This is a genomic window from Crossiella sp. S99.2, from assembly GCF_023094165.1.
Classification (GTDB): Bacteria; Actinomycetota; Actinomycetes; order Mycobacteriales; family Pseudonocardiaceae; genus Crossiella.
The window spans coordinates 482,874-706,593 of the sequence record NZ_JALMDK010000002.1 but is presented as its reverse complement, the minus strand read 5'-3'; the positions used below and the strand labels follow the sequence as shown (position 1 = coordinate 706,593).

At 70.6% G+C, this 223,720-nt stretch carries 212 protein-coding genes, 2 tRNA genes, 1 pseudogene and 2 riboswitches (2 of these 217 only partly in view); of the genes and pseudogenes, 125 read left to right on the top strand and 90 right to left on the bottom strand.

Annotated features, from left to right (window positions below):
* A protein-coding gene (locus MZC64_RS09835; RefSeq protein WP_247763013.1) for a hypothetical protein crosses the window boundary here: on the top strand, nucleotides 1-716 show its 3' portion. Its footprint begins 169 nt before the window's first position; only the last 716 of its 885 coding nucleotides appear in the window; its start codon lies off the left edge, out of view; its stop codon occupies nucleotides 714-716.
* Nucleotides 717-817: 101 nt separating this feature from the next.
* Nucleotides 818-1,255, top strand: a complete 438-nt coding sequence (locus MZC64_RS09830) for a hypothetical protein (RefSeq protein WP_247763012.1) — start codon at nucleotides 818-820, stop codon at nucleotides 1,253-1,255.
* On the opposite strand, the gene MZC64_RS09825 is transcribed toward MZC64_RS09830, so the two are convergent.
* The 8 genes from MZC64_RS09825 to MZC64_RS09790 all read right to left on the bottom strand — a co-directional run bounded on the left by MZC64_RS09825 (nucleotide 1,224) and on the right by MZC64_RS09790 (nucleotide 13,106).
* Nucleotides 1,224-2,195, bottom strand: coding sequence for an NlpC/P60 family protein (locus MZC64_RS09825; protein WP_247763011.1), 972 nt, complete (start codon nucleotides 2,193-2,195; stop codon nucleotides 1,224-1,226). The genes MZC64_RS09830 and MZC64_RS09825 overlap by 32 nt on opposite strands.
* A gap of 7 nt (nucleotides 2,196-2,202) precedes the next feature.
* Complete coding sequence (locus MZC64_RS09820) at nucleotides 2,203-3,273, bottom strand: replication-relaxation family protein (RefSeq protein WP_247763010.1); 1,071 nt, start codon at nucleotides 3,271-3,273, stop codon at nucleotides 2,203-2,205.
* Nucleotides 3,274-3,340: 67 nt separating this feature from the next.
* The gene (locus MZC64_RS09815) at nucleotides 3,341-5,989 is read right to left on the bottom strand and encodes a helicase HerA domain-containing protein (RefSeq protein ID WP_247763008.1); all 2,649 of its coding nucleotides are present in this window, start codon (nucleotides 5,987-5,989) and stop codon (nucleotides 3,341-3,343) included.
* A gap of 55 nt (nucleotides 5,990-6,044) precedes the next feature.
* Nucleotides 6,045-7,997: a VirB4 family type IV secretion system protein gene (locus MZC64_RS09810; protein ID WP_247763006.1), complete on the bottom strand. Its 1,953-nt coding sequence runs from the start codon at nucleotides 7,995-7,997 to the stop codon at nucleotides 6,045-6,047.
* On the bottom strand, nucleotides 7,997-9,232 hold the full coding sequence (locus MZC64_RS09805) for a PrgI family protein (RefSeq protein WP_374205688.1): 1,236 nt from the start codon (nucleotides 9,230-9,232) through the stop codon (nucleotides 7,997-7,999). The genes MZC64_RS09810 and MZC64_RS09805 overlap by 1 nt, the downstream gene beginning before the upstream one ends.
* A 32-nt stretch (nucleotides 9,233-9,264) precedes the next feature.
* Complete coding sequence (locus MZC64_RS09800; RefSeq protein WP_247763003.1) at nucleotides 9,265-11,331, bottom strand: hypothetical protein; 2,067 nt, start codon at nucleotides 11,329-11,331, stop codon at nucleotides 9,265-9,267.
* Nucleotides 11,332-11,529: 198 nt separating this feature from the next.
* Nucleotides 11,530-11,895 carry a pilin gene (locus MZC64_RS09795; RefSeq protein WP_247763377.1) on the bottom strand — a complete coding sequence of 122 codons (366 nt, stop codon included), beginning with the start codon at nucleotides 11,893-11,895 and terminating at the stop codon, nucleotides 11,530-11,532.
* A 155-nt stretch (nucleotides 11,896-12,050) separates the two neighbouring features.
* Nucleotides 12,051-13,106: a hypothetical protein gene (locus tag MZC64_RS09790; RefSeq protein ID WP_247763001.1), complete on the bottom strand. Its 1,056-nt coding sequence runs from the start codon at nucleotides 13,104-13,106 to the stop codon at nucleotides 12,051-12,053.
* Nucleotides 13,107-13,655: 549 nt separating this feature from the next.
* Here MZC64_RS09790 and MZC64_RS09785 point away from each other — a divergent pair.
* The 8 genes and pseudogenes from MZC64_RS09785 to MZC64_RS09750 form a co-directional block, all read left to right on the top strand.
* Nucleotides 13,656-14,732: a hypothetical protein gene (locus tag MZC64_RS09785; RefSeq protein WP_247762998.1), complete on the top strand. Its 1,077-nt coding sequence runs from the start codon at nucleotides 13,656-13,658 to the stop codon at nucleotides 14,730-14,732.
* Nucleotides 14,729-15,925, top strand: a complete 1,197-nt coding sequence (locus MZC64_RS09780; RefSeq protein WP_247762996.1) for a TRM11 family methyltransferase — start codon at nucleotides 14,729-14,731, stop codon at nucleotides 15,923-15,925. The genes MZC64_RS09785 and MZC64_RS09780 overlap by 4 nt, the downstream gene beginning before the upstream one ends.
* Complete coding sequence (locus MZC64_RS09775) at nucleotides 15,922-17,376, top strand: DNA cytosine methyltransferase (protein WP_247762993.1); 1,455 nt, start codon at nucleotides 15,922-15,924, stop codon at nucleotides 17,374-17,376. Before MZC64_RS09780 ends, MZC64_RS09775 begins: the two co-directional genes overlap by 4 nt.
* Nucleotides 17,373-18,293 (top strand): hypothetical protein, encoded by a 921-nt coding sequence (locus MZC64_RS09770; protein ID WP_247762991.1) that lies wholly within the window; start codon nucleotides 17,373-17,375, stop codon nucleotides 18,291-18,293. The genes MZC64_RS09775 and MZC64_RS09770 overlap by 4 nt, the downstream gene beginning before the upstream one ends.
* The gene (locus tag MZC64_RS09765; RefSeq protein ID WP_247762990.1) at nucleotides 18,290-18,838 is read left to right on the top strand and encodes a VUT family protein; all 549 of its coding nucleotides are present in this window, start codon (nucleotides 18,290-18,292) and stop codon (nucleotides 18,836-18,838) included. Before MZC64_RS09770 ends, MZC64_RS09765 begins: the two co-directional genes overlap by 4 nt.
* Nucleotides 18,835-19,710 carry a hypothetical protein gene (locus MZC64_RS09760; protein ID WP_247762988.1) on the top strand — a complete coding sequence of 292 codons (876 nt, stop codon included), beginning with the start codon at nucleotides 18,835-18,837 and terminating at the stop codon, nucleotides 19,708-19,710. Before MZC64_RS09765 ends, MZC64_RS09760 begins: the two co-directional genes overlap by 4 nt.
* Nucleotides 19,711-19,737: 27 nt before the next feature.
* Nucleotides 19,738-20,478, top strand: coding sequence for a recombinase family protein (locus MZC64_RS09755; protein WP_247762987.1), 741 nt, complete (start codon nucleotides 19,738-19,740; stop codon nucleotides 20,476-20,478).
* Between the two features lie 824 nt (nucleotides 20,479-21,302).
* Nucleotides 21,303-22,397, top strand: a pseudogene (locus MZC64_RS09750) (recombinase family protein); the annotation flags it as partial.
* A 685-nt stretch (nucleotides 22,398-23,082) separates the two neighbouring features.
* On the opposite strand, the gene MZC64_RS09745 reads toward MZC64_RS09750, so the two are convergent.
* The 5 genes from MZC64_RS09745 to MZC64_RS09725 form a co-directional block, all read right to left on the bottom strand.
* A tRNA-Ala gene (locus MZC64_RS09745) sits at nucleotides 23,083-23,155 on the bottom strand.
* Between the two features lie 56 nt (nucleotides 23,156-23,211).
* Nucleotides 23,212-23,970, bottom strand: a complete 759-nt coding sequence (gene glpR / locus MZC64_RS09740) for a gephyrin-like molybdotransferase receptor GlpR (protein WP_247762986.1) — start codon at nucleotides 23,968-23,970, stop codon at nucleotides 23,212-23,214.
* Nucleotides 23,971-24,098: 128 nt separating this feature from the next.
* Entirely contained in the window at nucleotides 24,099-24,785 is a 687-nt protein-coding gene (locus tag MZC64_RS09735; RefSeq protein ID WP_247762984.1) for a GNAT family N-acetyltransferase, read from the bottom strand.
* A gap of 6 nt (nucleotides 24,786-24,791) precedes the next feature.
* A complete protein-coding gene (glp, locus tag MZC64_RS09730; RefSeq protein WP_247762982.1) occupies nucleotides 24,792-26,015 on the bottom strand; it encodes a gephyrin-like molybdotransferase Glp in 1,224 nt (407 codons plus the stop codon).
* 5 nt (nucleotides 26,016-26,020) lie between these two features.
* Nucleotides 26,021-26,911 carry a UTP--glucose-1-phosphate uridylyltransferase gene (locus MZC64_RS09725; RefSeq protein ID WP_247762980.1) on the bottom strand — a complete coding sequence of 297 codons (891 nt, stop codon included), beginning with the start codon at nucleotides 26,909-26,911 and terminating at the stop codon, nucleotides 26,021-26,023.
* An 82-nt stretch (nucleotides 26,912-26,993) separates the two neighbouring features.
* Here MZC64_RS09725 and MZC64_RS09720 point away from each other — a divergent pair, with 82 nt between their 5' ends.
* From MZC64_RS09720 to mscL, 4 genes are all read left to right on the top strand, one after another.
* Nucleotides 26,994-27,581, top strand: a complete 588-nt coding sequence (locus MZC64_RS09720; RefSeq protein WP_247762978.1) for a 5-formyltetrahydrofolate cyclo-ligase — start codon at nucleotides 26,994-26,996, stop codon at nucleotides 27,579-27,581.
* 99 nt (nucleotides 27,582-27,680) lie between these two features.
* Entirely contained in the window at nucleotides 27,681-28,001 is a 321-nt protein-coding gene (locus tag MZC64_RS09715; RefSeq protein WP_247762976.1) for an FmdB family zinc ribbon protein, read from the top strand.
* 87 nt (nucleotides 28,002-28,088) lie between these two features.
* Nucleotides 28,089-28,721, top strand: coding sequence for an SAF domain-containing protein (locus MZC64_RS09710; RefSeq protein ID WP_247762974.1), 633 nt, complete (start codon nucleotides 28,089-28,091; stop codon nucleotides 28,719-28,721).
* Nucleotides 28,721-29,122 (top strand): large-conductance mechanosensitive channel protein MscL, encoded by a 402-nt coding sequence (gene mscL, locus MZC64_RS09705; protein ID WP_247762971.1) that lies wholly within the window; start codon nucleotides 28,721-28,723, stop codon nucleotides 29,120-29,122. The genes MZC64_RS09710 and mscL overlap by 1 nt, the downstream gene beginning before the upstream one ends.
* 318 nt (nucleotides 29,123-29,440) lie before the next feature.
* Here the strand turns inward: mscL and MZC64_RS47670 are convergent, their stop codons facing one another.
* From MZC64_RS47670 to MZC64_RS09680, 6 genes are all read right to left on the bottom strand, one after another.
* Entirely contained in the window at nucleotides 29,441-29,563 is a 123-nt protein-coding gene (locus tag MZC64_RS47670; RefSeq protein ID WP_282104993.1) for a hypothetical protein, read from the bottom strand.
* A gap of 38 nt (nucleotides 29,564-29,601) precedes the next feature.
* On the bottom strand, nucleotides 29,602-30,102 hold the full coding sequence (locus MZC64_RS09700; RefSeq protein ID WP_247762970.1) for a molybdenum cofactor biosynthesis protein B: 501 nt from the start codon (nucleotides 30,100-30,102) through the stop codon (nucleotides 29,602-29,604).
* A gap of 141 nt (nucleotides 30,103-30,243) precedes the next feature.
* A complete protein-coding gene (locus MZC64_RS09695; protein WP_247762966.1) occupies nucleotides 30,244-31,860 on the bottom strand; it encodes a S1C family serine protease in 1,617 nt (538 codons plus the stop codon).
* 80 nt (nucleotides 31,861-31,940) lie between these two features.
* Nucleotides 31,941-33,029: a galactose-1-phosphate uridylyltransferase gene (galT, locus tag MZC64_RS09690; RefSeq protein WP_247762963.1), complete on the bottom strand. Its 1,089-nt coding sequence runs from the start codon at nucleotides 33,027-33,029 to the stop codon at nucleotides 31,941-31,943.
* Nucleotides 33,026-33,829: a DeoR/GlpR family DNA-binding transcription regulator gene (locus MZC64_RS09685; RefSeq protein WP_185001567.1), complete on the bottom strand. Its 804-nt coding sequence runs from the start codon at nucleotides 33,827-33,829 to the stop codon at nucleotides 33,026-33,028. Before MZC64_RS09685 ends, galT begins: the two co-directional genes overlap by 4 nt.
* Nucleotides 33,830-33,831: 2 nt before the next feature.
* On the bottom strand, nucleotides 33,832-34,071 hold the full coding sequence (locus MZC64_RS09680; protein WP_247762959.1) for a hypothetical protein: 240 nt from the start codon (nucleotides 34,069-34,071) through the stop codon (nucleotides 33,832-33,834).
* Nucleotides 34,072-34,311: 240 nt separating this feature from the next.
* On the opposite strand from MZC64_RS09680, the gene MZC64_RS09675 reads away from it, so the two are divergent.
* Genes MZC64_RS09675 through MZC64_RS09665 form a run of 3 tightly spaced genes read left to right on the top strand, consistent with a single transcriptional unit; the run spans nucleotide 34,312 to nucleotide 37,444 of the window.
* Complete coding sequence (locus MZC64_RS09675) at nucleotides 34,312-35,610, top strand: ABC transporter substrate-binding protein (RefSeq protein ID WP_247762956.1); 1,299 nt, start codon at nucleotides 34,312-34,314, stop codon at nucleotides 35,608-35,610.
* 5 nt (nucleotides 35,611-35,615) lie between these two features.
* Nucleotides 35,616-36,569 (top strand): carbohydrate ABC transporter permease, encoded by a 954-nt coding sequence (locus tag MZC64_RS09670; protein WP_247762954.1) that lies wholly within the window; start codon nucleotides 35,616-35,618, stop codon nucleotides 36,567-36,569.
* Nucleotides 36,566-37,444: a carbohydrate ABC transporter permease gene (locus tag MZC64_RS09665; RefSeq protein ID WP_247762953.1), complete on the top strand. Its 879-nt coding sequence runs from the start codon at nucleotides 36,566-36,568 to the stop codon at nucleotides 37,442-37,444. The genes MZC64_RS09670 and MZC64_RS09665 overlap by 4 nt, the downstream gene beginning before the upstream one ends.
* Before the next feature lie 47 nt (nucleotides 37,445-37,491).
* Here MZC64_RS09665 and MZC64_RS09660 read toward each other — a convergent pair whose 3' ends face one another.
* Complete coding sequence (locus MZC64_RS09660; RefSeq protein ID WP_247762952.1) at nucleotides 37,492-38,268, bottom strand: GntR family transcriptional regulator; 777 nt, start codon at nucleotides 38,266-38,268, stop codon at nucleotides 37,492-37,494.
* Between the two features lie 332 nt (nucleotides 38,269-38,600).
* Between MZC64_RS09660 and MZC64_RS09655 the strand changes: the two genes are divergently transcribed.
* A complete protein-coding gene (locus MZC64_RS09655; RefSeq protein ID WP_247762951.1) occupies nucleotides 38,601-39,488 on the top strand; it encodes a helix-turn-helix transcriptional regulator in 888 nt (295 codons plus the stop codon).
* A 48-nt stretch (nucleotides 39,489-39,536) separates the two neighbouring features.
* On the opposite strand, the gene MZC64_RS09650 is transcribed toward MZC64_RS09655, so the two are convergent.
* The 5 genes from MZC64_RS09650 to MZC64_RS09630 all read right to left on the bottom strand — a co-directional run bounded on the left by MZC64_RS09650 (nucleotide 39,537) and on the right by MZC64_RS09630 (nucleotide 44,415).
* The gene (locus MZC64_RS09650; protein WP_247763376.1) at nucleotides 39,537-40,961 is read right to left on the bottom strand and encodes a HAMP domain-containing sensor histidine kinase; all 1,425 of its coding nucleotides are present in this window, start codon (nucleotides 40,959-40,961) and stop codon (nucleotides 39,537-39,539) included.
* A 47-nt stretch (nucleotides 40,962-41,008) separates the two neighbouring features.
* Entirely contained in the window at nucleotides 41,009-41,704 is a 696-nt protein-coding gene (locus tag MZC64_RS09645; RefSeq protein WP_247762949.1) for a response regulator transcription factor, read from the bottom strand.
* 64 nt (nucleotides 41,705-41,768) lie between these two features.
* Complete coding sequence (locus MZC64_RS09640) at nucleotides 41,769-42,374, bottom strand: TRIC cation channel family protein (RefSeq protein ID WP_247762947.1); 606 nt, start codon at nucleotides 42,372-42,374, stop codon at nucleotides 41,769-41,771.
* A gap of 22 nt (nucleotides 42,375-42,396) precedes the next feature.
* Complete coding sequence (eis, locus tag MZC64_RS48575; protein WP_247797696.1) at nucleotides 42,397-43,539, bottom strand: enhanced intracellular survival protein Eis; 1,143 nt, start codon at nucleotides 43,537-43,539, stop codon at nucleotides 42,397-42,399.
* Nucleotides 43,540-43,557: 18 nt separating this feature from the next.
* Nucleotides 43,558-44,415 carry a 3-hydroxyacyl-CoA dehydrogenase family protein gene (locus MZC64_RS09630; protein ID WP_247762933.1) on the bottom strand — a complete coding sequence of 286 codons (858 nt, stop codon included), beginning with the start codon at nucleotides 44,413-44,415 and terminating at the stop codon, nucleotides 43,558-43,560.
* 175 nt (nucleotides 44,416-44,590) lie between these two features.
* Here MZC64_RS09630 and MZC64_RS09625 point away from each other — a divergent pair, with 175 nt between their 5' ends.
* The gene (locus MZC64_RS09625; protein WP_247762932.1) at nucleotides 44,591-45,271 is read left to right on the top strand and encodes a phosphoglycerate mutase family protein; all 681 of its coding nucleotides are present in this window, start codon (nucleotides 44,591-44,593) and stop codon (nucleotides 45,269-45,271) included.
* Between the two features lie 38 nt (nucleotides 45,272-45,309).
* On the opposite strand, the gene rpmF is transcribed toward MZC64_RS09625, so the two are convergent.
* Genes rpmF through mrf form a run of 3 tightly spaced genes read right to left on the bottom strand, consistent with a single transcriptional unit; the run spans nucleotide 45,310 to nucleotide 46,992 of the window.
* Nucleotides 45,310-45,465, bottom strand: coding sequence for a 50S ribosomal protein L32 (gene rpmF, locus MZC64_RS09620; RefSeq protein ID WP_185001558.1), 156 nt, complete (start codon nucleotides 45,463-45,465; stop codon nucleotides 45,310-45,312).
* A gap of 1 nt (nucleotide 45,466) precedes the next feature.
* Nucleotides 45,467-45,733, bottom strand: a complete 267-nt coding sequence (locus MZC64_RS09615; protein WP_247762930.1) for a type B 50S ribosomal protein L31 — start codon at nucleotides 45,731-45,733, stop codon at nucleotides 45,467-45,469.
* On the bottom strand, nucleotides 45,730-46,992 hold the full coding sequence (gene mrf, locus MZC64_RS09610) for a ribosome hibernation factor-recruiting GTPase MRF (RefSeq protein ID WP_247762928.1): 1,263 nt from the start codon (nucleotides 46,990-46,992) through the stop codon (nucleotides 45,730-45,732). Before mrf ends, MZC64_RS09615 begins: the two co-directional genes overlap by 4 nt.
* Nucleotides 46,993-47,102: 110 nt before the next feature.
* On the opposite strand from mrf, the gene rpmB reads away from it, so the two are divergent.
* The 4 genes from rpmB to rpsR are packed head-to-tail and all read left to right on the top strand — an operon-like array spanning nucleotide 47,103 to nucleotide 48,068.
* The gene (rpmB, locus tag MZC64_RS09605; protein ID WP_247762926.1) at nucleotides 47,103-47,339 is read left to right on the top strand and encodes a 50S ribosomal protein L28; all 237 of its coding nucleotides are present in this window, start codon (nucleotides 47,103-47,105) and stop codon (nucleotides 47,337-47,339) included.
* Nucleotides 47,339-47,503 carry a 50S ribosomal protein L33 gene (rpmG, locus tag MZC64_RS09600; RefSeq protein WP_247762923.1) on the top strand — a complete coding sequence of 55 codons (165 nt, stop codon included), beginning with the start codon at nucleotides 47,339-47,341 and terminating at the stop codon, nucleotides 47,501-47,503. Before rpmB ends, rpmG begins: the two co-directional genes overlap by 1 nt.
* Nucleotides 47,503-47,808, top strand: coding sequence for a 30S ribosomal protein S14 (rpsN, locus tag MZC64_RS09595; protein ID WP_247762920.1), 306 nt, complete (start codon nucleotides 47,503-47,505; stop codon nucleotides 47,806-47,808). Before rpmG ends, rpsN begins: the two co-directional genes overlap by 1 nt.
* 11 nt (nucleotides 47,809-47,819) lie before the next feature.
* Nucleotides 47,820-48,068, top strand: a complete 249-nt coding sequence (gene rpsR, locus MZC64_RS09590) for a 30S ribosomal protein S18 (protein ID WP_185001553.1) — start codon at nucleotides 47,820-47,822, stop codon at nucleotides 48,066-48,068.
* Here rpsR and MZC64_RS09585 read toward each other — a convergent pair.
* Nucleotides 48,007-48,510 (bottom strand): hypothetical protein, encoded by a 504-nt coding sequence (locus MZC64_RS09585; protein WP_247762917.1) that lies wholly within the window; start codon nucleotides 48,508-48,510, stop codon nucleotides 48,007-48,009. The genes rpsR and MZC64_RS09585 overlap by 62 nt on opposite strands.
* A 66-nt stretch (nucleotides 48,511-48,576) precedes the next feature.
* Here MZC64_RS09585 and bluB point away from each other — a divergent pair, with 66 nt between their 5' ends.
* Both bluB and MZC64_RS09575 read left to right on the top strand, forming a co-directional pair.
* Nucleotides 48,577-49,254, top strand: a complete 678-nt coding sequence (gene bluB, locus MZC64_RS09580; protein ID WP_247762915.1) for a 5,6-dimethylbenzimidazole synthase — start codon at nucleotides 48,577-48,579, stop codon at nucleotides 49,252-49,254.
* A gap of 66 nt (nucleotides 49,255-49,320) precedes the next feature.
* The gene (locus tag MZC64_RS09575; RefSeq protein WP_247762912.1) at nucleotides 49,321-50,814 is read left to right on the top strand and encodes a GGDEF domain-containing protein; all 1,494 of its coding nucleotides are present in this window, start codon (nucleotides 49,321-49,323) and stop codon (nucleotides 50,812-50,814) included.
* Between the two features lie 82 nt (nucleotides 50,815-50,896).
* Here MZC64_RS09575 and MZC64_RS09570 read toward each other — a convergent pair whose 3' ends face one another.
* The gene (locus MZC64_RS09570; RefSeq protein WP_086780697.1) at nucleotides 50,897-51,544 is read right to left on the bottom strand and encodes a response regulator transcription factor; all 648 of its coding nucleotides are present in this window, start codon (nucleotides 51,542-51,544) and stop codon (nucleotides 50,897-50,899) included.
* A 270-nt stretch (nucleotides 51,545-51,814) separates the two neighbouring features.
* Here MZC64_RS09570 and MZC64_RS09565 point away from each other — a divergent pair, with 270 nt between their 5' ends.
* From MZC64_RS09565 to MZC64_RS09555, 3 genes are all read left to right on the top strand, one after another.
* Nucleotides 51,815-54,943, top strand: coding sequence for a penicillin acylase family protein (locus tag MZC64_RS09565; RefSeq protein ID WP_247762910.1), 3,129 nt, complete (start codon nucleotides 51,815-51,817; stop codon nucleotides 54,941-54,943).
* Between the two features lie 45 nt (nucleotides 54,944-54,988).
* On the top strand, nucleotides 54,989-55,912 hold the full coding sequence (locus MZC64_RS09560; protein ID WP_247762902.1) for a hypothetical protein: 924 nt from the start codon (nucleotides 54,989-54,991) through the stop codon (nucleotides 55,910-55,912).
* A 128-nt stretch (nucleotides 55,913-56,040) separates the two neighbouring features.
* Complete coding sequence (locus MZC64_RS09555) at nucleotides 56,041-56,961, top strand: hypothetical protein (RefSeq protein WP_247762900.1); 921 nt, start codon at nucleotides 56,041-56,043, stop codon at nucleotides 56,959-56,961.
* On the opposite strand, the gene MZC64_RS09550 is transcribed toward MZC64_RS09555, so the two are convergent.
* Nucleotides 56,942-57,637, bottom strand: coding sequence for a tRNA-dependent cyclodipeptide synthase (locus MZC64_RS09550; RefSeq protein ID WP_247762893.1), 696 nt, complete (start codon nucleotides 57,635-57,637; stop codon nucleotides 56,942-56,944). The two genes, MZC64_RS09555 and MZC64_RS09550, sit on opposite strands and share 20 nt — an antisense overlap.
* Before the next feature lie 169 nt (nucleotides 57,638-57,806).
* On the opposite strand from MZC64_RS09550, the gene MZC64_RS09545 reads away from it, so the two are divergent.
* The 8 genes from MZC64_RS09545 to MZC64_RS09510 all read left to right on the top strand — a co-directional run bounded on the left by MZC64_RS09545 (nucleotide 57,807) and on the right by MZC64_RS09510 (nucleotide 66,063).
* Nucleotides 57,807-59,159 (top strand): cytosine permease, encoded by a 1,353-nt coding sequence (locus MZC64_RS09545; protein ID WP_247762891.1) that lies wholly within the window; start codon nucleotides 57,807-57,809, stop codon nucleotides 59,157-59,159.
* Nucleotides 59,147-59,500, top strand: coding sequence for a rhodanese-like domain-containing protein (locus MZC64_RS09540; RefSeq protein WP_247762889.1), 354 nt, complete (start codon nucleotides 59,147-59,149; stop codon nucleotides 59,498-59,500). Before MZC64_RS09545 ends, MZC64_RS09540 begins: the two co-directional genes overlap by 13 nt.
* Entirely contained in the window at nucleotides 59,500-60,885 is a 1,386-nt protein-coding gene (locus tag MZC64_RS09535) for a M1 family aminopeptidase (protein WP_247762887.1), read from the top strand. Before MZC64_RS09540 ends, MZC64_RS09535 begins: the two co-directional genes overlap by 1 nt.
* Before the next feature lie 29 nt (nucleotides 60,886-60,914).
* Nucleotides 60,915-61,379, top strand: coding sequence for a co-chaperone YbbN (locus MZC64_RS09530; protein ID WP_247762885.1), 465 nt, complete (start codon nucleotides 60,915-60,917; stop codon nucleotides 61,377-61,379).
* Nucleotides 61,380-61,491: 112 nt separating this feature from the next.
* Nucleotides 61,492-61,567: transfer RNA gene (locus MZC64_RS09525), tRNA-Arg, on the top strand.
* A gap of 89 nt (nucleotides 61,568-61,656) precedes the next feature.
* Nucleotides 61,657-63,447 (top strand): tyrosine-type recombinase/integrase, encoded by a 1,791-nt coding sequence (locus MZC64_RS09520; RefSeq protein ID WP_247797695.1) that lies wholly within the window; start codon nucleotides 61,657-61,659, stop codon nucleotides 63,445-63,447.
* 517 nt (nucleotides 63,448-63,964) lie between these two features.
* Nucleotides 63,965-64,642 carry a hypothetical protein gene (locus tag MZC64_RS09515; protein ID WP_247797694.1) on the top strand — a complete coding sequence of 226 codons (678 nt, stop codon included), beginning with the start codon at nucleotides 63,965-63,967 and terminating at the stop codon, nucleotides 64,640-64,642.
* A gap of 569 nt (nucleotides 64,643-65,211) precedes the next feature.
* A complete protein-coding gene (locus MZC64_RS09510) occupies nucleotides 65,212-66,063 on the top strand; it encodes an inositol monophosphatase family protein (RefSeq protein WP_247797693.1) in 852 nt (283 codons plus the stop codon).
* 1 nt (nucleotide 66,064) lies between these two features.
* Here MZC64_RS09510 and MZC64_RS09505 read toward each other — a convergent pair whose 3' ends face one another.
* The gene (locus tag MZC64_RS09505) at nucleotides 66,065-68,572 is read right to left on the bottom strand and encodes a tetratricopeptide repeat protein (protein ID WP_247797692.1); all 2,508 of its coding nucleotides are present in this window, start codon (nucleotides 68,570-68,572) and stop codon (nucleotides 66,065-66,067) included.
* Nucleotides 68,573-68,803: 231 nt separating this feature from the next.
* Nucleotides 68,804-69,226 (bottom strand): GntR family transcriptional regulator, encoded by a 423-nt coding sequence (locus MZC64_RS09500; protein ID WP_247797691.1) that lies wholly within the window; start codon nucleotides 69,224-69,226, stop codon nucleotides 68,804-68,806.
* Between the two features lie 127 nt (nucleotides 69,227-69,353).
* On the opposite strand from MZC64_RS09500, the gene MZC64_RS09495 reads away from it, so the two are divergent.
* The 27 genes from MZC64_RS09495 to MZC64_RS09365 all read left to right on the top strand — a co-directional run bounded on the left by MZC64_RS09495 (nucleotide 69,354) and on the right by MZC64_RS09365 (nucleotide 89,227).
* Complete coding sequence (locus MZC64_RS09495; RefSeq protein ID WP_247797690.1) at nucleotides 69,354-69,605, top strand: helix-turn-helix domain-containing protein; 252 nt, start codon at nucleotides 69,354-69,356, stop codon at nucleotides 69,603-69,605.
* Nucleotides 69,605-69,964 (top strand): WhiB family transcriptional regulator, encoded by a 360-nt coding sequence (locus MZC64_RS09490; protein ID WP_247797689.1) that lies wholly within the window; start codon nucleotides 69,605-69,607, stop codon nucleotides 69,962-69,964. The genes MZC64_RS09495 and MZC64_RS09490 overlap by 1 nt, the downstream gene beginning before the upstream one ends.
* Nucleotides 69,961-70,314 (top strand): hypothetical protein, encoded by a 354-nt coding sequence (locus MZC64_RS09485; protein WP_247797688.1) that lies wholly within the window; start codon nucleotides 69,961-69,963, stop codon nucleotides 70,312-70,314. The genes MZC64_RS09490 and MZC64_RS09485 overlap by 4 nt, the downstream gene beginning before the upstream one ends.
* Nucleotides 70,314-70,673, top strand: a complete 360-nt coding sequence (locus MZC64_RS09480; protein ID WP_247797687.1) for a hypothetical protein — start codon at nucleotides 70,314-70,316, stop codon at nucleotides 70,671-70,673. Before MZC64_RS09485 ends, MZC64_RS09480 begins: the two co-directional genes overlap by 1 nt.
* The gene (locus tag MZC64_RS09475) at nucleotides 70,673-70,948 is read left to right on the top strand and encodes a class R serpentine receptor (protein ID WP_247797686.1); all 276 of its coding nucleotides are present in this window, start codon (nucleotides 70,673-70,675) and stop codon (nucleotides 70,946-70,948) included. Before MZC64_RS09480 ends, MZC64_RS09475 begins: the two co-directional genes overlap by 1 nt.
* The gene (locus MZC64_RS09470) at nucleotides 70,945-71,223 is read left to right on the top strand and encodes a hypothetical protein (RefSeq protein ID WP_247797685.1); all 279 of its coding nucleotides are present in this window, start codon (nucleotides 70,945-70,947) and stop codon (nucleotides 71,221-71,223) included. The genes MZC64_RS09475 and MZC64_RS09470 overlap by 4 nt, the downstream gene beginning before the upstream one ends.
* Nucleotides 71,220-72,389 carry a DUF2637 domain-containing protein gene (locus MZC64_RS09465; RefSeq protein ID WP_247797684.1) on the top strand — a complete coding sequence of 390 codons (1,170 nt, stop codon included), beginning with the start codon at nucleotides 71,220-71,222 and terminating at the stop codon, nucleotides 72,387-72,389. Before MZC64_RS09470 ends, MZC64_RS09465 begins: the two co-directional genes overlap by 4 nt.
* A gap of 67 nt (nucleotides 72,390-72,456) precedes the next feature.
* Complete coding sequence (locus MZC64_RS09460; RefSeq protein ID WP_247797683.1) at nucleotides 72,457-72,762, top strand: hypothetical protein; 306 nt, start codon at nucleotides 72,457-72,459, stop codon at nucleotides 72,760-72,762.
* A 47-nt stretch (nucleotides 72,763-72,809) separates the two neighbouring features.
* Nucleotides 72,810-73,187: a hypothetical protein gene (locus MZC64_RS09455; RefSeq protein ID WP_247797682.1), complete on the top strand. Its 378-nt coding sequence runs from the start codon at nucleotides 72,810-72,812 to the stop codon at nucleotides 73,185-73,187.
* Between the two features lie 56 nt (nucleotides 73,188-73,243).
* Nucleotides 73,244-75,232: a hypothetical protein gene (locus tag MZC64_RS09450; protein ID WP_247797681.1), complete on the top strand. Its 1,989-nt coding sequence runs from the start codon at nucleotides 73,244-73,246 to the stop codon at nucleotides 75,230-75,232.
* A 187-nt stretch (nucleotides 75,233-75,419) separates the two neighbouring features.
* Nucleotides 75,420-75,962, top strand: a complete 543-nt coding sequence (locus MZC64_RS09445) for a Pycsar system effector family protein (RefSeq protein ID WP_247797680.1) — start codon at nucleotides 75,420-75,422, stop codon at nucleotides 75,960-75,962.
* Between the two features lie 8 nt (nucleotides 75,963-75,970).
* Complete coding sequence (locus MZC64_RS09440; protein ID WP_247797679.1) at nucleotides 75,971-76,939, top strand: hypothetical protein; 969 nt, start codon at nucleotides 75,971-75,973, stop codon at nucleotides 76,937-76,939.
* Nucleotides 76,940-76,942: 3 nt separating this feature from the next.
* Entirely contained in the window at nucleotides 76,943-77,512 is a 570-nt protein-coding gene (locus MZC64_RS09435) for a hypothetical protein (RefSeq protein WP_247797678.1), read from the top strand.
* Between the two features lie 38 nt (nucleotides 77,513-77,550).
* Nucleotides 77,551-77,997 carry a hypothetical protein gene (locus MZC64_RS09430; RefSeq protein ID WP_247797677.1) on the top strand — a complete coding sequence of 149 codons (447 nt, stop codon included), beginning with the start codon at nucleotides 77,551-77,553 and terminating at the stop codon, nucleotides 77,995-77,997.
* Nucleotides 77,990-78,832: a hypothetical protein gene (locus MZC64_RS09425; RefSeq protein WP_247797676.1), complete on the top strand. Its 843-nt coding sequence runs from the start codon at nucleotides 77,990-77,992 to the stop codon at nucleotides 78,830-78,832. The genes MZC64_RS09430 and MZC64_RS09425 overlap by 8 nt, the downstream gene beginning before the upstream one ends.
* Before the next feature lie 52 nt (nucleotides 78,833-78,884).
* Nucleotides 78,885-79,235, top strand: coding sequence for a hypothetical protein (locus MZC64_RS09420; protein ID WP_247797675.1), 351 nt, complete (start codon nucleotides 78,885-78,887; stop codon nucleotides 79,233-79,235).
* Nucleotides 79,236-79,312: 77 nt separating this feature from the next.
* Entirely contained in the window at nucleotides 79,313-80,137 is an 825-nt protein-coding gene (locus tag MZC64_RS09415; protein ID WP_247797674.1) for a hypothetical protein, read from the top strand.
* Entirely contained in the window at nucleotides 80,137-80,316 is a 180-nt protein-coding gene (locus tag MZC64_RS09410) for a hypothetical protein (RefSeq protein ID WP_247797673.1), read from the top strand. The genes MZC64_RS09415 and MZC64_RS09410 overlap by 1 nt, the downstream gene beginning before the upstream one ends.
* A 67-nt stretch (nucleotides 80,317-80,383) precedes the next feature.
* Nucleotides 80,384-80,950: a hypothetical protein gene (locus tag MZC64_RS09405; protein WP_247797672.1), complete on the top strand. Its 567-nt coding sequence runs from the start codon at nucleotides 80,384-80,386 to the stop codon at nucleotides 80,948-80,950.
* Entirely contained in the window at nucleotides 80,947-82,521 is a 1,575-nt protein-coding gene (locus MZC64_RS09400; RefSeq protein WP_247797671.1) for a YfjI family protein, read from the top strand. Before MZC64_RS09405 ends, MZC64_RS09400 begins: the two co-directional genes overlap by 4 nt.
* Nucleotides 82,522-82,918: 397 nt before the next feature.
* Nucleotides 82,919-83,326, top strand: coding sequence for an RRQRL motif-containing zinc-binding protein (locus MZC64_RS09395; protein ID WP_247797670.1), 408 nt, complete (start codon nucleotides 82,919-82,921; stop codon nucleotides 83,324-83,326).
* Nucleotides 83,327-83,550: 224 nt separating this feature from the next.
* Nucleotides 83,551-84,309 carry a DUF5131 family protein gene (locus MZC64_RS09390; RefSeq protein WP_247797669.1) on the top strand — a complete coding sequence of 253 codons (759 nt, stop codon included), beginning with the start codon at nucleotides 83,551-83,553 and terminating at the stop codon, nucleotides 84,307-84,309.
* 63 nt (nucleotides 84,310-84,372) lie between these two features.
* On the top strand, nucleotides 84,373-85,479 hold the full coding sequence (tcmP, locus tag MZC64_RS09385; protein ID WP_247797668.1) for a three-Cys-motif partner protein TcmP: 1,107 nt from the start codon (nucleotides 84,373-84,375) through the stop codon (nucleotides 85,477-85,479).
* 368 nt (nucleotides 85,480-85,847) lie between these two features.
* The gene (locus tag MZC64_RS09380; RefSeq protein WP_247762883.1) at nucleotides 85,848-86,276 is read left to right on the top strand and encodes a hypothetical protein; all 429 of its coding nucleotides are present in this window, start codon (nucleotides 85,848-85,850) and stop codon (nucleotides 86,274-86,276) included.
* Nucleotides 86,177-86,503 carry a helix-turn-helix transcriptional regulator gene (locus MZC64_RS09375; RefSeq protein ID WP_247763375.1) on the top strand — a complete coding sequence of 109 codons (327 nt, stop codon included), beginning with the start codon at nucleotides 86,177-86,179 and terminating at the stop codon, nucleotides 86,501-86,503. The genes MZC64_RS09380 and MZC64_RS09375 overlap by 100 nt, the downstream gene beginning before the upstream one ends.
* A complete protein-coding gene (locus MZC64_RS09370) occupies nucleotides 86,500-87,468 on the top strand; it encodes an NAD(P)-dependent alcohol dehydrogenase (protein WP_247762881.1) in 969 nt (322 codons plus the stop codon). The genes MZC64_RS09375 and MZC64_RS09370 overlap by 4 nt, the downstream gene beginning before the upstream one ends.
* Nucleotides 87,469-87,601: 133 nt before the next feature.
* Nucleotides 87,602-89,227: a DEAD/DEAH box helicase gene (locus tag MZC64_RS09365; RefSeq protein WP_247762879.1), complete on the top strand. Its 1,626-nt coding sequence runs from the start codon at nucleotides 87,602-87,604 to the stop codon at nucleotides 89,225-89,227.
* A 1-nt stretch (nucleotide 89,228) separates the two neighbouring features.
* On the opposite strand, the gene MZC64_RS09360 is transcribed toward MZC64_RS09365, so the two are convergent.
* The gene (locus MZC64_RS09360; RefSeq protein WP_247762877.1) at nucleotides 89,229-90,116 is read right to left on the bottom strand and encodes an alpha/beta fold hydrolase; all 888 of its coding nucleotides are present in this window, start codon (nucleotides 90,114-90,116) and stop codon (nucleotides 89,229-89,231) included.
* A gap of 227 nt (nucleotides 90,117-90,343) precedes the next feature.
* Between MZC64_RS09360 and MZC64_RS09355 the strand changes: the two genes are divergently transcribed.
* From MZC64_RS09355 to MZC64_RS09345, 3 genes are all read left to right on the top strand, one after another.
* Nucleotides 90,344-92,398: an ATP-binding protein gene (locus MZC64_RS09355; RefSeq protein ID WP_247762876.1), complete on the top strand. Its 2,055-nt coding sequence runs from the start codon at nucleotides 90,344-90,346 to the stop codon at nucleotides 92,396-92,398.
* A 115-nt stretch (nucleotides 92,399-92,513) separates the two neighbouring features.
* On the top strand, nucleotides 92,514-93,407 hold the full coding sequence (locus MZC64_RS09350) for a sigma-70 family RNA polymerase sigma factor (RefSeq protein ID WP_247762874.1): 894 nt from the start codon (nucleotides 92,514-92,516) through the stop codon (nucleotides 93,405-93,407).
* Nucleotides 93,408-94,096: 689 nt separating this feature from the next.
* Nucleotides 94,097-95,908, top strand: coding sequence for a glycoside hydrolase family 18 chitinase (locus tag MZC64_RS09345; RefSeq protein WP_247762872.1), 1,812 nt, complete (start codon nucleotides 94,097-94,099; stop codon nucleotides 95,906-95,908).
* A 93-nt stretch (nucleotides 95,909-96,001) separates the two neighbouring features.
* Here MZC64_RS09345 and MZC64_RS09340 read toward each other — a convergent pair whose 3' ends face one another.
* Nucleotides 96,002-96,742, bottom strand: coding sequence for a GNAT family N-acetyltransferase (locus tag MZC64_RS09340; RefSeq protein ID WP_247762870.1), 741 nt, complete (start codon nucleotides 96,740-96,742; stop codon nucleotides 96,002-96,004).
* A gap of 243 nt (nucleotides 96,743-96,985) precedes the next feature.
* Between MZC64_RS09340 and MZC64_RS09335 the strand changes: the two genes are divergently transcribed.
* Entirely contained in the window at nucleotides 96,986-97,291 is a 306-nt protein-coding gene (locus MZC64_RS09335) for a hypothetical protein (protein ID WP_247762868.1), read from the top strand.
* A gap of 9 nt (nucleotides 97,292-97,300) precedes the next feature.
* Here the strand turns inward: MZC64_RS09335 and MZC64_RS09330 are convergent, their stop codons facing one another.
* The 3 genes from MZC64_RS09330 to MZC64_RS09320 form a co-directional block, all read right to left on the bottom strand.
* A complete protein-coding gene (locus MZC64_RS09330) occupies nucleotides 97,301-100,444 on the bottom strand; it encodes a S8 family serine peptidase (protein ID WP_247763374.1) in 3,144 nt (1,047 codons plus the stop codon).
* 225 nt (nucleotides 100,445-100,669) lie between these two features.
* Complete coding sequence (locus MZC64_RS09325) at nucleotides 100,670-103,921, bottom strand: S8 family serine peptidase (RefSeq protein ID WP_247762866.1); 3,252 nt, start codon at nucleotides 103,919-103,921, stop codon at nucleotides 100,670-100,672.
* 159 nt (nucleotides 103,922-104,080) lie between these two features.
* Nucleotides 104,081-104,722 carry a DUF305 domain-containing protein gene (locus MZC64_RS09320; protein WP_247762864.1) on the bottom strand — a complete coding sequence of 214 codons (642 nt, stop codon included), beginning with the start codon at nucleotides 104,720-104,722 and terminating at the stop codon, nucleotides 104,081-104,083.
* Nucleotides 104,723-104,898: 176 nt separating this feature from the next.
* On the opposite strand from MZC64_RS09320, the gene MZC64_RS09315 reads away from it, so the two are divergent.
* Both MZC64_RS09315 and MZC64_RS09310 read left to right on the top strand, forming a co-directional pair.
* Complete coding sequence (locus MZC64_RS09315; RefSeq protein WP_247762862.1) at nucleotides 104,899-106,296, top strand: LVIVD repeat-containing protein; 1,398 nt, start codon at nucleotides 104,899-104,901, stop codon at nucleotides 106,294-106,296.
* Nucleotides 106,297-106,723: 427 nt separating this feature from the next.
* On the top strand, nucleotides 106,724-107,722 hold the full coding sequence (locus MZC64_RS09310) for a LacI family DNA-binding transcriptional regulator (RefSeq protein ID WP_247763373.1): 999 nt from the start codon (nucleotides 106,724-106,726) through the stop codon (nucleotides 107,720-107,722).
* Between the two features lie 265 nt (nucleotides 107,723-107,987).
* Here MZC64_RS09310 and MZC64_RS09305 read toward each other — a convergent pair whose 3' ends face one another.
* From MZC64_RS09305 to MZC64_RS09290, 4 genes are all read right to left on the bottom strand, one after another.
* Nucleotides 107,988-108,581, bottom strand: coding sequence for an HAD family acid phosphatase (locus MZC64_RS09305; protein ID WP_247761627.1), 594 nt, complete (start codon nucleotides 108,579-108,581; stop codon nucleotides 107,988-107,990).
* Between the two features lie 141 nt (nucleotides 108,582-108,722).
* The gene (locus MZC64_RS09300; RefSeq protein ID WP_247761626.1) at nucleotides 108,723-110,600 is read right to left on the bottom strand and encodes a glycoside hydrolase family 97 protein; all 1,878 of its coding nucleotides are present in this window, start codon (nucleotides 110,598-110,600) and stop codon (nucleotides 108,723-108,725) included.
* Between the two features lie 139 nt (nucleotides 110,601-110,739).
* The gene (locus MZC64_RS09295; protein WP_282104991.1) at nucleotides 110,740-110,949 is read right to left on the bottom strand and encodes a DUF397 domain-containing protein; all 210 of its coding nucleotides are present in this window, start codon (nucleotides 110,947-110,949) and stop codon (nucleotides 110,740-110,742) included.
* Nucleotides 110,950-110,965: 16 nt separating this feature from the next.
* Entirely contained in the window at nucleotides 110,966-111,814 is an 849-nt protein-coding gene (locus MZC64_RS09290; RefSeq protein WP_247761624.1) for a helix-turn-helix transcriptional regulator, read from the bottom strand.
* Nucleotides 111,815-111,983: 169 nt separating this feature from the next.
* Between MZC64_RS09290 and MZC64_RS09285 the strand changes: the two genes are divergently transcribed.
* Nucleotides 111,984-112,463, top strand: coding sequence for a hypothetical protein (locus MZC64_RS09285; protein ID WP_247761623.1), 480 nt, complete (start codon nucleotides 111,984-111,986; stop codon nucleotides 112,461-112,463).
* A 27-nt stretch (nucleotides 112,464-112,490) separates the two neighbouring features.
* Here the strand turns inward: MZC64_RS09285 and MZC64_RS09280 are convergent, their stop codons facing one another.
* The 3 genes from MZC64_RS09280 to MZC64_RS09270 all read right to left on the bottom strand — a co-directional run bounded on the left by MZC64_RS09280 (nucleotide 112,491) and on the right by MZC64_RS09270 (nucleotide 115,965).
* Complete coding sequence (locus tag MZC64_RS09280; RefSeq protein WP_247761622.1) at nucleotides 112,491-112,919, bottom strand: hypothetical protein; 429 nt, start codon at nucleotides 112,917-112,919, stop codon at nucleotides 112,491-112,493.
* A gap of 16 nt (nucleotides 112,920-112,935) precedes the next feature.
* A complete protein-coding gene (locus MZC64_RS48570; protein WP_247761621.1) occupies nucleotides 112,936-114,120 on the bottom strand; it encodes a cytochrome P450 in 1,185 nt (394 codons plus the stop codon).
* A 225-nt stretch (nucleotides 114,121-114,345) separates the two neighbouring features.
* Entirely contained in the window at nucleotides 114,346-115,965 is a 1,620-nt protein-coding gene (locus MZC64_RS09270; protein WP_247761620.1) for a glycosyl hydrolase family 8, read from the bottom strand.
* Nucleotides 115,966-116,351: 386 nt separating this feature from the next.
* Between MZC64_RS09270 and MZC64_RS09265 the strand changes: the two genes are divergently transcribed.
* The 3 genes from MZC64_RS09265 to MZC64_RS09255 are packed head-to-tail and all read left to right on the top strand — an operon-like array spanning nucleotide 116,352 to nucleotide 118,863.
* On the top strand, nucleotides 116,352-117,401 hold the full coding sequence (locus MZC64_RS09265) for a gamma-glutamylcyclotransferase (protein ID WP_247761619.1): 1,050 nt from the start codon (nucleotides 116,352-116,354) through the stop codon (nucleotides 117,399-117,401).
* A gap of 52 nt (nucleotides 117,402-117,453) precedes the next feature.
* Nucleotides 117,454-118,059 (top strand): DUF4232 domain-containing protein, encoded by a 606-nt coding sequence (locus MZC64_RS09260; protein WP_247761618.1) that lies wholly within the window; start codon nucleotides 117,454-117,456, stop codon nucleotides 118,057-118,059.
* Between the two features lie 15 nt (nucleotides 118,060-118,074).
* A complete protein-coding gene (locus MZC64_RS09255) occupies nucleotides 118,075-118,863 on the top strand; it encodes a transporter substrate-binding domain-containing protein (RefSeq protein WP_247761617.1) in 789 nt (262 codons plus the stop codon).
* Between the two features lies 1 nt (nucleotide 118,864).
* On the opposite strand, the gene MZC64_RS09250 is transcribed toward MZC64_RS09255, so the two are convergent.
* Complete coding sequence (locus MZC64_RS09250; RefSeq protein ID WP_247761616.1) at nucleotides 118,865-119,713, bottom strand: hypothetical protein; 849 nt, start codon at nucleotides 119,711-119,713, stop codon at nucleotides 118,865-118,867.
* Nucleotides 119,713-123,768: an AAA domain-containing protein gene (locus tag MZC64_RS09245; RefSeq protein WP_247761615.1), complete on the bottom strand. Its 4,056-nt coding sequence runs from the start codon at nucleotides 123,766-123,768 to the stop codon at nucleotides 119,713-119,715. Before MZC64_RS09245 ends, MZC64_RS09250 begins: the two co-directional genes overlap by 1 nt.
* Nucleotides 123,769-123,944: 176 nt before the next feature.
* Here MZC64_RS09245 and MZC64_RS09240 point away from each other — a divergent pair, with 176 nt between their 5' ends.
* From MZC64_RS09240 to MZC64_RS09215, 6 genes are all read left to right on the top strand, one after another.
* Nucleotides 123,945-124,484 carry a hypothetical protein gene (locus MZC64_RS09240; RefSeq protein WP_247761614.1) on the top strand — a complete coding sequence of 180 codons (540 nt, stop codon included), beginning with the start codon at nucleotides 123,945-123,947 and terminating at the stop codon, nucleotides 124,482-124,484.
* Complete coding sequence (locus tag MZC64_RS09235; protein WP_247761613.1) at nucleotides 124,484-125,161, top strand: hypothetical protein; 678 nt, start codon at nucleotides 124,484-124,486, stop codon at nucleotides 125,159-125,161. Before MZC64_RS09240 ends, MZC64_RS09235 begins: the two co-directional genes overlap by 1 nt.
* A gap of 99 nt (nucleotides 125,162-125,260) precedes the next feature.
* Entirely contained in the window at nucleotides 125,261-125,560 is a 300-nt protein-coding gene (locus MZC64_RS09230; RefSeq protein ID WP_247761612.1) for a putative quinol monooxygenase, read from the top strand.
* The gene (locus MZC64_RS09225) at nucleotides 125,557-126,309 is read left to right on the top strand and encodes an AraC family transcriptional regulator (protein ID WP_247761611.1); all 753 of its coding nucleotides are present in this window, start codon (nucleotides 125,557-125,559) and stop codon (nucleotides 126,307-126,309) included. Before MZC64_RS09230 ends, MZC64_RS09225 begins: the two co-directional genes overlap by 4 nt.
* Before the next feature lie 23 nt (nucleotides 126,310-126,332).
* On the top strand, nucleotides 126,333-126,881 hold the full coding sequence (locus MZC64_RS09220; RefSeq protein WP_247761610.1) for a carboxymuconolactone decarboxylase family protein: 549 nt from the start codon (nucleotides 126,333-126,335) through the stop codon (nucleotides 126,879-126,881).
* Between the two features lie 17 nt (nucleotides 126,882-126,898).
* The gene (locus tag MZC64_RS09215; protein ID WP_247761609.1) at nucleotides 126,899-127,729 is read left to right on the top strand and encodes a hypothetical protein; all 831 of its coding nucleotides are present in this window, start codon (nucleotides 126,899-126,901) and stop codon (nucleotides 127,727-127,729) included.
* Here the strand turns inward: MZC64_RS09215 and MZC64_RS09210 are convergent.
* On the bottom strand, nucleotides 127,707-129,437 hold the full coding sequence (locus tag MZC64_RS09210) for a M14 family zinc carboxypeptidase (protein WP_247761608.1): 1,731 nt from the start codon (nucleotides 129,435-129,437) through the stop codon (nucleotides 127,707-127,709). The genes MZC64_RS09215 and MZC64_RS09210 overlap by 23 nt on opposite strands.
* Before the next feature lie 241 nt (nucleotides 129,438-129,678).
* Here MZC64_RS09210 and MZC64_RS09205 point away from each other — a divergent pair, with 241 nt between their 5' ends.
* Genes MZC64_RS09205 through MZC64_RS09190 form a run of 4 tightly spaced genes read left to right on the top strand, consistent with a single transcriptional unit; the run spans nucleotide 129,679 to nucleotide 133,391 of the window.
* Nucleotides 129,679-129,939 (top strand): hypothetical protein, encoded by a 261-nt coding sequence (locus MZC64_RS09205; RefSeq protein WP_247761607.1) that lies wholly within the window; start codon nucleotides 129,679-129,681, stop codon nucleotides 129,937-129,939.
* Nucleotides 129,940-129,945: 6 nt separating this feature from the next.
* Nucleotides 129,946-130,197 carry a hypothetical protein gene (locus MZC64_RS09200; protein ID WP_247761606.1) on the top strand — a complete coding sequence of 84 codons (252 nt, stop codon included), beginning with the start codon at nucleotides 129,946-129,948 and terminating at the stop codon, nucleotides 130,195-130,197.
* A 30-nt stretch (nucleotides 130,198-130,227) separates the two neighbouring features.
* Entirely contained in the window at nucleotides 130,228-133,023 is a 2,796-nt protein-coding gene (locus MZC64_RS48565; RefSeq protein WP_247761605.1) for an FtsK/SpoIIIE domain-containing protein, read from the top strand.
* Nucleotides 133,020-133,391 (top strand): hypothetical protein, encoded by a 372-nt coding sequence (locus tag MZC64_RS09190; RefSeq protein ID WP_247761604.1) that lies wholly within the window; start codon nucleotides 133,020-133,022, stop codon nucleotides 133,389-133,391. Before MZC64_RS48565 ends, MZC64_RS09190 begins: the two co-directional genes overlap by 4 nt.
* 6 nt (nucleotides 133,392-133,397) lie before the next feature.
* On the opposite strand, the gene MZC64_RS09185 is transcribed toward MZC64_RS09190, so the two are convergent.
* A complete protein-coding gene (locus tag MZC64_RS09185) occupies nucleotides 133,398-134,039 on the bottom strand; it encodes a TetR family transcriptional regulator (RefSeq protein WP_247761676.1) in 642 nt (213 codons plus the stop codon).
* A 98-nt stretch (nucleotides 134,040-134,137) separates the two neighbouring features.
* Between MZC64_RS09185 and MZC64_RS09180 the strand changes: the two genes are divergently transcribed.
* Nucleotides 134,138-135,148 (top strand): NADP-dependent oxidoreductase, encoded by a 1,011-nt coding sequence (locus tag MZC64_RS09180; RefSeq protein WP_247761603.1) that lies wholly within the window; start codon nucleotides 134,138-134,140, stop codon nucleotides 135,146-135,148.
* Here MZC64_RS09180 and MZC64_RS09175 read toward each other — a convergent pair.
* Both MZC64_RS09175 and MZC64_RS09170 read right to left on the bottom strand, forming a co-directional pair.
* On the bottom strand, nucleotides 135,145-136,176 hold the full coding sequence (locus tag MZC64_RS09175; RefSeq protein WP_247761602.1) for an N-isopropylammelide isopropylaminohydrolase: 1,032 nt from the start codon (nucleotides 136,174-136,176) through the stop codon (nucleotides 135,145-135,147). The genes MZC64_RS09180 and MZC64_RS09175 overlap by 4 nt on opposite strands.
* Before the next feature lie 9 nt (nucleotides 136,177-136,185).
* Nucleotides 136,186-137,838, bottom strand: a complete 1,653-nt coding sequence (locus MZC64_RS09170) for an FAD-binding oxidoreductase (RefSeq protein WP_247761601.1) — start codon at nucleotides 137,836-137,838, stop codon at nucleotides 136,186-136,188.
* Between the two features lie 16 nt (nucleotides 137,839-137,854).
* Between MZC64_RS09170 and MZC64_RS09165 the strand changes: the two genes are divergently transcribed.
* From MZC64_RS09165 to MZC64_RS09125, 9 genes are all read left to right on the top strand, one after another.
* Entirely contained in the window at nucleotides 137,855-138,472 is a 618-nt protein-coding gene (locus MZC64_RS09165) for a TetR/AcrR family transcriptional regulator (RefSeq protein ID WP_247761600.1), read from the top strand.
* Between the two features lie 26 nt (nucleotides 138,473-138,498).
* Nucleotides 138,499-140,058, top strand: coding sequence for a glycerol-3-phosphate dehydrogenase/oxidase (locus MZC64_RS09160; protein ID WP_247761675.1), 1,560 nt, complete (start codon nucleotides 138,499-138,501; stop codon nucleotides 140,056-140,058).
* A 222-nt stretch (nucleotides 140,059-140,280) separates the two neighbouring features.
* The gene (locus MZC64_RS09155) at nucleotides 140,281-140,601 is read left to right on the top strand and encodes an acyl carrier protein (protein ID WP_247761599.1); all 321 of its coding nucleotides are present in this window, start codon (nucleotides 140,281-140,283) and stop codon (nucleotides 140,599-140,601) included.
* The gene (locus MZC64_RS09150; protein ID WP_247761598.1) at nucleotides 140,598-141,362 is read left to right on the top strand and encodes an alpha/beta fold hydrolase; all 765 of its coding nucleotides are present in this window, start codon (nucleotides 140,598-140,600) and stop codon (nucleotides 141,360-141,362) included. The genes MZC64_RS09155 and MZC64_RS09150 overlap by 4 nt, the downstream gene beginning before the upstream one ends.
* Nucleotides 141,359-142,534, top strand: coding sequence for a nucleotide disphospho-sugar-binding domain-containing protein (locus tag MZC64_RS09145; protein ID WP_247761597.1), 1,176 nt, complete (start codon nucleotides 141,359-141,361; stop codon nucleotides 142,532-142,534). Before MZC64_RS09150 ends, MZC64_RS09145 begins: the two co-directional genes overlap by 4 nt.
* Nucleotides 142,531-144,339, top strand: coding sequence for a class I SAM-dependent methyltransferase (locus tag MZC64_RS09140; protein WP_247761596.1), 1,809 nt, complete (start codon nucleotides 142,531-142,533; stop codon nucleotides 144,337-144,339). Before MZC64_RS09145 ends, MZC64_RS09140 begins: the two co-directional genes overlap by 4 nt.
* Before the next feature lie 136 nt (nucleotides 144,340-144,475).
* Nucleotides 144,476-145,387, top strand: a complete 912-nt coding sequence (locus MZC64_RS09135) for an ATP-binding cassette domain-containing protein (protein ID WP_247761595.1) — start codon at nucleotides 144,476-144,478, stop codon at nucleotides 145,385-145,387.
* A complete protein-coding gene (locus MZC64_RS09130) occupies nucleotides 145,384-146,592 on the top strand; it encodes an ABC transporter permease (RefSeq protein WP_247761594.1) in 1,209 nt (402 codons plus the stop codon). Before MZC64_RS09135 ends, MZC64_RS09130 begins: the two co-directional genes overlap by 4 nt.
* Before the next feature lie 196 nt (nucleotides 146,593-146,788).
* Entirely contained in the window at nucleotides 146,789-148,150 is a 1,362-nt protein-coding gene (locus tag MZC64_RS09125) for an alpha/beta fold hydrolase (RefSeq protein ID WP_247761674.1), read from the top strand.
* On the opposite strand, the gene MZC64_RS09120 is transcribed toward MZC64_RS09125, so the two are convergent.
* The 5 genes from MZC64_RS09120 to MZC64_RS09100 form a co-directional block, all read right to left on the bottom strand.
* On the bottom strand, nucleotides 148,147-149,481 hold the full coding sequence (locus tag MZC64_RS09120) for a deoxyribodipyrimidine photo-lyase (protein WP_247761593.1): 1,335 nt from the start codon (nucleotides 149,479-149,481) through the stop codon (nucleotides 148,147-148,149). The genes MZC64_RS09125 and MZC64_RS09120 overlap by 4 nt on opposite strands.
* Before the next feature lie 81 nt (nucleotides 149,482-149,562).
* Nucleotides 149,563-150,885, bottom strand: a complete 1,323-nt coding sequence (locus MZC64_RS09115) for a citrate synthase (protein ID WP_247761592.1) — start codon at nucleotides 150,883-150,885, stop codon at nucleotides 149,563-149,565.
* Nucleotides 150,886-151,370: 485 nt separating this feature from the next.
* Nucleotides 151,371-152,306 carry a carbohydrate kinase gene (locus MZC64_RS09110; protein ID WP_247761591.1) on the bottom strand — a complete coding sequence of 312 codons (936 nt, stop codon included), beginning with the start codon at nucleotides 152,304-152,306 and terminating at the stop codon, nucleotides 151,371-151,373.
* Nucleotides 152,303-153,523 (bottom strand): amidohydrolase, encoded by a 1,221-nt coding sequence (locus tag MZC64_RS09105; RefSeq protein WP_247761590.1) that lies wholly within the window; start codon nucleotides 153,521-153,523, stop codon nucleotides 152,303-152,305. The genes MZC64_RS09110 and MZC64_RS09105 overlap by 4 nt, the downstream gene beginning before the upstream one ends.
* A 54-nt stretch (nucleotides 153,524-153,577) precedes the next feature.
* The gene (locus MZC64_RS09100; protein ID WP_247761589.1) at nucleotides 153,578-154,444 is read right to left on the bottom strand and encodes a class I SAM-dependent methyltransferase; all 867 of its coding nucleotides are present in this window, start codon (nucleotides 154,442-154,444) and stop codon (nucleotides 153,578-153,580) included.
* A gap of 94 nt (nucleotides 154,445-154,538) precedes the next feature.
* On the opposite strand from MZC64_RS09100, the gene MZC64_RS09095 reads away from it, so the two are divergent.
* Nucleotides 154,539-155,351, top strand: coding sequence for an alpha/beta fold hydrolase (locus tag MZC64_RS09095; RefSeq protein WP_247761588.1), 813 nt, complete (start codon nucleotides 154,539-154,541; stop codon nucleotides 155,349-155,351).
* Here the strand turns inward: MZC64_RS09095 and MZC64_RS09090 are convergent.
* Together MZC64_RS09090 and MZC64_RS09085 are read right to left on the bottom strand one after the other, a co-directional pair.
* Nucleotides 155,335-156,240: an aldose 1-epimerase family protein gene (locus MZC64_RS09090; protein ID WP_247761587.1), complete on the bottom strand. Its 906-nt coding sequence runs from the start codon at nucleotides 156,238-156,240 to the stop codon at nucleotides 155,335-155,337. The genes MZC64_RS09095 and MZC64_RS09090 overlap by 17 nt on opposite strands.
* 22 nt (nucleotides 156,241-156,262) lie before the next feature.
* The gene (locus MZC64_RS09085) at nucleotides 156,263-157,654 is read right to left on the bottom strand and encodes an APC family permease (protein WP_247761586.1); all 1,392 of its coding nucleotides are present in this window, start codon (nucleotides 157,652-157,654) and stop codon (nucleotides 156,263-156,265) included.
* A 111-nt stretch (nucleotides 157,655-157,765) separates the two neighbouring features.
* Here MZC64_RS09085 and MZC64_RS09080 point away from each other — a divergent pair, with 111 nt between their 5' ends.
* Nucleotides 157,766-158,410: a hypothetical protein gene (locus MZC64_RS09080; RefSeq protein ID WP_247761585.1), complete on the top strand. Its 645-nt coding sequence runs from the start codon at nucleotides 157,766-157,768 to the stop codon at nucleotides 158,408-158,410.
* Nucleotides 158,411-158,413: 3 nt separating this feature from the next.
* Here MZC64_RS09080 and MZC64_RS09075 read toward each other — a convergent pair whose 3' ends face one another.
* Nucleotides 158,414-159,457: a hypothetical protein gene (locus MZC64_RS09075; RefSeq protein ID WP_247761584.1), complete on the bottom strand. Its 1,044-nt coding sequence runs from the start codon at nucleotides 159,455-159,457 to the stop codon at nucleotides 158,414-158,416.
* Nucleotides 159,454-160,332, bottom strand: coding sequence for an ABC transporter ATP-binding protein (locus tag MZC64_RS09070; protein ID WP_247761583.1), 879 nt, complete (start codon nucleotides 160,330-160,332; stop codon nucleotides 159,454-159,456). Before MZC64_RS09070 ends, MZC64_RS09075 begins: the two co-directional genes overlap by 4 nt.
* Before the next feature lie 69 nt (nucleotides 160,333-160,401).
* On the opposite strand from MZC64_RS09070, the gene MZC64_RS09065 reads away from it, so the two are divergent.
* Together MZC64_RS09065 and MZC64_RS09060 are read left to right on the top strand one after the other, a co-directional pair.
* Nucleotides 160,402-161,304: an arginase family protein gene (locus tag MZC64_RS09065; RefSeq protein WP_247761582.1), complete on the top strand. Its 903-nt coding sequence runs from the start codon at nucleotides 160,402-160,404 to the stop codon at nucleotides 161,302-161,304.
* Between the two features lie 53 nt (nucleotides 161,305-161,357).
* On the top strand, nucleotides 161,358-162,644 hold the full coding sequence (locus tag MZC64_RS09060; RefSeq protein ID WP_247761581.1) for a hypothetical protein: 1,287 nt from the start codon (nucleotides 161,358-161,360) through the stop codon (nucleotides 162,642-162,644).
* Here the strand turns inward: MZC64_RS09060 and MZC64_RS09055 are convergent.
* Both MZC64_RS09055 and pdxH read right to left on the bottom strand, forming a co-directional pair.
* The gene (locus tag MZC64_RS09055) at nucleotides 162,587-163,969 is read right to left on the bottom strand and encodes an MFS transporter (RefSeq protein WP_247761580.1); all 1,383 of its coding nucleotides are present in this window, start codon (nucleotides 163,967-163,969) and stop codon (nucleotides 162,587-162,589) included. The two genes, MZC64_RS09060 and MZC64_RS09055, sit on opposite strands and share 58 nt — an antisense overlap.
* A gap of 67 nt (nucleotides 163,970-164,036) precedes the next feature.
* Nucleotides 164,037-164,690, bottom strand: a complete 654-nt coding sequence (pdxH, locus tag MZC64_RS09050; protein ID WP_247761579.1) for a pyridoxamine 5'-phosphate oxidase — start codon at nucleotides 164,688-164,690, stop codon at nucleotides 164,037-164,039.
* Nucleotides 164,691-164,785: 95 nt separating this feature from the next.
* Between pdxH and MZC64_RS09045 the strand changes: the two genes are divergently transcribed.
* The 3 genes from MZC64_RS09045 (at nucleotide 164,786) to sepH (ending at nucleotide 168,379) form a co-directional block, all read left to right on the top strand.
* A complete protein-coding gene (locus MZC64_RS09045) occupies nucleotides 164,786-165,988 on the top strand; it encodes a citrate synthase 2 (RefSeq protein ID WP_247761578.1) in 1,203 nt (400 codons plus the stop codon).
* A gap of 113 nt (nucleotides 165,989-166,101) precedes the next feature.
* Nucleotides 166,102-167,238, top strand: a complete 1,137-nt coding sequence (gene serC / locus MZC64_RS09040) for a phosphoserine transaminase (RefSeq protein WP_247761577.1) — start codon at nucleotides 166,102-166,104, stop codon at nucleotides 167,236-167,238.
* A gap of 169 nt (nucleotides 167,239-167,407) precedes the next feature.
* A complete protein-coding gene (gene sepH, locus MZC64_RS09035; protein WP_247761576.1) occupies nucleotides 167,408-168,379 on the top strand; it encodes a septation protein SepH in 972 nt (323 codons plus the stop codon).
* Nucleotides 168,380-168,498: 119 nt separating this feature from the next.
* On the opposite strand, the gene MZC64_RS09030 is transcribed toward sepH, so the two are convergent.
* Both MZC64_RS09030 and MZC64_RS09025 read right to left on the bottom strand, forming a co-directional pair.
* A complete protein-coding gene (locus tag MZC64_RS09030) occupies nucleotides 168,499-169,080 on the bottom strand; it encodes a DUF2537 domain-containing protein (RefSeq protein ID WP_247761575.1) in 582 nt (193 codons plus the stop codon).
* 11 nt (nucleotides 169,081-169,091) lie between these two features.
* Nucleotides 169,092-169,910, bottom strand: a complete 819-nt coding sequence (locus MZC64_RS09025) for an RNA methyltransferase (protein ID WP_247761574.1) — start codon at nucleotides 169,908-169,910, stop codon at nucleotides 169,092-169,094.
* 216 nt (nucleotides 169,911-170,126) lie between these two features.
* Here MZC64_RS09025 and MZC64_RS09020 point away from each other — a divergent pair, with 216 nt between their 5' ends.
* Nucleotides 170,127-171,626, top strand: coding sequence for a glutamate-cysteine ligase family protein (locus MZC64_RS09020; protein WP_247761573.1), 1,500 nt, complete (start codon nucleotides 170,127-170,129; stop codon nucleotides 171,624-171,626).
* Nucleotides 171,627-171,687: 61 nt separating this feature from the next.
* Here MZC64_RS09020 and MZC64_RS09015 read toward each other — a convergent pair whose 3' ends face one another.
* On the bottom strand, nucleotides 171,688-173,301 hold the full coding sequence (locus MZC64_RS09015) for an ABC-F family ATP-binding cassette domain-containing protein (protein ID WP_247761572.1): 1,614 nt from the start codon (nucleotides 173,299-173,301) through the stop codon (nucleotides 171,688-171,690).
* Between the two features lie 46 nt (nucleotides 173,302-173,347).
* Nucleotides 173,348-174,484 carry a hypothetical protein gene (locus MZC64_RS09010; protein ID WP_247761571.1) on the bottom strand — a complete coding sequence of 379 codons (1,137 nt, stop codon included), beginning with the start codon at nucleotides 174,482-174,484 and terminating at the stop codon, nucleotides 173,348-173,350.
* Between the two features lie 82 nt (nucleotides 174,485-174,566).
* Here MZC64_RS09010 and MZC64_RS09005 point away from each other — a divergent pair, with 82 nt between their 5' ends.
* From MZC64_RS09005 to MZC64_RS08980, 6 genes are read left to right on the top strand one after another with little or no spacing between them, the layout of a single operon-like run.
* A complete protein-coding gene (locus MZC64_RS09005) occupies nucleotides 174,567-175,244 on the top strand; it encodes a hypothetical protein (protein ID WP_247761570.1) in 678 nt (225 codons plus the stop codon).
* Nucleotides 175,241-176,212 (top strand): hemin ABC transporter substrate-binding protein, encoded by a 972-nt coding sequence (locus MZC64_RS09000; protein WP_247761569.1) that lies wholly within the window; start codon nucleotides 175,241-175,243, stop codon nucleotides 176,210-176,212. The genes MZC64_RS09005 and MZC64_RS09000 overlap by 4 nt, the downstream gene beginning before the upstream one ends.
* The gene (locus tag MZC64_RS08995; RefSeq protein WP_247761568.1) at nucleotides 176,212-177,243 is read left to right on the top strand and encodes an iron ABC transporter permease; all 1,032 of its coding nucleotides are present in this window, start codon (nucleotides 176,212-176,214) and stop codon (nucleotides 177,241-177,243) included. Before MZC64_RS09000 ends, MZC64_RS08995 begins: the two co-directional genes overlap by 1 nt.
* Nucleotides 177,240-178,052: a heme ABC transporter ATP-binding protein gene (locus tag MZC64_RS08990; protein ID WP_247761567.1), complete on the top strand. Its 813-nt coding sequence runs from the start codon at nucleotides 177,240-177,242 to the stop codon at nucleotides 178,050-178,052. The genes MZC64_RS08995 and MZC64_RS08990 overlap by 4 nt, the downstream gene beginning before the upstream one ends.
* A gap of 14 nt (nucleotides 178,053-178,066) precedes the next feature.
* Entirely contained in the window at nucleotides 178,067-179,542 is a 1,476-nt protein-coding gene (locus tag MZC64_RS08985) for a hypothetical protein (RefSeq protein ID WP_247761566.1), read from the top strand.
* Nucleotides 179,539-180,042: a hypothetical protein gene (locus MZC64_RS08980; RefSeq protein ID WP_247761565.1), complete on the top strand. Its 504-nt coding sequence runs from the start codon at nucleotides 179,539-179,541 to the stop codon at nucleotides 180,040-180,042. The genes MZC64_RS08985 and MZC64_RS08980 overlap by 4 nt, the downstream gene beginning before the upstream one ends.
* Nucleotides 180,043-180,108: 66 nt before the next feature.
* On the opposite strand, the gene MZC64_RS08975 is transcribed toward MZC64_RS08980, so the two are convergent.
* On the bottom strand, nucleotides 180,109-180,774 hold the full coding sequence (locus tag MZC64_RS08975; protein WP_247761564.1) for a hypothetical protein: 666 nt from the start codon (nucleotides 180,772-180,774) through the stop codon (nucleotides 180,109-180,111).
* A 73-nt stretch (nucleotides 180,775-180,847) separates the two neighbouring features.
* Between MZC64_RS08975 and MZC64_RS08970 the strand changes: the two genes are divergently transcribed.
* The gene (locus MZC64_RS08970; protein ID WP_247761563.1) at nucleotides 180,848-181,708 is read left to right on the top strand and encodes a helix-turn-helix transcriptional regulator; all 861 of its coding nucleotides are present in this window, start codon (nucleotides 180,848-180,850) and stop codon (nucleotides 181,706-181,708) included.
* Nucleotides 181,709-181,713: 5 nt separating this feature from the next.
* Here MZC64_RS08970 and MZC64_RS08965 read toward each other — a convergent pair whose 3' ends face one another.
* From MZC64_RS08965 to MZC64_RS08955, 3 genes are read right to left on the bottom strand one after another with little or no spacing between them, the layout of a single operon-like run.
* Nucleotides 181,714-182,487, bottom strand: coding sequence for an ABC transporter ATP-binding protein (locus tag MZC64_RS08965; RefSeq protein WP_247761562.1), 774 nt, complete (start codon nucleotides 182,485-182,487; stop codon nucleotides 181,714-181,716).
* Nucleotides 182,484-183,515 carry an iron ABC transporter permease gene (locus tag MZC64_RS08960; RefSeq protein ID WP_247761561.1) on the bottom strand — a complete coding sequence of 344 codons (1,032 nt, stop codon included), beginning with the start codon at nucleotides 183,513-183,515 and terminating at the stop codon, nucleotides 182,484-182,486. Before MZC64_RS08960 ends, MZC64_RS08965 begins: the two co-directional genes overlap by 4 nt.
* Nucleotides 183,512-184,489, bottom strand: a complete 978-nt coding sequence (locus MZC64_RS08955; RefSeq protein ID WP_247761560.1) for an ABC transporter substrate-binding protein — start codon at nucleotides 184,487-184,489, stop codon at nucleotides 183,512-183,514. The genes MZC64_RS08960 and MZC64_RS08955 overlap by 4 nt, the downstream gene beginning before the upstream one ends.
* Nucleotides 184,490-184,516: 27 nt before the next feature.
* A riboswitch (cobalamin riboswitch) is annotated at nucleotides 184,517-184,640 on the bottom strand.
* A gap of 129 nt (nucleotides 184,641-184,769) precedes the next feature.
* On the opposite strand from MZC64_RS08955, the gene MZC64_RS08950 reads away from it, so the two are divergent.
* Entirely contained in the window at nucleotides 184,770-185,393 is a 624-nt protein-coding gene (locus tag MZC64_RS08950; RefSeq protein WP_247761559.1) for a superoxide dismutase, read from the top strand.
* Nucleotides 185,394-185,549: 156 nt separating this feature from the next.
* Here MZC64_RS08950 and MZC64_RS08945 read toward each other — a convergent pair whose 3' ends face one another.
* Together MZC64_RS08945 and MZC64_RS08940 are read right to left on the bottom strand one after the other, a co-directional pair.
* Complete coding sequence (locus MZC64_RS08945) at nucleotides 185,550-186,812, bottom strand: MFS transporter (protein ID WP_308300981.1); 1,263 nt, start codon at nucleotides 186,810-186,812, stop codon at nucleotides 185,550-185,552.
* A 102-nt stretch (nucleotides 186,813-186,914) separates the two neighbouring features.
* The gene (locus MZC64_RS08940) at nucleotides 186,915-187,346 is read right to left on the bottom strand and encodes a MarR family transcriptional regulator (RefSeq protein ID WP_247761558.1); all 432 of its coding nucleotides are present in this window, start codon (nucleotides 187,344-187,346) and stop codon (nucleotides 186,915-186,917) included.
* Nucleotides 187,347-187,530: 184 nt separating this feature from the next.
* Here MZC64_RS08940 and MZC64_RS08935 point away from each other — a divergent pair, with 184 nt between their 5' ends.
* Entirely contained in the window at nucleotides 187,531-190,194 is a 2,664-nt protein-coding gene (locus MZC64_RS08935; protein ID WP_247761557.1) for a ricin-type beta-trefoil lectin domain protein, read from the top strand.
* A gap of 77 nt (nucleotides 190,195-190,271) precedes the next feature.
* Here MZC64_RS08935 and MZC64_RS08930 read toward each other — a convergent pair whose 3' ends face one another.
* The gene (locus MZC64_RS08930; RefSeq protein WP_247761556.1) at nucleotides 190,272-191,729 is read right to left on the bottom strand and encodes an NCS2 family permease; all 1,458 of its coding nucleotides are present in this window, start codon (nucleotides 191,727-191,729) and stop codon (nucleotides 190,272-190,274) included.
* 54 nt (nucleotides 191,730-191,783) lie between these two features.
* On the opposite strand from MZC64_RS08930, the gene MZC64_RS08925 reads away from it, so the two are divergent.
* Entirely contained in the window at nucleotides 191,784-192,065 is a 282-nt protein-coding gene (locus MZC64_RS08925; RefSeq protein WP_185001463.1) for a DUF2530 domain-containing protein, read from the top strand.
* Between the two features lie 36 nt (nucleotides 192,066-192,101).
* On the opposite strand, the gene MZC64_RS08920 is transcribed toward MZC64_RS08925, so the two are convergent.
* Complete coding sequence (locus MZC64_RS08920) at nucleotides 192,102-195,032, bottom strand: sacsin N-terminal ATP-binding-like domain-containing protein (protein ID WP_247761555.1); 2,931 nt, start codon at nucleotides 195,030-195,032, stop codon at nucleotides 192,102-192,104.
* Nucleotides 195,029-195,913 (bottom strand): DUF3027 domain-containing protein, encoded by an 885-nt coding sequence (locus MZC64_RS08915; protein WP_247761554.1) that lies wholly within the window; start codon nucleotides 195,911-195,913, stop codon nucleotides 195,029-195,031. The genes MZC64_RS08920 and MZC64_RS08915 overlap by 4 nt, the downstream gene beginning before the upstream one ends.
* Before the next feature lie 56 nt (nucleotides 195,914-195,969).
* Here MZC64_RS08915 and MZC64_RS08910 point away from each other — a divergent pair, with 56 nt between their 5' ends.
* Genes MZC64_RS08910 through MZC64_RS08900 form a run of 3 tightly spaced genes read left to right on the top strand, consistent with a single transcriptional unit; the run spans nucleotide 195,970 to nucleotide 198,872 of the window.
* Nucleotides 195,970-196,755: a glutaminyl-peptide cyclotransferase gene (locus MZC64_RS08910; protein ID WP_247761553.1), complete on the top strand. Its 786-nt coding sequence runs from the start codon at nucleotides 195,970-195,972 to the stop codon at nucleotides 196,753-196,755.
* 7 nt (nucleotides 196,756-196,762) lie between these two features.
* Nucleotides 196,763-198,379 carry an MFS transporter gene (locus MZC64_RS08905; RefSeq protein WP_247761552.1) on the top strand — a complete coding sequence of 539 codons (1,617 nt, stop codon included), beginning with the start codon at nucleotides 196,763-196,765 and terminating at the stop codon, nucleotides 198,377-198,379.
* Nucleotides 198,380-198,389: 10 nt separating this feature from the next.
* Entirely contained in the window at nucleotides 198,390-198,872 is a 483-nt protein-coding gene (locus tag MZC64_RS08900; protein ID WP_247761551.1) for a DUF2771 family protein, read from the top strand.
* Between the two features lie 50 nt (nucleotides 198,873-198,922).
* On the opposite strand, the gene MZC64_RS08895 is transcribed toward MZC64_RS08900, so the two are convergent.
* Together MZC64_RS08895 and MZC64_RS08890 are read right to left on the bottom strand one after the other, a co-directional pair.
* Complete coding sequence (locus MZC64_RS08895; protein ID WP_247761550.1) at nucleotides 198,923-199,312, bottom strand: cold-shock protein; 390 nt, start codon at nucleotides 199,310-199,312, stop codon at nucleotides 198,923-198,925.
* A 238-nt stretch (nucleotides 199,313-199,550) separates the two neighbouring features.
* Entirely contained in the window at nucleotides 199,551-200,216 is a 666-nt protein-coding gene (locus tag MZC64_RS08890) for a haloacid dehalogenase-like hydrolase (protein WP_247761673.1), read from the bottom strand.
* 116 nt (nucleotides 200,217-200,332) lie between these two features.
* Here MZC64_RS08890 and MZC64_RS08885 point away from each other — a divergent pair, with 116 nt between their 5' ends.
* Together MZC64_RS08885 and MZC64_RS08880 are read left to right on the top strand one after the other, a co-directional pair.
* Nucleotides 200,333-200,935 (top strand): TetR family transcriptional regulator, encoded by a 603-nt coding sequence (locus MZC64_RS08885; RefSeq protein WP_247761549.1) that lies wholly within the window; start codon nucleotides 200,333-200,335, stop codon nucleotides 200,933-200,935.
* A gap of 3 nt (nucleotides 200,936-200,938) precedes the next feature.
* Nucleotides 200,939-201,883 carry a R2-like ligand-binding oxidase gene (locus MZC64_RS08880; RefSeq protein WP_247761548.1) on the top strand — a complete coding sequence of 315 codons (945 nt, stop codon included), beginning with the start codon at nucleotides 200,939-200,941 and terminating at the stop codon, nucleotides 201,881-201,883.
* Here MZC64_RS08880 and MZC64_RS08875 read toward each other — a convergent pair.
* A complete protein-coding gene (locus MZC64_RS08875; RefSeq protein ID WP_247761547.1) occupies nucleotides 201,867-202,715 on the bottom strand; it encodes a helix-turn-helix domain-containing protein in 849 nt (282 codons plus the stop codon). The two genes, MZC64_RS08880 and MZC64_RS08875, sit on opposite strands and share 17 nt — an antisense overlap.
* A gap of 101 nt (nucleotides 202,716-202,816) precedes the next feature.
* Here MZC64_RS08875 and MZC64_RS08870 point away from each other — a divergent pair, with 101 nt between their 5' ends.
* Entirely contained in the window at nucleotides 202,817-203,287 is a 471-nt protein-coding gene (locus MZC64_RS08870) for an SRPBCC family protein (protein WP_247761546.1), read from the top strand.
* Between the two features lie 33 nt (nucleotides 203,288-203,320).
* Here MZC64_RS08870 and MZC64_RS08865 read toward each other — a convergent pair whose 3' ends face one another.
* Together MZC64_RS08865 and MZC64_RS08860 are read right to left on the bottom strand one after the other, a co-directional pair.
* Nucleotides 203,321-203,695 carry a hypothetical protein gene (locus MZC64_RS08865; protein WP_247761545.1) on the bottom strand — a complete coding sequence of 125 codons (375 nt, stop codon included), beginning with the start codon at nucleotides 203,693-203,695 and terminating at the stop codon, nucleotides 203,321-203,323.
* A 101-nt stretch (nucleotides 203,696-203,796) separates the two neighbouring features.
* Nucleotides 203,797-204,798: a Gfo/Idh/MocA family protein gene (locus MZC64_RS08860; protein ID WP_247761544.1), complete on the bottom strand. Its 1,002-nt coding sequence runs from the start codon at nucleotides 204,796-204,798 to the stop codon at nucleotides 203,797-203,799.
* 32 nt (nucleotides 204,799-204,830) lie between these two features.
* Between MZC64_RS08860 and MZC64_RS08855 the strand changes: the two genes are divergently transcribed.
* A complete protein-coding gene (locus MZC64_RS08855) occupies nucleotides 204,831-205,601 on the top strand; it encodes a PhzF family phenazine biosynthesis protein (protein ID WP_247761543.1) in 771 nt (256 codons plus the stop codon).
* A 67-nt stretch (nucleotides 205,602-205,668) separates the two neighbouring features.
* Nucleotides 205,669-206,064 (top strand): SSI family serine proteinase inhibitor, encoded by a 396-nt coding sequence (locus tag MZC64_RS08850; protein WP_247761542.1) that lies wholly within the window; start codon nucleotides 205,669-205,671, stop codon nucleotides 206,062-206,064.
* Here the strand turns inward: MZC64_RS08850 and MZC64_RS08845 are convergent.
* Nucleotides 206,061-207,689: an AMP-binding protein gene (locus MZC64_RS08845; protein WP_247761541.1), complete on the bottom strand. Its 1,629-nt coding sequence runs from the start codon at nucleotides 207,687-207,689 to the stop codon at nucleotides 206,061-206,063. The genes MZC64_RS08850 and MZC64_RS08845 overlap by 4 nt on opposite strands.
* Before the next feature lie 134 nt (nucleotides 207,690-207,823).
* Here MZC64_RS08845 and MZC64_RS08840 point away from each other — a divergent pair, with 134 nt between their 5' ends.
* Nucleotides 207,824-208,006 (top strand): hypothetical protein, encoded by a 183-nt coding sequence (locus MZC64_RS08840; RefSeq protein ID WP_247761540.1) that lies wholly within the window; start codon nucleotides 207,824-207,826, stop codon nucleotides 208,004-208,006.
* 2 nt (nucleotides 208,007-208,008) lie between these two features.
* Here MZC64_RS08840 and MZC64_RS08835 read toward each other — a convergent pair whose 3' ends face one another.
* The 3 genes from MZC64_RS08835 to MZC64_RS08825 are packed head-to-tail and all read right to left on the bottom strand — an operon-like array spanning nucleotide 208,009 to nucleotide 210,099.
* Entirely contained in the window at nucleotides 208,009-208,764 is a 756-nt protein-coding gene (locus tag MZC64_RS08835) for a maleylpyruvate isomerase family mycothiol-dependent enzyme (protein WP_247761539.1), read from the bottom strand.
* A gap of 26 nt (nucleotides 208,765-208,790) precedes the next feature.
* Complete coding sequence (locus tag MZC64_RS08830) at nucleotides 208,791-209,561, bottom strand: HAD-IIA family hydrolase (RefSeq protein ID WP_247761672.1); 771 nt, start codon at nucleotides 209,559-209,561, stop codon at nucleotides 208,791-208,793.
* Nucleotides 209,562-209,610: 49 nt separating this feature from the next.
* A complete protein-coding gene (locus MZC64_RS08825) occupies nucleotides 209,611-210,099 on the bottom strand; it encodes a MarR family winged helix-turn-helix transcriptional regulator (RefSeq protein WP_247761538.1) in 489 nt (162 codons plus the stop codon).
* Between the two features lie 179 nt (nucleotides 210,100-210,278).
* On the opposite strand from MZC64_RS08825, the gene moaA reads away from it, so the two are divergent.
* Both moaA and MZC64_RS08815 read left to right on the top strand, forming a co-directional pair.
* Nucleotides 210,279-211,322 (top strand): GTP 3',8-cyclase MoaA, encoded by a 1,044-nt coding sequence (moaA, locus tag MZC64_RS08820; protein ID WP_247761671.1) that lies wholly within the window; start codon nucleotides 210,279-210,281, stop codon nucleotides 211,320-211,322.
* 11 nt (nucleotides 211,323-211,333) lie between these two features.
* A complete protein-coding gene (locus tag MZC64_RS08815) occupies nucleotides 211,334-211,579 on the top strand; it encodes a MoaD/ThiS family protein (RefSeq protein ID WP_308300980.1) in 246 nt (81 codons plus the stop codon).
* A 35-nt stretch (nucleotides 211,580-211,614) separates the two neighbouring features.
* On the opposite strand, the gene MZC64_RS47645 is transcribed toward MZC64_RS08815, so the two are convergent.
* Complete coding sequence (locus tag MZC64_RS47645) at nucleotides 211,615-214,575, bottom strand: BTAD domain-containing putative transcriptional regulator (RefSeq protein ID WP_308300979.1); 2,961 nt, start codon at nucleotides 214,573-214,575, stop codon at nucleotides 211,615-211,617.
* Between the two features lie 13 nt (nucleotides 214,576-214,588).
* Nucleotides 214,589-217,801 carry a BTAD domain-containing putative transcriptional regulator gene (locus MZC64_RS08795; protein ID WP_247761536.1) on the bottom strand — a complete coding sequence of 1,071 codons (3,213 nt, stop codon included), beginning with the start codon at nucleotides 217,799-217,801 and terminating at the stop codon, nucleotides 214,589-214,591.
* A 133-nt stretch (nucleotides 217,802-217,934) separates the two neighbouring features.
* On the opposite strand from MZC64_RS08795, the gene MZC64_RS08790 reads away from it, so the two are divergent.
* Together MZC64_RS08790 and MZC64_RS08785 are read left to right on the top strand one after the other, a co-directional pair.
* Nucleotides 217,935-218,801: a phosphatidylinositol-specific phospholipase C/glycerophosphodiester phosphodiesterase family protein gene (locus MZC64_RS08790; protein ID WP_374205664.1), complete on the top strand. Its 867-nt coding sequence runs from the start codon at nucleotides 217,935-217,937 to the stop codon at nucleotides 218,799-218,801.
* A 225-nt stretch (nucleotides 218,802-219,026) separates the two neighbouring features.
* Nucleotides 219,027-219,195: riboswitch (cyclic di-AMP (ydaO/yuaA leader) on the top strand.
* A gap of 1 nt (nucleotide 219,196) precedes the next feature.
* Nucleotides 219,197-219,871, top strand: a complete 675-nt coding sequence (locus MZC64_RS08785; protein ID WP_247761535.1) for a transglycosylase family protein — start codon at nucleotides 219,197-219,199, stop codon at nucleotides 219,869-219,871.
* Nucleotides 219,872-219,944: 73 nt separating this feature from the next.
* Here MZC64_RS08785 and MZC64_RS08780 read toward each other — a convergent pair whose 3' ends face one another.
* The 4 genes from MZC64_RS08780 to MZC64_RS08765 form a co-directional block, all read right to left on the bottom strand.
* Nucleotides 219,945-220,892 (bottom strand): molybdenum cofactor biosynthesis protein MoaE, encoded by a 948-nt coding sequence (locus tag MZC64_RS08780; RefSeq protein ID WP_247761534.1) that lies wholly within the window; start codon nucleotides 220,890-220,892, stop codon nucleotides 219,945-219,947.
* Nucleotides 220,871-221,356, bottom strand: coding sequence for a cyclic pyranopterin monophosphate synthase MoaC (gene moaC / locus MZC64_RS08775; RefSeq protein WP_308300978.1), 486 nt, complete (start codon nucleotides 221,354-221,356; stop codon nucleotides 220,871-220,873). The genes MZC64_RS08780 and moaC overlap by 22 nt, the downstream gene beginning before the upstream one ends.
* Nucleotides 221,357-221,382: 26 nt before the next feature.
* Nucleotides 221,383-222,777 (bottom strand): NAD-dependent malic enzyme, encoded by a 1,395-nt coding sequence (locus tag MZC64_RS08770; RefSeq protein ID WP_247761533.1) that lies wholly within the window; start codon nucleotides 222,775-222,777, stop codon nucleotides 221,383-221,385.
* A gap of 114 nt (nucleotides 222,778-222,891) precedes the next feature.
* Entirely contained in the window at nucleotides 222,892-223,077 is a 186-nt protein-coding gene (locus tag MZC64_RS08765; protein ID WP_247761532.1) for a hypothetical protein, read from the bottom strand.
* A gap of 73 nt (nucleotides 223,078-223,150) precedes the next feature.
* On the opposite strand from MZC64_RS08765, the gene MZC64_RS08760 reads away from it, so the two are divergent.
* Nucleotides 223,151-223,720: the beginning of a helicase-associated domain-containing protein gene (locus MZC64_RS08760; protein ID WP_247761531.1), read on the top strand. The gene runs 1,686 nt beyond the window's last position; 570 of the gene's 2,256 nt are visible here — the first part of the coding sequence; it begins with the start codon at nucleotides 223,151-223,153; its stop codon lies beyond the right edge, outside the window.

Genomic DNA, 223,720 nt, shown 5'->3' with positions numbered 1-223,720 from the left:
TGATCCTCGCCCCGGCGTTCGCGCCGCCGCCGATGCGATGCCCCGACGACGTGTGGGCGATGCTCGTGACGGCGGTCGACATCATCGGCGACGCCGACCCCGACCGCGCGGGCGAGGTGGCATTGTTCGCGGGCAACTGGATAGCCGAGCAGCCCCCGGCCGACAGCTTGTACGACGGCGACCTCGTCGTGCGCCTGACCCACCCGGCCGATCCCACGTACCCGCTGCCCCGTGACCACGCCACCGATGTCGAGATGCTGCTGGCATACCAGGGACGCTGGCAGCGGGTCGGCCAGTGGCACGGGCTCGACGACGGCTGGCCGAATCTCGTCGCGCCCACCGCCGCCGCCGTGATGGGGCTGCACGGCGACGCCACCGAGGCCGCCATCTGGTCGGAGACTCCGCCGCCGTCGACCTCGCCGCCGCTGATCAAGTGGGCGCGCGGCGGCATCGCCGAACTGCTGGACGCCGGACTGGTCACGGCGGGCGAGGAACTGGTCTGGAACCGCCGCAACCTCGGAGTCCGGCACACCGCGCGCATCCGGGTCGACGGCACCCTCATCCTCGCCGACGGCCGTGTCTTCGCCAACCCGTGTGGTGCCACCACCGCACTGGGTGGCAACCACCAGAACGGCTGGAACGCATTTCGGCGGGCATCCGACGGCCGCACGTTGGGCGACCTTCGCGCGGAACTCCGCGCACGGCGCGGTAAGTAACCCGCCCCCTTCTAACCCGATGCCGGTCCGCGCCGGATCCGCCGTGTGATGGTCGATTCGTCTGCCACACAGCGGATCCGGCTGACCGTAGGAGTATCACCATGACACGCTCCGAGTCCACAGTGGATTGCCTAGTGCTGTGGGGCGCACGTGCCGGGGTCGGCCTCGGCTACACCGTGGAGGCCGCCGCCGTGCGGCTGGCCGAAGACATCGCCGAGTTGCGCGACGACGGCGGCATCCCGACGCACGTGAGCACCGTGATTACCGTGCTGCCGCAGCAGCGGGTGCTGGAGATCCGGGTCGAGGGCCTATCGGTCGAGGCCGACCCGGATCGCACCACCATCCGCGAGGTGACCCACACGCTCTTCGAACTGGCCAGCTACCACAACATTGTTGCACTCGACGCCACCACGCCGCCGCTGTTCACCCAACGCATCCTGCTCGTCGACAGCGACGGCCGACCGTTCTCTGCTATGGTCGGCTCCGGTTTCGGCGACGTAGACTCCGTTACGCCACAACAGAACCGGCGGGACGCGTAGCACCTGCGTAGTCATCTCCCTTGTACCGGTAGGGTTGCACCTTCACAACCTGGCCGAAGTCCGGCGCGTCCACCATGGAACCTCCACCAATGTAGAGACCTACGTGGTGAATGTTGTTTGGTGTGCCGTAGAAAACGAGGTCACCCGGCAACAGTGGCTGCCCGGCCGGAACGTGGGGACCAGCATTGAACTGGGTCTGAGCGGTGCGCGGCAGGGTCACTCCGGCGGCGGCATAGGCCGCCTTGGTCAACCCCGAACAGTCGAAACCCGCGTGCCCGCCATCAGGCCCATTACCGCCCCAGACATACGGAAGTCCTCTCTGCCCGCAGGCGTAGTTGATCGCCGCCACCGCGACCGCGTTGGTGGCCTGGATGGCGTTGCAGTCGCCCGTGCCGACCGTCGCGGCGGCGTCGGCGTACTGCTTGGCTTGGTCGAGGACCTGTTTGACGTACCAGTCGGCGTGGTTGTAGGCGAAGATCGCCGCCCGCAGATCACCCCGCCGCACTCCGTCGTCGCAGAGCATGAAGGCGGCGGCGTAGATGGCGTCGTGTGGGTTGTAACGCGAGGGTGGGCTGGCACCGCCTGGAGGGATCTGGTGGCGGGCAAGCACTCCGTCGAAGGTGGCGGACTTGAACTGCATCGGCCCGCCTGCCCCATAGCCGTTTTCGCCGCTGTGGACGCCGGGCAGGGGTGAGCGACCGTGATCACTTTCGATTTTGCCGATGGCGGCGAGGATCGACCAGTCCAGCCCTGGGCACTCCCCGGCCGCCGCGCGGTACAGCGCGAGGTAGTCGGCGGGGATGTCGGCCAGCGCGGTCGCGCTGGGCTGGCTGTTTCCACTACCGAACAGGGCCGAGATCGCGGCTGACACTCCGTTCCCGATCAACGTCGGGATGAAGAGAATCACGCCGATCACGATGGCGCCGACTTTCAGGATCATCGGGTACTCACCGCCTGCCTGTGCTCGGTCCGCGTGAGATGGGGGCCGGCGGCATCGGCGCGGGCGCCGGGGCCATCAGCGCCAGCGTCGAGTCCGGCCCGAGAGCCGACTCGCTGCCCGCCTCGGTGCTGGGTGGCGCGACGTGCGGCCAGGCGTCGAGCAACCGGTGCAACTCGCGCCGGGCGCTCCCCGCGCTGCCCGTGGTGGTGTCCAGGGGTAGCCAGACCTCGTCGGCGGGGCTGGGGTGCGCGGCTTCGGGGTTGAGCAGCTCGGCCGCGGCGGTGGCAACCGGGACCGAGCGCGGATCGTCGAGTTCGCGCCAGGCCCGCGCCAGCAGCCGGCGGGCAGTGGCCTCGCGCCGCGAGGTCGGCAACCACACCAGCAGCGGCGTGGTGATCCCGGTGGCCTCGGCGAGCGCGGCGTAGCCGGCCAGTTTCCCGGCGAGCTTGGCCAGGACCTCGGTGCCGAAGTCGTACTCGAGGAAGAACTCGATCTCCCCACCGGCGCTGGCCCATCGGCCGTAGGCATCGGGCTTGATGAGGTCCCCGAAGTGCCGAGCGCAGCGGGCTTCCGACCACCACGCTCCAAGCGCGCTGTGCTCGTCGGTGTCGCTGTGGCGAGCGCGGTCAACCAATGCGGTGAACCACTCGGCGACACCGACGGTGTGCGCGAGCCGCAGCGAATGGGCTACCCCGAAGGCGCGATCGTGGCGGTAGCCGAGTTCCTTGACGTCCAAGCCGTCCTCGGCGGCCAGCACCGCGGCCCCGGCGGGCGCGAGGACGTAGTGCATCGGCGCGGTGCCGACGGTGATGAACGGCTGGAACCGGTCCACCACGCCCCACTGGAACAATTCCCGCAGCCGCATCCGGCCCGAGCGGAACGACGGGAACGCGAGCGCGGTGATCTGGTGGGCGGTGAGTACGCGGTGCTCGTGCAGCATCCGGATGATCCACCGATCGCGCGGCGTCAGCCGCCACGCCAGCACCGCCTGGTGATCGGTGTTGTTCGCGGCGCGAGGGGTGGGCCGGGTCGCCTTGTGGCCTCGAAGAGTGCGCTGCCTGGTGGGGTTGGTGATCATGACGCGAACCTCCGGGTTGTTGAGCGGAAAGGACTTCCGTCCGTCTTTGTGGTGTGGCCGAGTCGGGTCAGGACTGCTGGCGGCGTGGGTCGGCGCTGCGCGCCCGGACGCCGGACTGGCCTCGGCGTTCGCCGCTGGTCGGCCGCGTCTGCCCCGGGGTCCCGGCGGGCCGCTGCGGAGGCCGGGTTGGTGCCTGCGAACCGGACGCGGACGCGGTGGCACCGGGAACTCGGCTGCGCAAGGCACGGCGGGCGATGCTGCGGATTTCTCGTGCGCGGCCGGGAATCGCGCGAGGAAGCGGCTGGGTGCGCATGGTGAACGGCTGTGCCTCTTCCCCGTTGAGCACGAGCCGTACGGCGGCGTGGTAGACGCCGAGGTGCGCCAGATCGTGGTCGGACAGTCGGGGTGCGGTGTGGCGGGACAGCTCGCGGGAGTCCTCTGGGGAGGCGTTGAAGAAGATCTTGCTGCGAGCGTTGGTGGACATGCCTTCCCGCAACTCGCGGGGCAGCTGGCCAAGATGCTGGTGCGCCAACGTCATCGCGACGCGGAAGCCCCGTGCCTCGGCCAGCATGTCCTCGATCGGATACGGCAGATTGAGGAAGTTGTGACACTCGTCGATCACCATCGACGCGTCCCGGCGTTGGCGTTGCGGTGTGCGGGCGCGGGCGGTGGTGGCCTGCCAGGTGCGGGCGACCACCAGCGACCCCACCAGCCGGGTGGTCTCCTCGCCGAGCGAGCCTTTCGGGATGCGCACCAGGCAGATCCCGCCGTCGAGCACCTCCGCCATGTCTACTGTGGAATGTCCGCCCGCGATGGCGTCGCGGACGAACGGGCGCAGCAGGAAGGCTCGCAGCTTGTTCATCAAGGGCGAGATGACCTGGCTGCGGGAGGAGTCGGTGAGTTCCTCGTACCAGGACCAGAACCCGCGCAGCACGGGGTCGGTGATCCCGGCGGTGACTCGTGATCGGAAGGCGGGATCGGCCAGCAGCTTGGGCAGATCGGCGAGGGTGGCGACGCCTTCCTGGGTGCGCAGGGTCAGGCAGGCGGCGCGCATCACGTCGTCGGTGCGCGGCCCCCAGAACGCGCTGTAGACCCGCCGGAACACCGAGACGAGGTTGTCGACGGTCAGGTCGGTTTCTCCGCCGTCCAACGGGTTCAGGCACGGTGGCCGGGACTTTGAGTCGGCGTCGAAGATCACGACACGATCGGCCACCGAGCGGGGCAGGCGGGAGAGCATGTCGGTGACGAGGTCGCCCTTGGGGTCGATCAGCACGATCCCGCGCCCGGCCTCGGCGTCGGCGAGGATCATGTTCCCCAGCAAGGTGGATTTACCGGAGCCGGTCGCGCCGATGACGTGCAAGTGGTGCCGCGCGTCCGGGACCCGTAGCGCCACGGGGCGTTCGTGTCCGGTGTCGGTGACTCCGATCGGCTTGGCCTCGGGGCCGGGCGTGGCGATGCCGGGTGGCGGCGAGATGGCGCGGGCGCCGGCACGCTGCACGCCGGGGATCGCCTCGTCGGTCGGCAAGTGCGCCAGCGCCGCCAGTTCGGCCACGGACAGCAAGTCGCCCTTGCCGAGGCGCCGGTCGGCCAGCACGGGGCCGGGGTGGCGGACGCGGTGGCGGGTGTAGTGGTTGTGCTCGGTGTAGGAGGCGAAGCTCGCGGCCAGCGCGTGTGCCCGTCCGCGGGCGACGTCCCGCGCCTGGCGGACCTCGTTCTCGGCGGCGTCGGCGGGCAGGAGGGTGGCGACGGCGTAGCGGATGACCGTCTCGTACTGCGAGCCGCGCTGTTTGGCGACAATGGCGCGGTTCTGCGCCGCGTACTCGAGCGAGGTCTGCGGATCGCTGTGCAGTGTCCCGGACTTCGCCGCGCGCCGGGCCGGTCCGGACTTCACGCCGGGAGTGACCAGGTCGAGCAGGCGGCCGACGACGCGGGTGGAGCCGCCGGTGTGCACCCGCCGCGCGGAGCGCCGGGCTTGGGCGACCCGGCGGCCAGTCACCGGGCGGGCGAGGATCTGCACGCAGGCGTACTCGTCGCGCCCGAGCCCGACCGGGGCGCCGATCAGGGCGCGGAGCGGGTCGGCGTCGAAGTCGGTGCGGATCGGCAGCGCCTCAGAGCGGGCGAGACGGAGTTCGCCGCCGACGACCAGCCGCCGCTGCCCGTCACCGGGCGGTGGTAGGGGCGGGTCGGCGGTGCCGACCCGCGTGTGGGAGCCGGGCCAGGCGGCCTCGATGGCGCGTTCGACCAGGCCGGGTGGGATCACGCCGGGCACCCACAGTCGGATGCCGACACCCGCCTCGGAGAACGTGTACTCGCAGGCCACATGGGGCTGGCCGGTGAACCACCGGCGCCAGGCCGGGCGCAGCAGCCCGACGAGGTTGGACCACAAGGCCGCACCGCCCGCGGGATCGACGGTGGGTGGGGCGAGGACGGTGACCTGGCGGGCGTCGGCGACCAGCCTCGCGTGGCAGCGCCGCGCCCACCGGCGCCGGCCGATCACGAAGCCCGCGATGCCGACGGCGAGCACCGGGCCGACAAACGGCCCCCAGGTGATCGCCCAGTCCCGCAAATGACCCAGCAGCGTGAGCAGCGCACCGCCGGGGTCGCGCAGGTAGTCCCCGAGCCACCCATTCGTCAGGCCCGTCCGCACGATTCCGTGAGCAGCCAGCGCATGGGACAGCTCGGGGTGGTTGAGGGCAGCCGGTATCCAGGAAAGCATTACGGGTCCTTCCAAGAAAGTAAGAAATGCTCAATCGGAAAAGGGACGGTCGGTGTCAGGCGGCGTCGAGTTCGATGTCGTCATCAGCACCGAAAGAACCGAACTCATCGCCCTCAGTCGCGTACGCGTGCTCGCTGGCAAAGCCCAGGTCCACGAAGGACTGTTCCTCGGCGTCGGAGTCACCGGGGTCGACGTCCGCGGCGTATCCGGCGAGTTCGGCCGGATTACTCGTGACGAGGTAGTGCTCGGTGGGCGAGGCAATACTTTGGAACGCGACGCGCTGGGTGCCCGCTGACAGCAATCCCTGACCTCGGTCCGCCGACAGCAGGAATTGCCGTTCTCCGGCCGACAGGTCGAAGGTCTGGGTGATCTCGTCGATGGCCTGCGACGCCTGCCGCAGCAACACTTGGGTCGCTGCGTTGGCCACCACGGCTTTGCCGAGATCGTTCCCGAGCACATCGGCGGTGTCTTGGGTCGCGACCGTCAAGCCAGCCCAGTGTTTCCGGGAGGCTTTGGCCATGCGGAACAGGAACTCCGCGCCCGACTTCTCTTTCATCAGCAGCCACGCCTCGTCCACGACCACCAGGCGCGGGCGGCGGATCGCGGGATTGGACACCCGCCGCCACACCGCGTCCAGGGTGAGCAGCGTGCCGATGGCTTTCAGCTCGTCGGGCAGGTCCCGCAGGCTGAACACCACCAGGTGGCCTTCGGGATTGGTGGTGGTCGGGCCGTCGAACAGCTGCTTGAACGCGCCCTCGACGAACGGGTGCAACCGTGCGGCGAGCTCGGCGGCGGCCCGGTCGCCGGTCTGGCCCGCGGTGGCCAGCTGGTCGCGCAAGGTCCGCAAGGTCGGTGAGGGCCGTGTCCACGTGCGGGCGTCGGCGGTGATCCCCACCGATTGGTACGTCGCGGCGATACCCCGATCCAGCGCGGCCCGCTCGGCGGCTTCCAACTCATTGCCGACGAGCACCGCGATGACGGTGTGCAGGAACAGCGACCGCCGCACCAGGGCGTCTTTCGGTGCGGTCCGGCGGCCGTCGGAGCGGGTGTGGATGGGCAGGTCGAACGGGTTGAGCCGGACGTCGCGGGCACCGAGATGGACGTAGGTGCCGCCCACGGCGGCGGCCAGGCGGGCGTACTCGTCCTCCGGGTCGACGACCGCGATCTCGATTCCCCGGTACAGGCTGCGCAAGAGTTCGAGCTTGACCAAGTAGGACTTTCCCGCGCCGCTGCGGCCGAGGATCACGCTGTTGTGGTTGTGCATCCCCTCACCGAAACGGTCCCAGTGCACCAGCCCCTGTGATCCGACGTTGTAGCCGTAGAGCACACCGGACGGCGCGGCCACCGAGGTCGGGTCGGCCGCGGGCAGGTCAGGCGAGGTGAACGGGAACGCCGCCGAGAGCGCCGAGGTGTCGAAGGTGCGGCGCATCCCGATCAAATCGAGGCCCATCGGCAGGGTCGACACCCAGCCCTGCAGTGACCGGTAGGTGGTGTGCTTGGCGTCCAGCAGCAGGCTCGCCGCCAGCGAGCGCAGCGCCGCTACCTCGTCAGCCAGCGCCCGCTCGGACGGGGCGTGGATGGTGAGGTACAACCCGACGCGGAACAGCTTGCCTTCGCCGCGCGCCACGCGGGAGGACAGGTCATAGGCGTCTTCGGTGGCGGCTTCGACCTGCGGGTCGTAGAGGCGGCCGTGCTCGGCGGTGTGCCGCCGGCCGCTCTCGAGTTTGGCGAGCTGCTTCTTCAACCTGGCGGCGGCGGTGGCCGGGTCGATCGGCTCGACATGCAGCGCGACGTCGAGGCGGCCGGGGTAGGTCAACAAGGGCGCGAGCCAGCCGGGGTGCACCTCACGCGGGAACCCCGTCACAGCGAAGCTGGACACCCACTCGTTGCCGACCTCGAGATGCCGGGCGCCGACGGACAGGGCGTCCGGCGTGAACGCGGCTGCCCGGTGGTGCGCGGCGGGCCGAGTGCTGGGACGGCGCTGGCCGCGCCGCGTTCGGGTGGTCATCACAACCGCCCCCTCTCCGGGTAGTCGTCGTCTTCGTCCTCGTAGTCCCAGTCGTCGACCTCGCCGTCGTCCGGGCCGTAGTCGTCCTGGTCGACCGCGGCACGGCCGTCGCCCTGCCAGAACGCGCGGTCCTCGGCGAGGTCGCCGTCGTCCAGGTCGGTGCCGGCGGCGGTGGTGATGACCTCGTCGGCACCGGCCAGGGCCGCCGAGGGCGGCAGCAGGGTGTCGGGGTTGCAGGCCGAGGCGAGCACGGCAGTGGCCTGCCCGGCGTCCAGCGGGGTGACCACGATCCCGGCGGGCGCGAGCAGCTCGATCGCCTCACTGAGGCGGCGCACCAGCCGTGACTCCGCCGCCCGGCGCGCCCCGGCGCTCGCCTGGGTGGTCTCGGCATTCGCGCGACGCTTGCCGCGGGTCAGCGAGGACAACACCGCCAGCGGGCCGGGACCGCCGAGCCCATCGGTCGGCCCAGCGGCGCCCATCGGCTCGCGCAGGATCAACAGCACCTGGCGGCGCAGCAGGTCGGTCTGCTCGCCGAGCTGCACCAGGTAGTCAGCGTGCTCGATAGCGGCTGCTTCCAGCGCCGGGTGCGGCAACCCGCCCGCGCGCGCCCGCAGCTCGGCGATCTGGCCGGACAGGTCGAGTCGTTCGGTGCGGACCAGCACCTGCACGGGCGCGGTCAGGCTGTGCAGGTAGCGGCCGAACGACGCGACCAGGGACTCCTGCTCGGACGGTGTCCGCAGCGCGAAGTTCACCGTGGAAGCGACCGCGACGACGGCCAGGCCGTCGGTGCCCAGGTCGACCACGCCGGTGTCGGTGACCGCCTCGGCGGGCAGCCGCAACGCCGACGGCGAGATCTGCTCAGGCACCGGCGTCTTGCCCTTCGCCTTGGCCGACTTGCCCTTGCCGGTGCCCGCGGTCCGGCTCGCGCTCGTGGCGGCGGTCTGGCTGGTGAGCCATTCCGGCGCGGGGCGAACGCCTTCGGGGGCGGCGACGCGGTGGCGCGGTCCCATGCGTTGCCGGATCGCGGCGACCAGCAGCCGGTCCATCGAGATCCCGTCGCGTTGGCCGAGCGCGATGACGGCCGCGCTCACCCCGACCGGGATGGCCAGTGCGAGGAACACCGGGAGCGGCACGACCGCGCGAGTGGTGGTCCACCCGGCGTAGAGCACCAGGCCGGTTACCGCGAGGATCGCGAGTTGGCGGGCGGTCAACGGTCCGATCACTTTGTCGGCCATGTCGACGTCGGCGGGAATGCGAACAGGCGAAGTCACGACTTACCTCCGGGCTTGGGTGGTGGCGGCGAGGGACGCCGCGCTGGTTTCGGCAGGTCCAGCGGGAGCCGGAGCTGCTGCCCGGCGGGCGAGGCCGGTCGCGGCGGTGGCGTCGCCGGTGGCGGGCTCGACGGGCGCGGTGTGCGGCGCACGCCCTCCAGCGGGAGCGGGTACTGCCCGCTCCGGCCGGCCCGGTTGCCCTTGTACGGGTCGAAGGGCAGTTCCATCTGAGTGCCGCGCGTTCGAGCCGGGGGTGCGGCCGGGGGCGGCGGGCTCGACGGGCGCGGTGTGCGGCGCACGCCCTCCAGTGGCAGCGGGTACTGCCCGGAGCGCGTTGGCCGATTGCCCTTGTAGGGGTCGAACGGCAGCTCCATCTGCTGCCCGCCCCGGCGCCGACCGCCCGGCTGGTTGGGTGATGCCGGAGGCGGCGTCGGCTTGACGCGCTCGGCGTCCAGCGGCAGCCGGTACTGGCCGTCGCGTCCGAGGACCGGCTTGTTCTCCGGCCAGTCGTCGCCGAGTGGCAGCGCCAGCTGGCGGCCCTGCCCGGCCTTCGGTTTCGGCGTGGGAGCGGGCCTGGGTTTGGCGGCCGGGCGGCTGCGGCGAACACCGGCCAGCGGCAGCACGTACTGGCCGTCAGCGGTGGTGCGGGCGTGGGCGTAGGGGTCCGTCGGTCCGCGACCGCCGCCGCCGTTTCCACCGCGACCGCCACCGCCGCCGGACGGGCGTGGTTTGCGGTTACCGCCGCCTCGGCCACCGAGCAGGCCGAAGGTCTTGTAGGCGATGAAGCCGCGCACGATCGAGCCGAGGATCGAACGACCGCCGCTGCCCTTGACCGACGACAACACCCAGAACGGGATCTTGAACAGGATGTACATCAGCGCGAGCGCGACGAGCAGGTTGACCAACCCGCTGACGGTCGGGCCGAACAAGGTGAACCCGCCGGGCGCGAGGAACACCTTCATCGCGGTGATCAACGTCAGCGACTGCACGACCTGGATGGCCAGGCAGCCACCGAACGCTTTCCACCACCAGCGGGCGATGCCCTCGGTCTGCGGGAGCGCGTGGAACATCAGCGCGATCGGTGCCCCGGCGATCAGGATCACCGTCAGCGCGACCCGCACGACGTAGGTGACGAGCAGGACGATCAGCATCCCGGCGAGGAAGATGCCGATGAAGATGATGAAGATCCCGCCGTTGAGCGACCCGAGGACGAGGTTCTTCAATGTCTCGCCGGCCGAGCTGGCGTCCAAGCCGCCGCCCATGACCGCTTGGGCCAGTCCGTTGGCGATCTGGATGCCCTTGGTCGCCACCCACAGCGACAGGGCTCCGGCGAGGAACCCGACCACGATCCGGGGCGCGATCTCCTTGATCGAGTGCCGGGTCTGCAGGGTCTGGTAGCCCATCACCAGGATCCCGGCGATGAGGATCAACATCCCGTAGCAGGCGAGCAGGATCTGCCAGGAGTTGGTCCACAGCTCCCCGATCCGCGGCAGCGAGTCGGGCGTCGGTGTGGTCAGCAGCGTCTTGGACAGCAAGTCCAGCAGCGGGTTCAACGCGGCGGTGACGATGCCCCGGAAGAAGGCGTTAATCGCGTTGGTGATGCAGCCGCCGATGTCGGTGATCCCGCAGTCGGCCTCGCCGTCATCGCCGTTGCCGGGCTGACCGGTGCCGGGATTGGTGGGCGGCGCCGAGGTCGGCGGTTGCGGGATGCAGCCCTCCCCCGTGCACGGGGGAGGAGCCGGTGCCGTGGTGGACGGGTGCGTGCACTCGTACTGCAGCGAACCGGGGAAGCACGTCACCGGCGTGCTCGGCCCGGTCGGGATCGGCAGCGGGACGCCGGTGAGCGGCGGCGTGGTCGTGGGCGCGGGCGCGGGAAGGTGGCAGACCGGCAACGGCGAGTCGGGTGTGCACGGGTCGACGGTCGGCAGCGGCAGCGGTGGTGTGGGCGCGGGCTGTGCGGCGGCCGGACCACCGGGCGTTGCGGCGGCGCTGACGGCGAGGGTGCCGCCGAGCAGGACGACCAGGCTCAGCGCCAGCATCACCAGCGCTCGGCTTCGCGTCATGCGCAGCCGCCGAACCCATCGTCCGGGCCGGGTGCGCCGGCCACCGGCACGCCGCGTGCTCGCGGCCGGAGGTGCGAGCAGTTCCCGGTTGGCGCCGGTGGCCTCCGCGCGAGCCTGGGTGGGCTCGTCGGGGCGCAGGCTGTGGACGGTCGGGGTGGCTGATGTCCGACGACGGGTGGGCCTGGTCGTGGACATGGCTCAGGCCCCCACGATGCCCTGGAGCACGGTGACGACCAGGGGTGCGAGGGCGGCCAGGCCGTAGCCGATCGCGGCGGCCTTGAAGCACTCCTTGGCCTTCTCCTGCTCGCCTGGATCGCCGCCGCCCATGACTCGGCGGACTCCGCCGATGGACAGGAAGACGGTCGCCAAACCGGCGAGCACGCCCATCACCCAGTTGCGGATGTTGGTCAGAACCTGATCAACAGATCCGGCCAGAGCGACCACGACGGTGTCCGCGTGCGCGGCCGAGGCGGGCACGAACAGCGCGACCACAAGCACGCCGATCAGCACGACGAGCTTGCGCCGGAGGGTGTTTCGGCGGCGGCCCGCTGACAAGGAAGAGATCCGAGGTGTGGCTGCGGTGCCAGTGGAAGGGAGCGAGGTACACGAGCTGGTCCGCCGGGCTCGGCGAGCCGCCCCGCGAGGCAGGGTGACGGGTCCGCGGCAAGGCCGACGGTCGCGCGAGCGGCGGTCGGGCCGACGGCGGATGGGCGAATGGGTCAGGCGCATCGCGGCACCTCCGGAGTCGTGCTCGACAGCCGCCGGGGTGTTCCGGCGAGGCGGTCGAGCGAGGTGGTGTGCGCGGGAGCGGCTGGGGTCCTCCCGCAGCCCTCGACTCCGGATTCGGGGGCCTTTTTCCAGGCGCGTGACCGAACCGTGACCAACGACTTTCCGCCGATCTTGGTTACCGTTCGTGACTTTCGGGTCGGCCGGTGCGGCGTGCGGATGATCTTGTTCGCGGCATCGGTGATGGCTGTCGCGTTCACCGCGCGGATCTCCACGTCGCGCTCACGACGGTCAGCGGGGTCGTCGTGCGGGGCCTGGTCGGTGAGCCAGGCGAGCAGGCGTGCTTCGGCTTGGCTGCGGACCCAGTGCAGGGCGGTGACCTTGACGCCGCGGTCGGCCGCAGCGGCGGTGAGCGTCGTGTCCTCGAGGCGGGTGGAGCCGATCAGTTCGGCCTCGTCGCCGGTGATCGCTCCGTCGGCGACGGCGCGGGCGAGGACGAAGTCCGGGTGCCCCCACGGCGGGGTGGGTTCGCTGGAGTGGAAGTCCTCGTCCGTCGGCATCGGGCGGTCGAGCGCGTCGCGGATGAACAGGTGTCCCGCGCGCAACCCGGCGCAGCGCAGCCGCCACATGACCCACGGCCTGGCGAGGTCGATGGTGGCCAGCTCGGCCAGGAAGCCGGTCAGGATCGCGGCGTGGATGTCGCGGTGGTCGTCGGCGTACGGGGCGGACAACTCGGCGGCGATGGCGAACAGCGCGGGCAGCGCGACACCGACACATGCCACGGTCCAGGTGCCGCCCTCGTCGCGGGAGCGGGTGACCAGGTGGACCCAGATCGGGTCCACGGTCGACATCGGAAGGGTGGCGTCGAGCAGCAGGTCGCGCAGTTCGTCGAGGGGCACTCGCCGGCGGGGCAGGCCGGGGAAGCGCCAGCCCTCAATGGAGACCGGACTCGGGCCGGTGACCAACCACTCGAAGGCCGTCCGTGCGGAATCCAGCGGCAGCGAGTCATGCTCGAAAGGCGTGCGACGGAATGTGCGATTCGGGGCCATGTCGGCTCCTTTGCATGGTCCGAGAAACAGTGACCAGGCAAGGAAGCCAAATCAGGTCCACCAAAACGCCACGAAACCGCCACCAAATGGCCTCCAAAGCGCCACCGATGATCTTGACTGCCCACTCTTAGTCGCCACCAAGATCATCTACAGCCTCGGCGCGCACATGTCGCGAAGGCGGATCAAGATCATTTGTTGATCGCCGGTAATAGGCTATGAGCTGCTGTAACGATGTTTTGGTGGCGTTTTGGTGGCGATCCGGTAATAGCCCGAAGGGCAAGGGGTGGGCCGCAGCGCAAGTCCTGACCGCTCTCACGCCTCAACGTCGCAGGAAAAACCATGGAGCCGCTCGACCGGCGGCCCGACACAAGCCCTACGCGGGCGCACGCACGCGAGCCTTCTACGCATTCTTTGCTTCCAAATGACAGCAAACAATGACGATAAAGATTAGGTAACAGCCCTGGAAAAGTGGGTCGTTTTTCGGAGTTGGGGGGTGTCACAGGGCGCCGCGTATCGCGGCGCGCAACCCCAAGGTTCTGCGAGGATTCCATGACCCAGTCCGACCACTCCGCGAGCCGCGGACCGAAGCGGCGCGGTGACACCACCCGCCCGGCGAGCACCCGCTCCGGCGTCCGCCGCGGCGGGGATCGCCGCCCCTATCCGACCGCGTCGACCACCACCAGGGTCAGTCCCGCCAAGCCCGGTTCCGCGAGCACTCGCTCTCGGTCGCGCGGGTCCACGGCGACGCCCACGCCGGCGACGGTCTGGACGGCCGGTCCGGCTCCGATCGAGCTCGACACGGCCTGGCCGGAACCGATCGTCAGCAAGATCGTCGACTCGTTCAGCGAGCCCGGCGGGCGAGTCGCCCTGCTGCCCTGGCCGGCCTCCGGCGGCCGTGTGCCGCTCGTACCGGTCGGTGCGGATGGGGTGATCGACCATGCCCCGGCAACCGAGCCGGACCACGCGCTGGCCGACGCGCTCGCCGCCGTCGAGGGGCTTAACCGGACCGGCCGCGCAGTGCGCGTCGCGGTGGACCCGACCGCCACCGGTCCGGGTGCGCGACCGTTCTGGGCCGACCTTGTCGGCGACTCCGATCGCTCGGTCGTTACTGCCTTCCCGTCGGCGCGGTCGGGCGTCGGCGACGGGGTTCTCGACGGTGCCGAGGACGCGCCGGCGGACACCGACCTGATCATCACGAGTCTGCGCCCCGAGCACGGTGGCGACCAGTCCAGCGACCTCGTGGCGTTGGTCGCGGCGCGACTGCTGCGGGTTGGGGGCATCCTCGTCGTGCTCACCCACTGTGACTGGCCCGCCGGTGAGCTGATCGACCCGACCGGTGCGGTCGTGGCCTCGGCGCAGAACGCCGACCTGCTCTACCTCCAGCACATCGTGGCCCTACACGCGCCGGTACGCGGCGGACGGTTCGCCGTCGAGTCCCTCGCCGCACTCGACAGCGCGGCGGCCGAGAACGAGGCGCGCGCTCGAGACCGCGCGGCCGTGCGCGGACTGCCCGTACCGCATCGGCGCATCCACTCCGACGTCCTCGTCTTCGCCCAGCCGCACGACTACGAGCCGCCTCGCCTGAGCCCGGCCGACGCGGCACTGGAGAACGGAATCATCCGATGACCAGCGCCCAGGTGCCCAACCCCGCCCAGCCCGGAGACCACCGCCAGGAAGGCACGACCGTGGCCGACGACCGCTTCCCGCGCGCCCTGTCCGACACCGACACCAACCCTGTCCCGGCCGGTGCAGAAAGCCCAGTGGACGGGCCGACCCAGCGCGTCCCGCGCGCGCTTATCGACGACCTCGACGGCACCACAGGTACGCCGCCCGAGCGGGTCACCGACGACTCGGCCGAAGACGTGGCGGCGTCAGTGTGGACGACCGCACAGACCTCCCCGGCCGCCCAGCGCAAGGGCCGCTACACGCCAGAGTCGACCGCACACCCCGCGAAGATGCTCCCGGCCGTGGCCGCGCACGCGATCGCCCACTACACCGAGCCGGGCGACCTGGTGCTCGACCCGATGTGCGGGATCGGCACCACCCTCGTCGAAGCCCTGCACGCCGGGCGCCGCGCGGTCGGCATCGAGTACGAGCCGCACTGGGTCGACGTCGCCCGCTCCAACCTCGCGCTCGCCCACGACGCCAGGGTGAAGCACGAGGGCCGCGTGTTCCACGGCGACGCCCGCCAGATCGCGTCACTGCTCCCGCCGGAGTACGCCGGGCAGGCCGCGCTCGTAGTCACCTCTCCGCCCTACGGGCCGTCCACACACGGGCAGGTGTCGGTCGCGCCGGGCGCGGGGGTGCAGAAGTACCACCACCTCTACGGCAACACCCTCGACCGCGGGAACCTCGCCAACATCGGGCACCACCGGCTACTGGCCGGGTTCACCCGCATCCTCGCCGGACTCACCACCTACCTGCGTCCGGGCGGGCACATCGCCATCACCATCCGACCCTGGCGAGAGCACGCCGAGCTGATCGACCTGCCCTCGCAGATCCTGGCCTGCGGCCTGCACGCCGGCCTGATCCCGGTCGAGCGGTCCGTCGCGCTGCTGGCGCGCGCCGCAGAGCACGACCTCGTCGCGCGCGGCAGCTTCTTCCAGCGCGACTTCATCCGCAAACAGCGCGAAGCCGGGCTGCCGCTGCACCTCATCAGCCATGAGGATGTGCTGATTTTCCGCACGGCCCTGCGCCGCTCTGCGGGTTCAGGAACCTCGACGGACCGCCAGGATTCACGACGGTTCCTCACCGGCCGAGCGCGACACACCGAGAACCCGAGCGGCGAGTCGGGTGTGTCGGAGAGCTGGGCGGCATGACCACCCGGCCACCCCGCACCCGAGTCCGGTCGGGGCGCGACTCCGCCCTCGTCGCCGTCACCACGACGGCGGCGGGGGCGGTGCGGGCGGCCACCGCTCAGACGTCGCGGGACGCCGACGGTCCGGGGCCGATTGTCGGCTCGGTTTGTACCGGCTACGGCGGACTGGACCTCGGGGTGCTCGCCGCGCTCGGCGGGGGCCGCCTCGCCTGGTGCGCCGACCCCGACCCGCACATCTCCGCGATCCTCGCCGCCCGGTTGCCGGGCATCCCCAATCTCGGCGACGTCCGTGCCATCGACTGGACAAACGTCGAGCCGGTCGACGTGCTCACGGCCGGGTTCCCGTGTCAGGACATCTCCGCCGCCGGGCGGCGCGTGGGTATCGAGAAGGGCCACCGCAGTGGACTGTGGACAGACATCGTGGCGGGCGTTCGCGTACTACGACCCGCGCTGCTCGTCGTGGAGAACGTCGCCGCGCTTCGCTGGAAGGGCGGAGGTCTCCACCGTGTACTCGGCGACTTGGCCGAAGCGGGGTATGACGCGCTCTGGCGTAGCGTCCGCGCCGCCGACGTCGGCGCGGCACACCGACGCGAGCGAGTGTTCCTGCTCGCCTGGCCCCGCCCCGTTGCCGCCCCGGATGCTGCCGACCCCGCAGGCGCGCGACGGCGACAACCGAGGTCCGGCGGACCCGGTGCGGCGTCGGGCTGGTGGGCATCAAGTGAATCTGCACGACGCGGTGGACGCGGTGATGAAGCTGCTGCCCACGCCGACCGCCTCGGACTCGAAGAACTGCACTCGCAGGACGCAGGGTGGTGGGCCGTCGTTGCCCGACGAGGCGCGGCTGCTGCCGACGCCGAGGGCGTCGGACACGGGCACGGCGGGGCGTCGGGCGGGCGTCGGGTTTCGGCCGCCGTTGTCGCAGCAGGTGCTTCCGTTGGTGGACCCCGAGGCGTTCCTGCCGACGCCGCGGGCGACCGACGGGACGAAGGGCTGTCCGGCGCAGCGGGGGTCGAAGGGCGACCTGATGCTGCCGTCGGCGGTAATGCGCCTGCTCGTCCCGGAAGCGGACGGCGGCATCTCGTAGCCGTCGCCGACCCGGATCTCGCCTCGTCGCCAGCGGCGCACCGCGAGGTGGACTGGGGCGACTACGCGCCGGCCGTGCAGCGGTGGGAACAGGTGCTCGGGCGACCGGCACCGTTCCCCACGCAACCAGGCGTCCATGGGCGTCCGGTGTTGGCCCCGGCCTTCGTCGAGTGGCTCCAAGGCTTGGAGCCGGGCTGGGTCACGGGTCTCCCGCTGCCGCGCACCGCGCAACTTCGTGCGTTGGGCAACGGCGTCGTCCCGCAGCAGGCCACGCATGCCGTCGGGTTGCTGCTCGCCGACCTCGCCGCGCTCCTCGGCGCCGGTTCCACCGAGCCCTCCGGATACGCGGAGGAGGCGAACGCGGCATGACCAATCCAGCCTCCGCCCAAGATGCGGGTCCGGTCCTGCGATGCCTCTCGCTCGGTGCCGGAGTCCAGAGCAGCGCGGTGCTGCTGCTGGCCTGCGAGGGTGTGATTCCGCGCTTCGATGTCGCCCTGTTCGCCGACACCGGCTGGGAACCGAAGGCGGTGTACGCGAACCTCGCCCGGCTGCGCGCGCACGCGGAGAAGTTCGGCATTCCGGTGCGCACGGTGTCGGCGGGCAACATCCGCGACGACGCGCTCGACCCGGCTCACCGGTTCGTGTCGATGCCGCTGCACGTGCTCAATCCCGACGGCAGTCGAGGCTTGGCGCGCAGGCAATGTACTAGCGAGTACAAGATTTCCCCTCTGAAGAAGGCGGCGCGCGAACTGCTCGGCTATCCGCATCCCCGGCGGGTTCCGCGCGGGGTGTACATCGAGCAGGCCATCGGCATCAGCACCGACGAGTTCACCCGCGCGAAGGACTCGGGCGTGCGCTACCTGCGCAACGTCTTCCCGCTGATCGACCTCGGCTGGGACCGCACACGGTGCGCCGACTATCTCGCCGACCGCGGGTTCGGGGAGACCGTGAAGTCGGCCTGCGTCGGGTGCCCGTTCCACGGCAACGCGGGCTGGCGCTGGCTGCGCGACAACGACCCCGACAGCTGGGCCGAGGCGGTCGAGTTCGACAAGGCCATCCGCGACGGCTACCCGCACGCCACGACTCAAGGCCAAGAGTTGCGCGGGCAGTACTTCCTGCACCGGTCCTGTCGGCCGCTCGACGAAGTCGACCTCGACCCGCCCGTTCCCGGCAAGCGGCAGCTGCGGCTGATCTCCACCAAAGCGGTGGAGGAGGACGACCCGGACGGCTGCTCGCCGTGGTCGTGCCGATCCGGCGCCCCGGTCACCGCGGAGCGTGCGGCATGACCAGGCTCCCGCGCTCGTGCGCGGAGGCAGGGCACGGACTCCCCTGGTCGGGCCTGGCGGTGTCGGCCGCCTACGTCGGCTCGGTGGTGATGGCGAACTGGGCCTCCACGCACTGGACGGCTCTGCTCGTCGGCTCGCTGATCGTGCCCGCCGGCACGCTATGGGCCGGGGTGACGCTGACGCTGCGCGACCTGCTGCACGAGGCCCTGGGCACATCGGGCGTCCTTGCCGCGATCGTGGTGGGGGCGTGGCTGTCCTGGTCGTTGGCCTCACCCCAGATCGCCGTCGCGAGCGTCGTCGCATTCGCCGTGTCCGAGTGCGTCGACTCGGTCATCTACGGCCGGATTCGGAGCCGGTCACGGCTGGGCGCGGTCGCTGGCTCGAACGTCGTCGGATTGGTGAGCGACAGCGTGCTGTTCGTGCCGCTGGCGTTCGGATCCTTCGCCGCGGTGCCCGGTCAGATCCTCGGCAAGACGGTCGCGACCGTGCTCACCGTCGCGGCGTTGCTGCTCGCGAAGATCGCTCGGCGGGCGGTGTCGCGATGAGGTTCTTCCTTGGCACCCACCAGCCGTCCTGGCTCGCCCGCGATCTCGGTGTCCCCCTGCTGGTCTCCCACCGCAGGTTGGCCGACCGACGCAGCCTGCCGCGCGCGACCGGGCCGTGGGCCTGCGACTCAGGAGGCTTCACGGAGCTCTCGATGCACGGCCGGTGGCGCATCGACGAACGCGGCTACGTCGCGGCGCTCCGCCGCTACGCGACCGAGATCAGCAATCTCGCATGGGCCGCACCAATGGACCACATGACGGAGAGCCATGTCCTGGCACGCACCGGTGCGACGGTGCGCGTCCACCAGAACCGCACCGTCGCGAACTACCTGCGGCTGCGTGATCTCGCGCCCGAGCTGCCGATCATCCCAGTGCTGCAAGGCCAGTCCATCGCGGACTACAACCGGTGCGCCGATTTCTACGAACGACACGGCGTCGATCTCGCCGCGCTGCCGCTTGTCGGAGTGGGCAGTGTGTGCCGTCGCCAGCACACCGCGGAAGTCGAGCAGATCATGCGGTCGCTGTCGGCTCGCGGGTACCGCTTGCACGCTTTCGGGGCGAAGGTGCTCGGGCTGGGGCGCTATGCCGACGCGATCTCCAGCAGTGACTCGGCATCGTGGAGTTTCCGGGGCAGGTATGTGCCCGGCTGCACGCCCAGTCACCGCAGCGAATCCAACTGCCTGCGCTTCGCGCTGGCTTGGCACACCCGGCTTCTGACCTCCTTGCGCGCCGAAGAACCCGGCCAGCAGCCCGACCGCAGGCCGACTTCCGCGCGCGGCCAGAGAACCGGACGCACCCGCCCTGGCTCGCCACGTCCGCGCCAGACCAGACGCCGAACAGCCGCTCGTGCGCAGACCTCGCTCACGACGTAGGCCCTTTCACGGAATTGGAGAACCGCCATGCCTTCGAACAACACCGCGCAGGATGGGTCCGACGACCGTATTCCGCGTTGGGCTGCGACCGCCGGCCGCCAGACCTTCGGGCAGCGCCTCACGGCGATGGGCGCCCGGCTGTTCGGGTCCGCGACGGGCTCGGACACACGCGAGGCCACGCCGTCGTGGAACGTCCGGCACCACGTCTTGCGCGACTACCACGCCGCCAACCTCGCTGCGGCTCGCACCGTGGCTGAGGAATTGGTGCGCGCCGGCTTCAACACCGGAGAGGTGCCCTACGGGTATCGCGCCCGGCGGGTCCGGGTCACTCCGACCGGCCGACGACCGCGCTGGCGCACCCGGCTGTTGATCGAACCGGTCGAAGCATCCACGGTGCGAATGATTTTCGTATGGAGGGGCGAGGATCACTTGTCCACCATAGAGATCCGTCGCCGACTCGCCGCGTCCCGCTACCCCGCGCCGTTGGACTCCGAGACTGGTGAGCCCGGCGTGTGGACAGTGGCGATTGTGCGGGCGATCCTGCGCAACCCGAAGTACCTCGGCCGCCAGGTCTGGGGACGCACCCATCACGGAAAGCCGACTCCGCGAGCGGACTGGGTCTGGTCGGAGGTGTGGGTGCACCCACCGCTGGTGACTGCCGAGGAGTTCGCCGCCGCTGACCGGCGCTCGTGGGGTGTCCCAGCCTCTGCTGGGGCCACCGATGACTCGGCGAGTGCGTTACCGCCCAACCAACGGCGGACCGCGTGATGGCCACGAACCACTACCCGGACGGGTTGACGATCGAAGCCATCACCGCACTGCAGCGGGAAGTCAACGATGAACTCCGACGGGAAGGCTATCCCGTTCAGCCTGTGCAGCAGGCGTTCATGGCGGCCCGGCCAGCCCCGGCCCACCCTCAACGGTCCAGCGGGCACCGAGGGCGATCGGCCGACGACGCGGCCTCCAGTCCCGGTTCTGGTGACCTATGACTCCGCAGAGAAAGAGAAGGCAGAGAAAACGCCGTCCCGCCAATTCTGCACGTGTTGCGATCCGAGGCATTCGCCACGATCCACCTGATATTCGCAAGCTCGCAAAAGTCATCGTGAGTCTCGCAACAACAGCAAGGCAAGACGAAGACGCGCCCGCAAACGACTCGTTCGATACGCGAGAATCAAACGTCACACTAGAAGAGCAACAAATCGACCGTTCGGAAGCGGCGTAAAGAATCGCGGCCCATCGAGGTAATATTTGAATTGAACAAAAGGAGATGCCAGCTTTCGAGCGGCAGCCATTTGCGGCGATCTCCCATTCCGTACTAGACGAGAAGAGCGTGGAATGATGGGCGCGAACGCAGAACCTTCCGACAACTCGTGCAAAGGTGTTTTCTCCGCGACGCAATCGGCGGCCTCGACCACAGCGGAGCCGAAGCTTCGAGTCGTCACCTACCGGCGTATGGCATCAGACGCCCCAGCCACGGCTGCATCCCTAGACGCGCAGCGTGCGTCGTGCCAACGCCTCATCGAACAGCTCGGCCTGCACCTCGTTGACGTGTTCATCGAGCCCGAGCACCCGGTGACCGAGACGAGCGCGCGATGACCAGCGCCTACGACGATCTCGTCGACGAACTGCTCGGGGATGACGCTCTCCCTGCCGTCCTATCGACGGTCGCCGAAGCGGTAGAGCCGGGAAGCCGGGCAGTGATCTATCTGCGGGTGTCATCGGCTGGCCAGGTCAAGAACGACTACGACCCCGAAGGTATCTCGATTCCCGCCCAGCGCGTCAAGTGCCAGCGCAAGGCCGAGCAACTCGGCTTGACGATCATTGACGAATACGTCGAGCCGGGTCGCACAGCGACCGAGATGTCGAAGCGAGTCGAGTTCCAGCGAATGCTCACGCGAGTACGCAACGCGGGCGACGTCGACTACATCATCGTCTACAAGCTGTCCCGGATGGCGCGGAACCGGCTCGACGACGCCATCGTCATGGCCGATCTTCGCAAGCGCGGGGTCACGCTCGTGTCGGCCACCGAATCGATCGACGACTCGCCCGTCGGTCAGCTCATGCACGGCATCCTGGCCACCTTCAACGAGTACCAGTCTCGGGAGTCCGGCGCGGACATCGCGTACAAGATGAAGCAGAAAGCCAAGAATGGCGGCACCATCGGCCGCGCCCCGCTGGGTTACCTCAACGTCCGAGACCGGTTCGACGGCCGCGAGATCCGCACCATCGCCGTCGACCCGGAACGTGCACCCTTCGTCCAGCTTGCTTTCGAGCTCTACGTCACCGGTGACTACTCGTTGGAAGACTTGTCCGACGAGCTCTACGATCGCGGCCTCCGAACCCGGCCCACCGGTCGCCATCCCGCCAAGCAGGTATCGATCAACAAGCTCTCCATGATGCTGCGAGACCGCTATTACCTCGGATACGTAGAGGTCGACGGCGAGGAGGTCCAAGGCCGGCACGAGCCACTCATCGATGAGGACCTGTTCGATCGCGTCCAGGATCTCCTCGAATCCCGCTCCACGGCAGGAGAACGCCGCCGCGAGCACCCCCACTTCCTCAAGGGCTCGTTGTTCTGCGGACGCTGCAAGCGAGCGGGCATCACCCAGCGGCTGATCGTCCAGCACACTGTCAACTCCCGAGGCAGCGAATACACCTACTTCTTCTGCCGCAACAAGCAGAACGGCAGCTGCGAAGCACCGCACATCAACGTCGCCCTCATCGAAGACGCCGTGGAAAACCACTACGCCACGATCCGCTTCAGCGCCAAGTTCGTCGCCACCGTCCGCGCCGAGGTCGCCCGCGCCCTCGACGAACAGGAAGCCTCCGAGCGACTGCTCCACAAACAACTCACCACCGAGTTGCAGGCGCTGGACACCCGCGAAGAGAACCTCATCGAACTGGCGGCCGACTCCACCATCGGGCAGGACAAGATCAAGACCAAGCTCCGCGAGATCGCCCGCCAGCGACGACGCCTCGGCGAACGCCTCACCACCACGACCGAGAACCTCTCCGACAGCGCCCGGCTCATCGAAGCCGCGCTCACCTTGCTGGAGAACCCCCAAGAGCTCTACCGCCGCTGCGACGAACAGCAACGCCGCATGCTCAACCAAGCGATCTTCCACAGCATCTACGTCGACGACGACCAGATCGCTGACCACAGCCTCCGGGAGCCCTTCGCACATCTGCACGCCGTCCAGAGCGACTGGCAAACCACCGACGTGACCGTGCCGGAGCCACGAACCGACACCCGGCCCCGAAATGCCAAAAGGGCCGCCTCCCAAAAGAGAGGCGGCCCCGTGGCTACCAACGGTCTTCAGGTCCTACTACGTGGCGTTGTTTCGATGCCGTGTTCTAGTAAGACCCCTAGGGTGGAGCTGAGGGGAATCGAACCCCTGACCTTCTCGATGCGAACGAGACGCGCTACCAACTGCGCTACAGCCCCGTGTTCGTGCTCGCAGAGCATAGCAGTCGTTGCGCGGGGGCCTGCACAGCGGGGGTCTATTCGCCCGCGGCGCGTCGGTAGGACACCTGGCCGGGCGGGTCCAGCTCGTCGAAGGCGGGGTCGCCGTCGTCGATCTCGACCATGACCGTGCCGGGACGGGAGGTGCAGCTGGGCTTCGGGGTGGGCTTCACGACCGCCGTGGGCTTGGGCGCCACGTACTCGCCTTCGACCTCGGCCTCCTCGGCCTCGTCCGCGTCCTCGGCGGCCGCGCGCCTGCCACCGAGCCGGGCGAGGCGACGTTCGCGCACCTCGGCCTCGATCCGGACCTGCCTGCGCAGGTAGGTGAGATAGCCCACAAGCAGCAGGTCGACGGCTCCGTGACCCCACCACAGCATCGGCCAGAGGAACCCGGCGGCCAGGCCGGTGCCCAGGGCGAGCAGCAGCATGGCGAGCACGACGCGCTGGCGGAAGGCGTACTTGGCCTCGGCGACCAGAGCCGCTTGTTCGGGGTCGAAACCGCCTCTACCTGGGCGGTAGCGGCGTGGCGCGGCCTCTTCGCCGTCGAGTGGGGCGAACTTGGCCCGGCGTGGGCGGTCCGGCACTGCCTCGACTGGATCGTCGTGGTGGCCGTCTTCAGGTTCTGGCATGGCGAGCACCTCCTCCACCGTGCCCGTCGAACCGCCGCGGCGCACGACCCTGGCGGCGAGCGCCGAGTCTGCGGTGCGGGCCACCGGGCCCCTGCGACGGGCGACCATGGGCACGAGGACGATCAGCCAAGCGGCTGCGAGCGCCGCGAAAATCAGTGAACTTGGCATCCCGCGCCACCTCCCCCGCGGTCCGAGCGGCCATTACCACCCGCCACGCTAGTCACAGCAGTCACATCCGTGTCGGAGGCACGCCGCAATAGTGGCCGTAGTCAAGCTGTGTCTGTCCCCCGTTGGGGCTAACGACCGCCGCCGGACAGGCGTGCTCCGGGGTACCAGGCCAGCCCATCGTGGACGAGCTGGCCGACCAATCCGCCGGGCGTGTCCTCGGTGGTCAGGGCCAGGCAGAGGTGGTCCCGCCAGGAGCCGGCCACGTCCAGGTAGCGGCGGTAGACGCCCTCCTGCCGGAAGCCGAGTTTGCCCAGCACCCGCAGGCTGGCCGCGTTCTCCGGCCGCACGGTGGCCTCGACCCGGTGCAGCCCGGCCGGGCCGAAGGCGTGGTCCACGACCAGCGCGGCTGCCGCGGTGGCGATCCCGCCCCTGGTCAGCGCGCTGTTCACCCAGTACCCGAGCCAGGCCGAGCGCAGCGCGCCGCGGACCACGTTGCCGATGGTGATCTGCCCGGCGAACTGGTCGTTCACCGTGATCACGAACGGCAGCGCCTGCCCGCGTCGCCCCAGCGCGCGCAGCGCGTACCACTGGGCGGGCCAGGCGAAGGTGGCGTTGCGGTCGGACCAGTCGCCGAAGCCGCTGGGTTCCCAGTCCTCCAGGTGCGGCCGGTCGCGCAGCCGGATCGAACTCCACGCGCCGGCGTCGCGCAGCCGCGGCGGGCGCAGCGCGACGTGTCCGGCCGGGGTCACGATCGGGCCCAGTCGTGCGGGCCAGCCCGGGTGCCTGCCGTACTCGGCCTCCTCGGGCCGGGTCATCGCCGGCTACCCGCGCTGCGCGAGGAAGCTCACCCGCACCGGCTCGCCGATCGGCACGTCCGCGGTGTCCTCGTCGATGACGATCAGGCAGTTCGCCTCGGCCAGCGAGGACAGCAGGTGCGCGCCCGCGGTGCCCAGCGGCTGCACCAGGTAGTCGTCGGTGTCGGTGTCGCGCAGCAAGGTGCCGCGCAGGTAGCCGCGGCGGCCCTTGGTGGAGCTGACCGGGGAGACCAGCCGGGCGGTGACGGTGCGCCGGTACGGGTTGTGCTTGCCGAGGGAGGCCCTGATCAGCGGCCGGACCAGCACCTCGAAGACGACCAGCGCGCTGATCGGATTGCCGGGCAGCAGGAAGGTGGGCACCGCGTCCGGGCCGAGTCTGCCGAAGCCCTGCACCGAGCCGGGGTGCATGGCCACCCGGGAGGTGTCCAGGTCGCCGAGGTCGGCCAGGGTCGCGCAGATCTCCGCGCCCGCCGAGCCACCGACCGCGCCGGCGACCACCACGATCTCGGAGAGCAGCAGCCTGCCCTCGATCACCTCGCGCAGCCTGCGCAGGTCGCTGGAGACGATGCCGACCCGGCTGACCTCGGCGCCGGCGTCCCTGGCCGCCGCGGCCAGCGCGTAGGAGTTGACGTCGTAGACCTGGCCGGGCCCTGGCGAGCGGTCCACGTCCACCAGCTCGTCGCCGATGGACACGATCGAGACCCGCGGCCGGGGGTGCACCAGCACCTTGTCCTTGCCGACCGCGGCCAGCAGCCCGACCTGGGCGGCGCCGATGGCCGCGCCGCGCCGGACCGCGACATCGCCGGTCTGCACGTCCTCGCCGGTGCGCCGCACGTAGGCGGCCGAGGGCACCGGCTGCTGCACGGACACCCTGGCCTGGTGGCCGTCGGTGTAGCCCAGCGGCACCACCGCGTCGGCCAGGGTGGGCAGCGGGGCGCCGGTGGCCACCCGCACCGCCTGACCCGGTTGGAGCCTGCTGGGCTGCCGGGAGCCGGCGGCGATCTCGCCGACCACCGGCAGCACCACCGGTTCGGTGGCCGCGCCCTGGACGTCCACGCTGCGTACCGCGTAGCCGTCCACGGCGGCCTGGTCAAAGCCGGGCAGCGCCCGCTCGGCGACGACCTCCTCGGCGCACAGCAGACCCTGCGCCTCGGAGATGGCCACCCGCACCGGCGAAGGTTGCACCGCGGCGGCGAGGACGCGGGCTAGCTGCTCGTCTACTGACCTCATGGCATTCAGGATGCGCCAACCCGCCCCTGAAGCCACTGCAACAGGCCGGGGCCGTACTCAGGGTGTTCCAGCGCGAAGTCCACCGCGGCGCGCAGGTAGCCGCCCGGGTTGCCCAGGTCGTGCCGGCCGCCGCGATGCACCACGACGTGCACGGGGTGGCCTTCGGCGATGAGCAGCGCGATCGCGTCGGTGAGCTGCAGCTCGCCGCCGGCGCCCGGAGTGATCCGCTTCAGCGCGTCGAAGATCGCCCGATCGAGGAGGTAGCGACCTGCCGCGGCGAAGGTGGACGGGGCGTCCTCGGCCTTGGGCTTCTCGACCATGCCGCGGACCTGCTTGACGTCCGCGTCGTCGGTGTCGGCCACGTCGAAGACGCCGTAGGCGGAGATCTCCGCGCGCGGGATGTCGAAGGCGCAGAGCACGCTGCCGCCGAAGCGGGCGCGCACGTCGGCCATGGTCTTCAGCACGCCGGTGGGCAGCACCAGGTCGTCCGGCAACAGCACGGCGACCGCGTCGTCCTGGCCGTCGAGGTTGCCCTCGGCGCAGCCGACCGCGTGCCCGAGGCCCTTGGCCTCCTCCTGGATCGCGGTCTCGACCTTGATCAGTTCGTTGGCCCGGCGGACCTTGGCCAGCAGGGCGTCCTTGCCCCGCTTCTCCAGGGTCGCCTCCAGCTCGGGCTGCGGCTCGAAGTGCTTGACCACGGCGTCCTTGCCGGGCGAGGTGACGATCACCAGCCGGGTGGCGCCGGCGTCGGCGGCCTCGGCGGCCACCAGTTCGATGCCAGGGGTGTCCACGACCGGCAACAGTTCCTTGGGAACCGTCTTGGTGGTCGGCAGGAATCGGGTGCCCAGCCCCGCGGCAGGCACGATGGCGGTACGGAAGGCGCTCGACGAGCTCATGGGAAGCGAGCCTAACGGGGGCTGTAAATCACGTTTCGTGACGCCTCGAATACGGGCGTATCCGACGCTAGGGTCAGCGGCTGTGAGCGCGGTGACCTCGAAGAACGAGTGGCGGACCCGGTTGACGGCTGCCCGGCGGGCGCTGTCGGCGCCGGTGCGGGCGGCCGAGGCGACGGCGCTGGCCGCGGCCGCGGCGGAGTGGGCGGCGCTGCTGGACGGGCCGGTCGCGGCCTACGTGCCGGTGGGCGCCGAGCCCGGCTCGCCCGCGCTGCTGGACGCGCTGCGCGCGGCCGGCCGCCGGGTGCTGCTGCCGATCGTGGTCGGCGCGGCGCCACTGGACTGGGCCGAGTACGCCGGGCCGGAGTCGCTGACCCCGGCCCGCTACGGACTGCTTGAGCCGAACGGGCCGCGTCTGGGCCCGGCGGCCGTGGCCGAGGTGGCCGGTTTGCTGGTGCCCGCGCTGGCGGTGGACCGGGCCGGGGTGCGGCTCGGACGCGGGGCTGGGCACTATGACCGGTCGTTGCCGCTGGTCAGAGCGGGCGTTCCGGTGCTGGCGGTGGTGCGGGACGAGGAGCTGGTGGACCGGCTGCCCGCCGAGCCGCACGACATCCGGATGACCGGCGCGCTGACGCCGGATGGCGGACTGGTGGAATTCCCCGAACGGGTGTGAGCGACGCCTGTTTGCGTTCGCCCCCTCGGCTGGCGCATCATATTTGTTGGCACTCTGTCAGCACGAGTGCCAGTCAGAGCCGTTCGCGGAGGGACTGTCGTGCCGACCTACCAGTACGCATGCACCGAGTGCGAGCACCGTTTCGAGGCGGTGCAGGCCTTCACCGACGCCACCCTCACCGAGTGCCCGAACTGCTCCGGCAAGCTGCGCAAGCTCTTCGGCGCGGTCGGCATCGTGTTCAAGGGCAGCGGTTTCTACCGCACCGACAGCCGGGGCAGCGGTGGCTCGTCCACGGTGTCGGCCGGTTCGACCAAGTCGGAGTCGAAGTCGGACTCGGGCAGCTCCTCGACCAAGTCCGAGTCGAGCAGCCCGGCATCATCCTCGGCCAGCAGCACCTCCACAAGCTCCGCAGCGAGCTGACCCCGGAGTTATCCACAGCCGCCCACTTATCCACAGGCACCCCGGCGGCCACATCCACGGCATGCCCAGCGGCCCTAACGTCGAGCCATGCCCCTCGACCCCACCCCCTGGGACCGCCTCCGCACCCTGCTGACCCGCCTGCCCTGCACCAGGCCACCGGCCCTGCGGCGGCTGGCCGCCGCCCTGTGCACGCTGCTCGCCCTGGCCCTGCTGCTCCGCCCGGGTAGCCCCGGCCCGCGCACCGCCCCGGTCCTGCTGGCTGCCAAGGACCTGCCACCGGGCACCCAGCTGTCCCCGGCCGACCTGCGCCAGTCCCAGCACCCCGCGGACACCGTCCCCGACGGCGCCCTCGCCGACCCGGCGGCCGCCACCGGCCGGCTGCTGGCCCGCGCGGCCCGCCGCGGCGAACCCCTGACCGACCTGAGCCTCACCGGCCCGAGGCTGACCGCGCTGACCGCGGGTAAGGACGCCACCGCCGTTCCGGTCCGGCTGTCCGACCCCGCCCTGGCCGAGCTGCTGACCCCGGGCGCCCAGGTCGACGTCTTCTCCGCCGATCCGCCCGAGCAGTTGGCCGAGGCCGCCACGGTGCTCACCGTGTTAGGCCCCAGGGCCGAGGCGGGCGAGTCGCACCGGATGGTCCTGATCGCCGTACCCAGGCAGGACGCCGCAAGGGTGGCCACCTCGTCACTCACCCGATCGGTGGCGATTACGCTGCGCTAATGCTCAAGGGTTTCAAGGACTTCCTGCTGCGCGGCAACGTGGTCGAACTGGCCGTCGCCGTCGTCATCGGTACCGCGTTCACCGCCATCGTCACCTCGGTGACCAAGAACCTCATCCAGCCGCTGGTGAACTCCATCGGCGGCTCCGACCCGGCCAAGGGTCTGGGCTTCCCCATCGTCTCCGGCAAGGAATCCACGTTCATCAACCTCGGCGAGGTGATCAACGCGGCCATCAACTTCGTCATCGTGGCCGCGGTGGTCTACTTCCTGCTGGTCCTGCCCATGCAGAAGATCCAGGAACGCCGCAAGCGCGGCCAGGAAGCCGGCCCCGCCGAGCCCACTGACGTGGAACTCCTCGCCGAGATCCGCGACCTGCTCCGCAACCAGAACAAGACCTCCTGACCCCACTCCAGCCGGCCCGGCCGCCCACCCAACCCCATCAACCCCCTGGGCGGTCAGGCTGCTCATCCCCCAACCCCGGAGCCGCCACCTACACCCACGACAACCTGGCCACGACCCGCACCAGCGCGGCCCGCCGTGATCTGCCACGAGACAGCCCCCGAAGGCCAAATCCACCGGCCAACGCCAAACCAGCCAGGCACGGCTCCCGGGCGTGCAAGATCAGCTGCCTCGGGCCCACATGACCAGCGGTGAGTGCGTTCGGCTCAGCGCTCAGCGCACAGCCACGCGCCGACCAGCCTTGCCCTGCCGCGGACCGGATCAGCGGTCGTGGTGCGGGGGCCGGTTCTCCAGGAACCAGTCGTCGTCCCGGCGGGTGGTGGTGCTGGGGTCGCGTTCGTCGGAGGTGGTCTCCGGCAGGACCTCGCCGAAGACCTCCTCCACGCGGGGACGGGGGCGTTCCGTCCCGGAGTCGGGGCTGGTCAGCTCTCCTCCAGGCCGCTGATCTGTTCGATGACGAACTGGACCAGCGGGGTGAGGGTGGCCATGCCGTCGCGGACGGCGGAGCGGGAACCGGCCAGGTTGACCACCAGGGTGCTGCCGGAGACGCCGACCACGCCGCGGGAGATGCCCGCGTCGGTGGCGCCCGCGGCCAGGCCGGAGGCGCGGAGGGCCTCGGCGATGCCGGGGATCGGCCGGTCCAGCAGGCCGAGGGTGGCATCCGGGGTGACGTCCCGGGGCGAGACCCCGGTGCCGCCGACGGTGACCACCAGGTCGACGCCGCCGATGACGGCCGTGTTGAGCGCGTTGCGGATGTCGGTGACCTCACCGGCCACGGCGACCGTGCCGTCGACGATGAACCCGGCCTCTTCGAGCAGTTCGCCCACCAGCGGACCGGTGGTGTCGTCGTGCTCCCCCTGTGCCACCCGGTCGTCCACAAGCACGACCAATGCCCGTCCCAGGCGCTGCGCGGTGCGTTCCATGCCGATCACGTTAGCTGGCTCTCCCTGGCGGGTGTGGGCGGATACGCGTCCGCGGCGCCGAAGTTCCGCGCGAGGGCTGCGCGAGGCTTCGACGCCGCGGTTCTCGGCCCGGTCGGGTGGTGGTGACCGGGAGACCTGCGGTCAGCGGGGGCCGTTGTCGAGGTTCTGGCTGCCCAGGGTCACCTCGACCACGCGGTCGCCGCCCGCGGTGTTGATGGTCAGCTTGACCTTGCTGCCGGGGGCGTAGGAGCGGACCGCGGCGATCAGCGAGTCGGCGTCCTCGATCCGACGATTGTCGATCTTGGTGATGACGTCGCCGACCTTGATGCCGGCCTGCTCGGCCGCGCCGCCCTGGGTGACCTGGGAGACCGTGGCGCCCTGGCTCTGCTGGTTGCGGGTGGGCTGGCCGAGGCCGACACCCAGCAGCGAGTGGGTGGCCTTGCCGTTCTTGATCAGCTCTTCGGCGATCCGGCGGACCTGGTCCACCGGGATGGCGAAGCCGAGACCGATCGAACCGCCCTGCTGCTGACCGCCCGCGCCACCGCTGGCGGCGGTGCGGATGGCCGAGTTGATGCCGATGACCTTGCCCTGCATGTCCACCAGCGGACCGCCGGAGTTGCCGGGGTTGATCGAGGCGTCGGTCTGCACCGCGTCCATCACGGTGGCCTGGTCCTGGCTCTCGCCGGTGCGCACCGGGCGCTGCACCGCGCTGACGATGCCGCTGGTGACCGTGCTGGACAGGCCGAACGGGGCGCCGATAGCGACCACCTGCTGGCCGACCCGCAGGTCGTCGGAGCGGCCGAGTTCGGCGGGGGTCAGTCCGGAGACCCCGTCGACCTTGACCACGGCCAGGTCGGAGGTGACGTCCCGGCCGACGATCTTGGCCTTGGCGGTCCGGCCGTCGTTGAACTGCACCAGGATCTCGCCGCCGACCGCCGCGGCCTCGACCACGTGGTTGTTGGTCAGGATCATGCCGTCGCTGCTGAGCACGATGCCCGAGCCCGAACCGGCGGCGCCCTGACCGGTGACCTTGAGCTGCACCACGCTCGGCAGCACCTTCTGCGCGACCTGCTCGATCGAACCCTGCGGCGCCGGGCTGTTGATGTCCTTGGCCGCCGGCCTGGGCTGGTTGAGCGCGTTGCCCGAGGAGGCGCTGGTCGAGGAACCGGCGAGGTTGTAGGCGACCGCGCCGCCGATGCCGCCGCCGATCGCACCGCCGAGCAGGACCAGCGCGAGGGCGCCTGCCACCAGCTTGCCGCGGCCGCCTGCCTTGCGCTGCTGGGGCACGGTCTGCACCGGCACGCCGAGCGGGTTGGTCAGCGGGGCGCCGTAGCCGGGGCCGCCGGGGGGCGGGTAACCGCCGGGACCGCCGCCGGAGACATCGGAGGACTGGGCGCCGTGACTCGACGGCGTGCCGTAGGCGGAGCCGGAGTGGGCGCCCGGAGTGCCGAGGCCGGTGGGGTTGGCCGAGGTCGGCTGGCCGTAGCCGGAGCCCGGCTGGCCGCCGGGCACGGACTGGCCCGCGCCGCCGGGCTGAGCGCCGGAGGCCGGCTGGGCGACCGGGGTGCCTGCGGCCGGGGAAGCCTCGCCGAAACCGACATCGGCGAGGCCGCCCGGCTGCGCCGGTGACTGCTGGGGCTGCTGCGGGGCGGCGGCCCAGGGCGAGGCCTGGGGCTGCTCCGCGGGGGTGGTGCCCTCGGCTGACTGCTGCGGGCGCTCTGGCTTGGGGCCCGGAGCGCCGGGGGTGTTCTCGGTCATGGGACTCACTCTGGGGCGTGGACCTGAGAACGTGCTGAGACCCAGCTTTGGCTCTCTTGTGTTTCCGCCGTGAGTTCTTCTCAGCTTCCGGCGGCGCGCAGGCGTTCGGCGATCTGCTCCGGGGTGGCGTCGTTGATCCAGACCGCCATGCCGGACTCCGAACCCGCCAGGTACTTCAGCTTGTCCGCGGTGCGCAGGACCGAGAAGACCTGCAGGTGCAGCCAGGACAGTTCCTTCGGCGCGCGCACCGGCCCCTGGTTCCAGGACGCGATGTAGGGCAGCGGCCGGTCGTAGAGGCGGTCCAGGCGGGCCAGGACGTCCAGGTACAGCAGCGCGAAGTCGTCGCGCTCGGCCGGGGTCAGCTCCGGGATGTCGGCGCACTGGCGGCGCGGGGCCAGGATGACCTCCACCGGCCAGCGGGCGGCCGGCGGCACCAGCGCGACCCAGTGCTCGCTGGTGGCGACCAGGCGGGCGCGCTGGGCGAGTTCGGCCTCGATCACATCGCCGAGGACGTGCGTGCCGTGCTGGGCGCGGTAGTCCTTGGCGGTGGCCAGCAAACGTTCGGTGCGCGGGGTGACGAACGGGTAGGCGTAGATCTGCCCGTGCGGATGGTGCAGGGTGACGCCGATTTCCTCGCCCCGGTTCTCGAAGCAGAAGACCTGCTCGACCCCTGGCAGCGCGCCGAGTTCGGCGCTGCGGTCGGCCCAGGCGTCCACCACGGTGCGCACCCGGCCAGGGGTCAGCGCGGCGAAGGCGGAGTTGTGGTCGGAGGTGAAGCAGACCACCTCGCAGCGGCCGGAACCCGGACGGCGTTCGGCCATCGGCAGACCGTCCACAGTGGACGGAACCGGCGGCACGTGCTGGGACAGCGACGGGAAGCGGTTCTCGAACACCGCCACGTCGTAGCCGGCCTCGGGGATCTCGGTCGGCCGTCCCGGCGTGGTGGGGCACAACGGGCACAGGTCGGCCGGTGGCTTGTAGGTGCGGGTCTGCCGGTGCGAGGCCATCGCCACCCACTCACCGGTGAGCGGGTCCCGGCGGATCTCCGAGCTGGGCTTCTGCTCGGGCAGGTCCCTGGTGTCCACCGCGGTGCGCGCGGGGGCGTCCTCGGTGTCGTCGAAGTAGATGATCTCGCGGCCGTCGGCGAGCTTGGCCGTCGTGCGCCTCACGCCAGCTCCTCGGCACGGGACCGTGCGGACACGGGGGCGAGCACCAGCTCGCCGACCTGCTCGGACAGGACCTGCCGGGCGTCGGAGCCCAGTCCCTCGTCAGTGATCAGCACATCCGCCTCATCGAGGTCGGCGATCGTGGAGATGCCGACCGTGCCCCATTTGGTGTTGTCCGCGAGCACGACCAGCCTGCTGGCCGCGTCGACCAGCGCGCGGTCGGTCTCGCTCTCGTTCAGGTTCGGCGTGGTGAACCCGGCCTGCGGCGCCATCCCGTGCACGCCCAGGTAGACCACGTCCAGGTGCAGCGCGCGCAACGCCTGCACGGCCACCGGGCCGACCAGCGCGTCCGATGGCGTGCGCACCCCGCCGGTGAGCACCACGGTCCGGTCGGTGCGGCCGCGCTGCTGCAGCACATCGGCCACCCGGATCGAGTTGGTCACCACGGTCAGGTCCGGCACGTCGTCGAGGTAGCGGGCCATGGTCCAGGTGGTGGTCCCGGCGGACAGGCCGATCGCGGTGCCCGGCCGCACCATGCCCGCGGCCAGCGCGGCGATGGACTCCTTCTCCGGCAGCTGGCGCACCGACTTGGCCTCGAACCCCGGCTCGTCGGTGCTGCGCCCGACCACCGAGGTGGCGCCGCCGTAAACCTTTTCCACCAGTCCCCTGCGGGCCAGCACGTCCAGGTCGCGGCGCACTGTCATATCCGAGACCGCGAGCCGGGTCACCAGGTCGGAGACCCGGACCGCACCGGTGCGCCGGATCTCCTCCAGGATCACCGCCTGCCGCTGCCGAGCGAGCACCTCTACCCCTCTTCCCGCGCCACGGCGACCACGCCGGCCGGCACCGTCAGCGCGACCAGCCACGTTACGGGTTCACCGGCCCGCCGAGCGCACCGACGCACCACCGCGTCCCCGCTCGTGACCTGGATAACGGGTGCGACACCAGGACTTGCGCGGATCACACCGGCCCACCCGGTGTCCACAGTGGACCCGAGCGGCCCGCGGCGGAGACGCTCGGCGTCCTCGGTCAGCCAGCTCGACACGGGCTCAAGCCTGACTCACAACAACCGCACACGTCAAACATAGTCGAACATCGGAGGTTGTTGGTCCGTGTTTGACTGGTTCACCTATCTGAACCTGCCTAACGAACCGGCATCTTCTTACGCTGTCTGGCCTGACCGGAGCGTTCCCGCCCTTGACACCGGACCGTGGCGGCTACCACATTGTGCGCAACTTTGTTGGAAATAGTTCGATACAACCTGGTAGCCGCGACAGGAGTCACCATGGCCAACACACCGTTACCGCCCAACCCGCTGCTCGGCCGTCGCACCGTGCTCAAGGGCCTGCTCGGCGCCTCCGCGCTGGCCGCCGTGCCCGGCCTGGCCGCCTGTGGTTCCGGCGGATCCGCCGGTGACGGCAAGACGGTGGGCTTCGGCTCCAACTACTCCGACGCGGTGCCGCGCGAGGGCATCGCCGCGGTGCTGGAGACCTTCAAGCAGCAGAACGGGCTTGAGGTCAAAATCAACACCAAGGACCACGAGACCTACCAGCAGCAGATCAACAACTACCTGCAGGGCAAGCCGGATGACGTCTGGTCCTGGTTCGCCGGCTACCGGATGCGCTTCTTCGCCAGCAAGGGCCTGGCCGGGGACCTCACCGAGCTGTGGAAGACCATCGGGGACAACTTCACCCCGGCGCAGAAGGAAGCGGCCACCGGCAGCGACGGCAAGCAGTACTTCGTGCCGTTCTACTCCTACCCGTGGGCGGTCTTCTACCGGCCGAGCATCTGGAAACAGCGCGGCTACACCGTGCCCAAGACCTTCGACGAGCTGATCGCGCTGGGCACCAAGATGAAGTCCGACGGCATCGTGCCGATGGCGGTGGGGCAGAAGAACGGCTGGCCGCAGCTGGGCACCTTCGACCAGCTCAACCTGCGCACCAACGGCTACGACTTCCACGTCAGCCTGATGGCCGGCAAGGAGGACTGGCAGGGCAAGAAGGTCCGCGACGTCTTCGACAACTGGAAGCGGATGTTGCCGCTGTACCAGGAGAACCCGCTGGGCCGGGAGTGGCAGGAAGCCGCGCAGACCATCCAGCAGGGCAAGGGCGGCATGATGATCGTCGGGTCCCAGCAGATCGGTCAGCAGATGAAGAACGAGCTGAACGACCTGGACTTCTTCGCCTTCCCCGAGATCAACCCGGCCTACGGCACGGACACCGTGGAAGCCCCGATCGACGGCTTCATGCTGGCCAAGAAGCCCGGCAACGAGGACGGCGCGCGCAAGCTGCTGACCTACCTGGCCAGCCCGGCCGCGCAGCTGGCCTACCTCAAGACCGACCCGGTGACCATCGCGGCCAGCGGCAAGGCCGACACCGGCGGCTACAACGAGCTGCAGAAGAAGTGCGTGAAGTTCGTGGCCGAGGCCAAGCACATCACCCAGTTCCTGGACCGCGACACCGACCCGCGCTTCGCCAACGACGCGGCGATCAACGGGGTCAACGCCTTCCTGACCAACCCGAACGACATCAACTCGGTGCTCAAGGGCATGGCCGACCAGGCCAAGAACATCTTCACGGGCTGAGGCTGATGACTGTTCTGGAGCAGGCGCCCGCCGCCACGAGCGCGCCGCCACGCAAGCGCAGGCGCCGCCGGGCCAGCGCGTTCACCACCGCCGACAAACTGGTGCTCACGGTGATGCTCGGCGTCCCCTCGCTGCTGCACCTGGGCCTGGTGTGGTTTCCCACGCTGGGCTCGATCCTGTTGTCCTTCACCGAATGGGACGGCATCGGCGGGGTGGAGGACATCGCCTTCGTCGGGGTGCAGAACTACACCGACATCCTCACCACCTACCCGCGGTTCTGGCCCGCGCTGTGGAACAACCTGACCTGGCTGGTGTTCCTGCTGGTGCTGCCGACCCTGTTCGGGTTGTTCATGGCGGTGCTGCTGGACCGCAAGCTGCGCATGGGCCGGATCTACCAAAGCGTGCTGTACCTGCCGATGATGCTGTCGCTGGCCCTGATCGGGTTCATCTGGCAGCTCATCTACCAGCCGGACCAGGGGCTGCTGAACAACCTGCTGGGCACCGCCAACGATCATCCGACCAACTGGCTGGGTGATCCGGATATCAACCTGTACGCGGTGCTGGTGGCCGCGGGCTGGCGGCACGCCGGGTACGTGATGCTGCTGTTCCTGGCCGGGCTCAAGGCGGTGGACCCCTCGCTGAAGGAGGCCGCCGCGCTGGATGGCGCGACCGGCTGGCAGACCTTCTGGCACGTCACGCTGCCCGCGCTCAAGCCAGTCAACATCGTGGTGCTGGTGATCACGGTGATCGAGTCGCTGCGGGCCTTCGACATCGTCTACATCATCAACAAGGGCAGGCAGGGGCTGGAGCTGCTGTCCATCCTGGTCACCGACAACATCATCGGCGAGGCCAGCCGGATCGGCTGGGGCTCGGCGCTGGCCGTGGTGCTGCTGCTGATCTCGATGGGCTTCATCATCACCTACCTGATGCAGACCTTCCGCAAGGAGGAGCGGCCGTGACCGTCGCGAACAACACGGCCACCGGCCGGGCCGGGCGGATCGCGCTGCACACCTTCCTGGGCGCGACCTGCCTGGTGTGGCTGGCCCCGGTGCTGTGGGCGGCCTTCGCCTCGCTGCGCACCATCGAGGACACCAACAAGAACGGCTACTTCTCCTGGCCCACCGAGCTGACCCTGGACAACTTCGGCAAGGCCTGGGAGCAGGCGGACCTGCCGCACTACTACCTGAACACGCTGATCATCACCATCCCGGCGCTGCTGATCACGTTGTTCTTCAGCTCGATGGTCGCGTTCGTGGTCTCCCGCTTCAGCTTCCGCTTCAATCTGGCGCTGCTGATGCTGTTCACCGCGGGCAACCTGTTCCCGCAACAGGTGATCGTCACCCCGCTGTACCGGCTGTACCGGCTGATCGAGGTGCCGGAGTGGCTCAGTGACTCGGGTTCGCTGCTGGACTCCCAGCTCGGCGTGATCCTGATCCACGTGGCCTTCCAGACCGGGTTCTGCGTCTTCGTGCTCAGCAACTACATGAAGACCATCCCGATGGAGCTGACCGAGGCGGCCAGGGTGGACGGGGCCGGAGTGTTCCGGCAGTACTGGCAGGTGATCCTGCCGCTGTGCCGTCCGGTGCTGGCCGCACTGGCCACACTGGAGTTCACCTGGATCTACAACGACTTCCTGTGGGCGCTGGTGCTGATCCAGACCGGGGACAAGATGCCGATCACCTCGGCGCTGAACAACCTCGGCGGCCAGTTCTTCAAGGACAACAACCTGATCGCGGCCGGCTCACTGCTGGTCGCGGTGCCCACACTGGTCGTCTTCTTCACCCTGCAACGCCATTTCGTCGCCGGGCTCACCCTCGGGTCGACGAAGGGCTGACGGCTCCCCGCGTCGCCTTCTTCCGGGGGCGACGCGGGGTTTCAGCCTCAGGTCGCGGCGAACTCGTACACGAGTTCATACCTGTCGCCGACCAGCACCATGTCGTTGATCTCCACCGGCCGCCCGGTGCTGTCGTAGGCGACCCGGGTCACCGCGAGCACCGGTGTGCCTGGTGCCAAGCGCAACTCGGTCAGTTCCTGTTGCGTCGCAGGGCGGGTGGAGACCGACTCGACGAAGTGGTCCAGGGTGTGTCCGGCCTCGTCCAGCACTCCGTAGATGCCAGTCGGCCCCGGGTTGTCCTGCTCGATGGCGGTCCCCGCGGTGATTGACCTTGGCAGGCGGGAAACCGCGAGCTGCACCGGCTGGCCGTCCGCACTCATAATCCGCTGCCGAACGGTCACCTCGTCTCCAGCCTCGATGTCGAGCGCATCAGCGATCCGCTCTCCTGCGGGCTCGAAGCGCACAACCACCTCGACCGCCGGTGTGAAGCCACTCGCCTCCGCATCAGCCAGGAATGCTCCTCGCCCTGCCTGACGGGTTTCCCGGCTCAACCGGTTTCGGCTCAAGCGTTGGACAACCGGACGGTCCCGAACGAAGACGCCGGCGCCTGGCCTACTGACCACCCAGCCCTCGACTCGCAGCAGGTCAATGGCGTTCTGCACGGTCTGGCGGGCCACGTCGTACCGCTTCATCAACACCGAGCCGCTGGGCAGCTGATGGCCAGGGCGGTACTCGCCCTGCTCGATCGCGATTCGTAGGTCCGCCGCGATCCGCCGGTAGGGCTGTTCGCTGCCTTCTGCCTGGTTTCCGCGTTCCTCAGCCACGCAACCAGCCTATACCGACCCTTCTAGACAGGTTGAGGGCAGGGTGCTACGGTGCTCGCGAGCAATCTAGATTGACCAGTCTAGATTGGTCGTGATTCTCAAGGTGGGGGCCCAGATGGCTGATCCACGCCGTTGTCTCACCTGCAACAACAAGGGGCTGCTCATGGCCAACTGCAACACCCCGCCGTACTGGCGGCCATGCCCGGACCCGTGGTGCCCGTCCCAGGGATCAGGCGAGCCCAGCCCAGTCCCCGAGACGCCGGTGCACGACGCCGAACAACAGCAACCCGATCGGCCATGTGACACAACGGAAAGCGAACGGAAGGCGTGCGATGAAGCCGATCACCAGTCCAGTGTGGCGGTCCTCCCGCACGCGCCAGGTGTGCACGGAACTGCGCGCGCTGCGCAAGGCGCGGCGGATGACGCTATGGCAGGTGGCCCGCGCGCTCAGCTGCTCGGTGACCAAGCTGCAGCGGATGGAGACCGGCCGACGCGGGCTGAAGGTGGATGACGTCTCGGCGCTGCTCACCTACTACCAGGTGCCGCCAGCCGAGCGAGAGCGTCTGCTTGGCTTGGTCGGCGCCCTCAGTTCCCGGGGATGGTGGCAGCTCCCCGGTGCCGGGATACCCGAGGACTGGCATCAGACGATCGCTTTGGAGGACGAGGCCACCGTCATCCGCGACTACGCGCTCGGGGTTGTGCCCGTCCTACTCCGGACGCCCGACTACGCCCGCGCTCTGCTGACTCCCCTGAACACGGACCTCGCCGAGCCAGACCTCAACCGCTTGGTCGCGACTCAGTTGAACCGCCAGCTCATCCTCAGCCGCCCCAATCCACCCCAACTGCATTGCCTGGTTGACGAAAGCGCCCTGTTGAGACCGGTTGGTGGCACTGCGGTACTGGCCCGCCAGCTCAGAGCGCTGGCCGTGGTGGCCGAGCGACCGAACGTCACCGTTCGGATAGTGCCCATCGATGCCGGGGCACACCCCGGTGTGCATGGATCGTTGACACTGCTGGAGTTCACCGGCGGTCCGCCGATGGCGCGGACATCCGGCACACAGAAGTTCCAGGACTCGGGCTCGGTCGTGGATCGGGCTTGGCGGGACTGGACCGGGCTGGCGTGGCACGCGCTCCCCGCGGAGGCAACCGGCCGGCTTGTGTCTGACCAAGCGGATACATTGCGCCGCAACGACCTTGCTCGGCTGAACGCGGCCAGGTGACCGCCGGTCCGCCGGTCACCGCAGCCCATCGGTGACCGGCCTGGCTGGTCAGTGCTGCGGCTGCCCCGGTTCCGGGAACCCGTCCGAGTGGAAGGTCTCCGACGGATTTCCCGGCAGCCACAACGACATCAGCGCGCCGCCCTCGGGCGAGCGGCCCGCGGTGACGGTGCCGCCGTGCCGTTGCGCCACCTGCTTCACGATCGCCAGCCCCAGCCCGGAGCCGGGCAGGGTGCGTGCCTCGGTGGAGCGGTAGAAGCGCTCGAAGACGTGCGGCAGGTCGGACTCGGCGATGCCGGGACCGCTGTCGGCCACCTCCAGCACCACCGCCTGGGCGCCGGCCTGGCGCAGTTCCACCCGCACCCTGCCGTCCGGCGGGCTCCACTTGACCGCGTTGTCCAGCAGGTTCATCACCGCCCGCTCCAGCGCGTTGGCGTCCCCGACCAGGGTCCACGGCCGCAACCGGATGTCCAGGCTGACCCCGGGCGCGCGGCGGCGGGCCCGGTCCAGCGCCCGTTCCACCACGTCGACCAGCTCGACCGACTCGTGCACCACCAGCGGCGCGTCGTCGCGGGCCAGTTCGACCAGGTCGCCGATCAGGGTGGTCAGCTCCTCGATCTGCGCGCGCACATCGGCGTAGATCTCGACCCGGTCCTCATCGGAGAGCCGGTACTTGGCGTCGGCCTGCTGGGAGGCGACCAGCAGTTCCAGGTTGGTGCGCAAGGAGGTCAGCGGGGTGCGCAGCTCGTGCCCGGCGTCGGCGACGAGTCTGCGCTGGCGTTCCTGGGAGTCGGCCAGCGCGCCGAGCATGGCGTTGAAGCTGTTGGTCAGCCTGGCCAGCTCGTCGTCCTCGCTGGTGACCGGGATCGGTTGCAGGTCACCGGTTCTGGCCACGTGCTCGGCGGCCTTGGTGAGCCGTTGCACCGGCCGGATCGCGGTCCGCGCCACGGCCAGCCCACCGGCGGCGGCCAGCACGATGCCCGCGCCACCGACCGCGAACAGCACCCAGGCCAGCCGACCCAGGGTGTCCCTGGTCGGCTTGAGCGGCTGGGCCACCACCAGCGCGGCGTTGCGGTACACCGGCACCGCGATCACCCGCTGATCGCTGCGCGCGTCGGTCCGGCTGGAATGGTCCAGGTGCCCGCTGATCACCGAGATCTCGTCCGGCCCGACCGGGACCGGCGGCGAGTTGAGCGGCGAGGTCACCTTGACCCGCCCGTCCGGCAGCGTCTCGGCCAGCCCGACCCGCAGGTCGATCGCGTCGAAGATGGCCGCGGACTGCCGCTCCAGCTCGATTCCCTGGCCGAGCGCGCTGTCCGCGATCACGTTGGCCCGGCTGAGCAACTGCTCGTCCAGCTCGCTGTACAGGCTGCGGTACACGGTGAAGTAGGCGGCCACGGACACCAGGGCGACCGCGGTGCCCACGCCGATCGCGGCGAAGAGGGTGAGCCGGTTCTGCAGGGTGACCCGCTGCATGCGGGGCTGGTGCGCGTCACGGCCGACGCGCACGGTGGGCACTTCGCTCACGGAGGCGTCTCCCGGAGTACGTAGCCGACCCCGCGCACCGTGTGCAGCAGGCGGGGTTCGCCGTTGGCCTCGGTTTTGCGGCGCAGGTAGCCGACGTAGACCTCAAGGGCGTTGCCCGAGGTGGGGAAGTCGTAGCCCCACACCTCCTCGAGGATCCGGCCCCTGGTCAGGACCTGTCTCGGGTGGTGCAGGAAGAGTTCGAGCAGGGAGAACTCGGTGCGGGTCAGGCTGATCGGCCGACCGGCCCGGTTGACGTCCCTGGTGCCGGGGTCCAGGTCCAGGTCGGCGAACTTGAGCGTGGCCAGCTGGGCGTTGGCGTTGTCCTGTTCCGGGCCGACCCGGCGCAGCAGCGCGCGCAGCCGGGCCAGCAGCTCCTCCAGGGCGAAGGGTTTGGGCAGGTAGTCGTCGGCGCCGGCGTCCAGGCCGGCGACCCGGTCGGAGACCGCGTCCCTGGCGGTGAGCACCAGGATGGGCAGGTCGTCGCCGGTGCCGCGCAGCCGCCTGCACACCTCCAGGCCGTCCACCCTGGGCATCATGACGTCCAGCACCATCGCGTCCGGCCGGTTGTGCCCCAGCACCTCCAGGGCCTGCTGACCGTCATTGGCCAGCTCCACCTGGTAGCCGTTGAACTGGAGGGACCGCCGCAACGACTCCCGAACGGCTCGGTCGTCGTCCACAACGAGGATGCGCATATCGGTAGTCTGACCGGTTTCCTTAAGAGCCGCCTGAGAGCACGCTGAACCCTGACCAGCAAAACTATCGTTCGCGCGGCCTAGGCGCGTCCCACCGACGCCAGAGCGCGAGCAGCCGGAGCCCGCAGATCAGCGCGGCGGCCACCACCGCGGTCGGGCCTGCGGGCAGGTTCAGCCGGTGGCCGATGGCGACCACGATCGCCCCGGTCAGCGCGGCCACCGCGTAGATCTCCTGGCGCAGCACGGTGGGGATCTCGCGCAGCAGCAGGTCGCGCAGGGCGCCGCCGCCGATGCCGGTGGTCATGCCGATCAGGCAGGCGGTGTACACCGGCACGCCCGCGGCCAGCGCGGTGGTGGTGCCGCCGGTGGTGAACAGGCCGAGGCCGACCGCGTCGGCCAGCAGCACGGCCCGGCGCAATTTGGCCACCTGTGGGTGGAAGACGAACACCAGCAGGCCGGTGGCCGCGGAGACCAGCAGGTAGGGCCAGGTGCGCAGGGCGGTGGGCGGGTGGATGCCGAGCAGCACGTCCCGGATGATCCCGCCGCCGAGCGCGGTGGTCATGGCGAGCACGACCACCCCGAACACGTCGAGCCGGGCCCGCACCGCGGCCAGCGCCCCGGAGGCGGCGAAGACCGCGATGCCGACGAGTTCGAGGACGGTCAGCAGCACCAGCGGATCTTAGGCAGCCAGCTCAGAAATAGTCGGCCATCCTGGCCGTGCCCGGTGCGCCTACCAGCAGGTCCAGCAGTGCGGTGTGTTCGGGATCGCCCCGCAGCAGGCCCGCCCGGCGGAGTCCGGCGGTACTGGCCGAGCCGGAGTACCAGGCGCCGAGGCCGCGGGCGGTGAGCTGGACCGCGCCGGTGCCGCCGGGTTCCACCGCGACCTCGCCGTTCTTGACGATCAGCCGCTGCCGCCCGGCCTGCCAGGGCGCGTGCCGGTCCTCGATCTCCAGGTCCACGGTGTGATCGTCGAGGTAGGGCGCGGTCGGCCAGCCGCGGGCGGCCACCGCGGCGGGCAGGTCGACCACCCGGAGCAGCCACGGCTGGGTGCGTTTCCGGCCGTCCAGGCCGGACCACTCCAGCACGCCGAGCAGGGTCTCGTCGGCGATGTGCAACTTCACCCGGTCGAGCAGCCCGGTCCAGGAGCCGATCGAGTCGAGCAGGCCGAGGGCGACCTCGGGGGTGTCCGCGACCAGCTCCCAGACCTCCAGGACCCGCTGCTCGCGGTTGGGCTGGGCGAGCAGGTAGCCGCCGTCGGTGACCAGCGAGGCGTCGGCGTCGAGCAGCTGCCTGGCGCGAAAGGACCTGGTGCGGCGGTCGAGCATGCCGTCCACGGTCTGGGCCATCCGGTGGTAGCAGTCCTGCATGGCCGGGACGTCGGCTTCGGTGGCCGCGCGCAGTTCGATCGCGCTACGGCGGCCTTGGAAAGCGTGCACGGGCAGGTCGATGGACTCCAGCACGCCGCCGCGTTCCCAGCCGCGGCCGCGGTAGAGCGCGGGCACGGTCGGGTACAGCGCGCTGATCGGCTGCCCGTCGGCGCGCATCGTGGCAAGGATGGTGTCCAGCAGCGCGCTGCCCACGCCCTTGCCGCGGGCCTGCGGGGCGACCGCGACGCTGGCGATGCCGCCCATCGGCACCGCCCGCCCGCCGAAGAACTGCCGGTACGGCCGGATCATGGCGAAGCCGGTGCGCTCGCCGCCGGTCTCGGCGACGAATCCGCGCCAGGTGGTTTCCCCGCGCCACAGCTCGGGTGTCTCCTTGGGCCCGCCGAAGGGCACCCCGCGCAGCCGCCAGGCCGCGTCCGCGTCGCTGGACCGGTAGTCCCTAACCGTCACATCTCCCACAGGGAGAGCCTAAGCATCGGGCCAATCGAAAAAGCCCTTGCCGGACTTGCGGCCCAGCTCACCGCGGGCGACCTTGTCCCGCAGCAGCCGGGGCGGCTCGAACCGGGAGCCGAGGGTGGCGGCCAAGTGCTCGGCGATGGCCAGTCGAACATCCAGGCCGACCAGGTCGGTGAGCTTGAGCGGGCCCATCGGCCAGCGGTAGCCCAGGGTCATGCCGGTGTCGATGTCCTCGGCACTGGCCACGCCCTCTTCCAGCATCCGGATGGCCTCCAGGCCAACCGCGACGCCAAGGCGGGAAGTGGCGAAGCCCGGCGAGTCGTTGACCACGATCACCGTCTTGCCCAGTGCCTCGGCCCAGTCCTTCGCCCTGGTCAAGTTGGCCTCGGCCAGCTCGGCGTGGGTGACCAGCTCGACCAGTTTCTGCGCTGGCACCGGGTTGAAGAAGTGCATGCCCAGGGTGCGGTCGGCGGCGGGTCCGGCGGCGATCTGGGAGATCGACAGCGAGGAGGTGTTCGAGGCGAGCACGGCGTTCGGGCAGGCGGTCGCGGCGGCGGCGAACACCTGCCGCTTGAGGTCGACCCGCTCGGGCACGGCCTCCACGATCAGCTCGGTGTCCGGGCTCAGCCGGGCCAGGTCGTCAGCGGTGCTCAGCAGCCCGGCACAGGACTCCGCGGTCACGCCCTCGGGCAGTTTGCCGCGCTCCTGTGCCTTGCTCAGGGAGGCGGTCACGGTCTCGCGGGCGGTGGCGCACCGGTCGGCGTCCGCCTCGACCACGGTCACCTGCGCGCCCGCCACGAGCAGCACGTGTGCGATGCCCGCGCCCATGGTGCCGCCGCCGATGACCACGGCCCGCTTCGGCGCGGTCATGATCCGGACCCGGCAATGCACTCGATCATGTGACACTCCCGTCCATTATCTAGCTCGGACTGTAACAGCGAGCATCCGTTGGAGTGCGGGCCGATCGGGTGCTTGACCACCTCGAAGGGCCCGGTTTCCTGATGTTCGACCGGTTGGAGTAGTGGAAACCAGGCACGATGGTGTTGTGCGGATCATTCTGTTGCGGCACGGCGAGAGCCTCGGCAACGTCGACGAGATGGCGTACTGCCGGGTGCCCGACCATGCCCTCCCGCTGACCAAACGCGGCCAGGAGCAGGCCAGGGCAGCGCGGACCGCGGTGCGCGCCGCGCTGGGCCCCGGCCCGGTCGCGGTGTACGTCAGCCCGTACCTGCGCACCCAGCAAACCCTGCGCGGACTGGACCTGGGCGAGGTGTTCGAGCGGGTGGTGCACGAGCCACGGCTGCGCGAGCAGGACTGGGGCAACCTGCAGGACCCGATCGAACAGGAGCGGCAGAAGCAGGCGCGGCACGCCTTCGGGCACTTCTTCTTCCGGCTGGCCCACGGCGAGTCCGGCGCGGACGTGGACGACCGGGTGGCCGGGTTCATGTCGGACCTGGAACGCCGGATGGAGACCGAGCCCTCGCACCCGCGCACGGTGCTGATCGTCTCGCACGGCCTGACCCTGCGCCTGCTGGTGCGGCGGCTGTGCATGTGGAGCATCGAGTTGTTCGAGTCGCTGTCCAACCCTCGGCACTGCGAGCACCGGATCCTGCACAAGGGCCCGGACGGCCGGTGGAGCCTGGACCGCCCGTTCGAGCAGTGGCGGGACTCCCCGGACGGCGCGGTGCAGGTCGACGGCAACGGCGAGGTCGCCCGCCCGGCGTAGGGCGGCCCGCTCCGGTGCGAACCGGGGCGGGCCGCTCGTCAGGCCTGGCTGTGCGCCCAGCGGATCAGCCGCCGCGGCACCAGCATCTTCTTGCCCTTGACCACCACCGGCACCAGGTCGGGCGCCTCGGCCTTCCACTGCGCCCGCCGGCTGCGGGTGTTGCTACGGGACATCCTGCGCTTCGGGACAGCCATCTCAGTTGGTTCCCTTCCGGTTGGCCCGGTCGCCGTAGCGGCGGCGGAACTTCTCCACCCGGCCCTGGGTGTCCATCACCCTGGCGGCGCCGGTCCAGAACGGGTGCGAGTCCGCGGTGACGTCGACCAGCAGCAGCGGGTAGGTGTTGCCGTCGGTCCACTCGATGGTCCGGTTCGAGGTGGCCGTGGACCTGGTCAGGAAGCTCATCCCGGTGGAGGAGTCCTGGAAGACCACCGGGTGGTAGTCAGGGTGGATGCCCTTTTTCACGCTTCGTCCTTCTGGTTGCTGATGATCACATCGGTGGGGGCGCGGTCGTCGTCGCACGGGTCCTCGTGCCAGGAGCCGAACGGGTCGGCGTAGGCCAGCCAGGCGTCCTGTCCCTCGGCCAGTTCCTCGTCGGTGAGCAGCGCGGACTCCAGCGCCTCGGCGATCTCGGCAGGCACCGCGGTGTGCGAGAGCACCACGATGTCCTGGCCGCGGTCGCCGTAGTACGGGTCCCAGTTCAGGTCGGCCATGGCCCGACGGTCGGGGTCCACCCCGGACCAGTCGTCCAGCGCGGCCAGCCACGGTCCGGCGTGCCCGATCCGCAGGCCGCCGCCCGCGGTTTCCAGCCACAGCGCGACATCCGGCTGACTGGCCACCCACACCCGGCCCCTGGCCCGGACCACGCCGTCGAGCAGGAAGTCCAGTGCCTCGTGCAGCCGGTCCGGGTGGAACGGCCTGCGCTGGCTGAACACGGTGACCTGCACGCCCGACTCGGCCTCCAGTGGCGGCTGGCCGCGCAGCAGCGGGGAGTGCGCGTCGTCGATCTCGCCGCGCCGGGCGCCGGGCGGCACCAGGTCGAGTGCGGTCAGCGGGTCCAGGTCGGCCAGCCGGACGCGGGGCGCCAGCGGGGCCAGCCGGTCCAGCACCGCGTCGGTGCGGGACGCGGTCCAGGCGTCCGGGGCGCTGCCCGCGATGACCACCAGGTCGGCGAACTCGACCTGGCCGACCGCGACCTGGGCGATGGTGCGCTCGTCGTCGGCACTGGCGCCGAGGCCGCGTTCGCTCAGCTCGATGTCGCCGGTGGCGTCGGCGAACCAGGTGTCCGCGTCCACGACCGTGAGGACCGCGTCCAGGTAGACGACCTCGTCTTCCGAAGACCTGCTTGCAGGGTCGAGCGTCAATACGGTGCGGCCGTCGATCAGCACGTGCTGGAGCGCCCAGCAGACCGCCTCCGGCTCCAGCGCGCGGTCGCAGTGCAGCACGATCCGGCGCACATCCGGGGCCTGGGCCAAGCGCAGCACCAGTGGCAGCAGGTCCTCGCGCAGCGTGCAGGACACGCAGCCGTGCGCCAGTTCCAGGGTCTCGGCGGCGTCGAGCGTGCCGTGCCGCAGCCGCCGGACCACCACGCCGTGGGTCACCTCGCGCAGGTCGTGGTGCACCACCACGGTGCCCGGATCAGCCGCGAAGCGGTCAGCCACGGCGCTGGCATGTCCGGCCGCCAGGCCCGCGACCAGCACCAACGAGGTGCGGGGTGGCGTCACGTCATCCTCCAGTTGGGAACGATTTCCATCACCGACAAGCTCAGGCTACCCTCGGAGCGAGCTAAACGAAAATGGATGTCGTTCGCAACAAGATCGTGAAGGAGCCGCGCATGTCCGCCCGCTGCCAGGTGACCGGCCGAGAGCCGGGCTACGGCAAACAGGTCTCGCACTCGCATGTGCGGACCTCGCGCCGGTGGCTGCCCAACATCCAGCGCCGCCGCTACTGGCTGGCCAGTGAGGACCGGTGGATCAACCTGCGGGTCTCCGCCAAGGGCATCAAGACCATCGACAAGCGCGGCATCGAATCCGTGGTGGCCGAGCTGCGCCGCCGAGGGGAGAAGGTCTGATGGCCCGCAACGAACTCCGCCCGATCATCAAGCTCCGGTCCACCGCTGGCACCGGCTACACCTACGTGACCCGCAAGAACCGCCGCAACAACCCGGACCGGCTGGTGATCCGCAAGTTCGACCCGGTGCTGCGCAAGCACGTCGAGTTCAAGGAAGAGCGCTGATGGCCAAGAAATCCAAGATCGCCCGCGACCTGCAGCGGCGCGAGATCGTCAGCCGGTACGCGGAGAAAAGGGCCGAGCTGAAGGAGATCATCCGCTCGCCGAAGTCCAGCACCGAGCAGCAGGCCGCCGCGCTGGCCGCGCTGCAGAAGCTGCCCAGGAACGCCAGCCCGACCCGGCTGCGCAACCGGGACGTGGCCGACGGCCGCCCGCGCGGGTTCTTCCGCGCCTTCGGCATCTCCCGGCTGCGGCTGCGCGAGATGGCCCACCGCGGCGAACTGCCCGGCGTCCGCAAGTCGAGCTGGTGAGGAGAGCGACCATGGCCAAGTTCGAGCGCCGCCCCGGTCTCAAGCGCAAGCCGAACCTGTTGCTGCGCGAGGGAATCTTCCACGTGGACTGGAAGGACGTCGGTCTGCTGCGCAAGTTCCTCTCCGACCGCGGCAAGATCCGCTCCCGCCGGGTGACCGGGCTGACCCCGTCCCAGCAGCGCGAGGTGGCGACCGCGATCAAGAACGCGCGGGAGATGGCCCTGCTGCCCTACCCCGGACCGGCGAAGCCCGCGCGCTGAGCGAGGGGGCGGTGCGCACGGTCCTGGCCACCGCCCCCGCCACGCTCGCCAGCACCGCCACCACGACCAGCAGCGCGCCGGTCCACCTGGCGTGCTCGTCAAAACTCAGTTCGCCGAAGTGCCCGGCGACAAAACCGACGTGCAGCCCCCAGGACTGGGCCGCGACCAGCAACGCGCCCGGCACCGTGGTGAGCGCGGAGACCAGGGCGACCCCGGCGATCGCGACCAGCAGCGCGAGCGCGGGCCGGGCCGCGGCGAGCACCACGACCCCGGTGAGCGTGAACCCGACACCGAATCCGAGCCCGGAGCCCTGCGGACAGGCCAGCCGGGGCACTCGTGCGGTGTCCGGGGTGACCGGAACGAACAGCACACCCCAGTCCACCCCGGCACCAGAGGCGGCCGCGACCGCCGTCAACGCGATCTTGACGCTGGGTACCCGCACCTTTACGCGGTGTTGACCACCGGACCGCCGGGGTCGGGCCAACCGCGGTCAGGCAGGATCGGCCGGATGGACTCCCCCTTGGACACCCCATTGACGCTCGACCCTGCAAGCAGGTCGTCGGCCTTCTACGAGGTGCTGCACCGGCGGCGCGATGTGCGCGCGGAGTTCACCGGCGCACCGGTGGCGGAGCCGATCCTGCGCCGCATCCTCACCGCCGCGCACGCCGCGCCCAGCGTCGGGCTGAGTCAGCCCTGGGACTTCGTCGTGGTGCGCGATCGGGCGCTGCGCCGGGCCTTTCAGGAACACGTGCAGGCCGAACGCAGTGTCTTCGCGGCCGGCCTCGCGGGCGAGCAGGCCGAGACCTTCGCCCGGATCAAGGTCGAGGGGGTCATGGAGTCCAGCCTCGGCGTGGTGGTCAGTTACGACCCGGAACGCGGCGGGCCCGCCGTGCTCGGGCGGCACGCGATCGCCGACGCCGGCCTGTACTCGGTATGTCTGGCCATCCAGAACCTCTGGCTGGCGGCCACCGCCGAGGGCTGGGGCGTGGGCTGGGTCAGCTTCTACCGGGAGGAGTTCCTGCGCAGGTTGCTGAGCATTCCCGGCGGGGTCCGGCCGGTGGCCTGGCTCTGCCTCGGACCGGTGCGTGGACTCGCCCAGACGCCGGATCTGGAGCGGCACGGCTGGCGGAAGAGACTGCCGCTTGATGACGTTGTGCACCATGAACGGTACGGGCAGCGACGGTGACGGTAGCCTGTCGGGCAGGTCGTACCAGGTGGTGGAGGCCGAGGGCACGGTGAGCAGGACGATCCGGTGACGGGGGTCGATCTCCCGCGGCAGGAAGGCGACATCCCGCGGCAGGACCGCGAGGTGCGGATCCTGCTGGACTCAGGCCGGGTCGTGGAGGCCAACACCCTCTTCGACGACGTGGTGGTGCGTTCCCCCGCGGCCGAGGACGGCGACCGCTGGCGCCGGGCAACGGTGCTGGTCTACCGGGCCGTGGTGGCCTGGCGGCTGGGCCGGTTGCCGCTGGCCCTGGAGCTGGCCGCGGACGGCTGGACCGAGCTGGAGACCGATCAGCCCAAGGGCCCGGCCGCGGCGCAGACCATCGGCATGCTGGCCTACCTCCTAGAAGGCATCGGGCACCGCAGGGCCGGGCTGGACATGATGCGCCTGTCCGTCCAGGTGGCCCGCGACGCCGACGACCCGCACACCCTGGCGCACTGCCTGCAACGACTGGGCGCGGCGCTGAACTTCCGCGCGGTGGACGCCCCGCCGGAGGCATCCGGCCGGATCTTCGCCGAGGCCAGCGAACTGCTCAGGGAGGGCCTGCAGCTGGTCGGCTCGGGTTACGTGCACCGGGCGCTGCTGGGCTCCTACGCCCGCGCGCTGGCCGGGATCAACGAACTGGCCGCGGCCGAGCGCACCGCCCGCGCGGCCGAACGGCTGGCCACCGCGCACGAAGACCGCTGGGGCCTGGCCATGTGCCACTGGGTGCTGGCCACCATCCGGCACACCCAGAACCGGCTCACCGACGCACGCACCATGGCCAGCCGCGCGGTGGCCGAGGCGGAGAAGATCAACGACACCACGCTGCTGCTGCGGTTCTCCTTGGACCTGGCCAACATCTGCGCCGAACTCGGCGACTACGTGGGCGAGTCCGAGGCGTTGCGGCGCAGTGTGGCCTCCGGGCGCAAGGCGGTGGAGACCCTGCAGGAGGGGCTCGGCCAGGCCCTGGAACAGCGGCGGCTTGCGGTGCAGGCGCAGCGGCTGGCGATGGCCGCGCAGGAGGCCGCCGCCCGCGATCCGCTGACCGGCCTGTCCAACCGGCTCGGCCTGGAACGGGCCGCGCCGCTGCTGCTGGAGAGCACCGCGGCCAAGGGCCGGGTGCCCTGGCTGGTCCTGGTCGACGTGGACTGGTTCAAGGGCCTCAACGACGACGCCGGGCACGCCGCGGGCGATGTGGCGCTGCGCGAGATCGCCCAGCTGCTGCGCGCGGAATGCCGGGCCGACGACGTGGTCGCCCGCTGGGCCGGGGACGAGTTCGTGGTGCTGCTGGTGGACGCCACCGACGAATGGCAGGACGCCGGGCCCGCGGTGGCCGAGCGGATCCGGTCCGCGGTGGACTGCCACGACTGGTCGCTGGTGCTGGGCAGCACCCGGCGACCCACCGTGAGCATTGGCGTGGCGGCCGGCCCGGCCAACCTGGACGACCTCTTCGACGCCGCGGACGAGGCCCTCTACCGCGCCAAACGCCACGGCCGGAACCGCGTCGAGGTCCACCCACCCCTCATCCGCTCCACCTGACCGCACGAGTTGGCCCAACTGGTACGCCGAGTTGGCCCAACTTGCCGTACCAGTTGGGCCAACTCGGTGTGTGGGCTAACGATCAGGCGATCAGGCCACCGCGGTAGGCGACCAGCGCCGCCTGCACCCGGTTCACCGCGCCGATCTTGCCGAGCACCGAGGACACGTAGCCCTTCACGGTGGCCTCGGACAGGTGCAGCGCACTGCCGATCTCCGCGTTCGACATGCCCTGGCCGATCAGCGCGAGCACCTCGCGCTCACGTTCGGACAGGTTGCCGAGCAGGCTGCGGGCCGGTTCGGCGGCCCGTTCGCCGTGCGCGACCGCGGCCAGCACCCGGGCGGCCACGCCCGGGTCCAGCACCGCGCCGCCACGGGCGACATCGCGCACTGCCTTGACCAGCTGGGTCGGCTCGGTGTCCTTGAGCAGGAACCCGCTGGCGCCCAGCCGGAGCGCCTCGCTGACGTACTCGTCCATGTCGAACGTGGTCAGCATGGCCACCTTGGGCGGCTCGGGCAGCGAACGTAACCTGCGCAGCGCGGACAGGCCGTCTGTTGTGCGCATGCGGATGTCGAGCAGCACGACGTGCGGCCGCAGCTGACGGACCCGATCGACGACGAGCGAGCCGTCGTCGCATTCGCCGACGACCTCAATGTCGCCTGCGCGGGACAGGATCATGCGAAGTCCGGAGCGCACCAGGTCTTCATCATCGACCAGTAGCACCTTGATCACGGACGCCTCCCCGATTGGGCGTGACGTGGTCACGAGTAAGCGTGGGCGTGCAGTATTGCCTATCTATGTCACTTTGCGGTTATCCCATCACGTTCGAGACGTTTGCGCAGCATCCACTTAGGGAACCGGATCTCCACGCAGAGTTACCGAACGGGTGAGTAGAGCGCTCTCGCCAGCATTTTCGGATCATCCGAACGCACGAACGTGAACCTCTTTCACGAGAAGCTACTCGCCCGTAACGTGCGTCACAACCCACGAGGAGTGATGGCGATGCGACGAAGCCTGGGGCTGCTGCTCACCTCTGCGACCACCATCGCCCTGCTAGGGGCCCCGCCCGCGGTCGCGCAACCCACCGGCACCCGGGCCGCCGCGCCACCACCTGACTACTGCATCAGCCAGTGCGACGACATCCTGCCGCCCGGCCAGAACGGCAACGCCACCTTCGCCGAGCTGCTGCTGTTCAAGACCCTGGGCATCCGCCCGCCGCACTCCAGCGACCAGAAATCCCGCTACGAGAAGCTGGTCTGGGGCTACAGCGGCCTGACCAACGAGCAGCTCAACACCTACTTCAACGACGCCTCCTTCGGCGTGCCGCCCGACCAGGTGGCCAGCACCAGCTCACCGCGCCCGGACGTGACCATCGTGCGGGACAAGGCCACCGGCACCCCGCACATCACCGGGACCACCCGCTCCGGCGGCATGTTCGGCTCCGGCTTCGCCTCCGCGCAGGACCGGCTGTTCCTGATGGACGTGCTCCGGCACGTCGGCCGCGGCGAGGTCTCCTCCTTCGCCGGCGGCGCGATCGGCAACCGCGAGTTCGAGCAGCAGCAGTGGTCCATCGCGCCCTACACCGAGGCCGATCTGCAGGCCCAGTTCGACCGGCTGGACCAGCTCGGCCCGCGCGGCAAGCAGATGAAGCAGGACGTGCAGGACTACGTGGCCGGCATCAACCTCTACATCTCGCAGAGCAAGGCGGGCCGGTACTTCCCCGGTGAGTACGTGGCCATCGGCAAGGCCAACGCGATCACCAACGAGGGCGGGCCGGAACCCTGGAAGCCCACCGACATCGGCGCGATCGCCTCACTGGTCGGCGGCATCTTCGGCGCGGGCGGCGGCCAGGAGGTCATCTCCGCGGTGGCCCTGGTCGAGGCACGGGCCCGCTACGGCAAGGCCCAGGGTGACGCGGTCTGGTCGGCCTTCCGCGCGCAGAACGACCCGGAAGCCCCGGTGACCGTGCACAACGGCACCTCCTTCCCGTACGGCTCCAGCGATCCCGACGCCGCGGGCGTGGTGCTGCCCGACCGCGGTTCGGTGGTGCAGCAGCCGATCGTGCGCGATCCCACCGGCCCGGCCAGCAAGGACTCGCTGGCCCCCGCGCCGCCTGCCCAGCGCGGCATGTCCAACGCGCTGCTGGTCTCCGGCGCGCACACCGAGAGCGGCCACCCGGTGGCCGTGTTCGGCCCGCAGACCGGCTACTTCGCCCCACAGCTGCTGACCGTCCAGGAGATCCAGGCCCCCGGCATCAGCTCGCGCGGCGCCTCCTTCGCCGGACTCGGCCTGTACGTGCTGCTCGGCCGCGGCCAGGACTACGCGTGGAGCGCGACCACCGCCTCCCAGGACATCACCGACAGCTACGCGGTCGAGCTGTGCGAGCCCGGCGGCGGCGCGCCCACCCTGCAGTCGGCGCACTACCGCTTCCGCGGCGAATGCCTGGCGATCGAGGAGCTGACCAAGAAGAACGCCTGGAAGCCCAGCCTGGCCGACGCCACCCCTGCCGGGTCGTACACGCTGGTCACCCAGCGCACCAAGCTCGGCCTGATCTCCCACCGCGGCACCGTGGCCGGCAAGCCGGTGGCCTTCACCAAGCTGCGCTCGACCTACCTGCGCGAGGTCGAGTCCACCCTGGGCTTCCAGCTGTTCAACGACCCGGACGCGATCCGCTCGGCCGCGGATTTCCAGCGCGCGGCCAACCAGATCGGCTACGGCTTCAACTGGTTCTACGCCGACAGCAAGGACATCGCCTACTTCAACTCCGGCTTCAACCCGGTGCGCAAGCCCGGCCACGACCCGAACCTGCCGGTGCGCGCGGACACCGCGTATGAGTGGCAGGACTGGCGGCCCGCGGACAACCAGGCCAGGTACACCCCGTTCGAGCAGCACCCGCAGGTGGTCAACCAGGACTACCTGACCAGCTGGAACAACAAGCAGGCGCCCGGTTTCTCGGCCGCGGACGGCAACTTCAGCTTCGGCCCGGTGCACCGCTCGCAGCCCCTGGACGACCGGATCAAGCCGCTGCTGGACCGCGGTGAGAAGTTCACCAGGGCCAAGCTGACCAAGGCGATGGCGGACGCGTCCACAGTGGACCTGCGCGCGGACAAGGTGCTGCCGTTGCTGCTGCGGGTGCTCGACCAGGCCCCCATCACCGACCCGGCGCTGGCCACCGCGGTGGCCCAGCTGCGTGCCTGGCAGCGCGCGGGCGGGCATCGCACCACCGAGGGCGATCCGACCGCCTCCGGCAAGTACGTCTACCTGCACACCGAGGCGATCCGGGTGCTGGACGCCTGGTTCCCGCTGCTGGCCAAGGCGATGTTCGAGCCCGGCCTGGAACCCGCGCTGCACAAGGCTTTCCTGTCCGCGATGCGGGTGGACGAGCAGCCGGGGCACACCGGCTCGGCCTTCCAGTACGGCTGGTACGGCTACGTGCACAAGGATCTGCGCAAGGTGCTCGGCGACCCGGTCCAGGCGTGGACGCCGACCGCCTTCTGCGGCAACGGGAACGCCGCCGCCTGCCGCACCGCGCTGCTGGACTCGCTGCGCGTCGCGGTGAACACCCCGGCCACCACCACCTACCCCGGCGACGCCGACTGCAAGCCGGGCGACCAGTTCTGCCGGGACCAGATCATCCACCGGCCCACCGGCGGCATCACCCAGGACAAGACCCAGTGGCAGAACCGGCCCACCTACCAGCAGGTGATCGAGTTCCCGGCCCGCCGCAGCGAGCAGATCGGCAATCTGGCCCAGGCCAAGGCGATCAGCGCGTCCAGCCACGAGACCGGCATGTACCCGTCCCCGCCCGGCAAGGCGGTGGACGGCGACCGGACCACCCGGTGGGCCAGTGACTGGTCGGACAATCAGTCGCTGACCGTGGACCTCGGTTCGGTGCAGCAGGTGGCCAGGACGGTGCTGCGCTGGGAGTCCGCCTACGGCAAGGCTTACCGGATCGAGGTCTCCGCCGACGGGCAGCAGTGGCGGCCGGTCGCGACGGTGGCCGAGGGTGACGGCGGCGAGGACAACATCCCGTTCGCGGCCACCCAGGCACGATTCGTGCGGATGACCGGGATCAGCCGGGCCACCCGGTACGGCTACTCATTATTCGAAATTGAAGTTTACGCGCACTGAAAACCGAAATGTTCTGGAAAGCCGTTGTCTGCCACCATCGGCGGTGTGCGGAAATCGGAGATGGCGTCGAGCGGACTGCATGAGGCCCTGCGCACCGGTCCGTTCGAGCACGCATTGCGGCTGGCGATCCAGGCCAGCGGGCTGACCCTGGCCCGGATCAGGGCCAGGATGGCCGAGCGCGGCATGCCGGTCGGTCTGGCCACGTTGAGCTACTGGCAGCGTGGCCGGAGCAGACCGCGCTCGGCCGCGCTGGTGCGCGCGCTGGAGGAGGTCGTCGGGGTGCCCCAGGGCGCCCTGCAGGCCCTGCTCAGCCCGGCCCGGCAGCAGCAGCCCGCGCCGGAACGGCCCTGGTACGCGGTGACGCCCCGGCAGGTGTGCGCGAACGCCGAGACGGTGCAGCGGCTGCTGGTGGAGCTGGCCAACCCCTTCGACGGGCAGCTCATCGCGCTGAGCGTGCACGAGCACCTCGCACTGGCCCCCGGGCGCGGCATCGACGCGCTGGACTTGCAGATACTGCGGCAGGCCAGGATCGACGGGGTGGACCGGGACGCGGTGATCGCGGCCTGCGAGCCGGGCGAGCTGCCAGTGCGTTGGCGCAGCGAGCGGACCAGGCTGGGCCGGGTGGCCACTGATCACCAGGCCGGGGTGATGGTGGTGGAGGCCCGCTTCCCGCACCCACTGCGCCGCGGGGAGAACCTGCTGGTGGACACGGTCTTCGAGTTCACCGGACGCGGCCCGGCCTGCACCGCTTGGGGCGGCGGGTTCCGGGCGGGCGCGCAGACCTACTGCCTGACCGTGCGGTTCCCCGCCGGTGATCCACCGGCCAGGGTGTGGCGGGTGTTCCGGCCGGACAACAGCTCGCCGACAGTGGATGTCGGGGACATTCAGGTTGATGGGAACCTTGTTGCCCATTTCATCGACTTCGACCTGCCGCCCGGCTATTACGGCATGCGCTGGTGCTGGAACTGACTTCGAGTCAACTGAAAACAGACTGAAACTGAAAATATTGTGAAATCCCTACACCCATGGTGGGGTGCTCTTCTCGACACCAGTTTTCAACAATGGCGCACATCAAGCAGGCGGCGGACGGGGGAACCATGACAGCGGCGACGGTGCCAGAGGAACTGACCGCGGCGCTGCGCTCCGGCCCGTTCCATCACGCCCTGTACCTGGCCATCCAGCTCAGCGGCCTTACCCTGCAACGGATCCAGGTCCGGCTGGCCGATCGCGGGCACCGGGTGAGCCTGGCCAGCCTGAGCTACTGGCAACGCGGGCAGAGCCGCCCGCACCGGCACGCCTCGCTGCGGGTGCTGCGCGAGCTGGAGGAGGTGCTGGAGCTGCCGCCGCGGGCCCTGCTGGCCCTGCTGGACCGCCCGGCGCCGGAACCGCCCGCGCCGCCGGTGCACCCGCTGGTGCTGCGCGGCCGCCGTGGCGCGCCGATCTCCGGCCGCCGGCTGCCACACCCCGCCGATGCCATCGTGCCGCTGAGCGTGCACGAGCACTGGACGGTCGGGCCGGACCGGGCGGTGCGCTCGATGCGGGTGCGGGCGGTGCTGCAGGCCATGGTCGACGGCGTGGACCGGCACCTGGTGCGGCTGGCCGCACCCGCGGGTGCATTGCCCAATCGCTGGCAGAGCGACACCTGCCGGCTGGGCCGGATCCACACCGACCCGGACGGCGGCGGGGTGCTCGCCGAACTGCGCTTCGACCGGCCGCTGCGGCAGACCGAGACCTGCCTGGCCGACTACGAGCTGGGCTACCGGCCGGAGGAGGCGCTGGTGACCAGTTGCGAGCGCCGGTTCCTGCTGGGCTGCCGGGAGTACCGGCTGACCGTGGCCTTCGATCCGCGGGCCACCCCGGCCAAGGTGTGGCGGGTGCATCGCGCCGCCGCGCACCCGGCCGGCCGGGACGGCCAGCGGGAGGCGACCGAGCTGCGCCTGGGCGCGCGCAACGAGGCGCAGCTCGTCGGTTTCGACCTCGGACCGGGCGGGCACGGCATCAGCTGGCTGTGGCGCTGACCAGTTCGCCGACCGGGGTGACCACCAGGAACCCTTGTCCCGCAGCGGGTTTCCAGCTCAGCTCGCGCCGGTAGAAGCGTTCCAGGAAGGCCACCCGCTGGTGGTAGACGAACACCGAGGCCCGGCGGCCGACGATGCCGGTGGTGCCGGCGAACAGCGGCAACTCGGCCAGGAAGTAACGCACCGCCTTGGCCAGCTGCTCGGGGCTGGGCCGCTGGCCGTCCGGTAACTTGCGGTCGAGCACCCAGTGGCTGGCCTGCAGGCAGGCCGAGCGGAACTCCTCGTCGACGCGGTAGAGCTGCTCGCCGTGCGCCAGCTGCCGCTGGTATTCCGGGTTGTGCTCCAGCGTGGCCGAGTCCAGGATCAGCGCGCCCGGGTCTGGCACACCCAGTTCGGCCAGTGCCTTGTGGATCTTGTTGTAGACGTAGCAGCCCTGCCGCCGCGCCTTGGACCGCGCCTTGCTCGGGGAATAGCCGAGGGCCTCCAGGGTGTAAACCGATGGCCCGTCGGGCACAAAGAAGTGGCAACTCGGGAACGTCCGCACCGCCCAGGCGGCGAGTTCGTTGATGCGTTCCGGAGTGAAATATCCGTTAAACGGGCTAATACCTACACAGGCATGTTCTGCCTCGATCACCGAAGCCGGACAGCTTTCCACCAGCGGGTTCACCACATACATCGCGCGCTCCGTTCGTTGAGGTTTCCACTACGTGCTGACCTCTTCGTACGTCGGAGCAAACCCGCACGTCAACGCGTTGTGAACGCCTGAAATTCAGTTCAAGGCACCTCGAAAAGCACCCCCCAGAAGTAGGGTGCAATCGAATGCCGAAATGCACAGACTTTTTGGCATGAGCGGAACAGCGAACGCGGTGGGCCGCGACGACTACTCCCTTACCCGGGTACCGGAGTCAGCCCGCCAGCCGTGGTTTTCCATCGCCGTGCAGCGATTTGGCCAGATTGCCTCTTTCCACCAGTTCCTGCTGGGCGCGGTACTCGGATTCGGGATGACGTTCTGGAACGCGGTGCTGGCCATCACGCTGGGCGCGGCGATCATGGAGGTGATCACCGTCCTGCTCGGCGTGGCCGGGATGCGGGAGGGGCTGTCCACCTCGGTGCTGACCCGCTGGTCCGGGTTCGGGCACCGCGGTTCGGCACTGGTCGGGCTGCTGATGACGATCAGCCTGGCCGGCTGGTTCGGCGTGCAGAACGGCGCGTTCGCCCAGGGCCTGCGCAACCTGCTCGGCGGGCCGCCGCTGTGGGCCTGGTCGCTGATCGGCGGACTGCTGGTGACCGCGATCGTGGTCTTCGGCATCCACGGCATGGCCTGGACCGCCTACCTGACCGTGCCGGCCTTCCTGCTGCTCAGCGGCTACGCGATCTGGGACGGCCTGCGCCTGCACTCGCTGAGCGAGCTGATGAGCGCGGCGCCACCGGGTCCGGCGCTGTCGCTGGCCGCGGGCACCACGCTGGTCTCCGGCGCGTTCATCATGGGCGCGATCATGACCCCGGACCTGACCAGGTTCAACCGCAGCACCGGCGACGTGGTCAAGCAGACCGTGCTCAGCGTGACCCTCGGCGAGTTCGTGATCGGGCTGATCGGGGTGCTGCTGGCACACGCGGCCAAGACCTCCGACGTGGTGCACATCATCACCTCGTCCTCGGGCTTCCTCGGCACGCTGATCCTGGTCGCGGCCATCCTCAAGGTCAACGACTGGAACCTGTACTGCGCCTCGCTCGGCCTGGTGAACACCATCGACGTGCTGCTGGGCAGGCGCACCAACCGGATCGCCGCCACGATCGGGCTCGGGCTGCTCGGCTCGGTGCTGTCCGCGCTGGGGATTCTCGACCAGTTCCAGGGATTCCTGACCTGGATCGGGGTGATCAGCCCGCCGATCGCCGGGATCGTGATCGCCGAGTACTTCCTGGTTCGCACCTGGCGCCGGGACCTGGAGGAGTCCCGGGCCCGGGGCGAGTTGCCCGCCACCGCGCCGGACTGGGTGCCCGCGGCCGCTGCCTGCTGGGTGCTCGGCGCGGTGGCGGGCGCGTTGCTGCCCTTCGGGATCCCCACCCTCACCTCGGTGCTGGCGGCCTTCTTCGGCTACCTGCTGCTGGGCCGCCTCGGCCTGACCCGCGGGCTCGGCAGCGTGCCGACCGCGCGCACCGCACCGTCCACAAAGGAGGAAGCACCGTGTTGCCCCTGATCAGTCGCGCCGAGCTGGAAACCGAACTGGCGCAAGGCAAAGTCGTCGTGGTGGACACCATGCCGGTGGCCTACTACGAGCGGGAGCACCTGCCGGGCGCGGTGAACATCCCCGGCTTCCCGTACGAGCAGGCCGCCGACTTCACCGACGAGTACGCGCCGAAGGTGTTGCCGGACAAGGATGTCGCGGTCGTCGTGTACTGCGCGAACGTGCCCTGCCGCAACAGCGAGTTCGTCGGGCAGCGGCTGTTGCAGCTCGGCTACGCCAACGTGCGCAAGTACCGCGAGGGCATCGAGGACTGGGCGGGCGCCGGCCTGTCCACCGAGCGGGCGGTGGCCTGATGCGCAAGCTCAGCCTGGCGCTCGGCGCCCTGGTCAGCACGCTCGCTCTGGGTGCGGGCACGGCACTGGCCGCCCCCGAACCGGGCAAGGACGGCGCCGGTGACCCGTACTACCCCACCGACGGCAACGGCGGCTACGACGTCAGCGCGTACGACGTGAAGCTGTCCTACGACCCGGCCACCCGCGGCCTGGACGCCATCGCCAAGATCACCGCGAAGACCACCCAGGAGCTGAGCCGGTTCAACCTGGACCTGCGCGGCCTGAAGGTCAGCTCGGTCAAGGTCAACGGCCAGCCCGCCAAGTTCACCCGCACCGGCGAGCACGAACTGGTGATCACCCCGGCCAGTCCGCTGGCCAAGGACGCCGAGATCGTCGTCGAGGTCGCCTACTGCGGGCAGCCGCAACCGGTCCGGCACCCGGTCACCGGCCTCGGCGGCTGGCGCGGCACCCCCTCGGGCGGCGTGATCGCCGCGGGCGCCCCGCATTCGGCGAGCACCTGGTTCCCGGTCAACGAGACCCCGATGGACAAGGCCACCTTCACCGTCACCACCACCACGCCGGAGGGCTGGCACAGCGTCTCCAACGGAACCCGGAACAAACCCAGCACCAGCAACGGAAAAACGACCACCACCTGGACCGCCACCGATCCGGTGTCCCCGCACCTGATCATGCTGGGCATCGACAAGTGGACCTTCCAAGAGTCCACAGTGGACAGCACGTCGGTGCTCTCCGCGTTCGCACCCGGCAGCAACGGGAAAGCGTTGGCGGACAAGCTGCCCGAGGTGCTGAAGTTCCTCAACGGCAAGCTCGGCGACTACCACTTCGGCACCGTCGGCAGCGTGCACCTGGCCGACAACCTGCCGTACCAGGTGGGCAGTCAGACCCGCCCGGTGCTGGGCCGCAACGCCGACCTCAACGCGCTCATCCGCACCCTGGCCGCGCAGTGGTGGGGCGGGTCGATGTCGGTGGAGAACTGGGCCGACACCTGCACGCACGAGTGTTTCGCGAACTACCTGAGCTGGATGTGGGCCGAGGCCAAGGAGAACAAGGACCTGGACGCCCACTACCGCAAGCTCGTCGAGTCGGTCAGAGGCAACGCCGCCTTCTGGTCCCGCAAACTCGCCGATCCGGGCCGCGGCAAGGAGTTCAGCGCGATCTACGACAAGGGCGCGCTGTTCGTGCACGCCCTGCGCCGCAAGATCGGCGAACGCGCGTTCGCCACGGTCCTGTCCAACTTCCCGACCATAAACCAGGGCTGGAACCAGGGCTGGCACGACCTGGAGCTGTACCTGGAGGCCGAGGCGCAGATGGACCTCAAGGAGTTCCTGGCGGCCTGGTCGCACGGCACCGCCATCCCGGCGGACAAACACCTCTTCCCCGCCTGATGTCCCACCATTGATCGAAAGGAACCACCATGCGCAAGACCCGTTTCGCCGCCGCACTGGCCGCGGCCGCCCTGGCCACGGCCGCCCTCGCCGGCACCGCCACCGCCGCGCCCAGCAGCGTGGAAACCTCCGGCGTCCGCGCCGAGGAGAACATCGTCCACGTGACCAGCGCCAACTACGACCAGGTGATGGAGACCTCCAAGCAGAAGCTGGTCATCATGGACTTCGGCGCCACCTGGTGTCCTCCGTGCCAGAAGATGAAGCCGGTCATCGAGAAGATGGCCAAGGAGAACGGCGGCAAGTGGGTGCTCGCCGAGGTCGACGCGGACGAGTCCAAGGCGATCCTGGACAAGCACAACATCAAGTACCTGCCGACCCTCCAGGGCATCCGCAACGCCAAGGACCTGCCCGACTCCCGCAAGATCGGTTACGGCGGCGCCAACGCCGAGCGCGACCTGAAGAACTGGATCAACGCCCAGCTCGCCAAGGGCTGAGTGCCGGGTGCCCGGAGGGGACGTGGGTGCGATCTCCGCCACCCCTCCGGGCTCAGCCCGATCCACCGAGGACAAGCCGCCGCCCACCCGCTAGGCTGGCCTAGCTTGTCCCGGCCTCGTAGCTCAGGGGATAGAGCACCGCTCTCCTAAAGCGGGTGTCGCAGGTTCGAATCCTGCCGGGGCCACCATCTCTCACCAGCACAAATGCTGGCCAGCAAGATCGCAGCCCGGTCCGCGTGACACGGCCTGTGACACGAGCCGCTCGTATCGTGGCCTCATGACGCGTGCCGCACGAGGGAAGCGTCGGCAGCGCGGAAGCATCGACACCCTGCCGAGCGGAGCACTCCGCGTCCGCGTCTACGCGGGCGTCGACCCGGTGACCAAGGGCCGCCACGACCTGATCGAGATCATCCCGGCGGGCCCGAAGGCGGCCGACCTCGCCGAGAAGGCCCGCACCCGCCTGCTGGCCGAGGTCGACGAGCGCCGCAACCCCCGGACCAGCGCCACGGTCAGCCAGCTGCTCGACAAGTACCTCGGCAACATCGATGTCGGACGCACCACCCTGACCCGGTATCGCCAGGTCGCCGACCTCCACATCCGCCCCCTGATCGGCAAGGAGAAGGTCGGCGCCGTCGACGTCGACATGCTCGACTCCCTCTACGCCGAACTCCGCCGCTGCCGCATCCACTGCAAGAAGAAGCGCTTCACCGAGCACCGCACCAAGCGCAAGCACGACTGTGACGAGCGGTGTGGTCCGCACAAGTGCAACCCGCTCGCCGGGGACACCGTCCGCAAGGCCCACTTCCTCCTCAGCGGCGCCTTCGGCAAGGCGGTGCGCTGGAAGTGGGTGAGCGTGAACCCGGTCGACCACGCCGAGCCGCCGGCCGCCGCCAGGCCGAACCCGCAGCCCCCGTCCGCGGAGGAGGCCGCCGCCCTGCTCAACCGGGCCTGGCTGGACGATCCGGGCTGGGGAGCGCTGGTCTGGCTGTCCATGACCACCGGCTCCCGGCGCGGCGAGGTCTGTGCCCTGCGCTGGCGGCACATCGACCTCGTCAACGCCGTGGTGCACATGGAAAAGGCCATCGCCAGCGACGGCAGCGAGATCTTCGAGAAGGACACCAAGACACATCAGGACCGCCGCATCGCCCTGGACTCCGAAACCGTCGCCGTCCTCACCGACCAGTGGGAGCGCTGCGTCGCCCTGGCCGCGGCCCTCGGCATCGAACTCAGCAAGGACGCCTTCGTGTTCTCCCCGGTGCCGGACGGATCCGAACCACCCAAACCCGTGACGGTCAGCCAGCGGTACCGGCGCCTCGCCGAGCGCCTCGGCATCGACACCTCGCTCAAGGAGCTGCGGCACTACTCCGCCACGGAACTCATCTCCGCCGGCGTCGACGTCCGCACCGTCGCGGGCCGCCTCGGCCATGCCGGAGGCGGCTCGACCACGCTGCGGGTCTACGCCGCCTGGGTCTCCGAAGCCGACCAGCGCGCGGCGGGCAAGCTCCTCAACCGCATGCCCGCCCGGCCGGTGCCCACATCAGCCGCGAACCGTGTGCAGCGCGAGCTGTGCTCCCCGTACGAGAAGCTCGCCGTCAAGCTGCGCGAGCAGATCGTGGACGGCACGTTCCCCGCGCACACTCCCCTGCCGAGCACCAAGCAGCTCGCCGCCGACAACGGGTTCGCGATCAGCACCGCCCACCGCGCGATCACCTTGCTCAAAGAGTGGGGCCTGGTCGAAGGAAGCCGCGGCCGCCGCATCACCGTGCGCACCATCGAGCGTGCGGCCTCTCCTCCATCTGCTCCAGTGCTGGCCGAACTTGAGCTGCGCGAGGACGACGAGCGGCCCGGGGTGGAGTTCGCCGAGTTGGAGATCCGACGCGATGACGTCGTGGTCCGCAGACTCACCGCCGAGGTGGACCTGCTCGACCACCAGCAGCTCAAGCGCCTGCTCATCAACGCTGTCCGCCGTTCCGGCGGCGACGAGTCGGAACTCGACAGGTACGAGATGGACATCCGGCGTTTCGGCCACGAGCCGGTGCTCACCACCTTCATCGCGGCTGCTGGCTGACTAGGCCAGAGCCAGGCGCTAGAGCTGACCAGGGCCGGTCCCGGCCATGCACGGCGCGGGGCGCGACAAAAGGTCGCACCCCGAAGAAACGGCGGCAAGGCCGCCGCAAGATGGGCCTTACCGGCCCATACAACCATGACAGCGTTCATGGGGTCAGAGGGCTTTCTTTGCTGCTCAGAGCGGGTGCCCGACGGTCGATGCGGCGGGAGTTTCCCACACTTTTCAGACGGCGCTGTGGGGCCTCGCGCGGCGCAAATGCGCGGCCTATCCCGCCTGGATCCTCAGCGGCCGTGCCGAGGCAGCTCCGGCCCCGGACGACTGCGGGGAGGACTGGCACCGGTCGGGCAGGATCCGGTTCACCGCGCCCACAGTGGGCCATCCTCGATGGTCGGCCCGGCGCACCTTCTCGACCAGGTCTTTTGCTGAAAATGAAACCCAAGGTATCCCCGTGAGCGGGGATACCATAGTGCAAATGGGCGGGGTGGGGTCCTGTTAACCGAGCGCACGGGAGAAGCGCGTGGACCACACCGAACAGCTACTCAATGCCATGGCCTCGTGGGTGCAGACCAGCTCCGAGCAGACAGATTTCGCTGCCACGCCGGAGCTGGCCGCAGTTCGAGCAGCTGGCCTGTTGCGAACGCTGGTCTCTGAACTCGCGGACAAGGAACTCGGCCATAGGATCGCGGCGGCCCGAAGGCGACGGCCGTGCGGCCACACCTGGAAGCAGATCGGCACCGAACTCGGCGTCAGCGGCCAGGCTGCGGGCAAGTACGTGCGGCAACGTGGCCTGCACGTCAGCCGCGTCGTCCCAGGTCGAAAAGAGACTGCACGACGAAAGCAGCACGAGAAACTCGTTCGGGAAGCACAATCCCAGGCTGGGCAAACATGGTGGGGGCGGCCGATCCGCCGCACCATGGACAAGGACGGCACCGTGGAATTCAGACCCGCCCGCCGCAGTCGAACCGACACCATCACCGCGATCTGGGTTCGGGATGGCCGGATCGGCGTTGAGGTCGCCCGGGAGGAAGGCCAGCGCAACGTGGCTGCTCCGCGCGGGGAGAGGCGAGGAACGCCCCACCGCATTGACGGAGGTTGGATTCCGGGCAGCGCGGGCCGCGGCGCCGGGCACCAAGACCTCCGTGGCGAAATCCCACCCGCCCTGGCAGGGCCTCGATATCGGCCAGCGGGACGGTAGGTCGCTGGCACACAAGCGCTTGATGGAAAACAAACCCCGCCAGAGCTATGAGCACTGCGGTATCTCTCCGGCGACATGAGCCTGAAGTTCGCCAGCGACAAACCCGAAACCAAAGAAGGTAACGCGCCGAACGTCCTCTGGTCGCAAAATATGGTCACTGGGCGCACTTGTTTGACAACCGACTGTCGTGCGGCGGTTCTGTCGAAAACCTGCGTGTGAGTGCGTGATTTGAGTGTTTGCATACGATATTGTTGATCCTTGAGATTGCTGAAGTGGCCACAGAGGACAACCTGGAGCACTCTTGGACAACAGTGGGTAGCGGTGAGGAACTCCAGAGTCACAATGGCCACCGAGTGTTACGTGGCGAATACTCGACCGAGAATGAAGGCGCGCCGGACAACCAGGGGCCGGTCGAACCTTCACCTGCTGAATTGACGCGCAAAGTCGACGACCTGCTCCTCCGGGTAGATCGGCTGATCGGGATGGTCGAATCCTTGCGGAGACGCGGGGAATGACCAGCGGGAGCAAGGCCCTCGCGAGGATGTCCACGGCTCCGTAGGATCGAGCGAGTGGATGTTGGTGCGCTGTGGGATGACCTTCAGGACACGCTGACCCCGCTGCTGGGCAGCTTCCGGGCTCGGCTCGATGATCTGGACGTCTCGACCAAGGCCGACCAGACCTTGCTGTCCGAGGCTGACCTCGCCGTTCAGGAGCACATCGTCGCGAAGATCCTGGCCGCGGACCCGGGCGCGCACATCGTCGCCGAGGAGGGCCGGCAGACGCTGGAGAGCGTCGGCTCCACAACTTCCAACCGCACCTGGATCATCGACCCGATCGACGGCACCGCACAGTTCGTCCGGCCGGATCAAGTCGAGTTCTGCAGTGTGGTCTGCCTGCTCGACCAGCGGCGGCCAGTCGCCGCGTTCGTGTTGGCGCCTGAGCTAGGTCCGGAGCGCAGCTCAGTACGCGTCTCCGTGGACGAAGCTGGCGGCCCCATCGCGGTGAACGGCCGGGTGGCCGCGGCTCGATCAGCCACGGAGCCGCTTCGGGCGTCGGTGACCCGGAGTTCCGGTGTTCCACCGCGCCCGTGGGAACAGCCGCTCCTCGATGCGGGTTTCGAACTCAAGACCCGGACCACCTCCCAGACCCTGGACATGGTCAGGACCTGCGTCGACATCTCCTCGCACACGGAGCCCGTGCTCACCCCGTTCGCTCTCTTCTACCGGCCAAACCAGAAGGTCTGGGACGGCGCGGCGGGCATGTGCCTCGCCCAGGCCGGCGGCCTGCGGGTGCTGGACCGCAACGGCATCGACCGGCCGATCATCGATCTGGACTTTTCCGTCCTGGAGCCCCAGTTCCCCAGCACCCTGGTCACGCTGCGGAGCCTGCCGACGGAGATCGTGGCGGCCTTCGCCGAATGAGCTACGCGTCGCTGTCCAAGCGCGACAGCCAGCTGGCGACCACCTTGGCCTCGGGATCGTCGACGCCGAGCGGCCGGCGGGTCAGCAGGTCGTATGCCTCGACCAGAGAGTGCCGCCCGGCGGCGCCATCACCGAGTTCGTCCTGAACCCGGCCGCGAGCAGCAAGCGCTCGCGCCCTGCTGACCGGATCGTTGACATCCTGCAGGAAAGCCTCGACGCACTCGTTGTAGAAGCCCACCGCGGAGCCGAGCTGCCCTTGGTCGCGGTGCAGGTCGGCCAGGCGGCGGAGCGAGAAGCCCTTCAGACGGCCGTGGCGCGCCCGGCCTTGGTCGTTGAGCAGCCCGCCGTAGGCGAGGCTCGCGCGGAAGCACTGCTCGGCTTCCCCGAACTGGCCGTTGATCGCGTAGGCCATGCCGAGGGCAAGGCGCAGTGACGCGAGGCCGTTCTCATTGCCCAGCTCGGCGTAGACCTCCTCCGCCGCCTGGTACGCCTCGATCGCCTTTCGGATGGTCCTGCCGGGCGCGGTCGGATCCACTTCGAGCCGGTAGGCATCCGCGAGTTCGCGCAGCGTGGTGCCTTCACCAGCACGATCCTGGCGACGTCCGTGTTCCAGGTACTCGGCGTGGTAGAGGTCCCGGCTGCGTTCGAGCAGAGAGATCGCCTGGTCACAGGCTTCAGGCGGAGCTGGCCGGGCGTCATCTTCGTCTCGCAGCCGTTCCTGCTCCGCGAGCACACCGATCATGGCCAGGCGGCCGCGGTTGCGCAGCGATCTGGCGCGGTCGCTGCGGGCAGTCGCCATCCGGCTCGCGATCTCTTCGACGCGGTGCCAGTCGGCCAGGTGGCTGCCGATCTCCAGGAAGTAGAACAGGCTGGTGGCCAAGCGCGGCGTGAGTTCCAGTTCGGCCTCGGCCGCGGCTTGAACGAGTGCGACCAGGTTCGCGTGCTCGGCGGCGAACCACCCGGTCGGCGAGCTGGCCGCATCGACCGCCTCGACCCCCGCCGGGTCGCGTTCGCGCCAGCTGCGGAGGTAGTCCGCGTCGACCATCGGGTTGTTGTGGTTCTGGCGGTCGAACGCGTGGTTGACGCAGCCGTAGTACGCGTGAACTAGGCGGTCCAGTGCCACCCGGGAGTCCGAAGTGGACTCCTGTTGTTCAAGTAGTTCCTTGGCGTACAAGCGAAGCAAGTCGTGCATGCCGACACGCCCGTTCGCCCCGGTCACCAGGAACCGGCGCCGCAACAGGTCGATCTGCTCCGCCGCCATGTCGATGTCGACGCCCACGAGCGCCGCGATGGTGAACGGCTCGGCGGTGTGTCCAGCTGCCGGGTGCAGGCTCAGCAGGCGGAACATCCGCTGGGCGTCCTCCGGCAAGCCCCGGTAGGACCACGAGAACACCGCGCGCACGTTGGTCCGCGGGTCGTCCGGGTTGCCAAGCCGCCGTAGCCGCCGGCGTTCGTCGGCGAGCTGCCGAACCAGCGCGGCCACCGACACGTCCGGGTCCGCTGCCGCCCGGCTGCCCGCTACGCGCAGGGCGAGGGGGAGGTAGGCGCAGAGCTTGGCCAGCGCGGCGGCCGCCGGTTCATCGGCGTCCACTCGTTCGCCGATCACCTTGCGCAGCAACGCTTTGGCTTCCGTCGGCGACAGCAGGCCGAGGCTCATGGGGCTGGCACCTTCCGCGAGAAGCCCGTCCAGGCGGTCCCTGCTCGTCACGATCACGAAGCACGACTCCGTGGCGGGCAACAACGGTCGGACCTGGTCGGCGGTGACGGCGTTGTCGAGCACCAGCAGCATCCGCTTCCCGGCGATCCTGCTCCGGAAGAGCGACACCCTAGCGTCGAGCCCATCTGGGACGCGGTCGACACCCCAGACGTCCTTGAGCCAGTCGGCCAGCACCTCGCTGGGGGACAAGGGCTTCTCGTCCGGGGCGTAGCCACGCAGGTCCCGGAACAGCTGACCGTCCGGGAACTGGGGGCTCGCCGTGTGCGACCAGTGCAGGACCAGCCCGGTCTTGCCGACTCCGGCCATGCCGGACACCACGACCATTCCGGTGGCGTGCTGGGGCAGAGTTCCCTGTACGGCAAGCAGATTGGCCAGCAACCGCACCTCGTGTTCCCGGCCGGTGAAGTGGGTCGGTGCCGGTCCTAGCTGCCGCGGGACCTGGTGACCATTCCCGCCGCTCGGTTTGGCTCGTTCCAGTTCTTCGGTCAGGCGACTGTGCTCCGCCTTCCAGAAGGCGGGGTCGGTGGTCACCGACACTGGCCGCCGGCGTTCCCTGGCTGCCGTGTGGCACACGCCGACCCAGGCCGCGACGAGGCTCCAGTCCGGCGCCTTCCGGATCTTCACGCCGCGCTCGATCTCGTTGGCCCGCCCCGGGCTGAGGGTCCGGCCCTGCAATGCCAGGTTCATCCGGTCCGAGAACTCGCCCAAGGGGAGCCCGGCGTCCTCACGGAGCTGCTTCAACCCGGCGCAGAACCGGACGAGGACCTCGCGTTCCTCTGGAGCAACACCCATCACTTGTTCCTCAGCGTTCGACGTGGGTTCGACGCTCTACGTCACAGCGCGGCCCTGACCTGCATGTTCGCCTTGCCGTTGGTCGAGTCCGTTCGACGTTTGGTCCTCTGTGGCCGGAACCAGACCACAGTCGACGCATGGCACAAGAACACTCCCGCTGGCGGGACCAGGCATCGACCGATACGTCTCTACTCAAAGCGATCGACCGGCTGGGCGAACGGGTTGAGCGGCTCATTGCTGCGCAGCTGGCGGCTCGCCGCCCGACTCGATGATGTCCATCCGCCGGGCGAGTTCCTCAAGACGGGACTCGATTGCAGTCGCCTCCCGGCCGAGAACCTTCTCGCGCAGGTCCTCCAGCTCGGCTCGAATCGCCCGCAACTCGGTCAGCAGTTCGTCGCCAGTGTGCTCCGCCTCGGACGCGGGAACCTCGCGGACGAAGGTGCCGCGGCCAGCTGTTGAGACCAGGATGCCCTCGCGCTGGAGGTCCCGAACCGCTGTGTGCACGGTCAGTTCGGCCACGCTGTATTCCTTGGCGAGCGCTCGAAGCGAAGGGATCTTCTGGCCAGCGGGGAACTCGCCGCCGGTGATCCGCTTCCGGAGGCATTCCGCGAGCTGCACGTTTAGGGGACGAGCGTCTTCCGGGTTCAGTGCCACGCATCAAGCGTAGCCAGGGTGTCCTGGGCGCACTAGGGCACATCAGTCACACCACTTGACGTCCATCTGCACTTGTGGCACCTTAATGCACATCAGGCACCACAAATGCTGATGATCGGAGAGACCAGTGAGGAAGTTCCAGGTGAAGCCGGGGGAGGCTACGGCCCCGCGGTTCCTGAGCGTCGAGGACACGGCGAACCTGCTCGGCATGTCCGCGATGACCCTGTACCGCGCGATCAAGGCGAAGGAGTTCCCGGCCATCCGCGTCCGCGGCCGGTTGATCGTGCCTGTGAAGGCCATCGACGAGATGACCGATTCCGCGCTCAAGAACAACACTGTGGTCGACGCGGCGGACTGGGTCGCGGGCGAGGTGGCGTGATGTTCCAGCCGCCCACTTCATTTCACAAGCGGCACTTCCGCCGGATACGACGCCTCATGGGCGTTGCTGGCCGGAAGCTCCAGGCTCGGGTCGAGCAGGCCGAGAATCGGCCGTGCGTCGGCGTCCCGACCGAAGAGTTCTTCCCTGGCGCGCTGGAGACCGGCCTGGGGCGCCCGGAGGTGCTGCAGCAGCGGCTCAAGGTACGAGGGCTGTGCGCCGGATGCCCGGTACAGGACGAGTGTCTGGCCGGCGCCTTGCAGCGCGGTGAGCGGTACGGCGGCTGGGGCGGCCTCGCGCAGCCCGACTACCGGCAGCTGCTCCGGCTGTGGCAGGCCGAAAACGCTGGGGAGGTCGCGTGATGTTCACGCTGATCACTCGTGCCACCGTGGTGTGCGATACCTGCGGAAACCAGCACACCGACGAAGTCGATGGCCCGCCACAGTCCTCCGAACAGATTCTGCGCGCGGTGACCCTGGTCAACGGCTGGCAGCAGCGGCCCAACGGCCTGCTGTGGTGCTCCAACTGTGTGGCCCAGGCACTGTGCGGAACCTACGGGCACGACTGGTGCCAGTGGATCTCCTGCCGCTGCAAGGGAAACAAGCCCAAGCACACCGTCGCGGAAGACGGAGCCTGCGGCTCGGACCACCGGTACTGCCGTCGCGGCCTGCACTACGAGGCACGACCGCGAATGCTGGCGGAGGTGGCGTGATGCTGACGGTGACCTTGTGCGTGATCGCGACCTGCGACACCTGCGGCGATCAGCCGGCTTTCCCCGCCGGGGACGCCCACTTCACCACCGAGTCCACCGCGCTGACCGTCCTGTCCGCGCTCGGCTGGAGCCTCACCCCGACCGGCACGCTGGCCTGCCCGGCCTGCGCCGCCCGGCCGGTGTGCGCGACCCGCGGGCACCTGTGGGCGCCATGGCGTCCGTGCTGGTGCCGCGGCAAGTCCCTGCCCCACACCACCCCGGGCCGCCCGGCAGTGTGCGGGGAGGAACGCCGCTGGTGCGCCCGCTGTGACCACGGCGAAACCCGTGGTCCGGGCCTGGCCGTCAAGGCGGTGGCCTGATGAGCACGCCCAACGCTGATCTCACGCCTCTGCGGCGGGTGGGACAGCTGGTCCGGCCCTCGCTGTTCGCGGTGGCGATGTTCGTGCTGGCCTGGTGGCTGATGACCGAGGTGTCGGGCTGGTTCGGCTTCCTCGCCCTGGCTGCGGTGATCTACCAGGTGTGCGTGTGGCGCTGGTGGAAGCACCAGACGCGCATGGCCTGGCACTGGCACCGCCATGGCCCGAACCAGTGCGGTCAGAACTGCCCGCTCTGGTCAGGGAGGTGGTCGCGATGACCACGCCGTTTCGCGGTGCCTTCGCCCCGCTGCGCTGGCTGTTCCAGCTGCTCCAGCTCTCCGCCATCCCGGCCCTGGTGCTCGGGTTGACGTGGTGGCTGGTGACCCCGGCCAGCTCCTGGTTCGCCCCGATCGCCCTCGTGGTCGGCCTCTACCAGCTGTTCGTCTTCTACGTCTGGGTCAACGCGGTGCGCGGGCAGGTCCGCTCGCTGAGCCGTGGCCCGCACGTCATCCGCGGTGAACGGCACCGCCGATCGCGAAGGAGGAAGCGGTGAGCACCTACGTCGACTACAAGGCCCAGCGCACCACCGCCGCCGCCAACGCCGCCGTCCAGCTGACCGAGGCCCAGACCCGCCAGGTGCAGGTCCAGGCCCAGATCGCCCAGGACACCCAGGACCGGGCCGCCAAGCGCAAGGCCGCGGCCGCCCAGCAGCGGTGGCTGGCCACCCAGGACCGCCGCCAGGCCCGCCAGGTCGCGGTGCGGCGGATGTGGGCCGGGCTGCGCGAGGGCGCGGTGGCCAACATCGGGTTCCTGCTCGGGCTGGTCGCGATGGGCGCCCCGATCGTGCTGGCCTGGGCCGGGCAGGCCGAATCGGCCGCGAAGACGCTGCAGTTCGGGGCGTTGGGCCTGCTGATGCCGGTCGTGGTCGAGGGCGCGACCTGGTACACCGCCTACCTGACCCACAAGGCGGTCAAGGCCGGCCACCCAGCTGGGCTGCTGCGCGCCATGACGTGGGTGTTCGCCTTCGTCGCCGCCGGGCTCAACCTGTGGCACGGCCTGGCCGAGAACAACGCGGCCAAGGGTGTCGGCCTGGCTCTGGCGTCGCTGTTCGGGCCGGTGTTGTGGGAGCTGACGGTGATCTCCCGCCAGCAGGAGGTCTCCGGGCGCAGCGGGGCGCAGTTGCGCATCGCCCTGTGGCGCCGGATCCGCTACCCGAGGCTGTCCTGGTCCGCGGCCAGCATCGCCGCCGCCCGGGGTGAGGGGGTTACCGCCGAGGCCGCGTGGGAAGCGGCGTGGATGGACCGTTTCGGGGTCGGCCCGGCCGCCTCCCTGCGGGACCGGCGACTCGGGAAAGCGATCGTGCGGGCCGCGCGTAAGGCTGACCGTAAGGCGGCTTCGGGCGGGGCGTACATGATCGTGGGCGGGGTCATCCTGCGCACCGACCTGACCCGGCTGGCCAGGGTGTCCACCGTGGACTCCGGTACGGGTTACCCCGCGATCGTCCAGCAGGAACTCTCCCCGGGCACCGCCGATCTGCTGACCCGGACCCGGGCGGCGATCACGGCGCGGGAGCTGCCGGTAACCCCCTCGGCCAAGGCCATCCAGAAGCACCTGGGCGGGGGCATGGACCTGGCCCGCGAAGTCCGCGACATCCTCGCCGCCCAAGCACCGGAGGTAACCCCACTCCCGACGTACTCCCCACGGCCAGCAGTGGCCTGATCCACCGCACGATCACCGTCCATTCCGGACACCAACACCACCCGCACCACCTTCTCGGAGGACAGCCATGCCCGAAACCGCCACCACCGCCATCCCGACACCGACCGAACTGCTGGAGCAGGCCGCCACGGCCCTGGGGTGGGCGGCCAACTACGACCGCTTCCGGGACCGGATCCGCAAGCACGCCTGGCTCTACGAGCGCCTGGCCCGGATCGTGCACCGCGGCCAGGCCGACGAGCGCTTCGTGGCCCAGGCGGTGGACCTGCTGCGCGGCGAGTCGATGTTCTGGTGCCCGGCCAAGGCCGCCAAGCGGCTGGAGCTGGCCGAGAGCTACGTCGACCTGGCTTCTGCCTCCTACACCATCCGCAACTAGTCCTGACCCGACAACAGTCCACTGTGTACTGAAAGGAACTGATTCCCTTGACCAGCAAGCCTTTCACCCTCGGCGACGTCGAGCTGTACTCGGCGAAAGCGCTGCGGGACTACTGCGCCAACGCCCGGGGGCTGATCCGCCCGCTGCACCACGAGCTACTCATCTCCGCCGAGGAACTGGAGGCCGCCCTGGCCTCAGCTCCCGGTGGGCACTGGGCCGCGATGGGCATCGACCAGAAGGTGCGCGCCCGCCTGGTGGCCAAGCACCTGCGCCACGCCGCCGAGGGTGTGGAACTGGTGTGCGCCAACGTGATCCGCACCTACCAGAGCTACCGCAAGCACTTCCAGCCCGGCGTTCCGGCTGCCCGGAGGAAGCCGATGTTCATCCACGACGACGGCCCCGGCGACGGCGGCTACGCCGCCTGACCTGCCCGGCCTCCGCAGGCCGGTGACCTGGACGAATCCGCAGAAAGGAGCAGGAGATGAGCAGGAAGAACTGGGCCCGCCGTGGGCTCACCAGCGTCACCGGCGTGACCGAGGCCGACCGCTCCCGCGCGGCGACCTACCTGCCGCCGTGGGCGGTCGGCCTGGGCCTGTACCCGGTCTCGCTGCTCTCGCACTGGATGGCCTCGGACCCGGCCGCGCTGCCCTGGGTATCGGCTGGGATGACCCTGGCCGGCGGCGCGCTGACCGGGGTGACCTGGCTGGCCGCCTCAGCAAGGGCGCAGGTCACGCGCCTGCATTCCACCTTCACCACCGGGCTGGCCTCGTTCTGGTTCACCGCGGCCACCATCGCCGACCCGACCGAACCGGTGCTGTGGGGCAGCTGGGCCCTCGCGGCGCCCGCAGTGGCGCTGTCCTGGAACATCCGGCACCTACTGCGCAACTCCGGGAACGACAACGGTGCAGGTGGGGGCCTGTTCGAGAAGGTCAAGCTGGCCGGGGTGCAGGCCAAGCAGATCGACGTCGCCCCCGGTCGGGTCACCGCTCAGCTGCAGCTCCCCGCGGGGGAGATGACCGTGGCCGACGTGCAGGGTGCGACCGGGCAGATGGCCTCGGCGATGCGCCTGCCGGCCAGCAGCGTGCGCATCGCCCCCAACCCCGATGACGCCTCGCAGGCCACGATGACCATCGTCCCGGTCGACTTGTTGCGTCATCCCCGCCCTTACCCCGGGCCGTCGGCGCCGGGCGGCTCGATCACCGAACCGCTGGTGGTCGGCACCTACGAGGACGGCCGTCCGCAGCGCATCTACCTGCCCGGATGCAAGGCCACCCACCGCAACGCCACCCACTACATCGTCCAGGGCGCCAGCGGCTCCGGGAAGTCTCACGGGGCGAAGCTGGCCTGGACGGAGATCCTGACCCGGCGCGACGTGAACCTGGTGGTGCTGGACCCGTCCAAGGGCGAGCAGACGGTGAAGTTCCTGGACACGCACACCCCGATCGTGCTGGGCAAGAACCGCTGCGCCGACGTCATGACCCGGGTCACCGGGCTGATCACCGACCGCGCCACCAAGCTCGGCCGCTGGGGCCTGGACGAGTGGACCGAGGAGGCCTTCACCCGCCACGGCATGCCCTACCTGGTCATTTGGGTAGAGGAGTCGCCGAAGGTCCTGGAGGACGCCAAGACGCTGACCACCATCGCCCAGGAGGCCCGCTCGGCCGGAATCTCCCTGGTCCTGAGCTTGCAGAAAGCCTCGTTCCGGCAGATGAACACCGACATCCGTTCCCAGCTCGGCGGGGTCTGGTGCTTCGGCGTCAACCAGCTGGAAGACGCGACCTTCACCCTCTCCGACGAGCTGATCGAGGCCGGGGCCAACCCCGCCCAGTGGAAGAACCGCAAGCCCGGCGCCAACTACCTGGAAGCGCCCGGCTTCGACGAGGAGCTGTTCACCATCCCGGCGCGCACCTTCGCCGCCGCCAACCCCGAGCTGGTGCAGGTCCTTGAGGCCACCGCGCACCTGCGGGCCCCGCTGCACCCGGATGTGGCCAAGCACCTGGGCCTGTCCATCACCAGCGCACACGGCACCGCCGCGACCTCCCAGGGAGGCAACCCCATGGAGCTGTCGGACACCTTCACTCCGCACATCGACCCGCTCGACGGCGAGCTGAGCGATGAGGAGGAGAACACCCCGCTGACCGGACCCGCCAACCACGAACCAGACCTGGAAACCGTCGACCTGGACGCCGAACTGCCCGAAGCCGAGGAGGCCGAGTTCGGCCGGCCGCGCCCGACCCGGGAGGAGGTCCGCAAGTTCATGGCCGACCGCATCACCCAGCTGCTGAATGAGGGCCAGACCCGGATCACCACGCGGGACTTCCACGACCCGGAGCGCTACCTGGGCCGCACCCGCGGCTGGGTCTCCGGGGAGCTGGCCCGCCTCGCCGCCCAGGGCCAGCTGCGCGACGTCGGCGAGGACAACCGCGCCACCGTCTACGAGATCCCCGCCCGCGAAGCTGACGCAGCGTAGCCATAGGGGCCGATGCGGGCCTGTGTCTGACGTCAGACGTCAGACGCGCCCGCACCCCCGCCCAATGCGCGCGCGGGCGCGGGCGCGCGCGAAACGAGTTTCATAACAGTGTTCTGACGTTAGGCCGGAGCCGTCCGGCCTGGTTCCGCACACCCTCAATCAACTACCCAGAGTTACGGAGAATGTGATGTCCAGTCCGATCCACGTGATCACCGACCTGCACAGCGAACCGACCACCGCCCCCTCCACCACCGCGGCGCCGGACCCGGCCAGGGCCCTGGCCACCGAGCTGGCCGAGGCACTGGACGGCGTGCGTGCCGAGCACGGGCGGGCCGATGCCAAGGCCGGGCAGCTGCTGGTGGTCTTCGGCGCCGTGCTGGCCGGGACCATCGCGCTGACCCGCGCTGAGGTCTCCGGCTTCGCCACCGTCCTGCTGTCCCTGGCGCTGCTCCCGGCCACCGCCGCAGTCGCCCTGTTGCTGTGGGTGCTGCTGCCCCGGATCACCGCCGGCGGGCACGGCTTCCCCCGCTGGGCGCTGTTCACCGGTGAGAACACCGAGCACCTGGCCGCCGATTTCGCCGCGGCCCGCCACCACGCCGACCGGGTCCTGCCGCCACTGCTGGCCACCCAGTCCGCCCTGGCCGTGGCCAAGTACCGCCACATCCGGCGCGCGGTGTTCCTGCTCCTGGCCGCCCTGCCGCTGATCGCGCTCGCGGTCCTGGCCGCGTGAACCCGCCGATGCCCACCGCTGAAGAGGAGTTCGCCGTCATGCTCACCGCCACCGACTACCGGTTCACCCGCGAGGACTTCCCGACTCCCGACCTCGCCCTGCGCCGCCCCGACGGCACCCAGCCCCACCGCGCCCACACCTTCGCTGAGGAGCAGGCCCAGGCCGCCACCGTGGCCCTGGGCATCCTGTCCCGGCAGTTCACCGACTACCCGAGCCTGGACTCGCGGGTGAGGTTCCTGCGCTCGATGCACCGCACCCTGTCCGACACCTGGTGGGCCGGGCTGGCCCGCCGCACCGACCCACGCCACACCGTTGGCCCGCGCCCCGGGCCGGAGCGCTTCGCCACCCCGATCACCGATGCCGACCCCAACTACGACCGGCTCGGCCACGTGGGCCGCCGCACGTACAAGGCCACCTGGGATGAGGCCACCCGCACCTACACCGGCGGGATCCCGACCCCGGCCAGCCGGATCCTGGCCCGCTACGGCGAACTCGCCCTCCTGCGCTTCGAGCTGGAAGCCCCGGGCGAGGACGTGCTGTTCAACGAGGTCGTCCTGCCGGATGGCGCCTGGTGTGTGGGCAACCGGCTGCTGCGCGGGCACGCCGCCCAGGCTGCCGCGCAGGAGCTGGCTGCCCGCCTGGCCGCCCGGGGCCTGCCCGCCGCCCGGGTGGAGACCGGCGGCGAGCCGATCTTCACCGCCACCGCGACCGCGGCCGACCGGGAGCTGATGTTCACCGCCGCACTGGAGTTGCTGGCCGACACCGAGCACCCCCAAGCCCGCACGAACTGGGTCCGCGCCGCCTACCTGCTGTATCAGGCACCGCGGACCAAACGCGACAGCGACGCGGTCACCCGCGTGTTCCTGGCCGCCACCAGCGTCCTGCTCACCGGCCAGGTCATCGGCCTGCCCCAGGACATCGACCTGCGCGGCTACGTCATGGGCCAGTCCGCCTTCCTCATCAACGCCCTGGTCTGACCCATGACCACCACCGGTCGCACCGACCTCGCCGAGGAGCCCGCCGTGCCCGCACCTGCCACACCCGCACTGACCATCAAGCAGCGCATGGACCGCGAACATCTGCTGGCCTGCGCCCACGAGGCCGGGCACGCCGTGCTGATGGCCGTCTACAACCTGCCGATCACCGAGGCCGTGGCCAAGGCCGTGCACCCGGTGTTCGGTGCGCCGCGGGCCTACGGCTACGTCACCGAGGACTGCGGCCCGGGTGAGGACATGATCCCGGCCGAGGTCATCGACGAGCACATCGTGACCTACCTGGCCGGTGCCGAAGCCCAGGCCCGATGGATGCACCTAGCCGAGGAGTGGGACCTGGCCGCGGCCCGCTGCGAGGCCATCAGCAGCCACGCCGGGCACGACTACCAGGTCGCCCGCCGCTACGCCCGCAGCAGCGATCACAGCTTCGGCCAGCTCCAGGCCCGCACCGCCGCGCTGGTGGCCCGCCACTGGGGCGCCATCACCCGTGTCGCGGCCGAGTTGCACCACCGCAAGCGGCTGACCGGCCCGCAAATCCTCCACCTCATCGGCCGCTGAACCCCGACCCCACATTCCGCTCTGGAAGGACCACCTTCATGCCCACCATCACCAAGGCCACGCCCCGCGCCGAACGCTCCCGCCTGCTCCTGGAGGCCACCCGCGACGTTCTGGCCTGGCTGGACGAACGCGACCCGCTGATCCAGGTCGCCGACTTCAGGGTCGACTCCTATTGCCACGGCCCCGGATTCGCTGTCGAGGTCACCCTCACCTCCACCTTGGCCCAGCTGCCCGCGGTCGTGGCGGAGCTTCCCCGGGCCACCGTGACCCTGCGCGCCGCCGACAACATGGTCGTCGTGGCCATCGCCGGGGCCACCCCGGCCGGGAGCCCGATCCGGCTCAACGCCTACCTGCACGGCAAGGAAGCCGCTGCGCTGGCTGAGACCACCGGCCTCAACTTCCCGCCCCGGCACGAGCGGTCCCCGATCACCACCGACACCCTCGCCGCCGCGGCCAGTGCCACCGGTCAGGCCAGCGATGCCTGACTCCGACCGCCCCGACCAGCCCCGCCCGCAGGAAGGCCCGTCGTCGATGACCTTGCCCACCGCCGCGCTGCGCACCGCCCTGGACCACCTCAACACCGGGCTGCGCCTGCTCTCCACCCGACACCTGGCCCACCCGCCGGCCGATCTGGCCGAGGCCGCAGAGCACCTGTGCTACCTGGTGCGCACCACCGGCCGCCTGTTCGGCCAGCACGCCGATGAGGCTGCCTTCCTGCTCAGCCGCCGCGACGCCGACACAGCTGCCTACAGCCGAGCGCTCCTGCACCCGGTGCAGCGGGTGCAGGAGACCGCGCAGCAGCTGCGCGCCGAAAACAGCAAGACCTTCCACGTTCTGACCTCCGGCGGGGACATCTACCGCCGACTCGACTGGGACCGCCGCAACGGCTACCTGGAGCGGTTCGCCCCGTTCCCGGCCGACCTGCGGCTGCACCTGGAACGCACCGACCGGCCCTCACCGGCCACCCGGCAGGCCGTCGGCGCCCTGGCCTCGGCCGAGGACGCCGGTCACGTGGCCACCGGCAACTACGGCCACACACGCCCACCGGCCAAGGTCTCCCAGTCCATGCACGAGATGGCCGAGGTCTACCGCGCCGCCGGGCAGATCGCCGAGCTGATGCAGCAGTGCGCCTGGCATCCCGACTGGTCCGGCCGCAACGACGCAGGCACCTTGGCCAGCCACCTGAGCTGGGTCCGGCAGTACTGGCACCAGGCCAAGACCGGCCTGGGCGTGCAGGCCAAGGCCGCCACCGAGCACTCCGCCGCCCTGCTGCACCTGGGCCGCGCCCTCCCGGAACTGAAGACCCACTTCTGGGGCTGAGCGCCCGCCCTTCTCGCCCGTCCCCGTCGACTGCAAAGGACACCGAACACCCATGAGCCGCTATCTCGACGCCGCCGAATCCGCCTACAGCGCGATGACCGAGCTGGCCCGCCACGGCGTGCGCAGGGAAAAGCCGATCGACCTGGCCGAGGGCACCAACCTGCTCACCGACCTGATCAAGGTCACCAACGAGCTGGCCTGCGCGATGCGCAACACCGCCCACAACACCCGCTTCGGCCGCCAGACCCGCCCGGACCCCGAGGTCGATGAGCTGCTGGCCGGACTGGACTCCCAGTTCACCGCCTGCATCAACCGCGGCCGCGCCCTGGCCAAAGCCTGGGGCCAGGTCCGCGGCCAGTTCTACGAGATCGACGCCACCGCCCCCACCACCTTCCGCATCTAGCCCAGCTTCGGGCGGGCACCCGCCGGCCAGCAGCGTCCGGGTGCCCGCCCGACCCCACCACCTTCTTGGAGAACCTGATGTCCAGCACGCTGATCCCGGTCACCATCCACCGTGGCCTGTCCACCCGCCCGCCAGTGGCCGTGCACGGCGAACCCACCGCCCACCCCGCGCTGGTGATCGTGCCGATGGTCGGCACCACCGCCCGCTACACCGGCACCTGGCGCGTCCTGCACACCCCCAGCGGCCGCATGCTCACCGCCCCGAACCACCTGCCCATCGGCTACATCCGCCACCTCGGGCAGCTGCTGGCGACCTCCGGCATCGACTGGTCCCGCCCGGCTGCGGACCTGCGGGACGATCTGGCCGCCCAACGGCTGTGCCGCCAGAGCCTGGAGGAAGCCGAAGCCGCCAGCGCTGCCGGAGAAATCCCCGGCCCGACCGCGGAGTCCAGCTGGCGGCTGTTGCCGCCGCTGTGGCGCATCCTCACCCCCGAGGGCACCGTGCGCGGCGACCTCGACGAGCTGCCCGCGGTCTTCGCCACCTACGAGCAGGCCGCCGCCGCGCTGGCCGACTGGGACCAGCTCCACCACAAGATCCTGGCCACCGCCCGCATCCAGCGCTGGGACCCGCCCCCGGACGCCGAGCTGCCGAACTACCTCATCGCCCGCGATACCCAGCCCAGCTGGCAGCTGCGCTGCATCTCCCCGGTCTGCCCCGCCCGCAGCGACACCGGCCACGCCGAGGTCCTGTCCTTCCACTACCCCGACCGGGCCCTGGTCGAGATGGAAGCCCTCGCCGGGCTGTGGCGCCCGGCCGGGCCCCGCCGCTGGGCGTGCCCGTGGTGCGCCGACGAATTCGCCCTCAACACCCCCGCCCACCTCGATGCGATCTGGAGCTGCTGATGACCACCACACCCACCCCGAACAACCCGCTGGCCGCCACCCCCGCCGTGCTGGCCGCGATCGGTGCCGAACGCGCCGCGATCGCCGAACGGGTCCGCGCGGCCGGAGACGGAGCGACCGCGCTGATGCAGGCGTTGCGCTGCAACGGAACCAACGCCCGCCGCCTACTGGCCAGCTGACCCCCGCAGCGGGCCATCCTGGCCGCCGCACACCCGATCCACCCCCTCACGACGGAAGGAGCAGGCCATGGAACGCCACCGGCACCCCGATACCGCGGTGCCCGCCTACGGCAGCCCGGCCTGGCACGCCCTGCCGCAGCACCACCCCCACCGGGTTCGCGCGACCGTCCTGGCCGCCGAAGCCTGGCACCGGTACTGGAGTCCGCCCATGCTTCGCCTGCGCGCCGAGCAGACCGAGCGGGACTTCCGCGCGCGCCTGCGCGCCGTGGGCTACGACGTGGCCGCGGCCTGGGCCGACCAGCACGTCATCCTCGGCCCGTCCTACCGCGCGCTGACCGCGCGCCGCACCCTGCGCACCACCACCAGCTGCGGCCGCCCCGGCTGCGCCGAGCCGGTCACCGTGGCCCACCCCTTCCCGGCGCGGTGGCTCGACGCCGAAGGCTGGCCGAACAAGGAACTGGTGCGCTGCCCAGCACACGACGCCCACACGACCCCCAACCAGAACCCGGAATCCGGGGTCCCGCAACACCAGGCCAGCGCCGTTCGCCCGTCCACGGGCACCTCAGCGCCTCACCTCCCGAGCACCAGCCGGCCGGATCGTGCGCGCCCGGCAGCGGAAGGCACCGCGGCATGAGCATCGACACCCACCACACCACCCACGACCACCCGCCCTTGCCGGTGCCCGAACCCTCCAGCACCGAGGAACTGGACACGGTCGATGCCTGGGAAGCACCGGCCTCCCTCGGCACCGACCGGAAACTGCCCGCCTTCCCCGTCGAGGTGCTGCCCGCCTGGATGGCCGATCAGATCCGCGCGGTCGCCGAGTTCACCCAGACCCCGCGCGATCTGGCCGGATCCATCGCCCTGTCCGCGCTGGCCACCGCCGCCGCCCGGCGCGCCGTCGTCGTGATCCGGCCCGGCTGGCCCGAACCGACCAACCTGTTCCTGCTCGTCGCACTGCCACCCGGCAACCGCAAGAGCCCCGTGTTCGACGCGATGATCGCCCCCATCATCGCCGCCGAAGAGCAGCTCAAGCTGCTGGCCGAGCCCCGCATCGAGATGGCCAAGGTGGAATCCCGCATCGCCGAACGCGACGCGGAAAAGGCCGCCAACCTCGCAGCCCTCGACGACGAGCACTCCGTGCAGACCGCCACCGAGGCCGCGCTGCGCGCCCGCTCGATCACCATCCCCGCGCAACCACGGCTCATCGGCGATGACGGCACCCCCGAAGCCGTGGCCGGGGTACTGGCCGAGCAAGGCGGGCGCCTGGCGATCCTCTCCGACGAGGGCACCATCGTGGCCAACCTCGCCGGCCGCTACTCCGGCGGCAGCCCCAACTTCGAGGTCTTCCTCAAAGGCCACTCCGGCGGCACCATGCGCGTGGACCGCCGCGGCCGCGCCTACGAGCACGTCACCAACGTCGCCCTAACCCTCGGCCTGGCCGTGCAGCCGCACGTGCTGCGCGACCTGGCCGCCATCCCCGGCGGCGGTGTGGACGAGAAAGGCCTGCTCGCCCGGTTCCTGTTCTCCCTGCCGCACAGCACCGTCGGCTACCGCGCCACCGACGTCCCCCCGGTGTCCGCCCAGGTCGCCAACGCCTACCACCGTCAGCTCACCGAGCTGACCCTGCGCCTCAACGACCGCGCCGAGCACCCCGCCGAACTCGCCTTCAGCCCCGAGGCCAACGCCGCCATGCGCGCCCTGCAGGCCGAGATCGAACCGCGCCTGCGCCCCCGGGCCGACTGGGCCCACATCACCGGCTGGGGCAACAAGTACGCCGGATCGGTCGCCCGGCTGGCCGGGCTGCTGCACCTGGCCCGCCACACCGACATCCCCGACCGGACACCGATCACCGCGGACACGTTCGCCGGGGCGCGGCAGCTGGGGGAGTACTTCGCCGCGCACGCCCTGGCCGCCTTCGAGCACATGGCCACCACCCCCACCGACGACACCGCCCTGGCCGTGCTGCGCTGGATCGAACGCACCCCGCAGATCTCCTTCACCCGCCGGGACGCCTTCGCCGCCACCCGCTCCTCCCGCATCCGGCGGGTCACCGACATCGACCCCGCCCTGACCATGCTGGAAGACCTCGGCCACATCCGCCGCGCCCCCGAACCCGACCGCGCCGGCGCCCGCGGCCGCAAACCCTCCCCGGTCTACTTCACCCACCCCCAGCACCGCCCCGAGCCCGGGGGGACCGCGTGACGGCCGCACAGAATGCACAGAACGCACAGAATCCGGACCGCCTGAACGTTTCCGCAGCTCAACTGGGTCGTAAGGCGATCATCAGCGGGTGGGGCCGGAACGCACAGAATGCGCACAGAATGCACAGAATGCCGCACAGAATGGCTGCGGCCCCGATCCAGTCCTCTCCGCATGCTCCGGGCCTGGACGACCAGGAAAGTAACGCACCGTCACCGAAATCGCGCCTCTGCCCGCAGGCGGGACGGCGCGGGGTCATTGTGTGCACATTCTGTGCGCATTCTGTGCGATCCGTCCATGATCACGGAACGGAGCGTTCACCTGCGGGAACGGGCCACACGGAGCCATTCTGTGCATTCTGTGCATTCTGTGCGGGGGTCGTGCTCTGGGGGTGCTCGTGGTGACCCAGCGCTACCTAAGCCACTTCGACTGCCACGACCCCACCGCCCAGCGGCACCCGATCCCGACCTACGCCTGGGGCCGGGCTCCGGACCACCTGGTGACCCGTCGCCAGCTCCGCGCCGCCGGATGGAGCCCCGGCCAGCACGCGGTCGCGCAGATGCTGCGCCCGCGCAAGCGCCGGCCGACCCAACCGCTGCGGGCCTGGTTGTACGACATCGAGGCCGCCGTACCCAAGCGCGTACCGAGCCCGGCGCAGTTGGACGCGATCGGCAAGGCGTTGCGCGCCCGCCGAACCTGCCCGGCCTGCGGGCAGGACGTCGGGTACTGCCTGGCCGCCTCCTGGCCATGCCTCGGCGAATGCCTCGACTGCACCGCCGCAGCGGGCCGCATACAGCTCGCAGCCTGATCTATGCCGGTGGGAAAGGTGACGGGCCGGTAGTGACTGACGGGAAGTCCTCAACTTGACGGGCACCTCGTCGATCAAGACAGGGAAGCAGTCACCTTGAACCGCTCCCTGCATCTCTACGAACAAAATCCACCGAACGGGTGTTCGAATGGGGTGTACTAGGGGCTAGCGTCAGAAGCGGATCATCACTGGTTTACCGTGGCTCAGTCTCAGGAGGTGCCACGATGAGCACACGGTCTCGCATTGAGTGGACCGAGACCACGTGGAACCCAACCACTGGGTGCGACAAGGTCTCGGCTGGGTGCGACAACTGCTACGCCCTGACCTTGGCCAAGCGACTCAAGGCGATGGGCTCAGCCAAGTACCAACACGACGGCGATCCTCGAACCAGCGGACCGGGGTTCGGCGTTGCAGTCCACGGCGATGCTCTCGTCGCGCCTTTGCGCTGGCGAGAGCCGCGGCTGGTGTTCGTCAACTCCATGAGCGACCTGTTCCACGCCAAAATCCCAGTGGACTTCATTCGCCGTGTTTTTTCGATCATGGAGGCAACCCCTCAGCACACCTACCAGATCCTCACCAAACGAGCGCGGCGTCTACGCCGGATCGCCGAGAGCCTGCCCTGGCCACCGAACGTCTGGATTGGCGTCTCCGTCGAGAACACCGACACGCTTAGCCGAACGGATGATCTCCGCTCCGTTCCCGCTGCCATTCGCTTCCTGTCCTGTGAGCCACTGCTTGGCCCGCTGCCGAACCTCGACCTCGATGGCATCCACTGGCTCATCGCCGGCGGAGAATCTGGTCCGCAGGCTCGCCCCATGGACGAGACATGGGTCCTCGACCTTCGAGACCAGTGCGTGCGTGCCGACGTGCCCTTCTTCTTCAAACAGTGGGGCGGCCGGACACCCAAGGCCGGCGGCCGTGAGCTGCAGGGACGGACGTGGGATGAAATGCCTCAAACGAACGAACTTGCCGGAACCGCTTGACGCCGCTTCCTGAACCTCCGCACTGTGTAGTTGCCATATCACTACGAGTGGCCGGGGGTGTCGATGAAGGGACCGTGGGATCTAGCGCCGCACACGGCGGCGAAGCACAAGATCTACGGGAAGTACCTTGACGCCTGGTTCCCCATCCTGATCCAGCGATACGGCGAGGTCACCTACGCCGAGGGGTTCTCCGGCTGTGGCATCTACAGCCACGGAGAAGAGGGCTCACCGATCATCGCGTTGAGCCGACTGCTCCGTCGGCGTCGCGAGTTCAGTCAGCTTCAGCGGGCTCGGTTCCTGTTGGTCGAGAAGGAGCGGCACAACGCGGAGCTGCTGGCTGGTGAACTCGGGAAGATCCTCAATGTCGGTGCGCCGGTGTTCGACTTCGACGACGGCGTCGTTGAGGTGCGCTTGCGTTGTGGCGAGTGTCAGCACGAACTGCCGAAGCTCCTCAACCAGTCCAAGGTATGGAGCAAGCCGATACTCGCGATCTTCGACACCTTCGGTGGTGGCGTGCCCGCCCAGCTCCTCGCCAACATCGCCACCAACAAGAGCTCGGAGGTGATCTACACGGTCCTGCCTCAGCACTTTGCCCGGTTCCACTCGGATCACGCCCGCGGCGACGCGATCTTCGGAGACACTGCCTGGCGCGATGTGGCACAGCACGAGCCCTACAAGAAGCGCGAACACATCGCCCGTGAGTTTGAGACCACGATGCGCACAGCCGGGTTCAACCACGTTCTCCGCTTCAACCTTGGCACCTCACGCGGCGATCAGCTCAACCTCTTGTACGGCACCTGTTCCGACAAGGGAGTCGAGAAGTTCAAGGATGCTCTCTGGAACGCTGACCCTGTCCAAGGCGCTGGGTTCCAGGACCCCCGTGACCCCTGGCAGCAGATGCTGCCGATGCATCACGAACCCGATCTCGCCCCACTCGAACGACTGCTTCACGGCCTCCTGCTTAACGCTCCAAACCGGTCGCAGACCGTCGAACAGCTTCGGGAGTTCACCAAGCTCCACACCATCTACAAGGCATCACACGTAACCAGGTGCCTCACCAAGCTGGAGAAAGACAAGCTGATCCAGACTCCCACCGGAGCGCTGCGCCTGGGCACGACAACGATCACCGCTCGACCGCCAAAGCCCGAGCAGCTAAGCATGTTGGGGTAGCCGACACGCGGCCCCGCCGTGACACCACTTGTGACGCGAAACGGTGTGAATCGGTGAGGTCAGGGCACGATCATGGGGGCGGTTGTGTAGGCAAAGTGGCTGGCAGAGGGCTTGGACAACGCCTACGGCCACCCTCCTAAAGCGGGTGTCGCAGGTTCGAATCCTGCCGGGGCCACCACAGCTGAACAGCACAGATCAGCCCGCTACCTGCGAAAACAGGGTGGCGGGCTGATCTTGTTTTGTCCCGTCGCAGGCGTCCACACCACATGCGCGCGCGAGTCCGGCGCCACAGGTCAAGAATGTTTGACACGGTGTCTGGTCTGCTTTACATTCGGTCGTGTCAAGTTTCCTTTACATAGGAGCCCGGCGTGGCGATCGAAGAGAAGCGCGCGTGGATCTTGATGGTGGTGGCGATCTGTGGCTACACCACCTACCTGGTCCTCGTGCTGGGGCGGTCCGGACCTGGTCCGCTGGCGGAAACCCCCTATGCCGCAACGATGTTGTGGACCATCGGCGGTGGCATCGTGGCCGGGATCGTGTTGCACATCCTGGCCTCCATCGCCACCTCCGCCGCGGCCAACCGGACCGATCAGCGGGACCGGGAGATCAACCAGTTCGGTGAGCACGTCGGCGGGTCCTTCATCGTGATCGGCGCGATGTCCGCGCTGGTCATGGCCATGGCCGAGGCGCCGCACTTCTGGATCGCCAACACGATCTACCTGGGCTTCGTGCTCTCCGCGGTGCTCGGCTCGGCGACCAAGGTGATGGCCTACCGACAGGGGTTCCAGCCGTGGTGAAGCCGACCAAGGTGACCAACTCGATCCGCGCGCTGCGGTTCGGGCAGGACCAGATGACCCAGGCCGAGCTGGCCGATCTGATCGGAGTGACCCGGCAGACGGTGATCGCCATCGAGGGCGGCCGGTATTCGCCGTCGCTGGAGATGGCCTTCCAGATCGCGCGGGTGTTCAACGTGGGGCTCGACGACGTTTTCCAGTATCCGGGCGATGCAGGGGAGAGATCATGAAGGCGATCGCGCAGAACCGTTACGGCTCGACGGATGTGCTGGCGTTGCAGGACATCCCGGTGCCGACGCCCAAGGACGGCGAGGTGTTGCTGCGGGTGCGGGCGGCCGGGGTGGACCCCGGGGTGTGGCATCTGATGACCGGGCAGCCCTACCTGCTCCGGCTGATGGGCTTCGGCCTGCGCAGGCCGAAGGTCGCGGTGCGCGGCCGGGATGTGGCCGGCGTGGTCGAGGCGGTTGGTTCCGGTGTGACCGGGTTCCAGCCTGGGGATGCGGTGTTCGGGACCGCGGAGGGCTCCTTCGCCGAGTATGTGTGCGCCAGGGCGGACCGGCTCGCGGCCAAACCGGCGAACCTGACCTTCGAGCAGGCGGCGGCCATGCCCATCTCCGCGGGCAGCGCGTTGCAGGGCCTGCGGGACGCCGGCCGGATCCGGGCCGGGCAGCACGTGCTGATCACCGGCGCGGGCGGCGGGGTCGGCAGTTTCGCGGTGCAGCTGGCCAAGGAGTTCTGCGCCCAGGTGACCGCGGTGTGCGGGCCGGAGCGGGTCGAGCTGGTCCGCTCGCTCGGCGCGGACCGGGTGATCGACCGCAGCCAGGCCGACTTCATCGACGGCACTCGCTACGACCTGATCCTGGACAACTCGGGGCTCTGCTCACTCGCCCATCTGCGCCGGGCGCTGACCCCGGCGGGCACCCTGGTCATCGTCGGCGGGGAGGGCGCCGGGCGCTGGTTCGGCGGCATCGACCGGGTGCTGCGCGCGTTGCTGTGGTCGCTGGTGCTCAAGCAGAACCTGCGTGGACTGTTCGCCACCGAACGAGCCGCGGACTTCGCGCTGCTGGGCGAACTCGCCGAGGAGGGCAAGCTCACACCCGCACTCGACCGGACCTTCCCACTGAGCGAGACCGCGGCCGCGATCAAGCACCTGCACGACGGCAAGGCCAGGGGCAAGGTCGTTATTTCGGTCTGAGCGGTCCCGGCTGAGCTACACTGGAGACGCGGCCCGCTCAGTTCTGCCTCGGGCTGCCCTTCTGGTCGATCCACCATTGCGCTGCGGACGATCCGCGCCGGGCAGGACGACACCTCATACGTTCGGAGACTTCATGGCGGCCCGCCGCCCTCACACGACTCTTTCGCCTGCTCAGCCCGCCGCCACCTTCACCGGTCTCGGCGTTCCCGCGGCGCTGGCCGCGGTGCTCGCGGAACGGGGTATCGACACCCCGTTCCCGATCCAGACCGCGACCCTGCCGGACTCCCTGGCCGGTCGCGACGTGCTCGGCCGCGGCCGCACCGGCTCCGGCAAGACCTACGCGTTCCTGCTGCCGATGCTGGCCCGGCTGGCCGCGAGCAACACCCCCCGGCGGCCCGGCAGGCCGCGCGCGCTCATCCTCGCGCCGACCCGTGAACTGGTCGGCCAGATCACCGAATCCCTTGCGCCGCTTGCCAAGGCGCTCAAGCTGCGGACGATGACCGTCTTCGGCGGAGTGGCTCCCCGGCCGCAGATCAACGGACTGCGCGCCGGCGTGGACATCCTGGTGGCCTGCCCCGGCAGGCTCGCCGACCACATGGGCGAGGGCCACGCCAACCTGGACGCGGTGGAGATCACCGTGCTGGACGAGGCCGACCACATGGCCGACCTCGGCTTCCTGCCGGTGGTGCGCAGGCTGCTGGACACCACGCCCAAGGGCGGGCAGCGGCTGCTGTTCTCCGCCACCCTGGACAGCGGGGTGGACACCCTGGTGCGCCGCTATCTCAGCAACCCGGTGACGCACAGCGTGGACTCGGCCCAGTCGCCGGTCACCGCGATGACCCACCACGTGCTCCAGGTCCGCGCCGAGCACCGGCTGCCGGTGCTGGCCGACCTGACCGCCGCGCCGGGCCGGACCGTGGTGTTCACCCGCACCAAGCGCGGGGCCACCAAGCTGACCAAGCAGCTCATCGCCTCGGGCGTGCCCGCGGTCGAACTGCACGGCAACCTCGGCCAGTCCGCGCGCACCCGTAACCTGGGCGCCTTCGCCGAGGGCCGGATCCGCACGCTGGTGGCCACCGACATCGCCGCCCGCGGCATCCACGTGGACGACGTCACGCTGGTCGTGCACGCCGATCCGCCGATGGAGCACAAGGCATACCTGCACCGCTCCGGCCGCACGGCCCGCGCGGGCGCGGCGGGCACGGTGGTCACGCTGATGACCGCCGACCAGGCCGCCGATGTCCGGGACCTGACCCGCAAGGCGGGCATCTCCCCGCAGCTGACCAAGGTGACGCCGGAGCACCCGCTGCTGGCGCAGCTCGCGGTCGGCGAACGCTGCTACGTCACCCCGCCCCCCACGCCGGCGCCGTCGGAGCGCCAGCCGGCCCGCCGCGCCGCCGCTGGTGGTGGCCGTGGTGCTGCGGGCGGGCGCCGGGGTTCGGGCGGTCGCGCCAGCGCCACCCCGCGCAACGGCTCCGCGCCGGACGAGGGTTCGGGCACCCGCGAGGGCTCCGGCCAGCGCGGCGGTTCGGGCCAGCGCACCGGTTCCGGCCGGGGCGGCTCGGGCCAGCGCACCGGCTCCGGTCAGCGTGGCGGACCGCGTCCGGCCAAGGACGCTGACGCCGGCACTGGCACTCGGCGTGGTGGCTCCGGCGCGCGCCGGGCCCCCGCATCACCCGCCGCCGCGGCCACTCCGGCCGGCAGCGCGGCGAGTTTCTCCGCGAAGAGCAGGGCGGGCGCTCGCCGCGGCGGGCGCTGAGTCACACCCGCTTGAGCACGTCGAGGATGCCCTCGACGATCTCCTCGGGCTGGTCCATGTGCAGCCAGCTGTGGCTGCCATGGGCCAGCACCCGGTGCTCGCCCCGCGGCGCGGCGGCGGCGAGTGCCTGGTACATCGCCAGTTTGCGCTCGCCCTGCACCCGCAGCAGTTCCTCGGACAGGAACAGTCGCTGGCTCGGGTCGATGCCGTTGGCGGTGTAGAGCAGGTACGGCACGTCCGGGATCGGGCCGCCGCGGCGCAGTTCGGCGAACACTGTCGCCAGGTTGGACCGCTCCCGGGCGCCGATCCGCATCCACTCCAGGTCGAGCTGGCGTTCGATCAACAGCTCGCGGATCTCCGTCGGCCAGGCGGCCAGTTTCTCGGTGATCAGGTCGCGGAACCGCTGGATGATCTCGGCGGGCAGTTCGGGCATCGGCGCGTCCGCCGCCCCGTTCTGGATCCGCAGCTCCGGCGGCATGTAGTCGTCCCAGTCCTCGTGCGCGCCCTCCAGCGACACCAGTCCGGCCACCTGGTCGGGGTAGCGCTGGGCGAAGCGGCGGGCGTAGACCCCGCCGAGGGAATGCGCCACCAGCACGTACGGACCGCTGACCTCGCTGGCGCGCAACAGTTCGCGCAGTTCGTCGGCGACCTCGGCCGCGGTGCGTGGCAACGGGATCCGCTCGCTGAAGCCGGTGCCCGCCCGGTCGTAGAGCACGCTGGTGGTGTGCTCGGCGATCCGGTTGTGCAGGTTGAGGTAGTGCAGGCCAACCATGCTCGCGCCGGGCAGGAACACCACCGGCGGCCCGCCCCGGCCGGAGCGGTGCGTGAACAACCTCCGCCCGCCTGCCCGCACGTGTTCGCCCAGCGGTAACGCGGCTGCCTGGGTCATCGTGATCCCCCTCGGTTCCAGGTTCGTCCGGTGCGTCGCCGACTATACGTATACCCCTACGTACACGCAACAGGGTCACATAGCCCGATATAGAGATTCCGAATGCGCTATTCGCGGGCAATGATCTGGCCGACAACGGCCGCGATCTGGCCCGAGGACGGTCTTTCGACGTAGAACAACCTCGTCACGGCACTGGCAGCACTGTGACATCCGACCCGAGGTGGTTCATGTCCGGAAACGAGAAGTCCCTACTCGGCCGCCGCGTGCAGGCAATGCGGGAACGCGCCTTTGTCGGCAGGGAAGCCCAGCTCAGCGCCTTCACTGAGGCGCTGACCGGGACCGGCCGGGCCGCGTCCGTGTTGTTCGCGCACGGTCCAGGCGGCATCGGCAAATCGACCCTGCTTCGACGATTCGGGCACGTTGCCCGTTCGGCCGGTCACCCCGTTGTCGAGATCGACGGACGTATTGTCGGGGCAGATCCAGGGCAATTCGCGAATAGGGCTCAGGTTGCGCTCACGGACGAGCGCGCGGTGTTGCTGGTGGACGACTTCGACGCCTGCGCGGGCCTGGCGGACTGGCTGCGCGAGGACTTCCTGACCCGGCTGCCGGTCGGTGTGGTCACCGTGCTGGCCGGCCGCCGCCCGCCGGGCAGCCGATGGCTGGTCGACCCGGGCTGGGCCGGGCTGTTCCGCGCGCTGCCCGTACGCGACCTGGCCCCGGCCGAGGCGGAGACCTTCCTGCGCGACCGGGGCGTGCCCTCGACCGCGATCGACGCGCTGCTGTCCTTCACCGGCGGCAACCCGCTCGCCCTGGCCCTGGCCGCCGCGCTCGCCCAGCACGAGTCGGCGCCGCCTGCCGACTGGACGCCGGGACACGGCGTGCTGGAAGCGCTGCTGCCGCAGCTGATCGGCGAACTGCCCTCGGCACTGCACCGGCGGGCGCTGGAGGTTTGCGCGCACGCGCGGGTCACCACCGAGGGCCTGCTGCGCGCGGTGCTGGGTGAGGCCGCCGCGGAGTTGTTCGGCTGGCTGCGCGGGCTGCCGTTCGTGGCGGTCACCGAACGCGGCCTGTACCCGAGTCCGGTGGTGCGCGCGGCACTGGAGGCGGACCTGCGGTGGCGTGATCCGGACGCCCACCAGGCCATGCACGGCCAGGTCCGGGAACACCTGCGCGCCGCGGTGCAGACCGCCACCCATCACACCACCCACACCACCACCCGCCCAGCCAACCGGGCCGAGGCCCTGCCACTCATCGACGCCCTGCTCTACCTGCGCCGGGACCCCTCGGTGCGGGCCACGCACACCTTCCGCGACGCGGGCTCGGTACGCGAACTGCCGTACACGCCCGCCGAGCACGCCACCGTGCTCGCGCTGACCGAGTCCGCCGAAGGCCCCGCCGCCGCCGAACTGGCCCGCTACTGGCTGGCCCGCCAACCAGAAGCGTTCCGGCTCTACCAGTGCACCCACACCAGCCGGGTGATCGCCTTCTCCGCCTGGCTGCGCCTGGCCGGTCAGGAGGGCGCCGACACCGACCCGGTGGTCGCCGCGGCCTGGGCGCACGCCCGCGCCACCGCACCACTACGCGAGGGCGAAACCCTTGCGGTGGCCCGTTTCGCGGTACACCCGGAGGCCTACCAGCGTCCCTCCCCCGTGCTCGATCTGATGCGCTGCGGCGCCATCGCGGAAACCCTGCGCCCACACCGCCTGGCCTGGACCTACACCGTGCTGCGGGACCCGGAGTTCTGGACGCCGCACCTGACCCACTGGGGCAATCACCCCGTGCCGGACCGCCCGGCCGTAGGCGAACACAGCTACACCTTGTTCGCCCGCGACTGGCGCAGCCACCGCACCCCGCCCCGGCTGACCTCGCTGCGCGCGACCACGCCGCAACGCCCCGGCCCAGCCGGCCTGGTCGTGCTGACCCGCCCGGAGTTCGACAGCGCGGTCCGCGACGCCCTGCGCTGCCTGCGCGACGCCGAAGCCCACACCGCCAACCCACTGACCCACAGCCGCCTGGTCGCCGAGACCAGATTGCCCCTCAACGACCTGCTGCTGCGCGCCATCCAGTCCCTGCGCGAGGACCGCGGCGGCGAGAAGTACCACCGCGCGGTCACCGCCACCTACACCCGCGGCGCCCCCACCCAGGAGGCCGCCGCGGCCCGCCTCGGCCTGCCGTTCAGCACCTATCGACGGCACCTGCAGACCGGCCTCGGCAGACTGTGCGATGTGTTGTGGGACAGGGAGATCCACGGCGAAGAGCACCCAGTCGGCAAGGTCAGCTGAGCCTGACGGCCAGACCCGCTCGGCCGGCCGGGCGGACCTGGTGTTCTGCTTCTGTCACATCCCGCGGTTCTGCTCCGTCAGAGCCATGACGGACCCCGGCGAAGGAATGTGACCGATGGACGAACACGATGTGCTCGCGGCGCGGTTCGAGGAGAACCGCAACCACCTCCTGGCGGTGGCGTTCCGCGTGCTCGGCTCGCGCACCGAGGCCGAGGACGCGGTGCAGGAAGCCTGGTTCCGGCTCAGCCGGACCGATTCTGGGCAGGTGGACAACCTCGCGGGCTGGCTGACCACCGTGGTGGGGCGGGTGTGCCTGGACATGTTGCGGGCCAAGCGTTCCCGGCGGGAGGAACTGCCAGGGGAACAGCTCCCCGAGCAGGTCGCCGAGGTCGACGGCCCGGAGCAGGCGGCGCTGCTCGCTGATTCAGTCGGTATTGCCCTCCTTGTCGTGTTGGAGACCTTGGCGCCCGCGGAACGGCTCGCCTTCGTGCTGCACGATCTCTTCGCGGTGCCCTTCGACGAGATCGCGCCGATCGTGGGCCGCTCGCCCGAAGCGACCCGTCAACTCGCCAGCCGGGCGCGCCGGCGGGTGCAGGGCGCACCCGCCGAACCGGAGCCCGACCAGCACCGGCAACGCGCCGTGGTGGAGGCGTTCCTGGCCGCCTCCCGCGGTGGTGATCTCCAGGCCCTGCTCACGGTGCTCGACCCCGACGTCGTGCTCCGCGCCGACCAGGTGGCGGTCACCAGCGCCAAGACCTACGCGAAGCAGGGCGCACCGCTGCTGGCTGCCGAACTGCGGGGTGCCGAGGCTGTCGCGAAGACCTTCTCCGGCCGGGCTCGGGCGGCCCAGCCTGCCTTGCTCGACGGCGTGCTGGGCGCGGTGGTCGTCGCGGGCAGTCGGACCCGGGTCGCCTTCGCGCTCACCGTTGTCGACGATCGGATCGTCGACATCGACGTCGTTGCCGACCCGGAGCGACTCGGGCGGCTGTCGGTGACGCTACTCGGCTGACGGGGCCGCTAACCAGGGACTCTGCGTCCCAGGGACGGGGAGTCCCTGGGACGCAGAGTCCCTGGCACGGGTCGGCGGATGCGAGCAGGGTGGAGGCATGGAACGCGGAATTCACAGCGAAGCGCCCGAGAGCGGGCGAGGTGTCGCGGTGCCGGCCACCAAGGCGGACAGGCCGGCCCGGCCGAGGACTGGACGTCGGCTTGGCCTGGGCTGGTGGTGGGGCCGGGAGAGCGGGCAGCGGTGGCGACGGGGCTCCGGGTGGAGCCGGGCGCCGGACCGGACGGAGTGCCGGCCACCGGACTCGGCGGGATGCGCGGCGTTGGGCGCGCTGACCGGCTTCCGGGGCTCGGGGCCGAGGAATGCCGGAGGCCGGTCGCGCGCGATCCAGGCAACCCTCTGCTGAAGGGTCCGGGCGCCCGTGGTGGCGGGACCAACGCCAGCCGCGGCGCCAATACCGCCGCCAAACGCCGACTCAGGTCGGCTACCCGCGACAACGACTGGAGGTGAGTGCCGACCGGCAATGCCGTGCCGCGGTCTGCGGCGGGGTGTCAACCAGGGTGTCAGCCAGGGCGTCCGGCGAGGTGTCCGCCGGGGCCCGGATCGGCGCCCTCGCTTGACAGCGAATAGGTCTAGACCAGATGCTCGGTGGGCTCGCCGCCGCCACCGCACGAGTTGCTGGAGGACTGCCGGTGTCCCGTCCGCGTTCCCGCCCGAGTACCCGTCTGCTGGCCCTGCTGTCCGGACTGCTCGCGTTGTCCGGGCTCCTGATACCGCCCTCGGCGAATGCGGCGGCGCAGCTGTCCGCGAGCTTCGCCACCACCGGGACCTGGGATTCCGGGTTCGGGGCGCAGTACACCATCCGCAACACCGGTGACTCGCCCGCGAGCGGGTGGACGCTGGTGTTCGACCTGCCGGCCAACGTCCGGGTGACCAGCCTGTGGAATGGGCAGCACTCGGTCTCCGGAGACCGCAACACCGTGCAGGCGCTGTCCTGGAACGGCACGATCGGCGCGGGCCAGAGCGTGACCGTCGGCTTCAACGGCAGCTTCACCGGCGCTTTCGCCGGGCCGACCGGCTGCACGGTCAACGGCGCCCCGTGCGCCGGCGGGCCCGCCGACACGCTGGCGCCGAGTGTGCCGGGTGCGGTGCGGGTCAGCGCGAGCACGGCGAGCAGCCTGACGCTGGTCTGGACCGCGGCCACGGACAACGTGGGCGTGGCCGGGTACCGGGTGTACGAGGGCTCGGCGCTGGTCGCCTCCAGCGCGGGTGCGGAGGTGACCGTGTCCGGGCTGGCGCCGGAGAGCACGCACACCTACGTGGTGACCGCGGTGGACGCGGCGGGCAACGAGTCCGGGCGCAGCCAGGCCGTCACCGGCAGCACGCCGGCGGACAGCAGTGCGCCCAAGGGTGGGATCGTCGGGGCCTACTACGCGGGCTGGACCGGGTTCCCGGTCGCGCAGATCCCGGCGCAGAAGCTGACCCACCTGTACTACGCCTTCGGGTCGGTGCAGGGCGGGCGGTGCCAGGCGCCCAGTGCCGCGGCGCTGAGCCACTTCGCCGAACTGCGCACGCTGCAGCAGCGGCACCCGCACCTCAACGTGATCATCTCGTTGGGTGGCTGGGGTGCGGACGGGTTCTCCGACGGGGCGCTGACCCCGGCCGCGCGCAGCGCGTTCGCCAGCTCGTGCGTGGACCTGTACCTCAAGCAGCACCGGGATGTCTTCGACGGCATCGACATCGACTGGGAGTTCCCGGTCTCCGGCGGCATCATCACCAAGCGGCCGGAGGACAAGCGCAACGCCACCCTGCTGTTCCAGGAGCTGCGGCGGCAGATCGACGCGGTGGGCACCGCGCAGGGCCGCAGGCTGCAGCTGATCGCGGCCACGCCGGTCGGGCGGTTCCAGCACGACGGACCCTACGACGTGGCACAGAGTTTCGAGCTGGCCGAGGTGGCCAAGACGCTCGACTTCTACAACGTGATGACCTACGACATGGGCACCGGCTACTCGCCGATCTCGATGTTCAACGCGCCGATGCGGGCCGCCGCCGAGGATCCGACCGGGCAGCCGATGAAGGGCGGCAACAACGTGGTCGGCGGGATCGAGCACTACCTGGCCAACGGGGTGCCGAAGAACAAGATGGTGCTGGGCACACCGTTCTACTCACGTGGCTTCACCGTCAACAGCCCGCAGGCGGATGCGAAGAAGGGCCTGTTCCTGCCCTACTCCGGCACCATCAACGCGCCGCAGTGGAAGACGATCAAGGCGCAGTACCTGAACAACCCGGCCTGGCAGCAGCTCCGGCACGGCACCGCCCAGGTGCCGTACCTGTACAACACCTCGACCAAGACCTTCATCAGCTACGAGGATCCGGCCTCGATCGCGGTGAAGGCGGCCTACGCCAAGCAGACCGGACTGCGCGGCACGTTCATGTGGGAGTTGTCCGACGACGACGCCCAGCACAGCCTGCTCAACGCGATGGCCGGGCCGTTCCTCGGTTAGCCGGCGCGGGCCGGGGCTGACTCGCGCCGGTCGAGGCTGGCCAGGCGCCCGTCGAGGCTGGCCGGGCGCCGGTCGAGGCTGGCCGGGCACGCGTCAGGGCTGGTCCAGCACGCGGTAGTGATAACGGCTGACGGTGCTGAACCCGGCGCTGGCGTACAACCGCTGCGCGACCGTGTTCTGCGCCATCACCTGCAGGAACGCGTGGGTCGCTCGCCGGTCTGCTGCCCAGTGCAGCAGACCGGCGAGCACCGCGCGGGCCAGGCCCTGGCCGCGGGCCGCGGGATCCACCCACATGCCGAAGATGCCCACCCAGTCCCGCACCAGGGCTCCCCTGGCCAGGGCCTGGCCGTTCAACTCGGCGTAGCCGGCCGGCACCGCGGTCAGGATCTGCTGGGTGATGAACCTGCCCGCCGGTTCGGTCCGGCCGCTTTCCGCCCAGTGCAGGTCCAGCCAGGTCTCGGTGGGCTGATCGGTGACCACGGGCCGTTGGGTCTGCTCGCCCAGGGCTTCCAACGCCGCGGGAATGGGCGCGGTCTGGCCGAAGACCGGGGTGATGATCCGGTAGCCGCGGGCCGCGAGCACCTCGTCCAGGTTGGTCGGTCTGCTGTCCGGGCCGACCTGGAACACGCTGGGCTGGCCGAGCCGGGCGTAGTGCCGTTCGACCTCGGCCAGTGCGGCCTCCAGGTCGGTGGGGGCCTGTTCGGCCAGCACCGAGTTGGACCGGTTGGTCACCCCGCCCGCGGTGCGCACCAGCCAGCCGTCCACCTCGCGGGTGTGCAGGCCCGGCCATGCCTCGGAGGCGAGCCTCCCGAACGAGATCGACTGAGTATGCATGGTTATGGATTTTCATTCATTGCGAACTCGGGTGCAACCGTCTTTCGCCGGGCTTCCGTCCTTGCGGTTGGGACGAGGAGAAGAGGAGTTCGGATGGGTCCGCTCTGCCGGGTCGGTGCTGGGGTGTTCGCGGTCACGGCCGCCCTTGCGCTCGGCTCATGCGGCGCGCGGCCCCAGGCCGGTTCCCCGCCCTCGGCCACGTCCAGTGGTTCGCCCAGTACGCAGGTCAGTAGCGAGTCGCCAGTGCGCAAGCTTGATGAGGGGAAACGCCAGCAGGTGGCCAAGGCCCGTCAGGAGGGCCGGAAGACCATGCTGCTCATGGTGTTCACCGAACCCGGTGCGACCGAGAAGGTCACCACGGGGCTACGCGAACTCGGGGCGACTGTGGAGGTCAGTGACGGTGCGGTCGGTTATCTGCGGGTCGAAGTGCCCCTCGACGCCGTGGAACGAGCCGCCGCGCTGCCCTCTGTCACGTCAGTGGAACTGGATCGGCTGATCCCGCGAGACGACCCCACACCGGGAGTGCAGCCCGGTGTGGGGCCGTCGTGATCAGCCGGTTCAGCCGCTGACGCTACGGACCTCGACCCCGCTGATGGCGGCCACGCCCTCGGCGGTGGTGCGGACCTGGAGTTCACCGCGCAAGGCCCGGCCCGGCGCCAGATCGCTGCGCGCGGTCACCGTGCCCGGCACCGTCCAGGTGCTGCCGCTCGGCCTTGCCTGATCGGTGTCACCTACCTCGACCGCGCCGAGTGAGGGCGCGGCGTAGAGGTCCAGGTAGTCATAGGCCGTGCTGCCGGTGGGCACCGCGTAGCCGTCGATCTCGATCCGCCAGCGCCCGGCCTTCGGGTTGCTGATGGTCACCTTCTCCGTCGCAGTGGGCCCGCCGCTGGACCCGGCCTGCGCGCAGGCGCCGCTGGAGCAGTCGAAGACCAGCAGGTCCAGGTCGGCGCCGGGGTCGGCCGGGTTGCCGGTGCGCACGGTGAGCGTGGAGGTGCCCTCGGGCAGGGTCACCTCGTAACTCTGCTGGGTGCCCGCGGCGATGCTGGGCCGCAGCGTGCGCGCACTGCCCAGCGGCCCGCCGGCCAGCCGCCCGGTGAACGCCGCCATGGTGCTGTGCAGCGCGTACTCCCTGGGCACCGGCTGCCCGAGCGGCGCGGTGGCCAGCACGTCCGGATCCGGCTGGACCTTGATCGCCAGCGCGGCCACGGTCACGGTGAACGGGGCGGTGAGCGCGTCGGAGGTGCGCCGGGCGTCGGCGACGATCTCCCACACCCCCGGTTGCGGCGCGAGCACCGTGCGACTGCTCGGCGAGCCGGTGGGACAACCACCGCCGCCGTCTGGGAGGTAGCAGAACCGGGAACCGGTCTCCTCGTACGGCTGACCGGTGGGGGTGAAGGGCAGGAACCGCAACTGTCCCTTGCCCGGTGCGCCGCCACCGGCGAAATCGATCTTCAGCCCGGTGCTGCCCGCGGGCACCCTGACGAAGGTGGAGCGGGTGCTGTTGCGACCGGCCTCGCCGTCGGCACTGGCGGTGAAACCGTTGGCGGCGTTGAGTTCCAGCGGCGCGAACACCGAGTTGAGGGTGAACAGGTCGATGCCGGGGGTCATCGGGTTGTCGATGCGCAGCAGCGCGGAATGCGCGCCCGCGGTGCGCGGGGTGATCCGCACCGCCAGGGTGACCGGCTGGTTCAGCGGCAGCCGGATGCTGCTCGCCGAGCTGAAAGTGCCGTCGTTGCCGAGCCATTCCACCTTGTGCCAGGCCCGGTTCGCCGATCCGGTGGTGCGGGTCAGCGTGTAGGCGCGGGTGTAACCCACACCGATCTGGACGCCCTCGCGGTCGTGGATGCCAACGCCCACATCGGGTTTGGCCAGCTGTCCGGACAGGACGGTCTTGACCGGGACCTCGGCCTTGATCACCTCCGGCGCCGGATCCCGTTGCAGGGCGGCGAAAGCGGCCGGGACGTCCATCAGTCCGGCGCCCTGTTCGTAGGCGCCCAGGTTCGGCAGGAAGCGGGCGGTGGAGTAGATCGCGTTGCGCAGCAAAGCCGGATCGGGCCGGGCTCCGCCGCGTGCGGCCTTGTGCGCGCCGATCAGCAGTGCCGCGCCGCCGGTGGCCTGCGGGGAGGCCATCGAGGTGCCGTTGAACATCGAGTACCCGGCGGGCAGCGGATAGGTGCCGGCGATCGGACTGGGCGTTTGCCATGGTGGCACAGTAGAAATCGCCGCGCCGGGGGCGATGATGTTCGGCTTGAATCCGCCGTTCTCCGCCGGTCCGCGGGAGGAGAACGGGTGCAGGCCCTGCTTGGCCGAGACCACGGATCCGTAGTCGGCGAGCCAGGTCTCGGCGGTGATCGAGGAGCCCACGCTGACCGCGTCCGCGGCCACCGAGGGGTCGCCCACGGTGTTCGCGCCCGCGCCCTCGTTGCCGGCGGAGATGAAGAGCTGGACCTTGTACTCGGCGATGGTGCGGTTGTAGAGCGCGGCGCGGGCGTTGTCGCCGTCGTTGAGACCGGGCAGGCCGCCGATGGAGATGTTGACAACGTCCGCGCCGTTGCGCGCGGCGTAGAGCACGCCGTCGACCAGGCCGCTGGAGGTGCAGGCCACAGTGGCCAGGCAGGCCTTGACCGAGATGAGCTTCGCCCCCGGCGCGCCACCGGCCATGGCCCCGCCGAAGAGCTTGTTGCCGGCCGCGATGCCCGCCACGTGCGAGCCGTGCGCGGCGCTGGCGATGCCCAGGCTCACATACGGCGTGGCCTTGCCGTCGTAGGTCGAGCGGTCGGTCTGCACCACGAAGGCGACCCGGTCCAGCACCGGTGTCTGCGGCCGGTCCTGGCCGAAGTGGCCGATGTCGTGCTTGACCTTGTAGTCGGTCATCGGCGTCTCGTCGGTGAAGTCGCCGTCGCCGTCGAGGTCGACCCGGACCTGTTTGCCGACCGTGTCCTGCAGCACGCCCCAGGAGTCGGCGCGGTCGCCGTCCCGGTTGACATCGCCGCCGATCTCACTGTCCTTCGCGCCCAAGTCCTGCGCGATTTCCCGGAACAGGCCAAAGGAGAACGGCCCACCGGTGGTGGGTGCGGACCAGTCCCGGTCGGCGGCGTTGAACTGTCCATTGTGGAGCTTGGTGGACATCTCCACCCAGGTGCCGTCGCCGGAAGTCGGCGAGTTCGCGGTGTGCCAGTCCACGATCTTGCGCTCACCGGTGCTGGTGGTGGCCAGCGCCGGGTGGTCCAGATCGACGCCGGAGTCCAGGATGGCGATGGTGGTGCCCCGGCCGTCGGCGGCGAAGCCGGGCGCGCCGATGTCCCTGGTGGGCAGGTAGGGGTTGTCGCGTGGGGTCGCGGGGCCGGGCGCGGGCTGCGGGATCGGCTGCTCGGCTCCGTCCGGCCGCGGATTCTCCCGGCGCACCAGGTGATCCACGTCCACCGCCTTGACCGAGGCCAGCCGGGCCGCCCGCTCGGCGTGCCCGGCCGGCAACTCGACTTTGAGGTACCCCACCGCGGGCTCACTCGCCCGCACCACCCCGCCCAGCTCCCGCAACTCGGCCTCGGCGTCCCCGGCCCGCCCGGTCTCGGCGGCGACCAGCAACGTGACCGTGGCCCGCCCGGCGCCGCGCGCCTCGGCGATCCGGCCGCGATCGGCCTTGTCCAGCTGTTTGACCGGGCCGGGCGGCGCTGCGGTCGCGGGCAGCGCGGTGAGACCCATCGCGGCCAGGACCGAGCAGACGAGCAGGAGCACCGCGCCGGGATGACGCGGCAGGCGAAGCGGTGTGGTCACGGCGGCACCCTTCGTGCGGACGATCAGCGGAGCATCGGTCGCACGGTATCCACAATGGACGGTTTCGGCGCTTTGAAACCGGGGCAGGGCTGGAAAACAACGAGACCCCGTCCGGGAGTGCAGCCCGGACGGGGTCTTCGTTCATTCAGTTGGTCAGCCGGTCACGGCCTGGATCTGCACGGCGCCGCGGCCGACGGTCACCTTGTCGGCGGTCTGCACCAGCAGGTCGCCGCGCAGGTGCCGGCCCGCACCGGGCTGGCCGCTGACGTTGATCTTCGCGGGGACGGTCCAGCTGGTGCCCGCCGCGTGCGCGGCGTCCGTGTCGGTCGCCGTGATGTTGCCCAGGGCTGCCGCGACGAAGGAGTCGAGGTAGTCATAGGCCGTGCTGCCCGCGGGCACCGAGTAGCCGTCGATCACCACACGCCACTTGCCCGCGGCGGGGCTGGCGATCGTGACCGACTCCTCCGAGTCGCCGTCGGCGCTGGCCGCCGCGTCCACGCAGCTGCCGGTGGTGCAGTTCTGGACGGTGAGGTCCAGGTCGGCGGCGGCGTCCGCGGTGTTGCCGATGGTGGCGGTGAAGCTGGTCGCGCCCGCCGGGACCGTGACGTCGTACTGCTGGGACGTCAGGTTGGCGATGCTCGGCCGGTCGGTCTTCGCGCTGGCCAGGGTGCCGCCGACGAGCTTGCCGGTGAAGCCGGCCAGGTTGTTGGCGACGCTGTACTGGCGCTCCAGCGGGGTGCCGATGGCGGCCGTGGGGATCACGTCCGGGTTCGGGGTGATCTTGGTGCCCAGGACCTCGGCGGTGACCGAGTACGGGGCGACCTTCACATCCGAGGTCCGGCGGGCCTCGATGATGATCTCCCACACGCCGGGCTGCGGGTTGGTGATGGTGCGGCTGTTCGGGGTGCCGCCCGAGCAACCCGCGCCCGCGTCCGGGTTGTAGCAGTTGGTGGTCGAGGTGACATCCCTCGGCACACCGGTCGGGTCGTAGCGCAGGAAACGCACCTGGCCCTTGCCCGCGGCGCCGCCGGCGGCCAGGTCAATCTTGAGTGCGCTGGCGCCCTGGGGCACCCGCACGAAGACCGACTTGGCCTGGTTGCGGCCGATCTCACCGGTGGAGCTGACCTTGTACCCGGCCGCGGCGGTGAAGTCCTGGGCGGCGAAGACCGCGGCCAGGCCCTGGGAGTCGATGCCGGGGGTGGCCGGGTTGTCCAGGCGCAGCAGCGCGGAGTGCGCGCCAGCCGACTTCGGGTTGACCTTGACCTCGAACTTGACCGGGGTGTTCAGCGGGAGCTGCACCGACCGCGCCGAGGTGAAGGTGCCGTCGTTGCCGACCCAGTCCACCGAGTAGCGGTGGTTGCCGGCCGCGCCAGTGGTGCGGGTCAGGGTGTAGGTCCTGGTGTACGCCTTGCCGACGGTCACGCCCTCGCGGTCGTGGATGCCGACGCCGAAGCCCGGCTTGGCCAGCTGGCCTTCCAGCGAGGTGTCCACCTCGACCTCGGTGCGCACCGTGTCGGTGGCCGATCCGCGCTGCAGCGCGAAGAACGCGCCCCAGACGTCGAACTTGCCCGCGCCCTGCTCGTAGGCGCCCAGGTTCGGCAGGAACTTGGCGCTGGAGTAGATCGCGTTGCGCAGCTGGGCCGGCGTCGGACGCTGCCCGCCGTGGGTGGCCTTGTACGCGCTGAGCAGCAGCGCGGCCGCGCCGGTGGCCTGCGGGGAGGCCATCGAGGTGCCGTTGAACATCGAGTACCCGGCGGGCAGCTGGAAGGTGCCGGCGGTCGGGCCGGGAGCCTGCCAGCGCAGCGTGGTGGAGATCGCCGAGCCGGGCGCGATGATGTTCGGCTTGAAGCCGCCGTCCTCGGCCGGTCCGCGCGAGGAGAACGGGTGCAGGCCCTCCTTGGCCGCGGCCTCCGAGCCGTAGTTGCTCAGCCAGGTCGCCGCGGTGATCGAGGAGCCCACGCTGACCGCGTCGGTGGCCACCGAGGGGTCGCCGACGGTGTTCGCGCCCGCGCCGCTGTTGCCTGCCGAGATGAAGATCTGCATCTTGTACTCGGCGATGGTGCGGTTGTAGAGCGCGGCCCGCGCGTTGTTGCCGTCGTTGAGACCGGGCAGTCCGCCGATGGAGATGTTGATGACGTCCGCGCCGTTCTTGGCCGCGTACAGCACGCCGTCGAGCAGACCGCTGGAGGTGCAGCCGGGGCTGGACAGGCAGGCCTTGATCGAGATCAGCTTCGCGCCCGGCGCGCCGCCGGCGATGTTGCCGCCGAGCAGCTTGTGCCCGGCCGCGATGCCGGCCACGTGCGAACCGTGCGAACCGGAGGCGATGCCCAGGCTGACGTACGGGGTGCCGCCGATGTCGTAGATCGAGCGGTCGGTCTGCACCACGAAGGCCATCCGCTCAACGATGTTGGCGGTCTCGGCCTTGTCCGTGCCGAAGTACTGCACGTCCTGCTTGACCTTGTAGTCGATCATCACCTTGTCGTTGGTGAAGTCGCCGTCGCCGTTGAGGTCGACCCGGACCTCCTTGGTGACGATGTCCTGCAGCACGCCCCAGGAGTCGGCGCGGTCGCCGTCCCGGTTGACGTCGCCGCCGATCTCGCTGCCCGCCGCGCCCAGGTCCTGCGCGGTCTCCTTGAACAGGCCGAAGGAGTACGGGCCACCCGCGCTGGGCGCGGTCCACTCGCGGCCGGCCTCGGTGAACTTGCCGGTGCGGCCGGTCTTGGTCATCGCGACCCAGGTGCCGTCGCCGGAAGTCGGCGAGTTCGCGGTGTACCAGTCCACGATCTTGCGCTCACCGGTGCTGGTGGTGGCCAGCGCCGGGTGGTCCAGATCAACACCGGAGTCCAGGACCGCGATGGTGGTGCCGCGGCCGTCCCAGAACGGCAGCGTCTGCCCGAACTGCGCGGCGCCGATGTCGCCGGTGGGCATGTACGGGTTGACCCGAGGGGTCTTGGCGTCTGGCGCCTTCTGCGGCAGCGGCTGCACCGCGCCGTTGGGCTGCGGACGCGGGTCGTCGACCGGGATGACCGCGTCGACGTCGATGGCGTCCACCGACTTCAGCTTCGCGACCTGTTCGGCCTTCTCCCGCGGCACGGAGACCTTGACGTAGTCCACGCTCTTCTCGGTGGACTCCACGACGCCGCCAAGCGAGCGCAGGTCCGCGACGGCCTTGTCGGTGTGGCCCTTGGCCGCGGCCACCAGCAGGGTCACGTTCTGCTTGCCCTCGCGGGCGGCCTCGGCCAGGAGTTCCCGGTCACGCTTGTCGAGCTGTTTGTCCGCCTGAGGCGGGTTCTGTTGCGGTGCCGCCGAAGCGGGCGCGGCCAAGCCGAACGCGGCGGTGCCCAGCGCTGCGGCCAGCACGGCCGCGGCAGGCGCACGCCAGCGGCGGGTGGAGGGGTTGGTCACGGCTGATCCCTTCTTGGGAACGATGCCCAAGAGCAGAACCCGCCGTCCCAGGAAGTTCAATGGCGCAAACGGACCACTCAATACTGTTCAATACAGTCCATTATGGACGTTAGCCGTCCCACATAACGGTTGTGCGTCAAGGCTTCCGCCGGAAACGGTTCAGAACCGCATTTCCCGCATCCGCTTGATCTCCGCGGTCTGGGTGGCGATGACGTCCTGGGCCATCTCCTCCACGAAGATGTCGTGCCCGGTGGCGAGCACGTCGTTGGCCATCTTCACCGCGCCCTCGTGGTGGGCGATCATCAAGCGCACGAACAGCTTGTCGAAGTCCGCGCCCCTGCTGTTCTTGAGCCGGACCATGTCCGCGAAGGAGGCCATCCCCGGCATGGCCGCGTCACCGTGTCCGCCATGCGCTTCCGGCACCGGTTTCTTGTTCCGCTGCAGATAGGCCGACATGGCCTGGATCTCCGGGGCCTGCGCACTGTCGATCCGCGCGGCCAGCCCGCGCACGTCCTGGTGCTGGGCGCGTTCCGGGACCAGCGCGGTCATCTCCAGCGCCTGCCGGTGATGCGGAATCATCATCGAGACATAGCGGAAATCGGCATCACCGGGCGGCCGTTCGGCCAGCGGCGGCATGCTCGACAAGGTTTTCGCCGGCTCCCCCGGCCTGCCCGGCGCGATCACCGGCACCTGCCCGGTGGCCTCCGGCGGCGCACCCTCCGTGCCGTTGCCGGTACAGGCAGTGAGCGACAAGGCGGCAAACGCCGCGAGGACACCGGTTTTCCAGGGCAGACGGCTCACGACCAGCGACGCTACCTGGGCGTCCGCCTGCTGGGAACCTGGAAAAACTGTGTGCAGCGGGGGGCAAAAGGCTGTTTCCTAACCGAAAGCACACGTAGATACTGCACAGATCCAGCCGTCACGCGATGGGAGCTTTGAGGGTGGCGTCTACCCAACGCACTACGCGCCGTTTACTGATGGTGCTGTCCGGAGCGGCGCTCGTCGCCGCCTCCACGCTCGCCGGCTCGCCCGCTGTGGCAGCCGAGCCGACCGACGGCATCCCCGGCGTTGACCAGATCGTCAGCAGCAGGAACATGAAGCAGGTCGCGAACCTGCCGAAGGAAGGGCCGTTCGCACCGGAGAACGCGCTCGGCACCGACCTGGCCTTCCAGGGCGACTACGCCTTCGTGGGCAACTACAACGGATTCGACATCTTCGACATCCGCCGTCCGGCGAAGCCGAAGCGCGTCGCCCAGGTGCTCTGCCCGGGTGGGCAGAACGACGTCTCGGTGCACGGGAACCTGCTGTTCCTGTCCACCGACTCCTCCCGCAGCAACGACTCCTGCGAGAACGTGAGCCAGCCGGCCACGGTCAAGGAGTCCTGGGAGGGCGTGAAGATCTTCGACATCAGCGATGTCCGCAACCCGAAGTACGTCGCCTCGGTGGAGAACGACTGCGGGTCGCACACGCACACCTTGGTGCCCGAGAAGGGCAACAAGAACGTGTACCTGTACAGCTCCTCCTACGGTCCGTCGGCGAGCTTCCCGGACTGCAAGCCGCCGCACGACAAGATCTCCATCGTGAAGGTGCCGGTGCGCAACCCGGCGGCCGCCTCGGTGATCTCCGCGCCGGTGCTGTTCCCGGACGGTGGCAACCCCGGTGGTAGCCCCGGCACCAACCCGAACCTGTCCGCGACCTCGGGCTGCCACGACATCACCGTCTACCCCAAGCTGGACCTGGCGGCGGGCGCGTGCATGGGCGATGGCATCCTCTTCGACATCTCCAACCGGGAGAAGCCGAGGGTGATCGAGCGGGTGCGCGATGACGTGAACTTCGCGTTCTGGCACTCCGCGACCTTCAACAACCGCGGCGACAAGGTCGTCTTCACCGACGAGCTGGGCGGCGGCGGCGGTGCCACCTGCAACGCGGCCACCGGCGACAAGCGCGGCGCGAACGGCGTCTACGACATCGTGGGCAAGGGCGACAAGCGCAAGCTGGTCTTCCGCAGCTACTACAAGATCCCGCGGCCGCAGAAGGACACCGAGAACTGCGTGGCGCACAACGGCTCGCTGATCCCGGTTCCCGGCAAGGACATCATGGTCCAGGCCTGGTACCAGGGCGGCGTGTCGGTGTGGGACTTCACCGACTCCAGCAAGCCCAAGGAGATCGGGTTCTGGGAGCGCGGTCCGCTCTCGGACACCCAGCTCAAGACCGGCGGCTCCTGGTCGGCCTACTGGTACAACGGTTACATCTACTCCTCGGACATCCAGAAGGGCTTCGACGTCCTCCGGCTCGACGACTGGCGCACCGACTTGGCGAAGTTCCAGCACTTCGACGAGCTGAACGTGCAGACCCAGGGTCGTTACTTCGGCTGATGTCCTAACTCGACACACCCGGCGGGGGTGTCGCATTCTTGCCAACCAGGCGAGGGTGCGGCACCCCCGTTGTCGCGTTCCGGGACAGAAACCGATTGCCTACAACAGCTTCCCTAAACCATCAGTGTTGCCGAATGTCGTGCGGGGAGCCTGTTCGGAGTAGCGTCCGGCGTCCAGGAGTTCCACTTTTATCGAGCTTGCACCAGTTGACTGCGGCCGTTCGGGTGGGGATCACCGAGACACCTGGACAGCCCACACTCAGCAGCCGTCAAACCCCCTAGAGTGACGGCTGTACCGGAGGGGGTTCAAGGGGGTTGGAGTGGTAACTCGGCCAGAGGCCGCTGGCTGGCGGCCAGTGGCAGTTTCGCCCGGCGCGTCCTTGTCCCTCACTCGAAGTCGGCGGCGTGATCGTCCGACCTTGCGCGAGGTGGCGGCGGCGGCCGGGGTGGATGTGTCGACAGCCTCGCGGCTGTTGCGGGGACAGGACACCGCCTATCGGGCGGAGACACGGCAGCGGGTGCTCGACGCGGCCGAAGCGCTCGGGTATCGCCCGAACGCACAGGCACGCGCGCTGCGTTTGCAACGACAGCAGGCCATTGGTTTGCTCGTGCCCGACCTGGACAATTTCGGCTTCACGCAGATAATGCGGGGCGTCCAGGAAGTGGCGACCGAGCAGGACTACACGCTGATGGTGGTCGAGGCGGGCAGCGGCGAAGGCGCGGGCAACGCTTACGACAAGCTCGGGCTCGAAGGCAAGGTGGACGGCGTGCTGGTGGCCTTCGCCAGCGTCGACGACCCGAACATCCAGGAGTGGGCCTCCCGCGAGCACCTGCCCATGGTGCTCGTGCAGCGCGGCACCCCCGGCTACCCGGCCGCGGTGGTGATGGACGAGGTGCGCAACGTCTCGATCATGGTCGATCACCTGGTGGAACTGGGGCACCGGCGAATCGGTCATGTCAGCGGCCCACTGCGCACCGACACCGGCCTGCGGCGACGCCAAGGTTTCGCCGCGGCCATGCGGTCGCACGGGCTCACCGTGCGCCCGGAATGGATCTGCGACGGCAACTTCCACTGGCGGGGCGGCCACCAGGCAGCCCTGCACATCCTGGACGCGCCGGCCGCCCAACGGCCGACCGCCCTGGTGGTGGCCAACCTGCTGAGTGCCCTCGGCACTCTCAGCGCAGCCCGTGAGCTGGGCCTGTCCGTGCCGCACGATCTGAGCGTGATCGCCATCGACGAGCACATCGTCGCGGCGCACACCGACCCTCCCCTGACCGCGGTGAAGACGCCGCAACGGGAGCTGGGCCGTGCCTCGGCACACATGTTGTTGCAGGTGCTCCAGGGGAACCGGCCCAGCAAGCTGGTGCTCCCCACGCCGCCGGAGCTGGTGGTGCGGGCTTCCACCGCACCGGCGCCGTCGGCGTAAGCAGGACCAAGCAAGCGCGAACATTCGTGGGCGCCACCGGGTCAGGGTGGCGCCCACGTTTGTGAGTTCACACCGCCCACTTGTTGCGAAACAGGCGTGGCGCGCAGCGACACGGCGGGCCTTTCACCAGCGGCGGGGTACCGATTTTTCGCGTTGCCTTGTCGTGTGCCCGACGCATCCGAAGCTTGCTTCGCGTGCGGCGGGTACACGACGAGGCGACTTAGAGCGAAAAATCCAGCGTGCGGAGCACGCCAATCGATACAGCTCAGTCCAGGGCGCCGTTGTAGTCCGGGAGTTTGAAGGTGCGTTCGGCGTGGCCGCCTGTCAGGTCCCAGGTGTTGTTGCCGACGTTGGCGACGATGGTGTAGCCCTGCTTCTCGATGGCGATGCGGGCGTCGGTCTTGACCTTCTCGGTCGGGTCGAAGTTGAACCAGGGGCGCAGGTACAGGCCGTCCACGGCGTAGCCGACCCGCTTGAGGTTGTCCTCGGTGGGCAGGCCCAGCAGGTATGGGCGGTTGGTGACGAAGAAGATCGACGCGCCCTGTTGCCTGGCCCGCTTGGCCGCGGCCAGCACCGGCGGGATGGCCGGGGTGGGGATGCCGAAGTTGTAGGCGGTCTCCAGCGTGGTGTTGTCGATGTCGAAGACCACGGCCTTCTTGCCGCCGCCGGGCAGCCTGCTGTCGAGGTAGGCGCTGAGCTGGGTGGTCACCGCGGTGACGTCCCGGATCCAGGTCTCGTACGGGGGCTTGTCCGCCGCGACCCGGGCCGGGGCAGTGGGGGCGGCCAGCGCCGCGGGCGCGCCCAGGCCCAGGGCCGCCACCGTGATCATCCCGACCAGGGCGGATCGCAGAACCCGCATGTCGCCTCCTCGCAGTCAGCGCGCTGTCGTCACGCGCCCGGCAAGTGCAGTGCAGGCGCGTGACGACAGCGTGACCGCGAGGTTTACCGGTCGGTAGCACCGAACGGCGGTAACGCGAACTGTCTTCGGGAAATCCGGCGGTCAGCTCGCCGGGCGCAGCCGGACGACGTAGCCCCCGTTCTTGGCCACCGGCACCGACAGGGTGCTGTCCCGACTCACCCGCTGGCTGGTGCGGGCGATCTTGCCTTCGGGGCCGTCGCCGTAGATCTCGGCCGTCCACTCGCCCGCGGGCAGGAAGGACAGCGCCGCGTCCACGTTGCGACCCTCTCCGGCCAGCGCCGCGCCCACGTACCACTCGCCGCCGGCGCGCCGGGCGAACACCGCGTGCTTGCCCGGGTCGCCGTCGACCAGCTTGGTCTCGTCCCAGGCCGCCGGGACCGAGCGCAGCAGCTCCTCGGCCAGGGGTTGCTTGGCGTAGTTCTCCGGGCTGTCCGCGAAGTGCTGCACGCCGGACTCGAAGACCACGGACAGGGCCAGCTCACCGGCGTCGGAGTTGGGCCGCACCCCGCTGAAGGTCACCGGGGTGAAGTCCATCGAGCCGGTCAGGTTCCGGGTGAACGGCAGGGTCAGGTAGTGCTCGATCGGGAACGGCTCGCGTCCCGGCCGCGGTTTGGTGCCCTCCGCGCCCTTGACCGCCTCCACCGTCATCACGTGCGGCCAGGTGCGCTCGGTGCCCCGCGGGATCGGCGCCCCGTGGAAGTTGAGCATCAGCTTGTACTTGGCCGCGGCCGCGAAGACCAGATCGTACCAGCGCATCCGGTCCTGGCCGTCGGACTCGACGAAGTCGATCTTCAGGCCGACCACGCCCCAGTCCTGGTACCGCTTGAACAGCCGTTCCAGCTCGCTGGGGGTGTCGATGGTCTGCCAGCGCACCCACAGCCAGGTGTCCACGTTGCGCGCCTTGGAATAGGCGACCAAGTCCGGGATCCAGGCGTCCGCCCAGCCCGAGTCGACCAGGTTGTACTCCCAGCCCTGCTTGCTCGCGTAGTCCACGTAGCGCTTCTGCAGGTTCAGATCGCCGGTGCCCAGCGCCCACCAGGACCAGGCCGCGACGCCGGGCTTGATCCAGGAGGTGTCCGCGATCTTGGACGGCGGGGCCAGATCGGTGATCAGGTCGCTTTCGGTCACCGTGGCCAGATCGCCGACCACCATGGTCCGCCAGGGTGTGGCCAGCGGGCCGTTGCTCACCTCGGCCGGATCCGGCAGCACCAGCTTGAAGCGCCGGTCGGCCGGGTCCAGCCGCACCCGCGAGCCGCCGTAGCGACCGTCCACATCGGACTCGGCCAGCAGCAGCCAGCTGTCGCCGACCTTGAACAGCGAGGGGTAGCCGTACTCGGTGGCCTCGGCCTGGGCCACGCTGCTGTGCTTGTGCGCCGACTCGTAGTCCCCGCGCCCGTTGTCGAAGGGCAGCAGGAAGGAGTCCGCGGCGGCGGGCACGGCGAACTCCGATGCCTCCCCGACCACGGTCACCCACTTCGGCCCGGCGAGCACGTAGCGGTAGGCCACGCCGTCGGCGGAAACCCGGACCACCACGTCGATCCGCTGGCCGTCCTTGGTGAAGCGCAAGGTGGTCTCGGCCGCGTCCGTGCTGTGCTCGCGGCGCTTGCCCACGCTGGTGGTGTACTTCTCCTGCACCGCGCGCTGGCTGAGGCCGGTGAACCGCAGGCCGCTGGTGAAGTCCGCGTGCGCGGTCTCCACCCCCAGCGCGGACGGTTCCAGCACGGTGGTCGCACCCCGGCGCACGGTCAGCTTCAGCCTGCCGTCCGCGCCCAGGTCCAGCTCGGCCGACGGGGCCGCGGCCGCGCCTGGCACGGAGCGGGCGCCGGGCGCGGTGAGCTGCCAGTTCGTCGCGGTGCCCGCACTGCCGATCGCGGGCAGGCTGAGCGTGACCGCGCTACCGGCCAGCACACAGACCAGCGCGACCCTGGCGCCGCGGCGAGGCGGCGATTGTCGTCTCATCGTGCGTTCCCTCCCAGATACCTGGCGGCAGGCACTCCGAGTCAACCCGGTCGCGTGAAGTACTCCTGTATACGTTTTCAGCCTTCGTATGAAGGGAGGGCGGCCGACCGTGTCGACCGCCCTCGCCCGCCGGCTGCGACTAGACCAGGTCGAAGGACCCGGCCAGCAGTGTCGACTGGAAGGTGCCCCACGCGCCGGGGGTGAACACCAGGGCGGGACCACTGGCGTTCTTGGAGTCCCGCACGCCGACGACGTCCGGAACGACAGCGACCTCCACGCACTGGCCGCCATTGCCACTACTGCGACTGGAGGTGCGCCAGGTGGCATGGAAAAGGTCGGAGGACAACATACTGACCCCTATTTACTCAGAATTCACTTACTGCCTGTTCGATGACCGCGACAGACTCGGCCGGGCCGAGTGCCAACGCTTGCAGGCGGTCGAACGCGAGCTTATACACGTCCAAATCCGCGGCTTCATCGAGATAGGCAGCCGAGGTCAGATCCTCCAGATACACCAGCGTAGGAGCTGGTTCGTCCGGAAAACGGAGCATGGTGAAGGTGAATCCGATGGCCGCGTGCGCCCCGGACCGGAAAGGCAGCACCTGGATGGTGACGTTGGGTCGCCGCTGGACCGCCACCAGAAATGCGAGTTGTTCTCGCATAATCGCCGGACCGCCCACCATCCGGCGGACCGCGGCCTCGCTCATGATGAGGTTCAGTCGCTGAGGGTCACCACTGAGCAGCCGGGCCTGCCGCTCCGCGCGCACCCGCACCAGCCGTTCCACCTGCTCCTCGGCCAGCTCCGGGCTGACCGCGGCGATCACCGCCCTGGTGTATGCCTCGGTCTGCAGCACGCCGGTGATCAACTCGGCCTCGTAGACCCGCATCTCGCAGGCGGCCGACTCCAGGCCGACGAAGGTGCGGAACCAGTCCGGCACCGCCTTGCCATAGCGCGACCACCAGCCGCGTTTCTTCGCCTCGGCCGCGATGACCAGCAAAGACGCCGACAGTTCGGCGGGTGCGGCATAGCGCTCCAGCAGCCGCTCCAGCTCGGCCCGCTTCACCGCGACGTTGCCCAGTTCGATCTTGGTGATCTTGGACAGCGAGCAGGCGAGCAGCTCGGCCGCGCTCTCCCGGTCCACGCCCGCGGACTCACGCAACCGGCGCAGTTCCGCGCCGACATGCCTGCGGCGCACCGTGGGGCTCTCGGCCATGAGGGGCCTCCTCGTCAACCTCCGGCACGCACAGTTACACCATCGAGGGATGTGAAAAATGGAACATTCTGTTTTACTGTGCGATAAGTTTGGGTGGCTGCACGGTACAGGTCACCCTGCCTCACTCATTCGAGTGACCCCGGCGAGGTAGCAGGAAGGGACCAGGCCCATGAGCACCCCGGCGACCTTTCCGTCGCCCGCCGCGCATTCGGCCAGCACTCACCCCCATCGGGCAGGCGAGCTGAACCCGATTGAGGAACGTATTGCCGAATATATGCACATGTCGCTACGTGACCAACGTTTGTTGCTGGCCTCACTGCGCGAGCGCAGCGTCGAATTCCGCGCCTTCGACCGCCGCTCCTCGCTTTTGGTCTATACCGCGCTGGTGGGATTCACGCTGGTAGCGGTCTCGGTGACGTTGCACAGTTTCAACGTGCCGCGGTTCCTGGCCAGTGGTTGCGCGGTCGGCGCACTGCTCGTGCTGGTGATCGTGCTGGTCGGCATCACCCGCCGCCGGGAGGCGCTGCTGTGGGCCGCGGTGGCCGCGCACAGCGTGGACCTGGACCGGACCGACCTCGGGCGAGTGCTCAACCCGCCCCGGCACACCGGCGAATGGCTGCCCGAACCGCGGACCGCGGAATCGGGCTGAGACCCGGAAGAGCGCAAGCTCGGGAGATCAGTCCCAGAGCACGGGGGTTTCCGCGCAGCGCGGCGCCGGGATGGCAGTGCCCCTGGCGAACTGCGCGCACGGGGTGAAGGAGAGCGCGGGCGCGGCCAGCGCGAGCAGGCTGACGAAGAAGCGCTGATCAGCCACGGTGATCACGAAGTCCACCCCGGTGCGCCGCGGCGGGACCGGGTCCTCGGAGGCATCCCGGCGGCAGTCCTCCTCGGCCATCAGCAGCAGGTGCCGGTAGGCAGCCTCGCCGCCGGCGGGCATCTCGGCGTCGAAGGCGGCCACGAAGGTGGTGCAACTCGGGTCGAAAGTGCCCGCACCACGCACCAGTCCGGCCAGGTCAGCCCAGGTCCGCGCGGCATCAGCGGGATCGGCGAGGCTGCCGTAGGTGCGTTGCACCAAGCGCCGGTGGGCGCGCTGGGGCGTCGTCATCTCGTCCTCCCGATTATCAGTGCCACTCAACCGGCAGCTCCCGCACGCCGTAAACCGCCATCTCGTGCCTGAACTTCACCTGATCGGGGGCAATGGCCAGTCGCAATCCGGGAACTGGCAACAGAGCGCGCACGGCCTCGGTCAGCTCGGCCCTGGCCAGCAACTGCCCGAGGCACTGGTGCACCCCGTGCCCGAAGGCCAGGTGCGGGGCGGCGCGCCGATGGAGGTCGAGTTCGTCCGGTTCCGGGTAGACCGCGGCGTCCCGGTTGGCCGAGGACAGCGAGACGATCACGCCGTCGCCGCGGGCCAGCCGCACGCCGCCGAGGTCCACCTCGGCCAGCACCGCGCGCACCACGCCCTGCTGCACCACGGTGGCGTGCCGCAGCAGCTCCTCCACCGCGGCGGGCAGCAGCCCCGGATCGGCGCGCAGCTCCGCCCACAGCGCGGGGTGCCGCAGCAGGAGCAGCATGCCGATGCCGATCATGTTGGCGGTGGTCTCGTGCCCGGCGACCAGCAGCAGCCTGCTCATCCCGACCAGGTCGTCCTTGGTCAGCTCGCCGGTGCGCACCCGCTGCACGGCCAGCCTGCTGATCAGGTCCGCGCCCGGGGCGGCGAGCTTGCCCGCGACCAGGCCGTCCAGGTAGTCCCACAGCTCGGCCATGGCCGCGGTGACCTCGTGCCCCGGCCGGGAGCGGTCCAGCTGGATCTCGCTGCGACTGGCGAAGAACTCGCGGTCGGCGAAGGGCACGCCGAGCAGATCGCAGATGACCAGCGCGGGCAGCGGCCGGGCGAAGCAAGCCATCAGGTCGGCGGGCGGGCCCTGGCCGAGCAGCCCGGCCAGGCAGTCCCGGACCACGGCCTGGATGCCGGGGCGCAGCGCGGCCATCCGGCGCACGGTGAACTCGCCGGTGAGCATCCGGCGGAACCGGCCGTGTTCCGGCGGATCCATCGAGAGGAATATGCCGGGCATCCGCGGGCCTTCCGGCGCGGGCCGGATCTGTGGGAAGCCCGGATTGGCCGGGTCGCTGGAGAAGCGCGGATCGCCGAGTACGAACCGGGCGTCGGCGTGCCGGGTGACCAGCCAGACCGTCTCGCCGTGCGGGGTGCGCACCAGCGAGACCGGCTCGTGCGCGCGCAGGTGGGCGAAGCGCGGTGGTGGGTCGAGCGGGTTCACCCGGCTCGGCGGGTAGTCCGGGGGCACCGTTCCATCAAACCCGGCGCCCCCGGACTTCGAAAGGGGTGAGGGGTTGCCCCCGCCGCCAGACGGACAACCCCTCACGTTCATGGTGCGACCTGCTGTACCTGGTACGGATCGCGGTGCCCGGATGGTTCACATCAGTTCGTGAGACCGCTCCCAACAACCCGAAAGAGTGGTCTGCGGCCCTGGTCTAAACAACCCCCGATCGTCTCTTCTGTCGGAAATCGGTCATGCCGCCACGTACCGTCCGGCGAGCACGAGCAGCACCTGGACCTGGATGCTGCTGGCGTAGTAGTCGGTGCTGCTGAGCGAGGTGCTGGCGAGCTTGGCCCACAACCGGTCCAGCCAGGCCTGGCTGCCCGGATCGGCCATCGCGGCCACCGCGAACGGGGCGAAGAAAGCCGCCGAACTGCCGCTCTCCACCACCGTGCCGTTGAGGTCGTAGCCCTTGGCGATGCGGTTCGGGTCACCGCCGGTGGCCTGCTTGATCCAGGCGTTCATCTTGCGCACCTGGGCCTGGGCCGCGCTGCCGGAGACGGTGATCGCGTCCACGCCCAGCCGCCACGGGTCGCGGCAGGCGTTCCAGCTGTACTTGCCGTCGGTCACCTCGTTCTCCAGGAACTTGCCGATGGCCGGCCGGAGCGCGGACTGGGTGTCCTGCACGAAGTCGGGCAGCAGACCGGTGTTCGGCGCGAACTGCTGCTGCAACCGGGTGACCGCGTTCTCGGTCGCGCCACGCACGCTGTGCCAGAAGGAATCGCCGGTGGCCTTGGCGAAGGCGCGGAAGTGGCCGGGCATCCAGTCCGAGGAGCGGGAGCCGTTGTTGTGCGAGCCGGAACTCGCCCAGTCGGCCACCAGCGGCAGCTTGTTGCCGGAGTGGACCTCGCTGCGCTTGATCGCGGCGATGATCCGCAGCGCCTCCTGGCGGTAGTTGTAGGCCCCGCCACTGCCCCACCGGCGGTCGGCGAGCAGCAGCGCGTAGGCGATCTCCAGGTCCGCGTCGGTGGCCGAGTCGCTGCCGTTGACGCTGACGCAGTCCGGGTTCTGCTCGGCCGCGTGCAGGTCGCGGTCGATCACCGAGGGGTGGTTCTTGACGAAGCGCAGGATGCCGTCGAAGACCGTGCGCGCCTGCGGGTCGACATCGGCCATCAGCGCGGAGATGGTCATCCCGTAGCCCTGGCCCTCGCCGACGAAGGCGTGGTCGGCGTCCACCGAGCGCACCGCCCACTGGCCGCCGCCGCAGCTGGTGGTGAGGAAGTTGGTCTTCCACTGCTGGTAGTAGCGGGACAGCACCTGGTCCTGCTCGGCCTGGGAGACCGAGGGGCGCAGCGTGCCGGGCAGATATCCGTTGGCGGGCGGCGGTTCCTGGCCGCCTACGCCGTAGACCTCGAACTCCCACAGCGAGTAGCCGTAGGCGGTGCCGCGCTGGGTGCCGGTCAGCCGCAGGTGCCGGGCGGTGGTGCTGACGCTGATCTCGTCCAGGCCGCCGTCGCCCGCGCTGGTGCTGTGCAGGGCACGCCAGGTGTTGCCGTCGTCGGAGGCTTCCAGCCGGTACGCCTTGGCGTAGGCGGCCTCCCAGTTGAGCCGGATCTGCCGGATGTCCTTGGCAGCACGCAGATCCAGCTGGATCCACTGTGGATCGGCGCCCTCGGCGCTGGCCCACCGGGTGCCGGTGTTCCCGTCCACCGCCGCGGGACCGGCCAGCGAGGCGTCCTCCGCGGAGGACGTGCTGACGTTTGCACCGAGCGCGAGGTTGGTGGCTGCGGAGGCGGTGCCCGCGCCGACGCAGAGACCGGCGAGCAGTGTCGTGACCACGACACCGGTGATCAGCCGAGGTGAGCCGTTCATTGTTCGCGTCCTCTCGACTAGCGGATCGGGAGAAGCGGCAGGGGGATCCGAGGGTGACCCAGGCCACCTCGGGCGTCAAGGCTGTTAGGTAAGTTTCCTGTCTATTGCGGCGCAAACTGGCCTGGTCGGCGCAATCGTTTGGGCCAGCTGGACGAACGCGCGCGGCGGCGGCCGGTGCGGCGGCGGCGTTCAAAAAGGAGGCGGGCGCCCATCTCTCCCCCATGCCGATGGACGCCCGCCTGGTCAGCACCCCCGGCTCCGGCGGTCCGGGCGGGGCCATCCGCCGGAGCTTGCGCAGTGGGGGTTTGAACACCGGGAACGTTATTCGCGGGCCCGGCGCGCGAGTACGCCCGGAGGTCGAGCGGCGCGCTGACGAAAGTCGATGGTTGGCTGGAGCCGTGTACCGCGACGAGGACTTCCCCGCCGACCCGTACCCGGGCGCGGTGCCGCCCAGCTCCTACCTGCACGCCGACGGCCTCGCCTGGCCGCTGCGTGAGACCAGCTCCGGCGCGGTGGTCGAGCCGGACGGGGTTGACCTGGACGAATGGCTGGTCCAGCACGGTGAGGTGCCGCTGTCCGGACGGATCCCGGTGCTGACCTACGGCTCCAACCGGAATCCGTCCAAGATCACCTGGCTGCGACAGAACCTGGGGCTGCCCGGCGCGGTGGTGGTGCTGCGGGCGCACTGCGCGGACCTGGCCGCGGTGTGGGCCAGCGGATTCCGGCTGCGTGACGGCGCCCGCCCGGCCACCCTGGCCGCCGCGCCGGGGGTGACCGAGACGCACGCGGTGTGGCTGGCCACGCCCGCGCAGCTGCGGGTGCTGGACGTGGTGGAGGGGCGCGGCGAGCGCTACCGGCTGGCCAGGGTGCACACCGGCCGGGTGACCCTGGGCACCGGCGCGCACCTGGACGGGGTGCTCTCCTATGTGGCCCGCGGGGTGGTGCGCGAACCGCTGCTGGTGGACGGCCACCCGGTGCGCTGCCAGGAGCTGTCCCAGGACGCGGCGCGGGAGCTGACCGGCGTGCCGGGGTACTGCGGGCTGGCGGTCACCGAGATCACCGGCGCGCCCGATCCAGGGCTGTGGCCGGACCGGGTGTTCGTCTACGGCACCCTGCAGCCGGGCTGTTCGGCCTGGTCACTGGCTGCGCCGTGGGTCAGCGGGACGCCGCGGCGGGCGAGTGTGCCGGGCACGTTGTACGACACCGGCGAGGGCTGGCCGGGGCTGCTGGCCGGTACGGACGGCGAGGTGCCGGGGTGGCTGCTGCCGCTGGCCGATCCGGTGGCCGCGCTGCCGGTGCTGGATGAGTACGAGGGCGCGGAATACCGGCGGATCCGGATCACCCTGGCCGACGGCACGGTGTGCTGGACCTACGTCTTCACCGCGGCCACCGACGGGTTCCGCGTGGTGCCGTCCTGGCCGGCCGGGCACGTGTGAAGATCACCGGCAGCGGGAAACCCGAGGGGGCCGACTCGGGAGGAGACCTGACGTGCGCATCCGACCTTTGCTGGCACTGTCCGCGCTGACCCTGCTCGCCGCCTGCGGCCAGCCGGCCGCCCAGTCCCCTGGCAGCGGCACGCCGAGCAGTGCCACGGCGAGCAGCAGCCCGGCGGCCAGTCCGAGCAGCACTCCGCCGGCCAGGGAACAGCCGCCCGAGGTGACCGCGGCGGCGCAGGTCGGCCGGTGCACCGCGGCGACGCTGCGCGGCGAGCTGAAGGCCGGTGATCCCGGCGCCGGGCAGCGCTACGCGACGCTGCTGGTGACCAATACCGGCAAGGCCAACTGCACGCTCTACGGCTACGGCGGCCTGGCGCTGCTGGACGGTTCGGGCAACGCGCTGCGCACCCAGCTGGAGCGCAAGGCCACCCCGGGACCAAAGCTGGTGACGCTGCGCCCCGGCGGCAAGGCGGGCAAGGACCTGCACTGGGGCGCGGTGCCCGGTCCAGGCGAGCCGACCTCCGGCCCGTGCCAGCCCGCCCCGGCCAAGATCAGCGTGATCCCGCCGGACGAACGCACGCCGTTCGAACTCGGCTGGTCTTTCGGGCCGGTGTGTCAGCAGGGCAAGATCGAAGGCTCCGCTTATCACCCCGTGTGAGTTGGGAGCGCGCCGATGAGGTCCAGGATCCTGCCGCTGGTGCTTGGCCTGTTGCTGATCGGCGGAGTCTCCGCCGCCGCCCCGGCCGGTGACGCCGGGGCGCGCGGCCGCCTGGACCTGGTGACCGCGCGCGGTGAGCTGCGGGTGTGCAGCACCGGCGACTACCGCCCGTTCACCTACCGCGCCCCGGACGGCAGCTGGACCGGCATCGACCTGGACCTGGCCCGCGACCTGGCCACCCGCCTCGGCGTCCGCCTCAAGATCGTCCCCACCACCTGGTCCACCCTGCTGCCCGACTTCCGCAGGCACTGCGACATCGCCGTCGGCGGCATCTCGATCACCCTGGACCGCGCCCGGCAGGCCTTCTTCAGCAAGCCCTACGTGCGCGACGGCAAAACCCCGATCACCCGCTGCGAGCACAAGGACCGCTTCCAGACCCTGGACCGGATCGACCAGCCCGGCGTGCGCGCGGTGGTCAACCCCGGCGGCACCAACGAGCAGTTCGCCCGCGCCAACCTCAAGCGCGCCACCATCGTCCTGCACCCGGACAACAACACGATCTTCGACGAGATCGTGGCCGGCCGGGTGGACCTGATGATGACCGATGCGACCGAAACCCGTTGGCAGGCAAAGCAACGCCCGGAGTTGTGCGCGGTGCACCCGGAGGCGCCGTTCACCTTCAGCGAGAAGGCGTACCTGCTGCCACTGGGCGATGTGGTGTTCCAGCAGTGGGTCGACCAGTGGCTGAACCTGGCCCTGCACGACGGGACCTGGGAGCGGATCAGCAAGCCCTGGCTGGGCTGAGTCAGCGCGGCAGCAGCGCGGCCTCCAGGTCGTTGAGCACGGCCTGCACCGGGGCCCAGCACATCATCAGCGTGTCCCGGTCCGGCACCAGGCCCTTGTCGATCTGCGCGCGCGGGTGCACGAAGTTGCGGTAGTCCCGAACCTTGTGCGCGAACTCCTTGGCATCCATCTGGATCCAGCCCTTCTCGTGCGCCACGTCGATCAGCCGCTGCAACGGCGCGCGATCGGCCGGGATCCGTTTTCCGTTGTGCCCGTTGGCGAAACCCAGCTCCCTGATCTCCTCGTCCCGTTCGGTCAGCACCGAGAACAACACGCCCTCGACAAAGCTGCCGATGCCGATGAGCGCCATCACGTACGCGCCGTTGGACTCGCAGATCTTCGCCTCGGCCGCCCTGGACACCAGCAGGTCGACCGATTCGCGATCCTCGATCAGCCGCAGCAGCCTGCCTTCCAGCTCGCTGGTCTGCACGTACACCGGAACCGCGCGATCGGGCAGCAGCTCGCCGAGCACCGGTCTGCCGTCGGCGTGGCTGACCACCAGCCGCTCCGGCGCCAGCACCCGGTTGATCTCCTGCCGCACCGCCGCCGCGGACTCCGCCCCGCCCTCGTACTCCAGCGGATCGCAGACCCGGCACAGCAGTCGTTCGACCTCGCCGCGGTCGCCCGCCCGCGCGTTCAGCTCCTCGGTCAGCCAGGGCACCCGGGGGCTGCCGTCGTAGTCCGGCGGGTTGCGCCAGCCCGCGTGCGCCAGCAGCGTCTCCAGCTCCCGGCCGCGGCGTTCGTACGGGCCGTCCAGATCGCAGATGGTCCGCGCCAGCCGCTCCACGGTCTTCGGGTCCAACCGGAACATCACAGCCCCCTGCGCTCGCGTTCGGTCTGGGCCTGTTCCAGGGCCAGGTTGATCCGGTCCACGATGTTCTTGCCCCGGCGCTGGAAACCCAGTTCGCGCATGACCTCCTCCAGCCGGGTGTCCCGTTCCCGCTCAAGGCCGTCCCGCAGCAGCCAGCGAGCCACCGCCAGCAGCTCCCGGTCGGAGTACTCCGCGATCTTGAATCCGCTCGGGACGTCCGGTCGCTCGCCGCGCGGCAGGCCGTTCTCCGGCGCCGGGACGGGCCGGTCCACCGGGGCCGGTCTGGGGTCGGGGGCACGGTCGGCCTCGGCCACCGCCTGCCGCCAGGCGCGGGTGATGCGCTCGGTCTCGGCCGCGGGATCGCGGAACCACTCGGTGGACCACAGCCGGTGGAACCGCCAGCCGAGCTGCTCCAGGTGGTTCTGCCGCAACCGGTCCCGGTCCCTGGCGGTGTGCGCGCGGTGGTAGCGCTCGCCGTCGGTCTCCACCGCGAGCACCATCCGGCCTGGCTGGTCCGGGTGGGCCAGCGCGAAGTCGATCCGGTAGCCCGAGACACCCCACTGCGGGGTCACCGGCACGCCCGCGGCCACCAGCGCGTGCAGCACCGCGCGCTCGAACCCGTTCAGCTCGGCATCGCCGACCGTGCCGACCAGGTCCAGCTCACCGCCGGTCGCGGCGAAGGCGAGGAACCGGCGCAGCAACTCCACCCCTGGATGCGGCAGCGCGCTGGTCCGGTTCTGGTCCAGATCCAGGTGGGAGAACGAGCTGACCACGCTCATCCGGCGTTTGGCCCTGGTCACCGCGACGTTGAGCCGCCGCTGGCCGCCCTCCTTGTTCACCGGGCCGAAGTTCATCGGCAGCCTGCCGTCGGCCTTCTTGGCGTAGCCGATGCTGAGGATGATCGCGTCCCGCTCATCGCCCTGCACCCGTTCCAGGTTCTTCACGAAGAACCGCTCGGCCAGGCTCTTCTCATCGGAGAAGAACCCGTCCAGCTCCGGCCGCCCCGGCCGCGCCGCCCGCAGTGCCGCGTCGATCCGGTCGGCGTGCTTCTGACTCATCGCGATCACGCCGAGGCTCTCCGCCGGCCGCTGCTCGGCGTGCGCCAGCACCAGCCGGACCACCTCGTCGACCTCGGCCACCGCCGAACCGTCCTGGCCCGGTCTGGCCACCCCGTCCACCACGTGCAGGCTCAGCGGGCTCACCGCCTGCGCACCGGGGAAGGTCACCAGGCTCTCCTGGTAGATCTCCTTGTTGGAGAAGGCGATCAGCCGTTCGTCCCGGCTGCGGTAGTGCCAGCGCAGCAGGTAGTGGTCGGGGTCGGGGATCAGGCTCTTCAGCCGTTCCAGGATCGACTCGTAGACGCGCAGGTCGCCTTCGTCCTCCTCGTCCTCGGTGGTGTCCGCGCCGCTGAGGGTGCGGCGGAAGAAGTCCGAGGGCGGCAACTGCTTGTCGTCCCCGGCCACCACCAGCCTGCGGCCGCGCATGATCGAGGCCATCGCGTCGTGCGGCTCCACCTGGCTGGCCTCGTCGAAGATGACCAGGTCGAACAGCTTGGCCGCGGGCAGCACCCGACTGACCACCAGTGGCGACATCGCCCAGCAGGGGAAGGCGGCCAGCAGCACGTCGGAACTCTTCTCGACCAGCCTGCGCAAGGACATGTGGCCGCGTCTGCGCGCCGCCTGGTCCCGCACCAGCCTGCGCTGATCGGGATGGGCGTCGCTGACCTCGCGCAGTCTGGTGGCCAGCACCCGCCGCACCCGGTCGGCCGAACTCCGGCGGTGCTGCTCGTCGGCGGTGCGGAATTCCTCGACCAGCCGGGAGTGCTGCGCTCCGGCGAACCGGGCCAGCCGTGGCACCCGCAGCTTCAGCTCCTCGAGCACCGAGGTCAGCCAGGCCCACCGGAAGACCTGCTCGGCCGTTGCCGGATCCGCCGCCCGCTCGGTCACCTCGTCCAGCAGCTGGCCGAGTCCCAGGCTCTCCAGCCTGGCGGTCAGCGCGTTCAGCTCCGGCATGCGGTGCAGGGTGTCGACGTCGCCACGCAGCGCGGCCACCCGGTCGTCGACCTCCGCGGTCGGGGTGGCGTCCACGTTGTCCAGCCGCGCGCACAGCGAGACCGCGGCGAGTTGATCCCGCCAGTGCGCGTACCGCTGGGTGGCATCGGCCAGTCCGAACACCGAGGCCGGTTCGCCGCCGTCGACGGCGGCGGCCCGCCAGCGATCGCGCTGGTTCACCGCGGCGTTCAGTGCCTCGTGCAGGGATCTCTTGTCCCGCAAGCCGTGCTGGCTCATCGACCGGATCTCCTTGCACAGCGCACGCCGGGCCCAGAAACCGATCGGCTGCTGGTTCGCCTTGCGCCAGCGACGATCCGCGGTGGCGTAGCGCCAGCGGTCCAGCTCGGTGCTGAACACCTGGTCGGTGAACGCGGCCACCGATCCGGTGACGTCGTTGAGCAGCGCGAGGATGTCCTGCCAGCCGTTCATGGTCTCCGGCCTGCGCAGCCCCGCCCGGCCGACGAGTGCCCGCAACTCGCTCCTGGCCTCACGCAGGCCGGTGCCTGCCAGTTCGTTCAGGCTGGCCAGCACGGTTCGCACCTCCTCCGCGCTGACCACGGCTGACTGCGACCACGGCGAATCACCACGGCGAACCCGCGGCCCCCCGAGGTCGACGAAGTTCTTCACCGCGTCGACCAGGCTGGACAGGTCGTCGCCGGTGAGCCTGGTCAGTTCGGCCGCGCCGAACCTGACCCGGCTGGCCGCGCCGGCGGGCAGGTCCAGCAACCGGCACTGGACGTCGAAGGCGGAGACACCCCAGGGCTCCCGGACCTGGTGCAGCTCGGCCGGATGCGCCTGTGCTTCGCTCCGGCGCTGCACCAGCCGCTCGTGCAGGTCGCCGAGCTGGGGCGAGAGCACCCGGCCCGCCTCGTCCAGCCGGTCGGAGATCTGCTGGGCCACCCGCTTGCGGTTGATCCGCTGCTCGTGCAGATCGAACACCAGCCCGTCCAGGCCGACCTGTGCCAACCGCTGGGTGACCGCCTCGATCGCGGCCCGCTTCTCCGCCACGAACAGCACCCGCTTGCCGCGGGCCGCCATCCCCGCGATGACGTTGGCGATGGTCTGGCTCTTCCCGGTCCCCGGCGGGCCCTCGATGATCGCGTGCTTTCCGGCCAGCGCCGCGGTGATGGCCCGTTGCTGGGAGGAGTCGGTGTCCTGCACCAGGAACTCCTCGGCCGGCCGGATCGTGTTCGCATCCGGCAGTCCGTCCGTGGTTGGCACATCACGAAGTGCGGCGATCGCCGGTGCGTGTCCGGCGGCCGCGGCGATGATGTCGTGTTCGGCCAGCAAGGCAATCGAGTTCTGCAGGTCGCGCACCATCGGCAGCTTGTCGAAGCTGAACACGCCGAGCAGAACGCGCTTCTCCAGAGTTGTCGCCAATCGTTGCTGACCGGTGATCTCGGCGATTGCCTGATAAGCGCGTTCCAGCCGGATGATCGGATCCTCGATCTCGGCGAGCAGCGCGGTGATTTTCTCCGCGACCTCCTCGGCGTCGATGTCCACGCCGAAGTCCCGGTTGAGCGCGTAAAGCAGCACCGGATTGATCTCGGCCTCGCCGGTGAGTTCCAGGGTGAAATCCGTCTCGGCCGCCGTGCGCGCGTGCACCTCGACGCTCTGCATGAGCAACGGGGCGCGCAGCCGCTGCACCGGGGTGGTGCCCCTGGTGACCGGTGGTTCCACGCAGAGCAGGCCATTGGCCAGGTAACCGGCCTCGACGCCCTGCTCCTCCTGCAACGCGATGATCTTCCGGCGCAGTGTCCTGGCACTCGCGCAGGCTTTCTTGTGCGCTTCCGGATCGGTGAGCAGCAGGCCCAGTTTTGTCTTGCGGAGCCCGAACAACGCGGTGAGCGCGGCCGGGTCGGCCTCGGTCAGGTCCACCGTCCCGGTCTTGCTGTCCTTGTAGCGCAACAGCGTGTTCCGGTGGCTCAGATCGATCAGCTCATCAGCCCAGTCCTCGGCCCGGCGCCGGACAGCCTCAATCCGCGTGTCGACAGTCGTGGTCACCCGCAGTCCCCTCTCGCCCCTAGGTTGTCTTTTCGACCGAACGGGCCAGGACGTTTCGGCATCCGGGCGATCGAGACCATTTCGAACCCGATTGGTCGAACCCGGTAACAACGGGCGATGGTTCGGCGACCTGATAACCATCTCTGCTCGGTAAATCGGGACAGCAAGGGGTCGAAGTGCCTGAAGAGGAACCTGGGCGGTTTCGCCTCTGGTGGTGGTCGACCGCCAACTGGAAACGTGGACTGTCGATCTTCGCCGGCGGGTTGCTGCTGCTGATCGGGCTGATCGGCACGGTGGGCGCGGTCCGCGGTCCGCTGCCGCCGGTGACCAGTGTGGCCGCCACGCCCGCCGGGTCGACCATCCCGCTGTCCGCCACGACCGCCGGGACCACCACGACCAGCGTCGTCCTCAGCTCGGCCACCGGCACGACCACCCCGGTCAGCAGCACCGAGCCGGTCCCGCCGACCTCGGCGGAGCCGCCACCTGCCCCGCCCGGCGGCCGGACCACCAAGGCCGCGCCACCGCCACCGCCGCGGACGACCAGGGCCAGCACGCCGAAGCCGCCGCCTCCGCCCAGCAGCCAGAAGCCGCCTGCCGGAGTGGTGACTCCCGGCGCGTTCTGCTCGACCGCGGGCGCGACCGGGGTGTCCAAGACCGGCAAACCGATGGTGTGCGCCCCGGCCAGTGACGGCCGGTTGCGCTGGAGGTCCGCGTGATGACGAATGCGACCGACGCGGTGCGCGCGCTGCGTGCCTGGCAGACACCGACCAATCCGGTGGCCTACCGCTGTCCGCAGGGGCACGGGGTGCTCGGCCTGTTCAGCGACCGGGAGGCGGGCACCGGTCTGACCCTGGCCTGCACCGCGTGCAGCCACCGGTTCCCGGTCGACGACGCGACCGTGGACCGGGCCGCCGCGGCCGCCGACACCCCGTCCACCATGGCCTTCACCGCGGACGAGATCCCGGCAGGCCACGGCTCCTGGCGCGGGCAGCTTGGCAACGGGCTGGTGCGCACCCACGGCTGGCTGCTCATCGGCAACCGGCCGGTCAGCTCGGGTCTGCTCAGCGCCGTCGGCGGTTTCCTGGTGTCGCTGGGCTTCCTGGCGGGCAGCCCGCTGTGGCCGCTGCTGACCGCGGCGCTGGGCTACGGCCTCTGGAGGCTCACCGTGGTCAAGCTGCGGCCCGCCTCCCGCGTGCGCAACCACGTGCGGATCACCGCGGCGGAGCTGGCCGAGGGGATGTTCGTGCGGCGGTACGGCCAGATCGGGCCGGTGGCGCGGGTGGAGTCGGCGACGCCGTGGACGGACGGCCTGATCGCGGTGCACTTCACCGGGGGTGGGCAGACGCGGTGGCAGCCGGAGCGGCGGGTGTGGGTGGCCGAACTGCTGGATTAGGGCTGTCCGATAGCAGCGTGAATCTGTCAGACTGACGGCAGCATGACAGGTGGCATCCGGGCGAGGATTTCCTCAGCAACCACGACAGAGGAGGTCCACATGTTGATCGCCACCGTAGATTTCCGCACCGCGCCCGCCGACCGGGTCGCCGCGCTCGCCCAGTTCGACGCCGAACGGGACCGGGTGCGGGCCATGCCGGGCAACCGCGATTTCCGGGTCTTCGCCTCGAGGGAGGACGACGGGCAGATCACCGTGCTGCACGAGTGGGCAGACGTGGAGTCCTTCCGCGGCTACCTGGCCTCGGAGTCCTTCGCCAGCTTCGGCGCGGTGGTCCGGCCGCTCACCGTCGGGGCGCCGGTGAGCAGGCGGTTCCTGGCCGAGCCGGTCGAGATCGGATGACGGCCAAGGCGTACAGCTTCGTGCGGGAGGTCGAGGCCGGGCCTGCCAGGGAACTCCGCACCGACCGGCACTACCTGCTGTACGCCTCGGCTGGGGCCCTGCGGCTGGCGGCGGAGGGCCAGGTGTGGCTGCTGCCGCCGGCCAGGGCCGCGCTGGTGGAGGCGGGGCGGCCGATCCAGGTGAGCATTCCGCGGCCGGTTCGCACGGCCTCGGTGCTCTTCGACACCGGGTTCGCCCCGCCCCCGCCCGCGCCGCTGGCCGTGTTCGACCTCAGCCCGCTGGCCCGGTGCCTGGTGGCCGAGTGCGGCGGGTGGGGTGATCCCGAGCAGGTGCTGCCGCCCTACGCGGAGACCATGTTCGCCGCCCTGGCCGCGGTGACCTGGCGGCTGGCCGAACAGCCCAGCCCGGTCACCATCCCCGAGGGGCGGTCACCGGAGTTGCGGCTGGCGCTGCGACTGACCGAGGCGCGGCTCGGCGAGGAAGTGCGCTTCAAGGAGGTGGCGGCGCGGGTGGGGCTGACGCCCCGCTCGCTGGCCCGCCGGTTCGCCGGGGAGACCGGGATGACCTGGCGGGCGGTGTTGCGCCGGATGCGGCTGGCGCGCGCGATCGAGGAGCTGGTGGCCGGGGACGCGCCGGTGACCGCGGTGGCCTTCCAGGTCGGGTACTCCTCCCTGTCGGCGTTCAACGCGGCCTTCCTGGAGCTGACCGGCCGCACCCCGACGGAGTACCGCGTCAGCTGCCAGGGCTGAGCTGCTGGACTAGCGTTTCCCGGGTGACGTTGCGGGCGGTGCTGGCGGCGATGCCGGACTACGCCGAGGACATCCGGGCCAACCTGGAGTCGGTGCTCGGGGAGTCCGTGCTGAGCGCGCAACGGCTCTGGGGCACGGTGGTGGCGGTGGCGCTCACCGGTGGGCAGACAGGAGCGCTGGCGGGGCTGGTGGACGAGGCCCGGGGGCGGTTGTCGGCGCAGGCTTGGGATGCGGCCAGGGCGGCAGGCGCGGTGATGGCGATGAACAACATCTACTACCGGGCCAAGCATCTGCTGGGCGCGGAGGAGTACCTGAAGGCGCCGGCGCGGTTGCGGATGCGGGTGGTGGCGCGGCCGGGGGTGGACAAGGGCGACTTCGAGCTGTGGTGCGTGGCGGTCAGCGCGGTCAACGGGTGCGAGGTGTGTCTTGAGCTGCACGAGCGCAAGGCGCGCGCGGCCGGGGCCGGGGTTTCCGAGGTGCACGTGGTGTTGCGGGTGGCGGCCGTGGTGCACGCGGCGGGGCTGGTGCTGGCCGCGGAAGAGGCCCACCGCACCTCCTGTTCACACCACTGAGGGACAATTGACCCGCGATGGTGGAAGACGAGCTGGAGCTGCTGATCACCGTGGTGGTCGCCGCCGAGAACGAGTCCCAGGCCAGGAATGCCTGTCTGGGGCTGGTCGCGCTGGGCGGCGGGCGGATCGTCGAGGCGGGTGACTGCTCCGATGAGGAGCCGGGCTGCTGGTCGGTGACGATCAGCCAGCCGAGTGACGAGCGGGCCGCGGCCAGTGACGCGGGCGCGTTGTCCCGGGCAGTGCGCACCTTCGTGCGCGCGCTGGGACCCGATGTCAGCGTGCCGCGGGTGTCCTGCGAGCTACCCACCGCCTGGACCGTGCTGGACGATCCCGACCTGATCACCCAGCTGGTGCCCGGTGGCGAGCGGGTGCTGGTGGAGGCGTGGCTGGGCGCGAGTCCGCTGCAGGTGCCGGAACCGGCCGCCGAGGACCCGGACGAGGTGTTCCCCGAACCGGAGCCGGTGGTGTTGCCGGACGGGCCGGTGCAGCGGTTGCGGCTGTCCGTGGACGTGGCCGCAGACCGGCGGGCCGGGGCGGAGTGGCAGGCCAGGGCGGTGGCCAGCCGGATCACCCACGACGGCGAGCTGACCGACTTCACCCCGTGCGGGCCCGGGGTGCTCGGGGTCGAGTTCGACCTCGGGCTGGTGCCCGGCGACACCGCGACCGCGCTCCAGGACGCGATGGCCCGGATCGGCCAGGACAACTGGTCCGAGCTGGAATGGGACGGCGAGCACGCGGCCAGCTACTGGTCGGCCGACCCGGCGCCGGCCGCGGGCGTGATCGCCCTGCAGCTCAGCGCCGGACCGGCCGGTGCCCAGGAACTGGCTACTTCACCCACGCCGAGGTGAACGGGCCCCAGTTGCCGTCGGCGTCCTTGGCCCGCACGTAGGCCAGTCGCTCCAGGCCCCAGGCGCCCGCCTTGCCACCGACCTCCACCGTCGCGCCGTCGCCGTTGATCTTCAGCGGCCGGGCGTGGCCACCGTCCCAGGGCGCGCGATCCAGGTAGATCTCCGCCCCGACCACCTTCTGCGCGGCCGGGCGGCCCACGCCGACCGTGCCGTAGGCGTTGTCATCGGCCTTGGCGCTGACCTCGACGCTGAACAGGCCGCGCTTGACGGTCAGCCCGGACACGGTCGGGCCCAGCGTGGAGACGTAGGGCTGCCGGGCCGACTTGGCCGCGTAGAGCAGCGCGTCCTTGTTCAGCTCCCAGAACTTGTCCTGGCAGCTGTAGGCCGGGTGGAAACCGTTGCACTCACCGCTGTTCGGGCCGATCTCGAAAGTGAAACCGGCGATGCCCAGCTTGTCGTAGGCCCAGTCGTCGGCCGCGCCGGTGACGTTGTAGAGCACCTCGCCCGGCTGGCCGGTGTTGTAGCCGTTGTAGCCGCTCATCCGGAAGGCCATCGAGCGCAGCCCGGCGTCGTTGGGGGTCTTGACCTTCGGGTCGTGGCCCCAGGGCATCAGCACCAGGTTGCCGTAGGTGTGCAAGGTGATCATCGCGCCGCGGGTGGTCGCCGGGGCGGCGTCGGTCTCCCCCGGTCCGCGCTGGTCCGGGAACAGCTTCTCGAACAATCCGGCCAGCTGATGCGTTTCCGGCTCGCTGGCCGCCTTCGGACCGCGGTAGGTCTGCGCGCAGGCGTTGCCCGAGGTGCCCACCCCGCCCCAGCGGGAGTCCCAGTTGCGGTTGAGGTCGATGCCCTCGTGGTTGTTGCTCCACGGACCGGGGCACGGGGTGACGCTGTTGCTGTCGTTGAGGTTCTTGCGCTGCCAGGCCGAACTGTTCGCCGAGGTGCCCGCGTTGGTCAGGCCGTCCTGGACCACGCCGATGCCGTCCGGGTTGACCTGCGGCACCACCCACACCTCGGTGCCGCCCAGCAGCGCGGCCACCTCGGCCTCGCCGTAGGCGCCGTCGAGCAGCCGGGTGATGAACCGCCATGCCTGCTCGCTGGTGGTCACCTCGCGGGCGTGGATCTGGGCCATCAGCAGGAATCGCGGCTTGGCCGAATCCGGCTTCAGCTCACAGCCGCGCCAGGCCTCCGCGGTGATGCACAGCGCTTCCAGCTGGTTGCCCTTGGCCGGATCCTGCTGACGCTGCCAGGACTGGCCGTAGGCCACCCGCTTGGTCAGGTCCGGGTAGTGCTTGGCCACGTCGGCCACGAAGGAGTGAAAACCTTCGACCGTGCGGTAGCCGCCGTAGAACGTCGGATACTCCTTGCCCGCCAGTCGTTTCGGCTTCGGGTAGGCCGCGGCCGCGCGCGGGGTGGCCGCGGCGGGGACCTGCTGGACCCGGACCGTGCGCGCGCCGAGCCCGGCCAGCGTGCCGGACACGCCGTCCTGACCCAGGACCAGGATCGCCGAGCCCTCCCGGCCCAGGACGTCCAGACCGGCCTCGGCCAGCTTGCGGCCCAGTTCGGCCGGGTCGCCGGGGGCGGTGACGTGCAGGATCTGCGCCGCGTCGGCAGCAGCTCCCTGTGCCAGCGCGGGCGCCGGCAGCAGCGCGGCCGCGGCGACCGCGGTGGCGGCCAGCGCGGTGCGCAGCACGGAAAGGCGTTTCGCCATGTGAGCAGCCGTCCTTCCAGAGGATCAGTACCGCTCGATCCTGTGATGCGCCCGTGACCTGGAGCAAGCCCCGGATGGCGGGTGGACGGCACGGCGTGTAGTCCCCGCCCTCACCCCAATGGCGGTGGAAATCAACCCGATCTTGGTTGTACTGAGGAGGTGTTTGGGCACTACCTTCAACTAAATAAGCCGTGCCATGTCCGTGGCACGGCTGGAAACGCATGGAGGAGCTGGGCGCGAGATGGCAAGTGTGGAGCAGGTTCGCAACGGGATCTCGCTGGCCACCGAGAAGGCGCAGGAGAGCATCGGCGCCCTGCAACAGGCCGCGACAGCCCTTGAGCAGGCCCAGAACGCGCTGCACCAGGTCACCCAGGGCAGCAGCCAGGCCGACGCCGAACAGGCCGCCAACCTGCTCTCCCAGGCCGTGTCGAGCATTGGCGAGACGCAGAACCAGGTGCAAAGCGCGATCAGCACCGCCGAGGGCTACGCCAACCGGCTGTAGGCGCCGGTGTCCTCTATCGCGGAGGTGCTGGCCGTCCTGGACTCGGTGCGGGAACAGTTGCTCCAGGCGCACCGGGGTCTCACCGAGGCCGATGAGCTGATCGGGGAGTCCCTCGCCGTGCTGAGCAAGATCGGCAAGCACCACTCGGAGTCGTTGACCCCGCCCGAACTGCTCGGCGCCAGCACCCAGCACCAGCGCAGCGTGGAACTGCTCGGCGCGGCGCTGGACCGGGTGGAAGGCCTGATGACCTCCCTGTGAGACTGGCGGCGTGATCTTGGGCGGTGCGGCGTGAGCAAGAAAATCGAGCGGCGGGCGCGGATCGGCGAGGTCTTCGGCGAGTTCCACGACGCGGTGGCGATGGCGCTGGGCGCGGCCAGGCAGGAACACACCGTCGCCGAGGCGCAGCATCGCCGGGCCGAGTTCGAGCTGACCCTGCGCAAGCACGGAATCCGTGCGGTGCAGGCAGATCCGGCCTTCGCCGCCCAGCAGGCCGACCCGGCGCTGCGCCCGCTGGCCGAGCACGCGCTGGCCGAACACGAGCAGGTCTTCGCGCAGTGGACCGGCAACGGCCCGGCCACCCTGACCGAACTGGTGCGCGAGCACGCGCCCGGCTCGGCCGGGGAGGACTGGGAACACTGGCTGGGCCGCCCCGGCACGCACGAGGGCAGCACCCCCGCGCCGGGGCTGTGGCGGATCGGCTCGGCCCGGATCGAGGACGCCTCGCTGGCCGAGGAGTTCCCGGCCGCGGTGCCGTTGCTGGACCACGGCCACCTGCACGTGCTCTCCGACCACAGCACCCGGATGCACGCCGAGGCACTGGTGGAAACGCTGGTGCTGCGGGCCCTGTCCTACTTCCAGCCCGGCCTGGTGCAGGTGCACGTCTGGGACACCGGCCAGTTCACCGGCTCGCTGCCCGGCCTGTACCCGCTGGCCCGCGCCGGACTGCTCACCGTGCACGACCCGAGCCGGTTGCAGGACCTGCTCACCGAGTTCTCCGAACACATCCGCCGGGTGCACACCCGGATCCTGGTCGACGGGCACGCCTCGCTGCGCGCGCTGACCTCGGCCACCGGCAAACGTTCGGAACCGTGGCGGATCGCGATCCTGTTCGGCAACCGGGAGGACCTGGACGATCAGCTCCGCCAGCAGTTGCAGCGGGTCGCCCGCAACGGACTGGCCTGCGGCATCCAGCTGATCATGGTGGACATGCGGCTGTCGGTGAACAGCCCGCTGGAAACGGTGGAACTGCACCGGGACGGCACCGTCACCGCCAGCATGACCGGCGAGCACGCCACCGTCACCCTGGACGATCCGCTGCCACGGGACCGGGTTCCGGTGGCCTGCGGGGCCATCGCGGACGCGTTGCTGGAGCGGCGCAGCCGGGTGTGCACCTTCGCCGACCTGCTGCCCGAGACCCGCTGGGCCGAGCACTCCGCCACCGGGGTGAGCGCGCCGATCGGCCGCAGCGACGGCCAGGACGTGCTGCTGCACCTGGGCGATTCCTCGCCGCACGCGCTGATCGGCGGGCCCAGCGGCTCCGGCAAGACCAACTTCCTCTACGCCATGCTGGGCAGCCTCACCGCCCGCTACTCCCCTGACGAACTCGAGCTGTACGTGCTCGACTTCAAGGAGGGCGTCTCCTTCGCCCAGTTCACCCCCGGCCGCAAGGACCCCAGCTGGCTGCCGCACGCCCGCCTGGTCGGGGTGAACGTCAACGCCGACCGCGAGTTCGGGCTGGCGCTGCTGAAATACCTGGCCGATGAGATGCGCCGGCGGGCCGAGGCGGCCAAACGGCACGAGGTCACCAAGCTGGAGGAACTGCGCACCGAGGACCCGGAGGGGCGCTGGCCGCGGATCGTGGCGGTCATCGACGAGTTCCAGTTCCTCTTCGCCGAACGCGACGCGGTGACCAACCAGGCCGCCGGACTGCTGGAGGACGTGGCCAGGCGCGGGCGCTCGCAGGGCATCCACCTGGTGCTCTCCAGCCAGGACGTCTCCGGCATCGAGGCGTTCTGGGGCAAGCCGGCCATCTTCGAGCAGTTCATCGTGCGGATCGCGCTGCCCAAGGCGCGCCGGGTGCTGGTCGAGACCAACCAGGCCGCGATCGAGATCCCCCGGCGGCACGCGGTGATCAACCACGATTCCGGGGTGCGGCACGGCAACGAGATCGCCCGCATCCCGGACGCCACCAGCCGCGGCACCTTCGACGCGCTCCAGGTCGAGCTGTGGCAACGCCGTCCCGCGCACCTGGGCGAACCCCGGCTCTTCGACGGCGACCACGTGCCCGCACTGTCCACTGTGGAGGATTTCCGGCTGTTGGAACCGCGGCGCGGCAGGCCGCCGGTGGCCTTGCTGGGTCAGGTGATCGACGTGGCGGGCAGCGCGGCCGGGGTGACTCTGGCCCGCACCCCCGGCCGCAACATCGCCGCCCTCGGCTCGGTGCTGCGCGATGCCGCCAGCGTGCTCGCCGCGGCCACGCTGTCGCTGTCCAGGCAGCACCTGCCCGGCGAGGCCAGGTTCACCCTGATCTGCGTGGCCGAGGACGCCCGGCCCCAGGCCGAGACGCTGACCTGCGCGCTCAAGGACTCCGGCAACGAGGTCGAGCTGATCGACACCGACGGGGTGCGCGCCACGCTGGACGCGCTGGCCGCCGACCTGGGCGCGCGGGCCGGGCGCGGCGCGGGCAACAACGAACCGGCCCGCCCGCACTACCTGGTGCTCTACGCCATCGACGCCGCCTACCCGTTGCTGGAGCAGAAGGATCCGGGCACCCGGCAGTCCGGAGTGGACAGTCTCAAGCAGATCCTCAAGCACGGCCCCGAACTGGCCACCCACACCATCGGCTGGTGGCGCAGCGTGCAGCGGCTCAAGGGTGGTTTCCTCGGCGGCGGCATCGAGGACCTGGGCGCCTGGGTGGCCCTGGACGTGCACGGGCCGGACCTGTCCAGCCTGGCCGCCGGGCAGCTGATCAGCTGGTCGCCGCGGCCCCGGCGCGGCCTGTTCTTCGACCGGGCCGAGCACGCCCGGCCCGAGGTCGTCATCCCGTTCGACACCGCAGAGGCCAGCGGGGAGGGCCAACCGTGAACGAGCCGTCCGCGAGCGAGCGCTACCGGGCGATCACCGGCCAGGTGGACGAGGCGGTGCGCCGGATGCAGAAGGTGGACGCCGAACGCGCCAAGGAGCTGTCCGAGGTGGTCCGCCAGGCCAAGGACCGGCACGAGAAGGCGGAGCAGCAGCTCGCCGAGACCGAGAAGCAGCTCGCGGAGAGCTGGCGCGAGGTCGGCAAGCTGTTCTACGAGGAACGCTGGTTCCAGATGAAGCCGCTGCCCAAGCCGATGCTGCCGGCCGACGGGCTGACCATGGAGCAGCGCACGGCGCGGATCAAGGCCGCGCAGACGGCCCTGGAAGACTTGCTGCGCAAGCGAAGCGGGCTGATCCGGCGCCGGGACTGACCGGCCTCACCAGCGTTCGCCAGGGCTGGACCAGGCGGCGGGCAGGCCCGCGATGCCCAGGTCCATCGACTCGATCACCTGCGCCCGCAGCTCTTCCAGGGTCGAATAACCGCGCTGGCAGGCCACCTCCATGCCCAGTCGCGCGCTCGCGCACAGCACCCGGATCAGCAGCCGGCAGCGGATGTCCTCGGCCGCGGACACGCCCTGCCGCGCCGCGATGACCTCGGCCAGCCGGTGCTCGGAGACCGCCGAGGTGGACAGCCAGCGGGCGAACAGGGTCGGCGTCTGGCCGATCAGCCGGTGGGTGGCGCAGTAGCGGGCCGGGCCGCCGTCGAAGGCGGCGATGTGGTCGAACATGGCCAGGTAGGCGGTGCGGGTGGCGGCCACCGGCGGTTCGTCGGCCGGGCGCTCGGCCAGTGCGGCGATGCAGAACTCGTCGATCTCGGCGAACTGGGACAGCGCCACGTCCTCCTTGCCGGCGAAGTACCGGAAGAAGGTGCGCGGCGAGATCTCCACCGCGGCGGCGATCTCCTCGACCGTGGTGGCCTCGAAACCCTTGGCGAAGAACAACTCCAGGGCAGCGTCGACCAGCGCGTTCTTGGTGCGCAACTTCTTGCGCTCGCGCAGGCCCAGCTCGTCTTTGACCATGCTCACATCCGTCAGTCTACGTCAGGTGTCGCCGAACGCCTATTGTCATGGTATGTTTTTTGTCAGTGAGTGACACATTCTCAACCGAGGAGCCCAGCATGACCACCGCGTCCACCGGCCTGGAAATCCGTCTCGCCTCCCGTCCCGAGGGCTGGCCCACCCTGGAGAACTTCGACCAGGTCCAGGCCGAGGTGCCCGCCCCCGGCGAGGGCGAGCTGCTGGTGCGCAACAAGGTCATGAGCGTCGACCCGTACATGCGCGGCCGGATGAACGACGTGAAGTCCTACTCCCCGCCGTTCGAGCTGGGCAAGGCGCTGCAGGGCGGCGCCGTCGGCGAGGTCGTGGTGTCCAACTCCCCCGACTACCAGGTCGGCGACCTGGTGCTGCACTTCGGCGGCTGGCGCGAGTACGCCGTGGTCGCGGTCAAGCACGCGGTCAAGGTGGACCCGAACCTGGCCCCGGCCGGCGCCTTCCTCGGCGTGCTGGGCATGCCCGGCCTGACCGCCTACGCCGGCCTGCTGGCCGCGGGCCAGTTCCGCGAGGGCGATGTCGTGTTCGTCTCCGGCGCGGCCGGTGCGGTCGGTTCGCTGGTGGGCCAGATCGCCAAGCTCAAGGGCGCCTCCCGGGTGATCGGCTCGGCCGGCAGCGCGGAGAAGGTGGAGTACCTGGTCAAGGAGCTGGGCTTCGACGCGGCCTTCAACTACAAGGACGGCCCGGTCCACGAGCTGCTGGCCGAGGCAGCACCGGAGGGCATCGACGTCTACTTCGACAACGTGGGCGGGGACCACCTGGAGGCCGCGCTCAGCTCGGCCAAGCCGGGCGGCCGGTTCGCGCTGTGCGGGGCCATCTCGCAGTACAACGAGAAGGGCGAGCCCACCGGCCCGCGCAACATGATCCAGATCATCGGCAAGGGCCTGAGCCTGCGCGGCTTCATCGTGAACGAGTACCAGGACATGCAGGAGCAGTTCTTCGCCGAGGTCGGCACCTGGCTGGCCGAGGGCAAGATCAGCTACCGGGAGACCGTGGTGGACGGTCTGGAGAACGCCCCGCAGGCGTTCCTGGACCTGCTCAAGGGTGTCAACACCGGCAAGATGCTGGTGACGATCTAAGCGCCACTGACCACCCGGCCGTCGTGCACCACCAGGGTGCGCGGCGGCCGTTGCCGCACCGCCTCGGCCACCGAGTCCGCGGCCAGCACCATCAGGTCCGCCCGGTCGCCCTCGATCACGCCGTAACCGCCGACCCGCAGCGCCCGCGCGCCGTCCCTGGTGGCCACGTCGGCGCACAGCTCGACCTCGTCGTCCCGCTCGAACTCGTTGGCCTGGGCCAGCAACCAGGCCTGGTCGAGCAGATCACCGCCGTCATCGCCGAGGCCGACCGGCACCCCGGCCCAGCGCAACCGGCGCAGCGGCAGCGGATCGCCCCAGGCGGTGGCCAGCGTGGTGACCGAGATGCCGTGCTCGGCCAGCAGTTCGGCCAGCAGCTCGCGCCGGTGATCCTCCACTGTGGACAGTGCGAGGCAGTGCGAGAGGGTGACCCGGCCGCGCATCCCCAGGGCGGCGACCCGGTCGCAGATCAGCTCGATCTCGAAGGCGCCCAGTTCGCCGGGGTCGCGCAGTTGCAGGTCGATGCCGGTGGAATGCCGTTGCGCCAGCTCGAAGAGCAGGTCGAGGTGGCGCACCGGATCGCGGTCGTGCCCGGCCGGGTCGAGCCCGCCGAGCAGGTCCGCGCCCGCGGCCACCGCGGCGTCCAGGAGTTTCTCGCCGCGTTCCTCGCGGATGAGCCCACCGGCCACGAAGGCCACCACCTGGATCCGGGCCCGGTCCGCGAACAGCTCACGCGCGGCCAGCACCTCGTCCAGGTCCTCGGCCGGTCCGTGCACCCTGGCCAGGGTGACCCCGGCCTCGACCAGCCGGGTCAGCGTGGCCTCGGCCTGTCCCGGCCGCGGCCGGACGTGCGCGGCGACCAGGCCGGGCAGCAGCACTCCGCCGCCGCCGTCGACCTCGGAAATCCCTGGTGGCGCGGCGAGATCGGGTCCCAGCGCGGCGATCGCCCCGGCCTGGCAGAGCACGTCGATCGCCGGGGTGTCGGCCGCGGAGGACCACGGGCGGACGGAACGGATCAGCACATCACCCATTGCCGGACTTTAGGGCCTGCCCACTGGCGGCACCAGCTTTCCGGGATTAAGCACTCCAGTCGGATCAAGCCGGTCCTTGACCGCGCGCAGCACGTCCAGGCCGAGTTCGCCCACCTCGGCGGCCAGCCAGGGCGCGTGGTCCACGCCGACCGCGTGGTGGTGGGTGATGGTGCCGGCGTGGTTGACGATGGCCTCGCAGGCCGCGGTTTTGGCGCGGTGCCACTGGTCAAGGGGGGCCTGCTCGGCGCGGGGGCTGAGCACGGTGAAGTACAGCGAGGCGCCGGTCTCGTAGGCGTGCGAGACGTGGCACATCACCACCGGGCGCGAGCCCGCGGTGCTCAGCGCGTCGGTGAGCGCGCCGCGCACGCCGGTGCGCAGGGCGGCCAGGCCGGCCCAGTCGGTGGCGGTCTCCAGGGTTTCCACGCACACCCCGGCGTCCAGCAGCAGATCCCGCTGCCGGGGTCCGCCGAAGCGGCCCTTGCGCCAGGCCTCGCCCAGCGGGCGGCCCAGGCGCACCGGGCTGAACTCGCGCAGCGCGCGCAGCGCGGCCTGCCGCCGGGTGGCCAGTTCGCGCGGGGAGGTGGTCTCCCAGCCCAGGATGAGCAGGCAGGGCGCGACCACGCCGCGGGTGCGCAGGTAGGACCGCAGTGCCTTGCCCTTCCAGCCGCCCGCGAGTTCCAGGGATGCCTCGGTCTCGTCCATGTCGGACAGGCGGGTGACATCGGCGAGCACCCGTTGCTGGGCCAGTGCGCGCAGGGCCAGCGCACCGCGTTCCCAGCCGTCCAGGACCAGGCCCTCGTAGTGGTGGAAGGTCGGCGCCTCGCGTACCCGCAGGGTCAGTTCGGTGATCACACCGAACGTGCCCTCGCTGCCGATGACCAGCTGTTTCAGGTCCGGGCCCGCGGCCGAGGCCGGGCTGCCGCCCAGCCGCAGCTCACCGGCGGGAGTGGCCAGTCGCAGCGCGTGCACCATGTCCTCGAACCGGCCGTAGCCCGCCGATGCCTGCCCGGCCGAGCGGGTGGCGGCGAACCCGCCGAGGGTGGCCCGCTCGAAGGACTGCGGGAAGTGGCCGAGGGTGAAGCCGTGCGCCTCCAGCAGCCGTTCCGCGTCCGGCGCGCGCACCCCGGCCTGAAAGACCGCGGTGTGCGAGATCGGGTCGACCGAGACCAGCTTGTCCAGCCGGAGCAGGTCCAGCGCGATGACCGATGCCTTGTCCCCGCGCAGCGGGTTGACCCCGCCGACCACCGAGGTGCCGCCGCCGAAGGGCACCACCGCGACGCCGTGTTCGACACAGACTTCCAGCACCCGTTGCACCTGCTCGGGATCGCCCGGCAGCACCACCGCGTCCGGCACCGCGGGCTCGCCGCCGCCCCTGTGCCGCATCAGGTCCACATAGGACAGTCCGCCGGAGCGGCCGAGCCTGGCGTCCCGGTCGGTCAGCACGCCGGCGGTGCCGACCACCGCCACCAGGGCGGCCAGCGCGGCCGGGGGCAGCGCCGAGTCGGCCACGGTGTGCAGCGAGGCCGGGCCGACCGGGGTGGCCACCTCGGCCAGGCCGATGCGGGAGCGGAGCCAGCGCAGCGCGTGCGGCGGCAGATGGGCCGCCTTCGCGCCCTCGGGCGTCCAGGTATTGCGGAGGGTGTGGTCGATGCGCTCGGTCACCGCTACAGTGTGACACATGGGGTCCGAGTGTCACACCTCCGAAGCGCCACCGGTGGTCCGCGGCCAGCGGGTGGAGGACGAGGTCCTGCTCGCCGCGGCCAAGGACTGCGTGCTGGCCGTCGGCGTGCGCCGCACCACGCTCACCGAGGTCGCCCGGCGGGCCAGGGTGAGCCGGATGACCCTGTACCGGCGCTTCCCCGACGTCACCAGCCTGGTCGCCGCGCTGCTCACCCGCGAGTTCCGCGGCCTGCTCAGCGCGGTCGCCGCCGAGGCCGCCGCGGAGCCCAACGCACGGGCCCGGCTGGTCGCCGGGGCGGTGGCCGCCGGGCACGCGGTCGCGGTGAACCCGCTGATGCGCACCATCCTGGAGGTCGACCCCGAACTGCTGCTGCCCTACCTGGTGCAACGGGTGGGCAGCACCCAGCGGCTGGCCGAGCAGTTCCTGCGCGAACAGGTCCTCGCCGGGCACGCGGACGGCTCGGTGCGGCCAGGCGACGTGGCCGCGCAGTGCCGGCTGCTGTTCCTGATGGTGCAGTCGGTGGTGTTCTCGCTACGCCTGGCCGTGGCCGAACCGGACGAGACCGGTCTGCTGGCCGAGCTGCGGCACGGCCTGGACGCGGTGCTGCGCCCATGACCGTGCCCACGCTGCCCGCCGGATCCCTGCGCGCGACCTCGCTCAACGCCACCCGGCGGGCCGGTGACCTGGCCTGGCTCGCCGCCGGGCACCAGGTCGACCTGCTCGTGGTCGGCGGCGGCGTCACCGGCGCCGGGGTCGCCCTGGACGCGGCCGCCCGCGGCTTGTCCGTGGCCCTGGTCGAGGCGCACGACCTGGCCTTCGGCACCTCCCGGTTCTCCAGCAAGCTGGTGCACGGCGGCCTGCGCTACCTGGCCAAGGGCGATGTGGCCCTGGCCAGGGAGAGCGCGGTCGAACGCGGCCTGCTGATGACCCGCACCGCCCCGCACCTGGTGCGCACCCTGCCCCAGCTCATCCCGCTGCACCGCAATGCCCGCGGCGCCGGGGTCAGCCGCGGCAACGAGACCGTGCTGATGACCGGACTGCGTGCCGGTGACCTGCTGCGACGCACCGCGGGCACGCCAGGAGCCCTGCTGCCGCCGCCCCGCCGGGTACCGGCCGCCGAGGCACTGGCGCTGGCCGGCGGCCTGCGGGTGAGCGGACTGCGCGGCGGCCTGCTCTCCTACGACGGCCAGCTGGTCGACGACGTGCGCCTGGTGGTCGCGCTGGCCCGCACCGCGGCCGGATTCGGCGCCCGGATCATCACCAGGGCCAAGGCGCTCAGCCTGGACGGTTCGGGCGGCGAGATCGTGGACGGGCTCACCGGCGCGACCGTCACCATCCGGGCCAAGGCCGTCGTCAACGCCACCGGGGTGTGGGCCGACCGCCTGGTCCCCGGGGTCCGGCTGCGGCCCTCCCGGGGCTCCCACCTGGTGCTGGACGCGGGCACGGTGGGCATCGGCGGCACCTCGCTGACCGTGCCGGTGCCCGGCGAGCGCAACCGGTTCGCGCTGCTGCTGCCCCAGCTCGACGGCCGGGTCTACCTCGGCCTCACCGACGAACCCATGGACGGCCCGGTGCCGGAGGTGCCCGAGGTCCCGCAGGCCGATGTGGACTTCCTGCTGGACGTGGCCAACACCGTGCTGGCCCGGCGGCTCGGCCCGGCCGATGTGCTCGGCGCGTTCGCCGGTCTGCGCCCCTTGATCGATCTTCCGGGTACTCGTGGCCGCACCGCGGACCTCTCCCGCAAACACGCCGTGCTCACTTCGCCGGACGGAGTTACCACGGTGGTGGGCGGCAAACTCACCACCTACCGGAAAATGGCCGCGGACGCGGTGGACGCCGCGATCACCCGCCGTGGCCTGACCGCGGGCCCCTCGCGCAGCACCCAGGTCCCGCTGGTCGGCGCCGCGCCAGCCGAATATCTGTCCACAATGGAGGCTGCGCCGCGGCTGGTTGCCCGCTATGGCGCGGAAGCCGTGCGACTGTCCGCATTGGCCCAGCTCGACCCCAGACTGGGCGCCGAGGTCGCCGACGGACTCGGGGTCACCGCGGCCGAGGTGGTGTGGGCGGTGCGGCACGAGGGCGCGCTGGACGCCGACGACGTGCTGGACCGGCGCAGCCGGATCGGCCTGGTGCCCGCGGATCGCTTGCGGGCCTTGGACTCCGTCACCGAGCTGGTGCGCAGGGCACACGAGGGACTCTGACGACACAGCGTAGCCGCCGCCGGTAATTTGCTTGCGGCGTCATTCAAACGGGTTGTCTTGGCGGCGTTTTCGCCGCAACGACAAGCATTTCCGGCTTGAATCCTGTCACCTTGGGGAAAGCACCGCCTTGGACCCTCCACAAAGGACGGCCCCCTGCGGCCCACGTCCGCGGTGTCCCGTCATCACCGGTGTTCGCAGCCACCGTGACAGGAGTGAAACGCGATGAATTACGCAGATCTGGCGCCCGCGGTGGAGCAGCAGGTGCTCGCCACGGTGACCGAGCTGCTCACGGCCGTGATCGGCCAGGAGTACGCGCAGAGCATCGAGATCGAGATGGACACCTCGTTCAACGAGGACCTGGAGCTGGAGAGCATCGAGTTCGTCGCGCTCTCGGCCAAGCTGCGCGAGCACTACGGCAGCCGGGTCAACTTCGCCGCCTTCCTGGCCGACAAGGACGTGGCCGAGACCGTCGGGCTGACCGTCGGCCACCTGGTCCGCTACCTCGCCGACTGCCTGGCAGGCGAGCGCGGGGCCGCCCCATGACCGAGGTCAGGGCGAACAACCTCACCTTCCACGTCCAGCCCCTGGCCACGCCGGAGACTCGCCCCGACGCCCCGCTGGTGGTCTTCCTGCACGGCCTGGTCGTGGACAACCTCTCCGGTCTCTACCTCACCCTCGCCACCCCCGCGGCCACCGCCGGCGCGCGCACCCTCTGCTATGACCTGCGCGGCCACGGCCGCAGCGAACGGCCGCCGACCGGCTACACCCTGGACGATTCGGTCACCGACCTGCACGCGCTGCTGGACGCCCTCGGCGAGCACCGCCCGGTCCGGCTGGTCGGCAACAGCTACGGCGGCCTGCTCGCGCTGGCCTTCGCCGCGCACTGCCCGGACCGGGTGGAGAAGATCATGCTGATCGAGTCCCTGGTGCCCACCCCGGGCTGGGGCGAGCGGATGGCCGACACCCTCACCGACGCCGCCGCCGGGGCCTTCGACCACAACTTCACGCACATGACCGGCCGCAAGTGGGACCGGACGGTCAACCAGGTCGAGCAGCTCATCGGGCACACCAGCATGGTCTCGGACATGGGTGGGCAGGAGCCGTTCAGCCCGGAGCGCTACGCCACGGTGAGCATGCCGGTGCTGGCCGTCTACGGGTCCGAGTCCGAGCTGCTGCCGGAGGTCAGCGTGTTGCAGAAATACCTGCCGCAGCTGGAGCTGGAGATCCTGCCCGAGCAGTCGCACATGCTGCTGACCAGGGCGACCGGCCTGGTCAGGGAAGTGCTGGCCAGGTGGTTGCGGTGAGCAGGGTGCTGTTCGTGGTGCCGCCGCTGGCCGGGCACACCCTGCCCACGGTGGCGCTGGGCCACGAGCTGGCCGCGCGCGGGCACGAGGTCGCCTGGGTCGGGCACCGCGAGGTGATCGCCCCGCTGCTGCCCGACCCGGACCGGCTCATCCCGGTGCAGCGCGGGCCGGATGACTGGCTGACCGAGGTGGTCGCCCGCTCGCACGGCTTACGCGGGCCGGCCGCCTTCCAGTTCCTCTGGCGGGACTTCCTGATCCCGCTCGCCGAGTCCAGCCTGCCCGGGGTGACCCAGGCGGTCGGCCGGTTCGGCCCCGACCTGCTGGTGGTGGACCAGCAGGCGCTGGCCGGTGGCGTGGTCGCCCGGCGGCACGGGCTGCCCTGGATCACCTCGGCCACCACCTCCGCGGAACTGACCGACCCGTTCGCCACCGTGCCCAAGTTCGGCGCCTGGGTGCGCGAACAGCTGGACGGGCTGCAACGCGCGCACCGGGTGCCGCTGGCCGTGGCCGAACGCGGGGATCTGCGCTTCTCCGAGCACCTGGTGCTCGCCTACACCACCCGCTGCCTGGTCGGCGCGCAACACGAGTTCCCCGACCACTACGCCTTCGTCGGCCCCTCGATCGGTTTCCGGGCCGGCACCGTGGACTACCCGTGGCACTGGCTGGACGGGCGGCGGCAGCACCTGCTGGTCACCCTGGGCACGGTGGACCGGGAGAACGGGGCCCGCTTCCTCAACGCGGTGCTCGCCGCGGTCGAGCCGCTGGGCTCCCGATTGCAGGTCACCATCGCCGCGCCCCCGAAGTTGTTTGGAGAACTTCCGGCCCATGTGCTGGTGCGGGAGTTCGTGCCCCAACTGGAGGTGTTGGCCAGGACCGACGCGGTGGTATGCCATGGCGGGCACAACACGGTGTGCGAGTCACTCGCGCATGGCCTGCCACTGGTGGTCGCACCGATCCGCGACGACCAGCCGACCATCGCCAACCAGGTGGTGGCAGCGGGGGCGGGACGCCGGGTGCGGTTCGGCCGGGTCGGACCGGCCGAGCTGCGGGAGTCGATCCTGGATGTGCTGACCTTCCCTGGGTACCGAGCGGCGGCCGAACGTATCCGGGCGTCCTTCGCCGACGCCGGTGGCACCGCGGCGGCGGCCGACCAGGTGGAGATGCTGACATGAGTTCGATGCTGGGCTGGCTGCCGGTGATCACGATGATCGCCTTGGTGCTCAACGGTTTCCGGTTGCGCGGACAGCTTGGCTGGCTGCCTGTGCTCGACGATGAGGAACCCGGCCCGCACGGCCGGTTCCAGTTCGTGGTGGCCGAGGGCGCCGTGCTACCGGAGCGGACCAGGGCCGCGGCCGAGGACTGGGCGCGGCGGCAGGGCCTGGCCGTGCTGGACCTGATCCCGGGTGATCTCGGGGTGCCCCGGGCCCTGGACCTGGCCCGCGCGGGGCTGGGCAAGGACTTCCTGGCCAACCGGCTGGCCGTGGCGGGCGGGGCCGGGCACGCGCTGCTGGTCGCGCCGCGGGTGGCCGAACGCGAGGAACTGACCGCGGACCCGGACACCGTGACCACCGCCGGACTCACCGCCCGGCTGAAGCGATTGGCCTGCACCGCAACGGATTTCGCGGTCGCACCCGGACTCGGCGGGCTGCCGGAGTCCCCGGCCCAGCGCGCGGCGCGGCTGCGCGCCGAACGCGGGATGTTCCGCGCCGTGCTGCCACCGCTGGTCTGCTACGCCGCGCTGCTCACCTCCGTTGTCGCACAACCGATCCTGGGCCTGGGCGCGCTCGCGCTGTTCAGCCTGCAGCCCTACCTGGTCTTCGCGAGCAGCCCGATCCGCCCGGCCGACCTGCACCGGCAGGTCGCGCTGCGGCTGCTGCGCGATCCGGCGAACTGGGCCCGCACGCTGGCCGCGTTGTGGCGCACCAGGACCCGTGGCGACCGGGTGGCCGACCTGCGCGCCGCCTACGCCGCCGAACTCGCCCAGGGCACCGAACGCTTCTTCGAGTCCCGTCGCCCTGACTGCCCGTGGTGCGGATCGGACCAGTTGTCCCCGCACGTGCGCTGCGCCGACCTGGTGCTGAACAAGCCCGGCCGGTTCACCCTGGAACGCTGCGCGGGCTGCGGGCACGTGTTCCAGAACCCCCGGCTGAACCTGGCCGGCCTCGACTTCTACTACCGCGACTGTTACGACGGCGAGGGCGCGCGCACCGCGGAGACCGCGTTCTCCTCGGGTCCCGCGGTGTACCGGCGGCGGGCCGAGATGCTGGCCCCGTTCACCACCCCGAAGACCTGGCTGGACGTGGGCGGCGGACACGGGCACTTCGCCAACCTGGCCCGCGAGGTCTGGCCGGAGACCGCCTTCGACGGCCTGGACCTGGGCGCGGGCATCGAGGAGGCGGCCCGGCGCGGCTGGGTGGACCGCGGCTACCGCGGTCAGTTCCCGGAGCTGGCCGCCGAACTCGCCGGGCGCTACGACGTGCTCAGCATGTTCCACTACCTGGAGCACACCAGGGAGCCCTTCGAGGAGCTGGACGCGGCGGCGAAGGTGTTGTCCGCCGGGGGTTTCCTGCTCATCGAGGTGCCCAACCCGGCCTCCCGCTACGGGCGGCTGCTGCGCACCTACTGGATGCCCTGGTTCCCGCCGCAGCACCAGCACATGATCCCCAGGGAGAACCTGGTGCGCGCGCTGACCGAACGCGGTTTCGCCGTGGTGGCCCAGGATCGCGGCCGCGCGGACCAGTCGATGGACCTCACCATGGCGCTCGCGCTGGGCCTGAACCGGCTGGCCCGCAACCCGAACCAGCCCTGGCGGCCGGCACCGGCGACCTGGTGGCGGCGGGCCCGGTACCGGGTGATCATGCTGGCCGGCGCGCCGCTGCTGGTGCTGAGCTGGCTGACCGACAAGCTGGCGCACCAGGTGATCAAGCGCGGCAACGGCGGCAACGCCTACCGGGTGCTTGCCCAGCGGGCCGGTTAGCCGCTGCGTTTCCCGGCGCGGGGTGTCAGGCTGCTCACGACGGCCCGGAATCAGCTCGATTATCGGCTGGCTGGGAGATAGTGGACACCGGCACCCGCGCCGAGGGCGCGAAGTGGACAACCGAGAGGACAACGCCGTGGCTGAGGCAGTGCTGGAGATCGATCGGGTCTCCAAGCGCTATGGCGAGGTAGTCGCCCTGCGGGAGATGACCTTCTCGATCGGGGCCGGTGAGCTGTTCGGCTTCGTCGGCAGTAACGGCGCGGGCAAGACCACCACCATGCGCATCGCGCTGGGTGTGCTGGCCGCCGATTCCGGACAGGTGCGCTGGAACGGGCGCCCGGTGGACTTCGAGACCCGGCGCAACATCGGCTACATGCCGGAGGAACGCGGCCTGTACCCGAAGATGAAGGTGCTGGAGCAGCTGGTCTACCTGGCCGAACTGCACGGGCTTTCCGCCAAGGGCGCGCGCAAGGCGGCCGAGGAGTGGACCGAGCGGCTGGGGCTGGCGCAGCGGCGGGACGAGGAGGTCCAGAAGCTCAGTCTGGGCAACCAGCAGCGGGTGCAGCTGGCCGCGGCGCTGGTGCACGATCCCGAGGTGCTGGTGCTGGACGAGCCGTTCTCCGGGCTGGACCCGGTGGCGGTGGACGTGATGAGCCAAGTGCTGCGGGAGAAGTGCGCGGCCGGGGTGCCGGTGATGTTCTCCAGCCACCAGCTCGACCTGGTGGAGCGGCTCTGCGACCGGGTCGGGATCATCCGAAGTGGACAGATGGTGGTCAACGGCAAGGTGGCCGAGCTGCGCACCGGCGGCAGCGAGCGCTACCTGCTCGACCTGCCCTACGCGCCGGCGGACTGGGCCCGCGAGCTGCCAGGGGTCACCGAGCTGAGCGTGGACGGGTCCCGGTTCCTGATCGAGCTGGCGCCCGGCACGGACAGCCAGAGCGTGCTGGCCGCGGCGGTGCGCACCGGCGAGGTGCGTGAGTTCAGCCCGCACCGCCCCACGCTGACCGAACTGTTCCGCAACGTCGTCACCGAGGGATCCCCGGCATGAGCAGCAGCCCCCTGACCCCGGCCCGCGCGGTGTGGCTGGTGGCCCGCCGCGAGCTGAACACCCGGGTGCGCTCCAAGTCCTTCGTGATCAGCACCCTGGTGATCATCGCGCTGATCGGCGCCTACGTCGGCCTCATCTACTTCATCAGCCAGTCCAACTCCAAGAGCACGGTCGGTCTGACCGGTCAGGCCAGCGCGGTGGCCGAGCAGCTCAAGGCCACCGCCAAGGGCTTCGGCGAGCAGGTGGACACCATCGAGGTGCCGGACGCAGCCGACGGCGAGCGGCAGCTCAAGGACGGCGCGATCGACGTGCTGGTCAGCGGCGCGCCCGGGTCGCTGCGGGTGCTGGTGAAGAGCAACCTCAACGACGCGGTGCGCGGCAGCCTGGACGAGGTGGTCCGGCAGCAGGCCCTGGACGCCCAGCTGGCCCAGGCCCAGGCCGTGCTGGACCCGGCGCAGGTGCGCCGGACGCTGGCCGAGGCCAGGGTGCAGGTGGACAAGATCGAGCCGGAGGATCCGGAACGCGGCCAGCGGCTGGGCATCGCGATCGGCCTCACCGCGCTGCTCTACATGTCGCTGATGATCTTCGGCATGGCGGTGGCGCAGGGCGTGGTGGAGGAGAAGTCCAGCCGGGTGGTCGAACTGCTGCTGTCCACGGTGCGGCCGTGGCAGTTGCTGGCGGGCAAGGTCGCCGGGATCGGCCTGGCCGGCCTGTTGCAGATGAGCGTGATCACCGCGGTGGCGCTGACCGCGGCCACCGGCACCGGCCAGCTCACCCTGCCCGGCGGGCAGATCACCGGCACCCTGGTGACCGGGGTGCTGTGGTACCTGGCCGGGTTCTTCACCTTCGGCACCCTCTTCGCCGCCTCGGCCGCGCTGGTCGCCCGGCAGGAGGAGGTCGGCTCGGTGGTGCAGCCGGTGATGATGGCCGCGGTGCTGCCCGCGGTGCTGACCTTCCTGATGCTGCCGCGCAGCCCGGACAGCGTGCTGCTCGAAGTGCTGTCCATGATCCCGCCGTTCGCGCCGATCATCATGCCCGCGCGGATCGCGATGGGCGTGGCGCCGGGCTGGGAGATCGCGGTGTCGGTGGTGCTCACGGTGGCCGGGCTGTTCGCCTTCATCCGGCTGGCCGGGCGGATCTACTCCAGCGCGGTCCTGCGCACCGGCGGCCGGGTCAAACTGCGAGACGCCCTCAAGTCAGCCTGAAGCACCCCACCGTGTTGGCCGTTTTCGTACGGTGTGTTGGCCGTTGTGGACGGTGTGTTGGCCGGTTGGCGTACCAGTTCGGCCAAGACTAGGTACGACAACGGCCAACACGCCGGTGGGGTGTGGAACGGGTCTGGTGGCCGATCGGCCGATGTGGGCGGCTGGCATGATCGACAAGGTGTCGGTTGTGCGGTTGATGATCTCGTTGCTGGCGGTGGCCACTGTGCTCGGCACGGCCCCGGCCGCGGTGGCGGAACCTGGCCTGGACTGGCGGCTGTGCAAGGACATCGCCAAGGACTGGTCGCCGGAGGACCTGCGCACCGAGTGTGCCATGGTGACCGTGCCGGTGGACTACGCGCGGCCGGACGGGCGGCGCATCGGCATCGCGGTCTCCCGGGTGAAGGCCACCGATCCGGCCCGCCGCCGGGGTGTGGTGGTGTTCAACCCTGGCGGTCCTGGGCATGCCGGGATCACCCAGCCGGGGCTGATCAGCGAGAGCAAGGCGGCCGGGATCGGCCGGGAGCACGACCTGATCGGCTTCGACCCGCGCGGCGTGCAGTACAGCGCGGATGTGCCCTGCCCGCGCGAACCGGGTGACACCGCCGAACCGCCGCCGTCCTTGTCCGACAAGGAGAAGGCCCGGTTCGTCTTCGAGCGCACCGCCAGGGTGAACCGGCGGTGCGTCGGGCTGGACACCGAGTTCGTGCGCAACCTGACCACCGAGAACATCGCCAGGGACGTGGACCGGATCCGGATCGCCCTGGGCGAGCGGAAGATCGGCTTCTACGGGGTGTCCTGGGGCACCGCGCTGGGCGCGAGTTACCGCAGCCAGTTCGACCGGCACGTGGACCGGATGCTGCTGGACTCGGTGATGACCCCGACCCTGAGTCTGTCCACAATGGACGATGGGCAGGTGGCCGTGGGCGAGCGGTCCGTGCACGACTTCGCCGGCTGGCTGGCCCAGCGCGACCGCGAGTACCGCTTCGGCCGCACCCAGGCCGCGGTGCTGGCGGCGCTGAAGCAGTTGCGGGACAAGCACGGCGAGCAGGCGCAGCAGCACCTGGCCGGGCCGCGCCGGGACTGGCCGCGGGCGGCCGCGGCGCTGGCCGCGCTGCGCGAGGGCGGCGGGGCGGAGCGCTCCGGCTGGGACACCACGCCCAATGGCGGCAACTCCTTCCAGCAGACCGCGGTGCTGTGCAACGCCTCGACCAGCGCCCGCGACTTCGAGACGACCTATCGGCTGCGCCAGGAACGGATCCAGAAGTATCCGATCGTGGGCGCCCCCGGCTTCTGGGACGGCACCTGCGCGGGCTGGGAGCTGCCGGTGCGGCCCTGGGAGTTCACGCCGGGGAACAGTCCGCTGCAACTGGTCGGGCACCGGTTCGAGCCGGTCACCCCGTACGAGTGGACCGGGCTGATGCGGGAACGGATCGGCGGCGCGGTGCTCACCGTCGAGGACGACCACCACGGTTCGCTGTCCGGACTGCCCTGCGCGGCCAGGGCGGTGGAGTTCTTCCGCACCGGCCGCACCAGCTCGGGGTCCTGCCCCGGCGCCTAGTCCCTGGTGGCCGCGTACCTGGCCAGCGCGACCTCGCGTTCCTCGGCGTGGTCCACGATCGGCGCCGGGTAGCCGGGCACCTCGCCGGGCTGGTGCACCCGTTTCCCTGGCACACCACGGAGTTCGGGCACGTACCGGCGCACGTAGTCCCCGGCCGGGTCGAAGCGTTCGCCCTGGGTGACCGGGTTGAACACCCGGAAGTACGGGGCCGCGTCGGTGCCGCAGCCCGCGGTCCACTGCCAGCCGTGCTGGTTGGAGGCCAGGTCGCCGTCCACCAGGTGCCGCATGAAGTGCCGGGCCCCGCGCCACCACGGCTGATGGAGGTCCTTCACCAGGAAGCTGGCGGTGATCATGCGGACCCGGTTGTGCATCCAGCCCTCGGCCAGTAGCTGGCGCATGCCCGCGTCCACGATCGGGAAGCCGGTCCGGCCCAGCCGCCAGGCGGTGAACAGGTCTTCGTCGGTGTTGTGCTCGATACGGTCGAAGCGGCGGTCGTAGTTGCCGCGGGCGGTGTCCGGGCGGTGCCAGAGCACATCGGCGTAGAACTCCCGCCAGGCCAGCTCGCTGCGGTAGGTCTCCGCGCCTTCACCTTCCCGCCCGGCCAGTTCGGCGAGCAGGGTGCGCGGGTGCAGCTGGCCCCAGCGCAGGTAGGCCGAGATCCGGCTGGTGCCGTCGATGTCGGGCCGGTCCCGCCGTTCCGCGTACCTGGTCACCCGTTCGTCCACAAAGGACTCCCAAGCGGCCAGCGCGGCCCGCTCCCCCGCCGGTGGCAACACGATCCCGCCGAGGTCCTCCTCCGTGGGGATCGGCACGCCGCCCTCAGGTGCGATCCAGTCCACTGTGGACACATCCGTGGCCGCGGGCGCCCGCCAGCCGTGGGTGGTCCAGGCGCGACGGAAGGGGGTGAAGACCTTGAACGGGGTGCCGTCGCCCTTGCGCACCCGGCCGGGCGTCACCGCGTACGGCGAACCAGTGCGGACGAACTCGATCCCCTTGTCCGCCAAGGCTTTCTCAACCCGCTCGTCCCGGACCCGGCCGTACGGCCCGGTGTCCGCGGACACGTGCACGCTGCCCGCGCCGACCGCCGCCGCGATCCTGGGGATCTCCGCGGCCGGATCGCCGCGCAGCACCAGCAGGCGGCCGTCGAGCTGCTCGTCCAGCGCGTGCAGGCTCCGGTAGAGGAAGTTCCGGCGCACCGGCCCGGACGGGCGGAGCAGGGCGTCGTCGAGCACGAACACCGCGAGCGCGGCCGGGGACCGCTGGGCCAGGGCCAGCAGGGCCGCGTGGTCGCCGAGTCGCAGGTCCCGCCGGAACCACAGCACAGCCGTCATGCCGGGAAGGTACCCACAGCAAACAGCCCCGGCACATCCGCAGGGGATGCGAACCGGGGCCGCTTCTGTGGGGTCAGGCGATCAGCGGGCGGTGATCGGCGCGTAGTCGCGTTCGCCAGCGCCGATGTAGACCTGGCGCGGACGGCCGATCTTACGAGCGGGGTCCTTGATCATTTCCTGCCACTGCGCGATCCACCCAGGCAGCCTGCCCAGCGCGAACAGCACGGTGAACATGCGGGTCGGGAAGCCCATGGCCTTGTAGATCAGGCCGGTGTAGAAGTCGACGTTCGGGTACAGCTTGCGCTCGACGAAGTAGTCGTCGCTGAGCGCGTACTCCTCCAGCTTGAGCGCGATGTCCAGCAGCGGGTCCTGCACACCCAGCTTGCCCAGCACGTCGTCCGCGGTCTTCTTGATGATCGCCGCGCGCGGGTCGTAGTTCTTGTAGACCCGGTGGCCGAAGCCCATCAGGCGGACGCCGTCCTCCTTGTTCTTGACCTTCTTCACGAACGAGTCGACGTCACCCCCGTCCGCGTGGATCTTGTTCAGCATCTCCAGCACGGCCTGGTTGGCGCCGCCGTGCAGCGGGCCGAACAGCGCGTTGATGCCGGCCGAGACGCTGGCGAACAGGTTGGCCTCCGAGGAGCCCACCAGCCGCACGGTCGCGGTGGAGCAGTTCTGCTCGTGGTCGGCGTGCAGGATGAGCAGCAGGTCGAGGGCGCGGGCCAGCGCCGGGTCGACCTCGTAGGGCTCCGCGGGCAGCCCGAAGGTCATCCGCAGGAAGTTCTCCACCAGGCCGAGGGAGTTGTCCGGGTAGAGGAAGGGCTGGCCGACCGACTTCTTGTAGGCGTACGCCGCGATGGTCGGCAGCTTGGCCAGCAGCCGGATCGTGGTGATGTCCACCTGCTCGTCGTCGAACGGGTTCAGGCTGTCCTGGTAGAAGGTGGACAGCGCGGACACCGCGGAGGACAGCACCGGCATCGGGTGCGCGTCGCGCGGGAAGCCGTCGAAGAAGCGCTTCAGGTCCTCGTGCAGCAGGGTGTGCCTGCTGATCTTGCCGGTGAACTCGTCGAGCTGCGTCTGGGTGGGCAGCTCGCCGTAGATCAGCAGGTAGCTGACCTCGACGAAGCTTGAGCGCGCGGCAAGCTGCTCGATCGGATAGCCGCGGTAGCGCAGGATGCCCGCGTCACCGTCGATGTAGGTGATCTCCGAGGCGCAGGAGGCGGTGTTCACGAAACCGGGGTCGAGGGTGACCATCCCGGTCGTGGAGAGCAGTTTGCCAAGCTCGAAGCCGGGCGCGCCGTCGGTGGCCGAGACCACCGGCATCTGATGCTCCCCGCCCTCATAACGTAGCGCGACGTTGGCTGGTTTCACCGTCGAATCTGGCGCGGTCGTCGCGTCGGGCATGCGAGTCCCTCTCACGCTAAGGCGAGGCGCTTCACGCGCGCGGGGTGGGTTTGCCACCAACCGCAGCAACCGCCTCGTTGGGGTCCTGTCAGTGGTCACGCTAGTGGGCGTTACATCCCAGCGCAGCCGCGTGAGTGGCCTTGCGGCTCATCTGGGACAGGTATCACATAACGCCCGTCCGGTTACCTGAGTGGAACCGGTGGGGTCCAACCTAGGGAATCCGATCGATCAAGACCAGATCCCCGCAGGCCAGCGGGGTACGTGACGTCCACTACAGTGCCAGATGTATCGATCAAGATCGCAAGCGGGTAGTGGAGTACCCGCTAGTAACCGGGGTCACTCAGTGGACTGGACCAGTTGGCCACGCAGGGCCGTTCGGCCACCCACGGTGATTCTTGATCGACCTTGATCCAGCACGGAGAAATATCGGTCCGGTGGGCCGGAACACACCGGAATCCGATATTTCCCAGGGAAAATCCGACCTATTAGCGAGCTTGGAGTTCGGCCGCATACGGCGGCTCGGCCCCGGCCCTGGAACAGGTCAGCGCGGCGGCCCGGCCGGCGAATTCCAGTGCCTGCCGCCACTGCTGCTCGGTCAGCGCGAGCAGCGCCTGCCGGGACAGCGCGCCCTGCTGGGACAGCCAGCCGAGGGTGGCCGCGTGCACGGTGTCGCCGGCGCCGATGGTGTCCACCACGTCCACCGCGGTCGCCGCCGCGCGCACGGTCCGGCCCTCGGCGGTGCGCACGGTCAGGCCCTCGCCGCCGCTGGTGAGCACGACCGCGGCCGGACCGGCGGTGAGCCAGTCCGCGACCGCGGCTGCCGGGTCGCCGTCGGCCAGCCAGGCGGCGTCCTCCACGGACAGCTTGAGCAGGGTGACGTGCGGCAGCCAGCCACGGAACCGGGCCCGGTAGGCATCGGCGTCCGGGATGAGCCCGGCCCGGATGTTGGGGTCCAGCGAGACGAACAGGCCGCGCTGGGCCTCCCGCCGCATCATCTGCTCGTACACGCTCGCGCCGGGCTCCAGCACCAGCGAGAGGGTGCCCAGGGCCAGTGCAGTGGCCCGGGAGTCCAGTGGGCCGGGGTCGGTGACCAGGCGGTCCGCGGTGCCCTCGGTATGGAAGGAGTAGCGGGCCGAGCCGTCCGCGGCCAGGCCGACCACGGCCAGCGTGGTGGGTTCCGCGCCGCGCTGCACGCCGCCGACGTGCACGCCCGCGGTGATCAGCCGGTCCAGCAGCGCGTCGCCGAACTGGTCGGTGGACAGGCGAGACACGAACCCGGTCGGCACGTCCAGGCGGCCCAGCGCCACGGCCACGTTGTACGGCCCACCGCCCAGCCGCGGCAGCAACGGCCCCAGCTCACCGTCCATTGTGGACGGATCGGGGACCAGGTCGACCAGGGCCTCACCGCCGACGATGATCACGAACGGGCTCCTCGCTGGTAGGGGCTGAGCACGACGCCCTCGCCGCGGTGCTCGTCGAAGGTGTAGACCTCGCGGCCGTCCACGAAGACCCGCAGCGCGCGGCTCATCACGTCCAGCGGGTCGCCGGACCACAGCACGATGTCGGCGTCCGCGCCGGGTTTGAGCGAGCCGATCCGGTCTTCCAGGCCGAGCATCCTGGCCGGGTTGACCGTGATGGAGCGCAGCGCGGTGCGCGCGTCCAGGCCCTCCTTGACCGCCAGGGTGGCCTGGTGCACCAGGAAGTGGACGGGCACCACCGGGTGGTCGGTGGTCAGCGCGATCTGCACGCCCGCCTTGGCCAGCAGGCCCGGGTTGCGCAGCGAGCGCTGGCGCAGCTCCACTTTGGACCGGGCGGTGAACAGCGGGCCGATGATCACCGGGATGTCCCGGTCGGCCAGCAGGTCGGCGATCAGGTGCGCCTCGGTGCCGTGGTTGACGATGAGCCGGTAGCCGAATTCCTCGGCCAGTCGCAGCGCGGTGGCGATGTCGTCGGCGCGGTGGCTGTGCTGGGCCCAGGGCAGTTCCCGGTCAAGCACCCGGACCAGAATCTCCAGCGTGGGGTCCCGGTCGAACGGCTTGTTCTCGGCAGCGGCGTGCTCACGCCGGGCCTTGTAGTCCTGGGCCTTGACGAAGGTGTCCCGGATGACCGCGGCCACGCCCATCCGGGTGGACGGCAGCTTCTTCTGGTCGCCGTAGACCCGCTTGGGGTTCTCGCCGAGGGCGCTTTTCACGCTGGCCGGGTTGACCACGACCATCTCGTCCACGGTCCGGCCCCAGCACTTCAGCGCCACGGTCTGGCCGCCGATCGGGTTGCCCGAGCCGGGTTTCACCACCGCGGTGGTGACCCCGCCGGAGAGCGCGTCGGCGAAGCCGGTGTCGGCCGGGTTGATCGCGTCGATCGCGCGCAGCCGGGCGCCGTTGGGGTCGGTCATCTCGTTGGTGTCCTGGCCTGCCCAGCCCTCGGCCTCCTCGTGGATGCCGACGTGCGCGTGGCCCTCGACGAACCCGGGCAGCACCCAGGTGCCCGCCGCGTCCACGACCTGCGCGTCCTCTGGCACCTCCACAGCGTCCTGGGTGCCGACCGCGACGATCTTGCCGTCGCTGATCAGCACCGTTCCGCCGTCGATCGGCTCGCCCTCGACGGGCACCACATATCCACCGGTGATCGCGATGTCCACGGCGGGAACGCTAACGGAGTATGCGGCTGGGCCGAAGGGTCTTGTCCGGTTCGGTCAGGTGATCCGGTCACCCGGTGCGGTCGGTTCGGGCACCTGCGGTTCCAGATCGAACAGGCTGACCTGGTAGCCGCGGGCCCGGCTGCGCAGCGCGGCGCGCACCACGCCGAGGGTGGCGCGGGTCTGCGGCGGCAGCGAGCGGGCCAGCCGTTTGGGCAGCTGGAGCAGGGTGCGGGACTCGCGGTGGGCCAGGCCGAGGCCCCAGCCGGCGATCTCGGCCGGGTTGTCGCAGCCCCAGCGGAAGCTGGCGTTCACGGTCTTCTCGAACACCGGCGCGTCCTGGTTGTCCACCAGCCAGCGCCCCGCGGTGTCGAAGGCCAGGCCGGCGCCGGGGAAGTGCCGGGCCAGTCCGGACAGGGCGAGCCGGACCTGGGCGGGCGGGAAATACAGCAGCACGCCCTCGGCCACGAAGAAGTACGGTCCGGGCAGCTCGCGGACGGCATCCGGCCAGTCCTCGGCCAGCACCGAGGCGCCGAGCAGCTTGCGCCGGTCGCATTCGGTGAAGAACCGGCGGCGCAGGGCCATCGCGTCCGGCAGGTCCAGGTCGACCCAGTGCACCCGTCCGTTGTCCAGTCGCTCGAACCTGGTGTTCAGGCCGGCGCCGATCTCGATCACGGTGCCGCCGGGGTGCGCGTCGATGAACTCGCGCACCCATTCGTCCAGGATCAGCGTGCGCAGCACCGAACCGAGCAGCATCGGCGAGCGGCCGAAGCGGGTGAAGTCGTAGTCGATCCGGGACACCATCCGGGCCGCGGTCTCATCGCGCAGCAGGCCCCGTTTCTTGCCGGTCTCGACCGCGCGGGCGTACAGGGTGGCGAGCAGGGTTTCCTGGACATCGCCCAGCTGCACCTGGATTTGGGCCATTCGGGTAGTGAAACAGCGGCCGGGCGGGGCGGCCAAGGCGACGGGCGGCGTGTTGCCGGGGTTCATCCGCTCGGGCATGCCACCCTGCGCGGCGATGACCGAGCACCCGCGCACCCGCGATGGCCGTCTGCTGCACCGGATCCGCCGTGGTGCGGGCGAACCGGTGGTGGTCTTCGAGTCCGGTATCGGCGCCAACCGCGGCAGCTGGACCCTGGTGGAACCACTGGTCCAGGCGGCCACCCTGGTCTACGACCGGGCCGGGCTGGGCCGCAGCGAGCCCGATCCCGGCGGGCGCACGGTGGCCAGGATGACCGCCGATCTGCTCGATCTCCTTGCCGCCGAAGGGATCCAGCGCGCGGTGCTGGTCGGGCACAGCCTGGGCGGGGTGGTCGTCCGGCACCTCGCGCACCTGCGGCCGGAGCTGGTCGCCGGGCTGGTGCTGGTGGACCAGGTGCAGGAGGAACTGCCGCACTACCACCAGGATCGGCACTTCCGGCTGGTCAGCCTTGGCTACCGGGCCGGTGCGCTGCTGGCCCGCACCGGCCTGTTGAAAGCGTTGCTGGCCGGACGACTGCACCGGGATTTCCCGCCCGCGGCGGCCAAGGAGATCACCGCCGAGGAGCTGAGCCCCGGCTTCCTGCGCACCGCGGCCACCGAGGTGCGCGCGCTGCCCAGCGGCCTGGCCGAGCTGCCGCCGCTGCGCCCGCCGCAGGTGCCGACCACGGTGATCTCGGCGGGCCGCACGGGGCCGGTGGAGAAGAAGTTCCGGCCGCTGCTGATCCGCGCGCACCGGGACTTCGCCGCCGGACTCCCGCACGGCAGGCACGTCCTCGCCGAAGGGTCTGACCACCTGGTCCCGGTGCAGCAACCGGAACTGGTGGCCGCGGAGATCAACCGACTGCTCTGATCCCCCAGCTCCCCGACCAGGTCTGCCCTGGTTCGAGGGTGATCAGGTCCAGGCCGTTGTTCAGCGCGTCCGGCGGGCAGGTCATCGGCTCGATGGCCACCGCCCGGCCCCGGTCCGGGAAGCCGTCGGGGGTGTAGACCTGCACCCAGGAGAACACCGGGTCCGCCCACAGCTCCACGCCGCCGCCGGGGCCGCGCAGCACGTGGTGCACCAGGCCGTCCGCGCCGGGCAGGCAGCCGCCGAAGGCGGTGTCCAGCTCGACGCCGCGCAGTGGGCGGGCGGTGCGGAAGTCCAGGTCGGTGCCGGCGATCGGGGCCGGCGCGCCGGTGGGGATCTTGCGCTCGGGGTCCAGTTCGACCGCGGTGGTGGCGGCCAGTTCCAGGGTGCAGTCGTCGGTGGCGGCCGCGGCCGCCCGCGGGTACGGGTGCGCGCCCACGCCGAACGGGATCTCCCGGTGCCCGCGGTTGGCCACCGTGTGCGTGACGGTCAGGCCCTCGGCGTGCACCCGGTAGGTCACCGTGGCGCGCAGCCGGACCGGCCAGCCGGGCTGCACGTTGACGTCCGCGCCCAGGGTGATCTCCGCGGCGGAGCGGGCTTCCGGCTGCCAGGAGGTGTACCGGAGCAGGCCGTGGCTGGCGTTGCCGCGGGCCGGTTCGGTCAGCGCGAGCTGCTGGGTCTGTCCCGCGTGGGTCCAGCGCCCGCCGCCCACCCGGTTGGGCCAGGGCACCAGGACCGCGCCGCAACCCATCGGCGGAGTGTGCTCATCGGGATAGGTTTCCAGGTAGGGCAGGCCGCCGATCTCCAGGATCCGCGGCGCCGCCCCCACCTCGTTGATCACCGCCCGGACCGGGCCGTCGGTGATCTCGTACTGCTCGCCATTCACCGTCACGGCGAGCAGTCAAACACGGGCTCTAGTTCTTGCCGAGGTTGGCGGCGTCGAAGGTGATCTTGCCGTTGTTCCGGCGGACGAACAGCCAGTTGACGAACCACAGCAGCAGGCCGACGCCGAGCAGGATGCCGGCCAGTTTGTAGTCGTCCCACGGCCGTCCGGAGAACGGCAGCGCCAGGTAAGCGCAGGTCACCGCGCCCAGGATGGGCACGATGGTGGGCGCCCTGAAGTGCTTGTGCCCGGCCTTCTCCTTGCGCAGCACCAGGCAGGCCACGTTGACGATGGTGAACACGATCAGCAGTAGCAGCGCGGTGGTGCCGCCCAGGATGCTGATGTCCAGGGTGGACACCAGGATCACCGCGATGATGCTGGTGAACAGGATCGCGATCCACGGGGTGCGCCGGGTCTGGTGCACCTTGCCGAAGGGCATCGGGATGATCCGCTCGTTGGCCATGCCGTAGACGAGCCTGCTGGCCATCAGCATGTTGATCAGCGCCGAGTTGGCCACCGCGAACATGCCGATGAAGGCGAACAGCGCCAGCGGGAAGGCCGGTGCGCCGATCTGGACCACCTTCAGCAACGCGCTGCTCTTGGCCGCCGCGAGGTCGCCAGCGGGCACCAGCAGCGAGGAGGTGATCGCGACCAGCAGGTAGACCGAGCCCGCGATGCCCATGCCCATCAGCATCGAGCGCGGGAAGATCCGCACCGGGTCCTTGCACTCCTCGGCCATGTTCACCGAGTCCTCGAACCCGACCATGGCGAAGAAGGCCAGCGAGGTGGCCGAGGTGATCGCGATCAGCGTGCTCTGGTCGGCGGTGTTGAACTCGATCAGCCGGGACGGCTCGCCCATCCCGTTGTACACCGCGTAGACGCCGATGCCGATCACGATCAGCAGGCCGGACAGCTCGATGATGGTGAGCACCACGTTGGCCTTGACCGACTCGCCGACACCGCGGAAGTTGATGAAGGCGAGCAGCGCGAGGAACCCGATGGCCACCCACGGGCCGGGGGTCTCCACGAACGCCTTGAGGTAGGTGCCGCCGAAGGCCACCGCCGCCGAGGAGGCCGAGGTGATGCCGGAGCACATCACCGCGAAGGCCACCATGAAGGTCAGGAACGGCATCCGGAAGGCGCGGTTGGTGTACAGCGCCGCGCCCGCGGCCTTCGGGTACTTGCCGACCAGTTCCAGGTAACTGAACGCGGTCAGGAAGGCCACCACGAAGGCCAGCAGGAAGGGCACCCACAGCGCCCCGCCGACCTTGCCTGCCACCGTCCCGGTCAGCGCGTACACACCGGTGCCGAGGATGTCGCCGATCACGAAGAACAGCAGCAGCTTCGACCCGATGGCCCGCTTCAGCTCGGGCTGACCGGCGTTCGTGTCGGGAGCCCCCTGGGCTTTCGCTTCGCTCGCCATAACCAAAAAGTGTGCCTGGTCACAGCGAGTGCTGGGAGCCACCCGACCGTGTTTCGAACTAGGTACACCAAATCGTCACCCTGCTGGGCCGAATGTGCTGAACTACCGGGCATGGGCAAGCGCGCAGTCCTGGTCTCCGCCATGCTGGCCACCGTCGCGGTGGCCTCGGCCTGCACCTCACCGCCGGAACCCGCGCTGGGCGCGCCCGCCCCCGCACTGGAGCGGGACGCGATCGCCTACGACAACCTGGACTTCCAGAAGAGCAGGCCGCCGGTCTTCGACAACACCTGCAAGACGCTGCCGCAGAACATCACCAGCCTGCTCGGGCTGACCGCCATGCCCAAGACCGGGTTCGGCAACTCCTCCTGCATCGGCAAGGAGGAGTGGGGCGAGTACTCCATCGCCCAGTACAAGCAGAGCGACCGCAAGTCCGAGGAGAAGTTCTTCTCCGACGTGTGGAAAGGCGACGACGCCACCGGCCGCTACTTCGAGCGGCTGATCCTGGCCGAGCGCTACTACGCGGTGCAGACCCTGGGCTATGACAACGCCAGCTGCGACCTGGTGGTGGACACCGGCTCGTCCACCCCGTTCAAGGTCACCATGTACGTCCCGGACAAGGACGCCGAGGTGCAGCGCAAGCTGGATGAGAAGTTCGACCCGGTCACCAGCCGGGACCGGCTCTGCCCACGCGCCCGCGAGTTCGCCACCAAGGTGCTGGCCGCCATCGATCCCGACGGCGGCAGCCGCAAGCGCTGAGGCTCAGCCGGCGTCGCGCCTGCTGACCACCAGCCCGCCGAAGCCCAGCAGGCCGAGCCAGAGCAGCACCGAGACGATGGTCTGCGCTGCCCCGGCGCCCAGCCCGGCCATCGCGTAGGCCGCTTCCAGCGGGTAGATCAGGCCGATGATCTCGGGCAGCCCGGCCCTGGCGAAGGTCAGCAGCGGCACCGCCACGAAGAACACGGTGACCGCGGCCGCGGTGTTCGGGATCAGGGTGGCGATCACCATCGCGGACAGCAGCACCAGCGCGGTGGCCAGCCCGATCACGCCGAGCGTCCAGCCGGGCCGCATGCCCAGCCAGTAGGACTGCACGTTCATCGCGGTGCGCGTCTTCACCAGCAGCGGACCGGCGATGAAGGTCACCAGGGTGCCTGCCAGCCACACCCCGACCAGCACCGAGACCTGGGCGAGCATGTAGCGCAGCCGGGAGGGCTGCACCAGCAGCGTCGGCTGCACGCTCTTGTACTGCCATTCCCCGGCGACCAGTTTGATCACCGCGACGAACAGCAGCAGCTGGCCGAGCTGCACGCCGAGCAGGTTGGGCAGGATCTGGTCGGAGGCCGAGCGCAGGTAGAACTGCGGCAGGATGATCAGGCACAGCACGCCGATGAGGAACAGCGGCGCGAAGGCCAGCACGATCTTGTCCGAGCGGGTGCCGACCAGCTTGCGGAACTCCACCAGGACCAGGCGCAGGAAGCTCGCCGGCTTGGCCGCCCGCTCGGCCCACGGGCCGGTGGACAGTGGACCGGAGTGGCCCTGGACCGGCCGGCCGGGCAGTTGACCTGGCTGGCCGGAGGGCACGGCGGGCTGCTGGCCGGTGTGCGGTCCCGGCGAGCCGGGGTGCTGACCGGGATGGAGCGCGGGCTGGCCGCCGGTGTGCGGGCCGGGTGGGAAACCGGGCTGCTGGGGCGGATAGCCCTGCGGACCGGTGGGCTGGGGCGGGTAGCCGCCGGGCATCGGCTGCGGGCCGGTGGGCTGGGGCGGGTAGCCCGGTGCGGGCTGGCCGCCTGGGTAGCCGTGGGTCATGCCGTTCCTCCCCCGGTGAGCCGGAAGAACAGGTCCTCCAGGTTCATCTGTTCCTCGCGCAGGCCCAGCAACGGGATGCCGGCGGCGAAGGTGATGTCGGAGACTTGGTCGACCGAGGCGTGCGCGGCCATCTGGCCGTCTGGCGCGGGCTGGATCGCGATCCCGGCCCGTTGCAGGGTCTCCGCGAGCTTGTTCATGTCCCTGGCACGCACCAGCGAGCGCGAGGAGGTGGTCAGCGTGGACAGTGGGCCGTCGGCGACGATGCGGCCGTTGCCGATCACCAGCACCCGGTCCGCGGTCTGGTCCACCTCGGAGAGCACGTGGCTGGACAGCAGCACCGTGCCGCCCCTGGCCGCGTGCCCGCGCAGCAGGTTGCGCACCGAGCGGATGCCCTCGGGGTCCAGGCCGTTGATCGGCTCGTCCAGCACCAGCAGCGGCGGATCGGTGAGCAACGCGTGTGCGATGCCCAGCCGCTGGCGCATGCCGAGGCTGTACTTGCCGATCTTGCGGGTGGCCGCGTCGGCCAGGCCCACCGTCTCCAGGACCTCGTCCGCGCGCCGGGGTGGCACCCCGGCCAGGGTGGCGGCCATCCGCAGGTGCCCGCGGCCACTGCGGCCAGGGTGCACCGCGGCGGCGTCCAGCAGCACCCCGGCCACGTGCGAGGGGTTGGGCCAGGCGGTGAACGGGCGACCGGCCACCACGGCCCGGCCGGCGTTCGGCACGGTGAGTCCGGTGATCATCCGCAGGGTGGTCGACTTGCCCGCCCCGTTGGGCCCGAGGAAGGCCGTCACGGTGCCGGGCTGGAGTTCGAAACTCACCTGATCGACAACCGTACGTCCCTCATAGGCCTTGGTCAGGCCCCACGCAGTGAGCACCGGCCCACCGTAGCCGCCCTGGCACAACTCGGTGGGCTGATTCCACCGTGTCGGGTATGAGTACGTCCTATGCGGACCATCGCGGTGCTGGACGCGCCAGCCAACCTGGGCCTGCGCCCGCCGGCGCCGGGCACCGTGCCCGGCTGCGCCAAGGCGCCCTGCGCGCTGCGCGACGCGGGCCTGCTGACCAGGCTCGACGCCAGGGACGCCGGCTGCCTGGTGGCCCCGCGCTACGACCGGGGCGACTGGCAGGAAGGCGACGGCGTCTTCCACGCGGCGCAGATCGCGGACTACGCGCGGAAGCTGGCCGACCGGGTCGACGCCATCCACGAACGGGGTGAGCTGGCCCTGGTGCTCGGCGGTGAATGCTCGATCGCGCTCGGCCCGATGCTGGCGCTGCGACGGCGATCCGGCCGGTTCGGACTGGCCTATGTGGACGGTCACTCGGACTTCCGGCACCCGGGCAACTCCGACCGGGTCGGCGCGGCGGGCGGCGAGGTCCTGGCCCTGGTCACCGGTCGCGGGCAGGCCGACCTCACCGATCTGGACGGCCTGCGCCCCCTGGTCGCCGACGCGGACGCGGTGCTGCTGGGCATAGGCCCGGAGGACGAGTCAGACCTCACCGAACTGTCCACAACGGACATCGGCGTGCGCACCGCCAAGGACATCCGGGCGCTGGGCGCACCCGAGGTGGCGGCCTGGACCAGGGACCGCTTCGCCGGGCTGGACGGGTTCTGGATCCACCTGGACGTGGACACCCTGGACGCGAGCCTGATGCCCGCGGTGGACTCGCCCAACCCTGGCGGGCTCACCGCCGCAGAGCTGACCGACCTGCTCGCCGGACTGCTGCATGCGCCGGGCTGCCTCGGCCTGGACCTCGGCATCTACGACCCGGACCTGGACCCCGACGGCCGCTGCGCCGCGCTGCTCACCGGCATCCTGGTGCGGGCACTGGCTTCCCCGACCGGCTGAACCTGGCCTGGCCCACTGGGCACGGACCCGGTGATCACGCCACTGTGGCCCGCATGGGGCAGGAGCGGTACCGCCGGGTGGACTGGGCCGTCGCCGGGCTGTGCGTGCTCAGCGCCACCGCGTTCGTGCTGCTCTCGGTGTTCGAGCACGGCCGGGAACTGGCGCCCCGGGTGCTCACCGCGCTGCTCTGCCTGACCGGTGTGGTGGTGCTGCTGGTCCGGCCGTTCGGGCGGCAGGCGTGGCGGTACTGGGTGTGCTCGGCCGCCTTCAGCCTGTTCTGCCTGGCCGGACTGGTCGTGGTGTGGAACCAGGTGCACGAGAAGGACCAGCAGGTGGTGATCGGCAAGGTGGTCCGCTCCGCCGAGGAGTCCGCGGCCTACCTGGCGGGCGAACTGCCGCCGGGCAGTACCCCGGCGCAGATCCCCACCGGGGTCTACCTGGAGTCGATCCGGTTCGCCGCCAGCAACGAGGTGCAGGTCAGCGGCTATGTCTGGCAGCGCTACGCGGACAGCCTGCCGCCGGGGCTGACCCGTGGCGTGGTGCTGCCCGAGGCCGACGACTCCTACCCGACCCGGCAGGCATACCGGCACCGGGACGGCGACGCCGAGGTGATCGGCTGGTACTTCAAGACCGCGTTCGTGCAGAAGTTCGACTACTCCCGCTACCCCCTGGACCGCCAGGACGTGTGGATCCGGATGTGGCACCCGGACTTCAACCGGGGCGTGCTGCTGGTGCCGGACTTCCGCGCCTACCCGCAGCCCTGGCAGCCCGAACGCATGCACGGCCTGGACCCGCAGTTCGTCACCGCGCGCTGGCAGCCGCAGTCCACCGCGTTCAGCTTCTCCAAACACAGCTACACCACCAACTTCGGCCTCGGCCGCTACACCGACCGGCCGCCGTTCCCTGAGCTGTACTTCAACCTGCTGGTCAACCGCCAGTTCCACGGCCCGCTGTTCGAGACACTGGTGCCGATCGGGTTCATCGCGGTGCTGGTCTTCGCCGCGCTGTTCATCACCACCAACGGCGATGAGCTGCGGCGCACCTTCGTCGGCTTCACCAGCTTCGGCGTGATCAGCTTCGCGGTGAGCATGGTGCTGGTGGTCGCGGTGCGGCAGAACGCGATCCGCGAGGCCACCGCCGCACCCGGCATCGTGTACCTGGAATATTTTTCCTTCGGGCTCTACCTGGTGGTGCTGATCAGCGCGATCAACGCGTTGCTGGTCACCGCGCGCACCCCGATCGCGCTGATCCGCTGGCGGGACAACTTGGCGCCGAGGCTGCTCTACTGGCCGTTGCTGCTGGGCTTCTCCTTGGCCACCACACTGTCCACATTGGGCTGATCAACAGCGGGCTGATCAACAGCGGCGGTCGGCGCGCGGTAGCGCCAGATCACCGGGATGCACAGCACCGCGATCACGGTCAGCACGATCACCAGCACGCCGCCGCCGGAGACCGCGATCGCGGTGCCGAAGGCCGCGCCCGCGGTGCCGTGCGCCAGGTCGGCGAACCGCGGCCCGCCCGCCACCACCACGGTGAACACGCCCTGGGTCCGGCCACGCATATCGTCGGTGACCGCCTGCTGCAGCATCGCGCCGCGGAAGATCATGCTGACCACGTCGGCCGCGCCGCCCAGCGCCAGGAACAGCACCGCCACCCACAACTCGGTGGCCAGGCCCAGCCCGATGATGGCCAGCCCCCAGCCGATAATCGCGAAGGTCAGCGCAACGCCGTGCCGGGAGACCCGGGAACTCCAGCCGGAGACCAGGCCGAACAGGCCCGCGCCCAGCGGCATCGCCGCGTACAGCCAGCCCAGCGCGAAACCGCCGCCCTCGGGATCGCCGAAGGTGCGCACCGCCATCTCCGGGTACAGCGCCCTCGGCAGGCCGGCGACCATGGCGATGATGTCCAGCAGGAAGGAGGCCAGCAGCACCTTCTGGCCGACCAGGTTGCGGAAACCGTCGAGCACATCGCCCAGTCCCGCTCGTCGCGCCGGACCGTTCAGCGGCGGCATCGGCGGCAGCTTCCACACCGCCCAGAGCGTGGCGCACAACGCGATCGCGTCGATCAAGTACAAAGTGGACAGTCCGAGCACCGCGATCAGCGAGCCCGCGGCCAGCGGCCCGAACACCGCGGCGAACATGAACATGGTGGAGCCCAGCGCCTGCGCGGCGGGCAACTGGTCCAGCGGCACCAGCCGGGCGATGGCGGCGCTGCGCGCGGGCATGTTCATCGCGAAGAACGCCTGCTGCACCGCGAACAAGCCGAGCACCGCCCACACCGAACCGATGCCGGTGATCGCCTGCACCCACAACAACACCGAGGTGATCGCCACGCCGCTGTTGGTGACCAGCAACAGTTTCCGCCGGTCCACGGTGTCCGCGACGGCGCCGCCCCAGATGCCGAAGACGATCAGTGGCACCACACCGAAAAGACCGGCCAGTCCGACATAGGCGGACGAGCCGGTCAGGTCGTACAACTGCTTGGGCACGGCGACGGTGGTGAGCTGGGAGCCGATCACGGTGATCGTGCTGGACAGCCACAACCGCCGGTACGCCGTGTTTTTCAGCGGTCTGGTGTCCAGCAGGACGCGCCCCAGCCTGGCCCGGAGGCCAGGACTGGGCGGCTTGTCGGTGTCGACGCGCACGGCATCGGGGTCCCCAGTCACCCATCGGATGTTAGGCCGTTAGCGTGGCTAAGGGAATCGGTTTGTCAGCAGGTGGACACGGCGGCGCTCACGGCGCCAGGCGCTCTACCTGCCAGCCGTCTCGGCTGGCCCGGAAGCGCAGCCGGTCGTGCATCCGGTCCGGGCGGCCCTGCCAGAACTCGACCATCTCCGGCCGGATCCGCCAGCCACCCCAGTGCGGGGGCACCGGGATCCGCTCGGACTCGGCGAAGCGGCGCTTGGCCATGTTCAGCGCCGACTCCAGCACGTGCCGGTCGTTGACCACCCGCGACTGCGGGGAGGCCCACGCGCCGAGCTGGGAGCCGCGCGGCCGGGAGTTCCAGTACTCGGCGGTCTCCGCGGCGTTCACCTTCTCCACCGCGCCACGCACCGTGGCCTGCCGCTGCATGGCGAACCAGGGAAAAGTCGCGGACGCAAACCGGGTGGCCAGCAAGTCGTGACTCTTCGTGGAGGTGTAGTTGGTGAAGAACACCAGTCCGCGTGCATCAAGCCCCTTGGTCAACACGGTGCGTGAGGACGGTCGGCCCTCGGTGTCCGATGTCGCCAGGATCATCGCGTTCGGTTCGGGCAATCCCGCGCCGATCGCGTCGTTCAGCCACAACTGGAGCTGCTCGTGCCAGGTACCGGCGAGCGAGGTCTCGTCCAAGGCTCCTGCCTCGTACGACACTCTCATCGCCGGGAGTGTGATGTTGGCGTCCGGCATGTCGAACTCCTCCCCGACGGGGCACCCCGCGTAGCACCGTGACAGCGGACCGTACGGCGAAATCCACAAATGCGAAACCGCCTGAGTGGTGATGGATGCCACCACAGGAGGTGATTGCCGACACCGCGCGCACGCGGAAGGGTGGCGCCAACGCGCAGGGAGAGGGGCACACCGTGGTGCAGGACCTGGCAGCCGAGCAGACCTTCCGGCCCGGTCTGGAGGGCGTGATCGCCTTCCAGACCGAGATCGCCGAGCCCGACCGGGACGGCGGCGCGCTGCGCTACCGCGGGGTGGACATCGAGGACCTGGCCGGGTCGGTCACCTTCGGCAACGTGTGGGCGCTGCTGGTGGACGGCCGCTTCGGCCGCGGCCTGCCGCCCGCCGAGCCGTTCCCGATCCCGGTGCACACCGGCGACGTCCGGGTGGACGTGCAGGCCGCGCTGGCCATGCTGGCCCCGATCTGGGGCTACCAGCCGCTACTGGACATCACCGACGAGCAGGCGCGGGAGAACGCCGCGCGGGCCTCGGTGATGGCGCTGTCCTACGTCGCCCAGTCCGCCCGCGGCATCGGCGTGGCCGCGGTGCCGCAGTCCCGGATCGACGAGTGCTCCTCGGTCACCGAGCGGTTCATGACCCGCTGGCGCGGCGAGCCCGACCCCAAGCACGTGCAGGCGGTGGACGCCTACTGGGTATCCGCGGCCGAACACGGCCTCAACGCCTCCACCTTCACCGCCAGGGTGATCGCCTCCACCGGGGCGGACGTGGCGGCCTGCATGTCCGGCGCGATCGGCGCCATGTCCGGCCCGCTGCACGGCGGCGCGCCGGCCAGGGTGCTGCCGATGATCGAGGCGGTGGAACGCACCGGCGACGCGCGCAAGTTCGTGGCCGGGATCCTGGACCGCAAGGAACGGCTGATGGGCTTCGGCCACCGGGTCTACCGGGCCGAGGACCCGCGCGCCAGGGTGCTTCGCCGGACCTGCCAGGAGCTGGGCGCGGCACGCTACGAGGTGGCCGCCGCGCTGGAGCAGGCCGCGCTGGCCGAACTGCGCGAGCGCCGCCCGGACCGGGCGATCGAGACCAACGTGGAGTTCTGGGCCGCGGTGATCCTGGACTTCGCCGAAGTGCCGCCGCACATGATGCCGGCGATGTTCACCTGCGCCCGGACCGCGGGCTGGTGCGCGCACATCCTGGAGCAGAAGCGCACCGGCCGGCTGGTCCGGCCCTCGGCCCAGTACCTCGGGCCGGGGCCGCGCACGCCGGCCGAAGTCGAGGGCTGGGACACGATTCAGGGCGGGTGAGCAGAGGAGACCTTCCGCACCCACTGGTAACCGGTAGGCCATCCGGCTGCAACACTGGGCGCCTCCGGCAACGGCGCCGGCGCTGTTGACAACCGCGAGTGAAAGGCGCCGTGATGACGCAGACGGCCGACCTGACCACCCTCCAGCTCCCGGCGGAGCTGCGCCCGAGTGACGGCCGTTTCGGCTGTGGGCCGTCCAAGATCCGTCCGGAGCAACTGGCCCGGCTGGCCGCCGAGGGTGGCGCGCTGCTGGGCACCTCGCACCGGCAGAAGCCGGTCAAGCAGCTCGTCGGCCGGGTCCGCGCCGGTCTGTCCGAACTGTTCGCGCTGCCCGAGGGCTATGAGGTGGTGCTCGGCAACGGCGGCACCACCGCGTTCTGGGACGCGGCCACCTTCGGCCTGATCCGCGAGCGCTCGCTGCACCTGACCTACGGCGAGTTCTCCGCCAAGTTCGCCAAGGCGGCCAAGGCCGCGCCGTTCCTGGGCGACCCGATCGTGGTCAAGGCCGAGCCGGGTGACGCGCCTACGCCGGTGGGCTCGCCCGAGGCAGACCTGATCGGCTGGGCGCACAACGAGACCTCCACCGGCGTGATGGTGCCGGTCGAGCGGCCGGCTGACGCCGGGGACGCCCTGGTGGCCATCGACGCGACCTCGGGCGCCGGCGGTCTGCCGGTGCGCGCCGAGGAGTTCGACGTCTACTACTTCGCGCCGCAGAAGAGCTTCGCCTCCGACGGCGGCCTGTGGCTGGCGCTGCTGAGCCCGGCCGCGATCGCCCGGGTGGAGGAGATCGGCGCGAGCGACCGCTGGGTGCCGGAGTTCCTGTCCCTGCCGACCGCGCTGGACAACTCGCGCAAGGACCAGACCTACAACACCCCCTCGGTGGCCACCCTGTTCCTGCTGGCCGACCAGATCGACTGGATGCTCGGCAACGGCGGCCTGGACTGGGTCACCGCGCGCACGGCGGACTCCTCCTCGCGGCTCTACAACTGGGCCGAGCAGAGCGAGTACGCCACCCCGTTCGTCACCGATCCGGCCAAGCGCTCGCACGTGGTCGGCACCATCGACTTCGCCGATTCGGTGGACGCGGCCGCGGTGGCCAAGGTGCTCCGGGCCAACGGCGTGGTGGACGTGGAGCCGTACCGCAAGCTCGGCCGTAATCAACTCCGCGTAGCCATGTTCCCGGCCATCGAGCCGGATGATGTGACGAAGCTCACACAGTCTGTGGACTGGGTGGTCGGACAGCTCGGGTAACCCTGCCACCTCCCGCGAAGTGACACCGTTGTGATTTGCGGGTGCGAGCCTGTGCCCCGATCAGGCAAGATCGGATGCAGATAGTCGTGGTGTCGGCGCGCCTGCCCCGTCAAGCAGGCTCGCCGACATACCGTGTCCGCTAGCGAGGTGAAGTTTCCGGGAGGCCGTCATGCGAGCGCTGCGAGTAGTCGGGCTCGACGAGGACGCGCAGGTGCTTGTCCTCGAAGACGAGCGCGGCGAACGCTTCTCGCTGCCGGCTGACGAGCGGCTCAAGGCCGCCGCCCGAGGCGACATCACCCGGCTGGGCCAGGCGCAGATCGAGCTGGAAAGCCAGATGCGCCCACGCGAGATCCAGGCCCGCATCCGCGGTGGCGAATCGGTGGAGCAGGTGGCCGCCGCGTCCGGACTGCCCACCCAGCGGGTGGAGCGCTACGCCTACCCGGTGCTGCTGGAGCGGTCCCGCACCGCGGATCTGGCCCAGCGCGCGCACCCGGTGCGCGAGGACGGCCCGGACGTCTCCACCCTCGGCGAGGTCGTGGCGCACGGTTTCGGCCTGCGTGGCCAGGACTACTCGGTGGGCAACTGGGACTCCTGGCGCGGCGAGGACGGCAAGTGGGTCATCCAGCTGCGCTGGCGGGCCGGCCGCTCGGACAACCGGGCGCACTGGATCTTCCACCCGGGCGCGCACGGCGGCACCATCACGCCGCTGGACGAGCACGCCGCCGACCTGATCGACCCAACCCCCGGCCGTCCGCTCCGCACCGTGCGCGCGATCACCCCGCTCGCGCAGCAGGCCCTGGAACTGGACGGCGACACCAAGATCCTGCCGGTGATCGACGAGTCCATGCCGCCGCCACCCCCCGTGGCGGAACCCCGGCAGGCCCCGGCGAGCAACGGTCAGCGTTACCAGCCCGAGCCGCTCCCGGAGGAGCTGGCCCAGCAGGCCGACGCGCCCCTGATCGAACCGACCGAGCCGGTGCAGGCGGAAGAGGTCGAGAAGACAGAGGCAGCAGAGGGCGATCTGGGCACGCACGCCCCGGCACGGCGGACTGAGCCCGCGGGCAAGCGCGGTCGGAAGAACCACCCGATCGTGCCGTCCTGGGAGGACGTCTTACTCGGCGTGCGTTCCCAGCGGGGTTAGAGGAGCGCACGTGGCGTGAACAAGGGAAGAGCGGCGACCGCGGACCACCTGCAGGGGTCCACTGCCTCGGTGACAGCGAGGAGCAGGTGCGCTCTTCCCTTTGGCCGGTCCAGGGGCCGTCACGGTCCCAGCAGACTCAGCAACAGGGCCAGCCACGCCACGCCGATCCCGGTGACCACGCCGTAGGACACCCAGCGCCACACCGGAGTGCGGCGCGCCAGCCAGACCGAGGGCGCCAGGCCACCCGCGATCACCACGTTCGCCCCGAGGGCGAGCAGCGGGCTGGCCTGGCTCAGCCCCTGGGACAGCGCGACGATCGAGACCACCACGATCGCGGCCACGAACACGCTCACGGTCAGCCCGGTCGCCCACGGGGTCGGTTCCACCGGCTCCGCCGGGCGCACCGGCACCGGCGGTGGCGGCGGGATCTCCTCGGTCTCCCCGGTCACCGGGTCCACATAGCGCACCGGGGTGTCCAGCGCCACGGCCAGCCGCCAGGCCAGATGCCGTCCGCGCTGGTAGACCGCCTCACCGGCGCCCTCGGAGAGTTCCACCGCCTCGGCCACCTCGGCCCACTCGTGCAGTGCCTCGGCCAGGCCCGCCGGCAGCGTCAGCGTGCCGAGGTCGACCTCAAGCGGCTCCCCGTCCTGGCCGAGTGGGCGCAGGAGAACGGCGCGGGCTTCGCGAGCGTGCAGTTCCACGTCGCCGGAGCCTAGTGGTCCGGGTCAAGGGCTTGGGTGACCTCGTAGAAGGCCACGGCCGCGGCGGTGGCCACGTTGAGCGAGTCCACGCCCGGCGCCATCGGGATGCGCACCGGCAGGTCGGCGGCGGTGATGGCCTCCTCGGTCAGGCCGGGGCCCTCCGAACCGAGCAGCAGCGCGACCTTCCCGACCCCGGCCACCGCGGTCCGCAGCGACCGGGAATCGGCCCGCGGGGTGAGGGCGGCGAGACGGAAGCCGTTGTCGCGCAGGGTTTTCAGGCCGTCCGGCCAGGGTTCGACGGTGCTGAAGGGAACCCGGAGCACGTGACCCATGGAGACCCGGACGCTACGCCGGTACAGCGGGTCGGAGCAGCCCGGTCCGAGCAGCACGCCGTCCACGCCGAGCGCGGCGGCGTTGCGGAAGATGGAGCCCAGGTTCTCGTGGTCGCCGACGCCCTCCAGCACCGCCAGGCAGCGGGACCGGGCGGCTAGATCCGGCAGTGCGGGCATGGGCGCGCGGTCCGCGCTGGCCAGCACGCCGCGGTTGAGGTGGAAGCCGACCACCTCGGCCATGATCTCCGCGCTGGTGACATACGCCGGGACGGCAACGGACTCGAGCTGGTCGGCCAGGGCCTCGATCCGCCGCTGGACGCCCAGCAGGGCGCGCACCGGGTAGGGCGAGGCGAGCAGGCGTTCGACCACCACCACGCCCTCGGCCAGCACCAGGCCGCGCCCGCCGGGACGGTCCGGCCGCCGGTCGGCGGTAGACAGGTCGCGGAAGTCGGCGAGACGCTCATCGGCCGGGTCGTCGATCTGGATCACCTGCACCACCCGATCAGTGTGCCATCCCACGATTCGAGAGAGACTGTCCAGTAACGTAGATCCGGAAGCAACGCGCTGACCTGCGCATTGTTGCTGTTGGTTAAGACGATGTAACAGAGAGCACCGGTTTGGCGGCTGGTGAGCCCGGGAACCGCTGTGCCACGGTGGGCGTTCGCTACGCCGCTGGTGTGCCCGGCCAAACCAGCCGACCGAGTGGGAGGCGGCATGGGAAGGGACGTGACCAACCGGACGTTCACCAGGGAGGATCGTCAGCGATACCGGGACAAGGTCCAGCGCTGCCTGGACGCACTCGCCCGGATGCTCGCCGAGAACCACTTCTCCTTTCCCCGGCAACAGATGGGGCTGGAGATCGAGTTGAATCTCGTCGACGAGACGCTACGGCCTGCCATGGCGAACACGGTGGTCCTGGAGAAGATCTCCGACCCTGCTTTCCAGACCGAACTAGGCCAGTACAACATCGAGATCAACGTCGCGCCGCGGCCGCTGGCCGGGGACGAGGCGCTTGAGCTTGAGGAGGAGCTACGCCAGCAGCTCGACGCCGCCGACGGCAAGGCCCATGACGCAGGCGCCGCCCTGGCCATGATCGGCATGCTGCCGACGTTGCGCCGGGAGCACTTCGACCCGAGGTGGCTGTCCACCAGTCCGCGCTACTCCCTGCTCAACGCGCAGATCTTCGGCGCGCGCGGCGAGGAGATGCTGCTGGACATGGAGGGCGCACCGATGCCGGGCAAGGGGCCGGAGCGGTTGCGCAGTTACACCGACTCGATCCTGCCGGAGTCCTCCTGCACCTCGGTGCAGTTGCACCTACAGGTGGAGCCGAACGATTTCGCCGCGCACTGGAACGCCGCGCAGACCCTGGCCGGGGTGCAGGTCGCACTGGCCGCGAACTCGCCGTTCCTGCTGGGCAAGGCGCTCTGGCACGAGACCCGGATCCCGATGTTCGAGCAGGCCACCGACACCAGGCCGCAGGAGCTGAAGAACCAGGGCGTGCGGCCGAGGGTGTGGTTCGGCGAGCGGTGGATCACCTCGATCTTCGACCTGTTCGAGGAGAACGTCCGCTACTTCCCGGCGCTGCTGCCCGAAACCGAGGCGGAAGACCCGTTGGAAGCGCTGGCGGCCGGGCGGGCGCCGAAGCTGTCCGAACTGCGGCTGCACAACGGCACCATCTGGCGGTGGAACCGGCCGGTCTACGACATCGTGGACGGGGTGCCGCACCTGCGGGTGGAGAACCGGGTGCTGCCCGCGGGCCCGACCGTGCTGGACGTGCTGGCCAACGCGGCCTTCTTCTACGGCGCGCAGCGGGCGCTGACCGAGCAGGACCGGCCGGTGTGGACCCAGATGTCCTTCCAAGCGGCCGAGGAGAACCTCTACAGCGGCGCGCGGCACGGGATGAACGCGCAGCTGTACTGGCCGGGCATCGGCTGGATCCCGCCGGATGAGCTGGTGCTGCGGCGGCTGCTGCCGATGGCGCACGAGGGACTGCGGCTGTGCGGGGTCTCCGACGCGGCCCGCGAGCGCTACCTCGGGGTGATCGAGCAGCGGTGCGTGGCGCGGCGCACCGGGTCGACCTGGCAGCGCGAGACGGTGGCCCGGCTGGAGAGCCGGGGGCTGGACCGGGAGGCGGCGCTGACCGGGATGTTGCGGCGGTACATGGAATTGATGCACTCGGGCGAGCCGGTGCACACCTGGCCCGTCGGGGGCTGAGAGCCAATTAACGAGGTCGGGAGCGGGTGCCAGTCGGGGGTGCCCGCTCTCGGCCGCCAACTCAGAGCGTGCCGACGTCCAGGGTGAAGCCGACCTTGACGGCCTTGGCCAGCCTGCGGTCGTGGGTGATCAGGATCAGCGTGCCGGGGTAGTCGGCGAGGGCCTGTTCGAGCTGCTCGATCGCGGGCAGGTCCAGGTGGTTGGTCGGCTCGTCCAGCACCAGGCAGGTGGTGCCTTTCGCTTGCAGCACAGCGAGTCCGGCCCGCGTGCGCTCACCGGGCGAGAGCGTGCGGGCCGGGCGCAGCACCACGTCCGCGCCGACCCGGAACTTGGCCAGCAGGGTGCGGGTCCGCTCGGCCTGGAAGCCGGTGGCGGCCATGACGACCTCCAGCGCGGTGTCCTCGGTGTCGAAGGTGTGCCGGAGCTGGTCCACCTCGCCGACCACCACGTTGGCGCCGGTCAGCACCTGCCCGGCCAACAGCGGGATCCGGCCGAGCAGCGCGCCGACCAGGGTGGACTTGCCCGCGCCGTTGGCGCCGGTGATCCGCCAGCGCTCGCCGCCGCCGATGGTCAGGTCGACCGGGCCGAGCCGGACGTCACCGCGCTCGACCACCGCGCCGCGCAGGGCGAAGGCGATCTCGCTGCCACGCCCGGCCGAGGGCAGGGTGAGGCGCAGTTCCCACGGTTCGCGCGGTTCGTCCACCTCGGCCAGCCGGGCCAGTGCCCGGTCCGCGGTGGACCCTCGGGCGGCGGTGTTCTCCGCGCCCTGCTTCTTGGCCGCCCTGATGTTCTTGTCCGGCTCGTCCGACAGGGCCACCCGCCGGACCCCGCTGCGGGACCACTCCTTCATCCGGCGGGAACGCTGCACCAGCGAATCCCTTTTGTCCGCATAGGTTTCATACGCCTCGCGGGCGTGCCGGGCGAGGGTCTCCTGCTCGTCCAGGTATGCCTGCCAGCCGCCGCCGAAGACGCTGAGCTGGTGGCTGAACTCGTCGATGGTGGCCACCGAGGTGACCGTGCGGGCCAGGAACTCGCGGTCGTGGCTGACCAGCACAATGCCGGCCCGGCTGGAGCGAACCCGGTTCTCCAGCAGGTCGAGCCCCGCGGCGTCCAGGTCGTTGGTGGGCTCGTCGAGCAGCAGCACGTCCGCGCGCACCAGCAGCACCGAGGCCAGCCGCAGCCGGGCCGCCTGGCCGCCGGAGAGTTCGCCCGCGCCGCGATCGGTGAGCAGATCGGCAGGCAGGCCGAGCTGCTCGCACACCACGGCGGCGCGCTCGTCGAAATCGGCCGCGCCCACCGCGGTCCAGTGATCCAGGGCCGTGGCATAGGCATCGCCCGCGTCCTGCTCAGTGGCCAGCGCCTGGGCGGTGCGGTCCAACTCAGCCTCGGCCTGGGCGACGCCGGTGCGCCGGGCCAGGTGCTCGCGCAGGGATTCGCCGGGCCGCAGGTCGGTTTCCTGGGTCAGGTAGGCCAGCGCCGCGCCCGCCCGCCGGGTGACCGCGCCCGACTCGGGCGGCAGTTCACCGGCGAGCACCCGCAGCAGGGTGGACTTGCCCACCCCGTTGGGTGCGCTCAGGCCGATCCGGTCACCGGGTGAGACATCAAGATCGACCTCCGAGAGCACGGTCCGCGGACCAAACGACACTGTGACTTTCCGCGCTAGCAGAATGGACACGCCGTCGACGGTCGCAGCCAGGCACCCTAGGCCGCAACCGAATTAGTCAGTCCACAGTGGAGCGTCGACGTCCGGCGTAGAGCGCGAAGGCGCCACCGGCGAGCAGGGCAAGGCCGCCGAGGGTGATCGGCAGGATCGGCCCGGCGCCGGTGTTGGCCAGCCCCCCGGACCGGCCACCTCCCCCGCCACCGCCGCCGGTGCCGCCCCCGCCGCCACCCGTGCCCCCGCCGGGCTGTTCACCGCCGCCACCGGGCGGCGGCGGCGTCGTGGTCGTGGTCGGGGCCGGATTTCCGTTGCCGCCGAAGGTGATCGGCAGGATCACGTCCTGGCTGCGGTCCGCGCCCAGGGTGTGGTCGGCGCGGCTGACGATCGCGCACTTGAGCACGGCGCAGTCGGTGTACTCGTCCTTGGCAGTCACCGTCAGCTCGACCGAGAAGCTGCCGCCGGGGCCGTAGGGCTTGGCCAGGTCCTTGCCGTAGGGCGGCGGGTTGCTGGAGATCCAGGCCGAGTTGCCGTTCTTGCCGGAGAGGTCCGCGCCGCCCAGGCAGGGGGTCGGCACCTTGCCGGCGCCGTTGTCCACGCAGACCGCGACGTAGATGCCCTTGGCCTCGTTGTAGCCGGATCCGGTCACGGTGACCTTCTCCCCGGCGGCGTTGAGGCCCTGGGTCTTGGACGCGGCCAGCTTCGGCGCCGCCGCGGCCTCGGCTCGCGGGGCGTCGATGCGTGGCACGGCGGTCGGCGTGCTGGTCGAAGTGCCGGGTGTCGAGGTGCCGGGCGTGCTGGTCACCGGGGGTGTGGTCGAGGTGCTGGTGACTGGCGGGTTCCCGCCAAAGCGCAGTGGCAGCGGGGCCACCCCTGGCACGCTGACCCGCAGTTCGACCGGGCCGCCCGCGGGGGCGAAGGCCGGGCTGACCAGCAGTTCGGTGGCGAATCCGCCGTCGGCCGCGGTGGTGATCGTGGCCGGACCGGCCGGATCCGCGGTGCTGCCGGACCAGGCGCCCAGGGCCAGGGTGGCGTTGGCGGCAAAGCCCGCGCCGCGCACCACGATCCGCTCCCCCGCCGGGTCCAGACCACTGGACCGATCGGCGGAGAGTTGCGGAACCTGTTGGGCCACAGCGGTTCCCGGCAGGGCGAAGATCAGCCCCAGCAGCAGCGCCGCGGTCAGCCGGACCGTTCGCATCATCCGTTCACCCCATCAACAAAACGACCTACTTAGGTTAGGCTAACAATAGATAGGTAAGTCTCACCTGGCTAGTGGGGGCGTAATGACCGAGCAGACCACGCCGCCGAGCGGCTACGTGCCGCCGTCGGCGGTGACCGTGAGCCGGGTGCCCGGCGCGGGAGCGGTCACCGAGAGCCCGGCGGGCACCACGGTCACCGGCGACTACGGGCAGCAGCTGACCGTGTCCAAGACCAAGGGCCTGGACGAGAGCGGCGCGAGCGTCACCGTCACCGGCCAGGGCTACCGGGTGGACAAGGGCATCTACGTTGCCTTCTGCGTGGACAACGGGCCGGGCAAGCAGCCGGGGCCGTGCGGTGGCGGCGCGGACATGAGCGGGGCCAGCGGCTCGTCCCAGTGGATCTCGAACAACCCGCCTTCCTACGGCAAGGACCTGGCCAAGCCGTTCGGCCCGGATGGCACCTTCACCGCCCAGTTGAAGATCAGCCCGGTGCTCTCGGCCGAGCCGAAGATCGACTGCCGGGACAGCGGGGTGAAGTGCGCGCTGGTCAGCCGGACCGACCACACCCGCACCGCCGACCGCACCCAGGACGTGGTGGTGCCGGTGAAGTTCGGGCCGGAACCCGCTCCCGTCACCGAGACCGTCGTCACCCCGCAGAGCAGCTCGACCATGCCGATCGTGCTGGTCGGCCTCGGCGTGGTGGTCGCACTGGTCGCCGTGGTGCTGGTGATCCGGTTGCTGCGCAAGCGATCCGCCGCATGAGCCGCCGATTACTGGCCGGTGCGCTACTGCTCGCGCTGGCCGGCTGCGCCGCGCCCGCGCCGCAGGCGAGCACCCCGACCAATTCGGGGGCGACCGAGGTCAACGCGCAGCGGATCAAGCCGTTGGCCACGCCCACCCCCGCGCTACCGGTGACGGTGGACTCGGTGGACGGCCGCAAGGTCACCGTCACCGACGTCTCCCGGATCATCCCGCTGGCCGGATCGATCTCCGAGGTGGTGTTCACCCTCGGGCTCGGCGCGAACGTGGTCGGCCGGGACGTGGCCGCCACCTTCGAGCCCGCCAAGGCGCTGCCCGTGGTGACCTCCGGGCACGACGTGTCCGCGGAGAGCACGTTGTCCTTGCGCCCCACCGTGATCCTCACCGAACCCGGGATCGGCCCGCCCGAGGCGATCAGCCAGCTGCGTGACTCCGGGGTGCCGGTGGTGGTGCTGCCCGAGGCCAAGCGGATGCCGGACACCTACACCCGGATCGAAGCGGTCGCCGCCGCGCTCGGCGTGCCGGGCGCGGGCCGGGAACTGGCCGAACGGACCACAGGCGAGATCGACGCCGCGCGGGCGAAAGTGCCGCAGGGACAACGGAAACCGCGGGTGGCGTTCCTGTACCTGCGCGGGCAGGCCGCGGTCTACCTGTTGGGCGGCAAGGGATCCGGCGCGGACTCGATCATCGACGCGGCCGGCGCCAGTGACGTCGGAGTGGAACTGGGACTCGGCCCGTTCACCCCGCTGACCGCCGAGGCGCTGGTCAAGGCGCAACCGGACGCGATCCTGGTGATGAGCAAGGGCCTGGATTCGGTGCAGGGCGTGGACGGGCTGCTCAAGCTGCCCGGGGTCGCGCAGACCCCGGCCGCGGCCGGCCGCCGGGTGGTGGCCATCGAGGACGGCGTGCTGCTCAACTTCGGGCCGCGCACCGCGCTGGTGGTCACCGCGCTGGCCGAAGGTCTGCGCTGATGCGCGCACGTCGCCTGGCACTCGTGCTGGGGCTGGGGATCGCGCTGGTGCTGTTGTGCTTGCTGGGCGCGGGAATCGGCGCCTTCCCCAGTCCGGTGGCCGATGTGCTCGCCTCGGTCGCGCACCGGCTCGGGCTGGCCGAGGCGCCCACCGGCGCGGGCTACCTGGACGCGGTGCTCTGGCAGATCCGCTTCCCCCGGGTGCTGCTCGGCGTGCTGGTCGGGGCCTCGCTGGCCTGCGCGGGCGCGGTGATGCAGGGCGTGTTCGGCAACCCCCTGGCCGAGCCGGCGGTGGTCGGTGTGTCCGGTGGCGCGGCGATGGCGGCCAGTGCGGTGACCGTGCTCGGGGTGACCGCGCTCGGCTCCTGGACGCTGCCCGCGGCCGCCTTCATCGGCGGGCTGGTCACGGTAGCGGTGGTGTACCTGGTCGCGCGCTCCGGCGGGCGGACCGAGGTGGTCACGTTGGTGCTGACCGGGATCGCGGTCAACGCGGCCACCGGCGCGGTGATCAACCTGCTGCTCACCTACTCCAATGACGCCCAGCTGCGCTCGGTGGTGTTCTGGATGATGGGCAGCCTGGCCTCGACCACCTGGCCCAAGGTGCTCGCGGTGCTGCCCTGCGCGATCGTCGGACTGCTGCTCGCCCCGCTGTTCGCCCGCCAGCTCGACCTGCTCGCGCTCGGCGAACGCCCGGCCCGGCACCTGGGCGTGCACATCGAACGGCTGCGCGGCACGCTGATGTTCGTGGTGGCCCTGCTGACCGCCGCCGCGGTGGCCGTAGCGGGCATGATCGGGTTCGTCGGACTTGTGGTGCCACACGTGGTTCGCATGATCATCGGGCCGGGGCACCGGTTCCTGATCCCGGTCAGCGCGCTCGGCGGCGCGGTGGTCGTGGTGGCCGCGGACCTGGTAGCGCGCACCGTGCTGGCGCCGGTGGAGCTGCCGATCGGGGCGCTGACCGCGCTGGTCGGCGGGCCGTTCTTCTTCTGGCTGCTGCGCCGCACCAGGGCCAGTCAGGGCGGGTGGGCATGAGACTCGAACTCCCCGCACCCGCACCGCCGGGCACCGTGGTCGCCGAGGCGGTCGCCATCGACGTGCACCTTGGCGGGCAACGGATCCTGCACCGGGTGGGCCTGGCCGCGCGCACCGGCGAGGTGCTCGCGCTGCTGGGCCCCAACGGCGCGGGCAAGTCCACCCTGCTGGCCGCGCTCGCCGGAGACGTCACCCCGACCGCGGGGCAGGTGCTGGTGCACGGCAAACCCCTTGCCGGGTACCGGCCGCGGGAGCTGGCGGTGCGCCGGGCCGTGCTGCCGCAACAAGTGCTGCTGTCCTTCCCGTTCACCGTGGCCGAGGTGGTGGAGATGGGGCGCGCGCCGTGGGTCGGCACCCCGGCGGCCGAGCAGGACGAGGAGGCGATCGCGGAGGCCATGCGGGAAACCGAGGTCGCCGAGTTCGCGCATCGCCGTTTCCCCTCGCTCTCCGGCGGCGAACGGGCCAGGGTCGCGCTGGCCAGGGTGCTGGCGCAACGGGCCGGACTGCTGTTGCTGGACGAACCGACCGCCGCACTCGACCTGCGGCATCAGGAAGCCGTGCTGCGCATCGCGAAACGCCGGGCCGAGGCCGGGGACGCGGTGGTCGTGGTGCTGCACGACCTCGGCCTGGCCGCGGCCTACGCGGACCGGGTCGCGCTGCTCTCCGGCGGCGAACTGGCCGCCGCGGGCCAGCCGGCCGAGGTGCTCACCGGCGAACTGCTGAGCCGGGTCTACCGGCACGAAGTCGAGGTGCTGGCCCATCCACGAACCGGGGCGCCGCTGGTGCTGCCCCGCCGCGACCCTGACTGAGCTGGGAGACCGCCATGTTCCACCGACTCCCCGCGGCACTACTGGCCGCGGGCGCGATCCTGCTCGCCGCCGCGCTACCCGCGCAGGCGGCCGATCCGGTGCGGCACGAGAAAGCCGCCACGGTGGCCGTGCCCGGGATCAACTCCTTCGCGGCGCTGGGCGGCGAGACCTGGTTCACCAGCACCCGCAACGCCACCGCGGGCGCACTCGGCGGCAACCACCAGATCGTCGGCACCACCCCGAAACTCGGCAACCTGACCGCACAGCTGACCGCGAACACCAGGACCAGAACCGTGTTCGCGGTCAACCGCGGCGTGGTCGACAAGAAGCCCTCGGTCTCGGTGATCGACGCGGTCACCCGGCAGATCACCGCGACCATCCCGGTCGGCGCGGGTCCCAACGGCGTCGGCGTGGACGAGGACAGCGGACTGGTGTTCGTGGCCGAGGGCGGCGCGGCCGTGGTCTCGGTGCTCGATCCCGTGCAGCAGAAGGTGATCGCCACGGTGCCGGTCGGCTCCGGACCGGACCAGGTGGTGGTGCACCAGGGCCGGGCCTACGTGGCCAACCTGGACGACAACACGGTGTCGGTGCTGGACACCAAGGCGCACAAGGTGATCGCCACCATCCCGGTCGGCGCGAACCCGCGCGGGCTGGCCGTGGACCCGGTGCTGCACCGGCTGTACGCGGTGAACCAGGCCAACGGCACGGTCACCACCATCGACACCCGCACCGCCCAGGTGTTCGGCGAGCCCTTCGCCGCCGGCGCGGGCGCGGGCCGGGCCGCGGTGGACCCGGCCACCGGGTTCCTCTACGCCGCGCAGGCCGAACTCGGTCAGGTCGCGGTGCTGGACCCGGTGCGGCGCAAGGTGATCGGCACCCTGGAAGTGGCCGCACCCGGGTCCATCGGGGTCAACGCGAACACTGGCGCGGTGTACGTGGCCGACGGCGCGAATATCCAGGTCTTCGCCCGCTTCGCCGCGCCGGTGCTACTCACCGAACCCGCCGGCGTCGAGGTCGCCGCGGGCAGTGCCGCCCGGTTCAGCGCGAGTGCCAGGGGCGCGGTGAGCACCCGCTGGCAGGAGAGCATCGACGGCGGCCGCAGCTGGACCGACCTGCGCGAGACCGGCGACACGCTGACCGTGACCGCGGAGATCCGGTTGTCCGGCAGGCAGTTCCGGGCCGTGTTCACCAACCCCACCGGCAGCACAGCCACCGCCGCCGCCGTGCTCACCGTCCCCGGCGGCCAGCCCACGACCAGCACCACACCACCGCCCACCGGCACCACCACGCCGGGCACCACGACTCCCCCCACGACGACGACCACCCCGGCCGTCGCACCGCCACCGGCAACCACCCAGCCGCCCACCCCGCGGCTGGCCAACACCGGCGCGGAACCGATCTTCCCGCTACTGACCGGGCTGGCCCTCCTGACGGCCGGCACCGCCCTGCTGCTGTTCCACCACCGAACCAAGAAGAGGGAAACAGCATGAACAACAAGGTGAAGGCCGCTCTCGTCTCCGTCGGCGCGATCGCCGGTGTGCTGGCCATGACCGGCCAGGCCCTCGCGGCCCCCGACTCGGCCAGCCGCAACGGCCGCACCATCACCGCCTCCGAGGCCACCGCGATCGCGGTCAACGGCCAGGAGATCACCGTGACCGGCACCGGCTACCACACCGACAAGGGCTACTACGTGGCGCTGTGCAAGGTCCCCGCGGACCTCAGCTACGGCGTCAAGCCCGGCCCCTGCCAGGGCGGCGACGGCCAGGGCGGCACCGGCATCGGCCCGTCGGCCTGGGTGACCAACACCCCGCTCGGCGGCAACACCTACCCGATCGCGGCCAACGGCTCGTTCACGGCCAAGATCTACCTCAAGGAGAACACCGGCGGCCTGAACTGCGCCGTCGAGACCTGCGCCATCATCACCCGCCGCGACCACTGGCAGGCCAGCGACCGCAGCTTCGACGTCTTCATCCCGGTCGCCTTCAGCTAACCCGCCGAGTTGGCCCAACCGGTACGCCCGGTTGGGCCAACTCGCCGTACGAGTTGGCCCAAGTGGTCAGGTGAGGCGGTCCTCGTCGGTGCGGCGGGGGCAGCTGCGGCAGGCGTCCTCGTCCGGGGCGGTCCAGAACAGGCAGCAGTGGTTGCGCAGGAAGGTCAGGCCGTGGGTGCCGGGTAGCAGGCGGCCGGTCGGGCCGAGCCAGGGCAGGGCGGCGCACAACTGTTGGTGGGCAAGGGAAAGGCGGGCCGGGTCGGCGCCGCCGCGGGCCGCGCGGGCAAAGGCGGTGCCGATGCCGAAACCGATCTGGCCGAGCATGGTCGGCCGCGCGCAGCCGCGTACCGCCGCCAGATGCCCGGCCACCCGGAACAGATGCCGCTCGAAGATCCCGTCGATCAACTCGGTCAGGCCGACCGGCTCCGGTGCGCCGGGCAGGTGCAGAGTGTGCCAGCCGTGGCCGCCGTCCCCGCCCAGCCGGACCCGGTCCGGGCGCCACCAGCCCAGGCCGAGCGCCCAGGGCAGCACCGTGGCCTGACCGATCTTGATCGCGTACACCGACAAGGCGGTGCGCGCGGCCGCCGCCTCCACCCGGTGCGCGGTCGCGGCCATCTCCGCCGCCACCAGCCCCAACGCCACCTCCGGGTCGTCCGCGACCCGGGCGCAGGACAGGGTGTCCGGCGGGGCCGGGTCGCAGCGGATCCGGATCTCCGGGCAGGCCGCGGCCATCACTCCTTCGTGGCCGGGCCCGGTGTGCGAGACTTCTGCACTGATATCAGCACCGTCATCTGGAGTTGCGTTAGTGCCCACCTCACCCACCGTCGCCAACTGGGAACTCGGCCTCCGGCTGCGCGAGCACCGGGAGCTGACCGGTCTCACCGCGGTCGCCGCGGCCAAGGCCGCCCGGCTCACCCAGCCCTACGTCTCCGGGGTCGAGGGCGGGAAGCTGAAGATCACCGACGTGCGGCTGAAGGCGCTGGCCAAGGCCTACCGGCTCAGCGAGGAGTCCTACGCCGGACTCATCGAGCTGCGCTCGGCCGCCGAGCAACGGTCCTGGTGGCAGGGCTACGGCGGGCTGTTCAACGACGACACGCTGCGCTTCTTCGGCTATGAGCACGGCGCGGCCGCGATCCGCTCCTACGACGGCGGGCTGATCCCGGCCCTGTTGCAGACCGAGGACTACGCCCGCGCGGTGATCCGCGGCGCCGGGCCGAACATCCGGATGGCCGACGTCGAGCGGGTCCTGGAGGCCCGGCTGATCCGCCAGCACCGGCTGGACGGCCCGGACCCGTTGCGGCTGACCGCGGTGGTCACCGAGGCCGTGCTGCACCAGCAGGTCGGCGGCCGCGCGGTGCTGGCCGCGCAACTTCGGCACCTGGTCGCGATGGTGGAGCAGCGACCGTCCACTGTGGACATCCGGCTGGTGCCGTTCACCGCGGAGGCATTCCACGCCCTCGGCGGCGGCGGGTTCCACCTGCTGGAGTTCCCCAGTCCACAGCTGCCCACGTTGCTGTGGCAGGAGACGGTGACCGCGACCTCGCTGATCGACCACCCGGTGCGGTTGCGCGAGTTCGACTCCGCCTTCGACCAGGCCCTGGAACGCGCGCTGAGCACCGTGGACTCGCTGCGCCTGATCCGCCAGTTCGCCAAGGAACTTGCTTAGACAGCTCATACCGTCCCCGCGATGTCCACTGTGGACCGTCCATCGGCCAGCTCCCTGAGCTGACCGCGCACGCCGAAGACCCCGGCGAGCAGGTCGGCGGTGAGCACCTCGACCGGCGGCCCGGCGGTGACCACCTTGCCCTCGTCGAGCACCACCAGGCGATCGCAGTGCTCCACTGCCAGCCGCAGGTCGTGCAGGGTGAGCAGCACGGACAGGCCCTCGGTGGCGCGGGCGCGCAGCAGTTCCAGCACGGCGAGCTGGTGCCGCAGGTCGAGGTGGTTGGTCGGCTCGTCCAGCACCAGGATCCGGGGCTGCTGGGCGAGCGCGCGAGCAATGGAGACCCGCTGCCGCTCGCCGCCGGAGAGGGTGCGGACATCGCGGTCCCGCAAGGCTTCCAGGTCGGCCAGGGTGATCGCCTCGCCGACCGCGGCGTGGTCCTGCGCCCGCAGCGACTCCAGCCAGCCGCGGTGACAGGTGCGGCCCTGGGTGATCACCTCGGAGACGGTCAGCGCGGCCGCGTGCTCAGGTTCCTGGGTGGTCGCGGCCAGTGTCCTGGCCAGCTCCCGCCGGCCGAACCCGGTCACCGGCCGCTCGTCCACCAGCACCGTGCCCCCGGCCGGGGCCAGTGCCCGGTACAGCGTGCGCAGCAGTGAGGTCTTGCCGGAACCGTTGGGCCCCACCAGTCCCAGCACCTCGCCCGCACGCAGTTCGAGGTCGACGCCGTCCACCACGATCCGGCCGCCCAGGGCCACCCGCACGCCTTCGGTGCGCACGCTCATGCCGCCCTCCCCCGCCGCCGGTACAGCATCACCAGGAACACCACCCCGCCCACCGAGGAGGTGACCGCGCCGACCGGGATCTCCAGCGGCGCGATCACCACCCTGGCCAGCAGGTCCGCCGCGACCAGGAACACCCCGCCGAGCAGCGCGGCCACCGGCAGCAGCCGTCGGGCGTCCGCGCCGACCAGGAACGCGGCCGCCTGCGGGATGATCAGCCCGACGAAGGCGATGCCACCGGCCACCGTGACCGAGGTCCCGGCCAGCAGCGCGACCCCGATCAGGGCCAGCAACCGCAGCTTCTTCGGATTCACGCCGAGCGCGGCCGCCCCGTCATCGCCGGCGGAGAGCAGGTTGAGCCAGCGCCCGACCGCCATGCCGGCGGCCAGCGCCAGCACGAGCACCACTCCGGGCACGACCATGCTCTCCCAGCGGGCATCGCCGAGTCCGCCGCTGAGCCAGAACAGCACCTGCTTGGCCTGATCGCCCTTGGCCGCCAGGAAGATCACCATCAGGATGCCGGCGCCGAAGATCTGCGCCACGCCGAGTCCGCCGAGCACCAGCGCGGTCACCGAACCGAACCGCCCGGCCACCGTGAGCACCAGCAGCAACGCCACCAGCGCACCCAGGAAGGCCGCGAGCGGCACGGTGGCCGCGCCGAGCACCCCGGCGCCGATGCCCAGCACCAGCACCACGGCCACGAAGAACCCGGCCCCGGAGTTGACGCCCAGCAGGTACGGGTCCGCGAGGGGGTTGCGGGTGACCACCTGGGCCACCGCCCCGGCCAGCGCGAGCGCCGCGCCGACCAGCACCGCCAGCACCACCCTGGGCAGCCGGGACTCGCGGATGATCGCCGCCCGCACCGGCGTCCAGTCGGCCTCGACCAGCCCGGGTGCGGCCCAGTGCAGCAGGATCCGCCACACCTGGCCGACCGGCACCGCCACCGACCCGAAGGACAGGGCCAGGCTGGCGGCGCCGAGCAGCGCCAGGAAACCGAGCAGCAGGGTCAGGCCGAGGGGAACCCTGGTCACTTGGCCAGGTCCGGGTGCAGCCCGGCGGTGAGCGTGCGCAGCGCCGCGGGCAGCCGGATGCCTTCGATCAGGTCGGGCAGGGTGAGCGTGACGAACCGCTTGTTCCGCACCGCCGGAGTGCCCTTGGCCAGCGGATGACCTTCCAGGAAGCGGCGTTTGGCGTCCACGCCGCCGTTGTCGCCGAGGTAGTCCACCAGCACGATCACCTCGGGCGCGCGGTCGCCGACCTGTTCCCAGCTCGCGTCGCCGAAGACCTTGGGCACGTCGGCGAAGATGTTGCGGCCGCCTGCCCGCTTGGCCAGGTCGTTGCCCAGCCCACGCCCGCCGACGGTGAACGGGGCCTGCTCGCCGCTGTCGTAGAAGAACACCGGCACCGCCGGCTTGTTCGCGGCGGCGACCTTGGCGGTCACCTCGTCCACGGCCCTGGTGGTCTCCCCGATCAGCCTGCCGGCCTGCTCGGTCGCGCCGAGCAGCCGGCCGAGCACGCCCAGGTCATCGGTGTAGGTGCCGATGGCCGCGGTGGCGTCCGGGCAGTTCTCCGAGAGCAGGAAGGTGCGGATCCCCTTGGCCTCCAGGGCGTCCCGGCCGCGGCCGTCCTTCTCGGCGAAGGCGCTGGCGTAGCCGCCGACCACCAGGTCCGGCTCGGTGCCGAGCAGTTGCTCCAGGGTCGGGTACTTCTGCGAGATGGTCTTGACCTTGGCGTAGTCGGTGGCGATGGCCGCGGGCACGTCCGGGGTGTCCGGGTAGGCGGTGCCCACGATCCGGTCGGTCACCCCCAGCGCCACCAGCACCTCGGTGGCGTGCTGGTTCATGCTCAGGATCCGCTTGGGCTGACCGTCGAACTTCTGCGTCCGGCCGCAGTTGACGATCTCCTGCGCGGCCGCGGCAGGGGTTTGCGGAGCGGCCGCTGGGCTCCCACACGCCGAGAACGAGAGCGTGAGCACGCACACAGCGGCGAGCAACGACTTCTTCATGGACACCTTCCGCGAGCCTCGACGGAGATCGGTGATCGCACCCTCGGCAGGTACTCGGGCTCACCGCGTGAAGCGGCCCACCGTTGCGGGTCAGCGCCGGATTTCGACCGGCTTCCCCTGCCTGAGGGCGAACATTCGGACTTCTGACGCTGATGCTCACCCGGCAGGACAAGCCAGGTCAAACTGCCGACCCCAACTCGTGACCATGGCTTGTTGCAAGTAACTTGTAGTTGCACAGCACTCTCATGAACTGACTGCCATTCACATGGGGAGGCTCTTGATGGGCGCCTACGTCCTGCCCGATCTGGACTACGACTACTCCGCGCTCGCGCCGGCGATCAGCGGCGAGATCAACGAGCTGCACCACAGCAAGCACCACGCGGCCTACGTCAAGGGCACCAACGACACCCTGGACAAGATCGCCGAAGCCCGGGACAAGGGCGACTTCGGCTCGATCGTCGGCCTGGAGCACACCCTGGCCTTCAACCTGGCCGGACACGCCATGCACGTGGTGTGGTGGAAGATCCTCTCGCCCAACGGCGGGGACAAGCCCACCGGCGAACTCGCCGCCGCGATCGATGAGGAGTTCGGCTCCTTCGACAAGCTGCGCGCCCAGCTCAACGCCGTCTCCACCACCATCCAGGGCTCCGGCTGGGGCGTGCTGGCCTGGGACCCGATCGGCCGGCGGCTGATCACCCAGCAGCTCAAGGACCACCACTCCAACCTCTCGATCGCCACCACCCCCCTGGTGGTCTTCGATGTGTGGGAGCACGCGTACTACCTGCAGTACCGCAACGTGAAGGCCGACTACATCAACGCCCTGTGGAACATCGTGGACTGGGCCGAGGTCGGCAAGCGCTTCGAGGACGCCCGCGCGGGCAAGAACGGCCTGCTGCTGCCCTGATCGCAGCACCCAGAACTTCGGCGGTGGATGCTCCGACAAGTTGACGTCGCCGAAAGAGTGAGGCCCCGGACTCCTTGCGGAGCCGGGGCCTCACTCTGTTCCCGAACTGACTGCCGCTCCCACCACGAAGCGGACAAGACTTAGGTTAGGCTTACTTCACTCGGTCGTCAAGCCCCGGCGACGCCCTCGAAAGCGTGACCATCGGCCGACCGGCCAGCGCATGCCGCCGCGACCTGCGAGAACGGCTCCGCACACGATTGCGGCCAGCAGGGACACGATCCCGCCCACCAGCAGCGGCGCCTGGCCCCCGAACTCCTGCGCGACCCACCCCATCACCGGACTGCCCAGCGGGGTGCCACCCAGGAAGACCAGCATGTACAGGCCCATCACCCGGCCGCGCATGTCCGGCCGGACGGCCAGCTGGACGGTCGAGTTGGCCGTGGTTGTGAACGTCATCACGGCGATGCCGGTGGGGATCAGCATCAGCCCCAGCGCGGTGAAGGTGGGCATCAGCCCGACCACGATCTCCAGGATCCCGAACACGATCGCGCCGCCGATCATCACCCGCAGCCGCGGCTTGCCCTTGGTGCTGCGCCGGGCGGCCAGCAGCGCGCCCAGGAAGGTGCCGGCCGCCAGCAGGGTGGAGAGCAGGCCGTAGCCGTCGGCGTCGCGCTGGAAGACGTTGCGCGCCACCACCGCCAGGGTGGTGCTGAAGTTGAGGCCGAAGGTGCTGACGAAGAACACCAGCACCATCAGCACGACCAGGTCCTTGCGGCCGCGCACGTAGCGCAGGCCCTCGCGCAGCTGGCCCTTGGCCCTGGGCACCGGCGGGCTGCGGTGCAGCTGGGCCGGGTTCATCAGGAACAGGCCGAGGATCACCGTGACGAAGGTGGCCGCGTTGAGCAGGAACACCCAGCCGGTGCCGATCAAGGTGATCAGCACGCCGGCGATGGCCGGGCCGGTGATCCGGGCCAGGTTGAAGTTCATCGAGTTCAGCGCGACCGCGTTGGTCACCTGGTCCTTGCCGACCATCTCCACCACGAAGGACTGCCGCACCGGCGTCTCCACCGCGGTGAAACAGCCCAGCGCCAGGCAGAGCGCGTAGACGTGCCAGAGCTGCGCGGCGCCGGTGACCACCAGCAGGCCCAGTGCCAGCGCGCACAGGCCCATCGCGGTCTGCAGGCCGATCAGCAGCTTGCGCTTGTCCATCCGGTCGGCCAGCACGCCTGCCCACAGCGAGAACACCAGGGTGGGCGCGAACTGCAGGGCGGCGGCGATGCCGAGGGCGACCGCGCTGCCGTGCGAGAGATCCAGGACCAGCCAGTCCTGGGCGACCCGCTGCATCCAGACGCCGATCAGCGAGACGCTCGCGCCTGCGACGAAGTAGCGGTAGTTGCGGGTGCGCAGCGAGGCGAACATGCCCTTGCGCCGTACCGGAGATGGACTGCTACGCGGGGATGGGGAGTCGTTGGGTGAACGGTCTAACTGTTCCGGCTCACGTTCCGCGTAGGTCGTCACTCGTTACTGCCCCGCCATCCTGTCTATGATCTCGGCGGCACGGGCCAGCACTTCCCGGTCCGAGTCGTCGAGTTCGGCCAACTGCTTGTCCAGCCAGCGTTCCCGCGCCTGCACATCGGCCCGGATGAACGCCCGCCCCTGCTCGCTGATCTCCACGATCGCCTGCCTGCCGTCCGTGGGATGCGGCCGCCGGGTGGCGAAGCGGTGGTCCTCCAGCGCGGCGATGACCCTCGTCATCGAGGGCGGCTGCACGCCTTCCTTGGCCGCCAGCTCACCCGGGGTCAGCGGTCCGCACTTGAACAGGCAGGACAGCGCCGAGAGCTGGGTCAGCGTGACCGTGGAATCGGTGCGCTGGGCGCGAAGCCTGCGGTTGAGCCGCACGACGGACAGCCGCAACCGGCTGGCGAGGGTGGGCTCTGTCTCAAACTCCGACACATCCTTAGCATACCTCACGACTTTCACCCCGGCTGCCCTGTTTGTCCTACGACACAAGGCTCCCGGTTGCGGCCATTCGGCTCTACCCAGAACGGCAATCGCATCGTCAACTGAAGGACGGGCGGCAGGCCCGTCGGGGGGAACTCACGCCCAATCCCACTCCGTAACGGAAGGTGTGTTTGGCGTGCGCAGAGTCCTGCCTGGGCTGGTGCTGTCCCTACTACTCACCGGGACGGCCGTGGCCGCCCCACCGCACGAGCACGCCGCGCACGACCACGGCTCGCACAACCATGGCCAGCCACCGGGGGCCAGCCCGGACCGGGAAACCCCGGAGTACCTCTACCAGCAGGAACGCAAGATCCTCGGCGAGCAGCACGCGCGCGAGCACCTGGAGGCACGCAAGCGTGCACTGCGAGAGGGGCGCAAGGCCGATCCGCACGCCAGGTTCGACGCGCCGGGTGAGACCCCGCCGCCGCCCGGTCCGGCGCACGAGGTGGGCCGGTTCGAGACCAGCGGGATCGCCCAGCCCTCGCCGGACTACGGCGTGCACGTGGCGGTGCTGCCCACCGGCAAGGTGCTCAGCTTCAGCTTCGACGAGGTGACCAAGAACCCCCAGGAAGAGACCAGCCCGACCTACACCGTCGGCGTGCGCAACCGCGGCCGCGCGCACCTCTGGGACCCCAGCGCGGGCACCGGGGCGAACGCGTGGAAATCGGTGCCGCCACCGGTGATCGACATGCCGGACGGCACCGGGCAGGCCCGGCCCGCGCCGCTGTTCTGCACCGGGATGGTGTTCCTGCCCAACGGGAACCTGGCCGTCTTCGGCGGCAACCTGGCCAAGAACGGCCAGCTGTCCGGGGCCCGGCTGGTGTTCACCTTCGACCCGTGGACCGAGACCTGGCACCGGCAGCAGGACCTCTCCGTCGGCCGCTGGTACCCGACCTCCTTCCTCACCCCGGACGGCCGGGTCGGCACCGTCTCCGGCGAGGACGAGAACGGCTGGCTCACCGCGAAAACCGAGCTGTTCCCGGCCCGGAACACCCCGATTCCCGGTGTCACCCAACGGAATCAGACGAACCTGCCCAGCGAGACCGCGCCCATGCAGGTCTTCGCCTGGGACTACCCGCACGCCTTCACCATGGCCGACGGCTCCACCTACCTGCTCGGCCGCGGCGCTGACCAGCAGCACCGGATCAACACCACCTCCTGGTCGATCCAGCGGCTGGCGGACCGGCCGGACGGGGTGATCCGGCGCTACGGCCCGGCGGTGGCGCTGCCCGGCGGTCCGCAGGGCCCGACCCAGGCGCTGCTGGCCGGCGGTCTCACCGGTGATCCCAAAGCGCTGCGGCTGGACTCGGCCACCGGACAGTGGATCACCGACAGCACCCGGGCGTTCAGCCGCAACAACGACAACCTGGTGCTGCTGCCCGACGGCGGCGTGCTCTCGGTCAACGGCGAGACCGGCGGCGCGCTGCGCGACTACGGCGCCGGATACAAGGTGGCCGAAGGCGATCAGCGATACCGGCAGGTGGAGCTGTACGACCCGGCGACCAAGAACTGGCGGCTGGGCCCGTCCTCGGCGATGCTGCGCGGCTACCACTCCAACGCGGTGCTGCTGGCCGACGGCCGGGTGCTGGTCACCGGGGACGAGTTCCAGCAGCTGACCCGCGATCCGGACAAGAACGACAACCTGCTGGGCTCGATCGAGGTCTACCAGCCGCCGAACCTCTTCCGCGGCCCGCGGCCCTCGATCACGCACGCGCCAGAGGTGTTGTCCTACGGGCAGTCCTTCACCGTGGACTACCAGGGCGAGGCCCCGGCCACCCGCGCGGTGCTGGTCGCCCCGAGCGCCTCCACGCACTCGCTCAACACCACCCAGCGGCACGTGGAGCTGACGGTTGAGTCCACAGTGGACGGTCGGATGACGCTGCGTGCCCCGGCCGACGCGACCGCCGCGTTGCCCGGTTACCACATGCTTTTCCTGCTCACCGCCACCGGCGCGCCCAGTGTGTCAGTGCCGGTCCGGTTCGACCCGCGGGCCCCGCGCCGGGCCACCTTCACCGAGGCGCCGGTCACCACCGACCAGCCCGGCGAGCGGTGCATTGACGCGGCGGGCGCCCGCAACACCCCGGGCACCAAGGTGCAGATCTGGGACTGCAACGGCAGCAACGCCCAGCGGATCAGCCTGCGCGCCGACGGCAGGCTGGCGGTGGCCAGTGGCGGCTGCCTGGACTACGGCGACGACCAGCCCGCCGCGGGCCGGGTGGTCACCATCCAGGACTGCGGCGGCGACGGCCAGGTCTTCACCTATGACACCGCCAAACGCGCCCTGCTGGCGCCGAACAACCTGGTCCTGGACGTCTTCGGCAACCGCAGCGACGGCGGTGCCGAACTGGGCCTGTGGCACCCGCTGGGCAACCCCAACCAGACCTGGACCCCGGCCGGTGGCCCGCGCCCGGACAACTCGCTGCTGCACACCGACCTCACCGGCGCCCGCTGCCTGGACGCCGCGGGCGGTTCGTCAGCGCCCGGCACCAAGATCCAGCTCTACGACTGCAACGGCAGCCCGGCCCAGCGTTTCACCCACCGCCTGGACGGCCGGATGGCGATCGGCAGCGGCGGCTGCCTGGACCACGGCCCGGACAACCCGCCCGCCCCGCAACTGGTGACCGTGCAGCCCTGCGGCGGCGACGGCCAGGTCTGGACCTACAACCCGGCGACCAGGGTGCTGCGCGCGGGCAGCAACGGGCTGGCGGTGGACGTGGGCAACTTCAACCCGAACAACGGCGCGGACATCGTCGTCTACCACGTCCACCGCGGGCTGAACCAGTTCTGGGGCATCGGCTGACCCGTCGACTTGGCCCACTGGTACGCCCAGTTGGGCCAAACCGGCGTACGACTTGGGCCAACTGGGCGGGTGGGGGCTTAGACGAACAGCGCGCGCAGGGGGCCGATGCCGAAGTAGAGCAGGAAGGCCGCCGCCACCACCCACATCAGCGGGTGGATGGTGCGGGCCTTGCCGGTGGCCACCTTGAGCGCGACGTAGCTGACGAAGCCGGCGCCGATGCCGTTGGCGATGGAGTAGGTGAACGGCATGACCACGATGGTCAGGAAGGCGGGCAGGGCGATGGTGAAGTCGGTGAAGTCGATGTCGGTGATCTGGGTCATCATCAGCGCGCCGACGATCACCAGCGCCGGGGCCGCCGCCTCCACCGGCACCACCTGGTAGAGCGGGGTGAAGAACATGGCGGCCAGGAACAGCAGGCCGGTGACCACGTTGGCCAGGCCGGTGCGGGCGCCCTCGGCGATGCCGGCCGCGGACTCCAGGTAGACGGTGTTGGAGGAGCTGGAGGCGACGCCGCCGGCCACCGCGGCCACGCCGTCGACGAAGAGGGCCTTGCTGGTGTTGGGCAGCTGGCCGTTCTTGTCCACCAGACCGGCTTCCTTGCCCAGGCCGGTCATGGTGCCGATGGTGTCGAAGAAGTCGGTCAGCACCAGGGTGAAGACCAGCATCGCGGCAGCCAGCGCGGGCAGCCGGGTCCAGGCGCCGAAGGAGACCTCGCCGACCAGGGACAGGTCGGGCAGGCTGAAGAAGCTCTCCGGCAGCGCGGGGTAACCCAGGTTCCAGCCGCGCGGGTTGACGCCCTTGGACGGGCCCGCGTTGACCAGGGCCTCGATCACGATGGCCAGCACGGTGCTGCCCAGCACGCCGATCAGGATCGCGCCGCGGACCTTGCGCGCCACCAGGATCCCGGTGAGCACCAGGCCGACCACGAACACCAGGGTGGGCCAGGAGGCGATCGAGCCGCCAATGCCAAGGCCGACCGGCACGGTGGTGCCCGCGGCGTCCGGGATGCGGCGCACAAAGCCCGCGTCGACCAGGCCGATCAGGCAGATGAACAGGCCGATGCCGACCGCGATGGCCGCCTTCAGCGGTGGTGGCACCGAGTTGAACACCGCGGTGCGGAACCCGGTGACCACCAGCAGCAGCACCACCAGGCCGTTGACCACGATCAGGCCCATCGCCTCCGGCCAGGTGACCTGCGGCGCGATGGTGACCGCGACCAGGCTGTTGATGCCGAGGCCGGTGGCGATGGCGAACGGGTAGTTCGCGATCAGGCCGAACAGGATGGTCATCACCCCGGCGACCAGCGCGGTGACCGCGGCCACCTGTGGCACCGGCAGGATCTCGCCGAGCACGTCCTTCTTGGCCGCGGCGTCCTGGGCCGAGAAACTGCCCAGGATCAGCGGGTTCAGCACCACGATGTAGGCCATGGTCACGAAGGTGACCAGGCCGCCGCGGACCTCCCGGCTGACCGAGGAACCGCGCTCGGAGATCTTGAAGAACCGGTCCAGACCGGACGGCACCCACGTCTTGGCCATCGCGGCTCCTCCCTGCTGCCACTGGCGATCGTTTCGGCAGGTAGCCTGCCTGACGTGGCCGAGAGAAGCGAACCCAGCCCGGTTACGAACAGGCAAACCCCACCGCCGCCCCCGGCGTTGCCGCGCGGTCTGACCGACGCGGTGCCCGCGGTCTCGGTCGGCACCGGGATCTTCTTCGCCGCGTTCGTGGTGCTGCTGCTGGTCCGCGGCACCGAGTCGGTGTGGACCTGGACCTGCCTGGTGGGCGGGTTGCTCGGGTTCACCGGGCTGGCCGTGATCGCCTGGCAGCGGGCCGCGGCCCGGCGCGGCTCCCGCACGGCGCAGACCGGGGTCTAGGGCGTCGCCACCCCGGTGGGCGGCGACGCCGTCGGCTCAGCGCAACAGGGTCGGCGCGGTCGGATCGGCGAGCAGGGCGGCCAGCAGGTGCCGGTCCTCCCAGCGGTCCAGGGTCCAGGCCAGCGCGCGGGCCAGGCCCTGCGGTTCCTCGGTGGTGTGCAGGTCGCCGTCCGGGTCCAGCCACCAGGGCACGGTGTGCCGGACCTCGTCGAGGAGCACCACCAGTTCGGCGTGCACGTGCAGGTCGCCGTCGGGGTAGTCCAGGCCGAGCAGGTCACAGGACTCGACCACGCCGTCCAGTTCCGCCCACGGCTGCACCCGGCCGCTGCTGACCACCTCGTCGCCGTCGGAGGTCGGCAGGTCCAGCAGATCGGCCAGCGGGGATGCCTCGCCGCCGGCGACCACCTCGGCCGGGTCCAGCACGGCCAGCCACCACGGGCCGTCCAGCACCAGCGCCCGCTCGGTGGCCACCACGGTCCCGGCCAGGGATCGGACCGCGGCGGGCGGGTCCACCTCGGCCGGATCGACCCGGCCCGCGCTGACCGCGTCGGCGAGGGCCTCGTGCGCACGCAGCACCACGCCCTCGCGCACCAGGCGGTCCGGGTCGGCCAGCCGGGCCAGCACGTCGATGGCATCGTCCACATCGGACACTTCCACCGAATCGCGGACGCCGAGCAGTGCCAGCAGCTCGTCGCTGAGGCCCTCGGCCGGCACCACCTCGTACAGGCCGTTCAGCTCGTCCACGTCGGCCCGCCGCCAGTCCCGCGGCGGACGGCCGCCGATCAGCGCGAACCGGGACAGCCACCACGCGGTGTGCCCGTCCCGCAGCCGGAGTGCCTGCCAGGCAAGGGGATCCGCGGCGAGCAGTCGCAGCGCCTCCGGCCAGTGCTCCTCGGCGACCAGGTCAAGGTCGCCCACCGCGATGATCTGCCGCGGGCCTTCACCGGCCGGGTGCGCGGCGGCGAGTTCGTCCCACCACTCCTGCTCGTCCGGCAGGTCGTGCTCGGGCCCGGTCGGGTTCTCATCAACGATGATCGGGAACGAGTCGAGCACGCCGATCGCGGTGAGCAGGTTGGGCGCCCAGCGCTCGGCGACATCGGCCGCGATCACGCCCAGCGGGCTGTCCTGCGCCAGCACCGCGCGCAGCGGCGAACCCGGCAACAGCAACTCGTCCGCGCGGCGCGGGTCGCCGTGCTCGTCCGGCAGGGCCAGCGCGGACAGCCAGGGCACCTCGCCCCGGCGCAGTCCGGCCAGGTCCACCAGTCGCAGCACCACCTCGGTCAGTGCGGTGGTGTCCAGTCCGGCTTCCAGGTCCTCGACACTGCGTTCCACCGCGGGCCGCAGCTCGTCCAGGAGTTCGGCCGCGCCCACCTGCCGGGCGCCCAGGCGTTCCAGCAGCCGGTGCGCCGCGTCCGGGTGCACCACCCGCAGGCCGATGTCCACTGTGGACATAGCGGTGAGAATGTCCGCGGCCACCTCGGGCAGCAGCACCCCGCGCGGTCCGGTCACGGTGCGACCGTCCACCAGCGGCACCGGCAGCGCGCCGAGTTCCTCGCGGGCGGTGGAGTCGACCTCGGCCACCGGTGCGAGCGCGGTGTAGAGCCGGTGCCACCACTCGGGCGCGCGGTCCACCCCGGCCACGGTGGCGACCACCTCGGGCAGCCGGATCCGCCGCACGCCGACGGCCTGCAACGCGCGCAGGTGCCCGGCCTCGGCCAGTTCGGCGGGGAGCAACCCGCCCAGGGACGGGCCGAGCAACTCGACCAGTTCCGGCGCTGCCACGTCCAGCAGGCAGGCCTGGCGCGGGGACAGCACGGTGTCCTCCTCCGCCCCGACCAGCCATTCGGCGTTGCTCAGCGCGGTGAGCACCAGCTCCCGCAGCTTCTCGTCGACCTCGGAGAGCGGGAACTCCGGCAGTGGCACCAGCGCGGTCCGGCTGGTCGGCGGCAGTGCCAGCAGCAGTTGCGGGTAACACGCGGCAGCGGCCCGCAGCACCGCGTCCGCGGCCGGACTCGGCGCCAGCCGCCGCCGGGAGGGCTCGATCGGCAGCCCGGCGAACAACCGCGCGGGCAGTGAGAGCCGCTCGTCGGTGGGGGTCGGCGCGTAGAGCACGTCGGACCCGGCCGGTCGCGGCTGACCGGACTCGTCCAGCCGGACCGCCCAGCACACCGTCCACCCGGTCCGCCGCCGCGCCTCCACACCCAGGCCGAGCAGGGCCTCCTCGCCGAGCTGCCCGGATTCCCGGTGCAGCGCCCAGCGTTTCGGACCGTCGGGGGTGTGCAGCTCAGTGGTGCCGTCGGGGTGGTCGGTGCGGGTCCAGACCTGGTCGGCGACCTCGATCCGGCTCAGTCCGGGCAGTGCGAGCAGCAGGTCCTCGGCCTGACCGGCCAGCTGGTCCAGTAACACCTGACCGTCCACATCGGACAGTGGCAGGCACACCTCGGTGTCGAAACCGGGCGGCAGCGGCGCGGGCTCGACGGGCCAGGGCAGCCGCAGCACCGGCACCGCGTTGTCCCGGTCGGCGAGTTCGGCGGCCAGCTCGGGCAGCGCCTGGACCGCGGTCAGCGTGTCCGCGGCGGAGAACCGCACGCCACCGGCTGCCGAGCGCACGCTCGGCTCGGTGCTGACCGCCAGCACCGCGGCGAACCCGACGCCGAACTGCCCGACGCCACCGGAGCGCTTGGCCGAGGCCCGCAGCGAGGCGAGCGCGGCCACGCCCTCGGCATCCAGGGGGGCGCCGGTGTTGGCCACCCGGAGTTCGCCGTCGGCCACGGTGGCGCGCAGGATGCCGCCCGCGCCCGCGGCGTCGGCGGCGTTCTGCGCGAGTTCGACGAAGAGCCGGTCCCGGTAACCGCCGTAGCGCAGGTCGTCCTCGGCGTTGGCGTCCTCGCGGAACCGGGTCGGTGAGGAGGCCCAGGCGGCCAGGGTCGCCTGGCGCAGCTCGTCGGCGCGGAAGAGTTCGTTCACTCCCGTGCTTCGTTCGCGGCGGCGTCGGTCTCGGTCTCGGCAGCCTCGGCGGCGGGGGCCTCGGCCTCAGCGGCGGGCTCGGGGGCCGGCGCGGTCAGCACGGTGTGCTCGACGTCGAGCATCGAGTCGTCGTAGACCACCTCGGCCACCGGCACCAGCGGGGTGGTGTCCACTTCGGCCTCGGAGTGCGCGCCACAGCCGTACTCGGCGTGCACCACCCGGCCGTCGGCGGGCGCGTACTCGTTCCCGCACACCCCGAAGGCCGCCCGCAGTGCCCCGGCCAGCGGCAGGAAGAACCCGCAGCCCGCGCAGGAGCCCGGCGCGCTGCGCGCCATGTCGCTGCCAGGGCCGAAGTCGCCGCCGGTCCAGCGCTCGGCCGCCTCGGCGCGTCCCTCCCAGGACAGCACCCGCATCCGGCCGAGGCCGATCTCCTTGGCGACCTCCTCCACCGCGGAGTCGTCGCTGGCCAGGAAGCCGGGCACCAGGCGGGGGTCGTCCGGGGAGGTGGGCAGCAGGTCGCCGACGCCCAGGTCGCCCGCCTTGACCCGCTGGTTCCACGGCACCCAGTCCGGGGCGACCAGGGCCTGCGGGCCGGGCAGCAGCACGACCTCGCTGACCGTGACCGGCTCCTCGCCGCCTGCCTGGGAGACGGTGACCGCCCAGCGCCAGCCGCTGTAGCCGGGGTGCGCGGCCTCGAAGAAGTGGGTGACCGCAGCCGGGTCCTCGACCGAGATGCCGACGTGCCCGCCGACCTCCTCGCCCTCGGCAGCCTCCTCGGCCGCGGCCTGCGCCAGCGGAACCGCGTTCACCAGAGCGGTGCTCTCCGGCGTGCCGTCGATCGAGTCGGTCCGGTGCTCGGCTGGAGTGGAGGTTGGGGTCACATAGCAGATTGTGCCGCATCTCGGCAGGCACCGATGCGGCATGCCACCCTGAAGCAGTGCGAGTGCTTGCGGTGCTGTGCGGGGTCCTGGCTTTTTCCGGTTGTTCCGCGGTGAGCCAGGCCGACGCGCCGCTGCCCCAACCGGAGAAACTTCGGGTGGAACTGCTGGAAACCCGGCCACATGATCCGGGCGCGTTCACCCAGGGTCTGGAGCTGGCCGACGGCGCGCTGTACGAGGGCACCGGCCAGGAGGGCTCCTCCAGCCTGCGCCGGGTGGACCCGGTCACCGGCGTGGTCCAGCAGCGGGCTGACCTGCCCGCCGACCACTTCGGCGAGGGCATCACCGTGATCGGCGACAAGATCTGGCAGCTCACCTGGCAGCAGGGCCTGGCGCTGCGCTGGGACCGGCAGACCCTCACCCGGACCGGCCAGGCGAACTACGAGGGCGAGGGCTGGGGCCTCTGCCACGACGGCAACCGCCTTGTCATGAGCAACGGCTCGGACCAGCTGACCTTCCGCGACCCTGGCAGCTTCGCGGTCACCGGCACGGTCACCGTGCGTCACGCCGGAGCCGCGGTCAGCAAGCTGAACGAGCTGGAATGCGTCAACGGCGTGGTCTGGGCGAACGTGTGGCAGACCGACGAGATCCTGCGGATCGACCCCGCCAGCGGCGCGGTGACCGGCACAGTGGACGCCAGTGGGCTGCTCCGGCCGGAGCAGCAGGAGCGGGCGGACGTGCTCAACGGCATCGCGGCGATCCCGGGCACGGACGAGTTCCTGGTCACGGGCAAGCTGTGGCCTGCGTTGTTCCGGGTCAAGTTCGTTCCGGTACGGCAGGATTAGGAGTGTGATGCGACCCGGACCCGACGAGCCGACCCGCAACGGCAGTCGCGGGCGCACGCGCGGCTACGAACCGCCGAGTTCCACGAACTCCGGCGGCCGGAGTTATCCGTGGCAGGACGACCCGGACTACCAGGGCGAGCGCCGCACCGAGCCGGTGCGCCGCCGCACGCCCCCACCTCCGCCGCCGCCACCGCGCTCGACCCGGCCGCACCGGCCGCCGCCCTCGCCGTACTACCCGGACGAGCAGTACGAGGAGCCCACCGCGCCGCAGCCGCAGCCGGAGGGCCCGACGCCGCCGAAGAAGATCACCGTCACCCGGGTGATGATGTGGCGCAGCAAGCACCTGACCCAGCAGGCGGTGCGCGCCTTCCGCCGCGGGGTGCACGCCGACGGGGCCCGCGAGTCCGGCCTGTCCGCGCTGACCTACGCCACCATGCTCAACTACGCCGTGGACGCCGCCATCGCGGTGGCCATGGCCAACACGCTGTTCTTCTCCGCGGCGAGCGCGGAGAGCAAGGGCAAGGTCGCGCTCTACCTGTTGATCACGGTGGCCCCGTTCGCGCTGGTCGCCCCGGTGGTCGGTCCGCTGCTGGACCGGTTGCAGCAGGGCAGGCGACTGGCACTGGGTGTCTCCTTCGCCGGCCGGATCGCGCTGGCCGCGGTGATGGCGCTCAACTTCGACAGCTGGGCGCTCTACCCGGCCGCGCTGGGCTGCATGGTGCTGTCCAGATCCTTCGGCGTGCTCAAGGCCGCGGTGACACCCAGAGTGCTGCCGGACGAGCTGGACCTGGTCAAGACCAACTCCCGGCTCACCGTGTTCGGCCTGGTCGCCAGCGTGGCCTTCGGCGGCATCGCGGCCGGGCTGGGCCAGCTGTTCGGTCCGCAGGGCGCGCTCTGGTTCACCGCGGCGATCTGCGCGGTCGGCGTCTGGTCCTGCGTGCGCATCCCGGCCTGGGTGGAGGTCACCGAGGGCGAGGTGCCGGCCACGGTCGGCGCGCACCCCAAGCGGGCGCGGCAGCCGATGGGCCGGGTGCTGGTGGTCACGCTGTGGGCCAACGCCACCATCCGGGTGCTGACCGGGTTCCTGATGCTCTTCGCCGCCTTCGCGGTCAAGGCGCAGACCCAGGGCGAGCCGGTCATGCAGTTGCTGCTGCTGGGCATCATCGGCGCGGCCGCCGGCATCGGGAACTTCCTGGGCAGCGCGGTGGGCGCGCGGCTGAGCTTCACCAAGCCGGACCAGTTGCTGCTGGTGTGCGTGGGTTCCACGCTGGCCGCCACCGTGGTGGCCGCGGTCTTCGGCGGGCTGACCACGGCGGCGATCGTCGGCCTGGTCGGCGCGACCGCCTCGGCGCTGGCCAAGGTCTGCCTGGACGCGGTGGTGCAGCGGGACATGCCGGAGGAGTCGCGGGCCTCGGCCTTCGGCCGCTCCGAGACCGTGCTGCAGCTGGCCTGGACCCTGGGCGGCGCGGTCGGCCTGCTGCTGCCGCCGGAGTACTGGCTCGGCTTCACGGTGGTCTCGGTGCTGCTGGCGGTCGGCTTCACCCAGACCCTGCTGGCCGGTCGCGGCTCCTCGCTGATCCCGGGCTTCGGAGGCGATCGGCCGCTGCGTCCGGCGACCACCTAGTCTCGGGTTCGTGCGTAGAGGACAGTCGTTGCCGCTTGTCACCGCCATGGTGCTGGGCGTGACCGCGTGTGCCAGTCCCGTGGGACCGCCGGAGGTGACCTTCTTCGCCTCGGGCAAGTCGATCGCGGCCAAGCCCACGCAGTACTGCGACGTGAAGGTGGAGAACTGCCAGGCCGACCCGAAGGCCGCGGCCGTGCTGCGGGTGCCCAAGGGCCAGGAGGTCACCATCTCGGTCGACCCGCGGATCGGCCAGACGCCCTGGCAGGTGGTTTTCCGCTACCGCCAGCCGGACAACGGCCGGATCGACGGGCGCAGCGAGGTGTTCGCGCCGAACAAGCAGCTCGCGTACACGCTGAAGCTGCCGGAGGCGGCCTCGCAGCTGGAGACCATCGAGGTGCACCAGTTCGGCGCGGCGATCAGCGCCAACACCGAGGGCGGCGTGAGTTTCGGGACGCGCGGGACGTGGGTTGTCTCGGTGGACGACCGCGGCTGAGCCGCGAAATGTGCGCAGCGGCTGAGGGCCGCGGCCGTCTCCACGCAAGATCAGTTCGGGTCCAGCTCCCTGGCCACCGCGCGCACGACATCGGCGATCCGCTTGGTCACCTTGCGGTCGGGGTAGCGGTTGCGGCGCAGGTCCGGCTGCACGGTGGACTCCAGCACCTTGATCATGTCCTCGATCAGGCCGTGCAGTTCCTCAGCCGGGCGGCGGCGTGCCTCGACCACCGAAGGCACCGGGTCGACCAGCCGGACGGAGAGCGCCTGCGGGCCCCGGCGGCCGTCGGCCACACCGAACTCCACCCGCATGCCGGGCTTGAGCGCGGTTACCCCCTCGGGTAGGGCGGAGGCGCGCACGTACACGTCCTCCCCACCGTCCTGGGTCACGAAGCCGAAGCCCTTCTCCGCGTCGTACCACTTGACCCTGCCGCTCGGCACTGTCCTCACCGTTTCCCTAAGTCACGACAAACGCGCCTCAAGAAACCGAGAGGCGCGTGTTCTCCAGAGTAGCCGAGTCAGTCGCGCTACCCGTTGTCCCCGCGTGAACGTCTAAGCTTCCAGCGTGGCCGTGACCGCCCCGAAGATCAAGCTGATACCGGTAGCCATCGTGGTTTTCGCGATCGGACTGCTGGCCGTGGTCAGCACGTTCGGCCTGTTCGCCAGCGGCCGGACGGAGCTACCCCTGTGGTTGAACCTGGCCTGTCTGCTGCTGCCGATCGGTCTCGCGCTCGGTGTTTTCGCGGTGTTCCGGCAGTCCCGCAAGGACCGCGGCTGACCCGGCGAGCCACCTAGGGAACTCGGTCAGCGAGTCCAGCACGAGGTCCGCGCCCGCCGCGAGCAGCTCCTGCGCGGTGCACGGTCCGCTGGGCACCGCCACCGAGAACGCGCCAGCGGCCCTGGCCCCGTTGACATCGCCGATGTGGTCGCCCACGTAGACCTTGGCCCCGAACCGGCGTAACGCCACCGCCTTCTCGGTCGACCACAGCTCGCCCACCAGGTGATCCACTTCCCAGTCCAGCGCGTCCAGGTGCAGCTGCGCGTTGGGCCCGTACTTGCCGGTCACCACCACCGCGGAACCCCCGGCGGCGCGCACCGCGGCCAGTGACTCGGCCGCGCCGGGCAGACCGACGGTGCGCGGGATGACGATCTCGGGGTAGAGCGCGCGGAACTCGCGCACGCCCACCAGGATCTGCTCCTCATCGAGGCCGCAGCCGCGGAAGTAGCCGTCCAGCGGCGGTCCGAGGTTGCTCGCGAAACGCTCCCCGTCGACCGGGAAACCAGTGCGCCTGCGCACCTCGTCCATGGCCAGCACCATGCCGGGCCGAGGGTCGATCAACGTCATGTCCAGGTCGAAACCCACGGTCAGGTCAGCCACGGCTCCTACCGTACGTCGCTTGACAACCGATTTAGCCCTGTCCACCCACTTGACACAGAGCGTCTTCGTGTCAAACTCGGACCGTGGCTCAGATCACACCTTTCAGCGCCAGGGTCAAGGCATCCCTGCGGGAGACGCTGCTGGACGCCGCGGCCAACCTGCTCGCCGAGGGCGGCTACCAGGGCCTGCGAATGGCCGAGGTGGCCACCGCGGCCGGGGTGAGCAGGCAGACCGTCTACAACGAGTTCGGCAACAAGGACGCGCTGGTGCAGGCGGTCGCGCTGCGGCTGACCGCGCAGTTCCTGGCCGGCACCGCGGAGCGGCTGGACCGTGAGGAGAACCTGCTCGACGGCATCCGCGCGGCCACCGGCTACATCCTGAGCCACGCCACGGCGAACCGGCTGATCGGCGCGATGCTCACCGGCGCGGACGCGCAGGACATGCTGCCGTTCCTGACCACCCGCGGCGCCCCGGTGCTGACCTCTGCCGCCGAACTGGTCTGTCAGCACACCCGGGCCCGGCTGCCCCGGCTGCCCGCGGCGCTGGCCGAGCTGTACGCGGAGACCGCGGTGCGGCTGACCGTGAGCCACCTGCTGCTGCCCTCCGGCGAACCAGGGCACGCCGCCGAGGCGGTGGCCACGGTCGCCGGGGCGATGCTCGGTCCCTATCTGTCCACAAAGGAGTGAGACGTGACGCGACAGGGTTTCCACTCGCTACGCCAGGGCGGGCTCAACTGGGATTCCTTCCCGCTGCGCCTGTTCGTCAAGGGCAACGCCCGGTTCTGGAACCCGGCGGACATCGACTTCAGCCAGGACGCGCTGGACTGGGCCGCGATGGGCGAGGATCAGCGCGCCAGCGGCACCTACCTGACCGCGATGTTCATCGCCGGTGAGGAGGCGGTGACCGAGGACATCCAGCCGTTCATCCGGGCCATGGCCGCCGAGGGCCGGATCGCCGACGAGATGTACCTGACCCAGTTCGCCTTCGAGGAGGCCAAGCACACCGAGGTGTTCCGCCGCTGGCTGGACGCGGTGGGCCTGACCGAGGACCTGCACCGCTACGTGGACGGCAACCCCGGCTACCGGGCGATCTTCTACGACGCGCTGCCCGCCGCCCTGCACGCGGTGGCCGAGGATCCCAGTCCGGCCAACCAGATCCGGGCCAGCGTCACCTACAACCACGTGGTCGAGGGCACCCTGGCGCTGACCGGCTACCACGCCTGGAACAAGGTCTGCCAGGAGAACGGGATCCTGCCCGGCATGCAGGAGCTGATCCGCAAGATCGGCGACGACGAGCGGCGGCACATGGCCTGGGGCACCTTCACCTGCCGCCGGCACGTGGCCGCGGACGACCGCAACTGGGACCTGGTGCAGCAGGTGATGGGTGAGCTGCTGCCGCACGCGCTGGCCTCGATCCAGTGGGTGCAGGACCAGTTCGAGACCCAGCCGTACGACTTCGACGTGGACGAGTTCGTGGCCTACGCGGCCAACCGGGCGCAGCGGCGGCTGGGTGCGATCGAGTCCGCCCGCGGCGTGCCGGTGGCGCAGATCGACCTGGACTATTCGCCGGAGGAGCTGGAGGAGAAGTTCGGCCAGGAGGACGCGGCCGCGCTGGCGGTCAGCGGCGCGAGCTGACCTCGTGCGCGAGCAGGGCCAGCGCGCTGCGCGCCGCCTCGTCGTGCGCGGTGTTCACCACCAGCGTCTGGTTCCACTCGCCGACCGGGATCAGGGTTTGCTGGAGCACGGTGAACGAGCCGACCAGCGGATGCCGCAGCCGGTACACCGCGCCGTTGCAGGCCGCGACCTCGTTGCTGGCCCACAGGGTGGCGAACTCGGTGCTGCGGGTGGACAGCTCGCCGATCAGCCCGGTCAGCCGCGGGTCGTCGGGGTAGCGGCCGGCCCGCAGTCGCAGGGTGGCCACCAGCGCCAGCGCCTTCTCTGCCCAGCTGGCGTACAGCTCGCGGGTGTGCGGGTCCAGGAACACCTGGCGGGCCAGGTTCGGCCGCCGGTCCGGGCGCAGCGGCGCGGTGAAGTCCAGGTGCCCGGCGAAGAGCGCGTGCCCCATCGGGTTCCAGGCCAGCAGGTCCGAGGCCCGGCCGATGACCAGCGCCGGGGTGTCGCCGAGCGCGGTCAGCAGCTCCAGGGTGCCCGCCGAGGCGTGTTCCACCGGCGGCCTGCGCACCCGCGGCCCGCGCTGCCCGGCGCCGGCCAGGTCCCGCAGGTGCTGGTGCTCGTCCTGGTCCAGCCGCAATGCCCTGGCCAGCGCGTCGATCACCTCCGGCGAGGCGTTGCGGGACTGGCCCTGTTCCAGCCGCACGTAGTAGGAGGTGCTGACCCCGGCCAGCTGGGCCAGTTCCTCCCGGCGCAGACCGGGCACCCGGCGCCGGTCACCGGGCAGCAGGCCCACGTCCTGTGGCCGCAGCCGGGCCCGGCGGGCCTGCAGGAAATCGGCGAGTCCGGAGTCCATGCCCCCGAGTATCCGGGTGATCGCCGGGCCGAGGGTGACACTGTCAGTGGTAGGACAACGCCGGGCTGGATAACCCGGCAGCCGGCCGACACGGTGGCGGCATGATCTCCCTCGACGAACTGACCTTCACCCGCCGGGCCTGGCTGCCCGCCACCCCTGCCGCACTGTACGACCTGGTCAGCGACGTCTCCCTGATCGGCAACTGGAGCCCGATCGCGGTCGGCGCCGACTACGACGAGGGCGCCGGACCGCGGCCGGGCGCCTGGTTCTCCGGGCGCAACCAGCACGGTGAGCGGTCCTGGCAGAGCCGGTCGCAGGTGCAGACCGCCGAACCGGGCGCCGAGTTCGCCTTCGTGGTCGGCGGCCTGGCGGAGGGTCTGGTGCGCTGGCGGTGGACCTTCACCGCGGACGGGCCGGGCACCGTGGTCGCCCAGCACTGGCAGGTGCTGCGGGTGGATCCGCGGTTCGGCGACACCCGCGAGGCGGTGCTCGGCTTCCGCAAGGTGATGGCGGACAGCGCGGAGAGCACGCTGCTGGCGCTGTCCCGCTGGGTCAGCGAACAGGCCGCCTGACCAGCTGAGTTGCCGCCGGTTGAGTTGTCAGGGTCAACGGGCGGCCCCGTTGCGGATCTCGCGCCGGGGCGCGGGCGGGCGGAAGCCCTCCCCGAGCGGGGTGGTCACGGCCAGCAGGGCGGCCATGGCCGCGGCCGTGGGGCTTTCCCGCGCTTCGGTGCACAGCGCGTGGTAGGCGGCCTGCGCCGAGACGAAGGTGGTCTGCAGCCCCTGGATCATCTCGTCCAGGTGCTGGCACACCGTGATGTACTCGTCCTCGCTGATGTCCTGGGCGTCCACCCAGGTGAGCGCGGTGTCCTTCAGGTCGTCGGCGACCCGCTGGAGCAGGTCCGCCGTGCGCATCACGTCGTGCACAAGGCCACGGCCGTTGGCGCGAGGCAGACCGTCCGCGCCAATGGCGTGATCCATCCGGAGCGCCGCCTCGACGAGGTCTTGCGAGTGGACGAGGGCGTCTAGTGATCTCCGTTCCACCCGTTGGCTATCGGCCGGGCACCCAGAGACCTGAAGCGTCAGGGGGCAGAACTCGTCTTGCTGGCCGGGTGCGCGACCCCCATCCGGCCCAGTGCGGCACACAGGGTGCGCATCACGTTCACCGTGTCGGCCCAAGCCATCTCCGGAGATTCCACCTCACCGGCGGTGATCTGCTCCACCACTTCTCGCGCCTGGTAGGTGTAACCCGATCCCCACAGCTGTGCGCGGAAGGTCTCCGGGTCGGCGCCGTTGCGGTGCAAGGTCATCCGGGTCGGCGCGTAGAACGGCGAGCCCAGTTCGATCCGCCCGGTGCTGCCGATCACCTCGGCGGTGACCGGGGTCTGCGCGCGCAGCGAGGTGCTCAGCAACGCCTGCGCGCCATCGGGATAACCCAGCAGCAGTGCGGCCTCGGCGTCCACCCCGGTGCCCGCGCGGGAACCGTGCACGTGCAGTGCGCTGGGCACGCCGAGCACCATGTGCGCGAAGGAGACCGGGTACACGCCCAGGTCCAGCAACGCGCCGCCGCCCAGCGCCGGATTCCACAGCCGGTGCGCGGGATCGTAGGGCACCTGCACACCGAAGTCCGCGCGCACCAACCGGATCTCGCCGATCGCGTCATCGGCCAGCAGCGCGCGTAGCCTGCGCACCAACGGAATGAACCGGGTCCACATGGCCTCCATCAGGAACAGCCCGCGTTCCTCGGCCAGTGCGATCAGTTCCTCGGCCTGGGCCACGGTGACGGTGAACGCCTTCTCGCACAACACGTTCTTGCCCGCCCGCAGCGCGGCCGAGGTCACCTCGTGGTGCTGGCTGTGCGGGGTGGCCACGTACACCACGTCGACGTCCGGATCAGCCAGCAGCTCGTGGTAGTCGCCGTAGGCCTTGGCGATGCCGAAGCGGCCGGCGAACTCCCTGGCCCGTTCCAGGGACCGGGAGGACACCGCGTGCACCTCGATCCCTGGCACCAGCAACAGATCCGCGGTCACCGTCGACGCGATGCCGCCGGTGGCCACCACGCCCCAGCGCAGATTCTCCGTCACATGCCCGGACGCTACCCGGTACGTTGGCGGTCGTGGAGATCTTTGTGGTGGACGCCTTCACCGACACCGCCTTCGGGGGAAACCCGGCCGGGGTGGTGCTGTTGGCGGAACCGCGTTCCGCCGAATGGATGCAGGCGGTGGCCGCGGAGATGAAGCACGCGGAGACCGCCTTCGTCGATCCCACGGCGCAGGGCGCGAAACCGTTGCGCTGGTTCACCCCCACCATGGAGGTCGACCTGTGCGGGCACGCCACCCTGGCCACCGCGCACGTGCTCGGCGGCGAGCAGCGGTTCAGCACCCGCAGCGGCGAGCTGAGCTGCGTCCCGGCCGAGGACGGTTCGATCACCATGGACTTCCCGGCCGACCGGCCGGTGCCGATCGAACCCGGCCCCGACCTGCTGGCCGGGCTGCCCGGGGTGACCATCCGGGCCACCGCGCAGGCGGTCAGCGACATCCTGGTCGAGGTCGCCTCGGCCGCGCAGGTGCGCGCGCTCGTGCCCGACCTGGCCGCGATCGGCCGCATCCCCAACCGCGGCGTGATCGTCACCGCGCCCGGCGACCGGCCGGGCCTGGACGTGGTCAGCCGCTGCTTCTACCCGGCCTTCGGCGTGCCGGAGGATCCGGTGACCGGCTCCGCGCACTGCACCCTGGCCAGCTGGTGGGCGCCCCGGCTCGGCGACGGCCCGCTGACCGCGGAACAGGCATCGCCGCGCGGCGGGATCGTGCGGATGACCTTGCGCGGCAACCGGGTCAGCCTGTCCGGACGCGCGGTAACCGTCCTCAACGGACAGTTGCTCGTCTGAGTGAACCTGGGCGCGCCAACTGGTGAAGAACCGCCCAGTAGGTTTGATCCAGGGGTATGCCGGAACCATGGCTGCTCAACGTGTACTGACGCTGGCGTTCTCCGTGCTGGCGGTTGTCCTGCTCGGGGCCGGACCGGCCGTCGCGGCCAGCCAGGAAACCGTGCTGACCGTGACCACCGCCGAAGGTGAGGCGGGCACCCCACCCGGCAAGGTCGCCACGCTGACCTGCGAACCCACTGGCGGCACGCACCAGAACCGCGCCCATGCCTGCCGGGAGCTGACCGCCGTCCAGGGCAACGCCGCCCAGCTCGACGTCAATCCCGACCAGGCTTGCACGATGGAGTACTTCCCGATCACGGTGACGCTCAAGGGAACCTGGCAGGGCCGCGAGGTCGCCTTCAGCAGCACCTACGGCAATGGTTGTGTGCTACACGGCAAGACTGGACCGGTGTTCGACATCTAGTCCTTGTCCCCCAACAACTCCGCCGACTTCTCCCGCATCTCCACCTTGCGGATCTTGCCGGTGACCGTCATCGGGAACTCCTCCACCACGTGCACGTAGCGCGGGATCTTGTAGTGCGCGAGCCGCCCGGTGCAGAACTCGCGGACCGCCTGTGCGGTCAGGGTTTCCGCGCCGGGCCGCAACCGCACCCAGGCCATGAGTTCCTCGCCGTACTTCGCGTCCGGCACCCCGATCACCTGTGCGTCAAGGACATCCGGGTGGGTGTAGAGGAATTCCTCGATCTCCCTGGGATAGATGTTCTCGCCGCCGCGGATCACCATGTCCTTGATCCGCCCGGTGATCGAGACGTACCCGTCGGCGTCCATCACCGCGAGGTCGCCGGTATGCATCCAGCGCGCCGGGTCGATCGCCTCGGCGGTCTTGTCCGGCTGCGCCCAGTAGCCGAGCATCACCGAGTAACCGCGGGTGCACAGCTCACCGGGAGTGCCGCGCGGCACGGTCAGCCCGGTCTCCGGGTCCACGATCTTGACCTCGACGTGCGGATGCACCCGGCCCACCGTGGACACCCGGCGCTGGATGGAGTCATCGGCCCTGGTCTGGGTGGACACCGGCGAGGTCTCGGTCATGCCGTAGCAAATGGTCACCTCGCGCATGCCCATCCGCTCGATGACCTGCTTCATCACCTCCACCGGGCAGGGTGATCCGGCCATGATCCCGGTGCGCAGGCTGCTGAGGTCGTAGCCGTCGAAGCCCTCGTCGGCGAGTTCGGCGATGAACATGGTCGGCACCCCGTACAGCGAGGTGCACCGCTCCTCCTGCACCGCGGCCAGGGTGGCCTTCGGCTCGAAGGCGGGCGCCGGGATCACCACGCAGGCCCCGTGCGAGGTGGCGCCCAGGTTGCCCATGACCATGCCGAAGCAGTGGTAGAAGGGCACCGGCAGGCAGACCCGGTCGATCTCGGTGTACCCGCACAGCTCGCCGACGAAGAAGCCGTTGTTGAGGATGTTGTGGTGCGAGAGGGTCGCGCCCTTGGGGAAGCCGGTGGTGCCCGAGGTGTACTGGATGTTGATCGGATCGTCCGCGGACAGCCCGCCCTGCACCGCGGCCAGCCCGGCCGGATCACTCGCCCGCCCGGCCGCGACCAGCGCGTCCCAGTCCGCCCCGCCCAGCAGCAGCACGTCGAGCAGGCCGGGACAGTCCGGCCGGACCTGCTCGATCATCCCGGCGTAGTCGGAGGTCTTGAACGCCGCGGCCGCCACCAGGGTGCGCACCCCGGACTGGTTGAGCACGAACTCCAGCTCGTGCACCCGGTAGGCCGGGTTGATGTTCACCAGCACCGCGCCGATCTTGGCCGTGGCGTACTGCACCAGCACCCACTCGGCGCAGTTCGGCGCCCAGATCCCGACCCGGTCGCCCTTGGCCACGCCGAGCCCGAGCAGGCCCATGGCCACCGCGTCCACGTCGGCGGCCAGCTCGCGGTAGGTCCAGCGCCGCCCGGTGACCCGCTCGACGAGTGCCTCCCGGTCGCCGAAGCGCGCCACGGTCGCGTCGAAGTTGTCGCCGATGGTGTCGCCCAGCAGCGGGACATCCGAGACCCCGGAGGCGTAACTAGCAACCCCAGGCACCACAACACCTCCGGGACTCCGGCGACCAGACCACCTCATCCTCACGTGCCCGGCCGCCCCCGTCGACCCGGCGCCGCCCCGGAAATCCGGCCGGCGAAGCCCACCGCGGCGGACCAAGGTGGGACAGTGGGGGCATGAGCGAGTTCATCGTGCTGGGCATCGGGGCCTTCGGCGGTATCGCACTGCTGGCCATCGCACTCATCCGCCGCGGGGCTCGCCCGGCTGCGAGCCCGGCGGGCGGCCCGGCCAACGACCGCCCGCAGAGCAAGACCGAGGCCGAGCTTGGCGGGTACCGGGAGTACTTCGGCGGGCCCTGACCTCAGCTGAAGTCGACCCAGTCCAGGAACGCGGTGGCCAGCGCGGCGTCCCCGGTGATGGTGACCGCGTCAGCTTCCAGCCTGCGCCACAGCAGCAGGTCCAGCTCCCCGGCCGTGGCCGCGACGAGCACCGCCGGTTCGCCACCGGGCTCGGCCAGCAGGCACGGGCCGTCCTGGTTCGCGCGGAAGTCCCAGACCCGGTCCAGATCGGTGGCGTGCAACCGGATCAGCCCGGTGCTCCCGGCCCAGATCGCCTCCTGAGCAGGCAGCATCCGGAGGGCGAACTCGGTGATCCCGGCCGCGCCCAGCTCAGCGGGCACCGGGCTCGCCACGCCGACCGCGTTCTCCGCGTCCCAGCGATGCGTCAGCAGCTCGTGCGCCACCCACCCGGCCACCTCGGCCACCGGCGCCCGCTCCTCCGGCCGCCACCAGCACCAGGCCACCGCTTCGGACGGGGTGGCCCGCAGCACCTCGACCAGGGCCGCGCTCCGGGCCTCCCACCAGCCAAGCAGGTCGGCGCCGGGGGTGGCCAGGCTCTGCACGACCTCCTCCTCCGGCTCCAGCCCGCCCTCGGCCAGCGCATGCGTCCACCAGACGCACACCTCGCCGGCGTGGGTCACCAGCTCGGTCACCGTCCAGCCAGGGCAGGAGGGGACCGGCAGGTCCAGCACGCCGGGGCGGCGCGCCGCGGCGGTGATCGCGGCGATCTGCGCCGCGACCACCGCCGGGTAGTCGATCATGGTCAGCTCGGAGGTCATCGGGCGAGATTAGCCAGGCCCGGCGGTCAGACTCCGTCGGGGAACGGGTTGTTCGCGTTGCCGACCAGGTCCGCGATGGAATCGATCACCCGGGTGGGCCGGAACGGGAACCGGTCCGCGGTGTCCACGGTGGAGATGCCGGAGAGCACCAGGATGGTGTGCAGACCGGCTTCCAGGCCGGAACGCACATCGGTGTCCATCCGGTCGCCGATCATCAGCGCGCGTTCGGAGTGCGCGCCGATGGAACGCAGCGCGGAGCGCATCATCAGCGGGTTCGGCTTGCCCACGAAGTAGGGCGCGCGGCCGGTGGCCCGCTCGATCAGCGCGGCCACCGACCCGGTCGCGGGCAGCACGCCCTCCCGGCTCGGGCCGGTCTCGTCCGGGTTGGTCGCGATGAACCTGGCGCCGGCCTCGACCAGCCGGATGGCCTTGGTGATGGCCTCGAAGCTGTAGGTGCGGGTCTCGCCGAGCACCACGTAGTCCGGATCGCGGTCGGTGAGCACGTAGCCGATGGAGTGCAGCGCGGTGGTCAGCCCGGCCTCGCCGATGACGTAGGCCGAACCGTTGGGGCGCTGGGAGTCCAGGAACTTGGCGGTGGCCAGCGCCGAGGTCCAGATGGCCGCCTCGGGCACGTCCAGCCCGGTGCGCTGCAGCCGGGCCCGCAGGTCCCTCGGGGTGTAGATGGAGTTGTTGGTCAGCACCAGGAACCCGATGTCGTGCGCGCGGAGTTCGGTGAGGAACTCATCCGCGCCGGGGATCAGGTGCTCCTCGTGCACGAGCACGCCGTCCATGTCCATCAGGTAGTTCCAGCGCGAGGTCTCGGTCACGGCCGCCATGATCCCCCACTCAGGACAGGTTGTGCAGCCTGGCGATCTGGGCCCGCATGAGTTCGATGGAGTCGCGGGCGTACCGGGCGATCACCTCGACCTCCTCCGGCCGGTAGCGGGTGACGATCTCGGCCACGCCCTCGACCAGGCCCTGGAAGATGTGGTCGTGGCGGCCGTCATCGCAGGCGGTGACCTCGACCAGCACCTTGCGCCGGTCGTGCGGGTCCCGCACCCGGCGGACGAAACCACCGCGTTCCAGCCGGTCGATCACGCCGGTCACCGCGCCGGTGGACAGGCCGGAGAGTTCGGCGATCCGGCCCGCGGTCAGCGGTCCTGGCGAGTGCATGGCCAGGTCCAGGCACTTGTGGTCGGTGCCGGACAAGCCCATCCGCTCGGCGGCGGCCGCGTGGAAGCCGAGGGTGACCGCGCTCAGCTCCCGCCCCAGCTCAGCCAGGGTGATGGCCGCCTGGCTGCGGCCGTCCGTCGTCGTCGCGCTCTCAGTGCTCATGCCCGTTCCCACCTCTACTCCCGGCTACAGAGGTACCTCTATAACTAAGAGACTTAGCAAATGGCTCAGTTCTCAGTCGACACAGACTAGACGCTGACGTGTTGGTCAGTCGTCAACCGCGAACCGGACAGTCAGGGGGAACGATTACCCTCGGAGGGGTGACAGCGGTGCATCTCGGGATGCCCTCGATAACGACCGGTCCGCCCCCCGGGCCCGCCGGTCGGCCGGACACGCCCGTCCTGCTGGATTCCTACGGCCGGATCGCCACCGACCTGCGGGTGTCGGTGACCGACCGGTGCAACCTGCGCTGCACCTACTGCATGCCGGCCGAGGGCCTGAACTGGCTGGCCAAGTCGGCTTTGCTGGACACCGGCGAGCTGATCCGGCTGATCGGGATCGCGGTGCTCAAACTCGGCGTGACCGAGCTGCGCTTCACCGGCGGCGAACCGCTGCTGCGCAAGGACCTGGAAGAGGTGCTGCGGGCCTCCTCGGAGCTGAGCCCGCGCCCGCTGCTCTCGCTGACCACCAACGGGATCGGCCTGGAACGGCGAGCCGAGGCGCTGGCCGCGGCCGGGGTGGACCGGGTGAACGTGTCCCTGGACACCATCCGGCGGGACCGCTACGCCGAGCTGACCAGGCGCGACCGGCTGCCGGACGTGCTGGCCGGGTTGCGCGCGGCCAAGGCGGCCGGGCTGGCGCCGGTGAAGGTCAACGCGGTGCTGATGCGCGGGGTGAACGAGGACGAGGCGGTGCCGCTGCTGGAGTTCTGCCTGGACGGCGGCTACGAGCTGCGGTTCATCGAGCAGATGCCCCTCGATCCGCAGCACGGCTGGGACCGGGCGGACATGGTCAGCGGGCCGGAGATCCTGGCCGCCCTGCGCACCAGGTTCACCCTGACCCCGCACACCGCCGAACGCGGCGCGGCGCCTGCCGAACGCTGGCAGATCGACGGCGGACCGGCCACCGTCGGCGTGATCGCCTCGGTGTCCCAGCCGTTCTGCTCGGCCTGCGACCGGACCCGGCTGACCGCCGACGGCCAGCTCCGCTCCTGCCTGTTCGGCCAGGACGAGACCGACCTGCGCGGGCCGATTCGGGCCGGCGCGACCGATGAGGAACTCGCCGAGCGCTGGCGGGCCGCGATGTGGGCCAAGCCCGCCGGGCACGGCATCAACGAGGTCGGGTTCGCCCAGCCGGCGCGCCCGATGAGTGCGATCGGAGGCTGAACGTGGCGTCGGTGACCGTGCGCTATTTCGCCGGGGCGCGGGCCGCGGCCGGGGTACCGGACGAGGCCGTGGAACTGAGCGGCGTGTCCACCGTGGCGGATGTGCTGGACCTGGTCCGCGGGCGGCATCCGGTCCGGCTGTCCGAGGTGCTGCCGGCATGCAGCTTCCTGCTCAACGGGGTGGCCGTGCGCGACCAGGAAACGGTCGTTCCGGACGCGGCGGAACTCGACGTGCTGCCGCCGTTCGCCGGCGGCTGAGCCGCCCCATGGATACCGGCGGCTGACACACCTCTCTATATAGAGGTATCGGGAAGCTCGGCGAGCAGTCCGCGGACCCGATCTTCCTCCAGCCGGAACCCGCCGCGGGCCGCGGCCGCCGCCGCACCGCGCAACCGGTCCCTGGCCTGGTGCAGCCGCCCCAGCCCGGCGTACACGGTGCCCTGCCCGGCCAGCGCGTTGATCTCGCCCAGCAGGTACCCGGCCAGGGTGGCGATGCGCAGCGCCTCGGTGTGGTGCAACTCGGCCTCCCGCGGCCGGTCCAGTGCGGCACAGCAGGCGGCGCGGGTGTTGTAGGCGTCGGCCTCGGCCCGGCGATCGTGCATGGTGGCGGCCAGCGCGCAGGCCTGCTCGGCCAGCGGCAGCGCCTCCTCGGCCCGGTCGGCGGCGAGCAGCGCGGCGGCCAGGGCGTCCACCGGGTCGGCGTTGTCCTGGCCGAGGGCCTGGTAGATCTCCCGGGACCGGCGGGCCAGGTTGATCGCCAGCACCGGGTTGCCGCGCAGCCGTTCGGCCACCGCCAGATTGCCCAGGCAGAGCGCCTCCCCGAAGGCGATGCCCTGTTCCTGGCAGATCTCCAGCGCCTCGTGCGCCAGCGCCAGCCCGGCCGCCAGATCACCGCCGTACATCCGCACCGCGGCCAGGTTGAGCAGCACCTTGGCCCGGTTGCCGCCCTCGGGCCGGTGCCGGTGCAGCACCCGCTGGTAGCAGTCGGCGGCCGCGGCCAGCCTGCCCATCTCCATGTAGACGATGCCCAGGTGCAGCAACGCGTCCGATTCGACCTCGGGCGCGGCATCGGTGTGCGCCAGGGTCTCGATGGCCTCGCGGTGGTACCGCAGCGCCTGCTCGAAATCGCCCAGCCCCCACAGCGCGGTGCCCACGCTGTCCAGCATCGCGCCCACCATCGCCAGGTCCCCGACCTCCCGTGCCGCGGCCAGCGCCACCCGAGCCGCCTCGATCCACTCGGTGCGGTGCAGCCGGAAGTAGAAGTAGCCGCCCAGCACCCGCACCAACGGCCAGGACCGCTGGTGCAGCCCCAGTCCCGGCGCCGCCCGCACCGCGGCGACCAGGTTCGGCAACTCCGCGTCCAGCCAGGCCACCGCCGCGGCCCGCGCGGCGAACGGCGGCGCGGGCGGCAGGTCAGGGGCCGCGGGCAACGGCACATCCGGCGTGATCAACGCGACGGCCTGCCGGGTGGTGGCCAGGTAGTACTCGTACAACCGCCCCAGCGCCGCCGCCCGCTCCCCCGCAGGCTCCTCCGCCTCGGCCCGTTCCCTGGCATAAAGCCGGATCAGGTCATGAAAAGCGAACCGATCCGCCGCAGCAGACTCCAGCAAACTCATCCCGGCCAGCCCCGCCAGCTCCGCCGCCGGCTCCCCCGCCACCAGCGCGGCGGCCGCTGCCGCGGTGAAATCCGCCCCCGGCACCAGCGCGAGCCGCCGGAACACGGTCCGCGCGGCCGGTTCCAGTGCCCGGTAGGAGGAGTCGAACGCGCTGTGCACCGCGGTCGCCCCGTCCCCGTCGATGGCCAGCTCCGCCAACCGGTTCCCGGCCCGCAACAACCCGACGTACCCGGCCACATCCGGCGCGGGCTGCGCGGCCAGGTTGGCCGCCGCCACCCGCAACGCCAACGGCAACCGCGCGCACACCGCCGCCAGCTCGCCCAGCGCCGCGTCATCGGTCCCGAGCACCCGCCGCAACAACTCCACCGACTCGTCCTCGGCCAGCGACCCCAGCGCGATCCGCCGCACCGGCTGTTCCCCCAGCCGCTCCGGCAACCCGCGCCGACTGGTGATCAACACCCCACACCCCGGATCCCCCGGCAACAACACCGCCAGCTGATCCACCTCGGCCACGTTGTCCAGCACCACCAGCACCCGCCGCCCGGCCAGCAACCGCCGGTACAACGCCGACTGCTCGTCCACCGCCGAAGGCACGTCCTCCGGCGCCACCCCCAGCCCGCGCAGGAACCGGGTCAGCACCTGCCCAGCCGTCGCCGCCGGCTCCGCCGAATACCCCCGCAGATTGGCAAAAAGCTGCCCATCCGAAAACCGATCCCGCACCCGATGCCCCACCCGCACCGCCAGCGCCGTCTTCCCCACCCCCGGCGCCCCACTCACCGCCACCACCGCGCCAGACCCCAGCAGCGACCCCAACTCCGCCACCAACTCGGCCCGCCCGACGAAGTCCCCCACCACCGCGGGCAGCTCGGCGGGCACCCGCGCGGACCGGACCACCGGCGCCACCGGCGCCCGCAACCACGGATCAGCCCGCAACACCGCTTCCTGCATCCGCCGCAACCCCGGCCCCGGCCCCGCCCCCAGCTCCCGCCGCAACACCAGCGCGGTCTGCTGATATCCCGCCAGCGCCTCGGCCTGCCGCCCGTCCCGATAGCGGGCCAGCATCAACAACTCCGCGAACCGCTCCCGCAACGGATGCTCGGCGGTCAGCGCGATCAACCGACTGATCACCTCGCCATGCCGCCCCAGCTCCAGCGCCACCTCGATCCACCGCTCCAGCAACGCCAGCCGGGCCTCGGTCAGCAACGCGACCTCACTGCGGTGCAACGCCGCCGACGGCACATCCGCCAGCACCGGCCCCCGCACCAGCCCCACAGCCTCCCCCAGCAACATCGCCTCCGCGGCCACATCCCCCGCCGCCCGCGACTGCTCGGCCCGCCGCACCAACCGCCGGAACCGGAACAGATCCAACTGCTCCGGCTCCACATCCAGCAGATAACCGTGCCCAGTGGTCCGCAACCGCCCCGGATCCCCCAGCATCTGCCGCACCCGGGTGACATAGGTGTGCAAAGACCCCCGCGGCCGCACCGGCGTCGGCCCGTCCCAGAGGTTCCCGATCAGCTCGTCGGCACTGACCGGCTCATTGGCATGCAACAACAAACTTGCCAGCAACACCCGATGCTTGGCCGCCCCAATCGGCACCGCCGCCTGACGCACCCGCACCTCCAACGGCCCGAGCACGCGAAACTCCGTCTCAGCCCGCATCGCCGTCCCTCGCCGTGAGCAGCAGCCCCCGGACATTCTCGGCGTCAGGCACCCCCATGTCGACGAACAGCTCCAGCGCGGTCTCCCACTCCTGCCGCGCCGAGTCCAGTTCACCGAGCCGGTGGCGGACATGTCCGGCCAGCACCCGCGCGGCAGCCACACCGGGGCGGTGGCCGGTGCCATCCAGCGTGTCGAGGGCCCGCCGCACGAGTTCCCCGGCCTCCTCGGCGAGCCCCTCGGCCAACCGGGCCTCGGCCATCGCGGTCAACGCGTGCCCCGACTCCAGGGTGAGGCCGTGCCGGGAGGAGAGCATCAGCGCCCGCCCCGCATAGTCCACAGCCTCCCCTGGCCGTCCCAGATAGTGGAGTGCGGCGCTCATCGCCACCATCGCCTCGATCTCGCCGAAGCCATAGCCAATCAGGGTGGACTGACGGAATGCCTCAGTGCACGCCTCCAATGCCTCGCTGGTCCTCCCGGCGCGCAGGTGGATCTGCCCGGTCGTGATCATGGCGTCGATCTCCGCCCGCCGGTCACCGGACTCCTGGGCGGTCTGACGCGCTCGGGCCGCCAGGGCAGCGGCCTCGTCCAGCCGACCGAGCGCACAGTGGATCGTCGCCAGGTGCTCGAAGCAGTCGGGTTCGGTTCGCCCCAGTTCCGCGTTGATCGCCAAGGCCCGCCCACTCCAGTCCAATGCGACGGCGTAGTCACCGGCGACCAGGCAGGTATAGGTCAGGTTCGTCGCGCACAGCCCCTCGCCGAAGCGAGACTCGATCCGGCGGCACAACTTGATTGCCTCCAGCATCAGTCGCCGGGCCTGGCCGAGGTCTCCGCTCCGGCCCTTGGCCGTGCCGAGGTTCACCAGGGCCTGGGCGATCTGCTTGGCCGACCCGGCATCCCGCCAATGGGCCAGCGCCAGTGCGGCCGCGGATTCCGCCTCGCGCGCGTGGCCCGTCTCCAGGGCCACGATCCCGATGTGCAACCGGATCCCGGCCAGTACCTCTCCCCCCGCCGCGGCGGAACCGAGCAGCTCCTGCGCCCGGCCATAGGACTGCCGGGCCCGTTCGTAGTCGCCGACACTCCAGAACGCGGTGCCGACACCGTCCGACATGGACGCGACCATCAAGGTGTTGCCACTGTGTTCGGCGGCGCGCAGTGCCGCCTCCGCCGCGATGAGCCACTCGGCGCGATGGTCGTAGAAGTAGAAGTAGTTCCGCAGTGCCCGTGCCAAGGACCACGAGACCCACGGGCGATCGGACTCGCCGGCCGCCTGGATGATCGCGAGGATCAGGCCGCGTTCGGTGTCCAGCCAGGCCAATGCCTGCTCGAGGTCCTCGAACTGCTCGATCCCGCGTGCCCCCGGCCGGTCAAGTTCCGCGGACAACGGCTCCGGCATGATCAGCTCCGCCGCGTCATGGGCGGCCCCGAGGATGTAGTCGTCGAGCCGGGCCACCTCGGTTCCGTCAGGACCGGCCTTTTGCCTGGCGTACAGGCGGATCAGGTCGTGGTAGCCGTAGCGGTCCAGACTGGTTGTCTGGAGCAGGCTCACGGTGACCAGGTTGGTGAGGACCTCACGAGCCTGGTCGATGGGCCAGTCGAGCATGACTGCGGCGGCCCGGAGACTCAGGTCGGTGCCGGGGGCCAGGGCGAGGGTGCGGAAGGCGTACTGCCTGTCCGGGGCCAGTTCCGTGTAGGACAGGTCGAAGGTCAGGCGAACCGCGGCCGCGGCATCGCCATCGACCGCGAGTTTGGCCAGCCGGTCTCCCTGGCGCAGCTGGTCGAGGTAGTCGCCGACCTGGTGGCCGAGCAGGTTCGCCGCGGCCACCCGCAGGGCCAGCGGCAGGTGGGCGCAGGTGTCCGCCAGTGCCGCCACCGACTCCGGTTCGGCCCGCACCGCCGCCGGACCCAGGATGCTGCTCAGCAGGTCCACCGATTCGGCGGGGTCGAGCATGCCGACCGGGATCGAGTGCGGGAACTCGGTCCGGCTGGTCACCAGCACCGCGCAGCCAGGGGACTCGGGCAGCAGTGGGGCGATCTGGGCCGGGTCGGCCGCGTTGTCCAGCAGCACCAGGACCCGGCGGTCGGCCAGCAGGCGGCGGTACATCGCGGTCTGCGCCTCGACCCGGATCGGCACCTGTTCCGGCCGGACGCCCAGTGCGCGCAGGAACCTGGCCAGGATCTGCTCGGGGGCAAGCGCGGGTTCGGGGGCGTAGCCGCGCAGGTTCACGTGCAGCTGGCCGTCCGGGAAATGCTCCCGCAGGCGGTGCCCGGTGTGCACGGCCAGTGCGGTCTTGCCCGCGCCCGGCGGGCCGGACAGGGCGACCAGGCCGGAGCCGGTGAGGGCCTCGCCGATCTGTTCGGTCAGGGCGGCCCGGCCGATGAAGTCGGGGATGTCGGCCGGGAGCTGGGCGGGCACCGGGCCGGGCGGCACGGGCTTGCGTTGCGCGCGCCTATAAAGAGAGGTGTCCGCGCGCAGGATCGCCTCGTGCAGGGCGCGCAGCGCGGCGCCGGGCCGCACTCCCAGTTCCGCCTTCAGCAGCGAGCTGATCCGGCCGAAGGCACGCAGGGCCTCGGCCTGCCTGCCGCCGCGGACCTGGGCGAGCAGCAGCTGTTCCCAGAAGCGTTCGCGGAGCGGGTGCCGGGTGGTCAGCTCGGTCAGCTCGCCGACCAACTCACGGTGCCTGCCCAGGTCCAGGTCCAGTTCGATCCGGCGTTCCAGCAGCACCAGGCGCTGCTCACTCAGCCGGGCCGCGTCGGTCTGGCGCAACGGTTCCGACGGGATGTCCACCAGGACCGGGCCGCGCCACAGGTCCAGGGCCTCGGCCAGGCAGGCGCGCTCGGAGTCGGCGTCCTCGGCGGCGCGGGCCCGTTCGGCGCCGGTGATCAGGCTCCGCAGCCGGAACAAATCGAGCTGTTCCGGGGCCAGGTCGACCCGGTAGCCGTGTTCGGTGGTGTTGATCAGGTCCGGTCCGGGCAGGGCCTGGCGCAGGCGGCGCACATAGGTATGGAGCGCGGCACGCGGGCTGGCCGGCGGCGCGGACTCCCACAGCGTGCCGGTCAGCTCCTCGAACCGGACCTCATCGCCCGCCTGCAACAGCAACGCGGCCAGCAGCACCCGCTGCTTGGCGGCGCCGATCACCAGCGCCACGCCGCCGACCCGGACCTCCAGCGGTCCGAGCACCCGAAACTCGATCTCCGGTCCCATCAGCCCCCCTGACCCCGGCCGATGGTCGCACGGCCGGATGTCCCGGGCACGGCAATCAACCGGCCGGTCCCCGTTCACCCGCAGGTCGTTCATCCGCTTTACTTTCCGCCCCACACTCACTCGGGAGGTTCGTGTGCGGATCGGATTGCGGGCGGTGCTGGTGCTCCTCGCCGTGGCCGGGTTGCTGGGCGGATCGGTGGCGCAGGCCGGGGCGGCGGGGCGGGTCAAACCCCTGACCCAGGCGCACGCGCACAACGACTACGAGCACGGGCGGCCGTTGCTGGACGCGCTGGACCACGGGTTCACCAGTGTCGAGGCGGACATCTACCTGGTGGACGGGGCGTTGCTGGTCGGGCACGACCCTGGGGACCTGCGGCCGGAGCGGACCTTGCAGGCGCTGTACCTGGAGCCGCTACGGAAGCGGGCATTGGCCAATGGCGGACGCGTTTATCCGGGGCGACCTGGGTTGTTCCAGCTGCTGGTGGACATCAAGACCAACGGGGTGGCGGTCTACGCAGAGCTGGACCGGGTGCTGCGGTCGCCGCGGTACTCCTGGTTGTTCAGCCGGTACCTGCACGGGTTCGTGCTGCGCGGGGCTGTGACCGCGGTCATCTCCGGAGACCGTCCGCGGGCCGTTATGGCTGGTCAGCGGGATCGACTGGCCTTCTATGACGGACGCCTCACCGATCCGAACGACCTCGGGCCGGGCGCGGATCCGAAGCTGGCGCCGCTGGTGTCCGACAACTGGACGAAGTTGTTCGCTTGGCAGGGCGTGGGCGAGATGCCGGCCGCCGAGCGGGCCAAGCTGCGGGAACTGGTCCAGCGGGTGCACGCGAGCGGGCAGCGGCTCCGGTTCTGGGCGACCCCGGACGCGGCGGGGCCGGCCCGAGCGGCGCTCTGGCGGGAGCTGGCGGCGGCCGGGGTGGATCACCTCAATACCGATGATCTTGCGGGGCTCGCCGCGTTCCTACGGGGTCACTCGGGTGCCGCGAGGGGGTGAGCCACGCCTCACCGACGGTGATTGATCTCGGTAAGGACACGGCGCGGTAACGGCAGGCTGACCTGGCGCGACACCCGACATCGCAGAACTTCGCCAAACGTTACAGTGACTACGGTCACAGTCCAGAAGGTTTGGCGGACCCCTGCCGGGTTACGTACGGTCGCTTCTCGGTCGGCCCCGAACCGGCCAGCACGACGGGAACCTGTAGCGCCAAGCCCTGTCCAAGCGGGTTCCCGACCAAACCCCGAGCGAAACTTCAACTGGACAGGGGCGGGGGAACCACTTCCGGGCGAGCAGTCAGCGTCCTTGGGGTGAAGCCGGTGCGAACCGGCCGGGCCAGCTCCATCGGCTCGAACCCGACAGCTCACCTCGTAGGCGCGGTTGGCGAGAGGGACATGGCTTCTTACCGAGGCAAGCACCGCAAGCAGTCCAACATCACCCGCACCGTGGCCCGCGTTGTCGTGGCCGGTGCCGTCATTGCCGCCCCGATGGCAGTGGCCGGTACCGCAAGCGCTGCGAGTGGCGTGAACTGGGACGCTCTGGCCAAGTGCGAGAGCGGCGGCCGGTGGAATGTCAACACCGGTAATGGCTTCTACGGCGGCCTCCAGTTCGACCGTGGCACCTGGCTCTCCAACGGTGGCGGCGCGTACGCCCCGTACGCCCACCAGGCCACTCGTGAGCAGCAGATCGCTGTCGCCGAGCGCCTGTACGCGGCCCGCAAGCTCCAGCCGTGGCCGTCCTGCGGCAAGAAGGTTGGCCACGGTGGTGGCGGCGGCAACGCAAAGCCCGCCCCGAAGCCCGCCGCGACTAAGCCGGTCGTGAAGAAGCAGGCCGCTCCCAAGCCTGCCGCGGCCAAGCCGGTCATCAAGCCGGCCGCGCCGGTCCAGTCCGCTCCGGTCGCCACCGAGCGCAACGGTGCTGACTACACCGTCGTCGCGGGTGACACGCTGTCCACCATCGCGCAGAAGCTGCAGGTGAACGGTGGCTGGAAGGCGCTGTTCGAGCGCAACAAGGACATCGTCAAGAACGCTGACCTGATCTTCCCGGGCCAGCAGCTCGACGTGAAGTGAGTCTGGCGACTCGCTAGGCACGCTCCGCGAAACCCCCGGTCGTTCACGTGGCGACCGGGGGTTTCGCGTGTGTTCAGGGGCAGTTGACCCATTCCTCGGCGCCGTCGGTGAAGAGCTGGCGCTTCCAGATGGGCAGGCGGCGCTTGACCTCGTCGACCAGGTCGGCGCAGGCGGCGAAAGCCTCCCTGCGGTGTTCCCCGGCCACGGCGCAGGCCAGCGCGGCGTCGCCGATCTTGAGCTGGCCGATCCGGTGGCTGACCGCGATGGCCCTGATGCCCTGGTGCCGGAGCGCGATCTCCGCGGCGACCTCGGCGATGACCTCGGCCGCGCTGGGGTGGCCGGTGTACTCCAGCTCGGTCACGCCGCGGCCCTCGTCGTGGTCGCGGACCACGCCGGCGAAGGTGACCACCGCGCCCGCGGCCGGATGGGCCACCAGGCGGGCGTGTTCCTCCACGTCAACGGGGTCCTCGGTGACCTCGGCGCGCAGCACCGCGGCCGCCGGGCCCGCCTGCGGGAGCCCGCCGGGGGTGTGATCGCCGCCGCGAAGCTGGCTCACCGCGTGGTCCAGCACGCCCTCAAGCACCCCCAGACCGTCCCGCACACCGCCCGTGGAGCCCGGAAGGTTCACCACGAGGGTCCGACCGGCCACCCCGGCCAGCCCGCGCGAGAGAGCCGCTGTGGGGACCGCGGGCTGCCCGGCGGCCCGGATCGCGTCCGCCAGGCCGGGCACCTCGTAGTCGAGCACCGACCTGGTGGCCTCCGGGGTGCGGTCGGTGGGGCTGATGCCGGTGCCGCCGGTGGTGATCACCACGTCGACCCGTTCGGTGACCGCCTTGCGCAGGGCCTGGCCCACCGGATCGCCGTCGGGCACCACCTCGGCCTCGGGCACCCAGAAGCCGCGCTCGCGCAGCCAGCTCACGATCACCGGGCCGGTGCGGTCGGCGTAGACCCCGCTGCTGGCCCGGTTGGAGGCGGTGATCACCCTGGCGCTGCGCGGGTTCACGGCTGCGGTCTCGTCCATAGTCCCGTCTTCCCACCCTCCTTGCGGTCAACCCGGACGGCGTCGAGCACCGCGGCCGGGTCCACCGCCTTGACCATGTCGTGCAGGGTGAGCCCGGCGACGGCCACCGCGGTGAGCGCCTCCATCTCCACCCCGGTGCGATCGGTGGTGCGCACCGTCGCGGTGATCACCACCTCGGATTCGCCCAGCGCCAGGTCGAGCTTGACGCCGGAGAGCGCGATCGGGTGGCACAGCGGCACCAGGTCCGGGGTGCGCTTGGCGCCCATGATCCCGGCGATCCGCGCGGTCGCCAGCGCGTCGCCCTTGGGCAGCCCGTCCCGGCGCAGCAGCTCGACCACCTCGGCGGTGGTGCGCAGCACGCCGGAGGCCACCGCGGCCCTGCTGGTGATCTCCTTGCCGGAGACGTCCACCATCCGGGCCGCCCCGGCTTCGTCGACGTGGGTCAGCTCACCGCGTTCGCTCACAAGCGAATGCTAGGCCGTTGACCGGTTCAGCCCGCCACGGCCGATCCGGCGGCCTTGCGCACGGCCTCGGCCACCGCGGGCGCGACGGTGGTGTCGAACACGCTGGGCACGATGAAGGAGGCGTTGACCCGCTCCGGCGCGACCACATCGGCGATCGCACCGGCCGCGGCCACCAGCATCTCGTCGGTGATGGTCTTGGCGTTGGCGTCGAGCAGGCCGCGGAAGACGCCGGGGAAGGCCAGCACGTTGTTGATCTGGTTCGGGTAGTCGCTGCGGCCGGTGGCGACCACGGCGGCGTGCTGCTGGGCTTCCAGGGGGTCGATCTCGGGGTCCGGGTTGGCCAGCGCGAACACGATGGCGTCCTTGGCCATCGTGGCCACCTGGTCGGCGCCGAACAGGTTGGGCGCGCTCACCCCGATGAACACATCCGCGCCGACCAGCGCGTCGTGCAGGCTGCCGGTGACCTTGGCCGCGTTGGTGTTGTCGGCCACCCACCGCAGGTTGGGGTCCATGCCCTCGCGGCCGGGGTGCACGATGCCGTCCACGTCCACCGCGATGATGTCGCCCGGCTTCTGCTTGAGCAGCAACCGGATGATGGCCGAACCGGCCGCGCCGACCCCGCAGACCGCGATCTTGGTGTCGGAGATTTCCTTGCCCACCACGCGCAGCGCGTTGCGCAGCGCGGCGAGCACCACGATCGCGGTGCCGTGCTGGTCGTCGTGGAAGACCGGGATGTTCAGCTTCTCGCGCAGCCGGGCCTCGATCTCGAAGCAGCGCGGCGCGGCGATGTCCTCCAGGTTGATGCCGCCGTAGACCGGGGCGATCAGCTCCACCGCGCGGATGATCTCCTCGGTGTCCTGGGTGTCCAGGCAGACCGGCCAGGCGTCCACCCCGGCGAACTTCTTGAACAGCACCGCCTTGCCCTCCATCACCGGCAGCGCGGCCTCCGGGCCGAGGTTGCCCAGGCCCAGCACCGCGGAGCCGTCGGTGACCACGGCGACGGTGTTGCGCTTGATGGTCAGGCGGCGGGCGTCCTCGGGGTTGGCCGCGATGGCCTGGCAGACCCGGGCCACGCCAGGGGTGTAGGCGCGGGAGAGGTCGTCCCGGTTGCGCAGCGGGATCTTGGAGGCGATCTCCAGCTTGCCGCCGAGGTGGATCAGGAAGGTCCGGTCGGAGATCTTGCGGACCTTCACCCCCGGCAGCAGCGCCAGCGCGTCGGTGATGTCGTTGACGTGGTTGGCGCCGATGGCGTTGCAGGTGATGTCGACGATGACCCGGTCGTTGTGCGACTCGACCACGTCGAAGGCGGTGATCACGCCACCCACCCGGCCGACCGCGCTGGCCATGTCGCCAGCCGCGCTCGCCGACGGCGGCGCCTCAAGGCGGACGGTGATCGAGTACCCAGGACCAGGAACCGGCATTGGTGGCCTCCAAGACAACGCTTTCAACCGATGAGCGTAGTCCCGGGTTACTTAAAGTACGCACGCGGCTCGGAAAGGTTGAATTTGTTCCGAGCCGCGTGAACTACGCCACTGTCACTTGTTGATCACCGTGGTCGGGTGGCTGTAGGGCACCGACTCGAACGGGAAGCTCACCTCGCCGAACGGCGACTGCGCGCCCTGGAGGTGGCTGACGAGCTCGCTGACCGCGTGCTCCTTCTCGGAGGGACCCTCGGGCCAGGTGGGCTCGATCCGATCCGCGTGGCGCTCGGCCTTGGACACGTCAATCCTCCTCTGTCGTCGTACGCGCCATAGTGTGCCCGACGATCCGGCGCGGGCAGATACCGTGGAGGGGATGTCCGGTCCTTCACTCGCCGCGTGGCTGCGCGCGCAGGACGAGACGAGGCTCGCGGCCCTGCTGCGCGCCCGCCCCGACCTGGCCACGCCCTCCCCCGGCGACACCAGTGTGCTGGCCACCCGCGCCGGTATCCGCGCCTCGATCGCCAGGGCCTGCGAGGACCTGGACTCCTTCACGCTGACCGTGCTGGAGGCGTTGCTGCTGGCCGGGGCCGACCTCGGGCCGCGGCCGCTGACCGAGGTGTCCGCGCTGCTCAGCAAGGGTGTGCCGGTCCGGGCCTGCAAGGCCGCGGTGGAGCTGTTGCGCTCCCGCGCGCTGGCCTGGGGGCCGGACACCGGGCTGTGCGTGCCGCCCGCGGCCACCGAGGCGGTGACGTTGTTCCCGGCCGGGCTGGGGCGGCCGGACCCGCGGCTGGACGAGGTGGACCTGCCCGCGCTGCTGGACCGGCTGGACGAGGGCGAGCGCAAGCTGCTGGAGACCCTGGCCAGTGGTCAGCCGACCGGGCGGACCAAGGACGCCGGGGTGGTGGTGCCGCTGGAGCGGGCGCGCAACCCGGTGCAGAAGCTG

What these genes read in the sequence shown, in the direction of transcription:
- MZC64_RS09830 (WP_247763012.1), top strand. Translation starts at nt 818, where the DNA reads ATGACACGCTCCGAGTCCACAGTGGATTGCCTAGTGCTGTGGGGCGCA.
- MZC64_RS09825 (WP_247763011.1), bottom strand. Translation starts at nt 2,195, where the DNA reads ATGATCCTGAAAGTCGGCGCCATCGTGATCGGCGTGATTCTCTTCATC.
- MZC64_RS09820 (WP_247763010.1), bottom strand. Translation starts at nt 3,273, where the DNA reads ATGATCACCAACCCCACCAGGCAGCGCACTCTTCGAGGCCACAAGGCG.
- MZC64_RS09815 (WP_247763008.1), bottom strand. Translation starts at nt 5,989, where the DNA reads ATGCTTTCCTGGATACCGGCTGCCCTCAACCACCCCGAGCTGTCCCAT.
- MZC64_RS09810 (WP_247763006.1), bottom strand. Translation starts at nt 7,997, where the DNA reads ATGACCACCCGAACGCGGCGCGGCCAGCGCCGTCCCAGCACTCGGCCC.
- MZC64_RS09805 (WP_374205688.1), bottom strand. Translation starts at nt 9,232, where the DNA reads ATGGCCGACAAAGTGATCGGACCGTTGACCGCCCGCCAACTCGCGATC.
- MZC64_RS09800 (WP_247763003.1), bottom strand. Translation starts at nt 11,331, where the DNA reads ATGACGCGAAGCCGAGCGCTGGTGATGCTGGCGCTGAGCCTGGTCGTC.
- MZC64_RS09790 (WP_247763001.1), bottom strand. Translation starts at nt 13,106, where the DNA reads ATGGCCCCGAATCGCACATTCCGTCGCACGCCTTTCGAGCATGACTCG.
- MZC64_RS09785 (WP_247762998.1), top strand. Translation starts at nt 13,656, where the DNA reads ATGACCCAGTCCGACCACTCCGCGAGCCGCGGACCGAAGCGGCGCGGT.
- MZC64_RS09780 (WP_247762996.1), top strand. Translation starts at nt 14,729, where the DNA reads ATGACCAGCGCCCAGGTGCCCAACCCCGCCCAGCCCGGAGACCACCGC.
- MZC64_RS09775 (WP_247762993.1), top strand. Translation starts at nt 15,922, where the DNA reads ATGACCACCCGGCCACCCCGCACCCGAGTCCGGTCGGGGCGCGACTCC.
- MZC64_RS09770 (WP_247762991.1), top strand. Translation starts at nt 17,373, where the DNA reads ATGACCAATCCAGCCTCCGCCCAAGATGCGGGTCCGGTCCTGCGATGC.
- MZC64_RS09765 (WP_247762990.1), top strand. Translation starts at nt 18,290, where the DNA reads ATGACCAGGCTCCCGCGCTCGTGCGCGGAGGCAGGGCACGGACTCCCC.
- MZC64_RS09760 (WP_247762988.1), top strand. Translation starts at nt 18,835, where the DNA reads ATGAGGTTCTTCCTTGGCACCCACCAGCCGTCCTGGCTCGCCCGCGAT.
- MZC64_RS09755 (WP_247762987.1), top strand. Translation starts at nt 19,738, where the DNA reads ATGCCTTCGAACAACACCGCGCAGGATGGGTCCGACGACCGTATTCCG.
- glpR (WP_247762986.1), bottom strand. Translation starts at nt 23,970, where the DNA reads ATGCCAAGTTCACTGATTTTCGCGGCGCTCGCAGCCGCTTGGCTGATC.
- MZC64_RS09735 (WP_247762984.1), bottom strand. Translation starts at nt 24,785, where the DNA reads ATGACCCGGCCCGAGGAGGCCGAGTACGGCAGGCACCCGGGCTGGCCC.
- glp (WP_247762982.1), bottom strand. Translation starts at nt 26,015, where the DNA reads ATGAGGTCAGTAGACGAGCAGCTAGCCCGCGTCCTCGCCGCCGCGGTG.
- MZC64_RS09725 (WP_247762980.1), bottom strand. Translation starts at nt 26,911, where the DNA reads ATGAGCTCGTCGAGCGCCTTCCGTACCGCCATCGTGCCTGCCGCGGGG.
- MZC64_RS09710 (WP_247762974.1), top strand. Translation starts at nt 28,089, where the DNA reads ATGCCCCTCGACCCCACCCCCTGGGACCGCCTCCGCACCCTGCTGACC.
- mscL (WP_247762971.1), top strand. Translation starts at nt 28,721, where the DNA reads ATGCTCAAGGGTTTCAAGGACTTCCTGCTGCGCGGCAACGTGGTCGAA.
- MZC64_RS09700 (WP_247762970.1), bottom strand. Translation starts at nt 30,102, where the DNA reads ATGGAACGCACCGCGCAGCGCCTGGGACGGGCATTGGTCGTGCTTGTG.
- MZC64_RS09695 (WP_247762966.1), bottom strand. Translation starts at nt 31,860, where the DNA reads ATGACCGAGAACACCCCCGGCGCTCCGGGCCCCAAGCCAGAGCGCCCG.
- MZC64_RS09675 (WP_247762956.1), top strand. Translation starts at nt 34,312, where the DNA reads ATGGCCAACACACCGTTACCGCCCAACCCGCTGCTCGGCCGTCGCACC.
- MZC64_RS09670 (WP_247762954.1), top strand. Translation starts at nt 35,616, where the DNA reads ATGACTGTTCTGGAGCAGGCGCCCGCCGCCACGAGCGCGCCGCCACGC.
- MZC64_RS09655 (WP_247762951.1), top strand. Translation starts at nt 38,601, where the DNA reads ATGAAGCCGATCACCAGTCCAGTGTGGCGGTCCTCCCGCACGCGCCAG.
- MZC64_RS09650 (WP_247763376.1), bottom strand. Translation starts at nt 40,961, where the DNA reads ATGCAGCGGGTCACCCTGCAGAACCGGCTCACCCTCTTCGCCGCGATC.
- MZC64_RS09645 (WP_247762949.1), bottom strand. Translation starts at nt 41,704, where the DNA reads ATGCGCATCCTCGTTGTGGACGACGACCGAGCCGTTCGGGAGTCGTTG.
- MZC64_RS09630 (WP_247762933.1), bottom strand. Translation starts at nt 44,415, where the DNA reads ATGACCGCGCCGAAGCGGGCCGTGGTCATCGGCGGCGGCACCATGGGC.
- rpmF (WP_185001558.1), bottom strand. Translation starts at nt 45,465, where the DNA reads ATGGCTGTCCCGAAGCGCAGGATGTCCCGTAGCAACACCCGCAGCCGG.
- rpmB (WP_247762926.1), top strand. Translation starts at nt 47,103, where the DNA reads ATGTCCGCCCGCTGCCAGGTGACCGGCCGAGAGCCGGGCTACGGCAAA.
- rpmG (WP_247762923.1), top strand. Translation starts at nt 47,339, where the DNA reads ATGGCCCGCAACGAACTCCGCCCGATCATCAAGCTCCGGTCCACCGCT.
- rpsN (WP_247762920.1), top strand. Translation starts at nt 47,503, where the DNA reads ATGGCCAAGAAATCCAAGATCGCCCGCGACCTGCAGCGGCGCGAGATC.
- rpsR (WP_185001553.1), top strand. Translation starts at nt 47,820, where the DNA reads ATGGCCAAGTTCGAGCGCCGCCCCGGTCTCAAGCGCAAGCCGAACCTG.
- bluB (WP_247762915.1), top strand. Translation starts at nt 48,577, where the DNA reads ATGGACTCCCCCTTGGACACCCCATTGACGCTCGACCCTGCAAGCAGG.
- MZC64_RS09565 (WP_247762910.1), top strand. Translation starts at nt 51,815, where the DNA reads ATGCGACGAAGCCTGGGGCTGCTGCTCACCTCTGCGACCACCATCGCC.
- MZC64_RS09555 (WP_247762900.1), top strand. Translation starts at nt 56,041, where the DNA reads ATGACAGCGGCGACGGTGCCAGAGGAACTGACCGCGGCGCTGCGCTCC.
- MZC64_RS09550 (WP_247762893.1), bottom strand. Translation starts at nt 57,637, where the DNA reads ATGTATGTGGTGAACCCGCTGGTGGAAAGCTGTCCGGCTTCGGTGATC.
- MZC64_RS09545 (WP_247762891.1), top strand. Translation starts at nt 57,807, where the DNA reads ATGAGCGGAACAGCGAACGCGGTGGGCCGCGACGACTACTCCCTTACC.
- MZC64_RS09535 (WP_247762887.1), top strand. Translation starts at nt 59,500, where the DNA reads ATGCGCAAGCTCAGCCTGGCGCTCGGCGCCCTGGTCAGCACGCTCGCT.
- MZC64_RS09530 (WP_247762885.1), top strand. Translation starts at nt 60,915, where the DNA reads ATGCGCAAGACCCGTTTCGCCGCCGCACTGGCCGCGGCCGCCCTGGCC.
- MZC64_RS09520 (WP_247797695.1), top strand. Translation starts at nt 61,657, where the DNA reads ATGACGCGTGCCGCACGAGGGAAGCGTCGGCAGCGCGGAAGCATCGAC.
- MZC64_RS09505 (WP_247797692.1), bottom strand. Translation starts at nt 68,572, where the DNA reads ATGGGTGTTGCTCCAGAGGAACGCGAGGTCCTCGTCCGGTTCTGCGCC.
- MZC64_RS09490 (WP_247797689.1), top strand. Translation starts at nt 69,605, where the DNA reads ATGTTCCAGCCGCCCACTTCATTTCACAAGCGGCACTTCCGCCGGATA.
- MZC64_RS09480 (WP_247797687.1), top strand. Translation starts at nt 70,314, where the DNA reads ATGCTGACGGTGACCTTGTGCGTGATCGCGACCTGCGACACCTGCGGC.
- MZC64_RS09475 (WP_247797686.1), top strand. Translation starts at nt 70,673, where the DNA reads ATGAGCACGCCCAACGCTGATCTCACGCCTCTGCGGCGGGTGGGACAG.
- MZC64_RS09470 (WP_247797685.1), top strand. Translation starts at nt 70,945, where the DNA reads ATGACCACGCCGTTTCGCGGTGCCTTCGCCCCGCTGCGCTGGCTGTTC.
- MZC64_RS09460 (WP_247797683.1), top strand. Translation starts at nt 72,457, where the DNA reads ATGCCCGAAACCGCCACCACCGCCATCCCGACACCGACCGAACTGCTG.
- MZC64_RS09450 (WP_247797681.1), top strand. Translation starts at nt 73,244, where the DNA reads ATGAGCAGGAAGAACTGGGCCCGCCGTGGGCTCACCAGCGTCACCGGC.
- MZC64_RS09445 (WP_247797680.1), top strand. Translation starts at nt 75,420, where the DNA reads ATGTCCAGTCCGATCCACGTGATCACCGACCTGCACAGCGAACCGACC.
- MZC64_RS09440 (WP_247797679.1), top strand. Translation starts at nt 75,971, where the DNA reads ATGCCCACCGCTGAAGAGGAGTTCGCCGTCATGCTCACCGCCACCGAC.
- MZC64_RS09435 (WP_247797678.1), top strand. Translation starts at nt 76,943, where the DNA reads ATGACCACCACCGGTCGCACCGACCTCGCCGAGGAGCCCGCCGTGCCC.
- MZC64_RS09430 (WP_247797677.1), top strand. Translation starts at nt 77,551, where the DNA reads ATGCCCACCATCACCAAGGCCACGCCCCGCGCCGAACGCTCCCGCCTG.
- MZC64_RS09425 (WP_247797676.1), top strand. Translation starts at nt 77,990, where the DNA reads ATGCCTGACTCCGACCGCCCCGACCAGCCCCGCCCGCAGGAAGGCCCG.
- MZC64_RS09420 (WP_247797675.1), top strand. Translation starts at nt 78,885, where the DNA reads ATGAGCCGCTATCTCGACGCCGCCGAATCCGCCTACAGCGCGATGACC.
- MZC64_RS09415 (WP_247797674.1), top strand. Translation starts at nt 79,313, where the DNA reads ATGTCCAGCACGCTGATCCCGGTCACCATCCACCGTGGCCTGTCCACC.
- MZC64_RS09410 (WP_247797673.1), top strand. Translation starts at nt 80,137, where the DNA reads ATGACCACCACACCCACCCCGAACAACCCGCTGGCCGCCACCCCCGCC.
- MZC64_RS09405 (WP_247797672.1), top strand. Translation starts at nt 80,384, where the DNA reads ATGGAACGCCACCGGCACCCCGATACCGCGGTGCCCGCCTACGGCAGC.
- MZC64_RS09400 (WP_247797671.1), top strand. Translation starts at nt 80,947, where the DNA reads ATGAGCATCGACACCCACCACACCACCCACGACCACCCGCCCTTGCCG.
- MZC64_RS09390 (WP_247797669.1), top strand. Translation starts at nt 83,551, where the DNA reads ATGAGCACACGGTCTCGCATTGAGTGGACCGAGACCACGTGGAACCCA.
- tcmP (WP_247797668.1), top strand. Translation starts at nt 84,373, where the DNA reads ATGAAGGGACCGTGGGATCTAGCGCCGCACACGGCGGCGAAGCACAAG.
- MZC64_RS09370 (WP_247762881.1), top strand. Translation starts at nt 86,500, where the DNA reads ATGAAGGCGATCGCGCAGAACCGTTACGGCTCGACGGATGTGCTGGCG.
- MZC64_RS09365 (WP_247762879.1), top strand. Translation starts at nt 87,602, where the DNA reads ATGGCGGCCCGCCGCCCTCACACGACTCTTTCGCCTGCTCAGCCCGCC.
- MZC64_RS09360 (WP_247762877.1), bottom strand. Translation starts at nt 90,116, where the DNA reads ATGACCCAGGCAGCCGCGTTACCGCTGGGCGAACACGTGCGGGCAGGC.
- MZC64_RS09355 (WP_247762876.1), top strand. Translation starts at nt 90,344, where the DNA reads ATGTCCGGAAACGAGAAGTCCCTACTCGGCCGCCGCGTGCAGGCAATG.
- MZC64_RS09350 (WP_247762874.1), top strand. Translation starts at nt 92,514, where the DNA reads ATGGACGAACACGATGTGCTCGCGGCGCGGTTCGAGGAGAACCGCAAC.
- MZC64_RS09340 (WP_247762870.1), bottom strand. Translation starts at nt 96,742, where the DNA reads ATGCATACTCAGTCGATCTCGTTCGGGAGGCTCGCCTCCGAGGCATGG.
- MZC64_RS09330 (WP_247763374.1), bottom strand. Translation starts at nt 100,444, where the DNA reads ATGGGTCTCACCGCGCTGCCCGCGACCGCAGCGCCGCCCGGCCCGGTC.
- MZC64_RS09315 (WP_247762862.1), top strand. Translation starts at nt 104,899, where the DNA reads ATGGTGCTGTCCGGAGCGGCGCTCGTCGCCGCCTCCACGCTCGCCGGC.
- MZC64_RS09305 (WP_247761627.1), bottom strand. Translation starts at nt 108,581, where the DNA reads ATGCGGGTTCTGCGATCCGCCCTGGTCGGGATGATCACGGTGGCGGCC.
- MZC64_RS09300 (WP_247761626.1), bottom strand. Translation starts at nt 110,600, where the DNA reads ATGAGACGACAATCGCCGCCTCGCCGCGGCGCCAGGGTCGCGCTGGTC.
- MZC64_RS09295 (WP_282104991.1), bottom strand. Translation starts at nt 110,949, where the DNA reads ATGTTGTCCTCCGACCTTTTCCATGCCACCTGGCGCACCTCCAGTCGC.
- MZC64_RS09290 (WP_247761624.1), bottom strand. Translation starts at nt 111,814, where the DNA reads ATGGCCGAGAGCCCCACGGTGCGCCGCAGGCATGTCGGCGCGGAACTG.
- MZC64_RS09285 (WP_247761623.1), top strand. Translation starts at nt 111,984, where the DNA reads ATGAGCACCCCGGCGACCTTTCCGTCGCCCGCCGCGCATTCGGCCAGC.
- MZC64_RS09280 (WP_247761622.1), bottom strand. Translation starts at nt 112,919, where the DNA reads ATGACGACGCCCCAGCGCGCCCACCGGCGCTTGGTGCAACGCACCTAC.
- MZC64_RS09270 (WP_247761620.1), bottom strand. Translation starts at nt 115,965, where the DNA reads ATGAACGGCTCACCTCGGCTGATCACCGGTGTCGTGGTCACGACACTG.
- MZC64_RS09255 (WP_247761617.1), top strand. Translation starts at nt 118,075, where the DNA reads ATGAGGTCCAGGATCCTGCCGCTGGTGCTTGGCCTGTTGCTGATCGGC.
- MZC64_RS09250 (WP_247761616.1), bottom strand. Translation starts at nt 119,713, where the DNA reads ATGTTCCGGTTGGACCCGAAGACCGTGGAGCGGCTGGCGCGGACCATC.
- MZC64_RS09235 (WP_247761613.1), top strand. Translation starts at nt 124,484, where the DNA reads ATGACGAATGCGACCGACGCGGTGCGCGCGCTGCGTGCCTGGCAGACA.
- MZC64_RS09230 (WP_247761612.1), top strand. Translation starts at nt 125,261, where the DNA reads ATGTTGATCGCCACCGTAGATTTCCGCACCGCGCCCGCCGACCGGGTC.
- MZC64_RS09225 (WP_247761611.1), top strand. Translation starts at nt 125,557, where the DNA reads ATGACGGCCAAGGCGTACAGCTTCGTGCGGGAGGTCGAGGCCGGGCCT.
- MZC64_RS09215 (WP_247761609.1), top strand. Translation starts at nt 126,899, where the DNA reads ATGGTGGAAGACGAGCTGGAGCTGCTGATCACCGTGGTGGTCGCCGCC.
- MZC64_RS09210 (WP_247761608.1), bottom strand. Translation starts at nt 129,437, where the DNA reads ATGGCGAAACGCCTTTCCGTGCTGCGCACCGCGCTGGCCGCCACCGCG.
- MZC64_RS09205 (WP_247761607.1), top strand. Translation starts at nt 129,679, where the DNA reads ATGGCAAGTGTGGAGCAGGTTCGCAACGGGATCTCGCTGGCCACCGAG.
- MZC64_RS09185 (WP_247761676.1), bottom strand. Translation starts at nt 134,039, where the DNA reads ATGGTCAAAGACGAGCTGGGCCTGCGCGAGCGCAAGAAGTTGCGCACC.
- MZC64_RS09180 (WP_247761603.1), top strand. Translation starts at nt 134,138, where the DNA reads ATGACCACCGCGTCCACCGGCCTGGAAATCCGTCTCGCCTCCCGTCCC.
- MZC64_RS09175 (WP_247761602.1), bottom strand. Translation starts at nt 136,176, where the DNA reads ATGGGTGATGTGCTGATCCGTTCCGTCCGCCCGTGGTCCTCCGCGGCC.
- MZC64_RS09165 (WP_247761600.1), top strand. Translation starts at nt 137,855, where the DNA reads ATGGGGTCCGAGTGTCACACCTCCGAAGCGCCACCGGTGGTCCGCGGC.
- MZC64_RS09155 (WP_247761599.1), top strand. Translation starts at nt 140,281, where the DNA reads ATGAATTACGCAGATCTGGCGCCCGCGGTGGAGCAGCAGGTGCTCGCC.
- MZC64_RS09150 (WP_247761598.1), top strand. Translation starts at nt 140,598, where the DNA reads ATGACCGAGGTCAGGGCGAACAACCTCACCTTCCACGTCCAGCCCCTG.
- MZC64_RS09140 (WP_247761596.1), top strand. Translation starts at nt 142,531, where the DNA reads ATGAGTTCGATGCTGGGCTGGCTGCCGGTGATCACGATGATCGCCTTG.
- MZC64_RS09130 (WP_247761594.1), top strand. Translation starts at nt 145,384, where the DNA reads ATGAGCAGCAGCCCCCTGACCCCGGCCCGCGCGGTGTGGCTGGTGGCC.
- MZC64_RS09125 (WP_247761674.1), top strand. Translation starts at nt 146,789, where the DNA reads ATGATCTCGTTGCTGGCGGTGGCCACTGTGCTCGGCACGGCCCCGGCC.
- MZC64_RS09120 (WP_247761593.1), bottom strand. Translation starts at nt 149,481, where the DNA reads ATGACGGCTGTGCTGTGGTTCCGGCGGGACCTGCGACTCGGCGACCAC.
- MZC64_RS09115 (WP_247761592.1), bottom strand. Translation starts at nt 150,885, where the DNA reads ATGCCCGACGCGACGACCGCGCCAGATTCGACGGTGAAACCAGCCAAC.
- MZC64_RS09100 (WP_247761589.1), bottom strand. Translation starts at nt 154,444, where the DNA reads ATGGCCCAAATCCAGGTGCAGCTGGGCGATGTCCAGGAAACCCTGCTC.
- MZC64_RS09095 (WP_247761588.1), top strand. Translation starts at nt 154,539, where the DNA reads ATGACCGAGCACCCGCGCACCCGCGATGGCCGTCTGCTGCACCGGATC.
- MZC64_RS09085 (WP_247761586.1), bottom strand. Translation starts at nt 157,654, where the DNA reads ATGGCGAGCGAAGCGAAAGCCCAGGGGGCTCCCGACACGAACGCCGGT.
- MZC64_RS09080 (WP_247761585.1), top strand. Translation starts at nt 157,766, where the DNA reads ATGGGCAAGCGCGCAGTCCTGGTCTCCGCCATGCTGGCCACCGTCGCG.
- MZC64_RS09075 (WP_247761584.1), bottom strand. Translation starts at nt 159,457, where the DNA reads ATGACCCACGGCTACCCAGGCGGCCAGCCCGCACCGGGCTACCCGCCC.
- MZC64_RS09065 (WP_247761582.1), top strand. Translation starts at nt 160,402, where the DNA reads ATGCGGACCATCGCGGTGCTGGACGCGCCAGCCAACCTGGGCCTGCGC.
- MZC64_RS09060 (WP_247761581.1), top strand. Translation starts at nt 161,358, where the DNA reads ATGGGGCAGGAGCGGTACCGCCGGGTGGACTGGGCCGTCGCCGGGCTG.
- pdxH (WP_247761579.1), bottom strand. Translation starts at nt 164,690, where the DNA reads ATGCCGGACGCCAACATCACACTCCCGGCGATGAGAGTGTCGTACGAG.
- MZC64_RS09045 (WP_247761578.1), top strand. Translation starts at nt 164,786, where the DNA reads ATGCCACCACAGGAGGTGATTGCCGACACCGCGCGCACGCGGAAGGGT.
- serC (WP_247761577.1), top strand. Translation starts at nt 166,102, where the DNA reads ATGACGCAGACGGCCGACCTGACCACCCTCCAGCTCCCGGCGGAGCTG.
- sepH (WP_247761576.1), top strand. Translation starts at nt 167,408, where the DNA reads ATGCGAGCGCTGCGAGTAGTCGGGCTCGACGAGGACGCGCAGGTGCTT.
- MZC64_RS09020 (WP_247761573.1), top strand. Translation starts at nt 170,127, where the DNA reads ATGGGAAGGGACGTGACCAACCGGACGTTCACCAGGGAGGATCGTCAG.
- MZC64_RS09010 (WP_247761571.1), bottom strand. Translation starts at nt 174,484, where the DNA reads ATGATGCGAACGGTCCGGCTGACCGCGGCGCTGCTGCTGGGGCTGATC.
- MZC64_RS09005 (WP_247761570.1), top strand. Translation starts at nt 174,567, where the DNA reads ATGACCGAGCAGACCACGCCGCCGAGCGGCTACGTGCCGCCGTCGGCG.
- MZC64_RS09000 (WP_247761569.1), top strand. Translation starts at nt 175,241, where the DNA reads ATGAGCCGCCGATTACTGGCCGGTGCGCTACTGCTCGCGCTGGCCGGC.
- MZC64_RS08995 (WP_247761568.1), top strand. Translation starts at nt 176,212, where the DNA reads ATGCGCGCACGTCGCCTGGCACTCGTGCTGGGGCTGGGGATCGCGCTG.
- MZC64_RS08990 (WP_247761567.1), top strand. Translation starts at nt 177,240, where the DNA reads ATGAGACTCGAACTCCCCGCACCCGCACCGCCGGGCACCGTGGTCGCC.
- MZC64_RS08985 (WP_247761566.1), top strand. Translation starts at nt 178,067, where the DNA reads ATGTTCCACCGACTCCCCGCGGCACTACTGGCCGCGGGCGCGATCCTG.
- MZC64_RS08980 (WP_247761565.1), top strand. Translation starts at nt 179,539, where the DNA reads ATGAACAACAAGGTGAAGGCCGCTCTCGTCTCCGTCGGCGCGATCGCC.
- MZC64_RS08975 (WP_247761564.1), bottom strand. Translation starts at nt 180,774, where the DNA reads ATGGCCGCGGCCTGCCCGGAGATCCGGATCCGCTGCGACCCGGCCCCG.
- MZC64_RS08965 (WP_247761562.1), bottom strand. Translation starts at nt 182,487, where the DNA reads ATGAGCGTGCGCACCGAAGGCGTGCGGGTGGCCCTGGGCGGCCGGATC.
- MZC64_RS08955 (WP_247761560.1), bottom strand. Translation starts at nt 184,489, where the DNA reads ATGAAGAAGTCGTTGCTCGCCGCTGTGTGCGTGCTCACGCTCTCGTTC.
- MZC64_RS08950 (WP_247761559.1), top strand. Translation starts at nt 184,770, where the DNA reads ATGGGCGCCTACGTCCTGCCCGATCTGGACTACGACTACTCCGCGCTC.
- MZC64_RS08945 (WP_308300981.1), bottom strand. Translation starts at nt 186,812, where the DNA reads ATGTTCGCCTCGCTGCGCACCCGCAACTACCGCTACTTCGTCGCAGGC.
- MZC64_RS08930 (WP_247761556.1), bottom strand. Translation starts at nt 191,729, where the DNA reads ATGGCCAAGACGTGGGTGCCGTCCGGTCTGGACCGGTTCTTCAAGATC.
- MZC64_RS08905 (WP_247761552.1), top strand. Translation starts at nt 196,763, where the DNA reads ATGCGACCCGGACCCGACGAGCCGACCCGCAACGGCAGTCGCGGGCGC.
- MZC64_RS08890 (WP_247761673.1), bottom strand. Translation starts at nt 200,216, where the DNA reads ATGACGTTGATCGACCCTCGGCCCGGCATGGTGCTGGCCATGGACGAG.
- MZC64_RS08875 (WP_247761547.1), bottom strand. Translation starts at nt 202,715, where the DNA reads ATGGACTCCGGACTCGCCGATTTCCTGCAGGCCCGCCGGGCCCGGCTG.
- MZC64_RS08870 (WP_247761546.1), top strand. Translation starts at nt 202,817, where the DNA reads ATGATCTCCCTCGACGAACTGACCTTCACCCGCCGGGCCTGGCTGCCC.
- MZC64_RS08865 (WP_247761545.1), bottom strand. Translation starts at nt 203,695, where the DNA reads ATGGATCACGCCATTGGCGCGGACGGTCTGCCTCGCGCCAACGGCCGT.
- MZC64_RS08850 (WP_247761542.1), top strand. Translation starts at nt 205,669, where the DNA reads ATGGCTGCTCAACGTGTACTGACGCTGGCGTTCTCCGTGCTGGCGGTT.
- MZC64_RS08840 (WP_247761540.1), top strand. Translation starts at nt 207,824, where the DNA reads ATGAGCGAGTTCATCGTGCTGGGCATCGGGGCCTTCGGCGGTATCGCA.
- MZC64_RS08835 (WP_247761539.1), bottom strand. Translation starts at nt 208,764, where the DNA reads ATGACCTCCGAGCTGACCATGATCGACTACCCGGCGGTGGTCGCGGCG.
- MZC64_RS08830 (WP_247761672.1), bottom strand. Translation starts at nt 209,561, where the DNA reads ATGGACATGGACGGCGTGCTCGTGCACGAGGAGCACCTGATCCCCGGC.
- MZC64_RS08825 (WP_247761538.1), bottom strand. Translation starts at nt 210,099, where the DNA reads ATGAGCACTGAGAGCGCGACGACGACGGACGGCCGCAGCCAGGCGGCC.
- moaA (WP_247761671.1), top strand. Translation starts at nt 210,279, where the DNA reads ATGCCCTCGATAACGACCGGTCCGCCCCCCGGGCCCGCCGGTCGGCCG.
- MZC64_RS08795 (WP_247761536.1), bottom strand. Translation starts at nt 217,801, where the DNA reads ATGGGACCGGAGATCGAGTTTCGGGTGCTCGGACCGCTGGAGGTCCGG.
- MZC64_RS08785 (WP_247761535.1), top strand. Translation starts at nt 219,197, where the DNA reads ATGGCTTCTTACCGAGGCAAGCACCGCAAGCAGTCCAACATCACCCGC.
- MZC64_RS08780 (WP_247761534.1), bottom strand. Translation starts at nt 220,892, where the DNA reads ATGGACGAGACCGCAGCCGTGAACCCGCGCAGCGCCAGGGTGATCACC.
- MZC64_RS08770 (WP_247761533.1), bottom strand. Translation starts at nt 222,777, where the DNA reads ATGCCGGTTCCTGGTCCTGGGTACTCGATCACCGTCCGCCTTGAGGCG.